General features: G+C 50.8%; 152 protein-coding genes and 1 pseudogene (2 of these 153 running past the window's edge). 82 read left to right on the top strand and 71 right to left on the bottom strand.

From position 1 onward, the window contains the following. The 7 genes from Enr17x_RS08535 to Enr17x_RS08510 all read right to left on the bottom strand — a co-directional run. Positions 1-1,155, bottom strand: the 5' portion of a protein-coding gene (locus Enr17x_RS08535; protein WP_145307788.1) for an AI-2E family transporter. Its footprint begins 51 nt before the window's first position; the window shows 1,155 of its 1,206 coding nt (coding positions 1-1,155); it begins with the start codon at positions 1,153-1,155; the stop codon falls past the left edge of the window. A gap of 89 nt (positions 1,156-1,244) precedes the next feature. After that, positions 1,245-1,463, bottom strand: a complete 219-nt coding sequence (locus tag Enr17x_RS08530) for a hypothetical protein (RefSeq protein WP_145307786.1) — start codon at positions 1,461-1,463, stop codon at positions 1,245-1,247. Between the two features lie 48 nt (positions 1,464-1,511). Next, positions 1,512-1,913: a phage holin family protein gene (locus Enr17x_RS08525; protein WP_198001038.1), complete on the bottom strand. Its 402-nt coding sequence runs from the start codon at positions 1,911-1,913 to the stop codon at positions 1,512-1,514. 41 nt (positions 1,914-1,954) lie between these two features. After that, on the bottom strand, positions 1,955-2,170 hold the full coding sequence (locus tag Enr17x_RS29510) for a hypothetical protein (protein WP_198001037.1): 216 nt from the start codon (positions 2,168-2,170) through the stop codon (positions 1,955-1,957). A gap of 25 nt (positions 2,171-2,195) precedes the next feature. After that, on the bottom strand, positions 2,196-2,651 hold the full coding sequence (locus Enr17x_RS08520; RefSeq protein ID WP_145307782.1) for a hypothetical protein: 456 nt from the start codon (positions 2,649-2,651) through the stop codon (positions 2,196-2,198). Positions 2,652-2,741: 90 nt separating this feature from the next. Beyond that, positions 2,742-3,047: a hypothetical protein gene (locus Enr17x_RS08515; RefSeq protein ID WP_145307780.1), complete on the bottom strand. Its 306-nt coding sequence runs from the start codon at positions 3,045-3,047 to the stop codon at positions 2,742-2,744. 55 nt (positions 3,048-3,102) lie between these two features. Continuing rightward, positions 3,103-3,552 carry a CsbD family protein gene (locus Enr17x_RS08510; RefSeq protein WP_145307778.1) on the bottom strand — a complete coding sequence of 150 codons (450 nt, stop codon included), beginning with the start codon at positions 3,550-3,552 and terminating at the stop codon, positions 3,103-3,105. Positions 3,553-4,146: 594 nt separating this feature from the next. Between Enr17x_RS08510 and Enr17x_RS08505 the strand changes: the two genes are divergently transcribed. The 4 genes from Enr17x_RS08505 to Enr17x_RS08485 all read left to right on the top strand — a co-directional run bounded on the left by Enr17x_RS08505 (position 4,147) and on the right by Enr17x_RS08485 (position 11,605). Continuing rightward, positions 4,147-5,100, top strand: a complete 954-nt coding sequence (locus Enr17x_RS08505; RefSeq protein WP_198001036.1) for a PP2C family protein-serine/threonine phosphatase — start codon at positions 4,147-4,149, stop codon at positions 5,098-5,100. Then, a complete protein-coding gene (locus Enr17x_RS08500; protein WP_145307773.1) occupies positions 5,093-6,913 on the top strand; it encodes a cation:proton antiporter in 1,821 nt (606 codons plus the stop codon). The genes Enr17x_RS08505 and Enr17x_RS08500 overlap by 8 nt, the downstream gene beginning before the upstream one ends. Before the next feature lie 262 nt (positions 6,914-7,175). Continuing rightward, positions 7,176-10,130 (top strand): PSD1 and planctomycete cytochrome C domain-containing protein, encoded by a 2,955-nt coding sequence (locus tag Enr17x_RS29970; RefSeq protein WP_232100988.1) that lies wholly within the window; start codon positions 7,176-7,178, stop codon positions 10,128-10,130. Positions 10,131-10,150: 20 nt separating this feature from the next. Further along, positions 10,151-11,605 (top strand): DUF1501 domain-containing protein, encoded by a 1,455-nt coding sequence (locus tag Enr17x_RS08485; RefSeq protein ID WP_145307771.1) that lies wholly within the window; start codon positions 10,151-10,153, stop codon positions 11,603-11,605. A 32-nt stretch (positions 11,606-11,637) separates the two neighbouring features. Here Enr17x_RS08485 and Enr17x_RS08480 read toward each other — a convergent pair whose 3' ends face one another. Then, on the bottom strand, positions 11,638-12,126 hold the full coding sequence (locus tag Enr17x_RS08480) for a carboxypeptidase-like regulatory domain-containing protein (protein ID WP_145307770.1): 489 nt from the start codon (positions 12,124-12,126) through the stop codon (positions 11,638-11,640). Positions 12,127-12,574: 448 nt separating this feature from the next. Between Enr17x_RS08480 and Enr17x_RS08475 the strand changes: the two genes are divergently transcribed. Together Enr17x_RS08475 and Enr17x_RS08470 are read left to right on the top strand one after the other, a co-directional pair. Beyond that, positions 12,575-13,645 carry a DUF1559 domain-containing protein gene (locus Enr17x_RS08475; RefSeq protein WP_145307768.1) on the top strand — a complete coding sequence of 357 codons (1,071 nt, stop codon included), beginning with the start codon at positions 12,575-12,577 and terminating at the stop codon, positions 13,643-13,645. 588 nt (positions 13,646-14,233) lie between these two features. Further along, on the top strand, positions 14,234-31,408 hold the full coding sequence (locus Enr17x_RS08470) for a golvesin C-terminal-like domain-containing protein (protein ID WP_145307766.1): 17,175 nt from the start codon (positions 14,234-14,236) through the stop codon (positions 31,406-31,408). A gap of 114 nt (positions 31,409-31,522) precedes the next feature. On the opposite strand, the gene Enr17x_RS08465 is transcribed toward Enr17x_RS08470, so the two are convergent. From Enr17x_RS08465 to Enr17x_RS08450, 4 genes are read right to left on the bottom strand one after another with little or no spacing between them, the layout of a single operon-like run. Then, a complete protein-coding gene (locus Enr17x_RS08465) occupies positions 31,523-33,649 on the bottom strand; it encodes a hypothetical protein (RefSeq protein ID WP_145307764.1) in 2,127 nt (708 codons plus the stop codon). Further along, entirely contained in the window at positions 33,646-34,470 is an 825-nt protein-coding gene (locus Enr17x_RS08460; protein ID WP_145307762.1) for a hypothetical protein, read from the bottom strand. The genes Enr17x_RS08465 and Enr17x_RS08460 overlap by 4 nt, the downstream gene beginning before the upstream one ends. Beyond that, positions 34,467-36,206 (bottom strand): cyclic nucleotide-binding domain-containing protein, encoded by a 1,740-nt coding sequence (locus tag Enr17x_RS08455; protein ID WP_145307760.1) that lies wholly within the window; start codon positions 36,204-36,206, stop codon positions 34,467-34,469. The genes Enr17x_RS08460 and Enr17x_RS08455 overlap by 4 nt, the downstream gene beginning before the upstream one ends. A gap of 42 nt (positions 36,207-36,248) precedes the next feature. After that, on the bottom strand, positions 36,249-37,439 hold the full coding sequence (locus tag Enr17x_RS08450) for a multiheme c-type cytochrome (RefSeq protein ID WP_198001035.1): 1,191 nt from the start codon (positions 37,437-37,439) through the stop codon (positions 36,249-36,251). Between the two features lie 351 nt (positions 37,440-37,790). On the opposite strand from Enr17x_RS08450, the gene Enr17x_RS08445 reads away from it, so the two are divergent. From Enr17x_RS08445 to Enr17x_RS08425, 5 genes are all read left to right on the top strand, one after another. Next, the gene (locus Enr17x_RS08445; RefSeq protein WP_198001034.1) at positions 37,791-39,533 is read left to right on the top strand and encodes an adenylate/guanylate cyclase domain-containing protein; all 1,743 of its coding nucleotides are present in this window, start codon (positions 37,791-37,793) and stop codon (positions 39,531-39,533) included. 318 nt (positions 39,534-39,851) lie between these two features. Beyond that, on the top strand, positions 39,852-41,711 hold the full coding sequence (locus tag Enr17x_RS08440) for a multiheme c-type cytochrome (RefSeq protein WP_198001033.1): 1,860 nt from the start codon (positions 39,852-39,854) through the stop codon (positions 41,709-41,711). Between the two features lie 15 nt (positions 41,712-41,726). Then, positions 41,727-43,376 carry a hypothetical protein gene (locus Enr17x_RS08435; protein ID WP_145307752.1) on the top strand — a complete coding sequence of 550 codons (1,650 nt, stop codon included), beginning with the start codon at positions 41,727-41,729 and terminating at the stop codon, positions 43,374-43,376. Positions 43,377-43,573: 197 nt separating this feature from the next. After that, entirely contained in the window at positions 43,574-44,206 is a 633-nt protein-coding gene (locus tag Enr17x_RS08430; protein WP_145307750.1) for a sigma-70 family RNA polymerase sigma factor, read from the top strand. A gap of 56 nt (positions 44,207-44,262) precedes the next feature. Further along, entirely contained in the window at positions 44,263-47,181 is a 2,919-nt protein-coding gene (locus tag Enr17x_RS08425) for a serine/threonine-protein kinase (protein WP_145307748.1), read from the top strand. A 37-nt stretch (positions 47,182-47,218) separates the two neighbouring features. On the opposite strand, the gene Enr17x_RS08420 is transcribed toward Enr17x_RS08425, so the two are convergent. The 3 genes from Enr17x_RS08420 to Enr17x_RS08410 all read right to left on the bottom strand — a co-directional run bounded on the left by Enr17x_RS08420 (position 47,219) and on the right by Enr17x_RS08410 (position 56,856). Continuing rightward, complete coding sequence (locus Enr17x_RS08420) at positions 47,219-48,445, bottom strand: serine/threonine protein kinase (protein WP_145307746.1); 1,227 nt, start codon at positions 48,443-48,445, stop codon at positions 47,219-47,221. Between the two features lie 315 nt (positions 48,446-48,760). Continuing rightward, positions 48,761-51,142 carry an ABC transporter substrate-binding protein gene (locus Enr17x_RS08415; RefSeq protein ID WP_145307744.1) on the bottom strand — a complete coding sequence of 794 codons (2,382 nt, stop codon included), beginning with the start codon at positions 51,140-51,142 and terminating at the stop codon, positions 48,761-48,763. A 521-nt stretch (positions 51,143-51,663) separates the two neighbouring features. After that, positions 51,664-56,856: a PVC-type heme-binding CxxCH protein gene (locus Enr17x_RS08410; RefSeq protein ID WP_145307742.1), complete on the bottom strand. Its 5,193-nt coding sequence runs from the start codon at positions 56,854-56,856 to the stop codon at positions 51,664-51,666. Between the two features lie 325 nt (positions 56,857-57,181). On the opposite strand from Enr17x_RS08410, the gene Enr17x_RS08405 reads away from it, so the two are divergent. Beyond that, the gene (locus tag Enr17x_RS08405) at positions 57,182-57,802 is read left to right on the top strand and encodes a GntR family transcriptional regulator (RefSeq protein ID WP_145307740.1); all 621 of its coding nucleotides are present in this window, start codon (positions 57,182-57,184) and stop codon (positions 57,800-57,802) included. 83 nt (positions 57,803-57,885) lie between these two features. Here the strand turns inward: Enr17x_RS08405 and Enr17x_RS08400 are convergent, their stop codons facing one another. Together Enr17x_RS08400 and Enr17x_RS08395 are read right to left on the bottom strand one after the other, a co-directional pair. Then, complete coding sequence (locus tag Enr17x_RS08400; RefSeq protein ID WP_145307738.1) at positions 57,886-59,067, bottom strand: fasciclin domain-containing protein; 1,182 nt, start codon at positions 59,065-59,067, stop codon at positions 57,886-57,888. Positions 59,068-59,321: 254 nt separating this feature from the next. Beyond that, the gene (locus tag Enr17x_RS08395; RefSeq protein ID WP_145307736.1) at positions 59,322-61,121 is read right to left on the bottom strand and encodes a sialidase family protein; all 1,800 of its coding nucleotides are present in this window, start codon (positions 61,119-61,121) and stop codon (positions 59,322-59,324) included. 175 nt (positions 61,122-61,296) lie between these two features. On the opposite strand from Enr17x_RS08395, the gene Enr17x_RS08390 reads away from it, so the two are divergent. Further along, positions 61,297-62,076, top strand: coding sequence for a helix-turn-helix domain-containing protein (locus tag Enr17x_RS08390; protein WP_198001032.1), 780 nt, complete (start codon positions 61,297-61,299; stop codon positions 62,074-62,076). Between the two features lie 21 nt (positions 62,077-62,097). On the opposite strand, the gene Enr17x_RS08385 is transcribed toward Enr17x_RS08390, so the two are convergent. The 5 genes from Enr17x_RS08385 to Enr17x_RS08365 form a co-directional block, all read right to left on the bottom strand. Continuing rightward, entirely contained in the window at positions 62,098-65,109 is a 3,012-nt protein-coding gene (locus tag Enr17x_RS08385) for a PVC-type heme-binding CxxCH protein (RefSeq protein ID WP_145307732.1), read from the bottom strand. A 479-nt stretch (positions 65,110-65,588) separates the two neighbouring features. Further along, the gene (locus Enr17x_RS08380) at positions 65,589-66,260 is read right to left on the bottom strand and encodes a hypothetical protein (protein WP_145307730.1); all 672 of its coding nucleotides are present in this window, start codon (positions 66,258-66,260) and stop codon (positions 65,589-65,591) included. Positions 66,261-66,342: 82 nt separating this feature from the next. After that, positions 66,343-66,711, bottom strand: coding sequence for a hypothetical protein (locus tag Enr17x_RS08375; RefSeq protein ID WP_145307728.1), 369 nt, complete (start codon positions 66,709-66,711; stop codon positions 66,343-66,345). Between the two features lie 99 nt (positions 66,712-66,810). Further along, positions 66,811-67,344, bottom strand: coding sequence for a hypothetical protein (locus Enr17x_RS08370; protein ID WP_145307726.1), 534 nt, complete (start codon positions 67,342-67,344; stop codon positions 66,811-66,813). Positions 67,345-67,386: 42 nt separating this feature from the next. Continuing rightward, on the bottom strand, positions 67,387-68,817 hold the full coding sequence (locus Enr17x_RS08365; RefSeq protein ID WP_145307724.1) for a sulfatase family protein: 1,431 nt from the start codon (positions 68,815-68,817) through the stop codon (positions 67,387-67,389). A 950-nt stretch (positions 68,818-69,767) separates the two neighbouring features. Between Enr17x_RS08365 and Enr17x_RS08355 the strand changes: the two genes are divergently transcribed. The 6 genes from Enr17x_RS08355 (at position 69,768) to Enr17x_RS08330 (ending at position 79,543) form a co-directional block, all read left to right on the top strand. Continuing rightward, a complete protein-coding gene (locus Enr17x_RS08355; protein WP_145307721.1) occupies positions 69,768-71,747 on the top strand; it encodes a DUF1549 domain-containing protein in 1,980 nt (659 codons plus the stop codon). Between the two features lie 84 nt (positions 71,748-71,831). Further along, positions 71,832-73,121, top strand: coding sequence for a DUF1501 domain-containing protein (locus Enr17x_RS08350; protein ID WP_145307719.1), 1,290 nt, complete (start codon positions 71,832-71,834; stop codon positions 73,119-73,121). A gap of 292 nt (positions 73,122-73,413) precedes the next feature. Beyond that, entirely contained in the window at positions 73,414-76,095 is a 2,682-nt protein-coding gene (locus tag Enr17x_RS08345; RefSeq protein ID WP_198001031.1) for an outer membrane protein assembly factor BamB family protein, read from the top strand. A 200-nt stretch (positions 76,096-76,295) separates the two neighbouring features. Continuing rightward, the gene (locus Enr17x_RS08340; protein ID WP_232100987.1) at positions 76,296-76,850 is read left to right on the top strand and encodes a hypothetical protein; all 555 of its coding nucleotides are present in this window, start codon (positions 76,296-76,298) and stop codon (positions 76,848-76,850) included. A gap of 120 nt (positions 76,851-76,970) precedes the next feature. Next, positions 76,971-78,836, top strand: coding sequence for a beta-propeller fold lactonase family protein (locus tag Enr17x_RS08335; RefSeq protein ID WP_198001030.1), 1,866 nt, complete (start codon positions 76,971-76,973; stop codon positions 78,834-78,836). 50 nt (positions 78,837-78,886) lie between these two features. Continuing rightward, positions 78,887-79,543, top strand: coding sequence for a TlpA family protein disulfide reductase (locus Enr17x_RS08330; protein WP_145307713.1), 657 nt, complete (start codon positions 78,887-78,889; stop codon positions 79,541-79,543). Between the two features lie 18 nt (positions 79,544-79,561). Here the strand turns inward: Enr17x_RS08330 and Enr17x_RS08325 are convergent, their stop codons facing one another. The 8 genes from Enr17x_RS08325 to Enr17x_RS08290 form a co-directional block, all read right to left on the bottom strand. After that, positions 79,562-81,187, bottom strand: a complete 1,626-nt coding sequence (locus Enr17x_RS08325; RefSeq protein ID WP_145307711.1) for a sodium:solute symporter — start codon at positions 81,185-81,187, stop codon at positions 79,562-79,564. Positions 81,188-81,197: 10 nt separating this feature from the next. Continuing rightward, complete coding sequence (locus tag Enr17x_RS08320) at positions 81,198-82,319, bottom strand: Ldh family oxidoreductase (protein ID WP_145307709.1); 1,122 nt, start codon at positions 82,317-82,319, stop codon at positions 81,198-81,200. 39 nt (positions 82,320-82,358) lie between these two features. Then, positions 82,359-83,774 carry a DUF1501 domain-containing protein gene (locus tag Enr17x_RS08315; protein ID WP_145307707.1) on the bottom strand — a complete coding sequence of 472 codons (1,416 nt, stop codon included), beginning with the start codon at positions 83,772-83,774 and terminating at the stop codon, positions 82,359-82,361. A gap of 49 nt (positions 83,775-83,823) precedes the next feature. Next, on the bottom strand, positions 83,824-87,159 hold the full coding sequence (locus Enr17x_RS29505) for a DUF1553 domain-containing protein (protein WP_198001029.1): 3,336 nt from the start codon (positions 87,157-87,159) through the stop codon (positions 83,824-83,826). Positions 87,160-87,615: 456 nt separating this feature from the next. Beyond that, positions 87,616-90,072: a phenylalanine--tRNA ligase subunit beta gene (pheT, locus tag Enr17x_RS08305; RefSeq protein ID WP_145307705.1), complete on the bottom strand. Its 2,457-nt coding sequence runs from the start codon at positions 90,070-90,072 to the stop codon at positions 87,616-87,618. 53 nt (positions 90,073-90,125) lie between these two features. Beyond that, positions 90,126-91,109: a phenylalanine--tRNA ligase subunit alpha gene (pheS, locus tag Enr17x_RS08300; protein ID WP_145307703.1), complete on the bottom strand. Its 984-nt coding sequence runs from the start codon at positions 91,107-91,109 to the stop codon at positions 90,126-90,128. 315 nt (positions 91,110-91,424) lie between these two features. Continuing rightward, positions 91,425-92,840 (bottom strand): DUF1501 domain-containing protein, encoded by a 1,416-nt coding sequence (locus Enr17x_RS08295; RefSeq protein WP_145307701.1) that lies wholly within the window; start codon positions 92,838-92,840, stop codon positions 91,425-91,427. Positions 92,841-92,894: 54 nt separating this feature from the next. After that, the gene (locus Enr17x_RS08290) at positions 92,895-95,879 is read right to left on the bottom strand and encodes a DUF1553 domain-containing protein (RefSeq protein WP_145307699.1); all 2,985 of its coding nucleotides are present in this window, start codon (positions 95,877-95,879) and stop codon (positions 92,895-92,897) included. 1,241 nt (positions 95,880-97,120) lie between these two features. Between Enr17x_RS08290 and Enr17x_RS29500 the strand changes: the two genes are divergently transcribed. Then, the gene (locus tag Enr17x_RS29500) at positions 97,121-97,288 is read left to right on the top strand and encodes a hypothetical protein (protein ID WP_198001028.1); all 168 of its coding nucleotides are present in this window, start codon (positions 97,121-97,123) and stop codon (positions 97,286-97,288) included. Between the two features lie 74 nt (positions 97,289-97,362). On the opposite strand, the gene Enr17x_RS30345 is transcribed toward Enr17x_RS29500, so the two are convergent. Further along, complete coding sequence (locus tag Enr17x_RS30345; protein WP_198001027.1) at positions 97,363-97,557, bottom strand: helix-turn-helix domain-containing protein; 195 nt, start codon at positions 97,555-97,557, stop codon at positions 97,363-97,365. A 664-nt stretch (positions 97,558-98,221) separates the two neighbouring features. Between Enr17x_RS30345 and Enr17x_RS08280 the strand changes: the two genes are divergently transcribed. The 3 genes from Enr17x_RS08280 (at position 98,222) to Enr17x_RS08270 (ending at position 103,054) form a co-directional block, all read left to right on the top strand. Beyond that, the gene (locus tag Enr17x_RS08280) at positions 98,222-99,184 is read left to right on the top strand and encodes a hypothetical protein (protein WP_145307697.1); all 963 of its coding nucleotides are present in this window, start codon (positions 98,222-98,224) and stop codon (positions 99,182-99,184) included. Between the two features lie 940 nt (positions 99,185-100,124). Then, positions 100,125-101,324: a hypothetical protein gene (locus Enr17x_RS08275; protein WP_145307695.1), complete on the top strand. Its 1,200-nt coding sequence runs from the start codon at positions 100,125-100,127 to the stop codon at positions 101,322-101,324. After that, positions 101,321-103,054, top strand: a complete 1,734-nt coding sequence (locus Enr17x_RS08270; RefSeq protein WP_145307693.1) for a cysteine peptidase family C39 domain-containing protein — start codon at positions 101,321-101,323, stop codon at positions 103,052-103,054. The genes Enr17x_RS08275 and Enr17x_RS08270 overlap by 4 nt, the downstream gene beginning before the upstream one ends. A gap of 61 nt (positions 103,055-103,115) precedes the next feature. Here Enr17x_RS08270 and Enr17x_RS08265 read toward each other — a convergent pair whose 3' ends face one another. After that, positions 103,116-103,880 carry an AraC family transcriptional regulator gene (locus Enr17x_RS08265; RefSeq protein ID WP_145307691.1) on the bottom strand — a complete coding sequence of 255 codons (765 nt, stop codon included), beginning with the start codon at positions 103,878-103,880 and terminating at the stop codon, positions 103,116-103,118. 155 nt (positions 103,881-104,035) lie between these two features. Between Enr17x_RS08265 and Enr17x_RS08260 the strand changes: the two genes are divergently transcribed. The 5 genes from Enr17x_RS08260 to Enr17x_RS08240 all read left to right on the top strand — a co-directional run bounded on the left by Enr17x_RS08260 (position 104,036) and on the right by Enr17x_RS08240 (position 110,898). Then, complete coding sequence (locus tag Enr17x_RS08260; protein WP_145307689.1) at positions 104,036-104,983, top strand: dihydrodipicolinate synthase family protein; 948 nt, start codon at positions 104,036-104,038, stop codon at positions 104,981-104,983. A 17-nt stretch (positions 104,984-105,000) separates the two neighbouring features. Further along, the gene (locus Enr17x_RS08255; RefSeq protein ID WP_145307687.1) at positions 105,001-105,945 is read left to right on the top strand and encodes a 4-hydroxyproline epimerase; all 945 of its coding nucleotides are present in this window, start codon (positions 105,001-105,003) and stop codon (positions 105,943-105,945) included. Beyond that, a complete protein-coding gene (locus Enr17x_RS08250) occupies positions 105,942-107,201 on the top strand; it encodes an NAD(P)/FAD-dependent oxidoreductase (protein ID WP_145307685.1) in 1,260 nt (419 codons plus the stop codon). Before Enr17x_RS08255 ends, Enr17x_RS08250 begins: the two co-directional genes overlap by 4 nt. 222 nt (positions 107,202-107,423) lie before the next feature. Beyond that, the gene (locus Enr17x_RS08245) at positions 107,424-110,000 is read left to right on the top strand and encodes a plasma-membrane proton-efflux P-type ATPase (RefSeq protein WP_145307684.1); all 2,577 of its coding nucleotides are present in this window, start codon (positions 107,424-107,426) and stop codon (positions 109,998-110,000) included. A gap of 55 nt (positions 110,001-110,055) precedes the next feature. Beyond that, positions 110,056-110,898 (top strand): polyphosphate kinase 2 family protein, encoded by an 843-nt coding sequence (locus Enr17x_RS08240; protein ID WP_145307682.1) that lies wholly within the window; start codon positions 110,056-110,058, stop codon positions 110,896-110,898. 233 nt (positions 110,899-111,131) lie between these two features. On the opposite strand, the gene ltrA is transcribed toward Enr17x_RS08240, so the two are convergent. Together ltrA and Enr17x_RS29495 are read right to left on the bottom strand one after the other, a co-directional pair. Continuing rightward, a complete protein-coding gene (ltrA, locus tag Enr17x_RS08235) occupies positions 111,132-112,463 on the bottom strand; it encodes a group II intron reverse transcriptase/maturase (RefSeq protein WP_198000725.1) in 1,332 nt (443 codons plus the stop codon). 171 nt (positions 112,464-112,634) lie between these two features. Further along, positions 112,635-112,808 (bottom strand): hypothetical protein, encoded by a 174-nt coding sequence (locus tag Enr17x_RS29495; RefSeq protein ID WP_198000726.1) that lies wholly within the window; start codon positions 112,806-112,808, stop codon positions 112,635-112,637. A 652-nt stretch (positions 112,809-113,460) separates the two neighbouring features. Between Enr17x_RS29495 and Enr17x_RS08230 the strand changes: the two genes are divergently transcribed. Next, positions 113,461-114,771 (top strand): Gfo/Idh/MocA family protein, encoded by a 1,311-nt coding sequence (locus Enr17x_RS08230; protein WP_145307680.1) that lies wholly within the window; start codon positions 113,461-113,463, stop codon positions 114,769-114,771. Positions 114,772-115,089: 318 nt separating this feature from the next. Here the strand turns inward: Enr17x_RS08230 and Enr17x_RS08225 are convergent, their stop codons facing one another. Then, positions 115,090-116,448 (bottom strand): hypothetical protein, encoded by a 1,359-nt coding sequence (locus tag Enr17x_RS08225; protein ID WP_145307678.1) that lies wholly within the window; start codon positions 116,446-116,448, stop codon positions 115,090-115,092. Between the two features lie 185 nt (positions 116,449-116,633). Here Enr17x_RS08225 and Enr17x_RS08220 point away from each other — a divergent pair, with 185 nt between their 5' ends. Both Enr17x_RS08220 and amaB read left to right on the top strand, forming a co-directional pair. Continuing rightward, positions 116,634-117,740 (top strand): saccharopine dehydrogenase family protein, encoded by a 1,107-nt coding sequence (locus Enr17x_RS08220; RefSeq protein ID WP_145307676.1) that lies wholly within the window; start codon positions 116,634-116,636, stop codon positions 117,738-117,740. A 26-nt stretch (positions 117,741-117,766) separates the two neighbouring features. Continuing rightward, positions 117,767-119,305, top strand: coding sequence for an L-piperidine-6-carboxylate dehydrogenase (gene amaB, locus Enr17x_RS08215; protein WP_145307674.1), 1,539 nt, complete (start codon positions 117,767-117,769; stop codon positions 119,303-119,305). 147 nt (positions 119,306-119,452) lie between these two features. Here the strand turns inward: amaB and Enr17x_RS08210 are convergent, their stop codons facing one another. The 9 genes from Enr17x_RS08210 to Enr17x_RS08170 all read right to left on the bottom strand — a co-directional run bounded on the left by Enr17x_RS08210 (position 119,453) and on the right by Enr17x_RS08170 (position 133,932). Then, a complete protein-coding gene (locus Enr17x_RS08210; protein WP_145307672.1) occupies positions 119,453-119,893 on the bottom strand; it encodes a hypothetical protein in 441 nt (146 codons plus the stop codon). A gap of 82 nt (positions 119,894-119,975) precedes the next feature. Then, positions 119,976-120,947, bottom strand: coding sequence for a DUF1559 domain-containing protein (locus Enr17x_RS08205; RefSeq protein WP_145307670.1), 972 nt, complete (start codon positions 120,945-120,947; stop codon positions 119,976-119,978). Between the two features lie 318 nt (positions 120,948-121,265). Continuing rightward, the gene (locus Enr17x_RS08200; RefSeq protein WP_145307669.1) at positions 121,266-122,720 is read right to left on the bottom strand and encodes a DUF1501 domain-containing protein; all 1,455 of its coding nucleotides are present in this window, start codon (positions 122,718-122,720) and stop codon (positions 121,266-121,268) included. Between the two features lie 14 nt (positions 122,721-122,734). Further along, positions 122,735-125,815 carry a PSD1 and planctomycete cytochrome C domain-containing protein gene (locus tag Enr17x_RS08195; RefSeq protein WP_145307667.1) on the bottom strand — a complete coding sequence of 1,027 codons (3,081 nt, stop codon included), beginning with the start codon at positions 125,813-125,815 and terminating at the stop codon, positions 122,735-122,737. A gap of 31 nt (positions 125,816-125,846) precedes the next feature. Then, positions 125,847-127,586, bottom strand: a complete 1,740-nt coding sequence (locus tag Enr17x_RS08190; RefSeq protein ID WP_145307665.1) for a FecR family protein — start codon at positions 127,584-127,586, stop codon at positions 125,847-125,849. Beyond that, the gene (locus Enr17x_RS08185) at positions 127,583-128,113 is read right to left on the bottom strand and encodes a sigma-70 family RNA polymerase sigma factor (protein WP_198001026.1); all 531 of its coding nucleotides are present in this window, start codon (positions 128,111-128,113) and stop codon (positions 127,583-127,585) included. Before Enr17x_RS08185 ends, Enr17x_RS08190 begins: the two co-directional genes overlap by 4 nt. 412 nt (positions 128,114-128,525) lie before the next feature. After that, complete coding sequence (locus tag Enr17x_RS08180; RefSeq protein ID WP_145307661.1) at positions 128,526-130,826, bottom strand: SGNH/GDSL hydrolase family protein; 2,301 nt, start codon at positions 130,824-130,826, stop codon at positions 128,526-128,528. A gap of 128 nt (positions 130,827-130,954) precedes the next feature. Then, the gene (locus tag Enr17x_RS08175) at positions 130,955-131,818 is read right to left on the bottom strand and encodes an alpha/beta hydrolase (RefSeq protein ID WP_145307659.1); all 864 of its coding nucleotides are present in this window, start codon (positions 131,816-131,818) and stop codon (positions 130,955-130,957) included. 230 nt (positions 131,819-132,048) lie between these two features. After that, positions 132,049-133,932 carry an FAD-dependent oxidoreductase gene (locus tag Enr17x_RS08170; protein WP_145307657.1) on the bottom strand — a complete coding sequence of 628 codons (1,884 nt, stop codon included), beginning with the start codon at positions 133,930-133,932 and terminating at the stop codon, positions 132,049-132,051. A gap of 100 nt (positions 133,933-134,032) precedes the next feature. Between Enr17x_RS08170 and Enr17x_RS08165 the strand changes: the two genes are divergently transcribed. From Enr17x_RS08165 to Enr17x_RS08145, 5 genes are all read left to right on the top strand, one after another. After that, entirely contained in the window at positions 134,033-134,746 is a 714-nt protein-coding gene (locus tag Enr17x_RS08165; RefSeq protein ID WP_145307655.1) for a FadR/GntR family transcriptional regulator, read from the top strand. A 28-nt stretch (positions 134,747-134,774) separates the two neighbouring features. Continuing rightward, positions 134,775-135,842, top strand: coding sequence for a hypothetical protein (locus Enr17x_RS08160; RefSeq protein WP_145307653.1), 1,068 nt, complete (start codon positions 134,775-134,777; stop codon positions 135,840-135,842). Between the two features lie 33 nt (positions 135,843-135,875). Then, the gene (locus Enr17x_RS08155) at positions 135,876-136,994 is read left to right on the top strand and encodes a sialidase family protein (protein WP_145307651.1); all 1,119 of its coding nucleotides are present in this window, start codon (positions 135,876-135,878) and stop codon (positions 136,992-136,994) included. Positions 136,995-137,104: 110 nt separating this feature from the next. Beyond that, positions 137,105-140,119 (top strand): outer membrane protein assembly factor BamB family protein, encoded by a 3,015-nt coding sequence (locus Enr17x_RS08150; RefSeq protein WP_145307649.1) that lies wholly within the window; start codon positions 137,105-137,107, stop codon positions 140,117-140,119. 187 nt (positions 140,120-140,306) lie between these two features. After that, complete coding sequence (locus Enr17x_RS08145; protein WP_198001025.1) at positions 140,307-141,275, top strand: EF-hand domain-containing protein; 969 nt, start codon at positions 140,307-140,309, stop codon at positions 141,273-141,275. Between the two features lie 86 nt (positions 141,276-141,361). Here the strand turns inward: Enr17x_RS08145 and Enr17x_RS08140 are convergent, their stop codons facing one another. Next, on the bottom strand, positions 141,362-141,727 hold the full coding sequence (locus Enr17x_RS08140) for a hypothetical protein (RefSeq protein WP_145307645.1): 366 nt from the start codon (positions 141,725-141,727) through the stop codon (positions 141,362-141,364). 95 nt (positions 141,728-141,822) lie between these two features. Continuing rightward, positions 141,823-142,800 carry a DUF1559 family PulG-like putative transporter gene (locus tag Enr17x_RS08135; protein ID WP_145307643.1) on the bottom strand — a complete coding sequence of 326 codons (978 nt, stop codon included), beginning with the start codon at positions 142,798-142,800 and terminating at the stop codon, positions 141,823-141,825. 1,321 nt (positions 142,801-144,121) lie between these two features. Here Enr17x_RS08135 and Enr17x_RS08130 point away from each other — a divergent pair. After that, positions 144,122-145,690 carry an ATP-binding protein gene (locus Enr17x_RS08130; protein ID WP_145307641.1) on the top strand — a complete coding sequence of 523 codons (1,569 nt, stop codon included), beginning with the start codon at positions 144,122-144,124 and terminating at the stop codon, positions 145,688-145,690. Here Enr17x_RS08130 and Enr17x_RS30240 read toward each other — a convergent pair. Beyond that, a complete protein-coding gene (locus Enr17x_RS30240; RefSeq protein WP_261343446.1) occupies positions 145,687-145,821 on the bottom strand; it encodes a hypothetical protein in 135 nt (44 codons plus the stop codon). The two genes, Enr17x_RS08130 and Enr17x_RS30240, sit on opposite strands and share 4 nt — an antisense overlap. 84 nt (positions 145,822-145,905) lie before the next feature. On the opposite strand from Enr17x_RS30240, the gene Enr17x_RS08125 reads away from it, so the two are divergent. After that, positions 145,906-147,327, top strand: coding sequence for a neutral/alkaline non-lysosomal ceramidase N-terminal domain-containing protein (locus Enr17x_RS08125; protein ID WP_145307639.1), 1,422 nt, complete (start codon positions 145,906-145,908; stop codon positions 147,325-147,327). 29 nt (positions 147,328-147,356) lie between these two features. Here the strand turns inward: Enr17x_RS08125 and Enr17x_RS08120 are convergent, their stop codons facing one another. Beyond that, complete coding sequence (locus Enr17x_RS08120; RefSeq protein WP_232100986.1) at positions 147,357-148,268, bottom strand: dihydrodipicolinate synthase family protein; 912 nt, start codon at positions 148,266-148,268, stop codon at positions 147,357-147,359. A 31-nt stretch (positions 148,269-148,299) separates the two neighbouring features. Then, positions 148,300-149,352 carry a pyridoxal-phosphate dependent enzyme gene (locus Enr17x_RS08115; protein WP_145307635.1) on the bottom strand — a complete coding sequence of 351 codons (1,053 nt, stop codon included), beginning with the start codon at positions 149,350-149,352 and terminating at the stop codon, positions 148,300-148,302. 336 nt (positions 149,353-149,688) lie between these two features. Here Enr17x_RS08115 and Enr17x_RS08110 point away from each other — a divergent pair, with 336 nt between their 5' ends. The 4 genes from Enr17x_RS08110 (at position 149,689) to Enr17x_RS08095 (ending at position 153,176) form a co-directional block, all read left to right on the top strand. Continuing rightward, positions 149,689-150,396 (top strand): FadR/GntR family transcriptional regulator, encoded by a 708-nt coding sequence (locus tag Enr17x_RS08110; RefSeq protein WP_198001024.1) that lies wholly within the window; start codon positions 149,689-149,691, stop codon positions 150,394-150,396. A 223-nt stretch (positions 150,397-150,619) separates the two neighbouring features. Further along, positions 150,620-151,513 (top strand): DUF1559 domain-containing protein, encoded by an 894-nt coding sequence (locus tag Enr17x_RS08105; RefSeq protein WP_145307631.1) that lies wholly within the window; start codon positions 150,620-150,622, stop codon positions 151,511-151,513. Between the two features lie 88 nt (positions 151,514-151,601). Beyond that, a complete protein-coding gene (locus Enr17x_RS08100) occupies positions 151,602-152,036 on the top strand; it encodes a hypothetical protein (protein ID WP_145307629.1) in 435 nt (144 codons plus the stop codon). Positions 152,037-152,108: 72 nt separating this feature from the next. Then, positions 152,109-153,176: a sialidase family protein gene (locus tag Enr17x_RS08095; protein WP_145307627.1), complete on the top strand. Its 1,068-nt coding sequence runs from the start codon at positions 152,109-152,111 to the stop codon at positions 153,174-153,176. 27 nt (positions 153,177-153,203) lie between these two features. Here Enr17x_RS08095 and Enr17x_RS08090 read toward each other — a convergent pair whose 3' ends face one another. Continuing rightward, complete coding sequence (locus Enr17x_RS08090) at positions 153,204-153,680, bottom strand: MgtC/SapB family protein (protein WP_198001023.1); 477 nt, start codon at positions 153,678-153,680, stop codon at positions 153,204-153,206. A gap of 391 nt (positions 153,681-154,071) precedes the next feature. Between Enr17x_RS08090 and Enr17x_RS08085 the strand changes: the two genes are divergently transcribed. From Enr17x_RS08085 to Enr17x_RS08065, 5 genes are all read left to right on the top strand, one after another. After that, positions 154,072-155,169, top strand: a complete 1,098-nt coding sequence (locus Enr17x_RS08085; protein WP_198001022.1) for a LacI family DNA-binding transcriptional regulator — start codon at positions 154,072-154,074, stop codon at positions 155,167-155,169. 35 nt (positions 155,170-155,204) lie between these two features. Beyond that, positions 155,205-156,143, top strand: a complete 939-nt coding sequence (locus Enr17x_RS08080; RefSeq protein ID WP_145307623.1) for a sugar phosphate isomerase/epimerase family protein — start codon at positions 155,205-155,207, stop codon at positions 156,141-156,143. 38 nt (positions 156,144-156,181) lie between these two features. Further along, positions 156,182-158,734, top strand: a complete 2,553-nt coding sequence (locus tag Enr17x_RS08075) for a PSD1 and planctomycete cytochrome C domain-containing protein (protein ID WP_198001021.1) — start codon at positions 156,182-156,184, stop codon at positions 158,732-158,734. A gap of 33 nt (positions 158,735-158,767) precedes the next feature. Continuing rightward, positions 158,768-160,138 (top strand): DUF1501 domain-containing protein, encoded by a 1,371-nt coding sequence (locus tag Enr17x_RS08070; RefSeq protein WP_145307619.1) that lies wholly within the window; start codon positions 158,768-158,770, stop codon positions 160,136-160,138. 196 nt (positions 160,139-160,334) lie between these two features. After that, positions 160,335-161,453 (top strand): prenyltransferase/squalene oxidase repeat-containing protein, encoded by a 1,119-nt coding sequence (locus Enr17x_RS08065; protein ID WP_145307617.1) that lies wholly within the window; start codon positions 160,335-160,337, stop codon positions 161,451-161,453. On the opposite strand, the gene Enr17x_RS08060 is transcribed toward Enr17x_RS08065, so the two are convergent. From Enr17x_RS08060 to Enr17x_RS08050, 3 genes are read right to left on the bottom strand one after another with little or no spacing between them, the layout of a single operon-like run. Continuing rightward, on the bottom strand, positions 161,454-162,386 hold the full coding sequence (locus tag Enr17x_RS08060) for an alpha/beta hydrolase (RefSeq protein WP_145307615.1): 933 nt from the start codon (positions 162,384-162,386) through the stop codon (positions 161,454-161,456). Continuing rightward, a complete protein-coding gene (locus tag Enr17x_RS08055; protein ID WP_145307613.1) occupies positions 162,383-163,840 on the bottom strand; it encodes a DUF1501 domain-containing protein in 1,458 nt (485 codons plus the stop codon). Before Enr17x_RS08055 ends, Enr17x_RS08060 begins: the two co-directional genes overlap by 4 nt. Beyond that, positions 163,833-166,922: a PSD1 and planctomycete cytochrome C domain-containing protein gene (locus Enr17x_RS08050; RefSeq protein WP_232100985.1), complete on the bottom strand. Its 3,090-nt coding sequence runs from the start codon at positions 166,920-166,922 to the stop codon at positions 163,833-163,835. Before Enr17x_RS08050 ends, Enr17x_RS08055 begins: the two co-directional genes overlap by 8 nt. 397 nt (positions 166,923-167,319) lie before the next feature. Here Enr17x_RS08050 and Enr17x_RS08045 point away from each other — a divergent pair, with 397 nt between their 5' ends. From Enr17x_RS08045 to Enr17x_RS08020, 7 genes and pseudogenes are all read left to right on the top strand, one after another. Further along, a complete protein-coding gene (locus Enr17x_RS08045; RefSeq protein ID WP_145307610.1) occupies positions 167,320-168,279 on the top strand; it encodes a DUF1559 domain-containing protein in 960 nt (319 codons plus the stop codon). A gap of 87 nt (positions 168,280-168,366) precedes the next feature. Further along, entirely contained in the window at positions 168,367-168,915 is a 549-nt protein-coding gene (locus Enr17x_RS08040) for a hypothetical protein (protein WP_145307609.1), read from the top strand. Between the two features lie 349 nt (positions 168,916-169,264). Next, positions 169,265-169,399, top strand: coding sequence for a hypothetical protein (locus Enr17x_RS30235; RefSeq protein WP_261343445.1), 135 nt, complete (start codon positions 169,265-169,267; stop codon positions 169,397-169,399). Further along, positions 169,366-170,625, top strand: a pseudogene (locus Enr17x_RS08035) (ABC transporter ATP-binding protein); the annotation flags it as partial. The gene Enr17x_RS30235 and the pseudogene Enr17x_RS08035, both read left to right, overlap by 34 nt. 316 nt (positions 170,626-170,941) lie before the next feature. Next, entirely contained in the window at positions 170,942-172,147 is a 1,206-nt protein-coding gene (locus Enr17x_RS08030) for a cytochrome-c peroxidase (RefSeq protein WP_145313950.1), read from the top strand. Positions 172,148-172,332: 185 nt separating this feature from the next. Beyond that, positions 172,333-173,049 (top strand): ZIP family metal transporter, encoded by a 717-nt coding sequence (locus Enr17x_RS08025; RefSeq protein WP_145307607.1) that lies wholly within the window; start codon positions 172,333-172,335, stop codon positions 173,047-173,049. 286 nt (positions 173,050-173,335) lie between these two features. Continuing rightward, positions 173,336-175,150, top strand: a complete 1,815-nt coding sequence (locus tag Enr17x_RS08020) for a heavy metal translocating P-type ATPase (protein WP_145313949.1) — start codon at positions 173,336-173,338, stop codon at positions 175,148-175,150. A 23-nt stretch (positions 175,151-175,173) separates the two neighbouring features. Here the strand turns inward: Enr17x_RS08020 and Enr17x_RS08015 are convergent, their stop codons facing one another. Beyond that, positions 175,174-176,277: a DUF2920 family protein gene (locus tag Enr17x_RS08015; RefSeq protein ID WP_145307605.1), complete on the bottom strand. Its 1,104-nt coding sequence runs from the start codon at positions 176,275-176,277 to the stop codon at positions 175,174-175,176. A gap of 107 nt (positions 176,278-176,384) precedes the next feature. Here Enr17x_RS08015 and Enr17x_RS08010 point away from each other — a divergent pair, with 107 nt between their 5' ends. The 13 genes from Enr17x_RS08010 (at position 176,385) to Enr17x_RS07950 (ending at position 190,615) form a co-directional block, all read left to right on the top strand. Next, a complete protein-coding gene (locus Enr17x_RS08010; protein WP_145307603.1) occupies positions 176,385-177,512 on the top strand; it encodes a serine hydrolase domain-containing protein in 1,128 nt (375 codons plus the stop codon). A 305-nt stretch (positions 177,513-177,817) separates the two neighbouring features. Continuing rightward, positions 177,818-178,783 (top strand): cytochrome c oxidase subunit II, encoded by a 966-nt coding sequence (coxB, locus tag Enr17x_RS08005; protein WP_145307602.1) that lies wholly within the window; start codon positions 177,818-177,820, stop codon positions 178,781-178,783. Next, positions 178,780-181,008, top strand: coding sequence for a cytochrome c oxidase subunit I (gene ctaD / locus Enr17x_RS08000; protein ID WP_145307600.1), 2,229 nt, complete (start codon positions 178,780-178,782; stop codon positions 181,006-181,008). Before coxB ends, ctaD begins: the two co-directional genes overlap by 4 nt. Continuing rightward, positions 181,005-181,844 carry a cytochrome c oxidase assembly protein gene (locus Enr17x_RS07995; RefSeq protein ID WP_145307598.1) on the top strand — a complete coding sequence of 280 codons (840 nt, stop codon included), beginning with the start codon at positions 181,005-181,007 and terminating at the stop codon, positions 181,842-181,844. Before ctaD ends, Enr17x_RS07995 begins: the two co-directional genes overlap by 4 nt. Beyond that, positions 181,841-182,056: a hypothetical protein gene (locus Enr17x_RS07990; protein ID WP_145307596.1), complete on the top strand. Its 216-nt coding sequence runs from the start codon at positions 181,841-181,843 to the stop codon at positions 182,054-182,056. Before Enr17x_RS07995 ends, Enr17x_RS07990 begins: the two co-directional genes overlap by 4 nt. Next, positions 182,053-182,589: a QcrA and Rieske domain-containing protein gene (locus tag Enr17x_RS07985; protein WP_145307594.1), complete on the top strand. Its 537-nt coding sequence runs from the start codon at positions 182,053-182,055 to the stop codon at positions 182,587-182,589. Before Enr17x_RS07990 ends, Enr17x_RS07985 begins: the two co-directional genes overlap by 4 nt. Positions 182,590-182,623: 34 nt before the next feature. Further along, positions 182,624-184,060 carry a cytochrome b N-terminal domain-containing protein gene (locus Enr17x_RS07980; RefSeq protein WP_145213316.1) on the top strand — a complete coding sequence of 479 codons (1,437 nt, stop codon included), beginning with the start codon at positions 182,624-182,626 and terminating at the stop codon, positions 184,058-184,060. Positions 184,061-184,125: 65 nt separating this feature from the next. Next, positions 184,126-185,718, top strand: coding sequence for an FMN-binding glutamate synthase family protein (locus tag Enr17x_RS07975; protein WP_145307592.1), 1,593 nt, complete (start codon positions 184,126-184,128; stop codon positions 185,716-185,718). A gap of 531 nt (positions 185,719-186,249) precedes the next feature. Beyond that, a complete protein-coding gene (locus Enr17x_RS07970) occupies positions 186,250-187,362 on the top strand; it encodes a hybrid sensor histidine kinase/response regulator (RefSeq protein ID WP_145307590.1) in 1,113 nt (370 codons plus the stop codon). Between the two features lie 148 nt (positions 187,363-187,510). Next, positions 187,511-188,728 (top strand): DNA polymerase Y family protein, encoded by a 1,218-nt coding sequence (locus tag Enr17x_RS07965; RefSeq protein ID WP_145307588.1) that lies wholly within the window; start codon positions 187,511-187,513, stop codon positions 188,726-188,728. Further along, a complete protein-coding gene (locus Enr17x_RS07960; RefSeq protein ID WP_145307586.1) occupies positions 188,728-189,198 on the top strand; it encodes a hypothetical protein in 471 nt (156 codons plus the stop codon). The genes Enr17x_RS07965 and Enr17x_RS07960 overlap by 1 nt, the downstream gene beginning before the upstream one ends. 80 nt (positions 189,199-189,278) lie before the next feature. Then, complete coding sequence (locus tag Enr17x_RS07955; protein WP_145307584.1) at positions 189,279-190,139, top strand: substrate-binding periplasmic protein; 861 nt, start codon at positions 189,279-189,281, stop codon at positions 190,137-190,139. Beyond that, complete coding sequence (locus Enr17x_RS07950) at positions 190,136-190,615, top strand: macro domain-containing protein (protein WP_145307582.1); 480 nt, start codon at positions 190,136-190,138, stop codon at positions 190,613-190,615. Before Enr17x_RS07955 ends, Enr17x_RS07950 begins: the two co-directional genes overlap by 4 nt. Positions 190,616-191,097: 482 nt before the next feature. Here Enr17x_RS07950 and Enr17x_RS07945 read toward each other — a convergent pair whose 3' ends face one another. Further along, on the bottom strand, positions 191,098-191,559 hold the full coding sequence (locus tag Enr17x_RS07945) for a hypothetical protein (protein WP_145307580.1): 462 nt from the start codon (positions 191,557-191,559) through the stop codon (positions 191,098-191,100). A 533-nt stretch (positions 191,560-192,092) separates the two neighbouring features. Here Enr17x_RS07945 and Enr17x_RS07940 point away from each other — a divergent pair. Both Enr17x_RS07940 and Enr17x_RS07935 read left to right on the top strand, forming a co-directional pair. Then, positions 192,093-193,178 carry a class I SAM-dependent methyltransferase gene (locus tag Enr17x_RS07940; protein ID WP_145307578.1) on the top strand — a complete coding sequence of 362 codons (1,086 nt, stop codon included), beginning with the start codon at positions 192,093-192,095 and terminating at the stop codon, positions 193,176-193,178. A 32-nt stretch (positions 193,179-193,210) separates the two neighbouring features. Continuing rightward, positions 193,211-193,627 carry a methionine-R-sulfoxide reductase gene (locus tag Enr17x_RS07935; RefSeq protein ID WP_145307576.1) on the top strand — a complete coding sequence of 139 codons (417 nt, stop codon included), beginning with the start codon at positions 193,211-193,213 and terminating at the stop codon, positions 193,625-193,627. Between the two features lie 374 nt (positions 193,628-194,001). Here the strand turns inward: Enr17x_RS07935 and Enr17x_RS07930 are convergent, their stop codons facing one another. Together Enr17x_RS07930 and Enr17x_RS07925 are read right to left on the bottom strand one after the other, a co-directional pair. After that, positions 194,002-195,621 carry a protein adenylyltransferase SelO gene (locus Enr17x_RS07930; protein ID WP_145307574.1) on the bottom strand — a complete coding sequence of 540 codons (1,620 nt, stop codon included), beginning with the start codon at positions 195,619-195,621 and terminating at the stop codon, positions 194,002-194,004. Between the two features lie 113 nt (positions 195,622-195,734). Further along, positions 195,735-196,934, bottom strand: a complete 1,200-nt coding sequence (locus Enr17x_RS07925) for an aminotransferase class V-fold PLP-dependent enzyme (protein WP_145307573.1) — start codon at positions 196,932-196,934, stop codon at positions 195,735-195,737. A 352-nt stretch (positions 196,935-197,286) separates the two neighbouring features. Between Enr17x_RS07925 and Enr17x_RS07920 the strand changes: the two genes are divergently transcribed. Both Enr17x_RS07920 and Enr17x_RS07915 read left to right on the top strand, forming a co-directional pair. Then, the gene (locus Enr17x_RS07920) at positions 197,287-197,952 is read left to right on the top strand and encodes a response regulator (protein WP_145307571.1); all 666 of its coding nucleotides are present in this window, start codon (positions 197,287-197,289) and stop codon (positions 197,950-197,952) included. Between the two features lie 250 nt (positions 197,953-198,202). Continuing rightward, the gene (locus tag Enr17x_RS07915; RefSeq protein WP_145307569.1) at positions 198,203-198,580 is read left to right on the top strand and encodes a rhodanese-like domain-containing protein; all 378 of its coding nucleotides are present in this window, start codon (positions 198,203-198,205) and stop codon (positions 198,578-198,580) included. 224 nt (positions 198,581-198,804) lie between these two features. On the opposite strand, the gene Enr17x_RS07910 is transcribed toward Enr17x_RS07915, so the two are convergent. From Enr17x_RS07910 to Enr17x_RS07895, 4 genes are all read right to left on the bottom strand, one after another. Continuing rightward, positions 198,805-199,053: a BON domain-containing protein gene (locus tag Enr17x_RS07910; RefSeq protein WP_198001018.1), complete on the bottom strand. Its 249-nt coding sequence runs from the start codon at positions 199,051-199,053 to the stop codon at positions 198,805-198,807. A gap of 111 nt (positions 199,054-199,164) precedes the next feature. Continuing rightward, a complete protein-coding gene (locus Enr17x_RS07905) occupies positions 199,165-199,653 on the bottom strand; it encodes an Hsp20/alpha crystallin family protein (protein ID WP_145307564.1) in 489 nt (162 codons plus the stop codon). A gap of 169 nt (positions 199,654-199,822) precedes the next feature. Next, complete coding sequence (locus Enr17x_RS07900) at positions 199,823-200,038, bottom strand: carbon storage regulator (RefSeq protein WP_145307562.1); 216 nt, start codon at positions 200,036-200,038, stop codon at positions 199,823-199,825. After that, a complete protein-coding gene (locus tag Enr17x_RS07895; protein ID WP_145307560.1) occupies positions 200,010-200,357 on the bottom strand; it encodes a hypothetical protein in 348 nt (115 codons plus the stop codon). The genes Enr17x_RS07900 and Enr17x_RS07895 overlap by 29 nt, the downstream gene beginning before the upstream one ends. A 503-nt stretch (positions 200,358-200,860) precedes the next feature. On the opposite strand from Enr17x_RS07895, the gene Enr17x_RS07890 reads away from it, so the two are divergent. The 3 genes from Enr17x_RS07890 (at position 200,861) to Enr17x_RS07880 (ending at position 205,662) form a co-directional block, all read left to right on the top strand. Next, entirely contained in the window at positions 200,861-202,309 is a 1,449-nt protein-coding gene (locus tag Enr17x_RS07890; RefSeq protein ID WP_145307558.1) for a PAS domain S-box protein, read from the top strand. Positions 202,310-202,504: 195 nt separating this feature from the next. Further along, positions 202,505-203,911 carry a magnesium chelatase gene (locus Enr17x_RS07885; RefSeq protein ID WP_145307556.1) on the top strand — a complete coding sequence of 469 codons (1,407 nt, stop codon included), beginning with the start codon at positions 202,505-202,507 and terminating at the stop codon, positions 203,909-203,911. A 50-nt stretch (positions 203,912-203,961) separates the two neighbouring features. Then, entirely contained in the window at positions 203,962-205,662 is a 1,701-nt protein-coding gene (locus tag Enr17x_RS07880) for a vWA domain-containing protein (protein WP_145307554.1), read from the top strand. A 136-nt stretch (positions 205,663-205,798) separates the two neighbouring features. Here Enr17x_RS07880 and Enr17x_RS07875 read toward each other — a convergent pair whose 3' ends face one another. The 7 genes from Enr17x_RS07875 to Enr17x_RS07845 form a co-directional block, all read right to left on the bottom strand. After that, positions 205,799-206,527, bottom strand: coding sequence for a hypothetical protein (locus Enr17x_RS07875; protein ID WP_145307552.1), 729 nt, complete (start codon positions 206,525-206,527; stop codon positions 205,799-205,801). Positions 206,528-206,708: 181 nt separating this feature from the next. Continuing rightward, complete coding sequence (locus tag Enr17x_RS07870) at positions 206,709-207,911, bottom strand: multiheme c-type cytochrome (RefSeq protein WP_145307550.1); 1,203 nt, start codon at positions 207,909-207,911, stop codon at positions 206,709-206,711. Between the two features lie 26 nt (positions 207,912-207,937). Then, entirely contained in the window at positions 207,938-208,330 is a 393-nt protein-coding gene (locus tag Enr17x_RS07865) for a hypothetical protein (protein WP_145307548.1), read from the bottom strand. Between the two features lie 86 nt (positions 208,331-208,416). Beyond that, the gene (locus tag Enr17x_RS07860) at positions 208,417-209,529 is read right to left on the bottom strand and encodes a DUF1559 domain-containing protein (RefSeq protein WP_145307546.1); all 1,113 of its coding nucleotides are present in this window, start codon (positions 209,527-209,529) and stop codon (positions 208,417-208,419) included. 127 nt (positions 209,530-209,656) lie between these two features. Further along, complete coding sequence (locus tag Enr17x_RS07855) at positions 209,657-210,955, bottom strand: tetratricopeptide repeat protein (RefSeq protein ID WP_145307544.1); 1,299 nt, start codon at positions 210,953-210,955, stop codon at positions 209,657-209,659. Beyond that, positions 210,952-211,986 carry a hypothetical protein gene (locus Enr17x_RS07850; protein ID WP_145307542.1) on the bottom strand — a complete coding sequence of 345 codons (1,035 nt, stop codon included), beginning with the start codon at positions 211,984-211,986 and terminating at the stop codon, positions 210,952-210,954. Before Enr17x_RS07850 ends, Enr17x_RS07855 begins: the two co-directional genes overlap by 4 nt. A 441-nt stretch (positions 211,987-212,427) precedes the next feature. Further along, positions 212,428-215,763 carry a LamG-like jellyroll fold domain-containing protein gene (locus tag Enr17x_RS07845; RefSeq protein ID WP_145307540.1) on the bottom strand — a complete coding sequence of 1,112 codons (3,336 nt, stop codon included), beginning with the start codon at positions 215,761-215,763 and terminating at the stop codon, positions 212,428-212,430. Positions 215,764-216,030: 267 nt separating this feature from the next. On the opposite strand from Enr17x_RS07845, the gene Enr17x_RS07840 reads away from it, so the two are divergent. Genes Enr17x_RS07840 through Enr17x_RS07830 form a run of 3 tightly spaced genes read left to right on the top strand, consistent with a single transcriptional unit; the run spans position 216,031 to position 219,917 of the window. Then, positions 216,031-216,873, top strand: coding sequence for an HAD-IIB family hydrolase (locus Enr17x_RS07840; RefSeq protein ID WP_145307538.1), 843 nt, complete (start codon positions 216,031-216,033; stop codon positions 216,871-216,873). 58 nt (positions 216,874-216,931) lie between these two features. Beyond that, positions 216,932-218,152, top strand: coding sequence for a glycosyltransferase family protein (locus Enr17x_RS07835; RefSeq protein WP_145307536.1), 1,221 nt, complete (start codon positions 216,932-216,934; stop codon positions 218,150-218,152). A 4-nt stretch (positions 218,153-218,156) separates the two neighbouring features. Then, complete coding sequence (locus Enr17x_RS07830) at positions 218,157-219,917, top strand: sugar phosphorylase (RefSeq protein WP_145307534.1); 1,761 nt, start codon at positions 218,157-218,159, stop codon at positions 219,915-219,917. A gap of 28 nt (positions 219,918-219,945) precedes the next feature. Here Enr17x_RS07830 and Enr17x_RS07825 read toward each other — a convergent pair whose 3' ends face one another. Both Enr17x_RS07825 and Enr17x_RS07820 read right to left on the bottom strand, forming a co-directional pair. After that, on the bottom strand, positions 219,946-220,350 hold the full coding sequence (locus Enr17x_RS07825; protein WP_145307531.1) for a VOC family protein: 405 nt from the start codon (positions 220,348-220,350) through the stop codon (positions 219,946-219,948). Between the two features lie 59 nt (positions 220,351-220,409). Continuing rightward, complete coding sequence (locus Enr17x_RS07820) at positions 220,410-220,778, bottom strand: cupin domain-containing protein (RefSeq protein ID WP_145307529.1); 369 nt, start codon at positions 220,776-220,778, stop codon at positions 220,410-220,412. Between the two features lie 205 nt (positions 220,779-220,983). On the opposite strand from Enr17x_RS07820, the gene Enr17x_RS07815 reads away from it, so the two are divergent. Next, positions 220,984-221,526, top strand: coding sequence for a hypothetical protein (locus Enr17x_RS07815; RefSeq protein WP_145307527.1), 543 nt, complete (start codon positions 220,984-220,986; stop codon positions 221,524-221,526). Positions 221,527-221,574: 48 nt separating this feature from the next. Beyond that, positions 221,575-222,114: a type 1 glutamine amidotransferase domain-containing protein gene (locus tag Enr17x_RS07810; RefSeq protein WP_145307525.1), complete on the top strand. Its 540-nt coding sequence runs from the start codon at positions 221,575-221,577 to the stop codon at positions 222,112-222,114. Between the two features lie 41 nt (positions 222,115-222,155). Here the strand turns inward: Enr17x_RS07810 and Enr17x_RS07805 are convergent, their stop codons facing one another. Beyond that, entirely contained in the window at positions 222,156-227,594 is a 5,439-nt protein-coding gene (locus tag Enr17x_RS07805) for a neutral/alkaline non-lysosomal ceramidase N-terminal domain-containing protein (protein ID WP_198001016.1), read from the bottom strand. A gap of 216 nt (positions 227,595-227,810) precedes the next feature. Between Enr17x_RS07805 and Enr17x_RS07800 the strand changes: the two genes are divergently transcribed. The 3 genes from Enr17x_RS07800 to Enr17x_RS07790 all read left to right on the top strand — a co-directional run. Next, positions 227,811-228,980, top strand: a complete 1,170-nt coding sequence (locus tag Enr17x_RS07800) for a XylR family transcriptional regulator (RefSeq protein WP_145307521.1) — start codon at positions 227,811-227,813, stop codon at positions 228,978-228,980. Positions 228,981-229,086: 106 nt separating this feature from the next. After that, positions 229,087-229,572: a MarR family winged helix-turn-helix transcriptional regulator gene (locus Enr17x_RS07795; RefSeq protein WP_145307519.1), complete on the top strand. Its 486-nt coding sequence runs from the start codon at positions 229,087-229,089 to the stop codon at positions 229,570-229,572. 585 nt (positions 229,573-230,157) lie between these two features. Continuing rightward, positions 230,158-230,686, top strand: partial view of a sigma-70 family RNA polymerase sigma factor gene (locus Enr17x_RS07790; protein ID WP_145307517.1) — the 5' portion only. The gene runs 86 nt beyond the window's last position; only the first 529 of its 615 coding nucleotides appear in the window; the start codon lies at positions 230,158-230,160; its stop codon lies beyond the right edge, outside the window.

Genomic DNA, 230,686 nt, shown 5'->3' with positions numbered 1-230,686 from the left:
AGAGATTTTGATCATTCCGATCAGGGGGACAGATAGCAAGATCCCGCCGATGCCCCAGACCCAGCCCCAAAAGATAATACAAATAAAAACTAATGCCGGATTCAGCTTCAGCGATCTTCCCAAAATCATTGGCGTGATCACATTTCCTTCCAGTGTGTTGATACCGAGATAGATCAGTGGCCCAATGATTGCTTCCACAGGGGTCTGAAGATAAACCACGCCAATTAAAAATGTTACAGAGGCACCGACAAAAGCGCCGACAAACGGAATGAAATTCAATGTTGCAACCATGATCCCCAACAGAAAAGGGTCGGGAAGTCCCAACAGGCCGAGCACTGTCCCCACCACAATTCCAAGCACGATATTGATCGTGGTTATGGTCAGCAAATAACGAGAGATTCCCTGTTCCACATTACGAATCATCGTGACAAAACCCCGTTTGTCCTTTAACGTCGGCATCAATTCCACAACCGAGTTTAAAGTACGATGTCCCATCGCCAGGAGTAAATATACCAGTACGACTGTAATGGTGGCTCCTGCCAGAAAGTTGACGGTAGAACTCAAAAGATAGCTCGTCACCGGAGGCTGTTGAACCGAGACCTTGACGACATCATCTCTTTTTCCTCCCGCTGCAATATCGGATACGCGTTCGGATGCCTTATCGATCTTGTCAACCGGGTCTATGATGAAACGTAATTTTTGTTCTGCTTTGCGAAAAGTCTCAGGAGCATCGGCGAGCCAGTCAGAAACAGGGTCTGCCAGAAACGTACCTGCAAACGTAATCGTCAAACTTAACACAAGCACAACGGCTGCAGCCGCAATTGATTCAGAAATCAGCTTCGGTTTCGACAGGAATCGCACAACAGGTGCTAACAGGAAAAACAGAACGATGGCAAGCGCGATCGGTATCAGAATCGAACGCGCGAAGTAAAGGGCATGCACAATTGCCAAAGTAGCCAGAATCGCCAGAGAGACCCGCCCGTGAGAATGCTTTGTCAGCTTTTCACTGAGCCCAGATTCCGGCAGGCAATCATCTGCTGCAGTTTGAATGTTGTCTGATTTCGGCTCTGAATCCAGTTCCGAACCCACATCATCATCAGCTTGCTTCTGAGAATCATCGAGCGGCTTCTCTCGAGATGAAATGGATGGGGACACAGCGAATCTCCTCTAATTTCGATACGATGATGACGAGTACAAGTAAAGAGACAGGACGTATTTTCTACGTCCCTGCCTCGCAGCTGAACTTACCAGGGCTTTAATTTCCAACCTACGATGAACCCCACACCAAAACACCATAAGGCAGCAGTGCCAGGGTTTTGACGCGCATAGCTCGTGACATAATCTACGATATCGTCAACAGGCTGCAATTGATCACAATCTTGATGTTGTGTAGCTGAATCTGCTGAAGCTTGTCTTCTGGTAGAAGTCGCATTTTGTTTTGATGGCGTAACTTTCATAGTCATGAGATCATTCCTTTCGGTTTAAATGATGCAATTTCTGGATTATTCTGTTCAGGAGCGTGATGAGCGGTAATGATGTTTCTCGGACAATATTTTCTTGATCCATTGGATATTACTTTTGAGTTCTGTACGTGACCGTTTCAGTAGTCCCAGACTCTTTCCCAGACCTTTCCAGGCAAAGAAAAAAAGAGCAGTTGCAATCAGTAATCCGCATAGCGCAACCGTGAAGAAACTTGCTGCCAGGCTCAGATCTGAGACTGTGCTCAACCACCACGAGATACCAGTCAGCAAGACGGGACAGGCTCCCATTACAAGACCGCCCCCTAGAAACAGCAGGATCATTGGGTAAAAAGATTCCCGCACTGCATCACGAGTGTCAACGGTGAGCAATTCGATCTGCAGTTCACTGAGAGAAATCAGGTCTGCTCCCAAGTCGCCTAAGTGGCCTCTCATATCAGTTTTGTTTTCTGCTCTATTGCAGTCGTTTGAATTTATCATCGTTTCACCCAACACCCCATCACGACTCCGGCGATCAAGCTGAGATTGACAACCAGACTGGGATGGCTCGTGATTTGTTCTCTGAGACATGGCTCCCAATCTTCTGTGGGAGGTAAGAAGTCAGGCTCAGACTCAGGCTTTGCTGATGAATCGCGCTGCTCTTGTAACTGACCGAGTATTTTATATGCTTCGTGGATTTTATATCGCATCATGTCCTCTTTCCTCAGCTTCAGTGAATCATGAAGCTGATGCTGTCACTTCCTCTTGCCAATCTGCCTCTATACCAGTTTGTGTCGCGTTATTCTGGTCCATACCTGAAGCCAGCTTTTGGACCAATTGTGCTGTAACTGCTCTCAAAGCAAGTCCGGAAAGAAATGTCACTGCTGTTTTCACGGCTCCCGGCTTATCGTCTTCGCTTGATTTACTTTCAATGACCAGCTTATTTTTGCGAGCTAACTTTTCCAGCGTTTTTGTATCCGGACTTTGTATCTGTAATTTGCGGGGAACAACGATGTAACCAATGGCCGCTGCCAGTCCCACACACGTCCAGGGATAATTTCTGACATAGTAGCGCCAGTCAGTCAGCTGTGATGCACTTTGCTTTACTTGATCAAAATCGTGATCTAAATCTCGACGGATCAACTGCATCGATCGTTGAATCTGCTCAGCTCGGTCAATTTTTGTCTGAATCACCACACCTACGCCCTCTGCCCTATCCAAGATTTCCAGCCACCATCGAAGAATCCACACATCCATTGCTGCAACACAATCAAATTGAATTGATCAGGAGCGGAAGTGTTTCATTAACGAAGCAGGAGCAATCTCACGAAGCGAATTCTTCACATGGTTTCCAATTTTTTCTGTCAACACTTCATCATGTGGCAGATATTTTGAAGATCCCCGGAAGATGGTTCCCAGAATCAGCCCGGTACCAATCCCGACTCCCAAACCAATCAACACGGATTGCGCGGGCTTCTCTTTGATGTATTGACTCAGCTTTGCCTTTTCCTGTTTGACTACATCTTGATTAGAAACTGGCTGAGGCGACTGAGTGGAACGATGCTCGACATCTTCTAATTGATCAATCATTTCCCTATCCTTCTTTCATTTCTTGAGGTAATCCATTCACGTCAACAGACCTCTCTTAGCGACGCCAGACCAGACTCACGATCACACCAGCAATCAAACCTGTCCCAAATGCAACAGCGACTGACTCAACAGGGTTTTTCTGAACGGTTTGTTCTGCCTGACGATAACCATCCTGGACCGATTCCTGGACGCGACCGTATTGTTCTTTCGCGACATCAGAAGCATGTGAAAATTGCTGTTTCGTTTTATTGACTGCCTCGTGAATATTATCGCCAAACTCTTCTGAGAAGGACGAAGCAGACTGGGATAGATTTCTCACAATGGAGTCCAATTCGGTTTCGATCGTCTGGCGTGTTTCTCCTGTTTTCTGCTGAATCTTGCCAACAAGTTGATCGGTTTTACCTTCGACTTCATCGAGATCATCTGAAGTCAGCTCGCCCCAGCGTTCTTCGATTCGACCGCGTATTTCATTCCAGTGACCGCGTAGTTCTTCCCGAGTGGCCATAACATTCTCCTTTATAAATCATTTCTTAATGCGTTCGCTAAACATCAGCTTTCTACATGGAACTTCTGAAAATGCAATTGACGTGCCAGTTTGAAAATTCGCTGAATTCCGGCCGGAGGGTAAGGCAAAACAAAATCGCAATTCATTCTGTAAATGCAGGCCGGATTCAATGAAATTTCTTTATTCGAAAGAACAGCTACAACCGGCCCAGAGAATAGAAAGCAAATTCGAAGTCGGTCGCCAGCAAGCCAGAGTGGTTTGATTTCGCGCAGAATATGATGTGTGAATGTTCAAGACGAGAATCCAATCCTGAAACCAACTCACAACAATAAGCGCTCTGATAGAAATTACATTCCGTTCTCTAGTTTTAGAAAATGACATAACCTCTTCTCCAGAAATAGTTTAACCGGAAGTATTTCCACACGGGTGTCGCCATTCCAGCACATTGCCCCTATCGGGAATGTGATATGCATTGAATTTACACATTCAGAACAGTGAATGTCTGACCGCGTCACAACTTCCTTTGTGAACAACATGCTTTCGGCACACTCACTGAGACCGATGCAACAAAATACAGGGAACAGGAGCAGCACAATGACAGGAAAGATGGATTGCTATGGCTTGACACAGACCGGCTCCAAACAGCTCCAAAACCAAGATCAATTCCTGATTGCTGACCTGGAGAAATCCATGCGGATTCATTTGAGTAGCTTAAGCCTGGATAACCATTCCAGAGTGTTTGGAAACTCTCAAGCGAAACTGTTAATGGTCGCTGAGGGCACTGGTAATCCAGAAACCGGCGATTTAGCCAGTCGTCTGGCGACCGATAGCATCACGCGTTATTTTCTGAATAACATGCCTTGGTTTCTCCAGTGGGATGAAGAATCAGATGATGACATGTGCGATGCGCTGATCAATGCGTTTGAGCAATGCCAGCAACGAATGGAATCCGACGTCCAGGAACATCCGGAGCGTGCAGGGATGGGAGCATCGTTAACATTGGCTTACATGGTCTGGCCACAATTGTATGTCGTGCATACCGGCCATACTCGCTGTTTCCTTTACAGACAATCGAACCTTCATCAACTTACCAGAGACCATAGCCTGGCAGAGCGACTGGTAACCAATGGAACCTTAGAGGCTGATGAAGTTCCGGAAATCTGGAAAAATTTATTATTAAATTCAATTGGAGGGGACGGCGACAGTGTGCTTAATCCTGATATCTGTAAAATGCAAATACAAATGGGAGATGCTTTGCTGTTATGTACAGACGGATTGACAAAGCACGTTCCGGACTCGGTAATCTCCGAGATATTAGGACAGGATACGATGGCCAACGATACCTGTGTCAGCTTGCTGAATGAAGTGAAAGACCGTGGAGGCACTGACAATACGACCGTCGTTGTAGCCCGTTTTCTCGATCTTGGTGACCAGGACGTGGCGATGATTGACTCACTGGATGTCGAAACTGGAAACACTCAGCCTACACCCAAAGCTAAAATATTGAAACCCAAACAAAAACCGATCGCTGGAAAACGCAATGGGTGAACACGCCATACTGTCTCTCGCATCAATTCTACTTGCAGGTATGTTTTGTCAGTGGATCGCCTGGCGGGTCAAACTGCCGGCGATTCTTTTCCTGCTACCGATGGGTATCCTGGCCGGCTCGGTATCGGATTTACTGCAGCCAGATCAATTATTTGGCGATCTGCTGTTTCCCTTTGTATCACTAGCCGTTGCCGTCATTCTTTTTGAAGGCAGCTTGACTCTCAAATTTAAGGACATCCCGGGGCTAGAGCGTGTGATCCGCAATATGATCACTCTGGGAGTGTTGATTTCCTGGTTTGTAATCACACTGGCAACACGAATGCTAATTGGTTTTTCCTGGGAAGTCTCTTTCCTGTTTGGAGCCCTGATGGTTGTGACAGGCCCTACGGTCATCATGCCACTCCTACGGACGATGCGACCAAAAGAAAATGTTGCCAATATTTTACAGTGGGAGGGAATTCTGATCGATCCCATTGGGGCAATTCTGGCGGTGCTGGTTTTTCAATTTATCATTTCAGAGGGAACTGACGAAGGTTTTGCAGCCGGTCTGATTGTCTTCGGTAAGATATTACTCAGCGGAGTCTTATTTGGAGTCGCCGGCGGTTATTGTTTCGGATCTCTCATCAAAAAATATTGGATTCCGCAATACCTCCATAATTTTGCAGCACTAGCTTTTGTCTGTACGATCTTTGCCGTCTCCAACATGTTGGCGACAGAATCAGGTTTACTGGCAGTCACAGTCATGGGAATCTGGCTGACTAATATGAAAGGCATCGATTTAGATGACATTCTGAACTTCAAGGAAAGTCTCAGTATTTTGCTGGTCTCCATGCTGTTTATCATATTAGCTGCGCGATTAAATCTATCGAATTTTATTGATCTGGGCTGGCCAGCGCTGGGGATCTTTTTATTGATTCAATTTTTCGTTCGCCCTTTGAGTGTTCATATTTGTGCTCTGGGATCAAAGCTGAGCATGTCAGAGCGCCATTTGCTGTCATGGATTGCCCCGCGTGGGATCGTCGCTGCCGCGATTTCCGCACTCTTCGCAATTAAACTTGAATCAACAGGGTACCCGGAAGCAGTACAAATGGTCCCCCTTACCTTTCTGGTCATTATTGGAACTGTCCTGCTGCAAAGTGCGACAGCCAGACCTCTGGCCAGAATCTTAAAAGTCGCAGAACCAGAGCCGAAAGGGTTTCTGATCATCGGGGCGAATTCTGTCACTCAAACGATCGCTCTGGAATTGAACAAAAATGGATTTCGAACTTTATTGACCGACCAAAACTGGTCAGCCGTCACGGAAGCAAAGCTCAAGGGATTATCTGCGTACTGGGGAAATCCTGTCTCGGAACACGCTGAACGACATCTCAACCTGATTGGAATTGGCAATCTTCTGGCCATGTCTCCGCACCTGGAATTGAATGCCTTAGCTGCACAATACTTTCGATTGGAATTCCCACCAAAATGCATCTTCACCATCCGAAATCATCAGCCAGAAACGGGCCCCGCAGATGAGAAATCCATTTTTAAATTTGGAGGGCGTTTTCTTTTTGACGAGACCATTACCTATGAAGACCTGGAAGAACGATTGAATCAAGGTGCGGAAATTAAAACCACAGTACTGACGGAAGAGTTTTCCTACGAAGATTATCTCAAAAAACTGGGAGAAGAGCGATTAATGCTGTTTGCCATTGATCCGAATGATCAGATTCATGTCTTTACTGCTGAGCCCGAATTCCAGCCAAAAGCGAATTGGAAAATTATGGGACTCACTCCACACACAATGACGCAATCAGAAGCAACACAGACTTAAGCTAATCTGGGCGACTTATCACTGCGAAGACAGGAAGACCGCTCTCTCCACATCGCAAAGTTAATTGGAGACCCAAATTACGCTCTGAGTATTCATTCCTGCCAGAGCTCATTTTCTGCTTGACTTAATCAGAGTTCACGCACCATAGCGAGTTCTGCCAGGGATGATTTTCTCGTTCACAACAATGGGCCTTGTTTTTAACGAAGAAATAATCCAAACTCTATCTTATCATGTCGGGATTATAGGATCTTGGAGAAAGACGATGATTGGTAGACTTCTGGCCCAGATTGATCGCCCGCTGTTTTTTCATCGCTCGTCAATCGGTCTTTTTTTGTGCTCGATTCTTTTCTGCATCGCAGTGGCATCCAGATCACAAGCCTCGGAAAGTGTCCCTGTTTTCTATGAAACCTCATCCCGGAAGATCATCGAAGCCAAATGTGTCCGTTGCCATAATCCCAATATGAAAAAGGCGGGACTTGACCTGAGCACAGCGCAGGGAATTCTCAAGGGCAGTGAATCGGGGCGGATCGTGCAGGCGGGAGATCCGGAGGCAAGCCTGCTGTTTCAGATGATCGAAGCAGAAGAAATGCCACCAGATGAGAAAGATCGCCTCAATCAAAATCAAATAGAATCACTCCGTCTCTGGATCGCCAATGGCGCGAAGTTTCGCGAAGCCATTTCATCTGCACCTGCGGTCACCCAGCATGATATTATCCCCCTGCTCTATTTGCGTTGCGTCGCCTGTCATGGTGGCCGTCGACAGGAAGCGGGCCTTGATTTAAGAACCAGAGAGTCTATCCTGAAAGGGGGAAAATCGGGACCAATAGTGATTCCGGGAAAACCGGAAGAAAGCATCCTGATCCAGAAAATCAAGTCGGGCGAGATGCCACCTCGACGGAAGCTGGTTTCCGTCAGTGTGAAACCGATGGGAGCGAACGAGCTGGAGTTGCTTTCCCAATGGATCAGACTCAAGCTGCCGGAGTTGAAAGAGAATACGAACGCAGAAACGAGGCTGGCTGATTCACTGGTGTCGGACAAAGATCGAGAATTCTGGTCGTTCCAACCTCCTGCAAAAGTTCAGCCCCCTCAAGTGAAACATACTGACCAGATCAAAAACCCGATTGATGCATTTATTCTGAAAAAACTGGAAACACAAGGGCTCTTTTTTTCACCCACAGCAGAAAAACGCATCTTAATTCGCCGCTTGTATTTTGACCTGACCGGTCTACCGCCAACGCCCGACGAAATCGATCAGTTTCTCAATGATCCTGATCCACTCGCGTATGAAAAACTAGTCGATCGTTTATTGGCATCGCGCCGCTATGGGGAACGCTGGGCGCGGCACTGGTTGGATGTCGCCGGATATGCTGACTCCGAAGGAGCTCAAAACCAGGATAAAGTGCGACCGCACATGTACCGCTACCGCGATTATGTCATTCGTGCTTTCAATCTGGACAAACCCTATTCCCGTTTTCTGACGGAACAGATCGCCGGTGATGAACTCGTCGATTATCAATCGCAGGAAATCTCTCAAGAAGCGTATGACTGCCTGGTCGCGACTGGTTTTCTGAGAACTGCGCCAGATCGCACCTTTGCCAATATCACCAACTTTGTACCGGATCGGCTGGAAGTCATTTCCGATGAAATGGACATTCTGGGATCAGCGGTGATGGGACTGACGCTAAAGTGTGCTCGATGTCATTCGCATAAATTTGATCCCATTCCACAACGGGACTATTACCGTCTGACGGCGATTTTTAAGGAAGCGTACGATGAACATGACTGGCTGAAGTCACAAGGGGCACGTACGCTCCCCCATGTCATGCCTGAAGAACGCCGTCATTATGAGAATCATGAAAAACAATTGACGGCACAAGTAAATCAAACCAGGCAAGCGTTAAAAGATCTCACCGCCAAAACACTGAAAGTGCAACGGGAGAAAAAAATTCAAGTGTTGCCTGACACAGATCGAAAACAGATCTTGATTGCGTTTTCGAATGATCCGTCTTCACATACGGCTGAGCAGACGAAGCTGTTAAAAAAACACGAACAACTGATCAATATTGCCCCGGACGAGTTGAAGAAGCTCGATCCCGAATATCAACAGAAAACAGAGGAATTACAGACTCAAATCAAAACTCTGGAAGCGAAACGAATGTCAGAACCCCGGATTCGTGCCCTGTGGTCGCGTGGGTCCCCTTCACCCTCTTATATTTTGAAGCGTGGCAATTATCTGACTCCCGGTCGTCCTGTGAGTCCTGGTGTGCCTGCGGTTCTCACAAAAAACAATCCATCATTTATGCTTTCTAATTCAAACCCAAAAGGGAAGCCGGTTGGGCGGCGTCTGGCCTTTGCCCGGTGGTTAACCCAGCCAAATCACCCCTTAACAGCACGCGTGATCGTTAATCGAATCTGGTTGCATCATTTCGGTAAAGGTATTGTCAATACGCCGGGTAATTTTGGTCATGCAGGCGAACGCCCTTCTCACCCGGAATTGCTGGATTGGATTGCGAATGAGTTTGTACGTCAAAACTGGAGCCTCAAAGCCCTGCATCGATTAATGGTCACATCGAATACCTATCGACAGAGTTCGAAGGTCAGCGAACGAGCTTTACGGCTTGACCCCGATGGACGTCTTCTATCGCGGATGCCACTCAAGCGAATGGAGGGGGAAGTTCTCAGAGATACGTTGCTCTATCTTTCGGGCCAACTGGATGAAACTCCCTTTGGGCCGGCTGATCCGGTTGAAGTTCGATCGGATGGTCTGGTGACGTCAAAACGCTCTGACCGTGGATGGCGCAGAAGCATCTATATACTCCAACGTCGCACACAAATTCCAACGCTGCTGGATAATTTCGACTATCCGCAAATGGGGCCCAATTGTCTGCGCCGGGGAGAATCGCTTGTCGCTCCACAGGCGCTGCATTTAATGAACGATCAAATGGTTCATCAGCTGGCAGTCCATTTTGCAGACCAGATTCGGAGTGAAGTGGGAACCGATCTGCTGGCGCAAGTCAAACAGATTTATCTGAAAGCATTTGGGCGCACTCCGACAGCAGAAGAGGAACAGATTGGCGTTGCCGCGCTGAAGCAACTGGCAGCGCAATGGCAAGAGACTAATAAACAGAAGAAAGAGAATACGGACAGCAATCAAAAATCGCTGGTGAATTATTCGCATGCGATCTTCAATCTGGCAGAGTTTCAATATATCGATTAATTAAAATAACGAGTCGTCACATGAAACAGGATCACTGCATTCAAAATCAAATACCGAGACGCAGTTTTTTTCAACAAGTCTCTACGGGGATTCAGGGGGCCGCATTGACCTGGCTGCTACAGCAGGATCTGTATGCCGAGTCAAAATCAAAACCCCACCCGGAAACGCCCTCATTTGGCCCGCAGAATCAACCGCGTGCGAAATCGGTCATCCATTTGTTTATGAATGGGGGACCGAGCCAGATGGATCTGTTTGATCCCAAGCCGTTACTCGATCAATTTCATGGTAAGCAGCACTTTGACAAAATCGCAGGGGAAGTCGAATTCCCAGAGCAAGCGGGCGCTTTGATGAGAAGCCCGTTCAAGTTTTCCCAACATGGTGAATCGGGAATGTGGGTTTCTGACGTCATGCCTCATCTGGCGACTCAGGTAGATGAACTCACCATGATTCGTTCGATGTATACCACCAACCTGACTCACGAACCCGCGCTCTACAAGATTCAATCGGGCAGTGAATTTCCGGGACACCCGGCTCTCGGCGCCTGGGTCTCGTATGGACTGGGAAGCGAAAACAAAAACCTGCCTGCTTACGTCGTTCTGGATGATCCCCTGGGACTGCCAGTCAATGGAATCGAGAACTGGCAGGCCGGTTTTCTGCCCGCACAACATCAGGGAACGCGATTTCGCGCGACAGGGTCTCCGGTATTGAACCTGAAGCCCGGTTATGATCAACCTGACGCCGTCTCCAAACTCGAACGTGACTTAATCACGCGTTTAGACAAAATCCATCAACGCAAGCATACGCACCATCATCAGTTGGAAGCGCGTCTATCGACTTACGCTCTGGCAGCACGGATGCAGATCGCCGCTTCGGATGCACTCGACCTTTCACAGGAGACAGCGGAAACACAAAAAATGTATGGCATCGGGCAGCCAGTCACCGAATCGTATGGTCGCAGATGCCTGATTGCCCGCAGACTGATTGAACGAGGCGTGCGATTCGTGCAGTTATTTATCAACAGTCAAATCTGGGATACTCACAGCGCGATCGCAACCAGCTTGAAAGATGCCTGTCAACGAACCGATCAACCGGTGGCTGCCTTGTTGAGAGATTTGAAACAACGTGGATTGTTAGACGAAACACTCGTCATGTGGGGTGGCGAAATGGGCCGCCTGCCAATCGCCCAACTCTCGGCAGATAAAGACGAACGCAAATCGGGCCGTGATCACAATAAAAATGCGCTCTGTACCTGGATGGCAGGCGGCGGCGTCAAGCGTGGACTGACCTGGGGGGAGACCGACGAATTGGGTTTTGCCGCTGTCAAAAATCGGGTCAGTGTGCCGGACTGGCACACCACGATGCTGCATCTTCTGGGAATAAACCACGAAGAACTCTTCATTCCCCGAAACGGTTTAAACGAACGCCTGACCGGCGTAGGCAACCACCCACGCGTAATCAAGGAAATTCTGGCTTAACAATTACAGCGCCATTTTTTGATGCGAAACGCTCAGTCGTTTAATTCAAACTTCAGATCAGTGACTTCTTCTCCTTCAGGAACTGAAGCCGTCAGTCCTGAGGTATCAGCCTTCGCATATTTTTCCGGAAGCAGATTTTTGGGAGGCGCCTCTACTTTCGGATTGGGATCATAGTTAGGATCATCTTCGGGCAGGGCCTGGCTCGTGTCTGTTGCTTCCAACTTGGAAATCATGACCGAATATTCTCCCGGCACAACACCATCAGTTCCTTCGAAAGTCCCCATTTGAAAAGCGCCTGCCGCATCAGTGCGTCCGTTTGCCGTTTGCCCCTCTGAACCAACAGGGCGAAATACAACGATCGCATCTTCAACTGGATTCCCCTGGTAGGTGACCACTCCAGAAACTGAGTTCCGTACCGGCCGCGTGTCTTCAGGGCCACCACAACCAGGCAACGAGACAACCAAAAATAATATCAGACAACGGGGAACTTTTGTAAATTGATTCCACAAACTATTTCGCATCACTGAACCCTCTTTGCCATTCTAAAATCAGCCCAGAATAAAACAAGAAAGTTAATTAACTTCCGAAGTCAAATAACCAAGTCGTAATTTCACTGTAGGACCTAATGAACATTAACTGAAAAAACAAGATTCTCTAAGTATGTTAGTTGAAATCACCAGGAATTCAACTAACATTGAATAGGTAGATTATTTACTTGGTCATCCACGTGAGAGCTTACTTTCACAATAACTACATATCACATCTTGAACTGACTTAATTTCAACAAACGCCATTAGCCACTTTTACAAAACAGCGTTTTATATTTTACGTTGTTTTTCTTCCCGCCACTCTTATCACAATTTAAATATCGATTCGTTTTTTATCAGGAAAGTTTTTTCCTGTATCCCCTTTTACGAAGCGCGCCAATCGGGGATCGATTCTACCTAGTATTTATAAGGAGTATCTTTGGTGAAGAGTTATCTAAAAGAAAAGCGTAGAGGATTTACGTTGATTGAGTTACTGGTTGTGATTGCTATTATCGCAATTTTAATCGCATTATTACTGCCAGCAGTACAACAGGCTCGTGAAGCAGCTCGCAGATCAACTTGTAAGAACAATTTAAAACAAATTGGGCTGGCATTACACAATTACCATGATGTCTTTGGAATGTTTGTTCTGCGAAGAGGAGGCACAAACGGTTCCGATAGTGCGACATCAAACCGTGCTCGTTTGAGTGGCTTTGTTGGACTACTGCCTTATATGGACCAGGCGCCCTTGTTTAACAAAATTGCTGCAGGTGACCTGGGAGCTACGACTCCAGTTCACCCATTTGGGCCTTGCGCCTGGTGTGGCTGGAGTGTCTGGAATGTTTCTCTGCCAATGTTGATGTGTCCGTCCGATGGACGAAACAAACAGACTATCCGGGCGCAAAGTTATGTCTTTTGCATGGGTGACTCTGCAACCAGCATCAATGGAACTAACTCGCGCGGACTGTTTCCCTATCGATATGGAACACGCATTCGAGATATTACCGATGGGACTAGTAATACCATTGCCATGAGTGAGCATGTCCGAGCCAACTATGGCCCCAATGCAAGTAATGCTGGACGCAGACGAGTCGAAGGGATCGCCATGGGGCAGGCACCTCGTACAAATCCTGGTGCCTGCATGACTCTGGCTTCTGGCGCCAACTGGGTGAGTGGAACAAGTGTAAAAGGAAAGCATGGAACTTCACTTTGGGACGGACAGGCAGAACGTTGCGTCTTTACGACAATCCTGCCTCCCAATGGTCCTTCCTGTGCGGAAGGCACGAATGTCAATGCAGACTCTACTCATGCCGCTCTTGCCCCTTCCAGTCTTCATGTCGGGGGCGTCCATGTCTTGATGGCTGATGGTGCCGTTCGTTTCGTCTCGGAAAACATCGATACGGGTGACCTGAGTCAGCCCAGCCCCAGTCCCTCCACGAACACAGCCAGTCCGTATGGCACGTGGGGAGCATTAGGAACAAAAGATTCAGAAGAAGTTATCGGCGAATTTTAGATCACTAACGCTTAAAAAAACGTGATTACCTGATTTCAAATCCCTCTTCGCTTTCAAGTGAGGAGGGATTTTTTCTTTTAATACTAATACAAAACCATCAGAGTCGTTAACAAAATGCCAGTTTCAGGAAGCCTGTCTGCTGGCGATGCGATCTCTCTCAATGATCAACTAAATCAGCGCGTCGTGGAAACAATCCATTCGTACTGAGGTACAGGTGATAAATACTCGCCACTTCCCAAATCTGCCCTCTTTCCGTACATGGCATCTCTACATTTGAATTCGATGAAATCACTCAAAACAACACAAAAGAACACTTCTCCACCCCAATGTACAAATTGGTAAATTTGTTAAAAAACGAAGAATGAGATACTTACTACGGTGGAAATGAACAGATGGATCAGGTAACTCTAGTATCTATATAGACAATAGGTTGATTGCGCCTTAGAGGAATTTTCCTTGAATGGTTATCTCACTCCGATCACAAACTGTTCACGACCTAACGCATTCACTCCGTGATTAGTCTATCCAAAACCATCCAAAATAATCCATCCCCTGAATCTTTTGAATGACTTACGAAGGAATAACAGGATGCTACTGACCAACTGGCTCAACACGCTGACTTCTCGCATCAAACAACGCCCCGTCTTTCGATCCCGTGACCGTCGTGCCATCCGCCGGCGCTGGCAGGCGATTGTGGATAATCAAATCGCGACGACAGAAGCCTTGGAAGACCGAACGCTGCTCACGACATTCACTGTCGAGAATTTAGACGCCAGTGGTACCGGTTCACTGGCAGACGCGATTGATCAGGCCAATGCCAATGCAGGTTTAGATACGATTGTCTTTCAGACAGGTCTTTCTGGAACAATCAATGCTGGAACAACTCTGCATATCGAAGACGACGTGATCATCAACGGCGATACCGATGGTGACTCTGGTACAAAAGAGATCACAGTGACCGGCAACGACTTGTTCCGCGTATTTACAGTAGAAAATGCCAACGCCACATTCTCCAACTTTGCAATTACTGCCGGGGAAGGTAACACTGGTTATTCAGATCTGAATGGCGGTGGTGGTATTCTGGCTTTGGGTAACTTGCCTAATCACACATTAACTCTGCAAGCCATGGAATTCTCTGAAAATGAATCATCGTGGGGAGCTGCAGTTCATGCTTATAATACGATTGTCAGCATCGAAGACAGTCTCTTTTTCGACAATATTGCTGCAGCTGATAGTGTCGCTGGTGATTACTCTGCGCAAGGCGGAGCAATCAATATCACCGAAAGTCGAGATGAAGGTGTGATTCACACCATCACCGGTTCTACTTTTGTTAATAATCAGACAACAGAATCGGCGGGTCTTTATGGTGGCGGAGGTGCAATCGCGTATGCATCCTTCGGCGGACGACTCAATATTAATGAAAGTGTATTTGATTCCAACCAAACCTCTGGTCCTCAGGGCGGTGGTGCGATCTTGGCAAAAATATTTGAGGGTGGAACTGGGTCGACATTTGGTGTGATCGCCGATGTGCGCATTGATGGTTCTTTATTGCTCAATAACAAAGTGACCGATCAGGCCAATGCTACTGTCGGTGGGGGTGCAATCAGCAGCATTGGTTCCAATGAGATACAATTGCGCACAACAATCTTTGCTACCACGCTGATGAATAATTCAGTCGAAAGCACATCAGGCACAGGAGGAGCCATTTCCTCGACTGTTTTGAATGGTTCGCCATCAAATACATTAAACGTAGCTGAAAGTACTTTTTCGGGTAATCATGCTTTCTCTGGTGGTGCTATCGCCACTAATGCCACCTATTCAACAATTTTGACTTCGACAATTACTCTCAATACAGCCAGCGTTGATGAAACCGGTGGAATTTATCTCAGCACAAATCCACTTCAACCTGCAAATCAATTGGAAATCTCCGGCACAATCCTGGATGCTAACAGCGGTCATCAGATCGGAACCGATGGTGGGATGTTTAATCTCACTACTTCCAATGGATATAACCTGATTAATGGAACGGTTGAAAATGTTCCCAATGGTTTTGTGTTCCAGTCGACTGATATTACCGGAACTCCTGCCAACCTTTCTGCTCTGACCCCCAATGGCGCAATGGTCGGTTCACCGGGAGCACAGTCTGCAATACAGACTCATATCCCTCTTCCGGGGAGCGAAGCGATTGATAATGGAGGCACCACCGCGTTATTTGACCAGATCGGAACCCCCAGACCGCAAGGCTCAGCACCAGACATTGGCGCCATTGAATTTGTGTTTAACGGCCCGGCTGTGGTCTACGTAGATGACAATTTCAGTAATCCAACTCCAGGTCAGGATCCAGACGCAGGAGGCCCCGCCACCGAATTTGGTGTCGACGCATTCGCTACGATTCAGGAAGCCATCGACAATGTTGCGGATGGCGGTACAGTAATCATCGCCGCTGGAACCTATCTGCCGAGTTCGACAATTACAGTATCCAAGTCAATCACCATTCAGGGGGCACAAGCCGGCGTTGATCCACGTCCCGGCACCGGTTCTCTACGAGATGAAACCGACGACTCCACAGAAACCATCATTGACGGCGGAGGCTCACTGAGCCGCATCTTCCTGATTGATGCTGACAACGTCACCCTGGACGGCCTGGTCATCACGAACGGTACTGGTGATCTCGTTCGCAGCAGCAATCCCGTAGATAATATCACGGTTCAATACAATATCATTCACAACTCAACAGGCGACGAAGGCGTACAGCTGGCCAACGCCAGCAATTCATCGATCCAGTATAACTACATCTTTGATACTGAAGGCGACGGTGCAAATTTCGCCTACTCGTCGAACAGTAATATCAGTTTTAATGAATTGCGTAATGTTCGCAGCACCAACGGGGCCATTTATGTTTACGATTCCGAAGCTATTACCATTGAAGGAAACTTGCTTGATCTGGATCACCTGAATCAGAATGACGGCATCAAGGTCATTGATGAAATAGGGGCAGATACCACGACCAGCTATATCATCAATAACGTAGTCATTGATTCCCTGCAGGATGGCATCACGGTCGAGCGATCAAACGTGATCGTCAGCGGCAACGACGTCAGCGGTAGTACGAGTGAAAACGGCGTGATCTATGTCAGTGAAAACGTCGATAATGTTCAAATTACAAATAATTCGATTCACGACAATCTGGCATCAGTTTCTTCAGGACAGATCAATTACGCCATCCGAATCGGTAAAGCCTTTGGCAATCATCCCACCAACGTTGTGATTCGCGACAACAGTATTGTCAATAATGAAGCACTGATCTTCTTCCAGCAGGACACTCAGGCAAATCTCGATGCCAGTCGAAACTGGTGGGGTACTGCTGATTCTGCCGTGATTGCTGCTGGAATCGTCGGTGTCGTAGACGGCTTAGCTCAAACCAATGGTGCTATTGACTTCTCAACCATTCTTACCAGTGGTGCTGACACCAACGGCGTCGCTCCCGGATTCCAACCCGACACATCAACTCTCAGCGTACATACATTCGGCGGCGAACCGGAAAACGGTTCCCGCATTCAAAACGCCATTAATCTGGTTGACGCATCTGGAACAGTCGAAGTTCAGTCAGGAACTTATACAGAAAACGTGACCGTCAACCGTGGAATTACACTGAGCGGCACACCTGATATTCAGGGAATACTGACAGTCACAGATGGTGCGACATTGGCTCCTGGATTCAGTCCCGGAATCATTCACACGAATGGTTTGAATATTCAGGGAGATACGTTCGAGCTGAACAACATCAATCTGGGCAGCTTCACTCATCTCGATGTGGGACCCGGCGAAGATTTACGTTATGTTGAATCGGTTCAGGGAGAAAATATTCTCTTCTGGCGAGGTTCCACGGGAGAACTCCGCCGGGCCACTTATACCTGGAACGGAACAAATTTAGTCTTGGGCGCCATCACCAGTCCAACTGGCCTGACCTCGGGCGACCATGCCAGCATCCTCAACATGGGCGGCGGCGTGTTGGAAGGATATTTTCATACCGGCACGGGCCCCAGTGTCACCAGTCAGTATCACGCCATCAGTAATGACGGCGGACAGACCTGGATCAATGAGACATTAATCCCCTACCCCTTCCCGACTCCGGGAATCGGCTCCGACTCCGGCACCACCGGCGGCGGGGGGATCATTGAAATCAACGGCGAACGCCGCATCTATGCACAAAACAATTTTGGGGACATCGTCCTCTGGACAACAGACGCCGGCTCAAACGGCCCGCTGACCAATGTTGGTGCCCTCATCGATGGTTCAACCGGAAATTTCCAGAATCAGTCTCCCAGTGGTGATGCGATTGGCCTTTCATCCGGGCAGACACTCTATCTCTATGTGGATGGCGAAGGTTCTGAAAGTACGTTGGGCGCCATTGGTGCTTTGATCGTAGATCCTACCGGATTGGTAATTACCAGCCAGATCGATAATTTTATCTCTGTATCCAATACGGCGTTGAGTTCAGCTGGTTTGACGCGACTGGATGAAATGACCATCGGCGCCGTACAAATCGCAGGGAATATGATTACCGGCGTGCTGATGATCGATGGCGATAGTGTAGCCAATGGCAGCAACGAAGATCTGTTTTATGCTCCGATCACCATTAACACCAATTCCGTTCCTGCGGGAAGCCTGGATATTGAGATTAACGGAACGACTCCGGGAACCGAATATGATCAGATTGATGTCACGGGAACGGTAACTATTGGTGCGGGAGCAACATTAAATCTAATCGACGGCTATGATCCTGCTGCAGGCGAACAGTTTGTCTTGATCAACAATGATGGCGTTGATCCTGTTGTCGGTACTTTCGCTGGTCTTGATGAAGGCCATGAATTTTCCAATTTTCTCGGTGTCTCAGGCTTAACGGCATTTCTGACCTACACAGGTGGTGACGGCAACGATGTCTCCATTGTCGTTCAAGATCCAACACCACAGATTACACTGCCCGTGAATGGCACAGCCAACAACTACACACTCAGTTTAGTGGGACCGAATCTGGTTTTAACGGACAATGATTCCGGTATGACCATATCCACAATACCATTACTTTCTCTGGGCGGCCCCTTAGTCATTGATGGTGAACCCAATCAGGATGACAGACTCACGGTTGACCTGACCGGCATCGATGAGACCACTCCACTTCAAATTATTTTTAACGGTGGAACTGGTGGTAACGATGAACTGGTTCTGAGTCGGACCGGTAGTTTAGCTTCCGTAGAGCATGTTTTGGTCGATGCCAGCTCAGGTAATATTATCATCAATGGAGCAGTGACTCCGATTATTTCCTATACCGGCCTGGAACCAATCACTGACAATCTGGACGTTACAGATCGAGTATTTACTTTCACAGGAGCAGCAGAAACGATTACACTGTCTGATGATGGTGATCTGAATGATGGTGAGTCTTTCATTGACTCTTCACTGGCTGAGTCGGTTACCTTTTTGAATGCCACAAACTCCTTGACGATCAATACCGAACTCGGCGGAGGCAGTGGCATCGATGCCCTGAATGTAGAAGGACTGGATGAGCAATTCAACGCGAATCTAATCATCAACGCGGGAGCAGACGATTCTGTTTCCTTCCTGACAAATACAACAGACATTGGCTCAGGAAATCTGTCTGTTACCAGTGGAACCGTTGAACTGGATGCCGATATTATTGCCGCCAGTATTTCCGGTGATGCTCCTACGGTTAATGTACTTGGTTCTGCCGGTGGTGCTGATCTGCGGGATGCCCTCAATCTCGCTGGTATTGGTGGCACCATTAATGTCGCCGCGGGCACTTATCTGACAACAGGCACTCTGAACTTGAACCAGGCGGTCTCCATCGTTGGTGCCGGTAAAGAAGATGTCGAAATTCGCAAATCAGGCGCTCCCACAACCTATGATGAAGTGATCCACATTTCAGGTAATGACGTGTCGATCAGTGGCGCACAGTTAGGTTGGGAAACGCACACGATGGCAACCGACTATCGTGGATATGTCGTTGTCACAACAGGCGACAATACAACACTGAATAATCTGTTATTCAGTGACAACTACCGCAGTGCCATCGTCTTTGAAAATGCTGACAATCTGGAAATCTCCGATTCCATCTTTGAAGGAAAATTCGGACGCGCCGCCATCCGTGATGGCAACAGTGGCAGTGGTGAAAACTTTCTGATCACCCGTAATGAATTCCGTGCCGATCACTTCCGCTGGGGGCCGATCGCCATTGGCCCTCAGGGAACATTGGGTGATCCGAACAACGAAGCCTTCAGTGGTGAAATTTCCTTCAACTACTTCGGAAACGGATTGGAAGCCGGCGCGTTCCAGGAACAGGGCGATCAGAATTATACCGTCACGATTACCAATCAAGGCATGACCGCCGATGGTGTCGACATCATTCACAACACGTTTGACTGGCAGGATTCTGCCACGATCAACGGGGTCGGCAACTTTGCCCAGTCTGGTGGTATTTACTTTGATCCAAACCTCACCGTTCCCCCGGGATCGGTCAACATCACTGATAACATTTTTAACGGCTTCACTTATGACGGACCTCAACCCACAAACGATCCTTTGTGGAACCCCGCTGGCGGCGTGTTTGGTGGTGCACTGGAATTTGACGGCGTCGATGACTTTGGTCTGTTCCAGGATCCTGCCTTTGATGTGGGAGCAGCCGGAACGCTCAACTTCTGGGTCAATATGCAGGATCAGAGCCGCCGCAATCAGTTCTTTGAAGGTCTGGACGATCTGGGATTTGAATTTCAATTTCGAGAAAATACGGGAGGTCAGTTCTTTGGTAGCCCGGGGCGCGGCGTTAACAACACCGGTGATAATGTTGTTATTCAAGATGGCAGCGCTGGTGGAACGGAAGGTGTCTGGCAGAATCTCCAATACACGTGGAATTTTAATGGCGGCGTGAATCCGGAAATGCACATCTATGTAGATGGCACGGAAGTTGGCTATCTCAGCACTACCTATGACGCAGATCTCAGCCAATGGGTTGAGATCATCAGCACTGTCAACCAGTTAGTCACCGTTGGTCGCGATGCCAGCGGCGATCGACACTTCGACGGATTGATGGATGATGTCGGTTGGTTTAACGCTGTACTGAATCAGACCGACCGCGACAACATTAGAATGAATGGCGTGGCCACACTCTCAGCAGACGCCCGTCTCATCGCACACTGGGACTTCGATCAGGGTGCCGGCAATATTGCCGTCGACAATAAAAACGGCATCGAGATGTATATTTCCGCAAACGGAATCAGTCCACTTGGTCCTGAGTTCCGCCCGGGAATGGGACAATTCGGCGGTGCGTTGGAATTTGACGGCATCGATGATTTTGCCACATTCCAGGATCCCTCGTTCGATGTCGGCGCGCAAGGTACCTTGAGTTTCTGGGTCAACATGCAAGATACCGGGAAACGGAACCAGTTCTTTGAAGGTCCGGGAAATCAGGGTCTGGAATTTCAGTTCCGCCCAAACAGTGGAGGTCAGTTCTACGGAAGAGTCGCAAATGATGGCGACTTCGTGATTGAAGACGGCCCCAGTGCCGGTGTCGCAGGAACATGGACCAACATCCAATACACCTGGGATAACACCACCTCGGAAATGCGGATTTACATCGATGGAACGGAAGTCAGTGGCTATCTGCCCGGATTCACCCCCACAGACCTGTCCAGCTTCGACAGTATGCAATTCATCGATACGATCAATGGTCTGATGAATGTGGGTCGTGACCCCGGTGACAGTGGTCGCTACTTCGACGGTCTGATGGACGACATCGCCTGGTTCGATGTAGTACTCAATCCGGCAGAACGCGCTGAAATCATCGGAACCAGTGTTGGAACCTCATTCCTGAATGGAGATCCACGCCTGGTCGCTTACTGGAACCTGGACGATGCCCCCGGCACCACAGTCGCAACCGGTGATGGTGGAACAAACATTGACCTGAATATTCAGGCTGAACCTCCCCTGCCCCCCATTGAAGGGTTCGGAGTCCTCGCTCCTGCCAACGCAACCGTGACCTACAACGTCTTCCACGACAACGATCTGAATTCCAATCTGCCTTTGGACCCAACCAATATCCTCGGCGATCCGTTGTTTGCTTACGAAAGCGATCCGAATTATGCACCTACTGACCCAGATTCTCTGGCAGAACAGTTTGCCATCGGCTTCGGTTCGACAGCCGCGTTCAGTTCATCCGAACACGCCGTTGATGCAAACACGATGACGCCGCACATCGGTGCCTTCCAGGATCTCTCCCTCTTCGGGGCGGGTGACATCGTGATTGATGGATCAGGTGCAGACGATCTGCTCGAAATCACCTTTATTGATGCCAATACTGCGACATTTATCCTCACCACCGATGTCGGCGGAATGGGAGAAACCGTGACAGGTCCCGTGATGTTAACCAACATCACCTCCCTCACCTTCAATGGCCTGGAGGGAGATGATCTTCTGCGCGTGACCAATCCGATGGGCGGTCTGCTCGATCCTGTAAATGGCCTCATCTTCAACGGAGGCACCGGTGGCGAAGATGGCGCCGGCGATACTCTGGAAATCCTCGGCGGAACGGCAACCACTGTGGAACACCGCTTTTCCAACGATAGTGAAGGTAGTGTATTCTTTAATGGTGAAGGTACCGCGACGATTACTTATACCGGTCTGGAACCGATCATTGACAACATCGATGCGGCAGACCGGATCTTCAGTTTTACCGGTGCTGATGAGCTCATCACGTTGTCTGACGGTGGTGCCGCGGGGCAATCTTTGATCGACTCCACACTGGGAGAATCGGTCCTCTTTTTGAATCCCACAGCGTCACTAACCATCAATACCGAAGCCTTTGGTGGCACTGGTATCGATACCGTGAATCTCATTGGGGCTGATGCTGCCTTCTCCGCCAACCTGACGGTCAACGCAGGTGCCAATGATGCGATTAACACAGGCACGATCGATATTGGTGCTGGCAATGCTGACTTGAATGCGGCGCTGGTGAATGTCAATCTCGCATTCACCACCACCGGCAGTGTGGACATTGATGCGTCTTCTGGAATCACCTTTGCCGCAGCAGGCGTGATTGATGCCGGAGCAAACACAATCGACCTACAAGCCGGCATTGGTATTATGCTGGGGCAGATTACCACCACCGGTGATGTGACTGTCACTGCGACAGCGGGATCGATTTTTGATGCCAATGCCGGGGTGAACAATATTACCGCAAACAATGCCACACTGGTTTCGGGATCAGGAGCCGGTCTCTTTGATGCCCTCGAGACGGCGATTTCCGCTCTGGAAGCCAACATTGGTGGCGGACTGGAGCTCGACGATACGGGTACGCTCAACGTCGGTTTTGCCGGTGGCATCAACGGCGTAACAGTCGGCGGTCCTTCAACGATCACTTCGACCGGTACCATGACAGTCACCGAAAATGTGACCGCTTCCGGCGGGGATCTGTTATTGCAGAACACGGGCGGTAATTTCAACCAGAATGCTGGAACAACCATTTCGAATACCGGTGCGTTTGAGATCGGCATTAACTCAACCGGACAAGTAAACTTAATTGAAGACTCATTGATTAACAGTAGCGGTAACGGTCTGATCGACATCGATGCGGTAAACGATGTCAATGTTGTGAGAATCACTACCGGCGGCGAAGTACAGATCACCACCAGCGCCGGTGCAATCATCGATAACAAAACGGTAAACCTTTTTCCTCCAAATATTATTGCAGACAGTTTATCTCTACTTGCCGCTACAGGGATTGGTGATACAGCGATTTCAGCAAATTTAGGCGTGAACGTTAATACGCTGTCCGCCAGCAGTTCAAGTGGCAATATTGTAATTTTCGAACACGACAGCGTTAACGTAGGAACTGTGAATGGTATCTCAGGTCTGTTTAATAATGGATATATCGATTTATTAGCTAATAACAGCATTACAGTCGACCAGGATGTCCGTTCCACAAATTTAGATTCGATAGTTAGTATCAGATCCGGAAACCAACTTACAGTGAATGCTGCCATTGAATCTAATGATGGTACGATTAATCTTTTAGCTTTTAATGACCTGATTCTGGGTAGTGCATCCAGTATTGATACGACTACGTCTGCATATATTAATTTGAGGGCAGATTTAAATAATTCGGGTACTGGTGAGTTTACACAAAATGAAGGTAGCATAATTAATGCTCGTGGTGGTCTCCTCTCCATTCATGCCTCTGAAGATATCAATCTTACGAATCTGGTCAGTATAGGAGGACAGATCCTGATCGAAACCACCAATGGGGCAATCATTGACAACACGGTCGGTGAAGGCACATTGATTACCGGAGGAGAAGCCGCATTTCTAGCAGCAACTGGCATCGGTAATTTTGCTGATGGCGATATTGATACCGCTGTTTCTACACTGACAGCATCAACCCCAGGTGGAAACATTAACATCTACAATATGGGTGCATTAGACATTGGGGCACCCTTGTTTATTGGAATGCCTCTTTCTGATGTCGAAGCCAATACAGGTTCGATTGATATCACCTCAGCAAGCCCATTAACTGTTTCCGGCAACGTCACTGGTGCCGGGACGGTCACGCTGACCTCAACCGATGGTGCTGGCCCCGGGGATGATCTGACAATCAACGCCGGTGTGACCGTCGAATCAACGGGCGCAGATGTGGTTTTGAACTCCGGCGATAACTTCCTGCTCACACTGACGGGCGAAGTCATCGCAGCAACCACTATTGAGATTAACGTCGACCCCAGCGCCGGCGACCCGGATGCCGCCGGAGCGACCGTCGACCTGCTGGGTAATGTCGACGCCACGCTGACTACGATCAACGGTGGCGACGACGAAGATACGTTCAACATTCTGCCGACGGGCGATTCGCCAATCACCATCAATGGCGGTGATCCCACATTGCCGGGACCAGGCGACGTCCTCAACATGGACTTCAGTGGCTTAACTAATCCGCCAGTACTGACGCTGGGTATGGATGCCGGTTCGGGAGAATTCAGCTTCCTCGCACCCGATCTGCAACTGCCGGTGACCTACAGCAGCATCGAAAACGTCACCACCAGCACCGGTGCTTACCACCTGGTGCTGGACATGCTGGCTTCCGGCTTCCAGGACGGGGCCGCTGATGACATCAATGTGGCTCTGGATGCAACGGGCACCGATCTGCAAATCGCCATCAACCCCAGTATCTTCTTCACCGGGGCGATCGCTGATATCCTCTCCTTCACCGTCCTGGGGTCCAGTGATAGCGATTCGCTCCATGTCAACGAAACCGCTGGTGGACTGCCCTTCTTCGCCACAGCCGCACCGCCAGTTGGCATTTCCAGCGGCTCGCACCTGAACGCCGCCGCCGACTTCTACCTGGAAGATGTCTTTAACCCCAACACCTACGATGTCAACGATATCACGTTCCATTTTGATGGTGGCGGAGGCATGAACGACGCATTTCGTCTGATTACCTCAATCAACACCTATAATGTCGGTTACTTCTCGGACCTGGACGATGCCCTGGGCAGCGGCAATATCGTCGCCGCACAGTCAGGGAACACCGATATTGACTTCGGATTCTCGTTTGCCCGTCTGGAAGGACTCGACTTCCTCACTTATTCAGGTGGTGAACTCCACGTCGATGCCAGTGCTACCCCCATGACCAACCAGATTGCGATTGACTCCCCCTCTTTGCTCAGCAGCTATACTGAGATCATGGGCAACGGGGGATTCACCGACCTGGTGTTTGATGGATATCAGGATCTGGTAGTAGTCTCCGGACCGGGCAGCGAAACCATTGATCTGATCGCTGTGGGACCGGGGAGCAACATCACTAGCATTGTAATCGATGCCGACGACGTCTTTGGCACCAACGCAGCCGACAACGATGTGATCCGTGTGCATTCGGCTCCGCTGGGCGTACTCAACATCAACATCCTGGCAGCCGCCGGTGATGACGTGATCAATGTCTTTGATGCCGGCAATACCGTCGACAACATCAATGCTCAGATCATGATTGACGGCGAAGGGGGCAACGACACGCTGACGATCATCGATTCCGGCGATCTGACGGGTGACACGTTTGAAATCACTTCGACCACCGTCGAAGGCCTGACCAGTGCCGCGGGCACCGATATCACGTATATGGCAATCGATAACCTGAACGTCACCGGAACCGACGGCAATGATGACATCAGTGTGAACCTGACGACTCAGGAAGACCTGAATAACGTCACGATCAACGGCTTTAACGGCGACGATGACTTCTCCCTGCAGAACGGCAGCACGCCGATGGGCGTGGATACCCGCCTGAACGGGGATGCCGGCAATGATGAATTCTTCTTCCTGCCTGGCAGCATTCTACGAGGCTTCATCGACGGGGGCGGCGACGTCGATACCATCGACTACACCACCTATGCCGCCGTGGTGCACATTGCCCTCTCCGGTCTGGGAACCATCGACGGCTTCCAGGGCCGCGAAAACAACGGCAGCATCCTGGGAACCGGCATCGGCAGCCTGGGCTTCGATAACATCGACGACCTGCTGGGGTCCGGTCTCAGTGACACGCTGGAAGGTCCTGACCTGAACAACTACTGGGGCATCACCTCTACGGATACCGGCTTCATTATCGCCGATCGTCCCAACCTGATGATCGGTCGTCCGACCACGGGCGGTGACGCCACGGCCACACCACCGGAACAGTTCCTGAGCTTCCTCGACTTCGAAAACCTGATCGGGGGCAGCCTGAATGACCGCTTCGACCTGAGTGACGGGGCCGGCCTGACCGGAACCCTGAACGGGGATCTGGGGAACGACAGCCTCGATTACCGGGATTACACGACCGGCGTGAACGTCGACCTGTTTGCGGGAACCGCGACCAATATCGGCGGCGGTCTGGCACTGGGAACCGGCGGCGGCGACGATGACAACAGCATCGAAAACGTCTTCGGTGGTGACGGTAACGACAATATCACCGGCGACAACGACAACAATATCCTGGGTGACGGCTTCGGCAGTGACAACCTGGACGGCGGTGGTAACGGCGTCGGCAGCGAAAACGGCGGCAACGACGTGTTCCTGATGGAACCGGGGGCCGGCGGCAGTGTCGACGTGATTACCGATATCCACGGCAACGATACGGTCGACTTCCGCTTCGCCAGCCAGGGCATCGTATTCGACGCCGACATCATTAACACACCGCAGGACGTCTTCGGTGGCAACACGGTCGAACTGCGACAGATTCAACCACAGCAGCCGGACACGAACCCCAGCTTCATGGAAAACGTGGTCGGCAGTGAGTTCAACGACCTGATCTTCATCGATCCGCTCTCCCAGGACGGTAACTTCCCGATCGACGGACCACCGGTTCTGCGTTCGGTTGACGGCCGCGGGGGGAACGACACACTGGACTTCGACGCCAAGGGACAGGAAGTGATCGACACCGGTTTCTCCCTGACGGCCGACGGCGTGGGGACCGTGCAGTATCTGAACTTTGAAAACGTGCGTCCGTTCGAAGACAATCCCGGCTTCATCGTGGACAACGGCGACTCTGCCTTCACAATCACCGGCGACTGGCCTTACCATCCGGCAGGAACCGCCGCCATCACCAACGGCATCGGCTTCGAAGACGACATTCATACGGTTGCCGGCACCACGCCGACCGGCGTGGGTCCCGCTCAGGCCTTCTGGGAATTCTTCGGCCTGACACCGGGACAATACCGGGTCTCAGTGACCTGGCCGGTTTCAACCAACCCGGGTATTGTGGCCCAGGTGGCCACCGATACCCCGTTTACCGTCTTTGACGGTGCCCAGACTGACATCGGCACGACGGCCGTTGATCTGGGAACCTCGGATCTGAATCAGCAGATTGCTCCGAATGACTTCAGTGTCGATGGTGCGGTCTGGGAAGATCTGGGCGTGTTTACGATTAACAGCCGCACGCTGACCGTAATGCTGACCAACCTGGCCGACGGCAAAGTGACCGCCGATGCGATCCGCATCGAACGCGTCTCCGCCGGTCCGGAAATTGAGCTGACCGATGTGACCGACGCCTTGGCCCCACCGGCCCTGGTGGTCGACGGTCATCCCGGCGGCATTCAGTTCGGCGACACCGAACTGTTGACCCCCGCTGTGCGGACCTTTGAAATCACCAATAACGGCTCAGCGGTTCTGAATATCAGTAATATCACGATCCCCGCCGGTTATACGACCGACCTGACAGCCCAGGCGATCGGCATCGGTTCCACGATCCAGTTTACGATTACGATGGACGCCAGCACATTCGGAGACCGCTCCGGCATCTTCTCATTCGATACGGATGACGTGGATGAAGCGACCTTCAACATCCTGCTGGACGGACGGGTTTCCAACGTCGTGATCGTGGATGACGGCGATGCCGAGTTCTCAGCCACCGCCGGCTTTGAAACCTTCACCACCAGTGTGAATGAAGGCAACGTCGGTTTCGAAGGAGATATCACGGGCGCGGTTCCAAATCAGCCCGGCAGCACGCCTGCCCCCGGAACAGAAACCGCCACCTGGACCTTCACCGATCTGGCCGACGGCAATTACCGGGTCTCGACCACCTGGTCGCCGCTTTACAACCGCGTTGATGATGCCCCTTACTCCCTGGATGGGGGAGCGGGCGTATTTGATCTCGATGTGGACCAGCGGATCACTCCTGGCAGCTTTGTTGATGAAAACGGCGTTGCCTGGTTCGATCTGAACCTGTCGTACCTCGTGGTCGGCGGGACCCTGACGGTGACCCTGACCAACGACGCCAACAACTTCCCGCGTGACTCCTACGATCTGGCCAACGGCGTGATTGCCGATGCGATCCGCATTGAATATCTGCCGGAACCCGATCTGGAAGTGACCGTGGACATGGGCACGGTCGTTGAAGACGACACCGGCAACGTCGACTTCGGCAGCACGCTGCCCGGCATTCCGATTATCAAGACCTTTACCGTGACCAACCTGTCGATGACCGACGTGGACGTCACCGGCCTGATCGAATTTCCTCCGGGCTTCAGCATTGATCCGGCTTCGCCATTCGGAACCGACACTGTTCCGGTAACGATTGGCGGCGGTAGTTCGGTCACCTTTACCGTCCAGTTTGACGGGGGGACCAACGGTTCCACCTTTGGTCAAATCTCCTTCACCACGGGCGACGAAGATGAGAATCCTTATAACTTCACTGTGAGTGGAACAGCGGGTCCGGCCACCGTCGGTGTCACGGACACTGATTTCTCCACCACGGGAACCTGGACCGGTCATACTCCCGGCGGTGTCGGCGATCCGGAATTCCTGTATGCCGGCGATTATGTAACAGGGGGCGTGGGAGCCAATACGGCTACCTGGAGCTTTGATGTCGAACCGGGCCGTTATCAGGTCGTGGCACACTGGTACGTTCACCCGGATGTGACCACCAACGGTCACGGAGCCGCCAGCAACGCACCGTACACGATCTTTGATGATGTGACGCCTGTAACCACCGTACTGGTGAACCAGCAGACCAGCTCTGATGACTTCCTGGATGACGGCACCTTCTGGGAATTCATTGGCGATCCGGTTGTGATCACCAGTGATGCCCTGAATGTCCTGCTGACCGACAATGCCAACGGGATTGTGTACGCCGATGAAATCCGCATCTATCGTGTGGTCGATCCGGTGATCAGCGTGGAAGTCGATGGAGTAGAAGTGGAAGATGGCAGCAGCGTTGACTTTGAAGAGACCATCGTCGGGGCAGCTGTCGTCAAGACCTTCACCATTACCAACTCGGGTGAACGGAACATGGCACTGGGCACGATTAACCTGCCAGCCGGATTCACTCTGATCAGTGGCTTTGGTAATGACAACCTGCCACCCGGGGCTTCGACCACGTTCACGATGCAGATGGATGCCGCGACAGCCGGTCCGTTTGGGGGCATGGTCTCCTTCGGCGTCGATTCAGCGGACGCGAATCCGTTCAACTTCACGGTAACGGGATCGGCACAGAACTCGATGATTGTGGACAACGGGGATCTGAATTACAGCAACAGCGGTCCCTGGGAAACGTTTTCCACCACGACGGCCTTCTATGAATACTTCCAGCAGGATCAGGATGTCCTGGACGGCGGCGATCTGCCGGGCAGCAACACGGCCAGCTGGAGCTTCAACAATCTGGGAGCCGGCGCCTATCAGGTATCTGCTCACTGGTTCCAGCACAGCAGCCTGGCCCCGGATGCCCAGATCACGATCTCCGGAATTGAAGGGGGACCGGTTACGGTCAGCCTGGATCAACGGTTTGCTCCCAATGACTTCAGTGCCGATGGCACAAACTGGGAAGAACTGGGAGACTTCCAGGTGGCCGCCGGCGGTACATTGACCGTGACGATTACTGATGATGGCGCCAGCGGTGATATCGCCGCCGATGCCATGCGACTGGAACTGATTCCGGTCGGCATGCAAGACCCGGAAATTGAAGTACAGGCAGGAGCCGTGGACCTGGTCAGCGGCGTCAGCAGCCTGGATCTGGGAACAACCGGCTTCGGGGAATCCCTGTTCCAGACCTTCACGATTACGAATACCGGCACCGACACCCTGAACCTGGGCGCAATTACAACACCTGCGAATTTCAGCGTCTTCTCGGGACCGGGAACCACAACCCTGTTCGCCGGTCAGTCGACGACGTTTGTGCTGGAATTCAACAGCACCGGCGTCTCGGGTACCTCATCCGGTACCGTTTCGATTGCCAACAATGATGCAGACGAAGCGCCCTTCGACATCGATGTCTCGGCTACAATGTCGGCTGTGCAGATTGTCGACGACAGAGACGCCGACTACAGCGATGTAGGCAACTGGCAGCTGAAACAGGGAGCGAGCCTGTTCTACTACCAGACTGATGGTCAGCAGCTGAACCAGGGCGAAAACGGGACGGCAACCTGGAACTTTACCGGACTGGCCGCCGGAACGTATACCGTATCCACGACCTGGTACCATAACGTGGCCCGGGCAACGAATGCGGAATACAACATCGGCACCGGTCCGATCGTGGTCAATCAGCGCGTGGCACCGAATGACTTCAACTCCGAAGGCGAGGACTGGGAAATCCTGGGGACGATCGCTGTTGGAGCCGGTGGTTCGATCACGGTGACGCTGAGCGACAATGTGGCCGACGGTTCGATCATCGCGGACGCCGTTCGCATCGAACGGACCGGACCACTGGTCGCTGCCGCCGGTGAGAGCAGCACTCCTGCTGCCTCGATCACCCAGGCCGATCTGGACGCCGTCCGGAATGCCGCGTTGACCTACTGGAGTGCCACAGGGCTGACCGCTGACGAGATGGATCGTCTGCAGTCGGTGAGCTTCGTGCTGGCGGATCTGCCGGATGCGATGCTCGGCGGTGCAACCAGCAGCACGATCCTGATCGATGTGAACGCCGCCGGTTATGGCTGGTTCGTCGACGACAGCCCGTTTGACAGCAGCGAATTCACGCTGGATGCGGACGGCAATCTGGTCGCCGACGCAGACAGCGAAGCCTTCGGCCGCATGGACCTGTTGACCGTCGTGATGCACGAACTGGGACATACCCTGGGTTACGACGATCTGGACGCTGCCGAAGCAGGCAACGACCTGATGAGTGAATCGCTGAACGATTCACAACGTCGCCTGCCTGAGATCGACGATGCAGACGCATCCGATATCGACGACTTCTTCAGCGCCATCACCGGCGGAGACAACCCGCTGCTCAACTAGCAGCCTGTGTCTCACAGCCGCGGACAAGTAAAAACCACAGCCCTCTGAAACGGACGTTCCAGAGGGCTTTTTTATTGAGAAACTGTATCCAGAATAATTAAATCGTCTCCAAAATCATTTGGAAGACGTCAGTTGTCGATGTGCATGGTAGTTGTGGCACTGCAGGCAGCTTTGAGTTGCTGTTGCCGCGTTATGACAGGTACTGCAATTTTGTCGGCTGATGGGCTGAAAGCCGCTGGTGCAAGCCTGCTGACTGTTCTGATTGATCTGCCAGAACAGATTTGATTGATCGCGAACAAAATAATCACTCTGCAAGATGGTGGTACTGTCTGTTCCCAATGGATCAAAGACGTGACAACTTTCACAATTCAATTTTTGCCCCGATGACAAGTGAGGTGCATGTGAGAATTGAGTGAATTGTTCTGCTTTCGACTGCTGCGTCGGCAAAGGCTGCCAATTGATATGAGAGCGCCCACTGACAGGATCTTTGTCAACTGAATGGCACATCAGACAGCGTCCGGAAGCAAGTGCCCCGTGAGAATCTTCCGTACCGGATGCGGTCGGGTTTGAGAAAATCCGCCACATAGAGTCGCGGTCTAAACTCTGCTGATTCTCCTGAACAGCCTGATCAAGCCACCCCTTAATGAGAGGATCGGCATGACCAATGGGACGATAGCGAATGGTAAAATCAGAATCAGAGATCGACCAGCCACTATTGGCGTTGCGTGCAGAGAACCCTGCTGAGACAGGTTTTTGCTGAGTAGAATCTGGTATTGCCTTTTTCTCTGAATGATATTTTATTTCGGTCGCCAGATTCGGAAACCAGATTTGCTGCGCCTGTGATAATGTAGGAACGATAGACGGCTTAAGATGCAGATAGAGCGCACTGTTTTTCCCCAGACGTGCAGTTAACGCCGCTTCCCCTGATGTGGAAATATCGTAGAGTAATCGTTTAATGGCCCAGGCAATTTCTGCAACAGCTGCTGCTTTTTCTGGATCAAAATTATTCAGATTGCGGTAATCAATCTCTCCCAGTTGTTTGATGGCTCTTTGATAGTCGGAATCATGTTCCAGCAAGAGTTCCATCAGTCGAGGTAATCTGGCTGTGGCGAAAGATCCCTCGGTATTGGGCCAGACTCCCTGTGACTTCATTAATGTGGGAGCAATGACTGGCAGTGCAAAAAAAGGAACGCCTGGAAAATCGACATCTTCAATTTGCGGCTCATGACAACTGGCGCAGGTCTTTTCAAAGCCAGCAGTCAACATCAAACGGCCTGTGGCATCAGGTGTATGACAAGAATTGCAGGATTCCGGTTTGTGCCCCTTGGGCATGGTCCGTTTGAAATCTCCATTTTTGAAATAACGACTCATGTGCGCGTTATGATCGAAATAAATCCGCGAGCGACGTTGGTAAGGATAGTCTCCTAACGCAGGATGGCCATGCTGGAAACTTAAAAACGGACTGGTATGACAGGACTGGCATTGTAAGTCTGTTAATTGTGTGAGATTGGTCTTTCGTCCATGATGCTCCTGGTGACAGGTTGAACAGGCAAGTTTTCCGTTCGTAGCAGGGTGTCCTGTGAGTGATGCCAGCTGCAGCGCAATGGGGGCCGACGCTGATTCCTTCTTTGCCTGAATTTGACTGGTTATTTTGTGTAATCGCTCAATAGACACGCTGTGGGCAAACAGTGCTTTTTCTCCCAGTTCTGTATGACATTTCAAGCACCGTGCTGAATCATCGAGGGCAACATCACCATTCATCGTCAGATGAATCCAGGTATCAAGGCCTCCTTCGGCGGCAGTATGGCAGGCACTACAGCTCGATTCAATATTGGCGTGCGATTGGGAAACTTCTCCTGGTGAGAGAAGCGAGGAGGGAGAGTCACCGCTGAAAACAATGAGACAAAACGAAGCGGCAATGAACGCGGCAAGTCCACCCAGAAACCGTCGCCTGGCTAAGAGACTGCGACGAGGCTGACAACTGGTATCAGGCTGACAGCAGGTTCCATCGGGTGCCGGGCCTTCCTTACACTTCCCCCCATTTAACACGGAACGGGTACACTGATATTTCCCGCCTTTCTCAGCAGGCTCGCACTGGCTTTGAAGCTGGCATTCTCCCTTGTTGCTCGGCCCCAGCCGACAAGGCAAACCTTCCTCGCACAACCGACCACAAACCCAGGTGTTTGCTGGTCGTTCGTAATTACTGTTCTTCCAGTCGAAGGGTTGCAACGGTTCGGTCATCCACTGGTACTCGCAAACGCACAGGCAGCAAGCGCGTGATATAAAGAAAAAATGATCAGGGAATAGGTTAAAGGCACATGCACGAAGAGCCACAATTTGATAATGGCCTGAAAAATATACTGGTAATCGAGATCATCTTTCAACTGAATCTGCTCTGCGATTTGTTGTAGCCTCACCTGCTCCTGTTCATCAAGAAACGGTTGTAGTGCAGAAATTTTCTGTTTGAGTTGATGCAGATGTCGTTCCGAATGCAGAATATGACTGATCTGGTGACGAGGCCCTTCAAAGAATTCCTGTAAGTGTTTGTGATAGAAATCAGGGAGTGCGGCCCCTTGCTCTGGCTGCGCATCGTCAAATATCAGCGTCTTGACTCGATCATGAATTTTGTTTCGGTGCATCGGAATTCGTTCAAACAGCACTTCTTCACCACGCGAGAGGAGTCGGTAGGGAATCGTACGAGACAGAAACCAACCAAAGATACCACTTAAAAACACGATGTAATACGTGAGAAAAAGAATAACTTCCAATAGACCATTTGGAATCTGCAGTCTGCTATGTAATGCAAAGACGACAAACGACAGGAAACCAATAAAAATGTGGAAACGCAGCCAGGCAGCACTGCTTCCCAATGGCAGAAATGATATTTTTTTTCGCAGCTGATAACTGGCCAGAAAGAAAATACAAAGCAGCAAAATTGTTCCACTGGCGAATGAAGTCTTCGAAAGAGTAATCGAAAATAAATAGCACCCCGCGAGAATCAGCAGAGAAATCACCGTGAATACCAAAAAAGTGATTCTTTGTTGCACCCAAAAGTGTTTCATCGCGAAAACGCCTCTCCCACCTGGGCCGCATCTTGCATGTCCACACGAAAGAGTGCGTCATGAGGGCAAGCACGTTCGCAGGCTGGTCCGCCTTTCTGGTCGATACATAAATCGCACTTTGTAGCTTGAGTCAGCGGTGAACGCGTTTTGGAATCAACGATAATATTTCCTTTGGAATCTCGGATATCAACCATACGAATCGCATCAAATGGACAGTTGCTGGCACACTGGGCACAACCAATACAGGTTTGTTCGTTGATGATGATATCACCTTGAGCAAAATCGCGAAAGATTGCACCTGTAGGGCATTCAATCATGCAGATGGGATCCACACAATGCAGGCAGGAATTGGGGACCATATATTGATTAAGAATGGGCCCATGACGAATAAACCGGGGATTATTGTCATGAGCGGTTGAGCAGGCGCGGACACAATCATCACAGCGTGTACAACGTTCAAGGTCGATCACCATCAGCGATGTTCCTTGTACAAAATTCTGATCGACCAGCTGACTAAGCAGTGTATCATCGTTGATCTTAACCGAGTTACTACCTGAATCAGAAACGTGCGTTTTAACTTCATGCAGATCTGCGGCCCCAACAGAGCCGTTTTGTTTGAGTAATTCCTCAACAAGTGCCGTCGGTACAAGTACCGCGTTCAAATGCCCAATCGCACTCAGTTGTGTGCTGCAACCAACTGGAGTCAGCGATTGTACTTCAGCTCGAATTTCATCCAGGCCAAAGATTTGACCGGGAGATAAATAACCAACCGTACGTCGGCCGTTATAGTGCCGCTGACTGATGCGGGCTAAGCCGCTACGAATCATCACGATGCCACTGGGATAATCGCCTTCGCGAATTATCACTGGTTCCCCGCCCTCGGTCGTATGATCCTGATTCTCGATTAAGTCCTTAAACGGTTTCGGAGAGTCGTAGTTACCAAATGTATGAAATTCAACCTGATCTACAATCCGTTGCATCAATTCTGGCTGGCAATCATGAAACAAGGGAGTTGTTCGCAGGAAGGCAGCCAGAGCCCGTTCGCGGAAAGCATCCTCTATATATTGTTTCAGTTTTCCGTTCTGATCATGACGCAGAATATCCCGAATCCCTTGCCAGCGAATTTCAAGGAGCTGTGAAACTCCTTCCGAAAATACTGTGGCAACACGACTGGTTCGCCCCAGCGCTGCAAGTTCACCAAACCAATGGCCGGCATCAAGCCGTGCCGTGTGGTATTTATCGAGAACGGCCGAAACTTCCTGAAGATAGATTCGAGTGCTGTTATGTGCGTGACGTGTTTTCAATTCAGACTTAGAGAACACCGAATCAAGTTTACGAACTTCAGGTACACTATGATTTCGCCAGAGTTGTGCGAAAGATTCCCACAGGGTTTTGACCTTATTATCGTGCCGCCCCAGGATTTCATCAGGAAGAGTTGGTTTTCCTCTTTCCAGCCCGACACGCACATTTCCAGACAAAATAAAGAAAGCTGAATTTCCCCAGTCTCCCCGCCGTACAACGATGTCTCCATCGTCAAATCCAATAATCCGCGCATCGTTCTTAATGATGTCATGCAGTGGCAGAGATCGTTTAAATCCTGCAGGATCAATCTCTGAAAAAGGTGGTTTTCCCAGCAGAATTTCCACAGCGGTATCGGTCATTTCATCCTCGCTGCCTGGTTCGAGCGAGAAAGGTTTATCCCAGCGCCGCGGACGTGAAATAGAAGGTTCTGACATTGGAGTACAACTTGTTGCTTGCGTGGAACTGGTTGAAACTTCTTATTTATTCAGATACTTATCCTGGAACTGCTGAGAATAATGTGGTGGATATCGCTTGATCACAGAATCGAGCTTGGGAAAGTCTGCGCCATCATATTTCCTGGAAAACAGTTTGGCCTGTTCTGCGACTTCATCGGCTGCTTTCGTATAAGTCTCTTTATCCGTGGGCAGTGGCGCGAACAGGGTTCCGAACATAGGTGTGATGAGATTGATTACTGCTTGTACTTCCGGCGTGGGAGCAGCGGCATTGATCTGAGACAGCTTACCGTTTGCAGCCGCGATAATACCACTAATTTGAGGAATCACAGCGGGGTTTGTTGCATTGGCCCGTGCTCGGAGTGCGGTTTCTAATTGCACCAGAGTACCAACAACAAACTTCATTCGCCGACGATTTTCTGCAGTCCCTCCGGTTCGCTCCATCCACAATGAAGGAGCATCGGCATTTTTGGTTTTGTCAACGAGGAAATTATGTTTTACTTCTCCCCCCGTCCAGGAAACAAAATCGAAGGCACTTGCAGCCTTATGTCCTGCGGCGATCAGTTTTTCATTTCCAACGATATGACATTTAAAACAGGATTTGGACAAACCATAAATATCGGACGACCGTTTCATGCCAGCCTGGTCACAAAACTTGAGCCGCTCTGCCCTATGTTCCGGAGTTTCTTCTGCACGGGTGATCGGCATATTCTCATGATACGACTGATGACGATTGAGCCAGCCATCCTCTCCGCCGGCAGCACCATGGCACTTTTCACACGAAACTCCAGAAATCACTTTAACCTTTCCGTCTCGAACTGCCTTGGTGCCATGACAGTCCGCGCACATGGAATCCCCTTGTAAGTCAGCACTGGTCAGTCCCATTGCGGTTGCGTATTTCTTTGTGTTCCCTTCAAATTTATAGAGACGTTCATCTGGAGATTGAAAGTGGACTGTTTTCATCCAGGCTGCGACTTCAGAAGGATGACACTTCTTACAATCTGCTGCGACAACCCCCATCGTTTTTTTTGTTTGTTCTGCTTTTGACTTGGCGTCGGTCGACACAAATGAGGTGGCAGAAGCCGCAGGTTCGGTGGCGTACATCTTCTCAGAACAGACGGAAACAACGGCTTGCAGGATCAGGCAAACCACCATCAGAGTGAACAGGCAATTAGCTGGTTTGAGAGAGCGAAATCTGCGATCGGCGAGATTCATTCTGTGAAACTTTCTTTGCATGTGAATGGGAGATGAGCTAGAGTAATTTTAAGGATTGTAATGGTCGTTAATAAGCCAAAAGTCTCTTAAAATCACGCCTTAGAGTACCATGCGAAAACAAGACGACTCTGATAAATTAACGAATAGACTACTTGTATTACTACGCGATTCTGGTGACTAGTTTGAAGATTTTCTGACTAATTGGATGAAGAGCGGTTACCGCCCGTCAGAATATCCGTTTAAAAGGTAGGGCCCTGTGATCTTTATTAATTCAAACATGTCCGAACCCTCATTGTCAATCCTATGCAAAGCACAACCTCCGAGAGACAGACGATTAACAGGACCTACCCAATGATACATCTCATTGCAAAAGGACCAAGGCCGGGCGAAAAAATTGAATGGCATATTCCTGAATCGCAAAAAATGTTGTTAGGTCGGAGCGCTGACAACGATTGTGCCATCCCCTGGGATTCTACCATTTCTCGTATGCATGCTGAATTCCAACGCAACGAAGATCAACTGAATATTCGCTGCTTTCCAAGTGTACTGAATCAAATCAAGTTTGACGAGCAATTTCATACTGAGCTGACGATATCAGTGGGAGATACATTCCAGATTGGTGAGACTCAGTTTCAGTCGATAGAACGATCATCCAATTCTGGCGTTTTGGAGATTTTGGAGGATCTGGATACCGACTCTGGAATTTTAACTGAGGCCAGTCTACGGGTTACTGATCTTCGAATCGAAACGGTCACCAAAGCCGTCCCCAGCTTATGGCTTTGTAAAGATGAAGGAAACCTTGCAAAACAGGCGGCTTTGCTACTTAAGGATGTGATGCCACATGCAGACGTCGTGGCTGTCATCCAAAGCGATGGTCCGAAAAAGTGGAATGTCGCCCATTGGGAACAACCCGTTCCCGGTTTTCGGCGCGTTACGATCATCAGATCGCTGGTTCGTGACACCATCCGAAAAGGCGAGACTGCCATCGAAGTGGAAAGCAGTCGCAAAGGGACACCGCTCGCCAATGGCCGGTGGGCATTCTGCACACCAGTCAAAACGGAGGGAAATCAGAAATGGTGCCTTTACATCTGTGGTCGTTTTGGTGAAGAATCGCCTTCACAGGCCTATTTATCTACGAATGATTTGCAGGATGATTTGAATCTTGTTGAATTGCTGGCGCATATGTTGTCTGCCATTCGTCGTGTACGGAAACTGGAAGACCGATTTTCCGGAATAGAACAGTTTTTCTCTCCGGCAATTATCAAAGTCGTCTCAGAGGAAAATGCAAAACATACACTGGAACCGACGGAAACAGAAACAGCCGTCTTATTTTGCGACCTGCGGCGCTTCTCTCATATGACAGAACAGGCAGGGAAAAATCTGCAATTGTTTCTGGACCGCTTGAAGAATGCTCTGGGAGTCATGACTCAAAGTATCAGTAGTCAGAATGGGGTCATCGCAGACTTTCAGGGAGATAGTGCTCTTGGTTTCTGGGGGTGGCCTTTGCCACTTTCAAAAGGAGCCCTTCCAGCGTGCCGGGCGGCGTTGCAGATTCACCAGATGTTCAAGATTTCGAACAGTACTCATTTTAATGAGTTGAGTGGCTTCGAAGTCGGAATCGGCATCACACGTGGAAATGCGATTGCCGGGAAAATTGGAACCCGAGAACAGGCGAAAGTAGGGGTTTTTGGCCCTGTAGTCAACCTGGCCTCTCGCCTGGAGGGAATGACAAAGCAATTGGGGGTTCCAATTCTGATTGATGAAGCGACTGCTGCTGATGTACGAAATCTGCTTCCCGAGTCTGAAGGGCGTTGTCGGCACCTCGGTTTATTTCGTCCCCCTGGATTAGAAGCCCCGCTTTCGGTTTACGAATTATTACCCTCAGAAGGGAAAAGTTCGATTTCGAATCAGAATATTAAAGACTTTGAAGCAGCCGTCGATGCATTCATTGATGGAGACTGGGACAGTTCGCTTGATCTGTTAGGACATTTGCCCCCCAAAGATCGTGCAAGAGACTTTCTACTGCTCCAGATTGCCAGTCAAAATTACAAAGCGCCCTTTGACTGGGATGGCGTGGTCACACTCAAGAAATGACATGCGTTTAAGCCTGCAACCGCACTCAGAATACGTCCTTGAGCAGGCGGAACAATGCGAAACCCAAAAAATACATGTTTATACGAATATGTATTTTCCCTTCATTATAGCCAGTTCTCTGGTTTAATATTCAACAGATATTCCGATTATACCGATTATGAGTATTAGGCCTGCGACAGAAATGCTGCGCATCAATCAATTTCAATAGTCATACTTTGCTTATTCTACGCATTGTAGATCGGGAGTATAGGAATGGAGTCCTCTCCTCGCAGGAGCCAAAATAGTGTCTGGCGCTTTCTAGCGTTTATGGTCGTGGTTATGATCATTCTTCTCCCGAACATCTATTTCCAGTACGCACAAGCCGAGAATAAAAATCAGATCAGGCAGGCCAGTTCGCAAACCGCTTCAGCCACAGTGAGCAGTACCAGGACCTCAACGACCACCAAGCTTGAGCAACTCATGCAATCTGCCGTTGATCAGGCCCATGCTGAGTGTTATGAAGATGATCCCTTCCCTTCCGCCTCTAAATGTGGCAAATGTCATCCTCAGCATTATCGTGAATGGTCGGTATCACCGCATGCTTACGCACAGTTAAGTCCTGTGTTTAACGCAATGTCGAACAAACTGATCAAACTAAATAATGGCACACTGGGTGATTTTTGCATTCGCTGCCATACTCCCGTCGGCATGGCTTTATCTGAGCCGATCAACATGAGTAATCTGGACCGCCCCCCTTCCTCACGTGAAGGTGTAACCTGTGTGACCTGCCATCGCATCAATCAGGCGTGGGGGAAAGGAATCGCAGGTCGACAGGCTCTGGTGAGTGGAGATATTAACCAGGCAGTCTTTGGGCCGTCGGGTGGAGAAATTCTGGCAGAAGTTCTGGCAAATCCGGATAAATATGGTGTTCTGAAAACGTCCAAAGATCCTTCAATTCGAGGTCGTGCCATCCATGCGGAAGCCTATGAATTTTTCCAATTAACGACGCCAGGATTCTGCGGCAGTTGTCATGATGTGTTTGCGCCGAACGGCTTCCGACTGGAGGACGCCTTCAGTGAATTTAAACACTCACCATCCGCCAAGCAGTGCAAAGAAAACTGTCAGGATTGTCATATGGGTGCCGTTCCAGGCATCCCCTCGGGATACACCTTCTCTCCTGCTGCCATTGTGGGGAATGTGCCGACACCGGTTCGTAAACATACAAATCATATGATGATTGGCCCTGACTATCCGATTATTCATCGTGGCCTTTTTCCGCATAACCCCCAAGCGATCAAAGAAGAAAATTCGCAGCCCTCTCCCGATCAGGGGCTCGCCACGATGCGGGAATGGCTTTACTTCGATGATGCCGCCGGCTGGGGTACGCCTGAATTTGAAAAACACGTGATGAAAGAGACTTACTTTCCACCTCCCTGGGACAATCAAGTCACACGAATCAAGGCACGGCTTATTCTAAATGATCAATACGAATTGCTGGGAGAAGCGGCGACTCAGAGATTACAGCTGTTAAGAGCCGGCTATCACCTGGGCGAAATTCAAGTTGAAAAAGCAAAATGGTATGGACTGGATTTTTCAGTTCCCGTTTCCAATATCACACTGGGCCATGGCGTTCCCACCGGATTTGATGCGGAACGCGTTGTATTTTTACGAACCATGGTCTGGGATCAAAATGGGCAACTTGTTTTCCAATCAGGTGACCTCGACCCGAACGGCGATATTCGCGACTCTCACTCTCTCTATGTGCACAACGGAAAAATCCCGATTGACCGACAATTATTCACTCTGCAATCACGGTTCATTACCCGAAACATTCGGGGGGGCGAACGTGAGCAGGTTTTGAATGTGCCCTACTCTCTCGACCCACTGCCTTACTTCCGACCGGCTACGCGCCCGTTTACTGTTTTGGGTCGTCCCATTGGAGCACGCAAGCAAAAACAAAACATTCCCCCCAGAAGCAATCGACTGGCGAACTATCATGTTTCCCGAAAACAACTCACGGGACCGGGAAACTATACGATTCGCGTGCAACTGATTGCAGGCATGGTGCCTGTGAATTTAGTACATGAAATCTCGGACGTCGGGTTTGACTATGGCATGTCTGCCCGCGATGTTGCGGATGGCGTTGTCGACGGCCACATGGTGTTATATGAAAAAGTGGATACCGTCTGTATTCCCTAATATTGAATCAGCTTAATGAGAAGATTGAAACAACAATTCCTGTTCCTGATTCTAGCGAGTTCAATTCTGATGTACTCGGGAATTATTCATGCGCAAGCACCGGATGCCCCGGGCGTCGCCAGCCTGCCTCCTTCTCCGGAAATGGCAGAAGAAACACAGTTGGCTGATGAGTATGATGAATTTGACGAATACTATATTAACCCCTACGCCGATCGCGTGGAATATGATCCGAACGTGTATCATGATTCCGAGCCCCTCTATTGGAAGCTGGGCGAGATGGCAATGGACGCGTTAGCATCGCCAGCTGAACCCCTGGCCCATTTCGGTCAATGGCTCTTGTGCTCTGAGCATTATGCCCCGGAAACACCTTTGGATGACTTTCCCATCGGCATACAACCCATTCCCGAACGCCCTGATCTGCTGATTGAGACCAACGAAAAATTTCTGGGAGTTGGATTCCTGAACCAGGGAATCGTTATACCCACAGGCGCTGTCTGGCGGCCTTCCTTCTGGGTATTTGGTACATACCGAACCGGGTTGAACTACTTTGATAACCGTGCCGGGACTAACGTCACCGAATGGGCCAACCGCCTTGACCTGTTTGGACAGCTCAACCTTTCCGGAACAGAACGCATTCTTGTCGGGCTGCGTTCATTGGATAAAGAACTGACTGCCTCGCGGCTGTTTACAAGCTATGAGTTCCACGATGGAGAATGGCTTGATGGACTCAACGCCGACATTCAAACTCTGTTTTTTGAAGGTGATTTTGGCGAACTGTTTCCGAACCTGGATCCCTATGACGTGCATCGATACGATATTGGGTTTTCCGTTGGTCGACAGCCGATGTCGTTTCAACAGGGATTGTTAATCAACGAAGACATGGTGGATGCGGTCACCGTCACGCGGAACACAATCAACGGTGGTGGTGTTCTGAATATGCGCGTGACCGGCGTCTATGTAGAAGGTGATATCAATCGAAACAATAACGTTCATGATCCTGATTCCACCATGTACGGTATCTTCTCGGAGACGGACTTTGACGTCAGTACGGTCAACGCCGATGTGGCGACTGTCAACTCCAGCAATCCACAATTCGGCAGCATGACCGCTTTTGGATTGAGTGCGATTCAGCGTCTGCACGGATTCCACAATACCTATAACACTTCGTTCCAGGTGTTGGGATCGTTTCCTCACGATGGCGAAACCGCAGCATCCGGACAGGGAGAACTGCTCTTCAGTCAGATCTCCTTAACGCCACATCATTCGAATGACCTGGTCTACTTCAATGCATTCTGGGCCATCGACCAGTTTACATCGCCCGCACGAGGAACGCTGGCCGGCGGACCTCTGGGACAGGTTGGCCTGCTGTTTGCCGCCTCTGGCCTGGGACAATATGGTGCTCCCTTGAGTAACCAGGCAACCGATGTCGCGGGTGCCAGTCTGGGTTATCAGCTCTTCTATGATAAGACCCGCCAGCAGCTCATTTTCGAAATTGGTGGCCGCAAAGATACCAACGACGTCAACGATGGTGCCATCGGGGGCGCCATCCGCTATCAAAAAGCGATCGGCCAACATTGGATCATGCTACTCGACAGTTTTGTAGCCAAGCAGGAGTCACGGGGCGTTGCCTCGGGGGCGCGGATTGAATTTCTAGCTAAATTCTAATCCTCATCCGTCAGATTCACGGTATCTCACGTAGTAAACTCTGGTAGCCTCAACCATTGTACGTTTCACCTCAAGGGGTCGCAAAAGCCTTATAACCCCTGTAATTGAGCCACAATGATCCGCCTTGTCGCCTATGGAAGCAATCGGTTAGAATCATTACCGTCAATGATTTAGATACCGTTCGGGAGATACGTTAATTGTTGGATGAGCACGAAGATCAAGAGAATTTTCTGAACCGGTTACGGCAGGACCCGGAAGGCGTGCTTGCGGAAGAATATAACCAGTACCGAGACCGTCTGTGGCGAATTGTTAATTTTCGGCTTGATCGGCGTCTGCTCGGTCGAGTTGATGCGGATGATATTCTGCAAGAAGCGTATCTCGATGCGGCCACACGGATTGAACATTATCTGAATGACCCGGCGACCACATTTTTCATCTGGCTGCGAACCATCATCGGACAAACTTTGATCGACGTACACCGCCGTCATCTGGGAGCGCAAAAACGAGATGTCAGACGAGAAGTCAAAGCGAAGCGGAGAGTGTTTTCCGCATCCACTTCGTTTCAAATCGCCGATGTCTTGCTGGGCGACATGACGTCTCCGAGTCAGGCCGCGCTCAAAGAAGAACTGGCCGCACAATTACATGAGGCTCTGGAAAGCCTGAATGAAATTGATCGCGAGATTTTAGTGCTGCGTCATTTTGAAGAATTATCAAACCTGGAAGCATCGGAAGTACTTGAAATCGAACCCAAAACAGCAAGTATGAGATATTTCCGCGCCTTAACCAGATTACGCTCCATACTGGTACAAATTCCCGGTATCATAGAGTAATCAGCCGTCAATGTAGCAAATAGAATTGCAGAACCATATCTACAGGACAGCAGTCAGTGTTATCTCCCGATTCAAATCATGCCACGAAGAATCTGACGCCTCCGGATCAGCCTGATCTGGAACAAATCGCTGATGAATTTATCAGTCAGATTCGGAACGGCGAGAAGCCTGAGGTTTCTGAATACGCAAAACGCCACCCTGATTTTGCCAGTGAGATTGCAGAATTCTTTCCTGCTATTGCTGCTTTGGAAGGTGGAAAACATGCCGACCAGTCTCATGGAAAAGTCTCCTTAGGCGCCAGCACACCACAGCAGCTGGGTGACTTTAAAATCGTCCGGGAAATTGGGCGAGGTGGCATGGGTGTGGTCTATGAAGCCATCCAGGAATCACTCAATCGGCGGGTCGCATTGAAACTGTTACCGCGTCATTCGCTGATGGATGAGAAACAACTGAGGCGTTTTCGCCGGGAAGCCGAATTGACGGCTTCACTACATCACACCAACATCGTACCGGTCTTCGGTGTCGGCGAGAATAGCGGTTTTCACTACTATGTGATGCAATTGATTGAAGGCGTTGGTCTGGATGAACTGACACAGAAAATCGTGGTCACTGCTGTCGACAGCGAGTTGAAACAGATCGCAGCAGGAAATAATTCTCTGACACAGGCCGGCAGTGACACTTCACTTTCTCACAGCGATGACTCGCAAGTGAATCTGCCAAACGAACCGAAGCATCCCCATAACATTGGTCCAGAATTTGATAAGTATGTCGGCTCTCCTCAAAATATTGCAGCGCTCGGCATTCAGGCCGCGAATGCGCTCCAACATGCACATGATCGCGGTATTTTACATCGTGACATCAAGCCTGGAAATTTACTTTTAGACCGCGATGGTCTGCTCTGCATCACGGACTTTGGACTGGCACGTGCGGCTGAACAGAGCGATCTGAGTAAATCCACCGACATGGCAGGCACACTCGGTTATATGGCGCCCGAAATGTTTCGAGGCGAAACCTGCCGCCAGAGTGATATCTATGGTCTCGGAATTACACTTTACGAACTGTTAACTAAACGTCCCGCAATTGAACGCACCAGCCGCCATGCAATGATCGAACTGATTACGCGGGGGGCGATTCCACCGCTCAGACGGATCAATCCCGAAATTCCCCGCGATCTGGAAACGATCATCCAGAAGGCCATTGCAGCAGATACGAAGCATCGTTACCAAAAGGCCAGCGACCTGGCAGATGACCTGAATCGATTTCTCGAAAATCGGCCGATCCGTGCCAGACGCGTGACCCTCTTCGAGCAGTTGTGGCGCTGGAGCCGTCGTAACCCGGCGATTGCCAGCTTATCCGGAATTGCATTAAGCCTGCTGCTACTGCTGGGAATCTCACTGGCAGTCGGATTTGAAAATGAACGACGGGAGCGAAAGCGAGCAGAAGCATCAGCTCAACTTGCGACTGCAGCCCTGGATCGCGTATTCAATCGATTTGTCCCCAGCCGTGCCCAGTCAACAGAAAGCAACGCGTCGGCAGCCGACTATTCAGAACCGGTCTTGTCCCGGGAATCAGCTGATTTGCTGGCAGGAATGATTCAGTTCTATGAACAATTGGCCGAATCAACAGGATCACAACGCGAATTTCAAATCAAAGCGGCCAATGCACAGCACAAGGTCGGCGACATTCATCGCCGACTGGGAGATTATCAATCAGCACTTGCCGCGTATCAAAAATCGCTCGAAATGTACAATCAAAACTCGGTTGAAGCAGATCCGCTCACGATTGCCACACTCTTCAATGAAATCGGTCGAATTCACTGGTACCTGAATCAACTGACGGCTGCCAAGGATTCCTATCAGAAAGCGGAGCAGTTGCTGAAACAGGAACTCGCTATAAACCCGGATCAACCTGCGCTCCGGTTTGAACTGGCACGTTCCTATTTTCTGATGTCGCATAAAGTACGTCCCGGTCAAGTGAAACTACACTCTGTTCCTCATCAGGCGCCTCGCTTCCCTGCAACGGAAGACGAATCAGAGGCGAATCAGGCTCTCTCGCAGAAGGCCATTGATATCCTGGAGCCGCTAGTGAATTCCGATCATGCGAAACCGGAGTATCGCTACTTACTGGCCCTCTGTCTGCAGGAACAAATCTCAAATCAATATCCGCAATCTCAGGCGGATACAGAAAAACAGGCGCGCGTGCTTCAAATTCTGGAGAACCTGGTTCGAGAATATCCGCATGTTGCCGACTATCGACAGGCTGTGGTGAAAACCTATGAGCGAATCGAGCTTCGCAATGCAACTCCCAGGGACATTGAAGAGACCATTGCGAAACGTCTGCAAAACGCGATTCAACATGCCAGCCGCCTGGTTTCCGATTATCCAACGATCCCGGAATACAAAATCTCGCTGATCCATGCCCATAATAAACTGGCGCATGCAATGGATATTTTGACTGATGGAAGTCCGGATTCAAACAAAGTACGACTTCGCCATGATACAGGCGAACGCTCGTTGAGAACTGCCATCAGATTACAGAGAGAACTCGCGGACCAATTTCCGGAAGTGCCAGAACATCAAACCTGGCTAGCCAGGTTTGAAATCATGCTGGCAAATATTCTGGAAAGAAAAGGGAGTGAAGCAGAAGCAATTCCACTCATGGAAGATGCCATCAAGATTCTGGAAACAGGGCAGAAAACACAATCAGAGTCTGCTGACATCTATGAGACCCTGCTGAATGCCACAGAGAAGCTTTCTGAGCTTTATCAATATTCAGGAGATGAACTGAATAGCATCCTGCTGTGGGATAAATACAATCAATATGAAGCGCAATTTAAATCCAAATTCCCAGAGGCAGTACGTCACAGGCCTAAACAAAATCGACGGCCCCAGCGGGGTGACGGACCACCACGCCCACGAGACAACAGACAGCCACCGCGGCCACGTGACAGGAACGGGCCTCCCTTCCGCAGATGAGACACATTCGTTTGGGTAGACTCTATTAATGCCGTCTCTATTTTGCCTGCTGACCTGAATTGCGGTTCCAGAAGGGAAACCACTTCCTGTTGAAAACGCCGGGAGAGCTTGTGCGACGCTTGACAGATTTGCCATGAATCAATCGAACAAGATCGAGACTGAGTGCTTCGACGGATTGATACCGCTGCTGCTGTGACTTTGTGATGCAGTTTAAAATGATGGATTCGAAATCGATGGGGATCGAAGGATTCAGTGCGCGTGGTCTTAACGGTTCCTGATTTAAGATCTGCTCGACGAGTTCGCTTGAATTTGAAAAAGGGAACGCCAGCGAGAGAGTCGCCAGTTCATACAACACCATCCCCAAAGAATAAATGTCGCTTTGCTCATGATTCTGTCCCTGAAACCGTTCGGGAGCCTGGTAACTCAATGTCTTTGCCGACTGCTGCTTGAGTGCGCCTTCTGCAAACTGGGCCAGACTGAAATTATTGACCCAGACATGCCCTGCTGCATCAATTAAGATGTTCTCCGGCTTCAGATCATTGTGTAACGTTTCGCGGCTGTGCGCGTATCTCAAAGCATCCGCTACCTGTAATGCGATACCAGTAAAGGCACGCCAGCGATTTTCCTGCAAACTGCATGCGATGGCTGCTGTCTGATCACGACATTTCTGTTTTCCGGTATTCTTTTGAGAAGACTGAGTCTCATCTGCGAAGTACCCAATGATTTGATCCAGGCCAACCCCATCGACCTGTTGCGTGACAGAATAACAATATCCCTGATCTTCTCCCGATTTATAAAACGACACGATATTCGGATGACGTAGCCGCGCAACCAGACGAGCTTCGCGCTCAAACCGTTCTTGCCAGCGTGGCGTCATTTCTGATTTCCAGGGAAGCAGTTTCACTAATACTCGGCGGTTCCATTTCCCCTGCACTGCTTCATATACGATCGCAGTTCGGTTACGGCTGATTTCGCGAGTGATGTGGCAATCCCCCAGCTGTTTGATACTGGCCGGTTCAGGAAGTTGCCGTCGCAAACTGGAAAACTCCTGATTCCCCTTCCACTGTTCCATCGCGATCAAGACGGGGAAACTCTCACGAATCTCAACAGCATATTCCGGATATGTCAGGGCATAAGTTTCGATAGAAGGATTTAACCACCGCCGATGCTCATCGACAAACTGGCTCGCCAGCACTTCCAGAGTGATGCACTCGGTAGCAACGACATCTGTTGAAATTATCTCTGTTCGATTCTCAGAATTCATGTTGGCCCTTTACGACATTCTGAAGTCTCGGTTCTCATTGATGATTTTAGTTTCAGTCCAACGCAAGTTCGCTCTGGCATATCAGAAACAGCAGACTCTCAAAACAGGCAAACTGCAATGACAGTGCGGCATGACACCCAATTCTGCGCAGAAACGCAAAAATGAGCCAAATAGGGGCGCTGAATTACAAAGCCAGCGTCTTCTCAATAACGTGTGTAGGAGGACAATTGCTACTGCAGAACTGCTGATTTTTCGTTCCACAGTCAGTCAATTCTCCTTTTGAGAATCAGCCGCAAAGCTTTAAGAGTAAAGGAGTTATTGCATCTCCAGCTCTTTGTATTGCGCTTTCTTATCCAATATGGTCCCCCAGACGCGATTAGATGCCTGATGCCGTGACGGCCCGAAATTGATAATTGGCCCGATCCCCAGATCCAGATTTTTGATCTGTTCCAGAGAATCGATGACATTCTCCGTGGTCAAGGCTTCTCCGGATGAGACCGTTTTCTTCAAGCCTTCCACAAAACATTCCGCAGCCAGGAAGCCTTCGAGAGAAACAAAGCCTGGTTTTGACAAGGGGTAGAACTTTTTCATAGCCGCCCGGTATCGCAACACACCACTTGCGCTGGAGAGATAATAGGGTACGACCTGAGTCACAATCACATCTTCAGCATAATCAGCCCCCATTTCCTTGAACTGCTGCGCCAGCAGCTCACTGCCGACAAAAGAAACAGCAGCCACCTGTATGTTGAGTTTGCGATCCTTGATTTGCTGAACCATCAACGCAGCCGGCTTGAAGGTCGCCACCATGATCAACGCTTCAACACGGTCTTGATTCTGTTCGATGGTCTTGACGGCTTCTGTAATTTGTGTGGTATTCCGGTCATAGCCGACACGCAGAATATTTTCTGGCTGTATTTTGTATTTTTCTAATGCTTTGGCAACGCCTGCAAAACCATCGTCACCAAAAGAATCGTTTTGCGCAAAGACTGCGATTTTGTCCGGAGACACACGTTTCTTTTCTACAAAATAATGCACCATGGCCTCTGTTTCGTCAGCATAACTGGCACGCAGATTAAACACATAGCGATCGGGAGGATCACGTCGCAAGCTGCGTGCGCCGGTTAATGGCGCAAAGAAGAGGTATTTATTTTCATTGGCATAAGGGACGGTTACTTCTGCAGTCGGAGTTCCCACGTTTCCGATCACGGCAAATACTTTATCGCCTTCAAAAAGTTGGTGCATATTTTTGTGTGCCTGATCAGGCTCATAGCCATCATCTTTGACAATCAGTTCAAGATTGCGGCCACCAATGCCGCCCGATGCATTCACCGATTTGAAACAGGCCTGCATGCCCATCACCATATTACTGCCCAGCTCTTTATTCGCCCCTGTCATGGCAGTTGATGTGCCTAAAATAATTTTGTCGGCAGTGATGCCTTGCGCGAGGGGCTGATTCGCTGGACTTGCTTTGGAGGGTTGTCCTGTCGTCTCATGCTGTTCTCTGTTCGTCCAGAAATAGTAGGGAACCAGAGTTAACAACAGAAATGTGACTGTAAAAATGACCGCATTAAAAATTTTGCCTTGCAAGTGTGACGTTTCATTTTTACGTTTTGAGACATCCTTGAGTTCGTCCTGATTGAGAACTTTCGTATCGCCGTATCGTTCGGATTGGGTTTCCACGGCTTTTAAGTCTGTCAGCATTTCCTCTGCTGTCTGGTAGCGATCATCCGGTTTTTTGGCCATAGCTTTCTGAATAATCGCGGCGCACTTATCCGGAATCTTAGAATCCACATCCCGCGGATCAAGCACATCGGCATGACAGTGAGCATACATAATCTGTACAATGCTGCCGGCATCTTCATAGGGATGATCGCCGGTGAGCAGTGTGTAATAAGTTGCTCCCAGCGAATAGATGTCACTTCGATTGTCAACCGTTTTCGACTCACATTGTTCGGGGCTCATGAAGTAAGGCGTTCCGATCAGCTGCCCGTCCTGAGTCAATTGCTGTGACTGCTGAATCACCCGTTTGGCTAAGCCGAAGTCAGCAACTTTGATGGTCCCATGTTTTGACTGCAATAAATTCCCCGGCTTAATATCCCGATGAACGAGGCCGGAAGTATGAGCGACCATCAGCCCTTCACAGGCATCTGCAATAATGCGAGTCGCTTCCAGGGGAGAATAAGGGCCGATTGACTCCAGATGATCGTCGGCACTGCCGCCGGTCATCAACTCCATCACGATAAAATAGACATCGCCTTCCTGGCTGATCTCATGAATCGACACCACATGAGGATGAGTTAAACGGCCTGCCGCCTTTGCTTCTGCCAGAAAGCGATCCAGCATTTTTTTATCAGAAGCCAGTTCTGCCGGCAGCAACTTGATTGCGACGTCACGTTCGATCGTCGAATCATGCGCCTGATAAACAACTCCCATACCTCCCTGCCCCAACAGGCCGGTGATCTGGTATTTGCCTAATTGACGTCCAATCCACGCTGCTGCTTTGTCTGCTGAAGGACCAACCGGCTGATTACCTGATTTCTCCGCGCCGCTATCGGCGCCAATCATCGTTTTATCGATTTCATTTATATTGATCGGCGGAATTTCGTCGACCGTTTCTTCCTGGCTGATATCAACAGGCGGAAATTCATCTACGGTTTCTTCTTCACTGGCACGATTATTAAAACCTTCGTCCGACACTTGTGACTTCCCTCAGATCGATTGTCTTACACAGGGATACAGGAGACAAAACATTCTGACTATTCTGCCTGATGAGTATGAAATCCATTTCATAGGCCATCGCTTTCCTCATTGGAAATCGCTGGTTGACCACAATTTCTACTGATATTAAAAAATGAGGTATTTATAGATATACAGAATCATCGTGTATAAAAAAAATTTACGCAATCGTTTTTTGTGAAAGTCAGCGTAATATCCCTGAAAAGTGGAAACATAATTTGAATCTTCAGGTTGATCTCATCTTAACTACCCCCAATAACGGCAGAATGTTGGCGTTTACACCTTATTTCCACCGATTATTCCAAGATCGATCGAACTTTTCTTCGCTTGGATCACAGGTAATCGGTTGAGCATACAATCGGTATAACCTGCAGGAACGCAAGAATTTATCACTGCGCAACAGGCCGGGCATTAAAAAACGTATTCAGAGCGAAACGCTGTGTTTCCTGAACGGGAATGAACTCAGCTACGGGGCGAAAGATCTACTTCTGACTGGAAACACGCAAGCGAATCGTTTTCAAGTCTAATAAAGCATTGTTGATCTTTCCCTCACTGCGAATCGTAAACCTTGGTTTTCCGGCGGGGAGGTTGATAGTGCCGACTTTTCGGCTTTGATAGACGTCCCAACTCCCTGTTCCCGGCACACCCCAGGAAAGACGCTGCCCCGCCACTTCAAGTAACACCCGGTTGCCGGCTTCTTTGGGAACAGCAAATTCGAGATAGACATCGTACTTCCCGGACTGGGGAACATTCAACATCCAGACCGCGCGGTCATTTTCGCTTTGCCAGTATCCCAGGTTTTTGTACTTGTTCTCGAATTTCAGAGTATTGCCGTAAATCTCCGCAAGCTGCGGAATCAGAAAATAATCGCCGCGTAGTGCTTCGGCTTCGACCATCGCCGGCTCATTCCCGACAAATGTTTTTCGTGGCGGTTCAGCCGTATTCAGATAGGCGATCAGATTGGCCAGATCCTGGTGCGTCACATCTTTTTCAAGCCCCTCCGGCATCAAGGACTTGCCCGTACTCAACAATTCATCCAGATCATCACGCAGCAAGGTTTTCTGTTTCCCATCGTTCTGAATCAGCGTGATGCTCTCTCCACTTTCTGCAGCGAGCAGGCCATTGAAGGTCAAACCATCCACGGTGACGGCGAGATAACTGAGGTACTTACTTTCAATGGCCCGATTCGGATCCAGAATTGCCGTTAACAAGGCCCGCTCTGATTTATCTGTTAACGCAGACAGATCAGGACCAATCGGTTTGCCTTCCTTATTGAGTTGGTGACAAACGGAACATCGTTTGACAAAAATCTGATGTCCGGCTTTGGGATTCCCTTTAAGTGAAGAAATCGAAGAATATTTTTCGATCACTTTTTCTCGATTGGAATCGATGGAAGAAGCGAGCAAGGTCTTTGCTTTTTCACGCAGTTTACTGTCTTTGTGGCTCAGTAAAATTTGTCGGCTGGAGGCATCAATGTCGGAAGCCAGAATCGTTTTCTGCTCCATAGCAGTTAACACAGAATTGGCCCAAGCCTGACGACTTAACAACGCATTCAACACTTCCACACGTAAGCCAGGCCCAAAACTTTTCCAGCGTTCAAGCAACATTTCAGGCGTGCGTTGGCTGCCAAACTGCGTGAGTGACTGTACCGCCGCACTTTGGAGCTGTCGCGAGTTGCGCGGTGAAAGCATATCAGCCAGTAATTCCAGACCCTGCTCCTGCTGTTCAAATCCTCGACCAAGTAATGGTAATGCCTGCTTTCTGTTTTCGACAGACGTACTTTCGTTGCCGGCAACGGCGCGGGCTTCCTGAAACAGCAGCTTTAATTGATCCAGGGCTGTCTGCAGACGTGGATTTGCTCGCTGATAAAATTCAGGAAGCGTCTGATTCCGCCGGCTCAATGAATTGAGCAATGTCGCAACTGCCTGAAACTGCCATGATTCGAACGGTTTCCCAGCCGAACGCTGGCCTACCCTTTCATAGATTTGTGCAAGCGCCTGTTGTTGATTCGCGGAAACCGCCATCGTGATCAAAGAGTTGAAAATCTGTGTGGGCGGCTGCTTGCCGTTCAGCTCCTGAAAAAAGGCTTTCGTAAATGAATCCAGATGATTACCGACCGAGCTCAGAATGGCGGTACGCAAAAAGGCATCGTCATCATGAGCGAGCGCCATTTGTGCTAACGCCGTCCCCGCCTGCGGTGCGTTCCACTCGCCGAGAGTATAGGCCAATTGCATTTGCAGTTGTGGATCTGGATCGCTGACAAGTTGCAGTAAATGCTGCCCGATTTCCGGAGATTCGTTCAACTTTGATTCGCTGATCCGAATCGCATGGCGGCGCACGCCGGGATGCTTGTCTTTCAAAGCGGCTAACACGATTTCATTCGAAACCTGCCCCACCCCCTCCAAAACACACAACGCATGCAGGCGGGCGGTGGCAGATTTACCTTGATGCACCATTTTCCTTAATTCCGGGATGACCGCCTTATCTTTTCTGCTGACCATCAACTGATGTGCCATGTCGCGCTGTGTCCCATTCGGACTTTCCAGAACCTGTACCAACTCGGCGTTATTCAGCTGATCCAGACGGGAAACCGTACGCAGCGGCGTATTGTCGCGGACGATGCGGTAGATCCGGCCCTGATCTTTCCCGGCCCGCAGATCGAGTTTTTCCTGCATCGCTTTGGGAATCCATTGCGGATGCTCAATCACGTGTCGATACATGTCAGCGACCCACAAGCCTCCATCAGGGCCCGTGCGCGCCATGGTGGGACGGAACCAGTTATCCGTTGACGCCATGAACTCGGAACTCTGTTCGTCTCTTGCACGTTGGCTGGTGAAAGTAGTTCCTTTGGGTGAAACAACTTCCCGATGCACCAGATTGTGAACGGGCTCGCAGATAAAAGAATTACCAACAAACTCCGGTCCCAGTAATTGATCGCGATAAAAACACAAGCCACAGGCGGATGTAATGCGATTGACTTTGTTTAAATCATTAAAGCGTTTCTGAGTGCGACTGATGGGAAAGACCGTCGCCGCCCCCGGTTGAATGGAAACCTGGACTTTCGCATTCGGAGCGATCAGATTCTTATTACGTCGCAGATAATGGTCTGCCAGTGCGTAATGAAAGGCGGGGTTACTGTTGTTACTGCCAAACCAGTTGCCCCAGTCGTCCCGTTCCCGCCCGAATTGGGTTTGCCCCGACTGCGGATCCATCAAGCCGACATCAGGTCTGATCCGCAAATCACGACGGCCAAGCTTCAGTTTCTCTTTTGTCTTTGCCGAGATCAGTTCGCCGCCGGAATCTCCGTTTGCCAGATAAATCCAGTTATCGAGACCCCAGCGGAGGCCATTCACCCGATGCTGCTGATTGCCTTCACCGAAACCGGTATATAGTGATTCGTGCCGATCGGCTTTGCCATCACCGTTTGTATCTTCCGCATAAAAGACTTCCGGCGCGGTGGTCACAATCACGCCGTCCTTCCAGGCCATGACTCCCGTCGGGTAGCCTAATTTTTCCATAAACAGAGTTGATTTATCGTACTTTCCATCGCCGTTGGTGTCTTCCAGATAACGCACGCGGCCGGCGAATTCCCCTGATTCATCGACACCCAGCGGATAGTCGGCCATTTCTGCCACCCAGAGTTTTCCATCCGCACCCCAGTCAAAGGCGACCGGGTCCTGCACCAGTGGTTCTGCTGCGACCAGCTCGACATGAAAGCCCGGTTTGACTTGAATCGATTTTAAGGCCGCTTCAGGTGACTTGGGTTGTGGCCCCCCTTCTTCCAATAATTCATCAAACGATTTACCCGCAACCAGATGTTTCATCTTGGCTGTATTTTCATTTTGTACCCAGAGATGTTTTGAATGAAACCAGGCACCGTTATTAGTACCATTTCGTGAAATCGCGGGCATATCGTCGCCATCCAGACGCTGCTTCTGAAAAACTTTTTTCCATCCCTCTTTTAATGATGTGAAGAGATGCAGCGAATACCGATCCTCATTGGAAAAGAGAACATCCGCAAAACCATCTTCATTGATATCCGCGAAGCGCAAACCTGCATCGCGGCCCTGCCCATCGACGATGGTTGATTCTGCCGGGAGTGCCCGGGGAAGTTTCTGCCAGCAGGAATCGGCTTCAGACCAGGCAAAGACGGCCTGTTGAGACGGACTGGAAACGATGAGTTCACATTGGCCGTCATTGTTCAAATCTCGCAATCGGACTCCCTGATCAATGGCGTCCTTGAGTGTGAACAGAGCCGCCTTACCTGTCGGTAAGCCTGCGAGCAACCGTTTGTCTTCTACCCAACCTCCCGTTTGAAATCGCCAGGCGGAGGATTCTTCGGGCGTCAGTGTTAACAAAATCACTTCCCCATCCAATACACCAAAGCGACCGCGTGTGGCCTGATTCCCTTCGGAATCTGGTTGAGAAACCAGTCGTGTAGGGAAACCGGATTCACTCCAGGCCTGCTGCTTCGGATTCCAGATGCGGGTTTTCTGAACGCGTTCGTTGCCGATCACAACGTCCATAAAACCGTCGTTGTTCAGGTCGAGAAGTCGTACGCCATTATCAGCGCCGCTGGCACTTCGTAACGGTTGGCCTGCCAGAAGATTTTGATTCATCCGTTCGAGCACATCTTTGAACGAAAGGAACTGGACGGCCGAGCCATGTTTCTCTACGGAATGGTCAATCAGTTTGATGATCTGTTCGTTGCTGATCCAGCCATGCGGATGATAGACCAGGTTGAATGTGCCCTGTTTGACCACGGTTGCATCCAGGACGGCGGTCCAGTCCTGCACGGTCAGCGGATTGAATGGCTTTTGTCGATGCTGGGCCGACCAGTCACTGGGGGTCACGCAGGAAAATTCCCAACAGAGTCGCGAGATGGGGTATGGATAAGGATAGTCAAAAATCGTATTCACAAAGCCGCGATCGGTGGGAACGTACTTTTCAACTTTGCCCTGCCCATCGGCGTCAAGCACATATTCCTTGGGTACTTCGGGATCATTGGCCGTGAAGACATGAAAAACCGACGTGTCAATTTGTAGAAAGTTTCCCTGGGGTGAGCGGCTGTTAAAGATCTCGGTAAAAAATCGCGGGCTGACTGTATTCAATGAATCACAGCAAGGCATGCGATAGGCAACGGGCTGGCTGTTGGGAATCTCATTCAATAGATCAATACAACGATCTACGGTCCCCTTGGCTTTTTCGAAGTCGCGATCCTTTAACAGCGGGCAGGGATGGTCATAGGTATGTACGTCAATGCTCACTCCTTCTTTGATCCACTTCTGTAAATGGGAATCGTTCGGATCGACGCGGCACGTCATAATGCTCGCGCCGGCACGACCATTGATTTCTTTGAGTCGTTCCAGAATCGGTCGCAGATAGGCTTCGTATTTCTTAATGTCGCGCATGTCATCAATGGCGAGCACGCAGACGGCTTTGACATTTTTGTCGCCATACCATTGGGGGGTGATGAGCTTAGGAAATTTCTGCGAGACGTAATAGGGATCATCCTGATCGAGATAGACCAGACGGTTTCCAAAATTCGCTTTTGGTTCCGCCGCCGAGGCAAAAGGAGTAAAGCTGCCACTGACTGTCAGCAACAATAGCGCCAACGACTTTAAAACAAAGTTTGTTGAGCTACTTTCAGGGGATCGAGGAAACGAAACAGTCATCTAAATATCTCCACAGCCAAACCAGGCGAGCGCGAACAACTTCCCGGAAGTCAACATGACATCATCTCTTTTAGTCTGGCGGAAGTAATATTGCCTGTCAACTAAAGACATTCCTAATTGTATACAATTTAACCAAAAGCGATTTTCACCACCGTCAGCAACGAAAACATGTAACACTATTAATAGAATACATTAACCCAAAATGGCACTCTTTATTATTCCCAACCAGAACTGGATTCTTAGACCAATATTGTTTACAATTGTCTGAAATGGGATCAACAATAGAATCTCAGCCCTTTAGCCAGAGACAAAGAAGCGGTGCCTAATGAGTCAAACCGAGCTAGCACAGAATCAGAAGCAAGAAATTGTAGACCTGCTACGGATGGAAATCATAACAGGTCGAATTCAAGACGGTACACCGTTACGCGAAGTGAGTTTAGCCGAGCGGTTCCAGGTCAGCCGGGCGCCGATTCGAGAAGCCCTCAAACAACTGGCTCACGAGGGCATGGTGGAGTCGAAACCGAACTGTGGAGTGCGCGTGGCGCCCTCTTCTTCTGATTCGATGCAGGAGCTGGTCATCCCACTCAGGCAGACGGTCGAATCGTTTGCTTTGAAATCGATTTTTTCTGACTTGGATGAATCTGATTTCGCGGAATGGGAATCGATTCTGGATGAGATGAAAGTCGCCTGTGAAACGCATGACTATGTCCAACTCGCGGAACTGGACATCAAGTTTCATCAGTCGATTGTCGCGAAATCACCAGAACAGGGTTTGATGTCGATCTGGATCACACTCGTCTCCCGGTTGCGGCGTCACTTCCTGGAAGGATTTCAGCAGCCACACGATCCGATGAAAATTTATTATGAGCACGTCGCGATTGTGGCGATGTTTCGTACTGGAAAGCTGGAAGTTTCCATCCAGGCATTGGTTTCAAACATTGACTGAACGCGTTACTCACCTGGAAATAAAAAAGCTCCCGCAGTCTACGCCATGACCACGGGAGCTCAGAACGGAAGAGTACTTTCCATTTAGAGTGCTGACATTTGCATGTAAGCATGATCTAAGGCATGTCGCAGAGTCCATGCCTGCTGTGAAGCACAGTGCATCCTTTCAGAGTGGGTTAGTGCCTGCTTCATATTGACGCGAATTTCTTCCGGCATGTTATCCACGCTGTTCAGCATGGTTTGCATCGTTTTTTTGTATAATTTTGTTGTTTCGCCATAATGACCGTGATTATACAAATTGGCCCCGCGTGCCACTGTGTGCTTGATTTTCTCGCACGCTTCAGAGGCACTGAGTTTCTTACCATCGGGAGGCATGATCACTGTGTCGATGATGTGAATCACGCCGTTTGATGCATCGATGTCTGTTGCCAGCAACTTCGCACTATTTACTTTAGCGACACCGTTCGAAGCACTGATTTTCACCTTCTTGCCTTGTAGTGTTTTCGCTTTGCCCGCAGCCAACGCATCTTCGGAGTAAACGCGTCCTGCCACGACATGGTATTTCAGAATCGCTGCCAGCTTTTCTTTATTTTCCGGCTTCAAGAGACTGGCGACAGTACCTTCCGGAAGTTTTGCGAACGCTTCATCGGTGGGAGCAAAGACCGTAAACGGCCCTTTATTCGCAAGCACATCTGCCAGACCGGCTGCTGTTGCCGCCGCGAGGAGTGTTTTGAATTTTTCTGCTTCCAAGGCGGTGACGACGATGTTTTTATCACTGGGGAGAATCACACTGTCAATCACATGGATGATGCCGTTGGAACACTCGATGTCAACTGCTTCCACACTGGCACCGTCAACTTTGACCTTCCCGTCCTGCGTCTGAATATCGGCGCGCTGCCCATTGAGAGTCTTAGCCCCTTTTAATTTTACGACATCCTGAGAGGCGACTTTCCCCGGTACAACATGGTACGTGAGAATCGCGATGAGCTGGTCTTTGTTCTCTGGCTTCAACAAAGTTTCCACTGTACCCGCCGGCAGCTTTTTGAATGCCGCATCCGTGGGAGCGAAAACGGTGAATGGTCCTTCGCCCTTCAGGGCGTCTACGAGATCAGCGGCCCCCAATGCGGCCGCCAGTGTCTTGAAAGAACCTGCGGCGACAGCGGTATCGACAATGTCTTTTTTCTCAGCGGCATGGGTGAACGTGGCTGAAAACGAAACAGCTAATATCGTCGCGAATGCCACTGATGTCTTTAATAAGCGTTTCATCTAACGAACTCCTTCAATGAGGGGAGGTTATTAACTCAGTTTTTGAACGTTTTGAAACATGAAGTGGCCACTCAATTTTCTTTACTGTTGCAACCTTAGAATGACGGACTGCTTTGACAAGCAGACCATTTTCAAATTTCGCGAAATCAGTTTGCGCCGTATTCGCGCACTGCGATCCCGAATCTTTCGATGTGGGAATCTCAAAGACTTTAAGGGAGTTTCAGAAGAGCGCCGAAAAAAGAAAACGCTGGTTTTTACTGTTCAGAGTTTGAATCTGCAGGGACCTGCAATGATTCAATGGGCAGAATCGACAGGCCACAATCTTCCTTGCCGATGGAATACACGACGCAGAGGTTTCCATCGTGCTCATGGGCATAGGGATACGACCACTGCTTGCCTTTGGCGAAACCGGTAAAGCGGGGAGGCCCGGACTTGCCGTGACGGATCTTCCACATCCGACTCAACGTGGTTTCCCCTGGCCTGCTCACGGAAATCACCAATGCATCGCGGTTCTTCAAATTCGAAACCAGATATTCCTGTCCCGTGCTCAATTTGCCGAAGTAGGCTTTGGAACGCGGCATGGGCAAATTACTCTGCCCTGCGAGAGACCAGCTCCGGCCAAAGTCGTCGCTGGTCGCAATCCAGGCCACGCCCGCGCCGCCGCGAATAATGGCCCGCACGGTTTTCCCGTTTGCCATCACCGTGGTTTCGGCAAAGGAGGGCTTCAACTCGGGCGGAAACGGAATCAACACGGTATCCCAATGAGTAAGGTCATCTCCGTGACTGATGGCGACAACGGGCAAGCCATCTTTGTCCTGTCCGCCGGTAATCAGATTTCCGTTCTCCATGCGCACCGGTTCGTCATAAGGCCAGCAGTTCTGCATGACAATACCCTGTGACTCCCATGCATCGGTGGCTTCATTCAAAACAAACGCTTCTGCCTGCAAGCCGGGAAATCGCTTTGCCGGTTTGCCGATCCCAAACCGACTGCAGATGACCCAGAGTTTCCCCTGATGAACCAGCAATACGCCATGACTGTGGCGATCGGAGCCTTCGAAGCCCGGGCCGATTATTTCCAGATCCGACCAGGTCTTGCCGCCATCGTTCGAACGACGTCCCTGCAGTGTTTCCTCTGGACCGTTCTCATTCTTCGGACTGTTGGCCCAGTTCGCGTATAACGTTCCCTTGTAGGCGATGATGGCGGCGCCGTGCAGAAATTTATAACCGTCTTTCGTAGCACGGTGAATCGTCTGATGCGTCATTCCGGGTACGAAGGGAATTTTTTCGAAGTCAGCCGGAATCGGTGGACCGGTCCAAAGCGTCACCAGTTTCGGCACCGGTTTGACCATTCCCGGCGAGGGGATCTGTCGCCCCCCCTGCATAATCAGGTCATCAACATAATACCAGGCATCCGGTGCCAAACGTTTGCCAGACACAAGTGCGATGCCTGCGATATCCAGATTGGTACGATATGTGTGGAGTGTGCCTGTGGGCTTTTTCGGTAAAGAGAGCGTTCCCGGTTTGGACAACCAGAAATCAATTCCCGGTTGCTTCGCATCAAAGACCATCTTCAGGCGATGCCACACGGGATGGTCCGCATCGGTTGATGGCTTTACATTGCGCGAAATCACTTGCCAGGTTTTAGTGCGTCCGTCGTACTGCTGCAACGAACCATTCTGAATACACAGATTAAACTGGCTGGCATCCTGTCCCTTTGGCTCGAAGGACCAGAGATTCAACGAACGCCCTTTGCCCGGCGAAAACGCAAACGAAAGTTCAATAAGAACTCGCTGCTGTGTTTTAGAAAACTCAAACGCGAGCGCGGTCAGCCTTCCGGAATCCGAACGCACTGCTTTGAGGCACCGAGATGACTGCTTCGCGCCCAATCCCACCACCTTGACGTCGGGTTTCGAACCGGGAAGAAATGCCGTCCCGCCCTGAGGCGGTTCTCCGACGGACTCCGTTTCAAAATCACGTTGCAGGAGCAGCTTCTGCTCTGCAAATCCGGTCAGCGGGATCAGTAACCAGACGAGAATTATCAAGATCGGTTTCATCAGAGATTCCTTAGCGCGTTCATTCAATGGATGTAGACTCTCATTCTACTTAAACTCAGTTTCACAAGCAGTCCCGGGAACCATCCATTTTACTTTCTGTGCAAACGGATACAATATTGTATAGATGCAGTTTGGCGCGCGAATTCACATAGGACGTATTCGAAAAACAGAGACAATGAATCAGACACCAATGAAATCCGTAACCAGACTGCGTGCGACGCTGGAAAGTTTTGCCGCGCGTTATGCAGCAGAAAACGTACAGCAAGGCAGCGATCCCCAGAAGTTACTCAAGCGGTTTCAAAAACTGCAAACCGCATCCGAAAAAGGAGATTATCGCCGCTTTACCAATGATGACCGGGGGCTGCATCAGGCAATCATCGAACTGGCTGATGTACCGGGTTTAGCTCAGTCGTGGCAGGCCGCGTTTGAGGCACAGAATGCGTTCCGCATTAAAACGATCAAAGAATGCTGGCCCGATCTTTCGGTTTTATTTGAATCACATCGACCGCTGGTAGATGCGATTGTCGCCGGCAGTGTGGAAGAAGCGGAAGAGGAAGCGTTGACTCATCTGGATGCCATCTGGTTTCGGCTGGCTGATGCCACCCACGACCAATCTCTGCCTCGCGATCCCTTATCCCGCGCCTGTGCGTATCTGGCGTTTCATTTCCATGAATCGATTCGACTTCCGGAACTGGCAAAGCAGATCGCCGGATGCAGTCCAGGCCATCTGGCGCGTCTGTTCCGCGACACATTGGGGCTGGGATTCAGCGACTATCTGATTGAACTGCGTATACAGAAAGCAGCGAATCTGCTGCGACAATCGAATCGTCCCATCCACGAGATTGCCGCGCGGGTCGGCTATGCCGATCCTTCCCGATTTACCATTCATTTTCGCCGCCGCTTCGGACAGACGCCGAGCGAATTTCGCCGAGGGTTCGTGCGAATTGTGACCTGACTCGCTTTCTCAGAAAATCGACTATTTAGTCGCATTCAGATAAGCGAGCAGGTCGGCCATTTCCTGTTTGTTGATCTGCTTTTCAAGTCCTTCGGGCATGAAGGAGAGCTTCGAACTGATCATTTCATCAATGTCAATGCGGAGCACCGTATCCTGTGTTCCATCGGCGCGGGCGATGGTGATGCTGTTCGCATTTTCTTCTTTGATCAGTCCCGTAATCGTTCTGCCTTGCGTGGTGACGAGCAGATAGGTCACATACTGTGGCTTCACTTCCCGGTTCGGGTCGAGAATATTGAGCAGAACCGCTTCCGTGCCGCGATCCTTGATGGCTTTCAAGTCGGCACCGAGTTGCACGCCGACATTCTCCAGACGGTGGCAGGCAGAGCAGGCTCTCTTAAACACCAGCTTGCCGTTCGCGGGATCTCCCTTGAGTTTGAGCGCGGCCTGATATTCTTTGACGATATCGGAGCGCCCCGTTAATCGCTGATTATGAAACAGGGCATCGGCCCGTTTTTTGATTTTGCTGTCCGGATTGGTCTTTAACAACTGGACCCGTTCGGGGCTGATATCGCCGGGGTTAATCTTGCCTGCCTTGATCGAATCGAGCAAACTCACCATCCAGGGCTTACGGGAAAACAGAGTTTCGACCGCACTCATTCTCAGCTGCGGACTGAAGCCCGGCCAGGACTCAATGAGCAGTGCGGCAACTCGAGGATCGTTGACCAGCCCCAGCGTTGTGATGGCGCGCTGGCGGATTGGCAGAGGCTGCTGAACGGTAAGCAGTTCTTCGAAGACATCCCCGGTATCGTCAAATTTCCCAATGCTCAATGTCGGAATGGCATCCACGCGGGCTTTTACAGGCAGTTTGGCATTGGTAGCCTGCTGAATCGCGGTTTGCATCATTCCTTTGAGTAGCTTCGCCGTATGTTCGCTGGACGATTGGGCGATCACCGTTTTCGTGGTTCCCGATGCGCGAGAGAGCAAATTGCGGAATAAAATTTCGGCCAGTTTCTGATCTGCTGCCGGCAACGATTTCAGAGACGCCAGGAGATTCTTTACGTTCTCTGAATCCTTCTGCGCTCCTATCTGCACTGCCAACGAGATAAGAAATGCCTGAGCCGGTTTCTGCTTGAGTAACGTTGGATTCTTCGCCAGGAGTTCAAAGACTTCACCGGCTCCCTCGTTCAGAGAACTCTGAACGGCCATGCGCATCCATTTGTTATCCACATGGCGTGTCAGCAGATCAGCGAGTGCCTGACTGCGTGCTGAGGATTCAAAAGCGCCCAGTGAAAAAGCGGCCTGATACTGGACTTCCAGCGATGGATCACTGGCCAGTGCCAGCATCTGTTTCTGAATATTAGCTGAGTTTGCATACTGCTCTGCGATCTGCAAGGCCTGTTTTCTGACTTGAAAATTCTCGTCCTTGAGCCCTTTGAGCAGCGTCCCCTCATCGAGTGATTTTGTCCCTTGCAGCGACCAGAGTGCGGTTGCCCGGGTAATCGGCTTGCCGGATTTTCTTGCCAGTTGAATTAAATCATTGCTGACGGAGGTATCCTGACGTTCGAACAACAGACGCTGGGCAGTATCGCGAGTCCAGCCGTTATCGCTTTCCAATAACGCGACCAGTTCTTTTGAGGAAAGTGTTTCGAAATCGGGCAGTGTCGGCTGTTGGAAGCCTTTGGGAACGATGCGATAGATGCGCCCCATTTCCTGACCGCCAATCGGATCGATGTGTTTCAGAATGTCTTCCGGGATGAAGGGCGCGCCTTCGATGAGCTCGCGGTACATGTCGAGAACGTACAACGCGCCGTCGGGTCCGTTTTCAAACTGGACCGGTCGAAACCAGACATCGGTCGAGGCCAGAAATTCCGCATCCTGATCGGCACGCGGTGCGACGAGAGACAATCCGTCGGGTTTCGGCGCGGCGCGATAGACCAGATTATTGGCGGGCTCGCCCACAAAAATGTTGCCTTGAAATTCTAAAGGCCAGGCATCGCCCCGATAAACGGTGACCCCAGTGGCCGCCGTGAAGTAACCGGATGGGTTCCCTTTTTCATAATCCCCTTTCGCACTCTGGGCACGCAATCGCGTTCGCAGAATGCGCCAGGGTTCAATCTGACTGATGCGGAGCAGTTTTGTAAATTTGCCGCCGGGAGCAATGGAAACCGGGGCTGCCGGCGGTGCCAGATAGGGATTGCGGGCGATATAACGGTCATCGTACATCAGCACCTGCATGGGAACGCCGTTCGAACAAACGAAGTTGCGATTCCAGATCCCCAGGCTCATTCCATGCTGACCGCCGCCTGTAGTAAGTTCAATCGTACGGGTTTCGGGATCGAGAATGACGCCGCGCCCCCGGGTGTTGTACGTTTTTTTCTCCTTGTCGGCGGCAACAGTAATCACACCCCCATCGGTGCCTGTGGAAAAATGAATCTTGTTATCGAGTCCCCAGCGGAACGAATTGATCATGCCTTCGTCCCCTTTATCGCGTCCGAAGCCGGTCATCACGATTTCGCGGACATCGGCTTTGCGGTCGCCGTCCGTGTCTTTGCAGTAATAGACATAAGGGGGTGCGCCGACAAAGACGCCCCCTTTATAACTGATCACGGCGGTCGGCAATGTCATATCGGTCAGGAAGGGATAACTCTTGTCAAACTTACCGTCGCCGTTGGTATCTTCGAAGAGTTTGACCGAACTGTAGCCCTCTTTGTTGGCATCGTTGTACTCGGGCATTTCGATGACGTAGGCACGCCCGCGCTCATCAAAGCACATGGCGACCGGATCACGGACCAATGGTTCCGACGCAACGAGTTCGATCTGAAAATCATCGTGCAGTTTGAACGACTTCAGTGCTTCGGCCGGCGTCCGTGGCAAGATGCGGGGCATCTCGGACGAATAATCGACCTTGGGTTTCGCATCTTCCGTTTTATCAGCTGAAATTGCACTCACTGTCAGACTGATCAGGAATACTGAAAAAACAGCAGTGAGTATGATCGTCCATCGAAGCGGTTTCAAAGAGGAGTACAGCGGCATGAAAGGGTCCTGTTGAGGTCTCAGGTGGGATTGATAAAGGGCGATTTGGCACGCCGGAATAAATTAATTTAATTTATTATAGAGATCGATTGAGGGGAGAATGAAGCACGAGAGGGGAAAAGTGATCGAAAAAAGCGAAATCGGCGACGCATCAGTGCTGATTGATTTCATCTGCCTTAGGCGGCCCCGAATATAATTCGGGGTTGTTGCAAACAACAGGAGGTCACAATACCATCGTTTGAGAAAGGTATTTCTGATGGACATGGACTTTGACTCGGCGCCTTCATGTTATTGCAAGCTGGCACTGGAACATCCTGCTCGCTGCGCTCGGCCCGAATGCAATTCGGGCTTACCCATGAATCGCCATTAAGAGGGGACGAGATACCAAGTCCCGTTTTTATGACTGACAGTAACAACCAGGCTGAACAGGATTGGTTCTGCCCTCTTATTGATCATCAATAAAAATTAAGAAACACTAACTAGTCACAGAGGTTGTGGCAGACTTGGAAACTCACCATACCAATTAAGTTTCCAGACGCTCGCGAAACGCCGACTGCAAATACGATGACATACTCCCGATACTCAGAGCCATCATACACCTTTGGTTTGGCATGTATCTGAACGTAGTAGAGATGATTTTCGAGCACAGCAGCGCGGAGAGAGGCATGACATCCCCTAGACTGCTCGTCGCGCAGTCTCCATTCTGGGTCGTTGATGTTGTCATCCAGTTCATATTGATCCTTTTCATCTTTTGCGAAGAGGCATTGCTCCTGGGGGTCAGAATGGATCTCGTCATTTTTCGTGCGAGGATGGTAGCCGGGGAATGGGATATTGACCACATCAAGTGATTTAATGTGCTCACTCTCAAAGCATGACGCTCGCAGCAGCTCAAGAACACGTCGTGCTGTAGGGAGTCTGGTCTGTACCGGAGTTGTAACTGCTAGAAAAGGGGAAACGCTGGGAGTAATTGCACCATACCATACCTCTATCTCAGGTAAGCTTTTCAGAAATTTGACATCATCTCCAGATTCATCCACCTTTTCGCAATCGTCTGTAAAGACTGCGATACCAGAGCGAAGAACGAGGGGCTGATCCAGCGGATAAGTATCAACATCAGATCCGAAATGGAAGAGAGTTTCGTCTTGTGACATTTTTTCTATCTTTAGCGAGGTATATTTACTTGAGAATAAAAAGGTCCCGTTAACCTAAGAGATCTGTCTCCTTTTTCTATCCTCATAATATAAAGTAGACCGGCATAGTTCTGTCCCTGGCACCGATTAATAATTCCCTGAATGCATTCAGGAACTGCTTCACAGGGCTTGTTGCCAGATTCTGAAATTCATTATCAATCAGGGAAATGATAGAGTTCAATTTCTCAGGTTCGATTACTTCTTCCTCATAATCATCGATTATGCATCCACATAAGCTGTTGATTTTCCGAAATACTCCCAACTCCCAGATTGAATAGAATGCAGCATCGTCATTCAAAGAAATAATATCAACTAGAATTGGATGCTGGATAAACCAGGCATTCAATTGTAATTGTGCCTCTTTATTCCTTGGGGATAAAATTCCGCGGCGATAATAATGTGGTAACTGCATTTAAGAATTCCCTAAAGAAAAGAGGCTGGGCTCATCACTCACAGAGTCCTGCCCTTTTTAAACCTTTTTCTATCACGCTTTTACTGATCAGTCGCATGTTTATATGAGTGGTGTCAATCCAGGGGGGAGATCATCATAGTTTTGCTTTTCGTACCCATCAGGATAAACAGCTTCAAGCAACTCATTAATGACATCATCATAGGTTTGATAAGGAACTCGTGCGTGATGAATTCCTTCTGGATAATTGTCATATGAGAAATGAGGATTTTGCGACAGTGTCCATTTAAAATGCACTTCCGAAGTATTCTCGGTACAATAATAGACACATAGAAAATCGTCGAATGACTCGTTTAGACTCCAGTCATCGATATCTACCAACTCCCAGAACTCTGGAACCCTGGACTCATCAGCAAACAGAGTACTCGCCCCACGAGGCCGATCTCTCAAGAAAACTAAAACATATATCGCGCTGCCCCAAAAAGAAACGTCTTCAATCTTCCCCAGGTATTTGTCATGCAACCATAAGCGTAACCCACCCAATCGGCGGGATGAATTCTTGTGTTTTGCCAAGTCTTCCAAATCCAATTCGTATTCAACTGCAAATACTGACGGATTTCCAATAATAGTTCTCATTCACTTTACCTTGCAGAGAAAAGCTACAAAGGGGCGTGCCGTTTACTCCGTTAATCGTTTCAACTCAGCCTGCAGCATTTTGATGGTTTGCTTTCGTTTGGGGTTGTCGATTTCGTTGTCGAATTTATAAGGATCGTTCTGGACATCGTACAGCTCGTCCATCCCTTCCAGCTCGTTAAATTGAATGTACTTCCAGCGCGGCGTGCGGACGGCTTTGTAGCCCATCTTAACTAGACGGGGAAACACGGTATCGCTGTTGTATTCAATCAGAAACGACTGCCGCCAGTCTGTCGGATGTTCTCCCTTTAATAACGGAACCAGGCTGACGCCATCCAGCTTGCGGTCGGCTTTGACGTGTGCCAGATCCAGAATGGTCGGCGCGAGATCAACGCTGACGGCGAATTCATCAATCAGCGTGCCCGCTTTGACAAGTGGGGGATAACGCACCAGCAGCGGTACACGAATGCCTTCTTCATAAGGGAGACGCCGTTCGACACTCAAACCATGCTCGCCGTACCAGTAGCCGTGATCGCTGGTAAAGACAAACACGGTGTTGTCGAGCTGGTTTTGCTGTTCCAACAGGTCACATAACTGGCCCACTCCTTCGTCGATGCCGGCCAGCATTCGCAGGCGATCCCGAATGACTTCGTCGCTGGTGCCTGTTTGCTGACTGAGAGGAGGCAGTCCGGGAACGGTGCGTTTGAGTGCGCGTTTGCCTTCCAGAGAATCGACGACATTCAATCGACGCGGGATGGCATCGTTCGTGTATAAGTTCTCATGCCGTTTGGCGGGCATGAACTTCGCTGCAGAGGGGTCGGTGATGCTGCCATCGTCGCGCTGGGTCAATTCCGGGTGCAGCGCCTTGTGGGCGATATAGAGGCAGAAAGGTTTGTCCCTTTTCTGTTTCACGAATTCATTGACTTTCCGGTTGAGGACATCGGTCGTATGTCCCTGCTGCGGGATGCGCTCGCCATTGATATTCAAGACCGGATCAAAGGAGGTCCCCTGCCCTTTCATGCTGACCCAGTAATCGAAACCGGGACGGGCGGTATCGTCGTTGCCCATATGCCACTTGCCGACATAGCCGGTTTCGTAACCGGCGCGCTGCAGATCCTGCGGGAACGTCTTCAGTGTATGACTGTGTTGGCTGCGATTGATGTTATCAAAGATGCCGTGATTGTGAGTATACAGGCCAGTGAGCAGGCAGGCCCGGACGGGAGAACAGAGAGGTGTTGAGCAAAACGCATTGCGAAAGCGCGCCCCTTCCCGGGCGATGCGATCGATGTGGGGCGTGCGGACAAAAGGATGTCCCATGCAGCCCAGTTCATCCCAGCGGAGATCATCGACCAGCACAACCACGATATTGGGTCGCTGTGTTTTCTCGTTCGCGAAGGACAAACTCAACGGTGTGAAAGAAATCAGACAAAACCAGACCAGCGTCTGCATCACGATGAAGCGGGGAAAAGAATTCACGAAAACTGCTCCTGGTTGTTGAATGAAGTTTCAAGTCTGAGCACGCTGACGAAATTGAAGAAGCTTCACTGTACCAGACTGCCCGGCTGAATCAAGTAAGAGTGACAACAGACATCCCCCATTCACTTCTCTCTCTGCACCGGTGCCCGATTTTCATTCAGGACGCACAGCAGGCCATCGAGTAGAATGTCTGAGCCGGGATGACGCCTTTTTTCAAAAGAGCGAGTGCACAATTTCGTTGCAATCAAGAGTTAAACCGAGGAGTTCAATTCTGATGAGGTTACTGATGCTGATTCTGTTCCGTTTTATTTATTTTCTCAGCGATGCTTTGCGAGAGGTTGATCTTCACGAACGGCGTGATTCAGTCAAGCGCCATCAGTTGCTCAAACGCGACGAACAGATGCTGAATCAGCACCGACCAAGTGCCGATATGCGTTCGAAGTGTGTCGAACGACATAACTTTGACAGTGAAGGTCCAACATGTATGCAAACTGACCAGATACTGAACTGCGTCAAACCAGAGGGTTTTATAGTGATAACATCATCAGGTGAAAAAGGAATCAACTGAAGAAAGTGTTTTCTCGCGCGCGACGCATAAGAGGCGTAGCTTAGAAAACATCACGGCTGTGTCAAGAACTGAAAATTATTCACAAATAAACAATGAGATTCAGGAAAGAAGAGAGGTGTTATATGGTATCAGGTATTTCTGAATGATTCATAGCACTTGAATCAGTTGAAACGGAGTTCACTCCCCTTGTGAACAGTTACTTTTTGTACCCTGTCTGTTTCAATAAATCCAAACTCTTAAGAAAAAATTAATCGAGTTTGCATTAGTTATTCCTGATCTGTTTTGTGTAGAATAAATGATACGAGGCCAGATCATAATCTTTGTTATAGTCTGGTGTTCGGTCATATCTGATTACTCAAGGAACGACTGAGGGAGTTATTGCATGTCAGGAAAACAGGTCAGTTGCCCGGGTGGACTTACGCGGCACTGGAAGTTGTATGGAAGTTGTGCTGTCGTTTTAACGTTTCTCATTTTTTCAAGCCTGCCCGATTCTGAAGCGGCACCGCGCAGAAGAGCAGCGAAAAAAGCGGCACCGAAAAAAGAAGAGCCCTTGCCTCCCCGGTTCATGGTGAAATCCAAACCGGTCAGCCCCATCAAACTTGCGACGGCACTCAAATCAGCCGAAAAAATCGATAAACTGGTCGAAGCCAATTATTCCAAATACAAAGTCAAACCCAACCCGCTGGCGACCGACGAACAATTCCTGCGTCGCGTCTATCTCGATATCACAGGAACGATTCCCACCTATCGGGAAACGCGTTACTTCCTGGCATCGCGTCATCCAGATAAACGCAAGCGTTTGATTGACCGTTTGCTCGACAGCGATGGTTATGCCAGCCACAACTTCAACTACTGGGCTGATGTCTTTCGTTACACGGATCGCCTGAATAACAATGTGGACGGTTCCCCTTATCGACAGTGGATTAAACAGTCTCTGGCTGAAAATAAGCCGTGGGACAAAATGGTCGAAGAGATGATCACCGCCGAAGGACTGATCTGGGAAAACCCTGCCACCGGATATCTGCAACGCGATTCCGGCATGCCACTGGATAATATGAACAACACCGTGCGGATCTTCCTGGGAACTCGGATTGGCTGTGCTCAGTGCCACGATCATCCGTTCGATCGCTGGAAGCAAAAAGAATTCTACCAGATGGCAGCGTTTACATTCGGTTCCTCAACCCGCGCCAGTGGTCGTGACAAACGCTTCTATACCGGCGAAGACCCGAACCGACGTCTGCGAAAAGAATATCAGGAAATGGGTCAGGAAGAAAAAGACCGACGCCGCAATCAGGGGCGATTCAACCGGATGATCCGGGTGAATATGATGGTCGTCAACGATCAGGCAAATCGCAAGATTCGGCTGCCTCATGACTATGCCTATACCGATGCGAAACCGAAATCGGTCGTGGAACCGAAAACAATTTTCGGGAAACCGGCTGATATCAAAAAAGGGGAAGCTCCCCGCCAGGCATTTGCCCGCTGGATGGTCTCCAAAGACAATCCCCGGTTTGCTTTGACGATTTCCAATCGACTCTGGAAACAGGTCTTCGGGCGTGGTCAAATTGAACCAGTCGATGACATGATGGATCATACTGTCGCGGAAAACCCTGAATTAATGAAGTATCTCGAATCCGAGATGAAACGTCTCAATTTCGATATGAAGGAATATTTGCGAATTCTGTATAATACGAAAACCTATCAGCGAGAAGCATCCACAACCGATGTTTCTTTAAGCGAACAGTATCATTTTCCAGGTCCGGTACTGCGTCGGATGACGGCAGAGCAAGCCTGGGATTCGTTTTTAACCCTGGCTGTGGTTGATCCGGATGAATATCGGGAATTGCCTTCAGATCTCAAGTCGGAAATTATCGCAGTCGACTTGAATACGGCGACCGCTGAAGAAGTTCTGGAAGCAGATGTAAAGAAGCGGGCAGAGATCGACAAAACGCGTTACAAACGGGAAAAGAAATATAAGTACAAAGGCCAGTTGCTGGCGCGTGCTTCGGAACTTCCTTCCCCGGTCTCTCCTAGCCACTTCCTGCGAACGTTTGGTCAATCGGATCGTGAGCTGATCTCTGCTTCTTCTGATTCCGGTTCGGTGCCACAAATCCTGTTTATGTTCAACGGACCAGTGACACACATGATGCTGGAAAAAGGCTCGACGATTTACAACAACGTGATCGAACAGAAAACGATTAAGGACGGCGTTGATGTCATTTTCATGACGATTTTAAGTCGGCGTCCCGATAGCGAAGAATCCAAAATTGCCATGGATGAAATCGAAAAGAACGGACCGGCCGGTTACGGAAACGTGATCTGGTCTCTCGTAAATACACGCGAGTTCCTGTTCATTCAATAGTTTGCAAAACCTGAAGTCCCGGCAAACCAGCCGGGACCTTATTTAATTACAATGAATTCCATTTCAATATAAAAGGCACAGTAAATGCGAGATCTCCTTTCAAAACTCGACGGAGTGGGTCGGCGACAGTTTCTTGAATATGCCGCGAAATCAGCGTTGGGAGTCAGTGTGCTTCCGACCTTCAACCAAATGGTAGAAGCGGCGCCTACGAAAGCCAAAGGTGGCAAAGCCAAACGGCTGATCTACCTGTATATGGCCGGTGCAATGTCACACCTGGATACGTTTGACCTGAAGCCGGGCCATAAAAATCAGGGGGAAACCAAGGCCATCAAAACCAGTGTGCCTGGTGCGAAAATCAGTGAATTCCTGCCGACACTGGCAGAAGAATTCGACAAGATGGCGGTGATCAACTCCATGTATACAGAAACCGGCGCTCATGGCCCGGGTGAATACATGATGCGAACCAGCTATAAGAAAATCGCAACCACCCGTCATCCATCTATGGGCCCCTGGATTCAACGTTTCAAAGGACGTCAGAATCAAAACCTGCCCGACACCGTTCTTATTAGTGCGCCCGCCCGACACCCGAGTGCCGGATTCCTGGATCCTTCTTTCAGTCCGCTGCCGATTGGCGACCCCAATCGCGGTCTGGAGAATACCAAGTCTCCCGCTTACATGTCTGACACGTCATTCGAAAAGCGAATTGATCTGATCAATAAATTTGATCGAAAGTTTCAGAACAAATTCAAGACGAAAGATGTCCTGGCTTACACGGACTTCTATTCACAAGCCACCAGCCTGCTCTCCAGTGAAGAGCTTAAAGCTTTTGACTTGAATGAAGAGAAACCGGAAGACCGCGATAAGTATGGTCGAAACTCCTTCGGCCAGGGTTGTATGCTGGCACGCCGTCTGGTGGAGAATGATGTGCGCTGCGTGGAAGTCACGTTTGGCGGCTGGGATATGCATCGTGATATTTATGAAGATCGCACCCTTCCCACACGGGCAGGAATCCTGGATAAGGCATTAGGCAATCTGCTGAAAGACTTAGCGGCGCTGGGCCTATTGGATGAGACACTTGTCGTCCTCACGACCGAATTCGGTCGTACTCCTGTGATCAACCAGAACGCAGGCCGAGACCATCACCCCGGTGTCTTCTCTGCCGCCTTAATGGGTGGCGGAATTAAAGGAGGCCAGTTCTATGGTAAATCTGATGAGGGTGGTCAGAGTGTTGATGAAAACGGCGTCTTACCTGCCGACTTCAATGCGACGATTGCGACGGCACTCAACCTGCCACTCGATAAAGAAATCTTCTCACCCGACGGTCGCCCCTTCAAAGTAGCCCACGATGGAGAAGCTGTCACCAAGCTGTTGTAAGAACGGTTGAGACTTCACAAAATTCAAAACGGCTTCCAGAGAGGAAGCCGTTTTTTTTGTAGCATCTTCAGCACAAAATAATTTCGGCGATATTTTCGAAATAACGTTAAAATAGTAGCTTCTCAGAATTTTCCAGTTTATGATCGAGGTGTTGGCTCCCCCTGAAATGAGTCCTGCCGAACTGACCAGACAACTTCGAACAGTTGAGTCAAAGTCAGAATCATTGTCTGTTTGTAACAAAAGTTGCCCTCCTGTAGTTCCTCAAAACTGCAACTTGAGAAAGTTCATTCCGATGAAGAAAGTTAGACTGCGTTCTGTATTGTTTCAAATACTGATGAGTCTTGTTGTGTACTGCTCCATCGCCCGGGCAGACGAGGACTGGCTTCAATTGAAAGGGAACGGACAGCGATCCGGAAACGTAGCATCGATATCACTTCAGCCACCGTTGTCACTGGCAGCAGCAATTCCCCTGACAGACGGTATCTATACTTCTCCCGTCATCAGCGACGGAAAAATCTTCGTCGTGGATGGATCGGGAGTGATCTTCGCAATTGACGGGAAAACAAACCAGGTTCTCTGGAAGTTTGCTACGAAAGGCGGCGCTGGAAACTGCAGCAATGTCGCTTCACCGGCGATCATTGATCAGTATCTGCATGTCGGGACGACCGCCGGTTACTATTATGTGCTCTCACTCAAAGACGGCTCGGTAGTCAAAGAAATTGATTGCCGCGAGCCCATTTTTTCGGCTCCCGCTGTTAATAATAACCGCGTCTACTTTGCGACTCTCGGGGCTCAGGTATATGCAGTGGAGCCGAACGGCGAAGTTGCCTGGACGTGGGACTTTGTGAAAGAAGTCGTCGAGTTCGATGGCAACCGCTGGAGCGGCGCAGACTGGTTGGCTCACCGCAAAGATCGAGTGACGTGGCGAGACCATTTTGTCTGCTCGCGTGATATCTGCCTGGCGGGGAACAACATCGTCATTCCTGCTGGAGGCCGCACTGTATTCTTGGAGGATGCCGGTAAGGAACCCCGACTAAGTGCGGTGGGAGAGATCCCGAAATATGCCGGCTCAGAATATCCGGCAACATTCGGCCAGAGTGCTGATGACGCGGGCAATGTCTATGTACAATGGCATCGTCGGGATAACGCCGGTCGCGTGGAAGTGATGCGGCTGGAAGGCGATCAAATTAAAGCAGACTACGTTAAAGGAACTCAAACATCGATCCGGGATCCGGGGTTGCTCAGTTTCGCCTCGGTCAGTATTCGTGGGAACGATGTCTATCGGGTCCGCCCCGAAGCCGGACTCGGATTATGTCGGCACGCGATGGGAGAAGAGAAGACAGAAGTGCTCTGTGAAGCGGCTTCGGTATGTCCGCCGATAATAACGCGTGATCATGCGATTTACGGCAGCCTCGATGGGAAGCTCTATGTCGTCCCCCTGACGGGAGGCAAGCCAACCACGTTCAAGACGGCCTTCGATGCAGCGATTACGGCGCCGGTCGCGATTGCCAACGGTAAGATTTATGTCCCGTGCGAGGATGGTTATCTTTATGTTTTGAATGCAGACGGCACGGTTCCCAAACCTGCAGTCGCTTTGCCGGAACGGGATTTAGAGATCTGGAAAATTCGCAGCCCACTCACGGGTCCTCTGGCGGATGCGAAATACGACTGGTATACCAACTACGGTGACTTCGGTGGGACCAATGCGAATGCCCAGGGACTGAAGCCCCCGTTGCGAATGCGCTGGGCACGCCGACTGGAGGGGACTGTGAAACATCTGCCCGTCTGTGGCGGCGGCCGACTCTATACTCATACCGCGGAAGGACAGATTATCGCGGTCGAGCAGGACACGGGGCGACTGTTATGGAGACGTTATTGGCCTGATGTGTATCTGTCATTCACCTCGCCACTTTATATCAACGGGAAACTTCTAATTCCACAAGCGGGCATCAAAAAGTCGCGCATGCGATGTCTAGATGCTGCCACTGGAAAATTGCTCTGGGAGGCACCATTTACCGGATCGCCCAGTTGGAGCCGTCAGTTTCCCCCGGTTGTACATGGTAATATCGCGATCTATGCTTCCGGTTCCGGCGAGTATGCTGCCCAGGGAACCGAAAAAGCATTCACGTTTGGCGGCAAACCCGCGGTCAAACCAGATGGACGTGAAGTGATGAGCTGGATTTATTCGAATGACAATCCTTATTACCCGAAAGATCACCGTCCTCGAATCTGGGCCTGGGATCTGGATACGGGCAAAGTTGTCTGGGAAAAGGATTTTTCTGAGTATGGACGCGGCGGAAACGATTGTGGCATCGCCATTCTGGATGGCAAACTGTATTACTCGACCTTTTTTGGATACGCCAGCAGCCAGCGCAGGCGGCGTGGATTGCCCGTCGAGAATAATGGCATTACCGCCTGCCTCGATCCCAAAACAGGTAAGGTCGTCTGGCTGACAAACAAGTATTACGTTACCTCCAAATGTACGTTGAGTGCCCGTGATGGCCGGATTTATATTGGCGGTTACAACCGTGCGAATGAAAATACTCAGGACCGATTTGTCTGGTGTCTGGATGCGAAGGACGGATCGTTAGTCTGGCAATCCGATGCCGTCACGTCGGCCCTGAATGTGGTGACCGTCGGTAAAGATTTCATCTTTTCCAATGCATTACGAGGAAAAGGCAACGTGTTCGATCATCAGACAGGCAAGGTCGTCAGCAGTATCGGCCACAACTATGCCTGCTGTCGGTTTACGCTCTCTGAGCCTTACGTTCTTGGAGCGAATATGGATATGATTGATCTGTCTGACAACGGCAAACTGGTTTCTACAGGGCCCGCCATTGATTCTCGGGAGTGTCTAGGAGCGGTTGTTTCAAATGGACGAATTTTTTACACATCCCAAGCCAGTGGTTTTGTAGTCTCCCAGACGTTTGGAGAGGATTCCAAGAAATTGCCCGCTATCTGGGAAAGGCCTTGATGTATACGATCTTACTTCGAGGAACTTCCGTAGACGGATGAAGAATGCATGAATTTATGATTCCTGCAACCAAAAGAAAAAGTGCTAAATCGTTTGCACTCCCGATTCACTCACATTAAAATTCACCGATACGTTAGTACTAACGTATCCCCTGCACCTGCAGGATTTTTTGTCAAGCATTGGAAATTAAGGAGAAATACATGAAAAGACTGCTTACACTCTCAGTCGCGTTAATGTTCGTAGCAGCCAGTTCGCTCAGTTCTGCAGCAGAATTGAAATCTGGTATCGAAGTAGGCGGAAGACCCGGCGCATATACAGTCAATGATTGTACGGGCCCTAACGCTGGTAAGTCACTCTGCTATCGTTGCAGCTATGGTGGTCGTCCTGTAGTTAACATCTTCGCTCGCGAAATGAATGGTGATGTTCAGGATCTGATCGCACAGATCGATGCCAAAGTTGGCGCAAACCGAGATCAGAAAATGGCAGCGTTTGTCGTTCATCTGACTGACGATGCTGACAAATCCAGCTCACAGCTCAAGAAGATTGCTAACAGCAAGAAAATCAAGAACACACCTTTGACAAACTTCGAAGGTGAAGCTGGTCCCTCTGCTTACAAAATTTCCAAAGACGCTGACGTCACCGTTTTGATGTGGGTCGGAGGAAAAGTGAAAGTCAATCACGCTTTGAAGAAGAGTGATCTGTCTAAAGACAAGATCAACAAAATCGTTAAAGATACTTCCAAAATCTTGAACTAACGATTTGAGACGATCATTTATCAAATGAGTAGACCCCGCTTTCCTGAACCGGTTAGCGGGGTTTCTACTTCCTGCCTCGTTAAACCAATACGAATCTTCACATTTCGTAAAGGGGTTTCAATGTATCTCATTGCAAGGTCCGTTCGATTATTCCTGCCTCTGACAACTCTCTGCCTACTTTGCCTGTTGATGGGCCCACAGCGTGCAGACGCCGGTCAATCCAACAGCCTGATGGATATTTCCGCAGACGGCAAACTGCTTGCCTGTTCGAACCGTGACAGTGGCACAATCACGATAGTCGATCTGGTATCCCATAAAAAACAGAGCGAAATCAAAGTTGGAAAACACCCGGAAGGCGTAACATTTCTGGGAAACAGCCACCAACTGGCAACCGCCGTCTACGACGAAGACATTGTTATTTTTCTTGACGCGGATACTGGCAAAATCACGGGACAGACAGAAGTCTTTGATGAACCGTACGGCATTGTCTCTACAAGTGATGGTTCAAAGGTTTTCGTAACCCTCGATTATCCGGGACGGATTGTGGAAATCGATACGCAAACATACAAAATCGATCGGGAATTTTCTTCGGGAAGCCATCTGCGTGGCATTGCAATTTCTAACGACGATCAAAGCCTGTTCACAACCGAATACTACACCGCCCTGGTTCGGCAGATTGATGTCGCCAGTGGTAAAACTACCGACGAGTGGCCCGGAGGAAGCACGGACAATCTTTCGCGTCAGATCACCCTGCACCCCCGTCGCGCTAAAGCATACCTGCCTCATATTCGCTCCCGCATTACCGTAGCCCATGGTGCTGGTTCGATCTTCCCGATTGTTTCGATTGTTGATACAAAACCAGGTGAAGGAAAACGCCGACGAAAAATCCCCATGGATTCCTTTCGGGGAGCCCGTGTGACTTGTAACCCGTGGGACACCGCAATTACCCCTGATGGAAAAACGTTCTTTGTGGTATTCGCCGGGACTGATGAGCTCTACGTCTGTAACGTTATCGATGATGATTACCGCGAATTGACGTTTCGTTCTTCACTCAGACTGGGACATAATCCCCGCGCGGTCCGAGTCGCTCCCGATGGAAACACGTTTTACGTTTACAATGCATTGGACTTCAATGTCGTCGCTTATGACACAGATAGTCTGCGTCCTCGGGCGATCATTGATGTAACAGAGAACCCACTGGATGAAGAAATCCTTCTGGGAAAACGCCTGTTCTACACGGCACTCCAACCTATGACGAGCCGTTTGTGGATTTCCTGCGCAAGCTGTCATCCCGATGGGCAATCTGATGGAAGAACCTGGCATAATCCGGAAGGCTTAAGAAACACCCAATCTCTAGCTGGTATGGCCTGGACGCATCCGATTCACTGGTCTGCAGACCGCGATGAAGTGCAGGACTTCGAGCATACGATCCGCGGTCCTTTGATGCAGGGTAGCGGGCTGGTCAGAGGGAAAATCAATCCTTCTCTGGATGCGCCCAACAAAGGTTTATCGCGGGCACTGGATGCGATGGCCGCTTATTCCAATACACATGAATTCACGCTAAGCCCTTATGCTAAAAAGGGACTCAGCCCGGCTGCCAAACGGGGTCGCGAACTCTTCTTTTCCAAACAAACAAAATGTGCCTCATGCCATAGCGGTCCTTTCCTAACAGACTCAGTTCCCAGCGCGAAAATTGTTCGGCATGACGTGGGTACCTCTGTTGATAACCCAGGTGAAAAGATGGGACCTGCTTATGATACGCCGACATTGCTGGGAATCTACCGGACGGCTCCCTACCTGCATCACGGCAAAGCAAACACACTCGAAGAAGTATTCACCATCTATAATCACGACGATCAACATGGAAACACAAGCCAGCTTTCAAAACAGGAACTCGCCGACCTCATCGAATTTCTGAAAGCACTTCCCTATGAAGATCCAGTCCCCCAGGCAAAAGCGGCTGGAATGGTTAAAGTGTCGAAGTAATCAACCAACACGTGTTTCCCCAAAAGACGACTTCCAGAAAGACTTTACTTATGTCAGCAAAATCGCTCTGTTTTGTATGCTGTTTAATACTGCTGCACGGCTGCAATCAAAACACACCTGCCCCCACGACTTCACCTGAAACAGAAGCGGCTCCAGAGACTGCTCCGGCAACGGTCGAGAAAAAGGAACCTGCCATTCCCGGCGCAAAAACATTTGAAAAAGATGGCGTCACGGCAGAAATTGCCAACTGGGAAGAAGCACAGGAATTCATCAAAAAGCAAAAGGGGAAAATTGTCGTCGTTGATTTGTGGTCGACCTGGTGTGAACCTTGTCTACGAGAATTCCCTCAGCTGGTCGCGTTACAAAAGAAGTATCCGGAAAAAGTGGTCTGCGTCTCATTCAATCTGAACTATATCGGGAGTAAAGACTCTCCCCCCGAGTCGAACAGTGAAGAACTCATGGAATTCTATTCCAAACAGAAAGCAGATATCATCAACCTCATTTCCAGTACGCCCGATGAAGAGCTGTATGAAAGTCTGAATCTGGCAGCGATCCCGGCAGCCTATGTCTACGGTCCTGATGGAAAGCTGAAAAAACGATTCGACAATGAAAAGCAGGAATACGGAGAAGAAGGTTTTACGTACGAGAAACATATCGTACCTACGATTGATAAAATGCTTAAGTCGACTCCAAAACCAGAAAAGTAACCGCCCGGCGAGACTTGCTTAAGCAAACGTGATATAGATCGAAGACATGATCCCCGCCAGCAATAACGCAATCAGCCGCGGGTCGGTCACCCCCGATAGTTTGCGAAAAACAATCTCTTTCAAGGGATGTTTCCAGCACATCATTTCGATCTGATCAGCAGTTGGCGGTGGTGTCAGCAGGCTGATGACGACAAAGACGACCGAACAAATCACAAACAACCACCAAGCCTGAAGCATGAAGGGAATCCCCAAATCGTTGGTGATTATTCCAAAACCAAAGTCTAACACGAATGTCAGCCCGCCTAAGATTGAACCAACGATTAACGTGATCAGCGACGCTTTTGCCGTCCCCCGTTTCCAGAGCACACCCCAGATAAACACCACCGTAATGGGAGGAGCCAGGCAGGCAATCATACTGTTTAATCCCGAAAAGATGCTCTCGAATTTACTCCCCATCGTTGACCAGCCAATCGCCAGAATCATCACGACCACTGCTGTAATTCGCCCCACCACCACCAGCCGCGCATCACTGGTTTCCGGTTTCAGTTTTTTCACAACGTCAATACTGATTAACGTCGCCGTACTATTCAAAGCACCGGCAATCGTACTCATCAGCGCCGCCAGCAAGCCGGCTGCAATCATGCCTTTCAGGCCTTCAGGGATCAGTTGACTGATTAAAACAGGGAGCGCGCTATTCGGATTATCTCCAATTTGATCTCGAAATAGCACATAGGCAAGGACTCCCGGAAAGACCATAATCAATAACGGCAGGACTTTGATGAATCCTGCAAATAACGGCCCAACCTGGGCGTCTTTTTCGGTCTCACCTCCCAGAACTCGCTGCACGATGGTCTGGTCGGCACACCAGTACCAGATTCCCAGCACCGGATACCCCAGAACGAAAGCAAACCAGGAAAATCCCCCGCTCTCATGCAACATGCTCATGTGCTTTTCCGGAAGTGCGGCCCGGAGCTTTGTAAAGGAATCGATCCCCTGCTCATTCAATGCTCCCGCTGCAAACCAGGTGATGGCAAACGAGCCAATGATTAGCAGCACCGTCTGAATCGATTCCGTAATCACAACCGCCTTCAATCCCCCCATCACTGTATATAAGGTGGTAATGGCAGAAATCACAATTACCGAAGTGAAAACATCAATTCCGAAGAACTCATGCATGATGGTAGAGCCGGCATACAGCGTCATGCCGATATGAATAAACAACGCCGCGACGACCCCCATAATCGCTAATACAATCCGAGACCCCGCGCTAAAACGCTGTTCCAGAAAATCAGGCAGCGTTACGACACCACTGCGATGATAAATCGGCGCAAAAACCAGACCAAGAATAATCAGTGTGAACGCTGCCAGGCATTCGAAGTTCCCCACAACTAAGCCCACTCGATATCCATCCGCAGCGAGACCAATCAAGTGTACGGTCGAGATATTGGTTGCAAACAAAGACAACCCAATCGTAGGCCATTTAAGAGAACGCCCCGCGAGGAAATAGCTGTCGACCGTCTGCTTTTGCTTACGACTGACGTACAGCCCCATCCCGGTGATCAAAATCAGATACGCCAGAATGATTGCAGAATCGAGTAAGGAAATATTCAGTTGAGTGGCAGCCAGCAGGAATGGCCCGTTCATAGATGTTCAATCAAGTCAGAGATTCGGTAGGAGAAGTTTCCAGGGCATTGTCCACATCATGCGGCAATTCAGAAACGTCAAGAGGAGACAGCCCACGCTGCAGAGCCATTTGATTGAATTGCTTAATCAATTGACAACCGACGGGAATTCCGGTTTTCATTCGCTCCACGCGCGTCACCTCTTCCGGCTCACCCGGATAATAGACTTGCCCGCCCTCGTGAAGCGGCTGTAACGCACCCCAGCGCTGAATGATCTCGACTATCCGTTCCTGGAATGATTCGACTGATGTGAAACGGCTGATATCGATTGCCCCGACCATGCCTCCCAGCAATCGTCTCTCTGAAAGATCGCCGTACATTTTAGGGATATCAGGACCAATCGGGGCCCCTCCGAGTAACGCGCACAATACATCAATCATCAAGCCCAGCCCCGAGCCTTTGAAACCACCAAACGGAAATAAGGCAACGACTTCATTCGGATCAGTGGTCCCCTGCCCATTCGCATCCAATGCCCAGTCCCCCGGAATCGAAACCCCTTCGGTCGCCGCATTGGCAATCGTATTCCAGGGAGTAATGCTCGTCGCCATATCCAGACAAAGCGACTTCCCGTGCTTTCCCGGTGCGGTAATGCAAATCGGATTCGTTCCACAAAACGGTTCTCGTGCTCCGTGTGGTGTGACCATTGGATCAACGTGCGTAAAAGCAAAACCGATCATGCCCGCCTGAGCCATCCTTAACCCATAATAAGCCAGTGCACCACAGTGCGAAGAGTTACAGATCGAAACCCAGCCCGCACCGGAATCGTGTGCCAGTTCAATCGCATGATCCGCCGCCTTGACCATCGCCAGTTGACCGAGTCCGTGATCCCCGTCAACGCGGCCCGCAGCCGTCCCCAGTTGTTCCCACCGCATTTCAGGTCGGGCACTGATGCTTTGCTGACGAATACGCTCCAGATAATGTGGCAAGCGAGCCACGCCATGCGAGTCAATGCCGCGCAGGTTTGATTCAACCAGAGAGTCAGCAACCAGCTCTGCATCTTCTTGTCTTAGATCGGCATGAGTGAGTAGCTGAAAACAGAACTCCCGCAGGTCATCGGCTTCGATCAAAGCACTCTTCACTTGAATTTGTGGCAAAAGGCACCTCTAGTAAATCTTCTTATTAACAGAAAATAATCAGGCAAACAGGTCATACATCACTTCGCCATGCACGTCCGTTAATCGGAAATCACGGCCGGCAAACTGATAAGTTAACTTTTTATGATCAAGCCCGAGTAAATGTAAAATGCTGGCGTGCAGGTCATGGATGTGGACCTTATTTTTAACAGCATAATAGCCATAGTCGTCAGTGGCACCATACTGCAATCCTCCCTTAACGCCACCTCCGGCCATCCACATCGTATACCCTTGAGGATTATGATCGCGGCCGTCATCACCCTGACTGACTGGTGTCCGACCAAATTCGCCCCCCCAAAGAACGAGTGTGTCTTCCAGCAAACCGCGCGACTTCAAATCCTTAAGTAAGGCAGCAATTGGCTGATCGACTTCCTTCGCATTTCGGGGAATCGCTGTTTTCAATCCGGAATGTTGATCCCATTTATAACTGTGTGTAATTTGAACAAAACGCACTCCCCGTTCTGCAAACCGACGTGCCATCAGACACTGGCGTCCAAAGTTCTTTGTGACATCATTATCCAGACCATACATTTTTTGCGTCGTCTCAGATTCATCACTGATATCCTGCAGTTCGGGAGCCGCTGTCTGCATCCGATAGGCCAGCTCAAACGAATTGATCCGACCTTCCAATGCCGCATCGGGTCCGGAATTTTCCAAATGCTCCCGATTCATCTGCTGCAGGAAATCCAATTCCTGACGCTGAACATCCAAGGGAATGCCGCTCTTATTTTTGATAAAAGGGATCAAAGCACGGTCAGCCGGAATACTGGCATTTCCAATGGGGGTGCCCTGATAATCTGCTGGTAGGAAGGAGGAACTGTAAGCGTTCACGCCCCCGTGAGTCAACGTGGGACAGACGGTAATAAACCCGGGCAAGTCCCGATTCTCGGATCCCAAACCGTAGGTAATCCAAGACCCCATGCTGGGGCGAACAAACGTGTCACTTCCCGTATGTAATTCTAATAATGCACCACCATGCCGGGAATTGGAACCATACATCGAATTGATGATACATAAGTCATCAACGCAACCCGCGACATGGGGAAAGACCTCACTCACCCAGGCACCACTCTCGCCATGTTGTTTGAACTTCCACGGTGAACCCAGTAAATTTCCGGTCGTGGCTGAGAAAACACGAGGCTTGTCAAACGGAAGCGGCTTGCCACTGTCTTTCTGCAACTGGGGCTTGTAATCGAACGTATCCATGTGCGAAGGGCCGCCGTGCATAAACAGAAAGATCACACGCTTGGCCTTCGGAGTGAAATGCGGCTGCTGAACGACTTTCTGCTGCGCAGCCTGACAGTCACTTCCCAGTAAGGCAGCTAAAGCTAGACTGCCAAAACCGGCAGAACTTCTGCGCAACATTTCCCGTCGCGAGATCAATGTGCTTCCGTTATTTGTCTTCCATCGATTCATCTGAATTCCAATTCAAAACAACTTCTTAAACTACTCGTTCTCGCAGTCTTTAATCAACAAACAAAAATTCATTGGAGGAAATCAGGACCCGACATAAACTCTGCCAGGTTCGCTGCTCTTTTTCTTCTTCTGGCATCTCTAACGACTTCAATTCCTGTCGGTATATTTTGATGTAGTCCAGCGCCCGAGATGTTTCCATCGCAGTCGCAGGACGGCTGAATATTTTCTCATAAATCCGATTGACCCTGGCACGCTGATCTAATTGTGTCTCATGCATTATCTGTTCGGCCAGATCCATTGTATTCTGCATGACGAAATCACTATTCATCATGAACAATGCCTGTGGTGCCACGGTCGTATGAGTTCGATCACCAGAGAGAACACTGGGATCGGCAAAATCAAATGCCTGCAACACTTCATATAAAGCACTTCTCACAATCGGCAAATACACGGAACGACGATTGGTCTGATAAACTACCGGATTCACGTTGCTGGTGCTTGTTACATACTTCCGGTTCGCAACCCCCAACAATGATCCGCCCATTTCATAGTCGAGCTTTCCACACACGGCTAAAATCGAATCACGAATCGCTTCTGCTTCCAGGCGTCTGCGATTCATCCGCCAGAGCAATCGATTTTCAGGATCGACGGCTGCCAGCTCTGCATTATAGTTCGTACTCATCTGATAGGTTGAAGACAACATGATCAAACGATGCATCGACTTAATCGACCAGCCCTGTTCTACAAATTGAACCGCCAGCCAGTCGAGCAGTTCTGGATGCGTCGGACGCTCTCCCAGTTTTCCAAAGTTATCGGGCGTTCTCACCAGCCCCTTTCCGAAATGCCAGCGCCAGAGTCGATTCACCATGACACGAGCCGTCAGAGGATGCTGACCGCTGGTCAACCACTGGGCTAACTGCAAACGACCGCTCTGCTGATCATTGATGGGAGTCTGATGCTCTCCCTCAATAATTCGCAGGAACTGACGAGGAACTTCTTTGCCCAGCGTGAAGTGACTTCCCCTCAGATGCACCTTCACGTTTTCCGGCTTTTGTTCTGAAACCGCCATGGCCGTCGGATATTGAGGAAGTGTTTTTTCCAGCTCTTTCCGGGCGGCTCTTTTTTCCGTCAGTTTGGTTTTCACTGCAGCAGCATAAAACGCTTCACGGTCCGCAGGTAACGCGAACGGTCCTTTCGGATCATACAGCACTTGCCGAATGGCTTCGCTCTCCGCATTCGGCAGACTTTTCGCATTTTTCCCCTCGTCGGTTTTCAGATAAGCCTGCCACTCTTGTTCGACTTCTTTAAATAAATTTCCATAAAGTGAAGCCGCCCGCGGCAGCCGTTCTGCTTCAGGCAGATCATTCAGACTTTGAAACCTCTGATATAAAGGTCCGAGTGTTTCTGGTGTCTTACCCGTGCGTACCAGTTCGCTCCAGACAAACAAGGGAGACGTCTTCTCGTTCAAATTTTTCCTCAGATAGTCAGACCACTGTGCTGTCAGACTGCCAATGAGTTTACTTTCAGGAGCCGCGACATCGGCGATAAAGTTCCGCTCTTTATCAGAAAGCTCCCGCGGTGCTGCAATCAACAACTTATCGATATGCGGAAACGGAATTTTACTTTCCAGACGTATTATATTTTTCCCCTGAGTGAACTGATAAAGCCCTTCGACTTTCCATTCCTGCGACTTGGGATACCAGCTCCCGGTGACATCTCCAGCCGCATTGTTTTTGACGAGTTGATCATTAATCAATAGTTGAACCGGCCGTGCAGATGCGGCTGCATAGCGAATTTCAAATTGATATCGCCCTGCTTTCGGCAGTTCAATTTCATACTCCGCGATATTTGGCAGCATCCCGTTGTTATAAATGACGCCAATTCCCTCGCCGTAACCGGTCAGGGACTTTTTCACATTCCCCGTCTGATAGTTTTCCGCCTCCACGATCAGGATAGAATCCGATGAATCGGCCTGCAGTGTTTCGCCGATCGGTTTTGTCCCCTTCATCAATTCATCAGCGTGTTTTTTAATTTCAGCCGCGAGTAAATAATCGGACACACGTTTTCGCTCTTCTCTCAAAAACTGTTCATCGGCCTGATTCAAAACGGTTTGAATTTGAGAGTCGAGGTCTGCAATCTGTTTTTTATGTTGTTCCAGTTTTTGAATCTCTTCAGGGCTGGCCAGAGTTCGTTCCTGCCAGCGAGCAACCACCTTGAAGTTTTCCATCGTTTTCGTACTTTTGAAAATCCCCGCCAGCGAGTAATAATCTTCAATTGGAATCGGATCGAATTTATGGGAATGACAGCGAGCACACCCCAGTGTGAGTCCCATGAATGTACGACCGACGGTATCCAGTTGCTCGTCGATGATATCCATCTGCATCTTGGTTTGGTCATCTTCTGCCAGCATCTTGGCGCCGATGGACAGAAAACCGGTCGCGGTAATTTTCTCAATGCGGCTGTCATCATTGACCTGTTCCGCCAGAATATCGCCCGCCAGTTGTTCCTGGACAAACTGATCGAAAGGCTTATCTTGATTGAATGCCGCTATCACATAATCGCGGAAGCGAAACGCATTCGCATAAGACAGATTTTCGTCCAGGCCGTTTGAATCGGCATAGCGTGCCACATCCAGCCAGTGTCGTCCCCAGCGTTCACCGTAACGGGGAGATTCCAAAAGCCGATCAATGACCCGCGCAAAGGCATCCGGCGAATCATCTTTGACAAAGTCATCGACTTCTTTTCGAGTAGGCGACAAACCAATCAGATCAAAAGTCGCCCGACGAATCAGGTCCTGCTTCTCGGCAGGAAGAGCTGGCGCATAGCCTTTCTGTTCCAACCTCGATAAAACGAAAGTGTCGATTGGATTCTGAACCCACTCAGATTGTTTAACCTGCGGTAGACTTGGTTTTTGAGGCGGCTGAAAGGCCCAGAATGCTTTTTCCTGCTCAGTAAAAAGCGGTCCCTCAGGTTTTCCCTCGTTCGATTGCACAATCGGTTTTGAATTCGGCCAGTAGGCTCCCAGTCGAATCCATTCGGTCAAATCGCTGATCTCTTTTTGTGACAACTTATCTTTAGGCGGCATGTGTAATTGACCGCTGTGGTTCACCGCACTAATCAACAGACTTTGCTCGGGTTTCCCAACGATAACAGAAGGCCCCCGCTCTCCCCCCTGGACTAATGCCGACAGGGAATCGACACGTAATCCACTCTCAACGGAATCCTCACTGTGACAGTCATAACACTGGTTGACTAATAACGGGCGGATTCGTTTCTCGAAAAAAACTTCTTTTTTCAAATCGGCATCCGCTGCCAGAAGTGGACGGCTCAGGGGTATCATGACAAAAATGCATAATCCCAAAATCAGCAGAAGTCGTCGTTTCATCGCAATATATCCAAAAGCACGTTTGTTTTTTGTAATCAACTACTTAGACGCAACAGCTCTCTTCTCAAATTACAAAACATGCACCTCCATTATAGCGCAAGCCTGCACCGAAACGCCATGATTATATATTATATATAATCATAAACGACAAACAATATCAACTGCAAAACTTACAGTCTTTTGTACTTTTTAGAAATGAGCAGATTGAATTGAGAAATCGCTGACTCAAACAACTCAGATCAGAAACGCCGCCGATCTGCCCTGGGGGGAAGTATCTGAAAGTTATAACAGAAGGCGCCTCCCGGCATAGATCACTATGATCAGCTTCCCAAGTCGCGAAAATTGCAGTACAAAAAAGAAAACACACCTCAAAATGAGGCGTGTTGGTTGAATGATTTGATAGTACGGATGAAAGCCGTTTCCCTTTCGGGTGGTCTGACCCAATCCGTTCAAAGTCTACCGCTGAACCGCACCGTGCTCCGCGTTGAGCTGCTTCACGACATAGTCCATCAATTGCTGTGCCTCACCCGAGGTCAGGGTATGTGCCTCGTCGCGAAACATCATGCGAATCGTCAAACTCATCGCATCAGCCCCGATACTTTCACCCGTAAAAGTATCGACACAAATGACATTCTCCAGTTTAGGCTGAAGAACAACGGCCACATCACTTTCTTTGCGAGGTTCCACCTGCAAATTTTCGACCGCAGAAGCAAATGCTTTTTCCAGAGACGTCTCAATCTCAGCGTAACGTAAATCAATCGGAACCAGAATCGAAATATCACGGGCAATCACCTGAGTCCGGGCCAGGCCGCTAAACATTCGAGCGGGCGATTTTACCTGAACCAAGGCCGAGAGATCCAATTCGAATCCATACAAAGGCACGCGTGCACGGTCCTTAATCCCGAGTTCGTTCAGATCAATTCTTCCCAGTGCACCAATCCGTTGATCCCCGTGCTTTAGCGCGGCGAACTCTTCACCACGGTATCCCTTAGCAGGTGTATCCTTTTCAAATGTGATGTCATCCACACTGATATGAGCAAACAGATTTTCAACCAGTCCCTTGGCATGTAGAAAATCAAATTCTTTCTCGGAGGCAATCCAGGCAGAGTCATTGACATAACCTCCCAGCACGCCGCCAATCATCCAGCGTTCATCAATCACGTCGTCATTCTGACGGAAGGTACGATCTATCTCGAAAAACCGAAAACTGCTGGCACCACGTCGCGCGTTCCGCTCAGTCACTTCCACCAGACTCCCCACCAGACTCTGACGGAGCGTCGTCATTTCTTTAGAAATTGGGTTTTGCACCTGGATCGAATCACCGGGCCATTGACTGAACGATAAAGCAACCTGCTCTGTCGTCAGCGGAGGCGTACGGCATTCCAGAAAACCATTACTCGTCAGAAATGTCGCGACATTGGTTCGGAGACTATCCGTTTCGGAAACACGACCTTTGGTCGTCGTTGCTACCATCGGCTTCATGACAATACTGTCATATCGCAGAAGCCGCGCCACATCTTCGGCAAGCACGACTTCATTATTCACATCCACGCGCCAGGTCGGCACGGAAATCGTCAGATCCGCATCCGCTGTCATTTCCAGTTTGGAAAGGCAGTCTTTGATCTGCTCATCGCTGATTTCTGCTCCTAATAACTTTGAAAACCGGCCGGAATCCAGCGAGAATTTCGTCCGTTCGCGTACGTTCGGATAGCTGTCTGTAATCGCAGAAGCTGGCTTTGCCGCGGACAGTTCTGCATCCTGAAGCAGTTCCGCCGCTCGGTTGAAAGCACCGCTCAACATGTCATTCGGGTCAGTCCCCCGTTCAAAGCGATAAGAGGAATCCGTGCTGATTCGCAGCTTTCGGGAAGAGGTTCGAATGCAAACCGGATCAAAGCAGGCGGCTTCCAGCAAAATGCGTTTTGAGCCAGCTGTAGTCTGGGAGTTCCAGCCCCCCATGATTCCTGCCAGGGCAATTGGTTTCTCGGCATCGGCAATCACCAACGGTTGCTCCGCGCCATCCACTTCAGTTTCATCCAGCAATTTCAGTTTTTCATCTTGGCGAATACGGCGGACTTCGATCCGATTTCCTTTTAGTGAATCGAAATCGAATGCGTGTAACGGCTGTCCCCATTCCAGCATTACAAAGTTCGTGATATCCACCACGTTATTAATCGGACGCAAGCCCGCTGTTTGCAGGCGGCTCTGAAGCCAGTGAGGTGAACTGCGAACTTGAACTCCGTCAAACACCTGACAGGCATAACGCGAACACAGAGATGCATCATCGATTTCAACCGCAACAGACTCACTCTGACCAGCGGCAGGTTGAATCACCCGCTGACTAGGATACTTTAACTGCATGTCCAATACAGCCGCAACTTCACGGGCGATCCCAATCATTCCCAGACAGTCAGGACGGTTCGGTAGGACCGATACTTCGACCAGTGATTCCTGAAACGGAGACACGGAAGGCAGACTCTCGCCGAGCGCTGCTTCATCTTTGAAAACCTGTAAACCGGTTGACTTGGCAATCATTCCCAATTCACCATCCAGGCAAATCATTCCTTCAGAGCGAATTCCTTTGAATTTTCCTTCGGAAATCAAAGCACCGCTGGGAAGCTTTGTGCCGGGAATTGCTACAGGGACTCCCCAGCCGATCTCGACCGGATGCGCGGAGGCGCAGAGAATCGTTACCAGCTTGCCTTTTTCAATTTCGACCAGACATTCGAAATATTGGCCGTCATCACCAACCGGTTTCTTCTCCCGAATAAAACCAACCCGGATCGACTCTAACGCTTGCGCAAGATCATGTTCTTCTTCGACTTCCAGGCCCACCGTCATGAAGGCATCAAGCAGTTCGCTCTCTTTGCAGTCTTCAGACAGATAATCGCGCAACCAACCAGTATTTATTCGCATCGTACTCTCTCTATGCCAGAAATATCGTGCCAGCTTTTACCAGGAAACGTTCATTAAAACTGACGCAAAAACGCTTCTTCATTTTCATACATCAGCCGGATATCAGTGATCCCATGTCGAATCATCGCCATCCGATCTAGCCCCAGGCCGAAGGCAAATCCCTGCCATTTTTCCGAGTCGACCCCGCCGGCTTCCAGAACTTCGGGACGAATCATTCCGGCTCCCAGAATCTCCAGCCATTTGCCGTTAAACATCACATCCACTTCTGCACTCGGCGTGGTGAAGGGAAAATAACTGGGGCGGAAACGGAGTTGAACATCTTTGCCAAACAAGCTACTGGCTAATTGATACAAAACCCATTTCAGATCTGCAAAACTGATATTTTCATCAATGGCGATCACATCCAGTTGATGAAAGATCGGGAAGTGAGAAGCATCAATTTCATCCCTCCGATAACAGCGACCCGAAGTCATCGCCCGCAACGGAGGCGGCCCGAAATTCTTCATCGCCCGCGTTTGGAAGGCCGAAGTATGGGTCCGTAATACATTCCCTTTGGTCGTATAAAATGAATCGTGCATATCCCGCGCCGGATGCCAGTCGGGCGTATTCAATGCATCGAAGTTAAAGAATTCTGTTTCCACCTCGGGATAATCATCGTAGCGGAAGCCCAAGCCGATTAGGATCGATTTGACTTCATCCATCGTCGTCATCAGGGGATGCCGATAGCCGGGTAAAGCACGTACACCAGGCAGCGTCACATCGATGGATTCGAGATCAGGACCCGACTTTTCTTTCTCTTCAAGCTGAGTTTTCTTTTCAGCCAGCCCGGTCTGAATGCTCTGCTTAATCGTATTGAGCGTCTTGCCGAATTCACGTTTTTCTTCGGGCGACAACGATTTCAGCTGGGCTTGCAGGTCCTTGAGTTTCCCCTTCTTCCCCAGGTATTGGACGCGCACTTCATCCAGTTCCGAAAGAGATTGTGCGGCTGCGATGCTTTCCATCGCCGCTTCTACCAGCGCGTCATTGTTGTCAGACATTATAATTCTTCAGGTTCTTGAATTTCTCTGTTAGTAGATTCCGTACTTTACGAATCACAATCTCGCTCATATCTCATGAAGAGATAACGAGTTGCGCGCAAAGCCCACCCTAAGTTCGGGATTGTAACTATTCCGATGAAATTCTGCAACCACCCCCAAAATCGGGAAGTCGCCATTCATCAGAAGCCCTGAGTATCGCAGTGCTTAACGCCCCCCTGCCTTCGCCGCATCAGCGGGGACCAGACACTATAATATAAGGACAGAAAATGCCGGCCTCTGGTTCTCCTTCACAAGTCCCCCGAAAGAGGCCCATGATTAACCTGCGAGAATCTCGTGCACCACTTCTCCATAAATATCCGTCAGACGGAAATCGCGGCCGGCATAACGATACGTCAGCCGCTTATGATCCATGCCCATCAGATGCAGCAGCGTGGCATGTAAATCGTGAATGTGAACTTTATCGCGGGTCGCATAATAACCGTACTCATCGGTGGCACCATGCACGTGTCCCCGTTTCACACCCGCTCCCGCCAGCCACATCGAATAACCTTGCGGATTGTGATCCCGACCATTGGTCCCCTGTGCGATCGGCGTCCGTCCGAATTCGCCGCCCCAGACTACCAGGGTATCTTCCAGCAATCCGCGTTGTTTCAAATCGGCCAGCAAACCGGCGATCGGCTTATCCACCATCCGTGAATTCCGTTCGTGCCCGCTCTTCAAGCCGCTGTGTTGATCCCAGCGATTATTTCCCAGCGCGACTTCAATATAACGCACCCCCGCTTCAGCAAAACGGCGGGCCATCAGACATTGACGCCCAAAATTCTCCGTCGTCTTGTCATTGATCCCGTATAATTCATGCGTCTCTTTCGTCTCCACCGTCAGATCCATCAGCGTGGGAACTTCCGACTGCATCCGAAACGCCAACTCGTACGAATTGATCACGCCTTCAATTTCCTGGTCGACTTTGACCTGCTTTAGATGCCGCTCGTTCATCGCCTGTAACAGCCCCAGCTGTTTTCGTTGCTGTGTCTCCGAAGATGCATTGTTCGCCAGGAATCGAATCTGCGCTTCCCTGGCAGCAGTGTCGGCATCGCCGATGGCTGTTCCCTGATAGACGGCAGGCAGAAACGCGCTGCCAAAATTCCTCACGCCACCATGACCGCGTGAGGGGCAGATCGAAATGAAACCGGGCAGGTTATTATTTTCCGTGCCCAAGCCGTACACCATCCACGAACCGACCGAAGGCCGTACCAGACTGTCCGACCCCGTATGCAGTTTCATCACCGCCTGCCCGTGCGACTGGCCGTTGGTGTGCATCGAATTAATCACACACAAATCGTCCGCGTGTTCGGCCACGTTATCAAACAACTCGGAAATCCAGAGCCCGCTTTCCCCCCGCTGCTTGAACTTCCAGGGAGATTTCATCAGACGCAGGTTCTCCTGCGACGATTTCTCGATATTCTTCGCTGCTTTGAAAGGGAGTCGCTGTCCGTCCTCTTTCGCTAAACGGGGCTTATAATCAAACGTATCCACCTGACTCGGACCGCCATGCATGAACAGGAAAATCACACGCTTGGCGCGAGGCTCGAAGTGCGGCGTTTTGGACTGGAGCGGAGACTGAGATTTCAAAGCCGCTTCAGAGCTTAAGCCCGCCATCGCCAGATAACCAAATCCACAAGCCGATGACTTCAACATTTGCCGACGGGATAAATTGAGTGGTTGCATAGCCATTCATTCTTATTAAAAAGTGAGTACTCACTGCTGTTTAAAAATCGTAATCGGACATCAATTCAAGAATCGAAATTCGGTCGAAGCAAACAGAATCTGACAATAAGAGGTCCAGGCCTTCACCCGTGCAGCCTCTTTGTCCGAATTCGCATCTGCTTTCATCAGAGACTCGATATACTGTAATGCTTCCGCCTGTTCTGCCTGGTTCGCATCACGACCCAGACAGGCTAGATACAATTTCGAAACGCATTCAGAATCGCTCTGTTGTTTATCATTCAAAAGTCGCTCTGCCGTCGCCTGTGCCTGCCCGATGACAAACGGACTATTCATCATAAATAGCGCCTGAGCGGGCACCGTCGTGACAGGGCGATTCCCCACCAGCATTTCAGGAGCAGGAAAATCAAACACCGTCAAAGAAGCCGGCACATTACCCCGCACGATCGGTAAATAGACACTCCGGCGAAACTCAGACGGGTTCTGCTTCAATTTTTCATTCTTGTTCGGACTGATGGCTTGCTCGGGATAATGCGCCACCGACGAACCTCCCTGCTTCAAATCAATCTTGCCGGAGATCGACAGCACCGCATCGCGAATACTTTCCGCAGACAGACGCCGGCGATTCATCCGCCACAGGAAATGATTCCCGGGGTCCTGTTGATATTGATCCGCCTCAAACTTCGAACTCAATTGATACGTTCGGCTCACCATGATTTCGCGAATCAATGTCTTAATCGACCAGCCTTCAGAAACAAACCGCTGCGCCAGATAATCGAGCAGCTCCGGATGCGTTGGCTGTTCTCCCAGGTGACCAAAATTATCAACGCTTCGTACCAGCCCGTTTCCAAACAGATGCTTCCAGACCCGATTCACAATCACACGACTCGTCAACGGATTCTGTGGCTGGCTCAACCAGTTCGCCAGTTCCAACCGCCCACTCTGTTTGGGACTAACCTCAGGCGGCTCCTGAATCGAAGCAATCGTCAGAAAGCCGCGATCCACTTTATCACCCAGTTGGTGAATATTTCCCCGCCGGGCAATTCGATAGTCGGCAGGATCAGGCTGCTCACCCACGGCCAGCGCGACCGGTGCCGGAGGCGGGGCATTCGCTTTCAATTTTTTAATCTGAGCCGTCAGCGTTTTCACACTCGCTTCCAGCGTTTTGATTTTCACTGCACGAACGTCTGCTGCAGAGTCAACCGTCGGCTTTTTCGCGACCAGCACGCCATTCTGCTTTGGCAACTTAAATTGTGGAATGAACTGCATCGCATCGACAACCACATAACCCGAAGCTACCTTGTTCGAAACTTCAACGGCTCCCGCTTTACCCGCGGCAAATTCAAAATTACCAAGCGATGTCAAGACACCATCAATCGGTCCCGGCTTTGTCTGATCGACATAAATGGTTTTTGCTCCCTGCAGCGAATGAATCGTCACAGGCACGCGATCGGCACGACCTCTGCTCCCTGGAAACGCAAAACGCACTTCGTACTTGCCGGCGGCGGGCAGATCCGGGGTAAAGCGAATCGTCTTCTTCCCCTGCTCTTCGTTCATATCATGCACGTAACCCACGCCCAGATAATTTTTCGAATAGACCGACTCTTTCCACGCACCCGTTTTCACTGCCTGGGTATCATCGACCACAATCCCCGCCAGTCTTTTCAAGTGTTGCTGCTGTTTGGTATCGCCATTCAATTGTTTTAACTGATCCGAATCGTCTTTCAGCTTCTCTTCCAGCGTTTTCAGCTCGGCTGCATGTTTCTCCAGCGCCGCCGCATGTTCGGGTTTGATCGGCAAAGGACGCGTCATCCAGCCCGAAACGAACTGATTTCCCAGACGATTTCCATGCACGGTCTCCGTGCTGCGAAAGATCCCGGCCAGTGCATAATAGTCGGTCATTGGAATCGGATCGAATTTATGATCGTGACAGCGGGCACAACCCAGCGTCATTCCCATAAACGCCCGACCCGTCACATCAATCTGCTCATCAACCACGTCCATCCGCAGTTTTTCTTTATCCCGCTCGCTGAGCATTTTCGCGCCCATCACCAGAAACCCGGTGGCGACAATATTCCGCGTCCGCTCATCATCGTTTTCGTAAGGCAGCAGGTCGCCGGCAATCTGCTCGCGGATAAACTCGTTGTAAGGCTTATCTTCGTTAAACACCTGGATCACATAATCGCGATACCGCCAGGCATTGTAAAACGTCAGGTTGATATCCAGGCCGTTCGAATCCGCATAGCGGGCCAGGTCCAGCCAGTGCCGTCCCCACGTTTCACCATACTGTGGCGAATTGAGTAAGCGATCAATCAGATGCTCGTACGCTTGGGGAGAAGGATCGTTCACAAACTTCTCTATCTCCTCCGCGCTCGGCGGCAATCCGGTCAAATCAAAATAAACGCGACGCACCAGCGTCCGCCGATCCGCCGTCTTGACCGGAGTCAGTTTTTTCTCATCCAGCTTTGCTTTGATAAATCGGTCAATCGCACTACCTGACCAGGCTTCACTTTTTACTTCGGGAACCTCTGGCGTGGTCAAAGGTCGGAACGACCAGAACTCGCGTTCTTTATCAAAATCAATCGCGAGTTCCGTTTTCTTCTTCGGACTGCTCGGCACGTTTCCTTTCCGAGGATCAGGAGCGCCCATCTGAATCCACTTGCGAAAATCGGCGATCACCTGCGCGGGCAATTTCTCATCTGGCGGCATCGCATAAAAATCGGGATCGTGTTCGAGCGCCTGCAGAATCAGACTCTGTTTCAGATTCCCCGGCACGACCGCTTTTCCCGAATCGCCCCCCTGTTGAATTCCCGCGCGCGTGTCCAATACAAACGAAGCATTTTCCGGATCGGGAGCGCCCGAATGACAGTCGTAACAATGCTCGACCAGGACCGGACGAATCTTATTTTCGAAGAACTCAATCCCCGCCTGCTCGTTTTGCGGAGCGACTTTCGGAGCCTGAACCTGAGCATCAGCCGACGGTCCATTGAAACCATTCAACGCAGTCATCAGCAACATCAGGCAAGATAATTTCAGGAAAGGACGCAAGGCAGTTCTCCTTCTCGAAGCTTTTCAAAAATGAACGCAATCAAGTCGCTTTGGGAAAGCGAACTCTTCGAGTTTGCATTTCAGGCCGGGAGGGAATCAAAAACACTGATCTGGTCTGAATTTCCATCATCGTCCAGTATAATGCATCAACGCCGATCTATGAACTAAATTCAGGCAACTTTTAAGCAGTTTTCGCCAGTTCCTACTCAGAAAATACCAGACTTGCAGCAAATGGATCGCAGACATTTTTTTAACTCTCTAAACAAACTCCCGATTTTGCGGCTGAGTCAGATTACGTAAACCTGACGCACCAGAACATCTCCTCAGCCAGCGGTTTTAAAAATGTTCCCTTTTCAGTGAAAAGAAACACCTTGACGCCGACCCGCCATTCACCATGATCCTCTGCAGTTATGCGTCGCGCGCGAGAACAGCACTGGTTCAGGTGAAGACCAGGAACGAAACAAACGGCAGCATAAGAAAACCCGCTTGTTTCAGCCACATTTGACATCAACCAGCCCCGAAAAGTTATGCGGGTCGACACACATCGCCGCATATCACCACACTCGCAACACTCCCCGCCACCCCTACAGCACATTTCACCACTCCTCCGCCACCCTTCATTTCCCCGATCCCCCTTGACCACCTCACGCCCTTCAAGAAAATCACGTTTCATGAAAGGCAACACAGGAAGAAAACTCATCAACTTGATCCCCAACTTCAAATGGAGAATAAACAAAATAGAATGACAACAAAACAAATGCAGGGGGCAACCCTATGTGACCACCCGTCTGACATCCTGCAATCCAGAATCAACGACCAAATGGAACCAGAAATAAACATCCCACCGTGAGCTAGTCGGCACGAGCCGCCGTTTCCAAACCGTGTGAAAACCAAACCACCGGCAAACAAATCCTACCAGATACCACCGGCAGTAAGAGAGATGAAAATCGCGAACTGGTGCAGAAACCGACACACAATCAAAGCAGGACAAAATTTCCATCCGCAAAATAAGTAGGGGCGGTACCCACGTGTCCGCCCGCCTGGCGACAGGCAAATGATTTCCGTCTTCGAGTGGACCCAGATAAAACTTTCCCATCAACCATCACAACAAACATCGATACCGCGGGTCGACACATGGGTCGACCCCTTGTATCTGCTCTTGACTGTCTAGAGTTCTTTGTTTTGATAGGCAGATAAAGCCAATGCTTCCCGCCTTTAAAGGCGGGAAGCATTAGTGGCGAGTGTCAGATCGTGTCCGCCCCTGGTCTTATCACGCTGCGCCGATTTATCTGAGAGCGAGTGCTCGCATTGCCACTCCGCAGATTTTACAATCACTCAAGGCCCTGATCCAAAAATCAAACGCCGTGAGCAACTGCCGGGCCGAACAGGATTGGGTCTGGTCTCGATAATTCTGAACCTGACCCTTTTAGAGTTTTTTATTTTCGTGTCTATTCGTGCCGTTCGTGGTAGCAAAAATAAACACTTACTCGCCCGTCTCCTTCACCATCCTCTGATAATCACGAGGCGACATGCCTGTGGTCCTACGGAACTGGCGGGTGAAGGCACTCTGGCCTGCGTAACCGACGCTGAGCGCCACCGACGCAATCGAGGTGTCGCTCGCTCTGAGTGTTTGCTGTGCCCTGTCGATGCGCAGCGGGCAGGAAATTATTAGAGCCACCGCACGACCCAGCCTGCCACTTTCTTTGCCTCTGCCTTTATCCTTGGTTCATGTCATAGCACTATAGGGCAAGTGTAGAGACCGCACACACTGGTAACACGAATGCAGACACCGATTACACTCCTTTTAGACCATGTTATGTTCCCCCCTTAAAATGTAATCGTATAACTGTTTACATAGATGTTACCCTTGCCAGAGAACGAACGCGAACGCTTTGAATTCGAACCCATCTGAGTCGTATCACTCAACAAAGATCTCAATTTAATCACTTCTTTTTTTGTACACTTTAGTTGACATTATCATTTTGTCCATCTATAAACAGAAAAGTATACATAGACTAATATGTGACACAAAACAGATGCTTCAAAAAAATAGCCGACTCAACCCAAGGATAAATCATCGTAGTCGATGGTGAGTGTTTTTGCTCATTATTAAGAACTCTCTATTTTCCTCGGGAATTTCGGCATCGCTTTATTTGCTGAAATCAAACGCTCCATAAATACACATAAACACGAAGAAACCTTCGGACAGACATAGCGTGCGGGTACTACGTTTTTGCTAAAAATGGTTCCCTACTTTTGTCTCCCCAACGTTTCTATTGCCTATAAGTCAATTGTGAATATCTGTAAACGATAGCATGGACTTTTGAGTGAGAAGCATTGTGATGGAAGCATGGCTCCTGAATGCCAACTTGAAGAGCGCCCAGGAAGAAGTAAAGGTCGGACTTGCGCGGCGCTTTGTATTCAGCATTCTCAGTCTAGAGCTTTTCGTCGCTAGTGCCCTCAAAAGTGTTAATAGCGTAAATTCATCTATGGCTGGATTCGGCTTAGATTTTTTGGGGGGCAACTGGCAGGCGGCGATTGAATTTGTCATTGCAGTCTGGCTTGTCTCAGGGGTGTGCTGGCGACAGGTACAACTCGTTGCTGGAGTTTTATTCCTGTTGTTCTCTGTGGCAAACCTCTTGAAAATTATCACAGGTGCTGAAAGCTGTGGTTGCTTTGGATCTGTCGAAATCAGCCCCTGGTATACATTGATCGCCAATATAGGGGCGATTCTTGCACTCTCGCTTGTTGCTTCTCCCGTTTTATCCCTGCCGCGACGACACGACGTAATAAAACTTCTGTCGATCCTGGTTGGTGGTTTCATTCTCTACGCGGTAATGACGAATATGATTCGCGTCGTTAGTAACTCAGCGAATAGTCCCGTTATGGACGCCGAAGGGAAAATGATTTTTGACAAGGACCATTGGATTGGTCATCAAATGAACTTGAAAAATGTTGTCGAAATTGATGCCAACCTTGCAACCGGTATTTGGGTCGTTGTGTTCATTCGATCGAATTGCGCGAAGTGTGTCTATAATTTACCACGTCAGAAAAATTTGGCCGAGGAAATGGCACGCCAGGGTAAAACTCCGAGAGTCGCGTTCATTGATCTACAACGGCATCATCCACTCGATGATGCTGGGGATGCCGTATGCCCCAGTTGTGCATACGGTGGTCTGAAGGAAGGCAGAAACCTGCCCATCGAAACCCCCACCATTATTCTCATCAACAATGGTGTTGTCACACGTGTATTAGATGACCTCCCTAATCGTGAGTCGGCCTTTTGGAATTCCACTTCGGGTTAAACGTGGAAAGCGAGTGCTTCCCACGACACTACAAATAGTCCATTTAAAAAGGAGTCTGGAGAATGCGAGTTAAAGACATCTTTCGTGTTGGAGCAATAATTTGTTTTGCTTCGGTCTGGGCATTGGGTGCTGATTGCTATCTCAATCAGTCGAAGCATCAGGTCCTTAGTGCAGCTGAAATGAGGGTGACACTTGGTGCTGCTGCTGCCTGCGTCGACAAAGTCTCGCAGGATAATTGCACCAGTGAGTTTTCCGGTTGTGTTCCAACATCAGATCCTGTTAAATGTAGTGCAGGTGGATGTGTAAAATGCACTACAGATGCAGCTTACTCAGACTGCACAACCACTGGAGGGACGAATTACAAGACCTGTAACGTCACTACAACTGCGGGTGGATGCGGAACTATCAATACCGCTCCCTGCGAGATTCAGAGCGGTAGTTGCAAATGCGGAACTTATGTTGCAACAACAAACGCCTGTGGAAAGAAAGAAGTAACTTCAACCACGCCCTGTCCAGGTGGTTAAATCAGGTTCAACAGAATCGCCACCTTTCAGGTTTCTGGTAGCACTTGTCACGATTTTCTTGCAATCGATTAATCGTTTCAGGAAAGCTCATTGAAGACAGGAGGTGGTCTGGCGTCGAAGCCAGGAACAACAAACACGCTTATAAGCAGTTGTAAGGTTAGATGCTGGTGTAAATCGCGCGAAAGTGTGTGGCTATAATGGACGCCACACACTTTCAGCTGGAGAAAACCATCCTGGTGGAGTGTCATGTTTTAATTTTGGGTTAATGGATATCACGAGAGTGCGACAATGGAGCACGTAAACAACACACCCCACCCTCAATTTCTAGCTTGACAAAGCACTAGTAGTTACAACACAGGTCAGTCACGAGTCAACGCCATTGGTTTAAGCGGTAACCTTATTTGAGGTATTTAATAATGGACATTATCAGAACGTTACTTTTAGCGATGCTGATTCAGGGTGATGGTTCCTCTGCGGAATATTCCCCCGAGGAAGCACGCCATTTCATTAACCTTCGCAATCAATCAGTGCGTTCTTTCGATGTAGATCTCTCGTCTGTGACCATGCAGTACTTCACAACAGACTTGCCCAAGGATTTTACTCCTTCAACAAGGCTCAAGAAGAAATCTGAATTCAGGCCTCTCAGTCCAGAAGATGCCATCAGTCATACTTCTCATTTTCACCAAATGTTTTTAAATGATTCAAATGGTGTTCATCCCATGAGGAGAATTGAAGTTTATAGCGATGACGACAAAACGTTTCTAAACGTGTTAGCATTCGATGGAAGCAATCGACGAGTTTTACAGCCAGCCCAAGAGACTGGCTTGATTGGAGGCCCTGCTAAAGACTATTCCGTTTACGCTGGAATCGGTGAAGACTATTTAGAAATTCTTGGCTTTTTTTATCGAGGACAGCCGATCGTTAATTATTTTCAATCTCCCTCAATCAAAGTTGTGAAGGATGATTCACTGTTGCTGGTTGAGGCTTTTGACGGGCCTGAGTCAGGCAATGTTCCGATGAATGGATATCGGATCTGGCTTGATCCCGTACGAGGAATGTGTCCGACTCAGTTTGAGCATTATCAAGTCTATCCAAAGATTTTCAACTCGGAAGAAATCGGCGGAGATGACGTGAAACATGTACGTTATAAACGTGTCATCGAAGATTTCTTGCAACTCGAAGACAACATCTGGGTTCCGATAAAGGCACTTACGACACAGAATAAAATTGAATGGACACCCGGAAAAAGTGGGAGTGTCAAAGTGCTGAAACTTTACGACACTACTGCAATTGTGAATGCTGAAAAATCTCGCTGGAACAAAGGGGTGGATGAGAAGGATTTTGCATTTGATTTCCCACCAGCGACTCGCGTTCGTAACGAACTTCTTGGAGTCGACATCGTTGTCGGAAAACAAAGCGCGGGGCGCAATATTGATGAGCTGCTTGCAAATGCAGCGTCTGTTATCCCAGTTGATCATCCCAGATATGTAAAATCGACAATCAAAGATAAAACAAACTGGAACAGGCTACACTTACTCCTGCTATTAAACGGAGCGATCTTGTGTGCCTGCATCATTTATGTTCTTATGCGGCGACACAGGAGACGGCTGTCATGAAAAGTCGAAGCCACTGCTTGATGATAACACTGTGTTTCCTTTTATCCAGTCAGTCTCTGGCAACCGAAACAGCCGTTAAAAAAGATGACTACGGCCCCTGTGGTCAAGTGAGCTTGTATTGTGCAGCTCGTCGATCTGGACTTGAAATCAGTTGGACTCAAGTTGTGACACTCATGGGAGATCCTGATAAAAACCAGCAACATAGTTTTGTTGACATAGCCAAAGCGGCTCGTCAACTAGGGCTTCATCCTGTCGCAATTGAAGTTGAACCTCGGCTGTGGAATACACTGCCGATGCCGATTATCGCTCATATGCGGTATCCTTCTCGGGGCCGGAAAGAGCCACATTTTGTGACAATATTAGATATGTCATCCCCTGATGGGATATGGCTGATTGACCCTCCGCACAGCGCCATTGAGGTGCAGCCAGATAGTTTTAAAGAGGCATCGACGAACCGGTACCTCTATTTGGCTAAGAACGAAAACGAAGCCCGGCAGATCACGAAACGGTTTAACAGTAACCATGAATCTCGTGCTCTTTTTTTCGTCCTGCTGGCAAATGCTGTAATCGCGTTCGGAGGTGTAGGATACTATTTAACCGATTCTATTAAGCTCCCTCTCCGTCAAATGATTAAAGCTTTTTATATTACTGCCTGCTCACGCGTAAGAGCAATGAGATGGCAGACCATTATATCTGTCGTGTGTTTTGTTGCAGCCATTATGGGAGCCGTGCTTCTCGGCCCCCACGGCTTAGCCTCTGCACCACCGAAATTGTTTGTTTCACGCGAAGTGATCGACTTGGGTGTAGTCGTACCGGGTAAACAGTCCCTTGATATCCTGCTCCAGAACCGCGGAGGGAAGACGTTAAAGTTTTCAAAACCAAGTACTTCTTGCAATTGCACTCAACCTGAAATTCCTGATCGCTTGCAACCGGGTACAGAGGGGCTCTGTAATGTGACCGTTTTAACATCGCCAGGAAAAGGCAGCTCTGAGATTGTATTAAATTCAAATGACCCGTCAGGAGCAAAACAGATTCGGCTGAGCTGGGTTGGGATGGCAAAGCCCATTCTGTCACCATCCCGTATCATCTGTCAGACTGCACCACTGTCGAAGGATTACGAAAAGAGAATTACTTTATTCTGTACCAAGGGTGCAACGATTGAGATGACACCAAAAATTGATCTTTACAGGTCAAGTTCTGACATTGATGTAAGTTTAATCGACGAAACGACGATTGAATCGCAACTTGCAACTGAGCATGCTACCACCGCTCCCGACCTGATGTTGGGAACCAATCCTGCCAGTTTTGAAAGGAAGCAGCTACTTGTGCGTATCAAGGCACCCGATGAACCAGGACTTGTTTCTCCTCGATGTTGGCTGGAAGTGAAATACAAAACGTTCACCGAAAAGATTGATATTCCAGTGTCGGTTCGGTTCGTGCGGGATATTGTCCCAAAATATGATGAGGTTATTTTTTCCGATGTTTCGTTCAGTGCATTAAAGGGAATGAAACGTGTCGTGCCACTCGAAACTCCTGACAAACACGTCGATGTAACGATCAGCCATTCGCCACCTTGTGTAAAATCGTCAATTATTCAATCCCCTTCCGGAGAGTCAGCGGTTGAATTCGAGGTGTCAAAGGATATTTCTACGGCCTACAACGGAAAGGTTATTCTAAAAACGCCAGAGGGTGATGTTCCGATTGGGATCCGGTTATTTGCTCTGAAGTAGTCACTAAGAGCTCGTATGGTCAATTTGTTTAGCCGCGCAATAAACTCTCTCGTCGCTCGCTTCAATCGATCGCACCAACGCGGCTTACCCACTCGTCTTCTTGACCATACTTCTGATAATCACGAGGCGACATGCCCGTGGTGCGGTGGAACTGGCGGGTGAAGGCACTTTGGTCTGCGTAACCGACGCTGAATGCCACCGATGCAATCGAGGCGTCGCTCTCTCTGAGTGTCTGCTGTGCCCGATCGATGCGGAGCTTTAACAACCACTGACCGGCGGTCAGACCAAACACGTGCCGCATGCGGCGGTTGAGTTGGTAGGGTGACATCTCAGCCACGTCCGCCAACTCTTCCACGGTCGGAGGCTGTGCCAGATGTGTCTCCGCATGGGAAATCGCGGCCAGAAGATTCTGATACAATTCGGTCGCCGTATCGGGCAGATGCAGGTCCTGCGAAACGCCGACCAGACCGATCACAGCGCCCGTTTTTTTCTGCCGCAAAGGGAGCTTGGTTGTCAGACACCAGCCCACATCGCCGGACGCATAAATATGCAGTTCAAGCTGTGACGTGATAGGCTGTCCCGTTTGCACCACCCTGAGATCCTGGGCTGCATAGCTCGCTCCCAGCGGCGGCCTGAGCACCTCCGCCGCCGTCCGACCAATCAACTGCCGTTTGTCTTGCACGCCACAACGGTCCACGAGTGTATTGTTTACAACCAGATACTCCCCCCGCTCATTCTTGATGAAAAACACAATGTCTGACAGATGGTCAAACAATGCTTCCCCCGTGAAGGGGGGATCGATCTGGCTTAATATCTCATGAATCATTCCTCTGGCTCCTTTCCCTGATTATGCGCATTTTAAAGTCCATTGTCGACTCTTTGCCAAGACACAAATCAGTTTTAGCAGTATCATCGTTCTTGTCTGGCTTACGCGATCATCATGCGGCTGAATAAGTCGCAACCTTGCCAAGGAGACCGAAGGTGACTGACAAATCACAAATTTTTCGTGGATGTATCCCCGCTCTAATGACGCCCTGCTCCTCCAGTGGCACTCCGGATTTCAAAGCGTTAGTCAGCAAGGGACGTGAACTGATCGATGTCGGCATGCGGGCCGTCGTCTACTGTGGCTCCATGGGTGACTGGCCGCTCCTCACCGATGAACAACGCATGGAAGGAGTGCGTCAACTGGTCGAAGCGGGAGTTCCCGTCGTGGTCGGCACCGGCGCACAGAACACACAACGTGCGGTCGCGATCACCAGTCATGCCCGAGAAATCGGTGCTGCCGGACTGATGGTCATTCCGCGTGTACTCTCGCGGGGCACGTCTCCCGCCGCCCAGCGTGCGCATTTCGCGGCCATCCTGAAAGCCGGTGCTCCGCTCCCTGCCGTCATATATAACAGCCCTTATTACGGGTTTGAAACGAAAGCCGATCTGTTCTTTGACCTCCGCCGCGACCATGCCAATCTCGTGGGATTCAAAGAATTCGGCGGCGCGGCTTCGCTCAGTTATGCCGGAGAACACATCACCCATAGTGACCCCGATCTGGTCCTCATCGCCGGCGTGGACACGCAGGTCTTTCACGGTTACGTTCATTGTGGCGCTGCCGGCGCCATCACCGGCGTGGGTAACGCCCTCCCCCAGGAAACGCTGCGTCTGATTGCACTCTGCGAACAGGCAGCCGCCGGTGATGTTGAAGCACGCAAACTGGCACTCGAACTGACTGAAGCACTCAACGTGCTGGCCACCTTTGATGAAGGACCGGACCTGGTCTTGTATTACAAATATCTGATGGTTCTGGAAGGCAATCCGGAATACGAGCACCATTTCTACGCAACCGATTCACTGAGTCCCAGCCAAAAGCAATTTGCGCGTTCGCAGTGGGAACAGTTCCGAAACTGGTGGAGTGCGTGGCCCGGTTCGACCACATAATTAACAAAGAGGCTATTATGCGCATCATCGATTCACACACGGAAGGCGAACCGACGCGGGTCATCATCGACGGGGGTCCCGATCTCGGCTCCGGCTCCCTGCAGGAACGTCGGCAGCGCTTCAAAGAACAATACGACAGCGTTCGCAGCACCGCCATCAATGAGCCGCGTGGATCAGAGGCAATCGTCGGCGCGCTACTGTGTGAACCGGTCGACCCCACCTGCGCGGCGGGTGTGATCTTTTTCAACAACACCGGTTACCTGGGAATGTGTGGCCACGGTGCGATGGGCGTCGCCGTCACGCTTTATTATCAGGGGCGAATCGAGCTTGGCGACTGTCGTCTCGAAACACCGGTCGGCATCATCGAAGTCAATCTGCTTTCTCCCAACAAAGTCGCGATCGAGAATGTTCCCAGTTATCGTTATCGAAAAAATGTCAGTTTGAACGTGCCCGAACTGGGAACCGTTGTGGGTGACATCGCCTGGGGAGGCAACTGGTTTTTCCTGGTGGAACAATCACCGTTTGCACTCACCCTACAAAATGTGAAACCGCTCACCGACGCCGCGCAGCGGATCCGATCAGAACTGGAACGACAACAAATCACCGGCGCGAATGAGGCAGAGATTGATCACATTGAATTTTTCGGACCAGGGGAAGCCTTTGACGCGCGCAGTCGTAATTTCGTTTATTGTCCGGGCGGCGCCTATGATCGTTCCCCCTGCGGCACCGGCACCAGCGCCAAGCTCGCCTGCCTGGCGGCTGACGGTAAACTGCAGCCGCATGAACCCTGGATTCAGGAAAGCATTATTGGCAGCCGTTTTATCGCCTCGTATCGCGAAGTGTCTGATCAGCACATCATCCCAACGATCACCGGCACCGCCTTTATCTGCAGCAAAGGACAACTCATTCAACAACCCGACGACCCGTTCCGCTTTGGCATCACCGTGGAAGGCCCCGCATGAATTCCTCCTCCCAGGCAGAATCAGCGATTGTCGTCGGCGCGGGCATCATCGGCATCGCTTGCGCACACTACCTGTCCAAAGCGGGTCTGCAAGTCACCGTCATTGATCGGAGTTCCCTCGCCGGCGCCTGCTCGCACGGAAACTGCGGCTATATCTGCCCGAGCCATGTTCTGCCGCTGACCGAACCGGGGGCGTTTAAGACCGCTTTGAAATCGTTATTCAACCCGCATGCCCCGTTTCGCGTCAAACCACAGTTCAGTCCCGCACTCTGGAACTGGATGTGGCAATTCGCCCGCCGCTGCACACATCGTCAAATGCTCGCAGCGGGAACTCATCTCAAAGCGATCCTCGATTCCTCGATGACCGAATACCAGAGACTCATCACAGAAGAACAGCTGGAGTGCGAATGGCAGCAAAAGGGGCTGCTGTATGTTCTGCGGTCCAAAGCCGGGATGCACGAATTTTCGAAAACAGATCAGATCCTGTCCGATCACTTTGGAGTGACCGCCCACCAAATCAAAGGCGTCGACTTACCCGCCTTCGATCCCGCCCTCAAGCACGACCTTGCCGGCGCCTTCTATTATCCGGACGATGCCTCGCTGCGCCCCGACCTGCTCAATTCCCAATGGATCGCCCGGCTCAAACAGCAGGGCGTTCAGTTTGTCGAGAACTGTGAATTGCAGGGACTTCAAAAATCGTCGGATCGAATCACACATCTGACAACTTCGTGCGGAGAATTGGAAGCGAATTGGATGATCTTTGCCGCCGGTGCCTGGAGCCCGCAGCTGTCCGCAGAACTGGAATGTCGCATCCCCATCCAACCGGGCAAAGGCTATTCCGTCACCATGCAGCGGCCCACGCCCTGTTCGCAGTATCCGATGCTGTTTCCCGAGCACAAGGTCGGCGTCTCCCCGTTCCAGAACGGTTATCGACTCGGTTCGATGATGGAATTCGCCGGTTATGACACCTCCCTTCCCCCACATCGCATTGCCCAGTTGAAGCGATCTGCCGAGCCCTATCTGCGCGCCCCCTTCACCGAAAACGAACAGGAGCGCTGGTTCGGCTGGCGCCCGATGACCTGGGACAGCCTGCCAATCATCGGTCGTACCCCCCGCTTCACAAACGCCTATCTCGCGACCGGCCACAACATGCTGGGCATGAGTATGGCCGCCGCCACTGGAAAACTGATCGCAGAACTCATTCAAGGCAAACCAACACACATCGACGCGACTCCCTTTTCGCCCACCCGCTTTTAAAACGCAGTATTGAGAACAAGAACGTGCAAACGTCCTCGCCCCATCCCCCCTTTCGTGTTTTTTCGTACCTTTCGTGGTAGAAATAAAACATCTCCTCTGTTTGCAGCAACCCAGCTCCCGCCGTGATCATATTGTCGATCTTTTCCTCAGCAAGTATACTCTCCAGCAGATAACAACCGCGTCGGCTAGTCTGTTTCCCCACAGCTTCGGAGAGCCCGTTAGATGAATTCAGCCCCTGCTTCCACCAACGACAGCTCAAACAGTGAACCCGATCTGGAACAGGCCGACCTGGAGACCGTCTATCAACGGCTCGAAACAACGGCCGCCGGTCTCACCTCAACCGAAGCCGCCCAGCGCCTCGAACAATACGGCCGCAACGAACTGGCTGATGAAGAAATCAGCGACTTGATGAAATTTCTGCGTTACTTCTGGGGGCCGATCCCCTGGATGATTGAGGCGGCCGCGTTTCTCTCCGCCCTCATCGGTCACTGGCCCGATTTCGGCATCATCATGGGGCTGCTGATCTATAATGCCGCCTCCGGCTTCTGGCAGGAGCGAAAAGCATCCAATGCGCTAGCCGCGTTGAAAGCTGGCATGGCGCCCAAAGCCCGGGCACTCCGTGACGGAAAGTTCTCCCTCATCGATGCCGCCGAAGTGGTGCCCGGCGATGTGATTCGGATCAAGCTAGGCGAAGTTCTCCCCGCCGACGTTCGTTTCATCGGCGGCGATTACATCAGCATCGACCAGGCCGCGTTGACCGGCGAATCGTTACCGGTGAGTAAAAAAGTGGGGGACAGCGGCTACTCCGGCAGTATTGCCAAGAAAGGGGAAATGACGGCCGTCGTCATCGGCACCGGGAAAAACACGTTCTTCGGTCGGACCGCCAGCCTCGTCGCGACCGCCGGCACTGCGGCTTCACACTCCCAGAAAGCGGTCGGGCAGATCGGCGACTTTCTGATCTTCCTGTCGATGGTGCTGGCTTTCGTCCTGTTCAGCGTGGAATTCTACCGGGACGTCATCGTGAAAGATGACTGGCACTGGACCGAACTGGTCGACATCCTGCGGCTGATCCTCGTTCTATTGATCGCTTCGATTCCCGTCGCCATGCCCACGGTGATCACCGTCACCAATGCCCTGGGCGCACTGGCGCTCTCGCGTAAGAAAGCCATTGTGTCGCGGCTGGAAGCCATCGAAGAACTGGCGGGCGTCGATATCCTCTGCTCCGACAAAACCGGCACACTCACCAAAAACCAGTTGAGTCTCGGCGAACCGATTCTGTTTGACACTGACAATCCTGAAACCATCACGCTCGCCGGTGCCCTTGCTTCACAACGGGATGACGACGATCCGATTGACCTGGCCGTCGTCGCCGGTCTGAAACAGACCGATGGACTCGATAGCTTTCGCGTGGAAAAATTCGTCCCCTTCGATCCGGTCAGCAAGTGTACCGAAACGACTGTTGTCGACGCGGACGGCAAAACCTGGAAATATACCAAGGGAGCCCCGCAAGTCATCATCGAACTCTGTCAGCTTGATGACGAAACGAAAACGAGAGGCGAACAGTCTGTACTTGATCTCGCCGCCCGCGGCATGCGGGCCCTCGGTGTCGCGGAATCCGCCGACGACGGCGCAAGCTGGAAGTTCCTGGGCATCCTGTCTCTGCTCGACCCGCCGCGAGATGATTCCAAAGAGACCATCCGGCAAGCACAGGAGCATGGAATCGAAGTCAAAATGATCACCGGCGATGACGTGGCCATCGGCAATGAAATCTCCGGCCAGTTGGGCATCGGCAATCATCTGCAGGCGGCCGCCGACCTGTTTACCAAAGAAATGGATATGAGCCATCTGCCCGAACCGATCACGGCCTGCGTAGAAAAGGCCGACGGTTTCGGCCGCGTCTTCCCCGAACACAAGTACGGCATCGTCAAAGCATTGCAGGACCGCGGGCACGTAGTGGCGATGACGGGCGACGGCGTCAACGATGCGCCGGCACTCAAACAGGCCGATTGCGGTGTGGCCGTCAGTGGTGCGACTGACGCGGCGCGGGCGGCTGCGGATTTGATTCTGACCGAGCCCGGCCTCTCAACCATCGTCGATGCCATCGATGAAGCCCGCAAGATTTTCGAACGCATTATCAACTACGTTTTGTTCCGCGTCAGCATGACGCTCGACATCATGTTTGTGGTGGTACTCTCAACCTGCTTCTTTGGTTTCTCGCCGCTCACGCCGGTGATGATCGTCTTCCTGGCGCTGCTCGACGACGTGCCCATCATGACCATTGCTTACGACAACACGCTATTGCCCGATAAACCGGTGCGTTGGAATATGCGGCGGCTGCTCACCATTTCCAGTCTGATGGGTCTCTTGTCGGTCATTCAGTCATTCACCCTGCTGTTGATCGGCATGGAGTGGATGGGCAATCATGACTGGCTCGCCTGGATCCATCTGACCCACGATCAACTGCAAACCGTCATCTTCCTGCAGATCGTCGCCGGCGGGCACCTGCTGCTGTTTGTCATGCGTTCCCGCAGCCTGTTTTTCATGCCCCCCTGGCCGGCACAACCGTTGTTTCTGGCAATCGTCGGCACACAGCTCCTTGCCGTTCTGATGTGTGGACTGGGCTGGTTTGTCTCTCCCATTCCCTGGGCGATCATCGGTCTGGTCTGGTTCTATATGCTGGTCTGGATGGTCATCCTCGATCTGGTCAAGCTGGCCATTTACCGTAGAGTCGAACAGAGCGAAAACCATCGCCCCGCCTGGTACAAACGATTTCTCAAAAGTCGCCTGAACCGGAAATAAACCAGCATCAAAACGATTTTCCCTTTCACTACCCCAAAACCGAGGTACCTTAACCATGGATTACTGTAAACAATTTCGCGTGACACCGGGGAGTAAAGTGGATCTGTCTCAGATCGACGCGGGCTACAAAGATGGGCAGAAATCCCGCGCAACTGCTGCGGACGAGATAAAAGCATATCAGAAGAAAATGCAGGAGCTGCAATACCTGATGTACGCCGAGGACAAGCGTTCGCTCTTGATCTGCCTGCAGGGGGGCGACGCTGCGGGAAAGGATGGCACGATTAAACATGTGCTTGGCGCCATGAATCCGCAAGGCTGCAGGGTTACCGGCTTCAAGGTCCCTTCCCACACAGAAGCGGCCCACGATTTCCTCTGGCGCTACCATCGCGCCACACCGGAAAGAGGTCAGGTCGCGATCTTCAATCGCTCGCACTACGAAGACGTACTAGTCGTTCGTGTACACAATCTGGTTCCCGAAGAGGTCTGGTCAAAACGTTACGAACACATCAATCACTTCGAACAACTGCTGCACGACAACAACACTCACATCTTGAAATTCTATCTGCATATCGATGCAGAAGAACAACTCAGACGCTTTAAAAAACGGATCGACGACCCCAAACGGCACTGGAAAATCAGTGACAGCGACTACGCCGAACGCCCCTTATGGCACGAGTACACCCAGGCCTTCGAAGCCGCCTTAAGCAAATGCAGCACGGAGCACGCCCCCTGGTTCATCATCCCCTCCAATCACAAATGGTTCCGCAATCTGGCCATCTCACATATCGTCGCTGAGACCCTGGAATCCCTCAACATGCAGTTCCCCGAACCCACTGTCGACATCAACGAAATCAAACAGAAATACCACGAGATGGTAGAGGAAGAAAATGGGAAATGAGAAGTTGAAACCACCTATGGGCTTCTAGAGCGCGCCACATCTAACCAGAGCGTGCTTCATTCTAATATACTCGGTTCAAACAACCTTGGAGACACAACAGTAAACCTGGACACAGGCTAAACCAGCACGATTCCTTGAATTGATAGGGGTAGGAAGGACCGGTTGCTTCCGGTCCCCCCTCCCTCCGAACCGGACGTGCGGTTCTCCCGCATCCGGCTCTCCGGTTGGTAGTTTTACCTCTGCGAGGATTGACTGGCCAGAACATGGGATTGTTTCAAGGAGAACAGTCCCTGTTCGGCAAAATAAGCATTGGGCCAGCGTAAATGATCGTGTCCTCGTCCGCGACCTTTGCCTTTACGACGTTTCCGAAGTATACTTCGCAGACGCATGCGAACCCACTGATCCAGGATGGTATACGTGGAAGGCTGGCAGTGTTGAAAATAATTGAACCAGCCACGTAGCGTCGGGTTGAGCTGTGCAATGATGCATTGAAGGCTATGCCCGTTCGTCCGCCTCGTCTTCTGCCGAATGGAGTCTTTGAATTTCTGGAGACTTTTCTTTCGAGGGAAGCGATAACGCCCCTGGAAAGTGTAACCCAGAAAATCGAAGCTCCCCTCGGCCATGTCGACGATGTGAGTCTTGTCCGGATGCAGCGTCAGGCCGGCTTCCGCCGTCCACTGCCGCACCATCTCCAAAGCTCGCTCGGCGTCTTCCCGAGTTCGACACAAAATCACGAAGTCGTCTGCGTAACGGACCATCTCAATTCCGGCTCCCGCCATCAAATGGTCGAGGGGATCGAGATAGATGTTGCTGAGCAACGGGCTGATCACCGCTCCCTGGGGGCTCCCACGATCGGGAGTCCATTCGGCAAGGTCATCTAGAATCTGTTGACGCAGAAACATCTCGATCAGCGTCAGCACCTGGCCGTCGCTGATTTTCTCCCGGACCCGATTCATCAACTTATCGTGGGGAATTGTGTCGAAATAGCTCTTCAAATCTGCATCCACCACATATGTGTAACCGCTTTCGAGCAGCGTATCGACACGCTGTAGCGCATCCTTACAGCCGCGCCCGGGACGGAAACCATAGCTTTGCTCGGCGAAATCCCGTTCGAAGATTGGTTCCAGCACTTGGCGTAATGCGGTCTGCACCACCCGATCCCGAGCTGTGGGAATCCCCAGAGGACGCAGTTCCCTGCTCCCCGGCTTGGGAATCCACTGTCGCCGGATTGCCTGCGGTTGGTAGTTTCCTTCCCGCAGTTGTTGCGACAGCTTTCTCAGGTTCGGGATCAATCGCTCGGCGAAGCGTTCGCAGCTGACGTGATCCACACCAGCTGCACCGCCGTTGGCGGCTACTCTACGAAACGCCTGATACAAATTTCGATCACGATCGACTTTATCGATCAGACTGAACCATTGGCCTCCTTTCACCCCCGTTTCGAGGGCCGTCAACATGCGGTCTGTCCAGACACATGGTTCTACCCAGTCCCAGCGGGACGAAGCTTCTCCGACTTGTTTAGCCGCAAACGGCACTCGCGTCGGTTTTTGTTCCCTGTTTCGGTTCATTCCACATCTACCTTCCTGCATCCCTTTGCTCCACGGGCGTTACCCCGCTTCTTCGCTAATATGGATGCTCTGACTCCTACCCAACTGGCTCTTCGTACCGGTCGGCTCCAGAGAATCCGGAATCCGGCACATGAACGCCATCCTTAAGATCGGGCAGGTCTCCCTGCTTCATCACATCAAACCTTCAGACCATTCCGTCTCCAACCACCCCTCGTTGCCCCCGGGACCGACCTGGTTTTGAACCACGGGGCTGACCGTCGCGGAACCGCTGGCAGCGGTCCCGCACCCACTCGGCAGAGTTTCGCACGACGTCACTTGGGCTTCGCCATTCCCTAGCTGGCTCACCACAACGAAAAGCCGAATCGAGTTCGTTATCCTACGGACTAGTCGTTCACATCCGGTTGCTCTCCACCTCCTCTCACGAGAACGCAGTTACCTTCTGTTACGAAGTTCAGGTCAAACTTCGGCAAGGACTTTCACTTCGCTGATTCAATGCGCTTGCAGGCGCACTAGGGGTCGGTCCATGTGCCGACCCGCCTCGCGAGGAACGTATCAGTTTCACAGGTCCCATGGATCCAGAAACAACAGACCAAATGAAGGGGTGAGCCCGAATGCAATTCGGGCCGAGCGCAGCGAGCAGGAAATAACAATTCAAAGTATCACTTCAAAGTGAATGATTCGAATGCACCTTGCCAGAATAAGAGGCACCTCTCAGAAACACACTACGAACACACCGCCACTTCCTGTTGCCTGCGGCAATACCGAATTACATTCGGAACCGCCCGCCAAGAATGCCATTCTTAAGCACTGTTTGGCAAGCCAACCGTGGCACCCAACTTGGATCTTTTTCGTGTGCTTTCGTGCCTTTCGTAGTAGCAAAAAAATGTGTTCCTCTGCAAGTTTTCTTTTGCCCCTCACCCTCCGTTTTCTATAATAAAAGTTCATTGATCTATTCATCCCTCACGCCGCGACTTTTCAAACACGGGAATATGCAATCATGGATCGCAGAAAATTCTTACAGGGTTCCGCCGTCGGTCTGGCCAGTCTTTCGCTCGAACAGGTCGCCAAAGCCTCCGCCAGCGAACGCGTGCGGGTCGGCGTGATGGGTGCCGGCGGTCGTGCCTCGGCCTTGAATCAATATTTCGCCGCCAATCCGAATGCAGAAATCGTGACCATCGCCGAAGTCGATTCCGCCCGCCTGGGTAACACCGTCGATACCGTGACTAAGCTGCAAGGCAAACGGCCAAACGTCGTCAAAGACTTTCGACATCTGATTGATGATCCGAGCCTCGATGCAATCGTTATTGGCGCCCCCGATCACTGGCACGCGATCCCCACCATCCTCGCCTGCCAGGCCGGGAAAGACGTCTACGTCGAAAAACCGGACGGCCATAATATCATCGAAGGCCACCGCATGGTCGCCGCGATGAAAAAGCACAATCGCATCGTGCAGATGGGGTCGCAGCATCGTTCCACCGAACGGCTCAAGTCGGCGCTCGACTATATCCGCAGCGGCGCTCTCGGTCGCTGTCTCGTTGCCAAAGCCTGGGAAAGCACCAAACAAGGCAACATCGGCAATCCCCCCGACGGCACACCTCCGGAAACCGTCGATTACGATATGTGGCTCGGCCCGGCGAAAAAACGCCCCTTCAATAAAAATCGTTTTCACGGACGCTGGCGCTGGTTCCACGATTACGGTACCGGCGACCTGGGTAACGACGGCGTACATCGGCTCGACATGGCGTTTGCCGCGCTGAACGCCGCCTGCGAAGCACAGGGGGACGATGCGATTTCTCTCCCTTCCAAAATTTCCGCAACTGGCGGCAAATGGTACTTTGATGACATGCAGGAATGGCCCGATACGCTCCAGGTGACTTACGAATATCAGAGCAAAACACCGAAGATTCTGACCTACGAAATGCGGATCTGGGCTCCCTATCATTATCACGGCGAATCCGAGGGCGCCGTCATCTACGGCGACAAAGCCCACATGACGATCGGCAACAGTCGCTGGCGCGTATACGGCGAACGTGGCAAACTGATCAAGGAAGTCAAAGGCGACAGCGTTGCCGCCCCCCACGTGCAGAACTTTATCGAATGCATCAAGACCCGCAACAAACCAGCCTGCGATCTGGAAACGGTCGGGCACCCCGCGTCCGTCCTCTGCCACGCCGGCAACATCGCCGCCCGCGTCGGCCGCACACTGGTCCTCGATCCGAAAACAGAAACCTTCGAAAACGACAAAGAAGCCAACCAACTCCGCGGCCGCGAAGAATGGCGCGCCCCTTGGGTCTTGCCGGAAGTCTGATTATTAAACGGGTACGTACGCCACCTGTCGGCTGGCCCGACAGTGTTGGTCATGTAGGGGTCGGTCTATGTGCCCGCCCGCCTGTCGATATTCAATCCCAAAGTACTCTTGGAACGGAACCGGAAACAAACGATGTTTCTCAACACACAATCAGCATAGATACCGCGGGCTGCCACATAGTGTAGCCCCTACATTAAATAGAACAAGAACGTCTTTCATTCATTATTGGGCAAGCCAACAGTGACACCCAACCTGGATCGTTTTCGTGTGTTTTCGTGCCTTTCGTGGTAGCAAAAAAACACATTCCCTCTATCACGACTACTGTTTCAACGGGTTCGTCTCCAGAATAATGTCATTAATCCCCGACTGATTAAAGCCTTTGAAGCCGTCTTCTCGCTGCAGGATTTCCAGGTGCGAGCCGATGGCTCCTTTTGTGCGGAATTTGTCCGCTTCTTCATCAGTAATCAAGCCGTCATCCAACAGGGACTGAATTCGGCTCTCTTTGACCGGCCAGATTTCCCCCGCCGTAAACGCCTGACGCAGATGAGGCAGATCGGTAAACGGCTTCATCGTCTTCACATCGTTCTCGTCCGCCAGTTGATCCCGGGCAGCGTCGAAGTCGAACAGGCATTCCAGGTGATGCATGCCCGCCTGCAGAAACGCTTCGCCGTGCAATCGGCACCAGAGCCCCACCGTTCCCAGTTCGTTTAGTTCAGTTAGAGGTTCATGCGCGAAGTCCTGCGAGACTTCTTCGGGGGAAAGATCCACGTCGGCAAAAATGACAACGCCGGTCGTCGGATGCTCGAGTACCTGCGCACCCCAACCTGCCTCTTTGCCTGCATAAAACCGTTCGCGCAATTGGAAACCGAGCAGTTCCAACAGCGAGATCAATCGCCAGAAATGTTTTCGGCTTGAACGATAGGTATGATGATCGTGATTCGCCCAACCCACGCCCAGCAAATCCTGCCGCGCTTTTTGAATGCGGGCGACCGCGTTCCGTTGCTGCCAGTATGCCCGCTCAGCTGCGAAAAACAAATCGCAGGTCCGGTCGACGCCCAGATCTTCAATCGCGACGCGAATCATCGACTCAGCATGTTCAAAGCCGTCCACATCGCCGGCAAAATCCCGCTTGCGTAAATGAAAGGCCTGAGCATGATAGAGCAGGTCTTTTAAATCCGGATCAGGCTGCTTCTTCACCGCATCGATGCGGACGCCGTGGCGTTCAATTACGTTCAGTTCGACTCCGTCTTCATGAAATGCCACTCGCTGACGCACGGCAGCACCCGGGGCTCCTTTAATGGGGAGTTCCAGCGCACATTGATGGACGGCTAAAAAATCTACCACCGAATCGACGCGCACATAGAGCGACTCCGACTCCCCGCTGCTCGCCTGAATGGCGGGAAAATGTGCCGCCGGATGCTGGAACAGTTTGAATTTCACACCGCTGGCCACTTCATAACCCAGGCTAATCAGTGTCTGTTCCAGTTCGTCGGACCAGTGCAATTCAAAATGATCGACCCAGTCAATCAGCCGAGTTCCGGTTTTCGTCTGAAAATCCTGCGCAAATTGTTTGATACGTGGGGATTGTGCACAAAACGCATCAATCCGCTCGTTCAGGAACGCGGCGGTCTCGGGATAGCGTTTCCAATCAAAAGTCGCAAGTTGTTGTCTGGTCATAATTTATCTCCTTACAACCATATTGTTTCGTGGCCCGTTCGAAAGTCAAGACGCCACTCTTCTATTAATACGCGAAATCTCGCCAAAACAGAAACTCAATCAGAAAAGCACTTTTCGGCGTATATAATTGTGTAGAGGTTCCCTCTATCATATCACATCTTTCATCCCTGTCTGGAGAACCTGCCATGTCTCAAACGATCTTATTAATCGGCGCGGGAAAAATCGGACGGATGATCGCCTCGCTGCTCACCAAGTCAGGCGATTATCAACTGCGAATCGCCGACCGTGTCCCCGCTGCCCTCGAACGAATACAACAACGCATTCCCACCGCAGAAACACGCGTGCTCAATGCCGACTCGCATGCCGAACTGGTCCACCTGATGCAAGGCTGCACTGCCGTCATTTCAGCACTCAGCTTTCGCGAAAATCCGGGAGTCGCCCGTGCTGCGCTCGAAGCGGGGGTGAATTATTTCGATCTCACCGAAGACCGGCAGACCACCGCCGCCGTCAAAGAGATCGCCGACGATGCCGTTCCCGGTCAGGTCTTCGTGCCCCAATGCGGCCTTGCCCCCGGTTTTGTGACTATCGTTACCAATCATGTCATGAAATGGTTTGACGAAATTGACACTGTCCGCATGCGCGTCGGTGCGCTGCCACAACATCCAACCAACGCGCTCGGCTACAATCTGACCTGGTCCACCGACGGGCTGATCAATGAATATTGTAATCCCTGTGAAGTGATTCACGGACACAAAATCAAAAACCACCTCCCCCTGGAAGGACTGGAGCAGTTCACTCTCGACGGCAACGTCTATGAAGCCTTTAACACATCAGGAGGACTGGGAACGCTCTGTGAAACAATGGACGGACATGTTCGAGAGTTGAATTACAAAACCATCCGTTACCCCGGTCATCACCAGCTGATGAAATTCCTGCTGAGAGACCTGCGGCTCAGTGAGCGTCGCGAATTGCTCAAAGATATCATGGAACATTCGATCCCCGTCACATTCCAGGATGTCGTGATTGTGTTCTGCACGGTGCGGGGAAATCGCAATGGACAGTTCGTCGAAAAGAGCGACTTGCGCAAACTGTATGCACAGGAAATCAACGGCGAAGTCTGGAGTGCCATACAGCTTACCACGGGAGCCGGTATCTGTGCCGTCGTCGATCTGGTACAACAAAATCAGATCAAAGGGACCGGCCTGATCCGACAGGAAGAGATTCCCTTCGACCAATTTATCAATAACCGTTTCGGCTGCTATTATGAAACAGAAACCTTTGCCCTGGATTAATCGACATTCATCAAGCGAGCAAAACCATGACTTATTCCATCCATGAAGCATTACAGCGAATCGGCGTTGTGGATCAACCCGCGGCGGTCGCTGTCGGAACGAAATGGCAAACCGGTGCAGGCGAACTGCTCACGGGCAAGTCCCCCATCGACGGCTCCACGCTGGCCACGTTCAATGAAGCCACACTCGGCGATGTCGGCCTGGTGGTCGATACCGCACAGAGTGCCTTTCTGAAGTGGCGCGAAGTTCCCGCTCCCCGTCGCGGCGAATTCGTGCGTCTGCTCGGCGAAGCCTTACGGGAACACAAAGCCGATCTGGCGACCATCGTCAGCTGGGAAGCCGGCAAGATCACCCAGGAAGCAATCGGCGAAGTCCAGGAGATGATTGACATCTGCGACTTCGCAGTCGGCTTGAGCCGTCAGCTTTATGGAAAAACGATCGCCAGCGAACGACCGGGACACCGCTTAATGGAGCAATGGCATCCCCTGGGACCGATTGGCGTGATCAGTGCCTTCAACTTCCCGGTCGCTGTCTGGGCCTGGAACGCCATGCTGGCCTTCGTCTGTGGCGATACCGTCATCTGGAAACCATCCGAAAAAACGCCCCTCTGCGCGATTGCCTGCCAACAGATTGTGAATCAGGTCGCGCAGAATTTTCCGGAAGCCCCCAATGGCATCTCGAACCTGATCATCGGCGGTGCTGAGATCGGCAACGCCCTCGCCGAGCACCATGATGTCCCGCTGATCTCCGCCACCGGTTCGATTCCGATGGGCCGGGCGGTCGCCACCACTGTTGCCAAGCGTCTCGGGCGCAGCCTGCTGGAACTGGGGGGCAACAACGCGATGATCGTCACCGAATCAGCAGACCTTGAGATGACAGTCCGCTCGGCTCTATTTTCCGCCGTCGGGACCTGCGGTCAACGCTGTACCAGCCTGCGGCGTCTCATCGTGCATGAAAGCATCGCCGATCAACTACTGTCGGCGTTGAAAAACGCCTACCAGCGATTGCCCATCGGCAACCCGCTTGAACCCGGTACACTCGTTGGCCCGCTCGTCGATCAACGGGCTCTTGAGACCATGCAGCACGCGTTGAAAACCGCCAAACAACAAGGTGGCATCGTCCATTTCGGACATCAAATCGATGAAACAGAATATGCAGACGGCTGCTACGTGCATCCCGCGATTGTCGAAATGCCCGGGCAGACCGACATCGTCCAGCAGGAAACCTTCGCCCCCATTCTGTACGTCATGCGGTATCGAACGCTCGATGAAGCGATCGAAATGCACAACGCCGTCCCACAGGGGCTTTCTTCTGCGATCATGACGAATGATATTCGGCAGGCAGAACAGTTCCTCTCTCCTGCCGGCTCTGACTGTGGTATTGCGAATGTCAACGTCGGCCCGAGTGGTGCGGAAATCGGCGGCGCGTTCGGCGGCGAAAAAGAGACCGGCGGCGGCCGCGAATCCGGCTCCGACGCCTGGAAAGCCTACATGCGCCGCACGACGAATACGATCAACTATTCAACCGAATTGCCATTGGCACAGGGCATCAAGTTCGATCTGTAATCATTCTATCCGAACGATACGCGTACCAACTGTGAGCGGGTCGGCGCTAGCCGCCGGTAGGTACGCTGGTTTGTGTTTCGATACCGGTGGCTAGCGCCATTCCGCTCATTTTTGTTAAAAACCAGCTATAAAATCGCATTCGTTTTTCTACTCTTCGAATGTTGCCCCAGGCTTTGATCTTCGCTCCGGCACTTCGAATTTCTCCACTGTATTCTCTTCCGGAAAAACCACCGCCGTCTGATAATCAGCAAACAACGGCTCGGCTCTCTGGCCTTCGTCATCTTCAGCAGAAGCACGCACACTGCGTCCCTTGATAATCACCTTGTACGCGCCGCCAACGACACCCCGGCCTGCCTCTGCCGTGTTAAATTTGCCGTCATTAATCTCCGCGACTCCCTGCGGCCCCGTGTTTCCTTCATCGGCATCGGCAATAAACAGCACAGAGCCAAAGGGAACCGGTTTCCCTTTATAACTCACGGTGCCGGAAACATCGTATAACGTGACATCGCTGCCCCCTGCACCACAACCTGCCAACAACAGACTACCTATTCCGAAGAGTACCATCATGCAACGCTTAAGACGAGTCATTTTTCCCACCCGACTAACGACCCAATGAGATAAAAAAACATCTCCCGAAAATATTTACAGGAGATGTCTGTTTTCTGGTCAACTAGAATTCCAGCGTATTCGTTTCGCCCCCTTCACGACTGGCGGTCGCGAGGTACACATTCATGTCCACATTTTCAGAAGCGAAATGTACGCTGCCATCGGCCATCAGCAGATGACAGCCCCCTTCATGAACACTACCGAAGCTCATATTGTTGAACTCGCCAGAGACAAATCCGTGTACGTTGATGCCAAATTTGACATTCTTACTGCTGCCGCAGGAATCATTATGACAGCCCCGATTCCAGCCACGCGGTGCGATAGCTTCGGTCAGATATTTGTGCCCCGACATCTCGCCGACCATGATCGTATTCGAACTCCCGTCCAGAATGTCCCGCAATCGTATTTTAGATCGAGGACCTCCCAGCACGCCCATATTGGAAACATCATTCCCGCTTCGGCAATTCGGCACCGAAGTCCCGGACGACGGATTTTCACACTCCAGCTGATAAGGCGCCGAGGTCGTGGCATTGGTTCCTACCGGCCCCATATTGCCAACATAATGCGAAGCATACATCGGAGCGGAACCGACGACTTCACTGGTATGTGTTGAGTGCGTTTTGTTGGAACTGGGACAGAGAAAGACTGGCGGCACATTCAGGCAGACCTGTCGATTTGCGGAATAGGAATAACCCCGATTTAAATTGAATGATTCATACATGGGTGCCTGATCCACAAACGGCAGGATCATCACCAGAAAGCTCATACTTACATTATTTGCCGTACTGGCAGAAGTTCCCGAACCGATCGACCTACCAAATCCTCCTTGAGGAAAGATGCGATGTGTCTCGTGATAGTTGTGCAGTGCCAGACCGATCTGTTTCAGTTGATTCTTACAGGTACTGCGACGGGCCGCTTCCCGAGCCTGTTGAACGGCCGGCAATAATAGTGCAATTAAAATCGCAATAATCGCAATCACCACCAGCAACTCGATCAGAGTAAAACCCTTTCGACCTCTTCTATCAAACGAACGCATGACTTATCCTTCACTAATCAAAAACAAACAATAATCCCTGAACAAAAATAAAACTCCTGATAACTACGTGTCACTTTTTTATTTCAAAAGTGGCGTGTGCCACTGTCGGCTTGCCCGAAAATGCTTGTGAAAGCGTTCCCACTGTGAGCGGCTCGGCGCTAGCCGCCGGTAAGTGCGCTGGTTTGTGTTTCGATACCGGTGGCTAGCGCCATGCCGCTCGTTTTTTGTATTAAACCAGCTATAAATTCACATTTTTCGTATTCCGGGGTGGCACTGTTGGCTTGCCCAACAGTGATGATATCTGGCCTCAGGCAACCATCACCCAAACACCTCACCAATCACTTCCCCTCCCAGCACCGTGGCAATCTCTTTTCGGTTGTTATGCATAAAAAACAGTTTGTGCTGATCGAGTCCCAGTGCATGTAACAGTGTGGCATGCAGGTCTGCAGGAGAGACCGGCCGTTCGACCGGCGTATATCCCAGGTCATCCGTCTGACCGATGATCTGTCCCCCTTTCACACCGCCACCGGCCATCCACATGCAGTACGTTGTTGGCAGATGATCGCGGCCCCGGCGGTCTCCTTTTGCGGAACCTTCCGTGGTTGGCGTGCGTCCGAATTCGCCCCCCCAGATCACCAAGGTTTCATCCAGTAGCCCCCGCTGTTTTAAATCCTGAAGCAATGCCGCCACCGGTCGATCAGTGGCTTTGGCCCGCCTGGTATGATTGGCTTTGATTGCGCCGTGCGCGTCCCAACCGCCGTTCCGCAGCTGCACGACTCTTACGCCCCGTTCCACCAGCCGTCTAGCAATCAGACAATGCCTGCCGAATTCCGCCGTCGGTTTCTCATCCAGCCCATACAGTTTTGCGGTCTCTACCGATTCGCTTTCCAGATCGAACACTTCCGGCGCTGATGTCTGCAGACGAAATCCGAGTTCATAGGAAGCAATCCGCGCTTCCAGTTCTGAATCCTGCCCGAGTTGCGCCAGATGTTCTTGATTCATCCACTTGATAAAGTCCAGTTGCTCACGACGATTCCCCTGCGAATAACCGGCGGGCATCTTCGTATAAGGAATCCCCCGCTTGCCATCCACGAGTGTGCCCTGATAGCGCGACGGCAAAAATCCGTTGCCCCAGCCCGGCGTCTGTGGTGCCGGGCCGCTGCTGTTCGACAGCATTGAAATAAATCCGGGCAGATCGCGGCTCTCGCTCCCCAGTCCGTACGTCATCCACGACCCGAGACTGGGGCGATCCCCAATCGCCGAACCGGTCAGCGCGATACATTCACCCGGACCATGCACGGGCACACGGTGATTCACCGAACGCATCACGCAGATTTCATCGATCAGCTTCGCCGTTTCCGGAAACATATTAGAGACAGGAATCCCACTCTGACCATACTTCTTAAACTTGAAAGGCGACGCCATCAACTTCGACCCCAGCCCCGCCCGCGGAATATTCGGAACCCGCGCCGCAATACTATCCGGCACCGGCTCTCCTTCCAGCTTCGTTAACAGCGGTTTCGGATCGAACGTATCGACCTGGCTTGGCGCCCCCGACATAAACAGAAAGATCACACTCTTCGCCGTCGCGGGAAAATGACTCTGACCGGTCACCGCCGGCGTCCCATCTGCAGCATGTAACAGTCCCTCGTCTGCCAGCAACGATGCCAACCCCAGCGCACCAAAGCCGAGTACACTCTGCCCCAGCATGTCACGACGGCTAAGTGGCGGTGAGGAAAAACCGGAATTCATATGGATCGGATTGAATGACATAATTGCCCTCGGAATTAAGGGATATAAATAAATTCGTTCAAATTGAGTAACGCATGGCACAACATCGAAAGCCGACGTTCGTCTGACTCTGCAGAACTGTCTGATTGGAAAAAGGTCAGCGACCGCTTCTGTTCCTGCGCTGTCGGCTGACGTCCCAGCACACGCACAAACGCCTGCACTACCTGCTGACCGTGATCGTCGTCTGTTTCGGCAACGATGTTTTTCGCCAGCACCTGCGCCCGACGGTCCATAAACTGACTGTTCAACATAAACAGCGGCTGCAGTGCCACCGTCGAAACCTGCCGCCGCGAACAACTGGCGATACTGTCCGGCGCATCGAACATCGCCATCACCGACGGCATCTCGCTCCGGCGCTGAAACAGATAAATTGTCCGCCGCAAATTTGCTTCTTCGCGTTCCTGAGGCACGCTCGGTCCGCCCAGTTCGCGCTTCAATTCACCCGTTGCACACAGTATCGAATCTCGAATCGCTTCCGCTTCCAGTCGACGTCGCGGCCAACTCCAGAGCAACCGGTTTTCCGGGTCCTGTTTCAGATTCGCTTCGTTGAAGGAACGTGCCTGACGATAAGTCGATGACAATACAATCTGTCGATGGATGTGTTTCGTACTCCAGCCCCGTTCCATCAACTCAGTCGCCAGCCAGTCCAACAGTTCCGGGTGCGACGGCGGTTCCCCCTGCACGCCGAAATCGCTGGGCGTGGAAACCAGGCCTCGTCCGAAATGATACTGCCAGAGCCGATTCACCCAGACCCGCGATACCAGCGGATTCTTGCGACCGGTCAGCCAGTCGGCGAGCGCAGTCCGCGAAAGTTTTTCCGAATCGACGGTCGTCGCTCCCAGCACCGCGGGCCAGCCTTTGCCTACTTCCGGTCCCTGTTTATGCACATCACCGCGAATCAGAATGACGGATTTCGTCTGTTTTAACCGTTCGGCGGAATAGGGAATCGGATCGCGGTTCACCACCGGCAGCCGTTCAATCTGCTTCTGCCCTGTGAGTGGTGAATAATAGCCCCACGTGTGTGGCTGCTTCGTGTGGGCAAAGCGTTTTCGATTGATCAGTTTCTTGGCTTCGCGTTGATAAAAATCAAACGTTCCTTTCGGCATCCAGGTTTTCATCTCAGTCGGATTCGGCAAGCCGTCCCCTTTGAGAGACAGGTTGCCCAGTTGACCGTTTACGAAAAAACCCTGCAGTCGATAGTAGTCCCGCTGTGTTAAGGGATCGAATTTATGATTGTGACACTGTGCACATTCCAGCGTCAGCCCCAACAATGCACCGCTGGTGACATTCACGATATCAACGAGCACGTCGTTTCGCTGGGCTGCCTTATCCATTTGATTGCCGCTGATGCGGGCCGACGCTAAAAAACCGGTCGCAATCACATGCTCGTCCGCATAAGGCTTGAGTTCATCGCCGGCGAGCTGTTCCCTGATGAACTGATCAAACGGCTTGTCTGCATTAAAACTCTCAATCACATAATCCCGATACCGCCACGCATAGGGTCGCGGCAGGTCATGCTGATAGCCGTGACTTTCCGCCCAGCGCGTCAGATCCAGCCAGAAACGCGCCCAGCGTTCGCCATAATGTTTTGACGCGAGCAGCCGCTCGACCAGTTTCTCATAGGCCCGCGGATCGGTGTTATGAACGAAGGCCTCAATCTCATCCGCGCTCGGCGGCAGTCCCGTCAAATCCAGCGAAAGCCGGCGAATCAACGTCGCTTTATCGGCTGCGGGAGCAGGCTTGATCCCCGCTTTCTGCCACGCACGGGCGATAAAAGCATCGACGGGCGTGCGAACCGGCTTGCTCCCGTCTACTTTCGGCACACCCGGTCGTTTGATGGTTTGGAAGGCCCAGTGATCCGACTCCGTTTTCGGTGTGGGCAGCAACTTGTAATCCCACTTCGCTCCCTGATCGATCCAGGCACGCAGCTTGGCGATTTCCTGTTCCATGAGCGCCGTCCCTGCATCGACGGGCGGCATCCGTTCTTCTGCGACTTGTGTTGAGACCAGTTCGACCAGCTTACTCTGCTCGCTGTTTCCCGGTACAATTAACTCTTCCCCGGTACTGAAGCCGAGCAGTTCCTCATACACATCCAGCCGATAGCCCGAATCGGGATTCGCCCCCGCATGACAACTGAAACACTTCGCTTTGAGCAACGGATAAATCTCTTTCTCAAAATGTACCGGCTCTGCCCAGGCGGTCTGCTGTTTCGTCGCCATTTTCGGAATCTGTTCGGGCGAAAGATCGAGCACATCACTCCACGTGCGGCTCAAGACCAGGTCGCTCACATAGATCCGGTCATCAAGTTCGGTTTTATAGCCCGTTGCAAAACCAACCCAACTCACGCCGTTCACACTCTGCGGATTCACGGTCGTCGCCACGGGGCGTTCCAGATCACCGGGCTTTGGATCGACCCACAATTCGAATTTGGTAAAGCCGGCCCGTAATGATTTTTCGGGCTTCGATAAGCGTCCGACGATCAGATAATCCCGATCGCGTTGGAGTTCCACCGAACTCCAAGCCGTCTTCTGCGAACCGATCCGCACCATGAATACGACTTTTCCCTTGTTGGGACCACTGGACGCCACATGCACGCCGATGTTGGGAGTGTGATTCGCATGCACGGCGTTGTCAGTGCCTTCGTAGCGATCCAGCCAGAACACGAAGAACTCCCCCTCATCGCGCTGCTTCGCGTCGGCTGCATAACGGAAGCGGAATCGCAGAAACAGTTCCTGATCCTGGTACGTCTGCTTCAGCTCTCGCCGCAGAGGGTTGTTCCGCTGCACCGAACCCTGAATCAACGCTTCATGGGCGATTGCGTTGTGTTTTTCGTTGGATGTTTTATGCTTCGCGTCAACAAACAGCGCCGGCTGCCGTTGCGAGAGCACCCAGCCCCCCTTCCAGCCAAACCCGGGTTGATTCTTCTTCAGCGTATCGATCTGCCGATTAACTAAACCGTGTGCGAGTCGTGGCGACTCCTCCGCAAACGTCTGTTGAGAACCGAACAGCAGTCCGCAAACCAGCAACGTCAATATTACTCGCCAGGAAAATAAATCAGATGTCAGAGCACGATGCATCACAAATCTTTCAGTCCAAATATTAAGAAAATCAGTTCTGCCCGGCGGGTCGGGTCACCGATTCAAAAGTATCACCAATCACCAGACGATCCAGATAAAGCGAATCGCTGACTTCGGTGTACTGACCGATCCGCACTCCCAGTGCGTTGATCGATTTCAGCAGGTTGGCCTCTTTATTCCGTTTGACAACCGCATCGGGAGTCTCACTGCGATCTCCCACCGGATTGACCCAGAATTCCAGGTGATTAAAGAATTTCGAGTTCTTTTTGGAAAGATGCCCCACCAGCAGAAACGTTTCATCGTCCACAGGTTGCTCAAAAAAGGCTTCCTGTTTCACGTTGAAGCGGGCAAAGAATTTTCGTTCTTTAAATCCGATACTCGGAACCCGGGCATGGCTGGACCCCATGCCGCCCATCGAGCTATCGAACCAGAGACCAAAGAAATCGTCTTCGTCCACGCCATGATATTGAACCAGCATGCTGAAGTAGAAATCATCGATGAGTGGCGTTTCCAGTTTGCGGGCAATTCGATGTGCAAGCGAAGGGTAAGCATGATGATGCCCGCGGGCATGCACGATCATCGGACCGCCATCCAGGTCTTTCCACCGCAGTTGTTTTTCAGGAATCATCAATCGCGTAAAGTTCTGATCGGTCCACCAGCCCTCATGGCTGAATCCCAGGCCTCCGCTCTGCTGAAACAGAGACCCCGTCGGATATTCAAAGTCTTCCCCCACCCGGATCTCCTTCGGTAGCGTTGATTTTTCTCGGATGAGAGAGACCTGATTCATCGGTTCTGAATTTTCAAAACCGGTTGCTTCCTGAGGTGGATAGTTTCCTGACTTTGCTGCAATGAGCTGCTCTGGCGTTGGTGCATCGGCGAACTTCGCCGGCGTTACGCTGATTTCGGCCCCCTTGACATTCCCTTTGGAAAACCGGAGTGCCTGGCTCGCTTTCAAACTGGCAATCATTTGACTTTCCGCAGATACCGGCTTCACGCCGACTTCGCCTTCAAACACATGCACTTCCGCTTCGCCCGATGCATCCACAACCGTACCGAAGCGGGTTCCCTGATCCACGATCCGAATTTGATTCGTATCCACAGTAAAGCCCAGTGCTTCTTCCGGCACATAGGCGGACAGCGTACCATAATGCAAAATAGCATTCAGTGGCGAACAAAGTTCAATCTCCGCCGGTCCTTCCAGCATGACGCCGGCACCACTTTCAAACCGAATCCGTGCGATGCCCGACTTCAACCGCAGGGATTCCCCCGTGGGAAATCTGGTGCCGTACGGAATCTCTTCTGTGCCCCGGTCTTCCCAGACCGCATCTTCCGTATCGAGTAGCATTCCTGCATAGCCGGGCACAACTGCATTTGGCTGCTCTGCTGTTTTCTGTTGCTCGGCCTGATTGAACCAGAAAAATCCCCCCGCCAGTAGCAGCACCACGGCAGTCGCAATCCAGGACAACCAGCTCAAGCGGCTTCGTGATGTGGGCTCGACTGTCGTCACGACATCGACATTGATGGAAATTTTCTCGTCTGTTTCCGACACCACAAGTGCTTCCAGACTGAATTCTTCCGGCACCGCGGCATACAAGTTCGACGTCAGCAAGGAATCCAGGTGAATCTGATTCGTGTATTCTTCAATCAACTCGGGGTGAGTATTCAGAATCTCCGTGAGCCGTGCGTCTTCGTCTGTTGTCAATCTGTTTTCAAGCATGCGGCTGGTGAGTGCCGCCAGCTCTTTGCGAACTGCTTCATGTTCGGGGTTCATAATCGTGCCTCCTGGGCCACTGTCTTTTGGATACACTCCATGAGCGTTTTCCGAATGCGGTATAAGGTCATCGAAACCGCGTCGGCTGTTCTCCCTGCTTCGGATGCGATCTGGTTTACAGGCATCGCATCACAATACCGGCTCTCCACCAACTGCCGATGTTCGGGATGTAGTTTTTCCATACAATAGGCGAGTGCCTCCGCATGCGATTTCGCTTCCACCGCCCGCCGGGTCGCCACCGCGGCAATCTGTTCCAGTGTCTGTTCGTCAAACACGGCCTGTCCGTCGTTCTTGACTCGCTTGAAAAACGCCAGCGCCTGCAGCTGAGCAATCCGGCACGACCAGGGCAGAAACTCACGATCCCAGTCATACTCGTTCCGCTTCCGCCACAGAACGGTATTCGTTTCCTGCAGCACATCATCCACATCCGCAGCCCGACGAATCAGCGCCACCAAGAGCCCCCGCAACACTGGCTGGCTCCCGGCAATCAACGCAACATACTCTTCATCGAGATCACGATTCGACAAAACGGAAACCTCTCCTGCGCAAGATAAGGCGACATCCAATCAAAACAACACTCCGCATAAGTTCATTAGATCAACAGGCTCTAATCTAACGCAGAATTTTTGAAAAAAATAATAGGCAATAACAGAAGCGTATCAGTCATATTCGATAAACTATTTAACAGTTGAGACTTGCGCAATTTTAGAGGATAGTCCCGAAAGCAATTCGGGCCGAGCGCAGCGAGCAGGAGGTCACAGCCCAGGCAGACAATTCATAGTAGAGCAACCAATAGGATTTCATCGGTCAACATGAGGCAGACTGACTCACAAAACACCGTTTACCCAGCCATTTTCTCTCCACCAACCCACACCAGAAAATTTTCGTGTCTTTCGTGCTTTTCGTAGTAGAAATCATTTCGAGCCTTTCGCGGTCCGCCTACCGTCCGTCATAACAAAACAGCCCCAGCACCCAAACCGGTTTTTCCTGTGCCTGCAATTTGATCCGATGTTTACCGAACGGTAATCCCGTTACGCCGCGGCGGTTCTCGATGAAATGTTTCCGTCCCTGTGAATCCGTAAACGGTTCGCTGGTCGGTTGTGACCAGACCGTTTTACCATCGACTTCAGTCACCAGCGTACCTCCTTCTGTTCGATCCAGCCAGGCGATCGACAAATCGGTCGCTTCGACTTCAATTTCAATCGCTTCACCCGGCTTCAGGTAAAACGCCTGCTCTCCATAGGGAGCACCCCACGTCGATTTGAAAGTCTTCACGGGCGACGTCCCACGCCAGCCTTTCGCCTCCACGCCATAGAACCGGCGGTTCAATCCCACTTTACAATCGACCGTCGAGAGCCGCGCACTTGTGTTGGGAATTTCAATGATGTGCCGATCTCCGCGCGATAGCCGCCCATGCACGAAGGTCGAATTCCTCGGATTGGGACGCGTGAAACTGCTCCGTCCATGTCCCGCATTTTGTGCTGGCTGACCATCGATCATTAACTGCATCATCTCCCGTTTGTTATCCGCCCAGAGGTTGAAGGCCGCCTCTTCCAGAATCATCATCCGTCCGTCTACAATCCGCGGACTGTTAGCATCAAAGCGGATCATTTCTCCTTCCCAGTTCGCTGCATAATCATTCATCCGCGCGGGCAACTGTCGTTGCGGGATTCCTGGCTGCGGATTCTCAGGCATCTCGAAGACCTGCTCCAACTGTTTGAACCAGAGATAATGACTGGCGGCTCCCGGGTGCCCGCCATCGGGCGCCAGCGCGTACTGATTGCAGGTTGTTTTCAAATCCGTCAACAATTGCCCCAGATCGACAAAGGGAATTCCGTAATGCGCGCAGAGTTGCTGCATCGGTTCGGTCATCGAATTCGGCTGCCCTTTATCACGAATCCACATGCACGAAACAAATTCCACGCCGGGATAGTGTCGCTGAAACCAGCGAACGGCTCCTTCATAGGCGGCAATTTCATCAGGACGGTCAATATGCTCGTTATGCCCGTGTCCGAAGATCACCAGATCCGGTCCCGGCTTCTTTCCATTTTCAAACAATGCTGGATACAGTTCCTGCCACGTCTTGCCGGCGGGATGACCGTTATTGCCGGGATCGGGCGACTGTTCGAGCGACGCATATTCAAGAAAGCCGCTGTGAGATTCGCCAATCGACGAACCATCGCAGGCCATTACGTTGAGCAGAATCTTCTCGACCGGATAATTGAACTTCCGCAGCAACTCCCGCCGCATGCGCCCGGTATACATGAAATAATGTTGCGACCAGCCGACGTAATCCTGCAGATCGGGCCGCTGCATGCGTTCTGCCAGTAGTTGTTTCAGCGAGTCCGGCTTTCGTGGCCGGGCGTCGGTCAAAGGCTCTTTAAAGTGCGGGCTGGCGGGGTCTTCGTCATAAAAATAGAGTCGCGGATTCGCACTGCCGCGATCGATACTGGAACCGAGTGTTAGAATTGTTACCGGCTTTCCGCTGGTCAGTTTCTCCATCGTCCGCGGAATTCGTCGATACAGGTCCGGCAGTGCACGCGAGGAAGCCGTTTCCGTCACTGCCTGCTCCCCCTTGACCAGTGTTGGTGAATGAATCCAGACCCGTTTGTCAGAATCGTTCACAAACTCGACCAGCACGCCCACCACATTGCGAAAGGACGCATCCGACGCGCGTTGATGTTCAAACCGCGGGTCAACTTTGAGACCGGATAGTTGCAGCACAAATTCCTGCCCGGCCTTCTCCGACGACGTTACCAGCTGTGGCGCCCGAATCAATTCGCCTCGCCCATGCTTCGCAAACGTCCGTTTGTCTGACAGATCAAAGTTTGCTGGCGACCACTCACCGTCGGCGCTTTCAACCAGCATCAGACAGAGCCGCGCTTTGAGTGCCCCACTAGTTTCCTGATACCCGTTGACCGACAGACTCACCACATCCCCCGCCTGCAGCCTCAGTTCAGGTAGCGTCGCAAACTGCCAGAACCGCTTACCCGGCTCTATCGCAACCACTTTCGTCGATGGTTTAATTTTCAGTTTCTCATTTTCCGCTCCCGCACTCACATCACCAAAGCGATCCGTATTCCAGCAGAGAATCGATCGCCCGGACTCCGCTACAGCCGTTTTCCGCAATCGAAAATCCGGATTCTGCAACAGATTCTGCTCCCGCGGCGTTTCCTCAGCAATTACAGACAACTGAGAACAGAGAACAACAAACAGAAACAAGGGAACGTTTTTTTTCACGGCGGGGCTCACAAGCAGAAAGCAGGAGTGATACTAATACTGTCATTGATCATACCTGAGTCCTTAGGCTGATCACAAGAAATCAATTGATGTTCGAATGAAATTCGAACTAAACGATCTGGAAAGAATCAATCGTCTCCCAGAGACCGTTTCGTAAACTGCAGCACATACGGAATCGCTTCCCTGACCACGGGAAACGTGTGCCCCCCTTTGAGCTCAACATACTGATGCGGCTGGTCGAGTTTGATCAACCGGTCACGAAAATGTTCGTTCATCGTTCGATCAAAGGCTTGGTCGGCGGTGATGATGAGCACCGACATCCGCTTCAGCTTTTCCGCACGATGAAGTGGATTGAACTCTTCCCAGACCGTTTCATCAGAACCAAATCGCTCCACGGGCACTTTATACGACTGCCCTTTCGGTAAACCCGAGCGGGGGAAATCAAGCAGCCCAATGATCGAACTGACTGCGGCAAACTGTTCGGGATGACGTTCGGCAAAGTTCACGCAGCCAAATCCGCCCATCGACCAGCCGGCAATCGCCCAGCGTTTCCGATTGTGCGGCAACTGATATTGCTGCGAGACGACAGCGAGGACTTCTTCCAGATACGATTCATACACGTCCTGTTTGCGTACGGGCGAATTGATGTACCAGCCATCATCGCCGTCCGGCAGAATGACAAACAGACCGGAATCCAGCAACTGTTGTCGAATCGTCTTGTCATCAATTAGCGTCAACTTGTGCCGCCCACGACCGTGTAAGATCACCAGCGTGCGCCGCTCAGCCGGCTTGATTGATCGCCAATGTTCCGGCAACACAACCACTGCCCGCTTGCTTTTCTTTAAATGAGCGCTGTCAAACGAAACCGCTTGAATCCGCGGGAAGAGGCTCTTGCTTTCCAGATCTGCCGCGTCGGTCAGACCGACATCAAACAGCAGTCCCACCAGCGCCAACACGAACATCAGTTTGTGAATTGAATGACCTGAAATCATCACGTCATCCTACCAGAAATCAACTCCCGTGTGACTCTGTTGGTTTGTCCGACAATGCTGGTAAACTCTTTCATCCTCTCACAAATTGAATTCATCAGACTTACCGGCGGCTAGCGCCGACCCGCTTATTTTTTTCAATATATCAGTTATAAAACCATATTTTTCGACTCACCGGGTGCCACTGTCGGCTTGCCCGACAGTGCTTAAAACAGCCCCCGATACTCACATTATTAATACACCCGAATTTCACAAATCCGTACCTGATCGACTCCGTTCGTCGCCGTCACCATCACACGTAATTGACTCACAGACAATTGTGTTTCCACCCGATGCACGCGACGCCTCTGATAATTGCCGACGACGGACACCAAGGTCTTCCAGTCAGTACCACTGACGACTTCAATCTGATAATCGCGGACTGTCTCCGGCTGAGGTTCTCCCCAGATCATTTTGGATGTGTATCCATCATGATGACTGAGCGTGAGGTGGCGATGCAGGCCCGTATCGAAAATCAATCGAATCTCACTCAACGTAATCGGTGTCTCCCATTCCAGTAACAGTGTCGCCGGCAATCTGTCTGCCGCGTCAGACATCCAGCGATGACCGCCGGGAAAAGACCGCTCCGATGGTGCACCCCGGTCGCCGTGCACACTCCGCGTCTGCCTTGATATCACATTCACTGCTTCATAACCTACTTGTTCGCTGCTGGCGGTAACGCGTGCGGTACGTGCCAGATCAGTCTTGTCTTTGTTTGTAATCCCGACGAGATAGGTATCATCGCGTAGTAACTGCTGCTGGACTTGCTTCATCACAGCGGGATTCGAAATCAACTCGGTCAGACTCGACTGTTCGCGAACAGCAAACGCCGCCGCGGTGCCGACGCCCTGCCCGATCGCCGCACAGGTCGCCATCACACGCGTCGAAGAAAATGCCACGTGAGTCGCAGAAATATTCCGTCCGGCAAACATCAGATTACTTCGGTTCGCAGAAACACAGGCAGAGAGAGGTACATTATACAGGTGCGGCACCGGATGCTGCGTACACGGTTCTTCTCCTGGTGCATCGATGCCGGCCGGCGGATGCAAATCGAGCGACCAGCCGCCGTAGGCGATGGCATCGGGAAAATCGCGGGACGAAAGCAAATCCTGCTCGGTCAAAACGTGCAGACCAATAAACCGCCGACTCTCTCGTTTACCGGGGAGAAAACCGAACCAGTCGAGCGCCCAATGCGATGCAGAAAACGGATCATCGCCCGCAGATGTCCCCGGCGGACCGTTCTTCACATGATCCCAGATCCCCATCACAATCGCCAGCAGTTCATCGCGAATCGTTTCATTCTCTTTAATCGTATCCAGCGTGCCGCCCCACTCGGCCCACCAGTAACCATACTCGTGTGTCGGCTCTTCTTCGCCGGGTGTCGCGTAGAGCCGCAGCTTCAATTCTTCCTTGTCGAATTTCCGCGCCCATGTAGGCGCTACAAAGGGCATCGATCGGTCATATCGACGGGCCTGCATCAGAATCGTCGAACCGAGCCGCTGATGGTCTGCTGTTTCGGGAGCCAGTCTTTCCTGAAACTGCGTCTGTCCTTCGCGACCTTCCATGAACAGCGCACCCGCCTCCGCCGCCAGCCGTCCATCGCCGGTACAGTCAATGAATATTCCCGCATTGATTGTGAAACGATCTTCCGTACTCTGTCGCTCGGCGATCGCCTGCTGAATTCGGTCACCGTTCAAATTCACAGCAGTCACACATGTATTCAGCAGCAGCATCAGATTCGGTTCGGCTTTACATTTTTCATACAGAATCAAATCGAACATCGACGCCGAGCGTTGCGGATTGCGGACACAGTTCTCCAGCCGCAACTCTTCGATGATCCCCCCTTCGCGGGCTTCAGTCTTTAGTTCTTCACCACGATCAAAGTGCCCGGTCCCGTTCGCACCAACGATGTGCATGCGAACTTCGCTCGACGCATTGCCGCCTAAGACGGAACGATCCTGGCACAAAATAACGCGGGCACCGCAACGCGCAGCAGCAATCGCAGCACAGCAGCCGGCCATGCCGCCCCCTGCGATCAGGATCTCACACTCCAGGAAATGGTCTTCCAAGATCGTCATTCAGAATTTCCGTCTTTGAATTTGACACACAGATTAAATGCCATATAATAAGCACTCTACACCGTTAATCAAGAACAAAACATCTTAATCAGCCATTGTAATGACACTTATAGACAAAGAACCGACAAATTCGCTGGCCCTGGATCTGTCCGAACGCATTCGGCATCGAATCCAGTCCGCCGAATTTACCGATGGCGATTTCTTCCTCACTGAAGCAGAACTGGCCGAAGAATACAATGTCTCGCGGCGGATTGCCCGTGAAGCCGTCAATCGGCTGTGCGCGCTGGGGCTGCTCGAAGGTCGCAAACGAAAAGGGCTCATTGTCCGTCATCCCGACCCGATTGAGGTCTGGGCGAATTGTCTGCCTTCGCTGGCCCGGTCACCGGAAAAACTGGCTGACCTGGCTCACTTTCGCTATGCCCTCGAAGTCGGTGCCATTGAACTGGCGATCAAAAATGCCAGCGAGGAACAGATTGCTCAACTGGCGGCACTCGCGGAAGAATTCAAACAGGCGGCCCGCACTCCCGAGGATCGTCCACATCGGATCGAAATCGAACGTCAGTTTCATGGGTTGATTCTAAACATGTCGGGTTCCTCACTCATCGCCGACATGCAGAAACTGCTGGCGACCCTGTTTGAAAATTCGTATCCCGCCCGCGAATCGCCCGTGCTGGAAGACGACGTCAATGATCGGATCATCTGGCAGCACTTTGAGCTGGTCAGCGCGATTCAGGATCGCGACGTCGAACGTGCCCGCTCGGTAATGCGGTCGCACTTAAAATACCTTTTAATCTCACCGCCGGAAACCAACTGAATTCTTCCCCTGTTCGAGGTTCAACAACATGCTCAAACGCGCCCCCTCACTTATTTTTGTATTCACACTGCTCATCAGTGGCCTGCTCTCGACTTCAACGTTTGCAGGAGAAAATAACGACCTGCCCGAGGTCGAAGTCACCAACGTCCGCAAAGTTTTCGATAACGGCGAACACAATGCATTCACAGATATGATTGAATTCAAAGGGAAATATTATCTCACCTTCCGCACCTGCCCGGGCGGGCATATGCTGTTTCCGTCTTCGCGGATTCTGATCATGCAGAGTGATGACGCGGAACACTGGAAGCAGGTCGATGAATTTTCGGTTCCCAAGCGGGATGTCCGCGATCCGCATTTTCTGATTTTCAAAGACAAACTGTTCGTCTACACCGGCACCTGGTACTGCGGCGACGCGCCTCCCAAAACGAGAACGATCAATCAACATCTGGGATATGCCGTCTGGTCGGCCGATGGTTCGAAATGGTCAAAACCAATCATGCTGGAAGGGACCTACGGTCATTATATCTGGCGGGCTGCCGCCTATGGTGACAAAGCTTATCTCTGTGGTCGCCGCATTCGAAATTTTACGGAAGACAACAAGGATCGCGAACTCATTGAAACGGCGATTCTGGAAAGCGATGACGGCCTCGTCTGGAAAACCGCCAGTCTGTTCAACGAAAAACAGGGAGACGAAACCGCATTTCTGTTCGAAAAAAACGGTGACCTGCTGGCGATCGGCCGCAGCGGCTCCAACCCCGCCTGGGTCATGCGTTCGCGGCCTCCTTTCGATCACTGGGAACGGAAGCAACTGGACCGCTATATCGGCGGTCCGCTGCTCGCCAAATGGGGTGACCGCTACCTCGTCGGCGGTCGTCAGCGTAAGAACGGCAAATACGTCACGTCACTCTACTGGTTTAAAGACGATCAGTTGCACGAATTCGCGTCGCTTCCCAGCGGCGGCGATAATTCCTATCCTGGAATTCTGATCCTCGGTCCCGATCGTGCGCGCGTTTCCTATTATTCCAGCCACGAAAAAGACGAGAATGGAAAACCGATCACCGCGATTTATATGGCCGATCTTAAGCTGAAACACTAAAAACAAAACGATTCGCACCAGCAAGGAAAGCGCATGCCACTCAACCAACTGGAAACCGGCATCCTGTTTCGCAACGAGAAGCCCCATGTGAAGAGCGTGCATGCTTACTTTCCTTCCGTCGCCGTTTTATCCGATGGAACGCTGGTCAGCACGTATATGCTGGGCGAAGCCTTTGAGGCGACCAACCTGCAGATGCACTGGTCGCGGTCTCACGATCAGGGGCAAACGTGGGACCATCAGGGGCAACTCAACCCACCGACAACGGACCGCGTGACGTCCACGTTCGGACGCGTTGCCACAACCCCGGACGGCGAGCTCATCGCGAATCTGATTCGCTACGACCGCAGCGAACATCCCGATGAAGGCCTGAGTAATCCGCAGACGCTGGGACTGGTGCCTGCGGAACTGCTGTTGATGCGTTCCCGCGATCAGGGAACGACCTGGAGCAAACCGGAAACAGTGATGCCCCCGCTCGTCGGCCCCGAGTTTGAAATGTGCAGCCCGATCACCGTACTCAATGATGGACGCTGGCTCTGGCCGACCTCGACCTGGCGTGACTGGGATGGAAATTTACCAAACGGTAATCGGATGGTGGCCCTCGTTTCGAATGATCAAGGAACAAGCTGGCCGGAATACCTCGATATCATGCATAGCGTCGAAAAACAGTTGATCTTCTGGGAATCGAAGGTGATTGAATTACCCAACGGCCGTTTGCTGGCGGTTGCCTGGTGTTATGATGAAGCGGCAAAGATAGATCGCCCCAATCATTATGCCTTCAGTGATGATGGTGGGGCTTCGTGGTCGGCTCCCGCTTCCACGCAATTAGCAGGCCAGACGTTAACGCCCTACCTGATGGACGACGGTAGTCTGCTTTCTGTCTATCGGCGGCTGGATCAACCCGGGCTCTGGGCCTGCCATTCTCAACTCAACGCACAGGGAGAATGGAGTAATCTCGACCAATGGCCTCTCTGGGGACATCAGTCGCTGGACGGAACAACAAAAACCGGCGAGAACATGTCCGCAAACTTCGCTGCTCTCAAATTTGGTGCGCCGCACATCACCCGTCTGTCTGATGGTAGTCTGTTCGTGACGTTCTGGTGTTACGAACAGAACGTGAGCCTGATTCGCTGGTTCAAGTTCTACGTTGATTGAGTCGATTTTTCGCGGTTATCGGTGACAAGACCCGCCCGATGGTTTACCATAACTAAATCAAAACACTCCAATCAACCCGCCCTACCAGAACCAGACGCTCCGAGGCTTCCATGAAAAACCTGCCGGCTTTTCTCTTCCTGCTTGCTCTTAGTTTCCTGCCCTGCACAACCCAGGCCGACTGGCCACAATATCGGGGCGATGCGGCCCGAACCGGCTTCACCGAAGATCCCCTGCCCACGCGGATGGAGCTGCAGTGGACGTTTCGAACCAAACAAAAACCAACGCCTGCCTGGCCCACACACACGCGTATCAAATTCGACGAAGTCTTTCAGCCGATCATTGTGAATCAGACGGTGCTATTCGGCAATTCGACCGACGATCAACTCTATGCCCTCGATCTGAAAACGGGCGCCCTCAAGTGGAAGTTTTTCACCGAAGGCCCGATCCGTTTTGCCCCCGCTGCCTGGAAGGACCGCGTATTTGTCGCCAGCGATGACGGCAATCTGTACGCATTATCGATCGAAGACGGTTCCCTGCTCTGGAAAAAACAAGGCGGACCAAAACGGAAATTTATCATGGGCAACGATCGGCTCATCTCACATTGGCCGGGTAGAGGCGGCCCAGTGGTAGTCGGCGATCAGGTTTATTTCGCCGCTGGCGTCTGGCCTTCTGATGGCGTTTATCTTTATGCCCTCAATGCGGAAACCGGAGACGTGGTCTGGAGCAATCAGGACTCGGGGCAGTTACTCATGAATCAGCCGCATGGCGGCGCGAGTGCGAAAAGCGGCGTCTCGTCACAAGGATACCTGGCTGCCAACGAAAACCAGATCTTCATGCCGACGGGACGCGCGGTTCCCGCTGCCTTCGAACGCGCGACCGGGAAGTTTCAATACTATCACCTGCAGAAAAATCAGCAGCGCGGCGGTTCTGACGTGATGCTCACCGATCGCTTTTTCTGTAACGCCGGTTGCCTGTTCGACCAGAAAACGGGCGATCTCTCACAGCAACCGGGAACCGGACCGATGGCTGCGACACCCCGGGGCATTCTGCGCGGCAGCGGTCCATCACTGGTTTACAGTGAATGGTCCGACCAGAAAACCCGCGACCGCAAAGGCACGCCGATATCGGTCCGGCAGCTCAAAGAGAAACGCCTGATCCCGCTGGATTACAACATTACCGATGTGATCATCGCCGGCAACGACGCGTATTGCGGTTCTCACAACAAAGTCACCGGCGTTGATTATAAAGCCCAGGCCAACACCTGGTGGTCACACGAAATTGAAGGCACCGTTCGCGGACTGGCGGCCGCCGAGGAAAGTCTCGTCGCCAGCACCGACCAGGGCGTGATCTGCTGCTTTGCGAATGCGAAACCGCCGGAAGCAAGTAAAAACGCTCCAGAAAAACCGGTCAAAGTCAATCCGACTTATCAACAGGCGGCAAAAGCCATCACTAATAAGACTGATGTCAAAACAGGGATCTGCGTCGACCTTGGAGCCGAGAATGCGAACCTGGCACTCGCACTGGCCCGGCAGACCGAGTTTCAGATTTATGTGGTCATGCCAGATAAAGCCAAAGCCAATGAAGCACGCGAAATGTTAGCTGATGCTGGCGTGTACGGTTCACGTGTCGCCGTGCATGTTGCGGATCCGGAGCACCTGCCCTATTCGAAAAACTTTGCAAATCTGGTGATCTGCTCGACGTCGCTGGAGCGAAAAGTCAGCCCGGCTCTGTTACAGGAAGCTCGCCGAATTCAGCGACCGTACGGCGGTCAACTCTGCTGGGGACCTGTTGAAAAATTAGAGGTGGAAACCAAGGCCGACCTGCAAGGGGCCGGCAGCTGGACACACCAGTATTCCAATTCGACCAACACGGTTAATTCGGATGACGAAATCGTCAAAGGGCCGCTCAAGATGTACTGGTATCGTGACATGGACTTTCAGATTCCCAATCGTCACGGCCAGGGTCCCGCGCCGCTGGTGAACCGGGGCGTGATGGTCGTCGGCGGCCTGCATGGTTTGTGCGGACTTGACGCCTATAACGGGCATACACTCTGGAAATACCAACTCAAGAATAATCTCATCGACATGAATGGCATTCATCATGATGTCAGTACCGCAGAAGTCGGCAGCAACTTCTGTCTAGGTGGCGATTATGCCTTCGTCTGCAAAGATGCATTCTGCCATCAGATCGAATTGAAAACCGGCAAGCTGGTGCGAAAGATTTCAACGCCGGTCAGCCGCGACGATCCAAACCAGAACTGGGGCTACCTCGGTTATCATCAGGGTGTGATTTATGGCACCGTCAGCAACGACGCGCATTACACCAGCCCGCGATATAAAGGCCTCAAGCTGCGGAATGAATCGGTACTCTTTTTCGCCATTGACGCCAACACAGGTAATGTACTCTGGACCTATCACCCCGAGTATTCGATTCGCAACAACGCAATTACGATCGGCAAAAACAGCGTCTATCTGGTCGACCGCGAAATCGCCAAAGCCGATCACATCAAAGAAGCCCGACGGAACGGCCGTCCCAATCCTCCCCTCCCGGAAGACTCACAGCGCAAAGGGAAGTTGAAAGCCTTCCAGGCCAAAACGGGAAAAGATCTCTGGGAAGAAAATCAGGACGTCTTCGGTACTCAGCTTGCGGTTTCCGAAGATCACGAGATCCTGCTGATGTTCTATCAGGGCATCCGGCACAAATTCTTCAGACTCCCTTCTGAAGTCGGTGGTCGCATGGCTGCCATCGATGCGAAAACGGGCAAACGGATCTGGGATATCAAAGCCGAGTATCAGTCGCACCCCGTGATCAACGGCGACAAAATCTATGCCCAAGGAGGCGCCTGGAATTTGAAGACGGGGACGCCCCTCGATTTTAAATTTGACCGTTCCTACGGCTGTGGCCAGATCTCCGCCAGCAAACACATGATGGTCTTCCGCTCGGCAACACTCGGCTATGTCGACCTGACCCGCAAGGCAGGTGTCGAAAACTTCGGCGGCATCCGGCTGGGCTGTTACATCAACGCCATCCCCGCCGGCGGTCTGGTGCTCGTCCCCGATGGATCATCGCAGTGCAACTGCTCTTACCAGATGCAGGCCTGGTTCGCACTGGAGGGCAGCGAGTAATTGATTCCTTTCCAATCGGCTTCCAATTCTAGATTCTCTGAAATTATCTTTAAAAAACCGGTAGTGATCTCCCCCGGCCCCCGTTAGTTTCAGCAGCGGGTCATTATTCCAACCAATAGCGGCAAACGGCATTGGTGGAACAGTGATGAATCATGTCCCTATTCTCCCCAATAGGAGAGTCATCCTGATGAAGTTTTTTATTGCGTTCGTTGCTATCGCTGGTTTAGTCACCACCGGTATTTCGTCTCAAAAGTCGCGTAGTGACCGGAATTGCGGTCGTCCGGGTCCACCGCCTCCCGATCCGATCCTGAGATTATTTGATACCGATCAGGATGGCGAGATTTCCGCGCAGGAACTCGAACAGTCGGAAGCCGTTCTGAAAAAACTGGATTGGGACAAAGACGGAAAATTGACGCGTGAGGAACTGCCACGCCCCCCTCGCCCGGAAGACGAACGAGGACATGGTCCACAGCACGAACGAGGACACAGACCAGAACACGACCGCGGACATGGTCATCGACCAGATCATGAACGAGGACACGAACAGGGGCGGAGACCAGGAGACGACCATCACCGCCGTCCGGAACGCGGTCGCCCGCCACGTCCCGCACCATATCCTGGTGAAGATCGATTCGAAGGTCCCGAGCGAACTCCCGTTTCCCAAGATGCCCCTGCTGGCACCGTGCTGTTCAACGGCGGATACGAAACCGATCCCCGCGATCACGGGCGACCAGTCGCCCTCATCGCTGCAGCATTGGGTGTCGAAGCACAAGTTTTTCGAGATGCCTTCAGCAATGTGAAACCGGCACGGAACGGGCATCCGACCGAAGCCAGAGCCCGTGCGAATAAAAAAGTACTGCTGGATGCATTGGGTAAACACGGCATCACCAACGAACGGCTGGATGAGGTCTCGAATTATTACCGCTACCAGCCTGGGAGAGGGAATCTCTGGAAACACACTCCTGCCAGCGCGACGGCGATCATCAAAGACGGCAAAGTAACTGAAATCAGGATTCTCAATCCAGGTGCCGGATACTTAACTCCGCCCACGGTAACGATTGCTGGTTATCCTGACCTGCGTATCACAGCCATACTCTCGTTCGGTAAAAATCTCAACACGAACGGCACGATTCAATCTCTCACAGTTGAAGATTGAAGCTGAAGATACAGAGACAAAAAAAGTGATCGCATGAGATGTTTCATGCGATCACTTTTCTATATTAATTCGGCATAGTCTCTCGATTATAAAGATTCCGCCTGCTGCTTGAGTGCATCCAGTTGCGCTTCAATTTTGTCCTTCGCAGCCGAACTCTGATAGAGTGACTGGAGTTCTTTGGCGGTGTCTCTTAATTGAATATAAGGCCCCTCATACTCGCTGGCATACGCTTCGAGTGACTCCATCAACACGGAGAGATTCTGGGCTGCATTCTTGGGATTTTTCTTCGCAGATGCCACAAATTCTTCGACTGATTTTTGCGCGACCTCGTTTCGCGTATGTTCAGCCTGCGGAGCTGCAGCAGGTCCTCCGCAGGCAGTCAAAACGGTCATCAGCAAGACCAAAGTAAAACAGCAAAGCAGTTTCTTCCCAAACATTAAGTGACCAGTCATCTCTCTATGCCTTTTGGATTGAAGTAAAAAAAGCAGCTCCAATAGAAATGATTGGAGCTGCAAACTCTCATTGACGATCGAAGATCAGATCCGGCTTAGTATTCACCAATGGTGTTTCCGTCACCAATCGCGAGCAGATTCAGATAGGTGGTCTGATCAACGTTTTCCGAGATGAATCGGACTGCGCCATCACCCAGCAATGCATGCACACCACCTACGTGGAAACTGCGCGCTGCCTGACCTGATCCTGCATTGACATCATCCGGATTATTACGTCGATTATAGTTCTTGTCTGAAGTGTTATTGGACGCATAGGGAGTCCGGTCTGTTACCTGACTGGTATTGGGTGTCAACACACCATTTTCGTTCGTTCCACTAAACAATGCTCCGGTGCACCAGCCCCAGGCCCCCTTGTCATCGCCGGTATTGGTACCAGTCACGATTTCACTGGCCATAATCACGTTGGTCGTCCCGTCGGTGATATCGCGAATTTTCGCACCGTTCTGAGCGATCGCGCTGAAGATCCCACGACGAGAGTTGTCGTTGAAGTCAGCAATATCCAGTGTCGAACCTGAACCGACAGAACCAGCATAGGTGATTTTTGAAAAATTACCACCAGCGGGCTGTGTTAATAAAAATCGATCCACACCAGGCTGAGAAGGACAGCGTAGCATCGGGATTTTGGTCTGCAGAACACTATCCGCCGTATTGGAATTTGCACTTTGAGCGGGTAACGACATGTTGTAATTGTTATACAACGGCGCCTGATCCATGAACGGCAGAATTTGTACAACCCAGGTTGTTCCCCAGTTTACATGACGGCCATCTGCGGGGGCAGAAGTAGTTCCATAGAAGACAGCTCCCGGGGGAAACGTGCGGTGCGTATCGTGATAGTTATGCAAGGCAATCCCCATCTGCTTCAGGCTGTTTTTACACGTACTGCGTCGGGCAGCTTCTCTCGCTTGTTGCACGGCCGGCAGTAATAATGCAATCAGAATCGCAATGATGGCAATCACCACCAGCAACTCGATCAGCGTAAAGCCTCTTTTTTTGTGTACGTTCTTCGATCGCATAAATAGATTTCCTGATAAAAAGTAAATGACGAAAAGTGGCCCCAAAAAACTTTGACAGTGTATGACAAATCAGATCATTGGTTTCTTAAAATGAACATCGGGCCCTGAGAATTGATAACAGCCGTGGAGAAGGAAAACCGTCACTATCACGTTGCTGGCAAGATAAGAAACACTTCTATTACGTTAATGTTCTGTAAATTTTAGGTTATTTCTGAAGACTGACAATAAGTTAGAATATTTTTTTCATCTGTTACTTCGAAAAAATGACACTTTATGAGGGTAGTAACCGAAGAATGATCAACAAAACCAGAAACAAAAAAACACTTCACCTCTTAAAAGTGTACAAAAAACTGCACGCACAACTATACAACCAAGTCGAAGAACTTTATTTGCACTTGCAGTTTGGAATGAGGCAGGACGCAAATCGTAAATCGCAATTCACGGGACAACAGCTGGTCGCATTCTTATTTGCCACCGGAAAGTAACAAGAGGCCTTCACTCTGAATTTGATCCAATGCGCGGAATGGGTCTGGGAACCTCTCGTGATTCATTTGAGCAGACTGGTTACAGATAAATTCAAAAAGCCTGTTGGCAAATTTGATGCAATCATTTCGAAGCGTGACTTGAGAGTGATGAGTGAGTTCAAGAGCATCACTTGCATTATTTGAAAATTGTTTCATTAGCAGAGTAAAACCTCTTCTCCAAACTTGCACTCCCAATTCGAACTTGAACTTTTAAGATTGAAGTAATTTACCGCGTCTCTCTAATAGAAAAATCCCTCCAAACTGACCCCATCCTTCCAGAAAACATCCAATCCAGATAACTCTATACTACCACAGGATAAAGGTGTGTTCGAAATTCATTAAATGGAGGTTTTTATCTCTTTCCAGAAAAGTTAACGCTATGCTAAAGATCTGATTCAGGCACAATAACACTTTCTTTTTACAACCTTCACAACCTGAATTTCATCCCCTCTAAGCAAAGAATGAAATCTGTCTCTGATATCATTTCGACACTGTTTTTACAAAGCATCTTTCAAAACAAACGAGATTCTCAACCTCATTCTCACCTCAAAGAAAACCGACAAAATAGATCAAATTTCCAAGCACAAATTCGCAATCCATGAGGTGAAGTTATAGACACAATAATGCACCTTCCAACAGCCTGCATTTTATGAGTCTATTCTCAATTCTCCAAATCGATTTAGATCACAGCTCAGTGAAATCAAAGGCGACTAAAACGCTCATTCAAATTCAATTCGGAATTCCCCTAAATAGATCGTATCTATGATACACAACAAAGATGCAGGAGCATCGTCAGTATGACGAAATCAAATCACGCGCTTATCAAGCTGGAGAAACTGACCGAACGACTTGAACAGTCAGTGGTCCTAAAATTACATCAGGCGCTCTCTGAGGTCAGTGCGCAAATTATCGAAACATACCGGAGAGAAGACGAATCGCTCCCGCCCATTGAAGCCATTTCCAACGCCACCCTGGCAATGAGTGATCTGCAAACAACGATCGCTGAAATCAAACAGACTCTAGTCAGTCTTCGCAGTACATTTGACGAGAACCGGCAAAAAAATCGGGAGGTTTCTGATACCCAGGCGAATGCACTTGTAAACTCTGCACAAATCATCAATGAACTGGAGGAAACCCGAGAGCACCTGAAGACAGCCCATAGCGCGGCAGAGGCTGCCACGCAAGCCAAGAGTATTTTCCTGGCAAACATGAGCCACGAAATTCGTACGCCGATGACAGCCATCCTGGGCTTCAGCGAGATTCTGCAGAATGAAGAGATTTCAGAAACGGATCGGTCCAAAGCGGCCCAGACGATTCAGCGCAACGGTCACTATTTACTGGATATCATCAACGACATCCTGGACCTTTCCAAAATTGAGTCCGGTAGACTCAACCTGGAAAAACGAAATCTCAATCCAGTCCGTTCATTACTTGATGTTAAATCGCTGCTGGAGGATCGTGCCAAAGCAAATCAGAACAAGCTACACCTGGAACTGCAAGGCGAAGTACCTGCTGTGATTCAGACTGATCCGACGCGTCTGAAACAGGCACTCGTTAATCTTATTGGAAACGCGATCAAATTCACCAGCAATGGCACGATTCGAATCAGAATCGAATATCATGCCCAGAGTCAATTACTCTGTTACCACATCATTGATTCAGGCATCGGTATTTCAGATACTGAACTGCACCATATTTTTAAACCCTTTGGTCAGGCAGACTCTTCAACCTCACGCAAGCACGGTGGAACAGGGCTGGGATTAACCATTACTAAACGGATTGCAGAACTGCTCGGGGGTAATGTGAGCCTGAAAAGCGAATATGGCAAAGGCAGTGAGTTCACGCTGAGCATTGCTGCCTCAATCCCCCCCGACACCCCCATGCTGACTTCCATCGATGATTCATTGGCCCCCCGAGCAACGCCACTGGAATATTCTGTCAATAGTCCGATTAAAGGTCGGATCCTGCTGGTGGAAGATGGGCCAGACAATCAACGTTTGATCCGATTTATTTTGAATAAAGCAGGTGCTGAAGTCACCATTGCCAAAAATGGCGTTGAAGGCATTAAACTCGCGCTGGCCGCTAAGGAATCGGAAGACCCATTCGATCTGATTTTGATGGATATGCAAATGCCCGTCATGGATGGATATGAGGCAACACAGACACTTCGTGAACTCGGATACACAGGACAAATCGTCGCACTCACCGCGCATGCCATGAAAGGCGATGACCAACGGTGCCTGGAAGCAGGCTGTGATGCCTACTTATCCAAACCCATCGACCGCAATGTTTTTATTCCGGAAGTCGCGGCCCGGATGGGACAGGACTCAAACAACGAAAACGACAGTTGCAAACAGACTGTTTAGCCTGCGATTCTGCCATCATTTCTGACTATCGCCTCCCAGCGGTCGGTGAAAATGAACCGCTCCGCTTCTCGTCCCTCGTTCACAGAACGCTGATCGAATTCCGGTTCAAAGGCCCCCAAAGATCGAATCATCCTTGCTATTCCCCTTTTGTAAACTTACATTAGAAAATAGCACTCACCGATACGATCCAGCTCAGCCAAAAGGAACGCACCACGATGAATCGGGTCTTAAAACTTAAAGGCTTCCCTTCTTCTTCCCGTTGTTTTTTAGCCGCTTTCAGTCTGCTTGTGATCTGCCTTTGTGGATGGACAAATTCAACAGCCGAAGCCGCTAAGACCTGGAAAGCGGGGCTTGCTAAAGTGGTGATCACTCCGAAGACCGGAGTCTGGCTTGCCGGTTACGGGTCGAAACGCGCTCCCGACGCCAAGCTGCACGACATCTGGATGAAAGCGCTCGCACTGGAGGACAACAACGGAAATCGGGCCGTACTGATTACCAGCGATTTTCAAGGCGTTCCGAAAAGTATGAGCGACCGGGTCTTCGCGCAGATCAAAAACAAATATGGGCTTGAGCGCAAACAGATCATGTTTACCTTCTCGCACAACCACTGTGGTCCCCGGCTGGGCGATGATCTCTACGACTACTACCCTACGACTCCCGAGCAGGACCAGCTTGTAGCAGACTATACCGACCGCATGGTTGTCAAAACCGTGGAGATGATTGGACAGTCTCTTGCAAACCTGTCACCGGCCCGTCTGCAGATGGGAACCGGACATACCACGTTCGCCGTCAATCGTCGAAATAACCGGGAAGCGGATATCCCCAATCTGTTGAAATCAGGAAAAGCACTGGTCGGCCCCGTAGATCATGCAGTCCCCGTCATGACTGTCACACGTCCTGACGGCAAACTGGACGCCGTCCTGTTTGGATATGCCTGCCATCCAACCACCCTCAGCTTCACGAAAGTCTGCGGCGATTACCCCGGCTTTGCACAGTTGGAACTCGAAAAGAATCATCCCGGTGTCACTGCCATGTTTGTCAACACCTGCGGCGGTGATCAGAATCCGCTCCCGCGCAGAAAAGTCGAACTCTGTGAAAAATATGGACACATGCTGGCGGTCGCCGTCGAAGAAGTTCTGAAGAAACCACTCGAACCGATCTCTCCCGGATTGAAAACGGCATTTGAATATGTCGAGCTGCCTTACCTCAAAGTCGTCACTCGCGCTGACCTGGAAGCAGACACCCAAAGCGGCAGTGCCATCAAAAAACGCTGGGCGGCTCGCTTACTGAAAAAACTGGATCAAGGCGAAACCTTTCCCGCCGCTTATCCTTATCCGATCCATGCCTGGAAGCTTGGCACGGAGATGCTGATGATCGGGATGGGCGCGGAAACCGTGGTCGATTACTCGCTCCGCTTCAAACGGGAATTCGGACCGGGCACTTGGGTCTGCGGCTATGCGGACGATATGATCTCCTACATCCCGTCAAAACGCGTCTGGCTGGAAGGAGGCTACGAAGGTGGCTCAAATCTGTATGAATACGGACGCCCCGCCTATCGCTGGGGACCTGATACGGAAGACCTGATCTCCGCTGCCGTTCATAAACTGGTCAAACAGGTTGATCCGAAAACAGATTAAAACCACCCACTCGATTACAGCATTCTTGTTTAAGCTTCGACAGACGAAACAGTTTTTCCGGTAAAGATCTTCTGAATAAGCGGATGTTCGGCAAGCTGCGTCTGCTCAGCTGCAGTCAAAGGACGCATGGGACGGGGCGCGAAGTTTCCGGGAATCCCCCGCATGTTTAAAATCGTCGTGACCGTTGAAAACAGCGGTGCGGAAGAAGTAACCAGAAGACGCAGCAATTCCGACAGATCCTGCTGAATCAACGCCAACTCATTCCAGTCCTCAGATTCCGTGGCCGCGACCATCTTTTCAATCCACTCCGGTACCAGGCCATAAATTCCATCCAGATGTTCGCGGACTCCGGATCGCAGCAGCACATCCATTAAATTAGGTTGTGCCACAATGACGCGAAACTCATCACCAATCGTATCCAGCACGGGCCGAATCGTGACAAAATGATCCGAGCATTTAATTCCGTGAATGTTCGGATGCTCTGCCAGCTTGAGCACGGTTTCCACTTCCAGCTTCGTCCCCGTTGTCTGAGGCAGGTCGTACAGGTACAGGGGTTTGGAACTCAACTCGGCCAGGGACAGATAATAATCGACTAGATCTTCCTGACTGTATTTGATGAAAAAGGGAGCCAATGCAACTACACCATCAATGTCAAATTGTTCGACTATGCGAATGCGATCGCGGGTCCGCACGAAACTCGTATCGCCGACCCCCACCAGTATCTCCGCTTTACCTGCATTAAACTGCACACTCTGTTCGACCAGTTGCCGATACGTCGATTCCGTGAGCAACTGCATCAACCCCATTGTCCCGGCGACTAAGAATCCATTGATGCCATGAGCCAGTTGATCATGAATATGCGCTTCCAGTCCCGGAATGTGCAATTCTTCCTCAGGCGTCAATGGTGTTCCCAGTGCAGTAATCATCTTGATTGAACTCATGATAGAAATCGACTTTCTTTTGAATGGGAATTTAAGTAGTCAGATCAATAAATTCAGGCAGTGTGACGACCGGACAGACTGAAGAAGCCAACATACGATCGAGGGCAGCCTGGTCTTTAAACCCGGTCCCTGTTACGACACAGACCACTGTCTCCTCGCGCTGAATTTTGCCTGCTTTGGCCGCCTGCAAAACGCCTGTCAGGGAAACCGCAGCCGCCGGCTCGCAGAAGATGCCTTCCTGACGCGCCAGTTGGGACTGCACCTCAAAAACGGTTTCATCGTCGACGAGATAACCAGTGCCCCCCGACTGCCGGCAGGCGGCTATCACTTCGTTTCCGTCAAGCACACTCGCCACCTGCAGTCCACCGATTGCCGTTGTACTGTGACAGGGCTGCGCCTGATCCGCTCCCTCGCGTAACGGACCGGCGATCGTATTGTTACCCGCCGGCTGAACACAGTGCATGGCAGGCAGGCACTCGATTTTTTTCTGTCGCAACGCTGTTTCGAACCCGTGTACCAGCGCCAGCAGCAGCCCCCCGCCCCCGGCGCAACAGAAGACATGATCAATCGACCGTGATATCGACTCCGATTGACTTACCAGTTCTGAACCAATGGCTTCCACTCCCATCATACTGACGGGACTATATTGATAACTGCTGATCTGAAGCTGCGCATCCGCAGCCGAACCAACGTGCCTGAGATACTCAAAGGCCTCTCGGGTAATTTCCGGGTCGGCTCCAAAATCCTGAATCTTCCAGATTTGAGCACCGTAGGCCAGCATCTGTTTCAACTTATTTTCTGGTGCGCCAATAAACACAGCCACCTGACACTCCATTCCGGCGGCGGCACTGTAAGCCGCCAGCGCGGAACCGGCATTCCCGCTGGACGAAGTCACCACTCGTGTTTTGCCCTGCGACTGCATATCGGTAATCGCGGCAGCAGCAAAACGATCTTTGTAGGACCCCGTGGGATTGATTGTTTCCAGTTTGAAATACAAATGATCGAGCCCCGCGCCTGGCCCCAAAGAACGAGAACGCAAGAGAGGCGTTTGTCCTTCTCCTAATGTGAAATGATTCGTATCCATCGACCAGTCCCTGATGAGAAATGAGTGATTCATTGATGCCTACAGCCAAACATCAAACACACCTGATTTCTATCAGAGCCTTTTTCAAAACATCAGTAAACTTGTGCAAAACGTCACTAATTTTCTTGACGTCCACGCTTGCAGTTATATGATAATACTTCAGATTGTATTACAATCTCATATCTTATAATACAAAATCAGTTTGCTGGCAACGAATCGATCCCACGCTTTGGAAAGCCGATTCAAGAAACTGGTGTTCTGTGGTTTGTCCACGCGAGCCCTGTTTGCCATTTTAAATGACGCTCACACGAAAGCAGTTTTACAATGAAAACATCGATGGATGCTCGTCCCCAGGAATCAGCGAAAACCTTAAGTGCTGAACTGGCCGATCACCTTTGTGAACGAATTCGGAACGACCGCCTCGCCCCCGGCGACCGGCTGGGAACAGAAGCCGATCTGGCAGATCAGTTTGGCGTCTCGCGCACTGTGGTTCGCGAAGCCATCGGATCACTCAGAGGCTTGGGGGTAGTCACAGGACGCCAGGGACTTGGACTCTGTGTTGCAGAAGCCGATAACTTTTCCTCCGTTTTGCGAAAAGCACTCGTACCGCAAGTGGCCAGCCCACAGGGATGGCGCGAACTACAGCAACTGCGGGCCGTCATCGAAATCGGCTCCATCGCGCTGGCAGTAGAATTGATTACCGCTGAAGAAATTATTCGGCTGCAAACCATTGTCGTCGAAATGCAACGAGTCATGCAAAAGATCAATCAGGATCCAGCCGGCTCCAGTAAAGCATACAAGGAGTTGGACTGCCTGTTCCACCAGACCATTCTGGCCGCCTCGCATGGCAATTTTGTGAAACAGTTCCATGGCGTTCTGCTGGATTACTTCCATGCAGGCGATTTGTACGGCCATCCCCCCACCAGCAAAGGGCTGCGGGATCACGAACTCATCGCCAATGCCATTGCGGACCGGAATACTGACGCAGCAACGAAACTCCTGACAGACCATTTGAAACCACAGTTAAAAGCACCCTGTGAATAGACCAGTGAATAGCATAGAGAAATATTAGCTAAAACGAGATCCGTCAATATACGATTCCAATCAGCAAGACGCCTTTGTCTCTGATTTTAAAAATAAGACCGCTCGATCTGAAAAAACAGTTTTAAATTGATCATCAAAACCCTGCGCAGGGGGAATGTTGTATCTTTGTGCCGAGATATTCTTTTCGTATATGTTCATTGCTATATTTGATGGAGACAGTGCTATGTTACTGGTCAACTCAGAGAAAAGAACGCGTGGATTTACACTGATTGAATTACTGGTGGTGATTGCCATTATTGCCATCTTAATTGCTCTACTGCTGCCTGCAGTCCAACAGGCACGTGAAGCAGCACGGCGGTCATCCTGTAAGAACAACATGAAACAAATCGGTCTGGCATTACACAATTATCACGACGTGCATCTTGCCTTTCCGTCCGGTCGAATGAGAACAACGGCCAGTGACTACCTGGGACATAGCACCCAGACAATGCTCTTACCTTATATCGATCAGGCCTCGCTCTACAACCAGATGAACTTTACGGTCGGTTTTAACAGTGCCCCTAATTTTGCATTAGGCCAGACGGTTCTGCCCGCTTTTCTATGCCCTACCAATCCGACAACAGAGGGAGTTGATTACACGGGCTCTAACCCGGGCCCCGATGCAGCACGCACACATTATGAAGGCATTTCGGATTCCGGAACCGGACGACGAGGAACATTAAGTATCGTCGTATCGAACGGCAATGGGCTTTTCTTCTGGAACTCGAAGGTCAAACTTCGCGATATCATAGACGGTGCCAGCAATACCCTCGCATTTTGCGAGGTCATTTCCCAGGGTGCCGGTAAGCATGGTACACCAGCCTGGATTGCTTACGGAGACGGAATTGGAACAATCAACGGCATTAACGCACCGTGGCAAACAAACGGCGGTAAGCTTCCATTGACTCACAACATGTACAATGGAGATGCTTTCAGTGGACCAGCCAGTTTCCACGAAGGAGGCTGTCATTTCACTTTGGGTGATGGCAGCGTGAGGTTTCTCTCTGAAAATATGAGTCAGACTGTACTGACAAGTCTGACCACCCGCGCAGGCGGAGAAGTCGTTGGCGAATTTTAAGTTGACATGGATCGCCATCACGGCGATCCGTCTTCCATACCAAAGGCACACGGCTTGTTCAAACAGCTTTTCCGAGGAGTACAACTCAATGCGATTAATGTTGATGGGGGCGGGACTGACGATGATGCTCCTGGGATGCGGGAGTTCATCAGGGCCTGAATTAATTGATGTCAGCGGCGAAGTCTCTTATCAATCTGAACCAATCCAGGACGGCGTGATCAAATTCGTGCCAACACAGGGCAGTCAGGCACCAAGACGAACCGCCGCCATCAAGGAAGGAGAATACGATGCCTCTGGCCGAGGTGCTCTTGGCGTGGGCACCTATAAAATCGAAATCATGGCCTACTCCGGAGAACCAGCCGACACAAAATCCTATCCGGTTTCTGATGCCGAGTCAGAGAAAAAACAAGCGAAACCTCGAGAGCAAATCCTGCCTGACAAGTATAATACCAAATCCGAAATTGAAGAACTGACAATTGAATCAGGCAGTAAAGCAATCACGAAGAATTTTAATTTGGAATAGGCAATCAATTCGCAATCAACCCCCGCCTCTTCAATACAAGATCAACATCTTTGTAATCCAAGGCAGAGAGAAATGAAACCAATCCTTCTTTTCACCGGAATCATCACAACAACGCTGCTTGCGACGAATCTGTCTCTCGCGGAATGGAACCATCCGCAGACACAAAAGCTGCCGCATCAACATCTGGGTCCCTTTCTGAAATTATCAAATGACAGCCTGCTGGCGCCCGATGACAAACAGGTTTTGATCAGCCAGGATGCCGGCAAAACGTGGAGCGCAAAACCGCTGTATGCGCATCCCGAGAAATTCCAGACCAGCCGGGAGCGCGCCATCATCCAGACGCGCAAAGGAACCATCATCCTGGCCTTCATGAATCTGGCCGAGAAAAAATTCCATTGGGATGACAGCAAAGGAGGGCCACAATCGGACTGCTACCTCCCCGCTTATATCGTCCGCAGTACTGATGGAGGACAAACCTGGCTGCCTCCGCAAATCATTCAGGATGATAGCTGGTGTGGCGCTATTCGCAGTATAATTCAGACCAAATCGGGGCGCATCATTGTCGCGGTTTCCAAAGCCATCGCCAACCCGGGACGGCACGTGATGCTGACCTACTATTCAGACGATGAAGGCGCCACCTGGAACCACAGTAATATGATCGATCTAGGCGGTTCAGGCGATCACGACGGTGCAATGGAAGGCACGATTGTCGAATTGAAAGACGGGCGGATTTATGCATTGATCCGCACCCGATTCGGATGCTTCTGGGAAGCCTTCTCTACCGATGAAGGCGCTTCGTGGCGTACGATTCGTCCCTCCCAGATTCCTGCCAGCAGTTCACCTGCGATTCTGAAACGACTGGAAAGCGGCCGGATCGTGATGCTCTGGAACCGCTTTCGTGATCCCAAGCGAAAGCGCGGACGCCGCGAAGAATTGTCCCTCGCGTTTTCCGATGACGAATGCAAAACCTGGAGCGCCCCCGTCATCATCGCCCGCGATTTAACGCCGGCAGGACAGAAACGAGAAAACCGGGTCTCTTATCCGTATGTGACAGAAGTCAAACCGGGAGAACTCTGGATCACCACTATGCAGGGCCCCGTTCGTTTGTCCCTGAAGGAAGCGGATTTCATCGCAAAATAAAGAACCTGCGACCTTAGCAGTAGTCTTTCAACGTTCAATAGAATCATTGTTGTCAAATTCATTGGCAGCCGAGGTACCTTCGACACCTTCTCCTGAGGACTTTTTCCAGCCGTGAATATGATGTGATGCGAGAACTCCAAAGATAATCAGGGAAGTCAGCGTCGCCAGCAGATACATCCCAAAACCGACCGCAGTCCCCACAGCAGCAGTCGACCAGATGGTCGCCGCTGTCGTCAGTCCCACGGTCCGGCCACGGTCCCGCAGGATGATGCCAGCCCCCAAAAAACCGACGCCAGTCACAATGTTTGCAGCGAGTCGTGACGGCTCCGCTCCGGGAATATGCGACGAGACCAGGGCAAAGACGCACGAGCCAAGCGCGACCGCGGCGTAAGTTCGCATACCGGCTTCGCGTCCATGCCATTCGCGTTCCCAGCCAATAAAACCACCCAAAACCGCAGCGACGAGAGCACGTACTGCGAACATTAATTCTAATTTCCAATCCATATTCCCTACCTGACGATTCCCGTTCATGATTCGAAACAGTGTCACTTTCCTCATACTATCACTCAAATTGGCAGACTGATAAAGAGCAATACAGGCTCCCGTTCAACTGAACCTCAATACGGCTACGGACCTAAAGCCGTCGCCAGAACCTGATCACATCAAAAACGCAAATAATAACTATTTGCGTAAATCACTTTTAGTTCACCGTGCTCTCGATTTCCATCAATCTTGATACATATAACCTTATTCCACTTTACATCTATCACTCGATCGTTTATCTACAAGATTGAAGCGATTCAGAAATGAATTTCCACAACACGCAACTTCCTGCTATATGCATTAGTTTGCGTGACACTATTCATTAATGACCAATACGCCAACGAGGCCCCCTGTGAGTAAAACCGCCGAACTCGTCACTGTCAAAACCGTCGCCAAAGCAGCCGACTGTGCAGTCAGTACTGTGAGCCGCGCCTTACGAGACGACCCGAGTATCAGTGAAGCCGCCAAGCAACGCATTCGAAAAGTTGCAGCATCACTGGACTACCGCCCGCTTCGTAAGCGACGCCCCAAATCTGAGTCCCACGAGAATTCCACCAGCATCCTCAAAGGAAAACAACTACTCGTCCTCTCTCTCGGGTTAGATCGCTCACTCATCTCACTCCCCGTAGTCAGTTCCGCCATTAGTGGCGTTGAAGACGCCTTCTCTGAACTGGGAGTTCATTTTCAAGTCGCGCATGTTCCGGATCTCCAGGCCGTTCCCCCCCATTTGGATTTTGACCAGATCGATGGTCTGTTTCTCATCGGAGCACTCCAGGGAAAAATGCTGATCGAATCAAACAGCACTCTCTTGAACCGTCTCTCGCAAATCCCTTCGGTCTGGCTCTTGGGACGCCCCGAAGGTTGCTGGGGCGATTGTGTCGGTGCGAATGATGTGCTCCTGGGCGCGAAAGCCGCCGACTTCCTGGCCGATCACGGGCATCAAAACGTCGCCTTCCTGAGCCCCAAACCCGATCACCTGATTATGCAAAACCGAGAAACCGGCTTCGTTTCCCAAGCCGTGCGACGTGGACTCAACGTACAACGTTTTGTCGATCCCCCCTCGAAAGGCTGGACGTTGCCTGTCAAACCGCCACTCTCAACGGAAGCCGTGCAACATCTGGTCGATCAACTCTTGAAAGCCAAAACACGCCCCACAGCATTGTTCGCCGGTGCCGACAGTGTCGCAGCGGTCGTGTATGGTTCATTGGCCCGACGAGGAATCAAAGTGGGTGAAGAGATCAGCGTCATTTCAGGCAACAACGATCACGCCTTTATTACCGGCCTCTATCCACAACTCACCACGTTTGACATTCACGCTCATAACATCGGTCGTCTGGCAGTGCGTCAACTGGAAACCCGACTGACCATGGGCAACACCATTGCCAACGTCGACTTAACCCTGGAACCGCACCTGACCCCCGGCGAATCAGTTCGTCGTCTCAACAGCTAACACCAACCAATGATCCTGACAGAGGAATATCCGATATGAAGCCGCTCACACGTCGCCAGTTTCTTTATTCCACCAGTGCCGCCGCCATCAGTCTGGCGGGCGTCAACAGGTTACCGGCAGGAAAACCAGCCAAGCCCCAATTAACACTGGGATTCAGCCTGTACGGCATGCCCCATATGAAAACCGAACAGGCGCTGCAGGTTGTCGCGGATGTAGGTTACGATTCCGTTGAGCTCTGCCTGATGGATGCCTGGGACGCGACGCCGCTCAAGCTCAATGCCCAGCGGCGTACCGAGGTCTCGAAAAAACTGAATGCCAGCGGCTTGAAACTGACCTCACTCATGGAACACTGCGACCTGACCGGCTCCAAAGCAAGCCAGCAGAAAGTCCTTGAACGACTGAAGCGGGCCGCCGAACTGGGACACACCTTGAAACCGGAACAGCCACCGTTGATTGAAACCACGGCCGGCAGCGGAAAATGGGATGAGCGCAAATATGAAATGCGCGATAACCTCAAAGAATGGGCCAAAGTCGCCGAAAGCACCAAAACCGTCATCGCCGTCAAACCGCATCGGGGCGGCGTCGTTGATCGCCCCGAGCAAGGCGTCTGGCTGGTCGAGCAGATCGACAGCCCCTGGATTCGCCTGAACTATGACTATAGTCACTTTACCCACCGGGACATTTCCCTGGAAGATTCAATGCGGATCATGATGCCCTTCACCAGTTTCATTCAGATCAAAGATACGGTCCTGCAAGACAACAAAGCCCGCTTTGTTCTCCCCGGCGAAAGTGGCGACATCGACTATGTGCAGTTACTCAAACTGGCAGTCAAAGACGGCTACCGAGGCGATATCTGCTGTGAAGTCAGCGGCATGGTGTTCAAACAGAAAGGCTACGATCCCGTCGCAGCTGCCAAAACCTGTTATCAAAATATCGCCCCCGCCTTTCAGCAGGCAGGAATCGCACGCGGCTAATCAGCATTTTTCTGATCCCCATTGGTATGAGTTCAACCATGATCGATCATCATCGAAGTCAAATTCAACGTTTCCTCTTGGCATTGGCGGCACTCTTCAGCCTGCCGAGCGCGCTCTCTGCAGCCGAACCAGCGAAACCCCCTGCCAGTCAGATCGAATTTTTTGAGTTACATATTCGACCCGTATTGATCGAACAATGTGCCGACTGTCATACAGGCGATGCCGACGCGGAAAGCAGTCTCGCCGTCAATTCCCGATCGGCGTTCATCAAAGGGGGCGAATTCGGGCCAGCCATCATCCCCGGTAAACCTCAAGAAAGTCTCTTGTATCAATCCATCCAACGCACTCACAAAGCACTCAAGATGCCTCCTGATGAGGATGATAAACTGAGTGCAAAAACCATTCAGCATTTCAAACAATGGATCGAATGGGGCGCCCCCTGGCCTGAAGAAAAAGTCAAACCACTGACCACATCTCAGGCGAAGAAAACCGAGCCACTGACCACATCGCACTGGTGTTTCCTGCCGCGTCAGTCGGTTGCGCCGCCAAAAGTCAACAATCAAGAGTGGGCCGCTTCGCCCATCGATCGCTTTATCTTCGAGCGACTGGAAAAAGAACAACTCACGCCCGCCCCCCTGGCGTCCCGGCGGACGCTGATCCGTCGGGCCACCTTCGACCTGACCGGCCTGCCCCCAACTCCTGAAGAAGTAAGTCATTTTCTGAATGACCCTGACAATGATCGAAAAGCTTTTTCCAAAGTCGTCGATCGCCTGTTGGCATCACCCGCGTATGGCGAACGCTGGGGCCGTCACTGGCTGGACGTCGCACGCTATGCCGACACTCAAGGAGATGTCGGAGACTTTCCGATTCCCGATGCTTATCTCTACCGCAACTGGGTGATTGATGCATTCAACGATGACCTCCCCTATGATCAGTTTCTGCAGGCCCAGTTGGCCGGCGATATTCTGGCGAAACAGGAAGACGATCCAGAACGTGCCCGGCAGCTCAAAATCGCGACCGGTTTTATCGCCCTCTCCCGCCGGTTTGGCAATACGCGATATGAAGACCAGCACCTGACCATTGACGATACGATCGACACCATCGGTCGCGGCATCATGGGCGTCACACTCAAATGTGCCCGCTGTCACGATCATAAATTCGATCCGATGCTCGCCACCGATTATTACGGTTTGTACGGCATCTTTGAAAGCACGCTCTACCCGACCATGGGCGCGTCCAACGAACCCTCGCCCACACAACTCGTCGCCGCGGAAAATGATCCGGATTCACAACAGAAAATCGACGAATACTGGGATCTACTCAGCCAGTATCAACATCAGATTCGAAACCACTTCCGCCCCTGGCTCAAACCAACGCTCGAAGAATACAAACAGGTCGCTGCCAAAATCAAACAGGCAAAGAAAAACGGGCAACCGACCGAAAAACTCGAAGCACGGCGGCAAAAACTGCTGGCCTCTCACAAAGGAAAATTCCGCGAACTGATGGAACACGGCTTACCCTGGTTGAAAAAAGAAAAAGCCAGACTCGTCAAACAGCCCCCGGCAGAGATGTTGTATGCCGTCATCGACGGGAAACCGCACCATGCGAAACTGCATCGCCGTGGCAATCCGGAAACTCCCGGCGATGTTGTGCCGCGCCAGTTCATCAGCGTGATCTCCAAAACCAAACCGGATTTAGATCAGAAACGATCCGGGCGCGAAGAACTTGCCAACTGGATTACCGCAGCCGAGCATCCGTTAACGGCCCGCGTGATCGTCAACCGACTCTGGTATCATCACTTCGGACAAGGGCTGGTTAAAACCGTCGATAATTTCGGTGTACTGGGAGCCGCTCCTTCGCATCCCGAACTACTCGATTATCTGGCCAATCAATTGATCAAACAACAATGGTCGCTTAAGGCGCTGCATCGCCAGATGATGCTCAGCCGCGTCTATCGACTGGACAGCAATGACATCAAGGAAAACAGCCAGCGCGATCCGGAAAACGTTTATCTCTGGAAATATGCCCGCCGACGACTCGATGCGGAATCGATTCGCGATGCGATGTTGTTTGTCTCGGGTAAACTGGACCGTGAACCAGGCGGCCCGCATCCCTTCATCCCCTGGCATAAAAAAGGCTACAGTCTGAATGGACCGTTCCACAAAGTTTACCCGTCCCAAAAACGGAGCGTGTATCTGATGACACAACGCCTGTTTAAGCACCCGTTTCTTGGCTTGTTTAATGGACCGGATACGAACGAAACCACGGGAACGCGTACCAGTTCCAATCTCCCCACACAAGCACTCTATCTGATGAATTCGCCTTTTCTTCCCAAACTCGCAGACGCATTCGGAAAACGCATATTGCAATTAGACCAAACCGAAGAAAAACAGATCCAGACCGCGTTCCAGATCGCCTTTTCACGGAATCCCACACCGGAAGAACTGGTTGAATTTTTACATACTCTGCACGCATACCGCGCGCAGATTCTGAAAGAACAACCGCAGGATTCTGCGACAGCAAACCAGGCAGCGTGGACGGGGCTCGCCAAAGTACTGCTGACGAGTAACGAATTCTTTTTCATCGACTGATGCCAACCGCAGTTGCCACTGAGGAACGACAAAATGCATAATTCCAAACACATTCATCGCAGAAGCCTGCTGCAGGCGGGGCTTTTGCTTCCTTCCGTGTTGCCCGCGAGCGATAGCGTGCCTCATCATCGACCCCAGGCCAGGCATGTGATCATGCTTTATATGTCAGGCGGATATTCGCACGTTGACACCTTCGACCCCAAACCCGCATTAACGAAACGACACGATCAATCGATCGGCCAGGAAGACAAAGCGGCGGTCTCCGGGCAGCCGAAAATCAAACGATTTCTGAAAGCCCCATTATGGAAATTTCGCCCGAACCGGGAATGCGGGACGGAAGTCAGTGATCTGTTCCCCCACATTCGCCAGCAGATGCACGAAGTCGCCTTGATTCGCTCGATGAGCTGTGATCACCGCGATCATGGCGAAGCCACGCTGCAACTGCACACCGGCAGTACCACCACCGCCATGCCAGGCATCGGCGCCTGGATGAGTTACGGTTTAAAATCATTTAATGAGAACCTGCCCTCACACATTGTTATTTCCGAACATCGCCCCTACAACGGGCCGCAACTGTGGGATGCCAATTTCTTACCCGCCGTGAACGGTGGTGTGCAGGTTGTGCCCGGCAATGATCCGATTCCATTTCTGAAGTCCCCAACATCACAAGCGCGACAGCAACTGGAACTCTCTCTCTTGTCAAAAATGAATCAACGCCATCTACAGCAACGCCAGCAGGATGGCCAACTCGCCGGACGCGTCGCGTCCTTTACCGCCGCCACAGGTCTGCAACAGCAGGCACCCGAAGCCCTTGATCTTTCCAAAGAAACAAAGGAAACATTGACCGCATACGGAGTGGAACAGGGAGATCAATCGAGTTACGCCGCCCAGTGTGTGATGGCCCGCCGCCTGGTCGAACGGGGTGTTCGCTTTATTGAAGTCATCGACGCCGTCGGCGCCTGCCGGGATAATTGGGATGCCGCCCACCGCGATATCGCCTCGCATGAAAAATATGCTCGCCGTGTCGACCAGCCGATCGCTGCACTGATCACGGATCTGAAACAGCGGGGCCTCCTGGAAGACACGCTGCTCGTGTTCTGCACAGAATTCGGCCGTTCTCCCTGGGCACAGGACGGCAAAGGAACCAAATCGCGCACGCATCATCCGAATGCTTTTTCCTGCTGGCTCGCCGGCGGCAATGTGCGCGGCGGTGTGATTCACGGCGCAACCGACGACATTGGAAATTATGTCGTGAAAGACATGGTTCACGTGCATGATTTCCATGCCACGATCTTACATATCATGGGGCTGGATCATGAGAAACTGACCTACCGCCACGCCGGCCGCGACTTCCGCCTGACCGACGTCCACGGTCACGTCGTCAAAGAAATCCTCAAAGCATAGGGACAACTAAGCCCTCCTGGATGTGACGCTTTTTTCGACACTGCTGGCACTTTTTTCAACCACAGTTTCGAAAACGACAGACGTTCCCTGCAAGAACCTCTTGAAATTGCGCCGTTCCGCGGCTGCAACAAAAATGGAACATGTTTTGCGGCTTCTGAGTCGAGAACAATCCCCTCAATTAAAGGAGCGTCCATCGATGTGCTGTTTTCTGCGTCTCATGTTAATCGGATTCGTCTGCTGGAATTCTTCACTCGTCTTTGCTGCAGGACCGAAACCGGCAAAGCTCAAAGCATCGCGTGATAAAGCCATCACGTTTCTGAAAAACTCCCAAAACGAAGATGGCACCTGGACCTTCAATGAAGCCGCCGGCATCTCGGCACTGGTCACCTCTGCTCTGATCGAATCGGGAGTTCCCGTCACGGACCCTACGGTCGAAAAGGCATTAAAGAAACTGGTATCCTTCTGTCAGGAAGACGGCCGCATCTGCTCGGCCGGCAGCCAACACTCGGGCTACGAAACCGCGGTCGCATTGATGGCGCTCCAAGATGCGAACCAATCAGGTAAATACACGCCGCAGATCAAAAAAGCGGAACAGTTTCTGCGTGGACTGCAGTTCGACGAATCGAAAGATGTGAAACCGAGCGATCTCGAATATGGCGGCGTCGGTTACGGCCCTGGTAAAAGCCGCCCCGACCTGTCCAATACGGTATTCATGATGGAAGCCTTGAAAGCCGCCGGCGCGAAATCGGATGATCCCGCGATTCAGAAAGCACTCACCTTTGTCTCACGCTGTCAAAACCTAGAAAGCGAATATAATACGTCGCCCGCAGCAGCAAAGGTGAACGATGGCGGCTTCTATTACAACGTCTCAGCCGGTGGTGCTTCTCCCGCAGGAAAAACCAAAGAAGAAGGACTGCGTTCTTATGGCAGTATGACGTACGCGGGTCTGAAAAGTATGATCTACGCGGGACTCACTCCCAAAGATCCACGCGTCAAAGCAGCCATTGACTGGATTCAGAAAAACTACACCGTGCAGAACAATCCCGGCATGGGCGACAACGGTCTGTACTACTATTACCAGCTCTTCTCCAAAGCCCTCGCGACATTGAACCGACCCGAGGTCAAAGACATCAAGGGGGAAGAACATGACTGGCGCAAAGAACTCGCCGACCATCTCTTTTCTCTGCAGCAGGAAAACGGCAGTTGGGTGAATTCGAAATCGAATCGCTGGTTTGAAGGCGACCCGAATCTGGTCACCGCCTATACCTTGTTGGCACTCAAACATTGTGAGCTGCCCAAACCGGTCGCCGATTGATCATTTCTTAGCAGAAGTCAACGACCGCTGACGGAGCCAGTCTTCTGCGCGGTCGGTCCAGGTATCGACGTCGGAATTTTCAACGGGGCGCATGCCGTAGCCGTGTCCGCCCGTTTCATAGATGTGCAACTCGCTGCCGACGCCATTTTTCTTGAGTGCCGTATAAAACAAAATACTGCTGAGAGGCGTGGCACCATCATTGTGAGCATGCACCAGAAACGTGGGCGGCGTCGACTTTGAAACCGTGAAGACTTCATTCAAGTCACCCGTTTTGTCGTCAACCAATCGCCAGGGATAAACCAGCAGACTGAAATCGGGACGACAGGAGACTTTGTCCGTCGCATCAGTCGGCTTGTAAGACCGTTCATCAAATCGGGTGGTGACCAAGGCAGCCGCCTGCCCTCCTGCGGAAAACCCAATCACGCCAATTCGATCCGGTTTGACGCCCCACTCAGAAGCCCGCTGGCGAACCAGACTCAACGCACGCTGGCCATCCTGCAGAGGTCGTTCCGATGCAGGAGATAACTGAGCATTCTTCTGCGTCGAAGGAGATTTCTGTTTCGTACGATAATGCACGACAAACGCGGTAATCCCCAACTCATTCAACCATTCGGCGGCTTCCGATCCTTCTTTATCTGTCACAACATAGTTGTATCCGCCGCCGGGAAAAATCAAAACCGCGGCACCATTTCGTTTGTCAGCAGGCGGTTGAAAGACCTGCAACTGCGGACGTGTGATGTCTTTCACGCGTGTCGCCGGTGGATTTTCATTGGCACGTCGGGCCAGTTTCGTGCCTGTATGACGTGTTGTTTCCCCGGGTGCTGCACCCGACCAAATATCGATCACCGCATCCGGCTCGCGTGCATCGACACTGGAAAACAGGCTCGCACACATCCCTATAATCAAAAACGCCATGACAGTGAACCGTCTCATGCTAATATTTCCTTGATGATGTTCGACGGTTCGACTCCCGTCAGTTTGAAGTCAAGTCCCTGATGTCGAAATGTAAAACGCTCATGGTCGATGCCCAATAGATGCAGTACCGTTGCATGCAGATCGCGGACATTCACCGGATTTTCGGCCACGTTATAACTGAACTCATCGGTGGCACCATACGTCATGCCCGACTTGACGCCGCCCCCTGCCAACCAGGTGGTGAAGCAGCGTGGATGATGATCGCGGCCCCCTTCGGGACTGTCCCACTTTCCTTGACCGGCGACGCCGCGACCAAACTCGCCGCCCCAGATCACCAGCGTCTCGTCCAGTAAGCCCCGTTGTTTGAGATCTTTCACCAGCGCGGCACTCGCTTGATCGGTATCGCGACAACGGGCGACACACCACGAACCCAGACGGCTGTGATGATCCCAGTCGGGATGAAATAACTGCACGAACCGCACACCGCGTTCAATCAAGCGTCGCGCCAAAACACAGTTGGCTGCATAACTGCCGGGCCGCCGTGAATCGGGGCCATACAGTTCGAACGTGGATTCCGGCTCATCGCTCAGATCATTCAACTCGGGAATACTGGATTGCATCCGCCAGGACATCTCATATTGTCGAATGCGTGTTTCGATTTCCGGGTCACCTGTTTTTTCGAGACGCATCTGATTCAGTTCGGCGATGCCATTCAGCATGCCCCGTCTCACATTACGGGGCAGTCCGTCCGGGTCGCGCAGATATAACACGGGCTCTTTCGCGTTTCGCAACTTCACACCCTGATAACGCGAGGGCAAAAAACCGCTCCCCCAGTAATGATCATAAAGCGGCTGATCGCTGGGTCGCTTCATTTTGGAAATCAACACCAGATAATCAGGTAGATTACGGTTCTCGCTGCCCAGTCCGTAACTCGACCAGGCACCAATCGACGGTCGCCCCGGCAGTTGATGGCCCGTCAGATATTTGGTCATCGCCGGGGCATGATTGATTTGATCGGTGACCATCGATTTAATAAAGCAGAGTTCATCAGCCACTTCCCCATGATAAGGTAACCATTCCCCAAGTGTCGCACCGCTCTCGCCATAGCGTTTGAATTTGGTTCGCGACGGCATGATCAACTGCTTCTGATTGGCGGTCATCGTGGTCAATCGTTGTCCGCCACGCACACTATCCGGCAGTTCCTTGCCGGCCCACTTCATTAAACCCGGTTTATCATCGAAGAGTTCAATCTGCGAAGGACCACCCGACTGCGTGAGAAAAATGACGTTCTTGGCGCGAGGCGGTTTGTGAGGTAAATCCGGAAGACCGATCGCCTTCGGTTTCTCTGACTCGGCACGAAGCGTGCTTTCCAACAGGCCCAGCGCCATCGCACCTAAGCCCACGCCGGCACCGCGTCCCAGAAAATAACGGCGGGATATTTCGAATGCACGTTGTTGGATTTGCTCATTCATGGGTGATTGCCTCATCTAGATTGAAGACCATGCTGGCGATGATCATATAGGCGGCAAGTTCGTCCGGTGGGACTTTATTTTTATTCGGTGGTTGTCCGACATCAAGCAGGTTGAACGCGTCCTCGGGCTGTTTTCGATAATGGGCATGTGCCATCTGTAGCTCCCGCTCCAGTACCGCGCCTTCCCGCTTACTTAACGAACGGGATAAAATTCGACGTGCCAGCAGATCCATTCGATCTGGTACGGCTGTTTTCTGTTGAATCGCCGTGCGTGCCAGTTCGCGGGAGGCTTCCAGAATCGTCAAATCATTGAGCAGTGTCAGCGCCTGTAAAGGCGTATTCGTGCGTCGCGGTTTGACTTCACACACGCGTCGTTGTGCACTGTCAAACAAAAATGTCGGCGCACTCGAACGTCGCCAGAATGCATACAGGCTCCGTCGATACTGGGCCGCCCCCTGGCTCGGTTCATAACGAAAACGGCCCATAAACATTTCGGCCCAGACTCCCGCCGGCTGATACGGCATCACCGGAGGACCTCCCAGAGCCGGATTGAGTAAACCACTCGCCTGCAGTGCTGCATCGTGAATCATCCAACTGGGTAAACGAAATCGCGGGCCGCGGGCCAGTAAGCGGTTTTCCGGATCGCGGGCCAACAATGCTTTTGAGACCTCGCTGTGCTGTTGATACGTTTGACTGGTCACAATTAAACGTTGAATGTGCTGCAGGTCCCAGTCATGCTCCATGAGTTCGACGGCCAGCCAGTCGATGACGTCCGGGTGCGTGGGGCGTTCTCCCTGCAGACCAAAGTCGCCCGGCGTGCGGACCAGCCCTTCACCAAAACACATCTGCCACAAATGATTGACGACCACGCGCGCTGTGAGCGGGTTCTTTTCGGAAACCAGCCATCGTGCCAGATCGAGACGATCTTTTGTTTTTTCTTTCGGTAATGGGAAAATCGCTTCAGGAACCGAACGGGAGACTTCGGTACCATGCTTATCCCAGACTCCCCGTTCCAAGACAAACGTTTTGCGGGGCTCTTTTCGCTCGGATAAAACCATCACGGATAATTCCCCGGCCGCCTTTTTGACTTGAGCCAGTTGTGAGTTCGCACGATCCAGTTCTGCTTTGCGTTTCTGATAAGCACTGTGATCGACGAGAAACTGATCCAGCAGTCGTTTTCTCAGCTTCGGATCAACTTGGGATGTCTCACTCACTTTGGTTTTTGCGAGTGCTTCCAGAGGCATCGGGTCGAGTGACCGCACCGCTTGTCCCGGCTGGTCCGTCAGCATCACGCGAAATCGTCCTATGTTCGCGTTCCCTTCGGTCGAACGATGTAACATCACGAAGATCAACTCTTCCTGATCGTCCAGAACCAGAGGTTCCGCTAACGCGAAAACAGCGGTATGTTTTTGCTTCGGATCGTGTGTTTCAGTGGTCCAGCCGTTACGGGGATCGTCGTCGAGTGTGTCCTTAATTTTTCCGTAGTTACGGCCTTTGGCTGTTTTCTCGACATCCGCGACTGCGGTCGCGAATTCAATGTCTCGCAACTGGGAACTCCCCTGACGGCGTACCTGAAGTTTCACGTCGGTTAGAATAAATTCCCCATTTGCGCCCCGGCTCAACTTGCCCTCCGTATGCGAAGCATGTGGAAAGACTTCCAGCCGGATACCAGTTACTCGCGGTAACTTCGTGGCTACCGTCAGACGATAATCATCCTGTCGCGGCTTCGGTCCACTGCTTTGTATGATGCCGTCGGCTTCCTGTTTCAGAATGGTTCCTTCTACGGAATTCAGAGACCTGATCTGCGGCTGATGCCAGGCGTTGAATCCTTTTTGAACCGCCTGCAGTTGCTCGGCCAACCATGGTTCAAATTCCTGCTCGGCCTGTTTGCGGGCCTGTGCTTCTAAAGGCCGCCGTTCGTCGACCACCTGTTGTGCTTCCTCGATGGCACGTTGCACCAGTGGCGATTTATATTTGAGATACGGCTTCGCACCGCGGCCCGCTTTGCCATCTTCATCAATACTATTGAAGAACGCGAACAGACTGTAATAGTCGGCCTGTGAAATCGGATCGAATTTATGCGAATGACACTGGCAGCAGCCAAGCGTCAATCCCAGCCAGACGGTTCCCGTGGTGTTGACCCGGTCGATCACATAATCAATACGCGATTCTTCCGGATCGCGGCCCCCTTCTCCATTGGTCATGTGATTACGATGAAAGCAGGTCGCCAGTTTTTGTGCCGGCGTCGCATTCGGCAACAAGTCGCCTGCGAATTGTTCGATGGTAAACTGATCGAAGGGTTTGTTCTCATTGAACGACTGAACGACCCAGTCCCGCCAAGGCCAGTTCGTACGTGTGGAATCCTGTTGAAATCCGTCCGTGTCAGAATAACGGGCGAGATCCAGCCACCACATCGCCATTCGCTCGCCATAGTGCTTGGACTTTAATAATCGATCAACGACTTTTGCATACGCATCGGGAGACGAATCGTTCACAAACGCGTCAACTTCCTCGGGCGTCGGCGGCAGACCAGTCAGATCAAATGAGACGCGCCGGATCAGTGTCTGCTTTGTGGTGACCGATGAAAGTGATAAACCTGCTTCCGCCAGCTTGTGTTGAACAAGTACATCAATCGGATTCTGTTGTTGTTCTTGTGGATTGAATTCTGCTTTCGCCGGTGGCTCAAAGGACCAGTGCCTGCCCCACTTCGCACCTTCAGCAATCCATTGTCGGATCAGTTCTGTCTGCTTCTTTGTCAGTGGCTTACGGTGCGAATCGGGGGGCGGCATTAATAAATCGTCATCGCCGGTGGTAATCCGGGTCAGTAACTCACTTGCTGACGGTTTTCCTGGAACAAGGGGCACAGTTCCATCCCGATCGGCAGTGGCCGCTTCACGTAGATCAAGCCGCAGGTCGGCTTCTCGATGATCGGGATCAGGGCCGTGGCAGTGAAAGCAGCGATCTGAAAGAATCGGCAGGATCTCGCGACTGAAGTTCACCTCACCCGCCGCGCAGACGCTCCCCGGCAATAATACCGCAATATTTATGACGATCAGCTTGCAATAATCAGGCGTGAAATTCAAAACAGGCCTTCATTCGGGGCAGGAATCAAAACGGAAGGAAAATACATTATCCTATCTAAATTCATGGTACTTTCGACAATACCTCAGGTCCAGACATACCAGTAAAACGAATCCACTCATTCACAACTCGAATGTTTAAAATTTTGAAATTGAGGGTTTTTATTCTTAAATAAAGATTACTTGGAAATTAAGTCTTTTTTTAAACAAACAGACATGGTTTTCGTATCATTCAGCATAGAAACCATGTCATTTTGTATAAAAAACATTGACATACAGATTTACACAATTACTATTTATTAATCATCTTAACTTAATAAGCCTTCAGTCTAAAACTTATTTTAAGACGCTCACTAATTCCATATTTCCAAATATTCGTTTTATTTAAGGAAATGAGATCATGAGCAGATATTTCAGACGAAAAGCTTTTACCCTGATTGAGTTGTTAGTTGTTATCGCGATCATTGCTGTGTTGATTGCCCTGCTTTTACCGGCCGTCCAGCAAGCCCGGGAAGCAGCCCGGCGTTCTCAGTGTAAGAACAATCTAAAACAACTGGGACTCGCGTTCCACAACTACCACGACACGTTTTCATCATTTCCCAACGGAAGCCATCCAACGCCCGATTATTCCGGCGGCGGATATCATATGGGCTGGGCTCCAAAGATCTTCCCTTATATTGATGAAGCCTCCCGCATCAATGCCATGGAAGGTTTTGACCCTAATCCGATCTCTCGCCTCGCTCCCTGGCGAATTGACACGGCGCCCCATAACGGGACAAGTGAAATTTGGGGCCCCATTCCAGTTCTTGCCTGTCCTTCCTCTGCTTTGGGTAACCGCTCTCCGGACATCGTGAATTCCACATTGCCTTGGATTGTCGGTCACGGTGCGCTGCATTACCGGGGAGTTAATGGTCGTATTGAAGACGTCACCAATCCTTCAGACAGCAATAATTATCGATGGGCCAATACTGGAATCATGTACCCCCATAGTAAGACAAGATTTCGCGACATCGTCGATGGATCCACGAATACCATTCTGTTGGGCGAATCATCTTCTTCGCATGGCTGGTCTGCCTCTATGAAAGCGGGATGGGGTGGTATCCAGCCCTGGACCTGGGGCATGTACTGGTATACCAACACACGGCGGCTCACGCTAGATAGTAAAAACATTCAGTTCCCGATCAACTATCGAGGAGATTTTGGTACCAACCATACTCCTTTCACCAGTTTTCATGTTGGGGGAGCTCACTTCATGATGGCCGATGGTTCGGTCCACTTCATTAGTGAGAATATCGATCTGGGGCTTTTCAAATCGCTGGGAACGCGTGCCGGTGGAGAAGTACTGGGCGAATGGAACTAAAGCTTCTGTTTCATTCAATCCAAGGGCGCAGAAAAAGAGAGTTTGAGTCTTAAAGGACTCAGCTCTCTTTACTGCAGACATCGTTTGATGAATGTAGCAGCCCCCGCTTCGCTTCTCATTCTTCCACACAGTAAAGGGACTCTGATGATCTATAACCTACCACCTGCCTGTCTCAGGTTGTTCAAACAGACAAACATGCTACTGCTCTTACTTTGCATCCTACCGTTAACAATGTCTGGCTGTGGAGATGGCCGACCGGCACGTGCGACGGTAACCGGAAATGTCAGCTACAACGGAAAACCATTAAGTATCGGTTCGCTTGTATTTATACCCATCGGCGGAGGTCCCCCGGCTCAGGGAAAAGTCAACCGTGATGGAGTGTATGAAATGGGAACATTTGAAGAAACCGATGGGGTGATTCCCGGTGATTACAAAGTAATGATCACCGCACTCACCAGTTCCGGAGGATCGGGATTGCCCGAAGACACGGTCAGTGCGAATGAAGCACCAGTCTCTGTCATCCCGGAATGGTACGGCGATTTAGAAAAATCCGGACTGCAGGTAACAGTGAAAGCAGACGAGGAAAATAAAATCGACTTCCCATTAACTGACGATAAACCGAAAGAATCGAAATAAGAGTGATTCACCAATACCTGCAACACCAGAAAAAACAACTGGTGTTGCAGGAACACAGTTTCTCGAGTCCTGCTTGAATTTTGCTCCCCTCTGCCTGCCTCGCTTCTCGCTTCAATGCCTAACTGTCGACTTCCTGCACAACACGGATCACCACCTGAAATTCAGTCTGAATCGGTGCGTGACGCTCCTCGAGTCGCATTTGCCCGCCCTTACGGATATACTGATCACAGTAGCTTGCTACTGCGGAAGTCCGACTTTCCTTCGCAGTCAGGCTCCTGCTTTATCCCAATCAGTGCCTCTCCAGAAACGGTATCCCATTCAAAATATCGTTAATAACCAAAGATCACCAATGAGTACGAATCCGATCTCCAGTCGCCAGCAATTTGAACAATACAAAGCCGAGTTTCATGAAAAGCACGGCCCTGAACCAGGCAAAAAATTGACACAGCGGGAGCGTTCTTCCTGGGACCGATGGTTTACCTGACACATCGCACCTGGATCAGCCGTATTCGGCCGCAACACCGTAAAATTCGCGCACAGCGCGTCGCCGTTGATGCACTGGCAACCGAATCGTTCGGCGGCATGCGCGTTGTGCGGGCCTTCGGCAGACAGCGTTCTGAAACCAGTCGCGTCTTACGAGGCAATCATCTGATGGGGCGTCAGGAGCTATATGCCTGGTGGTGGTCACGGCTCATTGAAATCGCCTGGGAAACGTTGATCCCCATCGCTTCTGCCTGTCTGCTTTTATATGGCGGCTGGCAAGTTCTGCAGGGAGAGCTGACGCTGGGTGAACTGGTGATGTTTCTGGCATATCTGTTAATGTTGTTGGGCCCTTTGGCGGTCCTCGCACAAAGTGCCGCCCAGTTTCAGAACAGCCTGTCAGGTTTTGACCGTGTGCTGGATCTCTTGGATGAACCACGTGAGATGGAATTGTCTACCGCAAAAAATATCAGCAAATCAGAAATCACGGGGCGAATTACGTTCGAAAATGTCGGCTTCCAGTACCCGGGTTCTGAACAGTTTGCTTTAGAGGAAGTCTCACTAGATGTCGAACCGGGCGAAACCATTGCCCTCGTCGGCCCCAGCGGTGCGGGTAAAACCACCTTCTGCAATCTTGTCGCACGTTTTTATGATCCCACATCGGGCCGCGTTTTGCTGGATGGTCGTGATTTACGCGAGCTGGATGTCGAAAGCTATCGCAATCACATCGGCGTGGTCGAACAGGATGTCTTTCTATTCGATGGCAGTGTGGCTGATAATATCGGCTATGGAAATCGGCATGCGTCGCTCGCAGAAATTCAACACGCGGCGGAAATTGCCAATGCCGATGAATTTATCAAAGTTCTCCCCGACGGCTACCAAACGATCATTGGTGAGCGGGGTGTGAAATTGAGTGGCGGACAACGGCAACGGCTGGCCATTGCCCGGGCCATTCTGGCAGATCCACGCATATTAATTCTTGATGAAGCTACGAGTAATCTAGATACGGAAAGTGAACGACTAATTCAAGACAGCCTGACGACTTTAATGCAGGGGCGCACCTGTTTTGTTATCGCACACCGATTAAGTACGATTACCCACGCCAACCGGATTGTCGTGTTCGAAGCAGGTCGTATCACAGAGACGGGAACTCATGACGCATTGATGGCAGCGGGTGGCAAATACCACGAAATGGTGCTACTGCAAACCAGTCCTGCTGAAGTCAGTTGAACGACTACGTCAGCCAAGTGCACATTCGTTTTCCATTTATGCTTCACGATCATGACATTTCGAAATTGAAAAGCCTCCATCGCATGTTTACAATTTGATGTATCAGTCCTTCCTTAAAATTGTTCAACGGTTCATGTATGCCGGACCCCTGTTGAATCACACCTTGTTCTGAATGCTCAGAACGCCTGTTAAATCAAAATTTTGTATTATCACTAAAAGACAAAGTTCGGGAACCTCCCGAAAAGGAAACAGCAGTATGAATGTATTGAAACATGGCCGTAGCTCCCTGCTTCTGAAGCTCAGCATCACATGTGGAATGGTGTTCGCGACCGTCCAGACTCAGACGATTTCTCACGCCGCCGAGAAGAATGCTTCCGCCCAAAAATCGAACAAAGTACTATTGGGTACCCCTGAGCTAACTTCCGGTATTCCTGGTAAAGGCCCCCTTACCAAAAAAGAAATCAAAGAATGGCTCAGCAAGCCGGAAAATCATGAGATCCTGGAAGTCACTCTCCCGCTCGGCTTGAGTGCCGGTGCCGCCCAGATGGTAGGTCTCAAAGAGAATCCCCTCACCCGCGCCAAAGTCGAACTGGGACGCCAGCTTTATTTCGATACGCGACTCTCATCCGACAATACCATCAGTTGTGCCAGTTGCCACCATCCTGATGAAGGTTACGGACGACATACACAGTTTGGCATCGGTGTACGAGATCAGGAAGGGGGCCGCAACTCTCCCATCAGCTATAACCGTATTTTAAGCGGCCCTCAATTCTGGGACGGCCGCGCCGCTACTCTGGAAGAACAAGCTGTCGGGCCAATCGAGAACCCCATTGAAATGGCCAATACGCACGAAACTGCGGTTAAAACGATCAAAGGAATTCCCGGCTATCAGATGCAGTTCAAGAAAATTTTCAAGGATGGCATCAATATCGACAACATCGGTAAAGCGATTGCTGCATTCGAGCGCACGCTTGTCACGGGACCTTCGCCGTTTGACTATCAGGAGAAATTAAAACCGTTCCTGAAAATGGACAAAGAAGACCTCGAAGATCTGGCGGACATTTATCAGCCGATTCTGGCACAAACTAAAAAACATCCGATGTCGAAAAGTGCGCTGCGTGGTATGGATTTATTCTTCAGTGAAAAAGTCAACTGCGCCGCCTGCCACTTAGGTCCGAATCTGACAGATGAAAAGTACCATAACCTCGGCGTCGGTATGGATGCGAAAAAACCGGATCTCGGTCGTTTTGAAGTCACCAAGCAGGAAAAAGATAAAGGTGCATTCAAGACCCCCACGATCCGCAATGTGGAATTCAGTGCCCCTTACATGCACGACGGCTCTCAGCAAACCCTGGAAGAAGTCGTCGAACACTACAACAAAGGGGGGACGCCAAACCCTTACCTGAGTGAGAAAGTGAAAAAACTGAATCTTTCCGACCAGGATAAAAAAGACCTGGTGGCATTCATGAAAGCCTGCTCGGGGCCCTTCCCGAAAGTAGAAACCGGACGGCTGCCGCAATAGTCTGTCCCGTTTTTAATTATGACTTTCATAGCCCGGTTTCACGACCGGGCTATTTTTATTTCTGATCACAAATCAGGTCGTTTCTCTGCTGTGCGTTTTCAGAAATACTGTTATCCTCTGACGTATTACACGATTCCAACGTTCTGCTAAACCTCTAGTCTTGAATTTTGTTTTAGGAAACAACATTGACCGGTGTTCTGGAAGTCATAGTGCTGACGACTCTCGCAGGAATTACGATTCCCATTGGTGGGTTTCTCGCGAACATTGAACGGATTCGTCCACGCTGGCTCGAACAGGAATTTCGGCACTCGATCATTGCCTTTGGTGGTGGAGTACTACTGGCTGCTGTTGCCCTGGTACTGGTTCCGGTGGGGATTGAAGAATTAAATCCACTCACCGCCTCTGCTTCCATTCTCTGTGGCGGCGTCTGCTTCATGGCAATTGACCGGATTCTGGCAACACATCGCAACTCTGCTTCACAGCTCATCGCCATGCTGCTGGACTTTGTTCCGGAATCCATGGCTCTGGGCGCTTCTTTCTCTAACGGGGGAGAATCGGTTGGTTTGTTGCTTGCGATTTTAATTGGACTGCAGAACCTCCCGGAAGGGTTTAATGCCTACCGAGAATTAAAAGGGTCTGCAACGATGAACACACATTTGATCCTGCCCGGTTTCTGCCTCTTGGTTTTCCTGGGGCCCCTGGCGGGACTCACCGGATATTATGTACTGTCGCTGATCCCGTTCATGATCGGTTTCATCATGCTCTTCGCATCAGGAGGGATTCTATATCTCACATTTCAGGATATTGCACCGCAGGCCAAACTGGAACATCGCTGGGCCCCTGCATTAGGAGCAGTACTCGGGTTTGTCTTTGGATTAATTGCACAGATGGTGGTCGCATAATTATCGTTTGTCCAACAATCTAAAATCCCCTCTGCCGATAGAGACAATTAGTGCTCCCCTTGGACCATGAAACCGCTATAATAAACTCGTCTCACCAACATCAATCAAACGTAAATCAAATCCGTTGCTGTGTCACATTCGCCGAGTGATTCCGGTAACACGCTCCAATCAAACAGTCTCGGCTTCAAACACAAAAGGAATCAGCGTGTCGAACTCCAATCCGTCGAAACCGGGTTCACCTGTCTGGAAATCTCTTGAAACGTTGATCGCCGTGTTCACGATCATCATGATTGCTGCGCATCTGATCTTGCGTTTTGCATTAGTGACATCAGAAACGGTGCAGAATTTCCCGCTCTGGGCTGTCTTAGCCTTGGGGGGGACGCCGCTGGTCTGGGGGCTGCTGGTTAAAATGTTTCACCGGGAATTTGGCTCGGATCTACTGGCCGGCATTTCCATCGTCGTCTCGATTTTACTCGATGAGTATCTCGCCGGATCGCTGGTTGTGCTGATGCTTTCCGGAGGCGAAGCCCTGGAAGCCTACGCCGTCCGCAGCGCGTCCTCTGTGCTACAGGCGTTGAGTAAACGTATGCCTTCAATCGCCCATCGCAAGATCGATTCTCGCATCGACGATGTTGCCTTAGATCAGATTGCCATCGACGACACGCTGGTCATCTTCCCCCACGAAATCTGTCCCATTGATGGAATCGTGCTGGAAGGTCATGGCGTGATGGATGAATCATATCTGACCGGTGAACCCTATATGATGTCCAAGACCCCCGGATCTCAGGTTCTTTCAGGAGCGATTAACGGCGAATCCGCATTAACGATCCGCGCTGAGAAACTGGCCGTTGATTCGCGCTACGCCAAAATCATGGAGGTCATGCAGACGTCGGAACAACATCGCCCTCGTATGCGACGGATGGCAGACAAACTAGGCGCCTGGTACACGCCGCTTGCTGTTTTAATTGGACTCATCGCCTGGATCATCTCAGGAGATCCCGTCCGTTTTCTGGCTGTGATGGTAGTCGCGACCCCCTGCCCGCTCTTAATTGCAATCCCGGTCGCCATCATCGGCTCGATCTCTCTGGCTGCCCGCAGAGCGATTATTGTACGCGATCCAACTGCACTGGAAACCGCGGACACCTGTCGTACCATCATTTTTGATAAAACAGGCACGCTGACCTATGGAGAGCCGCATCTCACCGAACAGATCTACGCTGAAGGATTTAAGCAGGACGAAGTCCTCTCGCTCGTCGGCAGTATTGAGCGATTTTCCAAACACCCACTGGCACAAGCTATTCTTAATACAGTGCAGGCAGAAAAAACCATCACGCACGAAGCGACTGAAATCAGCGAACCGCCGGGACAAGGGCTTCAGGGAACCGTTAATGGACATTCCATTCAGATTACCAGTCGCAAGAAACTTCTCAAACAGCAGCCGGAAGTCGAAAGCCAACTCCCCGAACAGGCGGGTGGCCTGGAATGTTTGATTCTGATTGACGATTTATATGCGGGCACGTATCGTTTTCGGGATACCCCCCGCACGGATGGCCTCTCTTTTATCAACCATCTCTCACCACAACACCAGATCCAGCGCACGATGCTGGTCTCCGGTGATCGGGAATCGGAAGTAAGGTACCTCGCCGATCAAGTCGGCATCGAAAATGTCTTCTTCAGCCAGAGTCCCGAACAAAAACTGGAAATTGTCAACGAAGAAACGGCGCAGACCAATACAATCTTTGTCGGCGATGGAATCAACGACGCACCCGCTCTCATCGCCGCGACCGTGGGGGTTGCTTTCGGCCAAAACAGCGATGTCACGACGGAAGCAGCCGACGTGATCGTCATGGATAGCTCGCTGCAAAAAATTGACGAATTTCTGCACATCAGTCGTCGCATGCGACGTATCGCTCTGCAAAGTGCGATCGGTGGCATGGGCTTGAGCATGCTGGGGATGCTACTCGCTGCCGCGGGATATTTACCCCCGGTCGCCGGGGCGCTGACTCAGGAAGTCATTGATGTACTGGCTGTGCTGAATGCGTTAAGAGTCGCGATCCCTCCCAAAGCATTGATTGACTTCACACCGGGTTCAACGATTTGATTTCACGCCGCAGGTAGTCAACATCACTTGGATTCAAAACGGACCGTTGGCACGCCGTCTGCATACGAGATCACATAACGCCCATCGGAAGTCGGATAAATCACGTCCTGCTTCAATTCAAAATCGGTGGGAGACGTACGCAGACGAAATTTTTCGCGTCTGGGAATTGCATATTCTCCGCCGTATTTAATCATCATCTTTGTCCGATCGCCGAGCGAGTGACCAATGTTTTTAAAGACGACATTATCAATGTCCGCGGGCGTAACAAATTTCGCTTCGACATCCAGTTGTGCGGCTTTCATATTCTGAACCATCGTTTTTGCATCGGCATAAGGACAAGTGGTATCTCCCGTACCATGAATGACGATGATCTTTGACGCGTGCCCCCGGTCTTTCATTAATTTCAAATGCTCAGGATTCCCGATAAATCGAATCTCCTGTGCGCCCGGTGCCAGATAATTCTTCGAATTTTTGTCCCGACTATAACGGGCATTCAGGCTGCTACCGCCGGGTAAATGAAACGCAATATCATCGGAAAGACGTGGCATGCCGCAGATATCAATCACGCACGTAAAGGTATGCGGCGCAAATTTATTGCACATCAGCGTAACGTTCCCACCCCCCGAACCACCGGTGGAATAGATGCGTTTTGAATTGAACGGGATCTTTTTCTCCTGCAACCCGTGAAATACAAACGACAGCGCCCGCAGCGCATCAATCGCCTGCAGATAACCAAAATCATAGGGAGCCCCCATCTCGGTCTGTGCTTTCCAGGAACCGCTCTGCAGGTAATCGACCGAAATCGCAATCACATTCAGTTCTTTCGTGAGCACCGCCGGATTGCCGGCGCCCGAAGTATTGGTGCCACCCCAGTTATGTAGATTGAGCATCAAACCCGTCTCCGCGTTCACATTTTCCAGTTTGTTACCTGGATAATATATGTAAACCTTCACCGAACGCGGTCCGGGATGAAACGGCCATTCCTGAGTTGAAATCGATACCGTTCCATTCTGATCAGGCAGTTCCGCAGCATCTAAGTCAGTGATCACCAGCACCAGAAAAAAGAACGCCCAAATGGCAATGGATTGTTTCCGCATGAATTCGACCTTGTCTCGTTGAAATCTCATCGGCTCTATGTACCTCTGCCCGATTGCTTGACGAACGCCATCATATCGATCATGGTGAATGGGTTCGCCAGAGTCAACACAGACCGTCTTTTCGAAGGAACTTTACGATGACTTCGCTGCCCCTTGTTAAACCACAGGAAATTGACCTCGATGGAGAACGACTGCAACAGGCAGGAAAATTACTGACAGAATGGACGGATGCGGGAACCATGCCCGGAGCAGCAATTGTTGTCGGCCGCCATGGAAAAATTGTAGAGCCCCAATTCTTCGGTAAACAGGGACCCGAAAAAAATGCAGAACCCGTGCGACGAGACGGCATGTTTCTGCTGGCATCCATTACGAAACCGATTGTCTACATGAGCGCCTTGAAACTGGTCGAACGAGGCGAGTTGGTACTCAGTCTGCCGGTGACGCATTATATTCCCGATTTCGCAGCACACCATAAAGAGTCGATACTCGTGCATCACCTGTTTACACATACTTCAGGGATGCCCGACATGCTGGATAATAATGTCGAACTTCGACAATCATTGGCACCGCTCGACAAGTTTATCCACGGCGCCATCTATGACACCGTGCCGCTGTTCCAACCGGCGGGAACCGGACTCAGCTATCAGAGCATGGGCACACTAATCGTTGCGGAGATCGTCCAGCGTCTTACCAGAAAAACAATCGCCCAACATGTCCGCGACGAAATCATCAAGCCGCTCGGTCTGCAAAGTACCTGGCTGGGACGTGGCGATTTTCCGCGCGAACGACTGGTGCGTGTCGAAACGCCGGAATACCAGATCGGTTCGAATTTCGGCTGGAACAGCAAATACTGGCAGGATCTGGGAGTTCCCTGGGGTGGCATGTTCAGCGCACCGGAAGATATGGCTGTGATCTGCCAGTGCATGCTGAATTATGGAAAAGTGCAAGACGAGCGTCTGCTTTCTCAATCAATGATGGAAATGGCGACCACGAATCGGCTCAACGATTATCCTGACCTGCCCGAACCGATCCGACGATCACAGCCGTGGGGGCTGGGGTGGCGATTGAATCATCCCGGTCAGTCTGGAAGCTGGGGGAATCTGCTCGACCGGAGTGTCTTCGGCCATACAGGAGCGACTGGCACCATGGTCTGGATGGATCGACGCCGTGATGGCTTTGCAATCATCCTGACAACCGCCATTCGCTCAAAAGCCCCCTGGCGCCTGGTACAATTGTCGAATATGATTGCGTCTGCTTTCCAGTAAGCAGCATTCAGAACCAGCGATCAGAAAACCAGTCGATGAACTTCCTGTTAAATTAAAGTCTGTGCGCGCCGCGTTACGATGGAAATGAAGACAGCGCCCCTTTCCATCTCTACTTAGGTAAAATAGTTTATCTGGGTTCTGTCTGTTTGATAGTTTTGTATTCCTGCCCATTTTTTTCTTAATAGAAATTGATCAATTCACATTCACTAATCAGACTATTGCACTATACTACGTATCCAATCAGACTTAGCTGCTCTCTCAGTGCGAAGTAAACCTCTTTGAATATCAGATTCCAGGCATTGATTATGAACTCTGTGATTCCTGTTCTTGACCCCGCGTCTCCGCAGGCAGAGGCCATTAACAATCTCTTTCTTCAGGTTTTACTTATCAGTGCCATTATCTTTGCCATCGTGGCCGGTTTAATCCTGGTCGCGATTTCGCGAGGACGGCGTAAAGAGACATTACCCGATCAGGACTTTGGTAGTGAAAAAGCCGAAATCTACTGGATGGTCGGTCCTGTGGTCATCGTCATCTGGCTGGTAGCGATCAGCGCCCACCTGGTCATCACACTCAATGCGTTTCCCAAAGTCAGTCCCGAGGAACAGGCAGAGAAGACAGACGTTGATCTGATTGTGACTGGCCATCAATGGTGGTGGGAAGTCAAATATCCCAAATCAGGGGTCATCTCTGCCAATGAGATCTACATCCCCGCTGACAAAAATAAAAAGTGGCGCGTGCAGATTTCCTCTGCCGACGTGATCCACTGCTTCTGGGTCCCGCAACTGGGCCGAAAGATTGATGCGATTCCCGGACGAGAAAACTACATCTGGCTCCAGGCCAGCGAGCCCGGTTCTTACCAGGGACGCTGTTCCGAATACTGCGGCGCACAACATGCCTGGATGAACTTTAAAGTGTATGCGGTCTCGGATGCCGAGTTTGATAAGTGGGTGGCCAGTGAACAACTCGCAACAAAGCAGCCCAAACTGCTCTCCCCCCTGGCCTCCGCCGGCAAACAGTTCTTTTTCAACGCAACCTGTCCACAGTGCCATACGGTTCATGGTACTCCTGCCAAAGCGACCATTGGCCCGGATTTGACTCACTTTGCCCGCCGCAAAGAAATTGGCGCGGGGGTCATCGATAATTCACCGGAAAACCTGGCATTGTGGCTGAAAGATCCGCAAGCACTCAAACCAGGATGTAAAATGCCCAACTTCAAGCTGAGTGATGAGCATATCAAACAACTCGTAGCCTACCTGGAGACACTCAAGTGACGACAGGATCCATCGATCAATCTGAACTGACTTCACTCGAGCCCCGGGTCACTCCGACCCCGATGCTGGATTGGGTCAGCACGCTCGATCATAAGCGTATCGGCATCATGTATATCCTGACCGCCGTGTTTTATCTCGCAGTCGGCGGCTTCGAAGCGCTGTTGATGCGGGTTCAACTGGCGTTCCCGAATAATACGTTTCTCTCACCGGAAATGTTCAATCAGCTGTTTACCATGCATGGCACCACCATGGTCTTCCTGGTGGGTATGCCCGTGCTGACCGGTTTTGCCAATTATTTCGTTCCCCTGATGGTCGGCGCCCGCGATGTGGCGTTTCCCCGCTTGAATGCATTCGGGTTCTGGATGCTGTTTTTTGGCGGACTCCTGCTGCACTTTAGTTTTTTAACCGGATCGGCGCCCAACGCGGGCTGGTTCAGTTATGTCCCACTCTCGACCAAAGCCTACAGCTCACTGCAAGGCGTGGACTACTGGATCATCGGCCTGTTAATCATGGGTATCGGCTCTGTCTCCGGGGCGATAAATATTTTCGCCACGATCGTCAGCATGCGGGCACCTGGAATGAGTTTACAGCGGGTCCCGCTGTTCGTCTGGATGATGCTGATGCAGGCAATCCTGATCATCCTCGCCTTGCCGGCCCTCAACTCGGCACTGGCGATGTTGTTAATCGACCGCTGGCTCGGCTCCGCATTTTTTGATCCGACTCGCGGCGGCTCCGCCGTACTCTGGCAACACTACTTCTGGATCTTCGGACACCCCGAAGTTTACATCCTGATCTTACCCGGCTTTGGAATGATCTCCGAAGTCATCCCCGTCTTTTCCCGAAAACCAATTTACGGCTACACGTTTGTGGCTGCCTCATCAGTCGCCATCGTCCTCCTGGGATACGGCGTCTGGGCACATCATATGTTTGCTGTGGGCCTGGGAATGTATGCCGACATCTTTTTCGCCGTCGGTTCTCTGCTGATTGCCATTCCGACCGGCATCAAGGTCTTCAACTGGACGGCCACACTCTGGGGCGGGGAAATTCAATTCAACACCGCGATGCACTTTGCCGTCGCGTTTCTGCTGCAGTTCGTTATTGGTGGCTTAACGGGCATTATGTTTGCCGCTGTTCCCATCGACTGGCAATTGACGGACACCTACTTCGTCGTCGCTCACTTTCATTATGTGTTGATTGGCGGGCTTGTGTTTGCGTTGTTCTCAGCCACTTATTACTGGTTCCCGAAGATGACTGGCCGCATGCTGAATGAACGACTGGGAATCATGCAGTTCTGGTTGTGGGCGCTGGGCTTTAATATGACATTCATGGTGCAGCACTTCCTGGGTATGATGGGCATGCCGCGGCGAGTCTACACCTATGCCGACAACCCCGGCTGGGCACTCTTAAATGGAATCGCCTCGCTGGGTGCAGTTTTCATGGCGATTGGCACACTGGTCTTTCTCTGGAATATCGGAGCCAGCTTACTCCGCGGAAAAATCGCCGGCGATAATCCCTGGGATGCCTTCACGCTAGAATGGGCCACCACGTCACCACCACCACCGGAAAACTTCACGTCCCTCCCAGAGATCAAAAGCCGTCGCCCCGTCTGGGATATGAACCACCCGGAGCACGCAGACTGGAAAACGGAAAAGACGCCGCAAGATAAAGGACGTCGTCCGAATCTACCGAAACTGGCTGCCTGGTCTTTCATCGCTTCGGAAGCCGTGTTCTTTCTCCTGTTGTTGATCGCGTATGTCGTGTTCAACACACGTTCGAAAGAAGTTGTGACGTCTTCCGTACTGGATGTCAATCGGACCGGAATCTTCAGCCTGTTCCTGATCTCCAGCAGTGTGACATTCTGGATTGCCGAACGTTTTCTCAAGGCGGGTAAGAAGTCTGCATTTGTGTTTTCACTCAGTTTGACAATCCTGCTCGGAATCACATTCCTGGCCGGTCAAGCCTGGGAATACACGGGCCTGCTGATGAATGATATCACTATCAATACCGACTTGTTTTCGGCCACCTTTTTCACCGTCACCGGATTCCATGGTATTCACGTGACGGCAGGTGTGATCGCGTTATGTGTCATGCTGATCATGGGCATCAAAGGGAGTTTGAATCCAGGTAAGACACACGTCTTTGGTGCTGTCGGCGTTTATTGGCATTTTGTAGATGTGGTCTGGCTGGCCGTATTTGGAATTATTTATCTGGGACTTCTACAATGAGTTCGTATTTCGATCTGACAAGCGAATTATGGAAATGGAATTCACCAGTCTGGTTACTGGTTCTGCCCCTGGTCGGGCTCTATTTCCTGTTTCATCAGGGAAACTCGGGAAAACGCATCGCGGCATTTGTATTCGCCATGTTTGCTCTGGCGATGGCGTATGTCTCTCCGATTGGCGTCCTGGCTGACGGCTACCTGTTTAGCGCACACGTCATCCAGCATTTGATCTTACTGCTAATCGTGCCTCTGTTTCTCCTGTTAAGCCTGTCTGAAACAGCAATGGAAAAACTGTTTCGCAGCCCCTTCATGAACCGCTTAGGTCATGTGATGGCGGTCCCGTTTCTGGGATGGCTCAGTGGCCTGGGTGTCATGTGGTTCTGGCACGTCCCTTCATTCTGTAATGCTTCAACTGAAAATTATGCGCTCGGTATCTTTCGAGATGCGACGTTTCTACTGGCAGGACTGGCATTCTGGTGGCCCATCTTTTCGCCTGTGAAACGGTTCCATCTGCCTTCATCTCAAGCAGTGATCTATCTGTTCTCGGCTTGTCTGGGATGCACTCTGCTCGGCATCTACATCACATTTACTGTCATTTCAGTTTGTCCCGCATTTGCGAATCCCGTTGATCGGATTGGCATCCTGAATATGCTCTACGATCAGGGAATGACTCCTGGCACAGATCAACGACTGGGGGGACTGCTAATGTGGGTTCCCCCCTGCTCGCTCTATGTCAGTGCGATCATGGTGATTCTCAAACGCTGGTATGCTGATATGGAACAGGTCGCTTCACCAAATACCGCTGGAACAACTGGCTCTTTACGGGAGGCGCGTCAATGAGTACGGAATCAACAGAGTCTCAAATAGAGCAAACAGAAGAACCGGAGTTGCGCCCCACCTATGCTCCCGCCGCGCTCGCCATGGGTATTACATTCATGAGCTGGGGAATTCTGACGCATTGGAGCATGTCCGTCATCGGCATCGCGGTCATTGTGGGTGCCATCTGGTCCTGGATGCATGAGATCCATAGTTCATGGAGTGAAACAAAGTGAGCGACCAACAGCCCCCCACACCCACAGATCAGCCCTGCTGCCAGCTCAAGCGCAGAACCTTTCTGACCCGCGTCTCTGTCATCCTAGGCGCGATTATCGGCTTCATGATCGCCCTGCCCGGCATCGGATATGTACTTGCACCAATTTTCAGAAAACCAAAACACAAATGGAGAACCGTCGGCAAGCTGGACGACTTCAAGGTCGGCGGTTTTGTCCTGGTACAATATGAAGATCCTTCGCCTGTGATCTGGGCCGGTGTCACCGCCAAAGCAGGTGCCTGGATCCGCCGCGCCAGCGAAACTGAATTTATCGCCTTTTCGATTAACTGCCGCCATCTGGGTTGTCCCGTCAGATGGGTCGACGATCCCAAATTGTTCATGTGCCCCTGTCATGGTGGTGTGTACTACGAAGATGGAACCGTCGCCGCAGGACCACCACCAGAACCTCTCTACAAACTGAATGTGCGCATTCGCGAGGGGCTGGTCGAAATTGAAACAGAACCGACTCCGCTGACGTTAACGACGTTGACCTGAAACCACCTTTGATGAAAAGCGAGTATCCGGCTGAATGAGTAATAACTTTGTGACTCGAACCTGGAACTGGATCGACAATCGAATTGGTTTTTCCGATTACATTGTTCCGCTGATGGTGCATCTGGTGCCTGATAATGCACGCTGGTGGTATATCTTCGGAAGTGCGACACTCTGTGCTTTCATCGTGCAGGTCTTCACCGGAGTCTGTCTGGCAATGTCTTATGTGCCTGGCGGCGAGGAGACGTATCAAAGTTTAAAATACATCACAGATACTGCTCCCCTGGGTAGTATCCTGCGGGGCATGCATTACTACGGCGCCTCGGCAATGGTCATGATGGCCGTGATCCATATGGTACAGGTCTACATGCACGCGACTTATAAATACCCGCGTGAAATGAACTGGATGAGCGGCGTGGTTCTACTGTTTGTTGTACTGGGAATGGCGTTTACCGGACAACTCTTGCGCTGGGATGCCAACGGTGTCTGGTCGGTCACCGTCGCTGCAGAAATGGCGGGTAGAACTCCTATCATTGGTCCCACACTGGCACATTTTATTCTCGGCGGCGAGACCGTCGGCGGTTCGACCATCACCCGCTTCTTTGCGATGCACGTCTTCATCATGCCGGCGCTGATCTTTGCCGGGATCGGCCTGCATATGCTGTTGATCATGCGTCACGGCATTTCAGAAATGCCTGATGTCAACGACCCCGTCGATCCGGAAACTTACAAAGAAGCCTACGAGAAACGAATTCATAAAACCGGAGTCCCTTTCTGGCCTGACGCCATGTGGCGAGATATGATTTTTTCCACGCTCATTGTCGGCGTCATTCTCGGCTGCTCGATTTTTCTGGGACCTCCGGCCCTCGATCCGCCTCCCAATCCCAGTAGCATCAACGCTAACCCGCTGCCAGACTGGTATTTCCTCTGGTACTTTGCCGTGCTCTCATTATTGCCGCCTCAACTCGAAACCTGGGTGATTCTGGGAGTACCGACGATCGGATTCATCGTTTTATTTTTCCTGCCATTGATTTCGAACAAGGGACACCGCGCCCCTTCCAAACGTCCCTGGGCCGGCGGTACTGTGATCTTCGGATTCGTGGCATTTCTTGTACTCACCATTTATGGATACAAAAAGCCCTGGTCACCAGATTTTGGCGTCAAAGAACTACCGGCGTCCGTTGTGGGTACCGATCATGGTCCACTGGCCGAAGGCGCCAAACTTATGCATATCAAAGGGTGTCTGTACTGCCATGATATCGGCGGCTATGGAGGTCATCGCGGCCCCGAATTGACCGAAATCGGCAAACTGCTGACACGCGATGATCTCATCATCCGAATTAATAACGGTGGTCACAATATGCCAGCGTTTGCCAGTTCGATTTCAGACAGTGAGTTACAACTCGTCGTCGATTTCCTGTTAACCCGGGGAGTTGAAAAAGAACCGGAGAATCCCAAGAGTACAACTCCCTGAACGATCTGATTTGGTGCTTCTCAATTCTGTTAACCCACTTTTCATTGCCCCGACTGGTGAATTCAATGAGATATCTGGCTTTCATTCTGACCGTCATCCTGACCTTCCTGAGTTTCATCCTGGGAATCGCGGTAGACCCTCATTTTTTCTGGCCACTACTGGCTCTGATCCCGTTATCATTATTGGGCATCTGGGACATGGTACAAACGAAACACAGTATTACACGTAATTATCCGATTATTGCGCATCTGCGTTTTTTGTTTGAAGAAATTCGCCCCGAGATCCATCAGTACTTTGTCGAAAGTAATATCGACGGTCGCCCTTTCAATAATGATGAACGATCTTTGATTTATGAGCGTGCCAAAAACATTGATGGATTGAAACCATTTGGAACGGAACTTGATATCTATGGCGAAGAGTACGAATGGCTCAATCATTCCATGGCGCCCCATCCCAAGTCGGAAGAACTGTTCCGCACCACAGTCGGAGGTCCCGAATGCAAGCAGCCCTACTCCTGCTCGATTCTGAACATCTCGGCGATGAGTTTCGGAGCACTCAGCCCGAATGCACTTCTCGCTTTGAATGCGGGCGCCAAGCGAGGCAATTTTTACCATTGCACAGGTGAAGGAGGCGTGAGCCCTTACCATCTGAAAAATGGTGGTGATCTGGTCTGGCAAATCGGCACGGGTTACTTTGGCTGCCGCAATAATGATGGCACATTTAACCCTGACCTGTTTAAAGAACAAGCCGCGCATGAAGCGGTAAAAATGATCGAGATTAAAATCTCACAAGGTGCCAAGCCAGGACACGGCGGTGTTTTGCCGGCTGCGAAAATCACTGCGGAAATCGCTTCTACCAGAAAAATCCTTATGGGGCAGGACTGCATTTCTCCTCCCGGCCATACCTCTTTCAACACGCCGATCGAATTATGTAATTACATCGCACAACTACGCGAACTATCGGGCGGCAAACCGGTTGGTTTTAAACTCTGTATAGGACATCCGAGTGAATTTCTCAGTGTCTGTAAAGCAATGCTGCAAACCGGCATCCTGCCTGACTTCATCACCGTCGATGGCGGTGAAGGCGGTACGGGGGCAGCGCCTCTTGAGTTCTCAGACAACATGGGAATGCCGTTAAAAGGGGGGCTGATGTTTGTGCATAACGCGCTGGTCGGCTGTGACCTGAGAGACAAAATCAAAGTCGCCGCTTCGGGTAAAATCAGTTCCGCCTTCACACTAGCCCGCAGCCTGGCTATCGGCGCGGACTGGTGCAATTCTGCCCGTGGTTTCATGATGGCTGTCGGCTGTATTCAGGCTCAGAAATGTCATACCAATACCTGCCCGGTTGGCGTCGCCACTCAAGACCCGGGGCGACAACGCGCATTGAATGTGGAAGACAAAAGTACGCGGACCTTCAACTTTCACAAGAATACCATGGAGGCACTCTCCGAAGTGGTAGCCGCTGCTGGTCTGGATCACCCGGAGCAGTTACGCCCCTGGCATATCTTCCTGAGAACCGGACGCACCAAAATGGCATCCTATCATGAAGCCTTTGATTTCCTGGAGCCGGGCGAACTTCTTGGAGACTCCCCTTCTCCGGTCTATAAAAAAGTCTGGGACCTGGCATCGGCTGAAACGTTTGAAACGCACTATGCTTAAACGAAATGCTCCGCTTGTTCTCTACCAAGTAAACTAAACACCAGTTTCCTGCACTTCTTTGTATCGCCTCACCTGGATCTTTTTTCCAGACGCACTTCATACGCCTTAATCTGTAGCCCCCCATTTCAAGTCTATCTTTCCTAAGGCTACAGTTTTCAGCAACAACCATGCAAGAGAGTACACTCCATAGCATATTCATTATGACCACTCTTGACTGACCGTCCATAATGACTATTAGCTACGCATCACTTCCAAACGAGCCCTTGACTCCGGCTTACCTTTCCAATTCGACGACAGACATTCGCACATTAAAAATCGAAAAAAAGCGACAACACACAGTGAAGGTGTGCATTTTCCCCATCTGCAACAGTACCGTTGAACATAAAATCAAACTTGTGTTTACCCTAGTCATAGCAACACTTTCGGTTCCTGTCTCATTCACTTAAATTGCTGCATATCATTTCTGCTATTTATGTCACTTTTTTTTAATCGTTCTGCTATGGCACCATTAATCAGGTTCAGGCTCCCTTTATGAATAATGAAAAGCTGCGCGAAAAATTTGACATCTTATTAATTGAAGAGAATCCAACTCATGCCACTTTAATCATTGACCTGTTGAATACAGTCAACAAGATCAAAAATTCTGTCATCACACATGTGAAATCTGTTACCGATGCGCTCAACTCTCTCAAAGCACGAACATTCTCGGTCCTGGTGCTCACTTTGGATTCATCAGAGACTCACGCGATTGAGTCATTATCACAGATCCTGGCAGAATCTCCTGTAACTCCCGTTATTACTCTGGCCACAAAAGATGATGATGCTCTCAGTAGCAAAATCATTCAAACAGGGGCACAGGACTATCTGATTAAAGCAGAACTGACCGGACCAATTCTCTACCGTACGATTCGACATGCCGTCGAGCGCAAAAAACAATTAACGTCTCTGACTCTGCATAATGAAAATCTGCAGGCCTTTGCCCGGGCTGCATCACACGATCTGAAAGCCCCTTTGGGAAATATAAAAACGATCAGTCAGATTGTGCTTGAAGAAGCGGGAACCTGCCTGGAGAATCCGGTGTTGGAAATGCTCCGCAGCCTGCCGCTGATTGCCAATCGTCTCAAAAAATTGATTGATGATATGCTCCGCTTTTCTCTGCTGGGGCAGAAAAGTTTACAGCGGGATCATATTTCGCTACGAAGTTCGATTAAAATCGCGTGTGAATTTTTGGAAGAACCAATGCGCAACCAGAATGCAACCATTAATATAGGACACTTGGACGATGTTTATGCCGATGTAGCCCTGATGACTACGGTCTTTCAGAATCTCCTTGGTAATGCCTGTAAATATGTGAAAGACGTTGCCCCTGTGATTTCCATCAATACAAAAATTGAAGGTCGGTTTGTGGTGGCAATGGTTCAGGACAATGGAATCGGCATTCCCAAAAAAGAACGGCAACGCATTTTCGAACCGCTCACGCGCGCGGTCAATGCCAGCGATTATGAAGGAACCGGATTAGGACTCTCAATCGTGAAACGGATTATCGAAGCCCATCAGGGACAGATCTGGGTCGAATCCATGCCCGGTAAAGGCTCCACGTTTTTCTTTTCCATCCCCCAGGCCAATTCTCAGTCCGCTTCATGACTTCAAACAGTTCATTTTGACGCCGCCCGATACAGTAAAACTCGCCAATACGAAACCTGACATTACCCCTGGTTTCCCTAACAGAATCGCAACGAAAACCTCAATACTGTTCAGTAGTATTCCATAATGCTTCTGCTACCATCCCCGCATGGGCACTAGTTTAATTGGACATATTGACGCGGATTGTTTCTACGTAAGCTGTGAAAGAATCAGATCTCACAGTCTGCGCGGAGTCCCTTGTGGCGTCCTGGGAAACCAGGGAGCGTGCGTCATTGCCAAGAGCTACGAGCTCAAATCCTACGGCGTCAAAACCGGACACCCGATCTGGGAAGCCAAAAAACTCTGCCCGCACGCCGTCTTTGTGAAGCGGGATTTTCGCTGGTACGAAGTCATCTCCCGAAAATTGCTGGACCTGCTCAAAACCGTCAGCCCGCTGGTCGAGTACTACAGCATTGATGAAATGTTTTTTGATGCTTCCGAGCTTTCGCGGCATTTTCAACTCCCCCTGGAAGCAGCTACCCGCGCACTACAGACGCTGGTTCAGGATCAGATCGGCGTCCCCGTTTCGATCGGCATCGCCCCCGCACGCACCCTGGCCAAGCTCGGCAGCGATGCCTCCAAACCGTTCGGCGTGCGTGTGATTGAAAAGGACTGTGAATCGTTTCTCCGCTCACAGCCAGTCGGCGAACTGTGCGGCATCGGCAGCCGCAGCGCCAAAAAACTGCACGACAGAAATATTCGCACCTGCTGGGATTACCGCCAGGCAGATCGGTTGATGATTCGTAATCTGCTCACGATTAAAGGCGAAGCCCTCTGGTGGGAACTCCGGGGCGATGCGATCAATCCGATTCAAACCTCCCGACCGCCCCACAAGGCCATTGCCCGTGGCGGATCCTGTGGTGGGAAGACCATGGACCCGGATCGCATTCGCGCCTGGGCCGTTCGAAATATCGAACGCCTGATCGAAGCCCTTGATCATCACCGTGTCTATGCCGGTCATATCAGTCTGCAGATCGATGCCAACAAAACGGCACTCTGGCTCGGCCGAACTCCCCTGGCAGTCCCCTCTGCTTCGTTTCGTACCATCTACGATGCCGTCATGCCGATGCTTGCCGCGGCACCGACGAGCCACCCCGTCAGTCACATGCACATCATTGCCGAAAACTTGACCTGGCGGGATAAGATTCAAAAATCACTCTTTTTTGAAGAGCCACAAAGCCCCCTCGATCAACTCAAACGCGACATCAATCAAAAACTGGGCCGGTTTGCGATCCGCAGTGCCGAGACACTGCCGCTGCATGAGATCTATCATGATGCGACACATAACTATGACATCTGTGATATTTCAGGAAAAATGTGCTTCTGATGTGTACCGGAATTACCCTTGCCTGGCGGGACATCCCCACCAGACTGATTCGAAAATACCAACTGGAAGAACGCATCATTCAGCGTTCCGAAACAGCGGAAAAAGAAATCCTGTTTCTGCAACGGCATCGGCGCCCGTTACTCCCCGTCTTTTATCAAGGCGAATTGCAAATCCTTCCCTGGGGCAATCGGCAGCGAAACTGCAACGCCCCCCTCGCCTGGTGGTGTGAAGTTTCGACGCTTCAGTCCGGCGCCTGGTCCATGTATGCCCCGGAACCAGTTGAAATTCTGGCGAACTTCGGCCTGGAACGGGGTGTCTGGTTTCAGATCAGAGAAGGCATCCAAGGCACCATCATCCACGACCAGCACGAACAACCCTATGTCTATCTGATCCTGCAACCCGCGTCCCACTACTACCAGGTCATGACCGGCTATCACCGCGAACCGGTCTTTCTGGGCGAACAGATTTGACCAACGAAAACGAAGCTATTGAGTAGACGCCCCTCACGCGATATACTCCAGCAAATTCCCATTACTCAGGAGAAAAGACGATGAACGGATTTCGTGTCGACGCTGCCATATGCCTGATGCTACTGAGTCTGCTGTTCACCGCGTGTGGACAAGAGAAAACACCGACGCCTCCCCCTCCTGACGCGAACCCCGAAGTCGATATCATCCCCGAACCGATTGAAGGTGCCGACAGGCCGCAGTTGACGGTCGCGATCAGCGTTGATATTGCTCCCTATGTCATGAAAAATGCGAAAACCGGTATCGAAGTCGATATCGCCACCCAGGCCCTCCCCAGCTATCAGCTCAATTTCGTTCAAATGCCTTATGAAAAACTGCAGTCCGCGGTCGCCGAAAATCAGGCCGACATGGCGCTCGGCGTTCAGAAATTTAAAGACGTCGAAGGCATTTTCTACTCCGACAACTTCATCGATTTCGTGAACTCCGCGATCACCAAAAAATCAGCCGGTCTGAAAATCGAAACCGTCGCTGACTTGGCCGATCACAAAGTCCTCACCTGGCAAGACGCCTACCTCGAACTCGGCCCCGAATTCAAAAAACTGTTCTCTCCCGATTCCCCACAACGCAAGAACTATGTGGAAGTCGCCGATCAGAGCGATCAGGTCAGACAGTTCTGGGAGGCCAAGGACGCCGTGATCGTGATTGACCGTAGTATCTTCAATGCCATCAGCCAGTCAACAGGACATCAACTGGATGAAGTCGAATACCACGCCCTCTTCCCCGAAGCCACGTATTTCAAAGCCAACTTTGAAGAACCCGACGTCCGCGATGCCTTCAACGCCGGCCTGAAGAAACTCTGCGAGAGCGGCGAATACGCCAAACTGCTCAAGAAATACAAGATTGACCTGCCCAGCACCATCTGTGATTCTAAGCCCAAACCATGACCGAGATCACCTATCTGAAAGGCGATGCTACCCAGCCGCAAGCCAAAGGAAACAAGATCATTGCCCATATCTGTAATGACCTGGGTGGCTGGGGCGAAGGCTTCGTACTGGCAATCAGCAACCGCTGGCCCGAACCGGAAACAGAATATCGCCAGTGGCATCGCAGCCGGGCCAAAAACAACTTCGGTCTGGGTGAAGTTCAGTTCGTGCAAGTCGACCGGTACATCTGGGTCGCCAATATGCTAGGTCAGCGCGGCATGAAAACCGGCAGCAAAGGCCCGCCAGTCCGCTATCCGGCCATCGAACAATGTCTGACCTCCGTCGCCGAGAAAGCCGAAGAACTCTCGGCCTCTGTCCACATGCCGCGCATCGGCTGCGGTCTGGCCGGCGGCAAATGGGACAAAATAGAACCGCTGATCCAACAAACTCTCTGCGCTGCAAAGATCAATGTATTTGTGTACGACTTTGAAAAGTAACTCGTCCACAACCTGAAGAAAATAGACTTGACAGCAACGCACCGTTTGCCATGATTTGCGGAATTATGCGTCGCGCGCGAGAACACTACTGGTTCAGGTGCAAAACGGGAACCAGTGAAAAATCCAGCACTACAAAACCCTCTCGTTTCAGAGCGATTTTCAAATAACCTGCTCATGCTTTCCCTAATTTTCGACACGCTTCGTCCCGCATTGCCCCACACATCGGCCCATGTTCGCCACTCATTGACTTGGCATCGACGCGTTTCACATGTCGCTTGTTTTCTCATTTTTTGATTCCCCTCTTGACGCGGCCCTGCCCTTATCGATGATTCTCATTAAGAGTGAGACAACTTGAGAAACAAACTCGACTGTCTCACAAACAGAATCGTACCGGAACGGCGCGCAACGTCAGAGAGGAAAACAGTTCACTGCATAAGCGTCATGAATCAGTAGACAGAGAATAGGCGTCCATTCGAAATGAATCAGTCGGCAGCACCAATGTCGCTGTTGAAGGCGTCTTGGATAATACGACGCTCGTGGCGCTGGTGGGCGATATAGCTGGTGATCCAGTCGCGGAGTTCGTGTCTGAGCTCGCCGGCAATGCGGCGCATCTGATGTAATGGCTGAGAATCCTGCATGCGAACCTGTAACTCATTCAGCTTCTTCAATAAGTCACAGCGTTCCTGATACAGATTTCGAACATGCCCCTGCCAGTTCGGTTGTTCTTCAAGGACTTCTTCCAGGTAGCCCCCTTCGTCCTGCAATTCGAATTCACGTGGCATCATTTTCAAAAGCGTATCCAGTACCTGGGAAATCCATTTCCAGGCGCCCGCATCGCCATCAGATTCTTCCAGTAAATCCAGCAGGTCGCCTAACAGAATATATTCCAGTGCGGAAATTTCTTCCAAGGCGCCATTCACAATGCCTGAGTTTTTTCTGGTCATACAGAGCCTCCTTCAATACGCAAAGAGACAACATCCGTAAGTCGCCCCTTTGTGACTCGACTGATTAAACGAGACCACCCCTGTTTGAAATTGTCGCGATCAATCGGAAATGAAATCAGAACGCTTTGAATTGCTGTCACTAATTTACCATCTCCGATTCAACTGGTCAAAAAAACTTTCAGTTTGAGGGGTTTCTTGCAGACACTGTTCATGGATTCGTTATGCACAAGCCACAACCGTGAGCCATTGAGAAAGTCTTAACTGATCAGAGTTTATGAATCGAACAGACTCAATTTGGTGAAAATGGGAAACAAAATAGCTGTGCAGAGTGAAATCCTCGACCTGCCCCCATTTGAGCGTCTCTCTTCACCAAGATTCGCGGAACAAGGTCATTGCATTTATGGAATCAAAGCCTGGCATGCGATACACTTTAATCAACAAATGCAGCGGATTAAAAATTGAAGCTTCATACACATATCCTTTAAAACACCGTGACAGCCGCGTGGCTCAATTCAGAAACAGGATCAACAATTATGCCCACAACGACCGGGATGAAGGGGGGCGGTTATTACGATGCCAACTCAAAAGAGCAGCGTTCTGCTTCCGATGCGTTTCTCCCCTGGCTCGAAGAAGCGATCGCCGCCCTGCCCGATCCAGCCATACATCAGTATTCGTGGAACTTTCTCGATATCGGCTCTTCCGAGGGAGCCAACGCGATCTACACGATGAATCACCTGATTGAGATCGTACGCCGCCAGTCAGATTTACCTGTCTGGGCGCTGTTTGATGATCTACCCACCAACGATTTTAATCAGATGTTTTCGAATCTGTTTCCTGAATCGACTCCCGCTCTTTCAGCAACCGACGTCTATACTGCCGCCATCGGTGGGTCCGCGTTTGGACGACTCGTGCCTCCCTGCAGCCTGCATCTGGCGACGACATTTAACGCCATCGGGTTCTTCGAAACCAGACCAGAGGCACAGCTGCCAGGCTTTGTCCTGGCCATGCAACCCAATCCCGGTGCACCGCGTGAAGGAGTCGAAGTTACCGCCAGCGAACTAATTCCATTCCAGAAACAGGCCTATCAGGATCTAAGCCACTTTTACGCAGCACGGGCCGAGGAACTGGTTCCCGGCGGTAAGCTGCTGGTCCAGATCTTTGGGAAGAACGAAACGCAATCAACGGGCCACGGGCTGATGGATGTTCTCAGTGATGCATTGTTGGATTTCGTCGAAGCAGATATGCTGCCCCGCAGTTTTTATGAAGACTTTCTCTTTCCCGCTTATTATCGCGATATCGAAGAACTGACGGCGCCCATCCAGAACGAACCGGAACTGGCAGCCGCCTATCGCATCGAACACGCGGAATCACGCGATGTTCCCGTGCCGTTCAATACGGCGTTTGACGAGACCGGTGATCGGGAAACCTGGGCTCATAGCTATATCAGTTTTCAGCGAGCCTTTACGGAACCGGTTCTTGCAGCCGCCCTCCCGGAAGACTTGCCACAGGAAAATACGATCGAGAAAATTTATCAACGCATGGAACGACTGCTCGTCGACCATCCCGAGCGATACGAGTTTCATTTTATCTCAATTGCCGCGTTACTCACCCGACTTTGATCGACCACATTCCCTATTATTGGAACTCGCTGATGGAATCGGAATCGTCCGAAACAAACTATAATGAACTCACTCCCGAAGAAGCCCGTGTGATCCTGCATAAAGGAACCGAGCAGCCTTTTTTCGGCGAATACACGAACCTGAAAGCAGCCGGTACATTTATTTGCCGCCGCTGCAACGCCCCCCTGTATCGCAGTAAAGACAAGTTCGAAAGCCATTGCGGCTGGCCCAGCTTTGACGATGAACTGCCAGGTGCCGTCGATCGCATTCCCGATGCAGACGGTTTTCGCACTGAAATTGTCTGTCATAACTGCGGCGGTCACCTGGGTCATGTTTTCCTCGGCGAGCGCATGACCGAAAAAAACACACGGCACTGTGTCAATTCGATTTCAATGAAGTTCATTCCCACCGGCGAAACCATGCCCGACGTGATCACGGACAACGGGTAACTCACCGTGTGCCACGGCCCGGCTTGCCCGGCCGTGCAAAGTAACTCACAGCTACATAGTTATCGAAACGCAGGGGTCGCCCCATGTGGCGACCCGCATGGAGAGATTCGACTCTGAATTGCCGTACCAATGGATCCGGTAAAATCATTCGCACGGTAAAACAAAAACCACCCCGACACTGCGGGCGGCCACATAGAGCCGCCCCTACCGCACGTTGGTCATCTTTTTCTGGAATTGTACCTTCACCGTTGGGCAAGCCAACGGTGCCACCCGGGAGCAAGATACGGTATGAACCCTGACATGATACAAGGGACTTTCACACAGTTTTTTCATGAGCTTTCGTGTATTTCGTGGTAGAAATATATTCTACTGAATCACGAACTGCAGGAAAGCATGGAACAGCCGGCTCTGCTGCGGGCCCAATCCGGTCGTTTTCCCGCATACTGTTCCTGATCGGGCTGCTCGTCATAAGGACGCCGCAACAATTCGAGCAGGTCATTCACAAGAGAAAAGTCTCCCTCTTCTGCTTTATCGATGGCCAACTGCGCCAGATAATTCCGCAAGACGTATTTGGGGTTCACACGATTCATCTTTTCCCGGCGAACGGCATCTGACGACGATTCCTCACGGAGCCGGTTGTGGTAACACTGCAGCCAGTCACAAATCCTGGTGCGAACGTCTCCTACCACTTTTTCCGGCTCGTAACAGGCATCCATCAATGGTGCAAGCAACGCGGCTTCGTCGATGTCAGCCGCGGGCTCCCCGTCGACTTCCAGCAACGCCAGCTTTCGAAAGAAAATCGTCATATCGGTTTCGACCAGTTGCAGGACTTCCTGAAGTTCTTCGATCAGCTTTACATCGGTCTCGGGCTGTAACGAATTCAAGCCCAGCTTCTCTGCCATCATGTTTTGCCAGCCCTGCTCATAATGATCCACATAAACATCCAGCGACTGCTGTAACGGCTCGGCGTCTTCAATCAGCGGATACAGGGCATTCGCAAACTGCACGAGATTCCAGAGCGCAATCTGTGGTTGATTCCCAAACCGGTACCGCCTTCCCATCGCATCAGTTGTATTGGGAGTCCAGTTCGGATCATAGTCTTCCAGCCAGCCGTAGGGACCGTAGTCAATCGTCAAACCGAGCACCGACATGTTATCGGTATTCATTACCCCGTGTACGAAACCAACTCGCATCCAGTGCACAATCATGTCAGCCGTGCGACGACAGACTTCCGCAAACCAGTTTAAATAAACATCACGACTTGGTTCGCCCAGATGCGGAAACTCAGTCCGAATGGTGAAATCAACGAGTGTGCGTAATGTCTCAATGTCGCCCCGGGATGAGAAAATCTGGTAATTTCCAAAACGCAGAAATGAAGGGGCCACACGACAGACCACGGCTCCCGGTTCGAGTTTGGGGTGACCATCGTAAAACATATCGCGTTCGACCTGTTCGCCGGTCAAAACCAGACTCAAGGCCCGCGTCGTCGGCACTCCCAGATGATACATAGCCTCACTGCAGAGAAATTCCCGAACGGACGAACGCAACACAGCTAAGCCGTCTGCCGTCCGCGAATACGGGGTGGGACCGGCCCCCTTCAGCTGCAGTGCCCAGTGTTCCCCCCGGCTGTTGCGTACCTCGCCCAGATTGATCGCCCGGCCATCACCGAGTTGCCCGGCCCAGTTCCCAAACTGGTGACCGCCATAACACATGGCAAACGGCTCCATGCCCTCCAGCAACTGATTCCCGGCAAAGACGGCAGCAAATGCGTCCGACTCTGAAGCGTTACTCTCCAGATCCAAAAGGTCTGCGACTTCTTTGGAATAAGCCACCAGCTGCGGGCGGGCCACTTCCGTTGGCATCACACGTGAAAAGCAGGCTCCGTTCACCTGACGACGAAAGTTTTTCGTCTCCTGATCAACAGGTAGCGCGCGTGTAAATTGATTTTCAAATTGAAGTTCATCCAGAGCTCGGGTTGTTTTTGGCTTATTCATACTCTAATTCTACCACTCGGACAAACAGATGAAAAGAAAGAGGCTTCAGACACCGTGATGCACAGTCTAAGAGAGAACGGCAAACCATTGGACACGTCGCAACTGGTTATCGACTACTTTAGTTCTTCACACAAACGTACGGCTAAAGTACGAGCGTCCTGTGCTGTGAGGCATAATGGATTGATCGTCAGCATGCCTTCGTGCAACCCGGCATGGCCGACATAGATGGGAGGCGTCCCCTGACGCAGCCTTTGACAGACTTTAAACGCGGTTCCCACTGCCTCTTCATCGATATGAATATCCAGAAGAGGCCAGCGTTCATTACTAACGGGCGTAGCCAGATAACAGGTTGCATGGACCTGCGCCAGTTCCAGTTCTTCACCAATCATTTCCAGCCAGGACTGGAATTCTTGATTCTGCTCGTCATACGCTCCCGAGGCGAACAGTTCCAATGCGGTCAGGAGCGCAATGATCTCTTCCTTGGAGACCTTGAGTGCCCGGCCGATTCCATGTCGGGGTAAGCCTTGAAAAAGAGACGTATCGATTAAATCAGCGGGAGGCTGCCAGAGTTCAAAATGATCATCCATGTCGAGCATCTGCAGCGCGGCTGAAGAAATCAACTCGCGTTTACCGCATAGCAAACCGGTGGACTGTGGTCCTCGAATCGCTTTGCCCCCGCTGAAGACAACCAGATCAGCGCCGGTAGCAAGAATCGCCTTGAGATTGTCGCGGGGAGGCAATTCCCCCGCCGCATCAACCAGAACCGGCAACTGATGCTGTCGTGCGACTTCTACAACTTCGGGTAATGCCGGCTGTGAATCAGCGGCATGCACATACACGATACCCGCAGTGTTCTCAGTAATCGCCGCCGCGTACTCCCAGCTTTCTGTCCGACGCACGCCTGCATTGGAAACAATTTCATTGAAGCCGACCTCAACCAGTCTGGCCCCCGCAGCGCGGACGGCATGGTCATAACCGCTACGTTGTTCTCGCGCGATAATAAATTCATGGGGGAATTCATCGCAGTGCGGCAGCTGTTCGATCCGTCGCATGTTATGTCCCGCCAGAATCGCAGCCGTCCCTAACGTCAACGCGCCCGCCGCTCCGGAAGTGACCAGCCCTGCTTCCGCCCCAGTATGCGCGGCGATTTTTTTCGAAGCGGCCGCCTGAAGCTGCTCTAAGGGAACCCACTCAGAGGCGGCTTCCTGGAACGCCTTGAGCACTTCGGGTGACATCGGTGCTCCGCCCAGCCGAGTCACACTGCCACAAGCGTTAATGATCGGATCCACACCGAAACTTTGATATAGACTCATCAGTGTCTGTCTCTCTGAAGAACTAAAAATGCCAGGAACTTGATCGCTGATTGACAAAGACAGGAGTATTGACTCCCAGGGTCAGAGCGTAAGATGTCTTTCTATCTTAAAGTAACCACGGGATTCGGGTAAAGAGGCTCGCCCACTGGAAATATTGATCCCTCTGTAAAATCAACCCCATATTTGAATTCCCCAACCTGGAAGCGAACATGCCCTTTCGGACAAATTTGTCTAGTTGTATAATGATACTGAGAGAGCTTGGAAGTAAAAACGTTCTCTGAATTTTCGAGGCAGGCTCTTTACGGCAGTTTTGAAATCAAATTGTGAGTTAAAGGGGTGGGAGCACCAATTTATGAGAAATTCAAATCAGCAACAAACGTGCATTATGATTGTGGATGACCACCCGATTGTACGGGAGGGGTATTCTCGTCTGATCGAACGGGAACAGGGCCTTCAGGTTTGCGCGGAGGCAGATAGCAAAGTCGATGCGATTAAGCAGGTGATGAATGATCCGCCCGACCTGATTATCGTTGATCTGTCTTTAAAAGATGGTAGTGGTCTGGAATTGATTAAAGACATCAAATCCCAATTTAAACAGATCAAAATGCTGACAGTTTCCATGCACGATGAAACTTTATTTGCAGAACGGTGTATTCGGGCAGGTGCATTAGGCTTCGTGAATAAACAACAGGCACCAGAGCAACTGATTGAAGCCATTTACCGAGTACTCCAGGGGAAAGTCTTTCTCAGTTCCGAAATTACAGAACGCATGATCTGCCGTTCGATTGGTTCGGACAATTACTCCGATGAATCTCCCATCGAAAGTCTTTCGGATCGTGAACTGGAAGTCTTTGAACAAATCGGTCAGGGAGAAACAACGCGTAAGATTGCTGAAAAGCTGAATCTGAGCCCCAAAACCGTAGAAACGTATCGGGAAAATATCAAACACAAGCTGGACCTGGAAAATGCAACGGAATTAACCCGTAATGCAATCCAATGGGTGCTGGAAAAACAATAATCTCAGCGGCCCTGTTCCACTCATACAAAACGCCACCGTCTCCCACTTACCTTCACACTTCTTCTGGGGCATTTCCCGATAGAGTCATCAGAATTTCACCCTCGTGATGTCGCTCTTTCAGCCTGATATTCTTGATATTTGAACTTAATATAATAATGAGAATCAGGTAAGCACACTTCCGGTGATTTTAGAAGTACAAAATAAATGAGAGCAAAGACGCTCAGCAATTTTGTACCACAGGGTCGAGGCCATGGTAACCATCAGCAGAAATGACTTACAAGGGCTCATCGTATCATGTCCTGGTTTGAAACTGGTCGAGGTGTTACCCGAAGCATCTTATCAAAAGTTCCACTTACGTGGGGCCATTAATATTCCACTCGCCCCTCATTTTGATGAACAGTTCCTGCAGATCTTCACCGATAAGAACCAGACTATCGTCGTTTATAGTCTGAATTTCGAATGCAAACTTTCCAAACAGGCAGTACAGCGTCTGCAGGAACTGGGTTACCGGAATATTTATGATTACGAGCCTGGCAAAATCGACTGGAACGCCGCACAACTTCCCGTCGAACATGGTACGCCGAAGACAGCACCCGATGTGAAGCAACAGGGGTTTCTCTTTCTCTGAGCAACCTGCTCAAAGTCGTGTATTGAGATCACAATACGCCGTAGCAGCAGAAAATCAGCTTGCCTTTTGCTGGCACACAACACGGGTCACGGGTGAAGACGAGACCTGCTGTGTGCCAGCATGTTGACAAGGTCAATGCAATGCAGATCATAAGCATCGCAAATTCCATTCGATGAAATCTCTCTCAGGCAATGCATGGTGCCAAAAAACAGGTCTTTGCCGCATTAATACTGAGGAAACTCTCTTTCAACCACCAGATCATTACTCAATGCTTTGACTCCATCGACTGACAAAGCCCGAGTCTGAGCCACCTGCTTCATAAAATAGGTGGGAACATCGCCTGCCAGAAAGACCTGCCCCCGATCGACCATCACGCGCACTTGAGCCAAAGGAGCATAGCCGGAGGCCCTCAAAGCGCGTTTGACTCGTGCCATGAGCTGATTGTCTGGATTGGGAAGCAATCTGCGTCGCATCTCTCCTTGTAGTTTCACCATGCTCTCCTTAGTTTTTTGTATTACAATGATCTCTATCCGATGGATTTCAAAAAATACGCTTTCCAAAGCGCGTCAGCTTCGATTGTCATCTCAGGATTTCGTTTTGACAGTGACTTTATGCGGTTTTCTGAAATCAGACTTGGGAAGTTTTACGGTCAACACACCCTCCGCGCATTCCGCTTCAATGTGTTCACTCTGCACTTCACAAGGTAATTTGACAGACCGGGAAAAGCTGCCGCTCGTCCGTTCAATTCGGTGAAAGGTTTTGCCTTTTTCCTCTTGCTCTTCTTTTCGTTCTCCCGTGATCTGTAGCGTATTCCCAATCACTTCCACTTCAATCTCTTCGGGTTGAATTCCCGGAATATCCATTTTCACTTCGATTGCGTCATCCGTTTCCGACATATCCAGCATGGCATTGAATCCTGCCACCATTCCTCCGTCACCGGAGAATGGGCTTAACAAGTTATCCATTTCATCTCGCAGTGACCAGAAAGGCGCTCTGCCCCAGAATGAACTGAGCCCTGGTAAGCCTTGATCGGGTCGTGTCACAGTTCCTCGAATCGCTGGTTTGAGTGTCATTTTCATTCTCCTCCGTTACTGAATTGGGTTCCCTGAATCGATCCAAAATGACTCTCGCAAGACGTTCATACTTTAGTGGCTCACTGGCAGGTAAAAAATCAGGTAGTATGCCCAAAGACAGTATCGAAATCTCCTGCTACCTTCCTCAGGAAACTCCCGATGAGAGTCGTTAAAGGATAATGTGCTCCTGCTCTTCAAGCTGCTCCGCCAGGCACTGATCAGCTTCACACAAAGATTCGAGTGGAACCTCACTTCGTCGGATCGGTACTTTGCGCGGGCATTCGATTCCCAGCTTGACTTTACCGCCCCGGATTCGAACAACTGTCAAGATGATATCGTCGGCAATTCGAATCGATTCATTTTTTTTGCGAGTTAAAACGAGCATAACGTCCTTTCCCTGAATTCTGTGTCCGCGAAATCCGATTCTGACAGCAATAACGTGCCAGAAATGCAAGGCGTTCTAGTGTCACTCGATCGAACAAGTGCAGACGCTGCCGACAATCTGCATTTAAGACAGAGGGATTAGCCACATGAATCACCCGCATCAGTTCCTCACGCACCATCTGACGGATCTGTTCATTCGCCAGATCCGCAATTAACGTGTGATCTAATGCCTCTGCCTGCGCTTCCTGAAAAAGGCGATTCCGGGAAGGAGCGTGACTCTGTTTTTGTTTTGATACCGTTGAGCTGTCTGTCGTTTTCATTGAGATCATTTCCTGGAGAGAGTGCTTAAACCAAGATGAAAAACATGAGACATCCCTGCCTGTTATGCTCAAAAGATTTTTTGTGTCTCAAAGAGAGACCCGAGATAGTACATTCCATACCAATTGAGCACATGAGCCCTGCTGATGACCAGACTCTTTCGCACTACCCGCTCTTATGATGATTCCCCTGAAAACGAACTTCGAACGTGAATTTTCTGTTAATTTCCATTCTGTTTCGCTACAACAAAGGGAGTACCATTGCTGATTGCGAAACGCATTTCTGAAGCGAATCACCCCATTGTGCATTACAATACCGACTTTGTCATTTTTGAAAACGGGGAATCTTTCCGAAATTGAGTAGGGGAATTCCCCAGACAAATTCCAACTGGTGAGCAAACTCACGGGATCTTGTTTACAGACTCAGTGCGAATCGGTATTTTGAAGTAGTAATCGAGACCAAAGGGAACCCCTTGAATTTAACATCCGGAGATAATCCGTCCAGCATGCGTAATCCACAAGGCTTACCAGTTTTGCTGGTAGAACCAGATTCAGAATCACGGTCTCAGTTGATCCAGGTCTTGATGAAAGACGGATATCGCATAGATATCGCGGAAACACAGGCCCAAATGCTGGACCGGGATAACTGGTCTGACTATTTCCTGATTATTCTTGAACACGATCTTCCTGATGGAAGAATTGATGAACTTCTCCCCCTGTTAAAACAACGGGCGCCCCATGCCGAGTTACTGGTGGTCACATCTCAACACAGAATTGAAAACATGATCATCGCTTTCCGAAACGGTATTGCCGACTATTTTGTCAAACCGATCGACCCCGATTTATTTCGCGCTTCCTTGAAACGGATCCTGCAAAACAGAACTGTCTCCAGCGAATTACGCCAGACACAGGCACAGCTCAAAGCCATTGTGGATACTGCCATTGAAGCGGTGATCACAATCAACCGCAAAGGCCTTATCCAATCGTTTAACCCGGCTGCTGAGAAAATGTTTGGCTATCAAGCCCAGGAAATCATCGATCAAAATGTCAGTTTATTGACTTCTCTCCCGACTCGAAAACATCACGACGAATACATCGCGCATTACCTGGAAACCGGGGAATCAGAAATCGTAGGGGCCAGACGCGAACTGCAAGCCTGCCGCCGTGATGGAACGACCTTCCCGATTGAACTTTCGGTGACCGACATTCCTCAATTTGGTATCTTTGCCGGAATTATCGCCGATATCAGCGAACGCAAGCAGGCAGAGCAACAACAGAATGAATTATCCCGCGCTATCGCTGTCGCCGGGCAGCAGGAACGCCGCAATCTTGCGAATATCCTGCATGATCATCTGCAACAAGTCCTGGTCGGCGTCCGTATTCACCTCGATATTGCTAAAAATGATACGAAAGATGAAGACATCAAACAGACACTGATTCGCGCTGATGAGTTACTGAATCAAGGTCTCGAAATCACACGTTCTTTAACAGCAGAGTTGAATCCGGTAGTCTTACACGAAGAAGGCCTGGCAACCGCCCTGGAGTGGTTAGCTCATAACATGAAAGAACGTTATAAGCTTGACGTAACGCTCGACCTCGATCGACGCGCCAATCCGCAAAGTGAAACCACAAAAATTGTTTTATATGAATGCATCCGCGAGCTGCTGTTTAATGTCGTCAAGCATTCACAAACGGATCAAGCACATGTCAGTTTGAAACACTTGCCGAACCAGGATATTGAAGTGACTGTCTCAGATCAGGGAATTGGCTTTGACACAGACCAACTTGATCACCAGCTTTCGGATGCCAGTGGAATCGGTCTCAGCAATGTCGAGTTTCGTCTGTCGCTTATTAAAGGAAAGTTCTGGCTGGAATCACAAGCGGGACAAGGCACCACCGCACACATCATTGCCTACCTGAATTCCGATAACATCAGCGATCTCAAAGGCGATTGAAATCAGGAGGCGAGAATCCTTTTTCACTGAATCCAGAACTCCTGAACAACTGCACTATAGCCGCCGCGCCTGTTTCGTCTATGATAAAGAGAGCCTCGCTCTTTTCAGCTGACGAGTCGACTTGTCTGACCTGTTCAGAACAGTCATGTCTGAGAACTACTATCCCGCTTCATCACAGCAGAATGAGAATACTTTATGAATCGTCCCACCAATCTGGCGGAACTTCGCGAAAGCGGTTGGCAAAGCAAAACTGTCAAACGCGAAATATATGATAACTTAATGCGTGCCCTGCAAAGCAGCGACGAACTCTTTCCCGGCATCGTCGGCTATGATGACACCGTCATTCCGGATATCGTGCTGGCGTTACTTTCGGAACATGACATGCTTTTCCTGGGAGAAAAAGGCCAGGCCAAAAGCCGCATCATGCGGTTGCTCGTCCGCTTTCTCGATCCTGAAATTCCATATCTCAACATTCCCGATTCCCCCGTGCACGATGATCCCTACCAGCCCATCACCACCGCCGGGCGAACCTGCCTGGCCAACACTCCCGACGAAGAAGTGCCGATCGGCTGGTGGTCCCGCGAAGACCGCTACGCCGAACGCCTGGCCCCCGGAACCAAATTCGCCGACGTCATTGGAGAAATCGATCCCGCCAAACTCGCACACGGCGAAAGCATGTCGGCGGAAAGTGCCCTGCACTTCGGACTGATTCCCCGCATGCATCGCGGCATTTTTGCCATGAATGAACTGCCGGAACTGGACGAACTCGTGCAGGTCGGCCTGTTTAATATCTTGGAAGAACGCGACGTCCAGATTCGCGGCTATCCTATTCGCTTCGATCTCGACATGCTGATTCTGTTCTCTTCCAATCCGTCCACATTCAACCGCAGCGGAAAAGTGATCCCGCAGCTTAAAGACCGGATTGGCTCAGTCATTCACACGCATTACCCTCGCGAACGCAGCCTGGGCATTGAAATTATGGAACAGGAAGCAAACGTCGAACTGGAAGGCGATGTGCCGGTCGTCGTCCCTTATTTCATGCGGGAAATTGTCGAACAGATCACCGTCGCCGCCCGGGCCTCCAAATATGTAGACCACGATTCCGGCGTGAGTGCCCGCTTCAGCATCGCCAACTATCGTATGATGGTCGCCTCAGCCCGTCGTCGCGGCGCGGTTCTCGGCGAAAAACCATCCGTCCCCCGCATCAGCGATCTGGGACACCTCTACTCGTCTTCATTAGGCAAACTGGAACTGGATCTGATGGGAGCCAGCCAGATGTCCGAGCGGCAGGTACTCGATGCGATCATTGCCCAGGCGATTCAAGATGTGTTTCAGGAATATATCGTCGAACATGGTCTGGCAGAGATCAGCGAAATCTTTGCGCAAGGAATTAAAATCGAAGTCGGGGATATGCTGCCTTCATCGCAATACGCAGAGCGACTTAAACGGGTCCCTCCCATCTGGGACAAAGCCTTTGAAGTCAACGCGTCCGGAGATGAAGCGATTCGGGCGTCCTGTATCGAGTTCGTGCTGGCCGGCCTGTATGCCAACAGCAAAATTTCACGCTCGCAGGATCATGGCCGCATTACGTATGAAACCTGATCGACATTCCGTTCTCAAATCACTCTCCTCAGAGAGATCGAGACACCATTATGACTGATAAACGACTTACCGGCGGCATTATTCATACATACCAGAAGTATGATCCCAAACGCATCCCCGATCCAATGCAGCCGCCCCCTGACCTGGTCTCTCCTGCGCTCGAACATATGATGTACTATGGCTCGATGCGGGAACTGACCGAGGAAGAACTGGCCCGCGCCATTCGCCTGGACCCCAGCCAGATCGCCGGTCTCGGTCCCAGTCTGGATGCGCTGGTCGCAATGTTGGAAGAACGCAAACGAAAAATCCTCGAAACCTATGAAACCGACAGCGTCCGTAAAAAAGCCCGCCGCAGCTATCGCGACTATGCGAAACATATGCAGCCCCCGAAACGGGTCAAAGACTATTTTCATCAAGCGGTTCACGAAGAGCAGATCTACGACCTGGAACGACTCTGGTACAAAGTCAACGATGATCAGAGCCCGTTCTCACAAGGTCTGGTTCAACTCGTTGATCGACTGGGGGACAAGTACGAAATTGACGAGCTGGCAGCCAGTTATCATTTCACCGGTCGTACTTCAATGACCATTCCCGAAGCGCTGGAGATCAAAGCGGAACTGGAAAAGATCGACGAACTGCTCAAGCAATTGGAAGAAGCTCGCGAGACCGCACAGATCGCGATCATCGATATGGAAGCGCTGTCCGAATTCACCCAGCCAGGCGATATGGAAACACTGGAGGCATTGCAGAAACAGGTTCGGGATCTGATGCGCGAAATGGCTGATCAGCAGGGACTCGAATTCTCCAAAGGCCAGTTCCGCCTGACTCCCAAAGCGTATCGCCTGTTCCAGAGCCGCATCCTTGAGCGAATCTTCAGCGACCTGCAGGCATCGCGTACTGGACGCCACAGTGGCCCGGTCGTTGGAGAAGGCGCCGTTGAACTACCCAGCACCAAACCGTATGAGTTCGGGGATTCGGTCACGAACATGGATATCGTGCAATCCTTCACGAACGCCATACTGCGAGATGGACCGGGATTTCCGATCCAACTGAAGTCAGACGACCTGGTGATTCATAAAACACGCAACGCGCCCAAATGCGCCACGACAGTGTTGATGGACATGAGCGGCTCCATGCGTTACGAAGGACAATACGTCAATGTGAAACAGATGGGGCTGGCGCTCGAAGCATTAATCCGCGGTGAATTTCCCGGTGATTATCTGCAGTTCATCGAAATGTACTCCTTCGCAAAACCGCGAACCGCAGGCGAGATCGTCGAGCTGATGCCGAAACCGGTCACGATCTTTGATCCGGTCGTCCGCTTGAAAGTGGACATGAGCGACGAAAAAATCAGCGAGCAGATCGTGCCGCCGCACTTTACGAATATTCAACATGGTCTCCAGCTCTCCCGGCACTTCCTCTCAACGCAGGACACGCCCAACCGGCAGATCATCCTGATCACCGACGGCTTGCCCACCGCACACTTCGAAGGCGAAATGCTGTATCTGTTATATCCGCCCGATCCGCAAACCGAAGCCGCCACGATGCGCGAAGCCCATCTGTGCCAGCGCGAAGGCATCACCATTAACATCTTCCTGATTCCCAGTTGGTCCCAATCCAGCGAAGACATCCAGTTTGCCCACCGATTGGCCGAAGCAACGCAGGGCCGCGTCTTCTTCACTGCCGGCCGCGACCTCGACCGCTACGTCGTCTGGGACTACGTCTCCCAACGCCGCGATATTATCGGTTAATCTGACCTGGAAAATTAAAAACGACACTGCTGAATCAATAGCAGTGCCGTTTTCCCGTTGATTGCTTTCTCTGTCTTGGCAATAGCAATACAGAGAATCTGAACTCACATTGAAAGCTCAGGTGTACGTTCTATTCTTATGTAGGTCCGATTGTGGAAACATCGACGTCCAGAGTTGATAAATCAGATCCATCTTCGCTGGCTTGTACATGGACATAACCAGTCAGGCGCAATGTATCCCCGGTAGTAAAAGTTAGTGGATACGTTCTCTCAAAGAGAAAATTATGGTTGTAGTAATTCTGATTTGGAATAAAGCTTTCCAAAGTGTTTCCACTTCCATCTTTGACTACGACTTCATCAGTCCCCGCCTGGATACTGAGCACGACATTATTATTCTTTCTTATCTTCACATAAGAGAGACCATGGGAATCTCCTGCCGATGTATATCGATATTTTACGTGAACTGTCGTCGTATTCGATCCGCCGGTGTCATGTAACAGTTCGTACGAAGCATCATACTCTGCCGTAGATGCATCGATCACAGTAGTAGCGCTCAAACTAAAGTCAATGACTTCCTGCTCGTCCACATTCGAGCCGCACGTAACGCTATACAGAGAATTTCCCAGCGAAGCGACATAGGCTGCCCAATATTGGTCAGAGACTCCATGTGTACCAAGGATGGAATCATAAGTTGTTCCCGTTTCAGAAGCACCGGGAGTCCCAGTACTGACCGAAGAATACACGTCTACTTCTCCAGCAATCATTCCCCAGATGTCTCCTGGATCTCCATAAGCTGGCGCTCCCATTAGCATGCAGGCCAGCGCCAGCATTCCCACTTTGAGTCTCCCTTTTTTCCATCCCATCATCGTTTCTCCCTTTTCTGAAACCTGAAAGAAGCACATAGACACATAACAGCATCTAAGATTTGACCAGAAGAACAGTACCAAACTCCTGTTAACTAGACGCAAACTTACAGTGAAAAACGAAAGAATGTAGAATTCCCGATTCGTTTCATCGCGAATTGATAAAATTAGTCTACAGTCGGCTCTATTTTGCCGGTTTTCGAATCCAGTGGTCATGGAACTTGATGCCGGCGGTCCATTCGACGGCCGGCATGTGGCATTCGATGCAGTCTCCCTGTGGCTTTACGGGGCAGACAGTCGAATGATCTGCAACTTGATGACAGGACTGGCATTGCTGGTTGTATTCTCTCCGGTTGTGTGAGGTCGCATCGTGGGGATCGTGACAGTACGCGCACGAAAGCTGGCCTTGGGAATTCAGATAACATTTGCTTTTCTTTAAGCCATAAGGTTGGAAACGGACCAGTTCATGTGGTTCGGCTGTTGCGGAAATATTACTTTCATCCCGATGGCACTGGGCGCACGCAGTAATGTACTCCTCAGCGTTCTGGTAGTTGATGAGCGGCTTACTTTCGTCGCCACGGCCGATCTTTGCCAGTTCGACGTGCTGTTGCCGGGGACCGTGACAACGTTCACAACCGACGTTAGGAATAAAAAACTCTGGCCGGAATGGCGCGCCGGGAGGCGGCCCGACCGTCATGTGACATCCCAGGCAGGCTGACACATCCGCAGCCTGCATCGGACGTCCAAAACATTCGATGCTGTTACGGTTATAAACGTCATACTGCTCATGGTCGGGTGTCAGTCCCAGACCTTTAAAATTCGCAAACCAGGACCAGCGCAATTCCACCCCCTGACGTCGTTGTTCATCAACGGCAATTGCCGTCTGCGCATGGGTGCCGGAACCGAGCAGCCAGCTGACCGACAACGCAGGCATCGTTGGGTGCGTCTCATCCTGTACCGTGAATTGATCGTCACGTATTGCGAACAGCCATCTCTGATCTCTTCGGGGATCTTCGTAGGCACTCATTTGAGCAAGTCGACCCGCCAGATTGCTTTTCGACATCAGAACCGAAGTATGCGAATGGCCGGAGCGCTGATGTGCTTCATATTCCTTGCGGTGACATTCCGCGCAGGCTAAATCGCCGGCAAAGTTCGCAGTCAGAAACTGCTTCCAGACGGACTCAGGATCGCGACCAGAAACGGGACTGGTTGCTTGCTGACTGTTACCAGTTTGGCTTTCCCTTTGCGAGGGACGCGGCTTGTCATCAGTGCAGGAAACGGTGATCGCCGTCAGAATCAAAAACATGATGACGATCAGCGCAAGTCTCTGTTTGCCGTTAACCAGCTTCAACAATACACCTCGAAAATCGGCAACGTTCAACGGCACAGCAATTCATAGGCAAGAATAACAGGTTACCCGGGGAGCGGTGCTTCTTTGATTTTCCACTCTTCCCCTTCGCGTTTCAGCTTCCAGGTCATTTTGGTTTCTGTCTGCTCAGCCGTTTTTCCCTGAGCCCCTTTAGGGGACACAACCATTCCCGCGATAATTTTGACGGGCACGGTGGCTTCATCGCCGTCGATTTCTGCAGTCCCGTCGATGACGTACACATACTTCCCATAATCTTTCCGATTCTGGGGAACTGCACCGGTAACAAACGCAGACTGAAACATTTTTTCGCTGCCACTTGCATCGCCAAGACCCACCACATGCGCATAAACATGTTCTTCTACCGTTGGCTCAGGCACACCTCCACCACCACAGCCTGCCAGTACGCAGGAAACCAAACATAAAATCCAGTTTTTCATCTTCCACTCGCTTACGAAAGTATTTCTGAAAAAAGTAACGCTACAGACAACATCGCCTGTAGCGTACTTTTGAAGCTCACACTCGTTTAAAATTCGCCGATCGTTTCGCCATTTCGAATTGTGTTCAACGGCCGCCAGATCGCCGCGTTGTCCACATTTTCACTGATGAAACGAACTGCGCCGTCGGCCATCAGGGCATTGACTCCCCCCGTATGGTAACTGCGAGCAGCTGCATATACATCGGCTGTAGACCGCTCTTCGGTACAGGTAAGGTAGGGACTCGTATCTGCAGGGATGGACGTGTCACAACCAGCCAGCACATCAGCGACCCGCGCATTGGGGTTATTATAAGCGGTAAAGATCGTTGCTCCCATCGCTGGTGACAACCAGACACCCCGGATATCGACACTCGTACCCGCGGAAAAACCATCCGTACCCACAATTTCACTGACAGCAACGGTATTACTCATGCCATCGACAAAATCACTGTCTGTCGTGCCGTTACCCTGTTGGAATAAATCGCCCGAACCACCGGAGGGAATTGCAATTTCACTGGCAGTCGAAAAATAACAACCAAAGGCCCCTCGGGTTGTTCGGCTTTCCCAGGATAACATATTGCCGGATCCCCAACTGGCAGCATAGTTATTCCCCTTGGCTAACGATTCCAGACCATATCCGCCATCACTATAATAGGAGTTGTCTCTCGGGGCAGAAGGACAGTGGGTGATAGCGGGCAGACGTTTCCGGCCAATGTGCGCCGGGGACAAATACTCACAATGGTCCCAGGGATTCGCCTTCCCATCCGATCTTGATTTGAGATCATCTGCACAAGTTGTAATCTGGTCCCACAGTCCAGGTTGCTCCATATAGGGCAGCAACATGACGAGCCAATGGAAGCCAAAACCGTCTTGGCCATGCTGCCAGCCACCAGTTTTAAATCTGTTCCCAGAGTCATCATAACAAACATACCCCGGCGGAAATGCACCAAAAGTATCCAGGTGATTGTGCAACGCCAGACCATACTGCTTTAAGTTATTCTTACACTGTGACCGGCGTGCGGCCTCGCGTGCCTGCTGAACGGCCGGTAATAACAGGGCAATCAAGATGGCAATGATGGCAATCACTACCAATAATTCGATCAATGTAAAACCGCGACGCCATTTCTGTCGCATCTGTTTCTGAATTCGTGAATGTTGCATATACTTCTTCTCCAATTAAAAATAATTTCAATAACTGATTCACTGCGCCAACCAGATCCGGGTTGGAAGCAGACCTCTCTCAATGGGCTCACACTTCGTGATCTGACAACAGCTTCACTGATCCATTTCAGAGACGTCCATTCCGCCAGACATTCAGACAACCAAAGTGCTGTTGCTGCAAGGATGAAATCAGTTTTTTTCCAGGGATGGCATAGCGAGCCGCATTGAGCGCCATCGCCTGTTGAACATGATCTCGTGCTTTTGTCGTCTGTTGTGTGTCTTCATAAAATTGGGCGAGTAGAAAATGCTGGTCCGCTGTGGGAACCAGTGATAACGCCGATAAATACGCAGCTTCCGCTTCCGCATAGTTCCCTCTTTTCCTTTCAGCAAATGCTATCCCTTTCCAGGCGGCGACGATTCCCGCCTGTTGCTGCTCTGAACGCGGTAGTTTTTTCCAGGCTTTAAGTGCCCGTTGATAGTTCCGCTCGCTTTCCCCCCAATTCTCTTGATGTTGGTAGATGTTTCCCAGTAGCTGATAACTTAGTGGGCTGGCTTCTGATTTTCCGGTCCAGGGCTCCAACAAGCGGACCGCTGCCGTACGCTGTCCCAAAATTGATAGAAGTCGTGCCCGTTGATAAGTGAATTCTTCACTTTGAACGGGACGCCTCCTCATAAAAGCCAGATTGCGTTCGATTTCATAACAGTCCCGATCCAGATCCCGTGCCAGATCTCCCGCAGAGGTACTGCCAATTTCCTCCCAAGGCGACAAGACACAGATCTCCTGTGTCAGTTGCCGCGCGTCTCCTAATCGTCCGCTTCCCAGATATTCTTCCGTTTGCGTTACCATTTCATCGACACGCGACTGGGTATAAAATGCAGGTATCAACAGTGCAGTTATGCAAGCCAACAACCAGACCATCACTCCCGGACGTGATATAGACGCTGATTCCTGAAACCGAAACAGATTTCCGGCAAGTAAGAGCGAAGTAACCAGGAGCCAGAAGGCAATGGCCGGGCGCAACACGAATGACTCCCAGGCATCTTCCTGATCCAGAGTGACACTCGTCTGATCTCCTGTTAACGCGAGATAAATAATCCCTGTGGTCCCGAGAAAACAGATCAACTCCAGGGTCAAAAATAACAAACGATGATTTCGTTTTAAAACCCCAGACATCGATTCTGCAAGCAGGATTGTGCAAGGCACCATGCACAGAAAGCTGACAGCAATGATATCAGCGCGAACATAAGGCACGCTCAATCCATCTTCAGCACGTACACTTTGTACCCACCAGGCGACGGCACACGTCACAATGCCCGCAGTCGACAATGCCAGCATTCGATGCGATGTCTGAATGCGATGCTCCAGCAGTCTTTCCCGGCTGTCTGTCTGCACCTGATTTCGTGATGTCCTCTTCTGGCTTGTCATGCGGGCACGCGCCTCCGTGACTTCCAGATCAGGCCATCATAGGCATAGTGCAGAAACGCCATGATTAAATTCGCCGTGAGCCAGAGTTCCAGCAGATGTGATTCCATCAGCCAGGCCCCCATTCCCAGAATGACGATAAAGACGGCTAATACAAGTCCCCAGCGAGGCATCAAACGGGTAAACAGTGCTGTCGTTGGTTTGCCTGACTTCTGCGTGCGATCCACTGACCAGCTGACGATTGCCAGATATTCAATGGAATGAAAGAGAGCGGACGCCGTGGTCAAGACCAGCAACATCATCGGATTTTTCGCGACAATCGCCCCTAACATTGACAAATAAAGCGTCATCACACTGGTGAAATACAGACAGCGCCCCACCGTTTCTGCACGGATTTGCCAGAATTCGCGTAAAATCATGCCGGCTGGAATGGCAGCGAACAGAGTATCCAGCATGCCCCATCCCTGACTGTCTGCTGATCCCAGTGAGACCCAGCTGGCAATTCGAAATGTGACATACAGTAAAAACGTGCGCATCAGCCATTTATCAATCCGGGCTCGACGGGCAGAGATACCGCCGGTTTTTCTGCCATAGATACTATAGATACCATGGTGCTGGGCGGCGAAATGCCAGGCATTCCAGATGTAATCAATCGTCAACAAACAAGTCAGCGCACCCGTGGAAATCTTCACCGCAACGGGAATCGTCAATAAGCAAACCGTGATCAAAATATATTTCATCTTATTGGCCTGCAGTCGGTCCCGTTCCAGAAACAGGAGCGCTGGTGTGATCCAACGATGAGGCGTCGTGATGAAATAGATTTGCCAGAAGCTGACGCCGCTTTGAATTTCCAGACCGCCCCACCACTGAAACAAAACCAGTAAAGGCCAGCCAAGATTCGCCAGAAAGAGCAGGTCATATTTCGGGTCAACCAGCCACGCTGCCTGCAGCGATTGCCGAAAACTCCCCGCAACCGCTTCCGATCGCTCTGAAGCAGCTTGAGGTAAAAATGCAGGTTGAGATATTTGTGACATCGTTTCGTTACAGCAATTTGGTTTCAGTGCACCCAAATAGCCTGATGCTGAAACCAATCGCAGCTCATAGTGAAAATGAAAACTTTCTAACCTGACGTGTCAAAAACACAATCAGTTTGATGCTCATCTTAGAGCTGGTTTGTTAAGAACCTGTGAGCAATTCAAGAAATAACTTTTACAGAATCCCCTGAAAATAAAGACTCTGCCACTACGGTCTCATCCACACAAATAATTTTTTAAATTAATGTTTCGTGAATTCAAGATTGGCATTTCAAGAATAAAACAACATAGGATGAGGCATGTTTCTATCAAAACAGGTCGTATTGAAGCGTTACCCAGGCGCAGCAATAAACCATCTGCGTTTTTCAGAGACGGACTCAGACCAAAGATTTCAGCAGCAGTGATGGGATAGCTGGCAGGAGGCGCGGCCCCCTTACCCCGCTAGCCGGCTGGCTGTTCGGGGTTGAAGCCTTTTATATTCAGCCCATGCGATTTGACTGCAGAGTTGTCATCGATCACACGCATGTAGGCTGAAGTCTCCTTGCCGGAAGCCAGCTCCCGGACACGCACCCGCCAGATCCCTGCTTTGTCATTGGGTGCAATCTGAATCTGGAACGTCTGCACGCCGTCTTTCAGAGCCCGATAACCGGAAAACTCGGCAATGCGACCTTCTGCATCCTCAATAGACACATCGACGGGAATCACGGCTGAGACCGGTTGATTGTTCGGATCCAGAACTTTCACTGAAATCACGCCACTTTCTCCACGTTTCAACTGTTCGGGGGCAGTCACTTCAACTCGTTCCAGTGGTTGTTCCGTCGCCAGATAAATGCCACCCGCCCCAGGCGCCAGTTGGATCGAGGCAGTCTGTTTCCCTGATGACGCTTTTAACACGACAGCTTGATGCCGAACCAGATCATACAGATACCCTTTTGGCCGGTTCAGGGACAACGTCGTCTTCGCAGGTAAGCCATTCTCCATCACGCGCCCATGTTGACCGACATAGTTACCAAATTCACGGTGATCATTCACCAGGAAAATATAGTCTGCGTGGCTTCCCTGGCGATGATAGGGAATGACATCGGAGTTCGATGAATCGACAGACCTCACATATTTTCCCGCCAGTGCTTGACGCACTTCCTGTGCTTTTTTCTGCAATTCCCGTTTATCCAAGTCTGCTTTGCCGGTTCGTTTGTAGGAAGCAATCACTAGATCTGCGTTCACCGCCGGGGCGACGCGCTCATCGGCAACGACGATTCCCCCACGTTTCTGAAAGGCTTCAATTTCGTTTAAAATCGATTCTGTAATGACGTCGCAATCCATCATGAACAGAACTTTGTACTGATCGAGGCCGTGCTGCTGGATTGTCTCATCAAAGACGACATCAGTCTGGAGCCCTGCCCACTGCAGCATCTGATGCGCGTCCCCCAGCCAGTAACCGTTCCAGCCATAAGTGCCCCTGCGTGCAAAGACCTGTGCAGCAAAGCTCTCATAAAAGGCGATATCATTTTTCACACCCGGCATCATTTTCAATGCCGGTCCTAATGGCTGGACGACTTCATGGATCAAGCGTGTCAACTCATGCTGCGTCTGAGGATTGGTATAGCGATATCCGCCGGTCGTTTCCGTGGGCACTAAAGATTGCCAGCCATGATACATGATCCCCTTAATCGGACGCGAAATCTTGGCCCAGAACGCTTCCCGTAAATGCAGGGGCGCGATCGTAATAAACGGCGCATCAGGCTGCTCTCGTTCCCAGCTCGCCTGCTGTGGAGATTCCTGATCCGTTTTTTTCGCTTGCGGTGCGGTTTGCGAACGGTACCAGATGATCTGCGTCATCTTCATTACATCCTGATGCTTTCGGGACCCGCGCGCCATCGCAAACAGTTCATCCAGGACAACATTGATTCGAATCGGATCAGGATAGGAATACGTCCAGTGCGAAAGATAATCGACATTTCCGCCAGATCCAAACACGCTGGCAACTCGCATGGCGGGATCGTACCAGGTCCAGATTTTTTTATCCGTTGAATTTAATCCTCGTTCCAGATCGCTATTAAGATCATTCCAGCCATCGCCGGTTTTCCAGTGCCATTTGTAATAGACGTAAAGCGGATGGTTGTCTTTTACAATCCGGTTGGAAGGAAAGTCCTTCAGACGCCGATAATCAACGCCTCGCGGCGGTCCTGCTTCTGCCGGAATCTCAATCCCGGCAAATTTTTTGAAGGCAGCTCGATCATGATCATGAAAGCAGGGACGTGAATGCCCGCGAACTTCTGTATGCAACAGTGCAGAATCGAACGCAGGATAATCGCCATAGGTCTGCGCCATGGAGACCCCGACGTTATAGCAATACTGCTTGATCTCGGGAACCACCGGACAGATATCTTCACGACTGGCGGGATGCGTTCCGTCGCGGTTCACCCGTTGTAATTTTTCCCGGCTGCGCAGATAGGCGCCAGGTGAAAGCGAGGCATAAAACGAAACCCCATTCGCAAGCCCCCGATCCAAACCTTCACGCAGTTTTTTCACATTCTCTTCCGTGTCTGCCAACGTCGGCTTTTCCGCTTGCCAGATTTTGGAATAATTGGCACGCACTCCAACCGCATGCGTAAAGCCAATCTGTTTGAGTCGATCAATTTCCTCAAACCCAGCGCCCCACATCACGACTGGAAACCGATCGGGTAAAGGTCGCGATACAATCTGAATGGGAAAAGATGCTTCGGCAGTTGATTCCTGCCCGGTGCCTGCTTGCAACTTAGCCTTCAATTCATACTTGTCAGGACGCAATGCAGTATTGAGAGGAAACGAAACAGTTCGCGGCTGACCAGGCTCCAGTTTTTTCAACGTGGACGTTCCTTGAACCAGTCCATTCAAGGACCAGGTTACTGTCGCTTCCGGCAACAGGGTTCGCTGCAGATTCGTGATCTCAAAATCGAGAGTCCGTTTCGGCTCCATGCGAATGAAACAAGATCGCTGGGAAATACGTTCAAAACGCACGGGACGAAATTCAAGTTCCCCTTCGCTGATCCGCACCTGATCAATCAGTCCGGGAAAGCCACCATAATTGCTCCCGTTCCGATCACCAATTGTCAGTGCTCTCGATCCGGGAGTAATCGACCCGGCGCTCGTAATCGTTTTCTCCCCTTGAGGAATCCCATTAATAAAAAACCGCCCGCGACCGGCGCCGTTATAAATAAATGCAACGTGATACCAGGTTTCCTTTTCCAACTTCAACGGATTCGAATACCAGGTCTCTGAGTCATCGCCAAAACCCAGCACCGCCTTCAAGGTTCGTGTGCCGGATCGCCCTGCCCGAGTAAACAGCAACTGGTAGTCGGTATGGCTCACATATTTTTTATCGAGCAGAAAAGCAGAAGAGGCTTTATCAAAATCGTCCTCAAGCTTAATCCACATCTCCAGAGTAAATGCACCGCGCGGAGAGAGACGGGGAGAATCCTTTATCATCGCCCAGTGCCGTTTATCTTCTACGGGAAACCCCGGAAACGAACGCAAGGCGGCACCGAATCGTCCCTGTGATTCAATGACGGCACCATCAAATGCAGCTATCTGCTGATTTCCGGAAAGATCGGCGCCTGGCGTTTCTCCATCAAAGGTCCATAGCCCCAGCACATGCTTTCCAATGGCATTCTTCTCTGTGTATTGAGACTGCCACGGCTCTTGAAGCGTCTGCGTATCTGGCTTTTCAGCATGAAGTTCCCAGGCAAGATTGGAAATGATAAAAAACAGGACAAGCTGCTGAATTCGTCTGAGCATAAGTAAGCATCCGCTGATTGCATCTGGTGGGAAGAAAGAACCTCTCAAATATTTTCTAAACTCAGTTTAGCAATTGGCACCACGAAAAAAAACTGAGCGTTCTATCACACTGGTCTAGATCGTAAAGAGAGAAAGCGAGCAGTTTTGACCGAGTTTCGTACTCCCTTTGTTTACTGACATCAATCCTGTTATGATCGCTGTAGCGCTCTGTCATGAGCACAGCGTTTCATTTTCTGGATCTATTCTTTCACCCTGAGTTCTCTTCAGATGCCTGTAAAATCTCCTGATATGAAAGATAACGTCCCTCCCCTGATTGTAATGACGGACCTGGACGGAACCCTGTTAGATCACGATACGTATTCGTTTGCACCAGCGGTTCCCGTAATGGAACGTCTGCGCGCAACGGGGATCCCCCTCATTTTGAATACCAGTAAAACGGCTGCGGAATTAGCCTCTCTTCGCACCACGCTCCAGAACACAGATCCTTATGTTGTCGAAAATGGCTCGGCCATTTATCTGCCTGCGGAGCAGAAGGGGCAAACTGCTCATAAAACAGGAGATCAGGTGCATATTTTAGGGGCACGTCGGTCAGAAATACTCTCTTTCATTCAAAAAATCCGGGTAGAGGAAAAATTCCAGTTCACTGGATTTGCGGATATGGAAGTCTCTGAAGTCATTGCATATACGGGATTATCGGAATCCGATTCCGAGCTGGCGATGACCCGAGAATTCTCCGAACCGCTAATTTGGCAGGACTCGGCACATCAATTGCGTAAGTTTGAAGCACTGATTGCCAATCATGGTCTGCGGCTGCTGAAAGGTGGCCGGTTTGTGCATGTGATTGGCGCGTGTGACAAAGGAAAATGTCTGCATTGGTTACGGGAGCGTTTTACTGACTCGTATGGTGCACAACCTGCATTTGTAGCACTGGGCGATAGTCAGAATGACGTTGCCATGTTGAATGCAGCAGATATTGCCGTCATTGTGCGCTCGTCCCATCATGAACCACCCGATCTTGAGAAGCAATCTTCGGTCATCATTACTGAAGAAACAGGCCCACAAGGATGGGCCAATGCGTTAACCCAAATACTGGATGAAACACTGATCTGATCTTTCTGACCCGATCATTCTGGTTTTGGCGCTCAAGCTTTGATTACGGAGGTCTGGTATGGGAGACTTTTACCAAAACGGTATCATTACCACTTTACACAACCTCTCTTCACGTTCGACGGAAGAGATGGAAGCCGAGTTAGTTCGATTTGCTGAAGTCCGCCCGATGAGCCTGGTACTCCCTTGCCTTTACAGCGAACTGGAAGGGCCCGCCCTCGACAAAATTGTGACGGAACTGGCGAAAGTCGAGTATCTGCACGAAATTGTCATCGGCCTGGATCGGGCTGATGAAACACAATACAAACATGCGATCCAGTTTTTCAGTCGCCTGCCTCAGAATCATCGCATTCTCTGGAATGATGGCCCGCGACTGCAGGCAGTCAACAGAATGCTGCAGGAACAGGATCTGGCCCCCAAGGAACTCGGGAAAGGCTGCAACGTCTGGTACTGCCTTGGCTATATTCTGGCGCAGGGAACCACATCGTCGGTCGCGCTGCATGATTGTGATATTCTGACCTACGATCGCAGCATGCTCGCTCGATTGGTTTATCCGGTCGCCAACCCCAGCTTTAACTATCAATTCTGTAAAGGCTACTACGCACGTGTGGCCGACAGCAAGATGAATGGTCGTGTCACTCGATTATTAGTGACGCCCTTAATGCGTGCATTGAAAAAAATTCTGGGTTCACTGGATTATCTCGAATATCTGGACAGCTATCGATACCCACTGGCGGGTGAATTTTCTTTTCGCGTCGATGTAATTAACGATATTCGAATCCCCAGCGACTGGGGACTGGAAATTGGCGTGCTGTCTGAAGTGAATCGTAATTATTCAACGAACCGGTTATGCCAGGTCGATATCGCTGATAAGTATGATCATAAACATCAGAACTTATCCGTCGAAGACGCTCAAGCGGGATTGTCAAAAATGTCGATTGATATTGCCAAAGGAGTTTTCCGCAAGCTGGCCACCAATGGTGTTGTCTTTTCGACCGAAACCTTTCGTTCGATCAAAGCCACCTACTATCGAATTGCGCTGGACTTTATCGAAACCTATCGTAACGATGCGATCATCAATGGTTTGAAATTTGATGTGCATAACGAAGAGAAGGCCGTCGAATTATTCGCGGAAAATGTTTTAAAAGCCGGCCTTCATTTTCTGGAAAACCCGATGGAGACGCCATTCATCCCCAGCTGGAACCGTGTGCAAAGCGCGATTCCGGATGTATTCAGACATTTGTGTTACGCCGTTGATGATGACTACCGGGAGTTTTCCTGAAAATATGATTGAACCTGTCGAACATTCCGCAATCAGTGAATACCGATTCCTCGTCGAAAATCACTTGCGGGTTATTTATCCGGAGATTGACCATAGCGCATTCGCCCAGACTTTGATTGATATCATGGCCCCGGATGGGAATTGCCAGACGCCGGAAACCCATCAGAACCACTGGGATCAACGTGATGCCGTAATGATTACCTATGGCGACAGTCTGCTCACGGAGGGGCAGCCGCCACTGGAAACATTGTTGCAGTTTTCAGAATCGTTTCTCAAAGAGACGATCAACAGTATCCATATTCTCCCTTTTTTCCCCTTCAGTTCCGACGATGGATTTTCCATCATCGACTACCAGCAAGTCAATCCAAAGCTGGGCACCTGGGAGCATATCAACGCGATTGCCGACGAATTTCACCTGATGTCCGACCTCGTAATCAATCACTGTTCGAGTCAGAGTGAATGGTTTCAACAATTCAAACGAGGAGAATCACCGGGTAAAGATTATTTCTTCTGCGGCAGTCCGGATGATGATCTCTCCGAGGTGGTTCGCCCGCGGACCAACAGTTTATTGCAGCGGATCGATACCCCGGAAGGCCCCCGGTATGCCTGGTGTACTTTCAGCTTCGATCAGGTCGATTTAAATTTTGCCAATCCGCAATTACTGCAGGAAATTGTCAAAATCGTCAAATTATATCTCGATCACGGCGTTCATATTTTCCGTCTGGATGCGGTCGCCTTTCTCTGGAAAGTCGTCGGCACGAACTGTTTGAGCCTGCCGGAAACGCATGAACTGGTGCGTCTGTTTCGCACATTGATTCAATTTGTCTCGCCCCACGCCATGATCATCACCGAGACCAATATTCCGAACCGTGAGAACCTGGCTTATTTTGGAAACTCAAATGAAGCGCATGCTATCTATAATTTTTCCCTGCCCCCACTCCTGGTAAATGCAATGCTCTGCGGAAGCTGCCAGCATTTAAAAACCTGGATGATGAGCATGCCCCCGGCATTGCATGGCACCACCTATCTGAACTTCATTGCCTCGCATGACGGGATCGGCCTGCGGCCCGCGGAAGGATTAATGGACGATGAAGAAATTAACGAAATGGTTTCGATGATGGAGCAGTTTGGTGCTCGAATTTCAATGCGTTCGCTCGCCGATGGTGGCAAGCGACCTTATGAAATTAATATCTCATTATTCGACGCCATGCGAGGGACTCTGGACGGCGAAGACGAATGGCAGATTGAGCGTTTCCTCTGCGCACATGCCATCATGTTTGCTCTGGAAGGAATTCCCGCTGTTTACGTTCATAGTTTTCTGGGCACGAGAAATGATCAGGTGGCCGTCGAACAGACGGGGCATAACCGTTCGATTAACCGCCATCGCTGGGACTATGCCCATCTGCAGGAACAACTGGCAAACAAAGATTCAACGCATGCACGCGTCTTCAAAGGCATCTGTCACTTGTTGAAAATCAGACGGCGGCAACCTGCCTTTCATCCGAATGCAACTCAGTTTACCCTGCACCTGGGCAACAGTGTGTTTGCCTTCTGGCGTCAGAGCATGGATCGCCAGCAGAGTATTTTCGCGATTAATAATGTCACCAATCAGGAACAGATTGTCCCCTTATCAGAAATTAATCTGATTGGCACCGATTCCTGGGTCGATTTAATCAGCGGCGAATTATATTCAAATCTCAGAGGCGACCTGATCCTAAAACCTTATCAGGTGATCTGGTTAACCAATCTATTACAGCAGACGTAATTGCGAAAGTACTGGACGAAGTCTGAGATCATTCAACAGCCAACTCAACCTGGTTCTGAAAGCAAAGCTGATAACCATCCGGGTCTTTCATGAATAGTTGATTCATTCCGTAAAACGCCACCTGTGGAGGCTCCAGAGTAAGCCCGCGAGATGACAATTCTTCGTAAACCGCCTGCGCGTCATCACACAGAAAAAAGAAACCGACGCCCTTGCAGCGCTCAGCTGCGGTTCCATCTTCATCGGGACAGGCTAACTGTAACATCAGAGCCGCATTACCCCGTTCCAGTCGGCACCAGGCCAAATTGCCCTCCGGTTCCCACTTGAGTTTCATTTCAAAACCAAGCTGATCGCAGTAAAACTCCGTAGACCGGGAGGCATCTTCTACATACAGCAGCGGAACCAGCTCTTGAATTGCAGGATTTGTTTGTGGCATGAAACAGTTCCCTTTCTGAATCGAAGTGATATGAATTGTGCATGAAAGACACGACCGTTTTAATCTTCTTCAACGCGGTGAACCGTATCGGGAGAAAAGGCGGGCGTGCAAATCGCGATATATTCAGCACCTGCTTCACCGGGAGTACTGTACCGCACCCATTCTCCCGGTTCCAACACAATCGCCTGCCCTGCTTTGACTTCGATCACGCCGTCAGCGCATTCCACACGCAGAACTCCCTTGAGTACAATCGACGTCTCACGAAATTCCGGCGTTTGTTCCGGCTCTACCCAACCGCCGGGAGAGATCATGCGGGCAATGCTCATTGATTCCTCGCCGGTATTGACGCGTCCTACAAATTCTTCGATCTGCTTGGGTTTGTTGCCTGCTGCTTCTACTATTGTCGGCTGCGTGATCAATTGGGCCATGTCAGTTCCTTTATATGAAATTCATTTCTGAAAGAGATCAAAACATCCAATCTCGTAATTTCTCGTCGATCGCCTGGCTGTGTACTGGGAAAACAGAATTTGTCATTTTATGATGAAGCAAATGCATTTCAGGGACTTGCCTGATTTCGGCAATCCTACGACTCCCTTCACACTCTCATTTTGAACTGCATCCAGGAGAGATAATATGTTGACAAGTTTGTTAATTCCAATTGCATTGTCGGCTGTGGCACTATTTTTTGCCAGTTTTTTATCGTGGATGGTATTTCAACTTCATCGCGATGACTGGAAAAAGCTGGAGAGTGAAGATGAATTTCTGGAAGCCGTCAAGCAGCAGAATGTGCCACTGGGTAGTTATATGTTTCCCGGTTGCAATTCACCGGAGGAAATGAAAAGCGAAGAGTATCAGCAGAAATGGAATAACGGCCCGTGCGGTGTCATGACTGTTTTCCCGAAAGTGAATATGGGAAAGAAACTCGGACTGACTTTTTTGTATTTTCTCGTCATCAGTTTCGCTCTGGCCTATCTGTCAACTCTGGCAATCAAGCCGGGTGCGGAATTCATAGTCGTGTTTCGCTTTCTGGCAACCGCAGGCTTACTGACGTTTCTCTCAGCCACTGTGCAGCATGCGATCTGGTTTCATAATCGAATTATCGGGCACGTCATCGAATCGATCCTGTATGCGGTCATTGTCGGACTGATCTTCGGCCTGATGTGGCCTGCTGCCTGACTCCCTCTATTGAATCATATTAATCATTCAAATCTAAGGAAAGAAAATATGACTGGTTCCCTTCCCTTATCGGGGCAAAAGTTTCTCCTGTTTGTCGGCGAGGATTACGAAGACCTCGAACTCTGGTATCCCAAACTTCGCCTGGAAGAAGCGGGCGCGGAAACGACTATGGCGGGATTAGAAGCAGGTAAAACCTACCTGGGAAAACATGGCTATCCAGCTGTTTCGGATGCCACAATCGACAGTATCAACGCCAGCGACTATCAAGGCGTGGTCTGCGCCGGCGGCTGGATGCCCGACAAACTCAGACGTTTTGAAAAAGTCTTATCGCTGCTATCTGAATTTCACGAGAGCCAGAAACTGATCGCCGCCATCTGCCATGGAGGCTGGATGCCGATCTCCGCTGGCATCTATCAAGGAGTCAAGGTCACCGGTTCGCCGGGTATCAAGGACGACCTGATTAACGCCGGGGCCATCTGGGAAGACGCGTCTGTTACAGTTGATCGCCACTTCGTCTCCAGTCGCCGCCCCGGAGACCTGCCCGACTTCTGTAGAGGCATGCTGGAAGTTCTACAACAGGCAAGGTAAAGCACTCTGCTCACTGTCATTTTCTACGGAGTCAATTCTCCCTACTGATGGAAAATTCGCTTCGAATGTCTTTGAATCTCTCGATTGGGATGTTCTAACAACTGTTTTTGAACGTCTGCATCGATCAACTTGACGGAGACGTTCTCCATCTGAACAGCATCCAATAATGCCACGCATCGGGCAACGGTTCTTAGCAGAGACTGGAGTGCAATTTTACGATTACGGGACGTCAATCTGGGAAGTGCATTGAGCAAATCTTCTGTTGCTTTGGAGTAGTTAATATCGCCGAATCCACTGACGGCCCCCATCTGCAGTTCTGCCTGCTTTGGATTTGCCAGATAACGTTTCAACTGTGCCTGACAGTCTGCATAATCAAGCATGGCGATCATCCGCAGTGCATCATAGCGGGTCCCCGCTTTGATTTGTGGGTCATCGGCCATCTTGACAGCTTGCTGGAGCGAGTGCTGCCAGCGGGCAGCCAACTTCGGATCTTCCTTCAGGATGGCTTCAATTCGGGTTCGTGGCCAATCGCCGGCAATCGTAATCCCGTTGATGATCCCGCCACCAATCACAACCGCCTGCCAGCATTGCAGAGTTCCTTTCTCTTCAGGCAAAGACGCATCAAGTAATTTTTTAATCTCCTCTGCCTGATTTCGTTTGCCCAAAGCAATCGCCTGCCGCCAGATATTGGGAATTTCACGGTACTCGTCTGGAGTGCCCACTTTGACACTGGCAACGAGCGATTTGATTTTTGTAACCGGGTCCACAGAAACCGTCGCCTGCTTCGTATCTCCCGGCTTTACAGGAACTGCCTGATGTTGTTTCCCGGCTGAGCTGCTGCTGGCAAGTGAGATCTCCGAGAGAAAGAGCCAGCCCTGTTTGCTCTGAAAATCAACACGAACAAAGCGTGCCCGTTGTTCTGGCAAATTGATCGCAACAGTGCGCGGATCAATTTCATAGAGCCCCAGACCATCGGGATGGTCATTAAAGTTGGAGAACTTGAGCGGATTCCCAAACTGCTGACCGTTATTACTGAAGGAAACCACTACTGACGCGGGGGCATGGATTGACCCGGGTGCATGATTCACGCCATACACAATTTTCAAAGAACGCACCAGAATTTTTTTACCAAGATCAAATTCAATTCTGGGCTGTGGTTGCTCGCCGGCAAATCGGAACCCGACCCAGTTCCCATCATTAAATTTTCCGGAACCCGGAGATTGATTCACCAGCTTCAACTTTTTCGGATCATCCGGGTAGTTTGCATCCGGAGAAACGGCACCGGCATACTTGTAATGAATGGGGGCACTGTGTTCCTGTAGAAAGGCCAGTAAATCCGCCATCGCTTCCGGCGGGATCTCGCGTTCCAGACCTTCCGGCATTAGTGATTTGCCGGTATTGCTCAATTCTTCGATTTCTGTTCTGAGAATTGTCTGCACTTTCCCCTGCTGCGTTTTTAACGTAATGCTGTTACTTTGCTCGGACACCAGAATCCCGGTATTAATTCGGCCATCCTCGGTGAGCGCCAGATAAGATGCATAACGCCCATCGACGGCTTTGTTGGGATCGAGTATTGAAGTCAGCAGGAATGATTTTGACTGATCCGTCAACGCCGCCAGGTCCGGCCCCACCACAAATCCTTTTCCATTCAGTTTATGACAGTTCGCACACTGTTTCTCAAACACAGCACTGCCCCGTTCGATGCTGCCCTGTTTCAGATCGATCGATTGATAGCGTTTGAGTACCGCCGCACGACTGGCACTGGTCGCCACCGAAAACAGTTTCCGGGCACGCTGACTGAGTTTCTTATTTTTATGATCAATCAATCGTTGGCGACTGGTCAAATCAATCTGAGCGGGTTGAATCAATTTCTGTTCGACACTGTTTAATAATTTGACTGTCGTCGATTCCCGTGCCAGAAGCTGATTGAGAACTTCTGACTGCAGTGCAGGCGTAAGATGTTTCCAGTTTTCCAGAACCGGTTTCATGGCTTCCGCTTTCTGAGTATTGATCAAACTGCGGACTGCTGCCATCTGAATTTTCAGCGACGTTTGTGGCGTTAATAAATCAGAGATCAACTGCAGATCATCCTGACCTTGACCGGCCTGGACCACAAACGTAATCGCGGCAATCCGCTCTGCTGCCCCCCGCTCGGAATCCGCCACCAGTTGACGGGCTCGTTCTTGTAATGTTTTGATCTGTTGACCAAGCGCCTGATCCTGGCTGAGTTTCGCGGTATTGGTCACTTCCAGAATACGAGACAATGCCGCCCACTCCCAGAGAGGCGTCTTCTCATTCTGAACCGCATCAGCCAGCAAATGAGAAGCAACCTGCTTCAGAGCAGCCGCATCTTTGGTCGCGATCGTCATCCCCAACAAGGCCTCAAAAACCGGCTGTAGTTTGGGTTGATCACTGACTTGGGGAATCAAAACGGCGATCGCCGGTGCCAGACGACTCGGTTCGAAGCTGGTCAGCACGGCAGACCTGATATAGACATTCCCGGAATGCTGTTCCATCAATTGTAACAACGACTGCGTTGCCATTTCGCTTTTTAATTCGCCGAGAGAATAAGCCAATTGTAAAATGACAGATAAGTCTTCTTCCTGCTTGACGCGCTGCAGAACGGCATTTGCCAGAGACTTTGATGCATTCAAAAACGGTTCCGATAAACGCAGGGCTTCTCTGCGAACCCCCGGATGCGAATCCTGAATTCGTGGCAGTAATAACGCTGCATCCAACGCCTCCAAACCATCCAGCGTACAGAGTGCCTGCAGACGTGATTCCGGCAAGTTCCCCTCCGCGGCAATCGACTTTAATTCTGGAATGTATTTTTCGTCAGCCCGCAAGATCAGTTCCTGCTGCACCATATCACGCAGTGTACCATTTCTGCTTCTAATCAGCTTCGCCAGATACTGCGGTTCTAACTCTTTCAATTTCGGGATCGGTTTATACTGCTGTTCTTTTCGAGAGATCCGATAAATTCGGCCCCGTGTTTCGCCCGCACGCACATTCAGTTTCTGGACTGCCTCTGGTGAAAGAAACTTGGGATGCTCAATGAGATAGCGATACATGTCTACGATGAGCAATGATCCGTCGGGCGCGGGTCTTGCCTGTACTGGCCGAAACCAGTTGTCAGTTGACGTCAAGAATTCCCGATCCAGTTCTTCCGGCGCACGCGTCCCGAAATAGACCACTCCTTCGGGCTGGATCACCTGACGATGCACAAGCTGGTTGACCGGTTCACAAACAAACGTGTTCCCTAAAAAACCGTCCCCCAGTCGCCGATCCCGGTAAAGCCCCAGACCACAGGCTGAAGTCGGTCGCCCGCGCTGTCCACTTAAATGAAACTGAACCAGATCACCTACCGGAATGAGCTGATTGGCACCCTCACCTCGGGGAACAGCAACCTCAGGCGGGGGCGAAACCACAAACGGATTCTTGCGATAATAGGATTCATTGACGGGATAATACACGCACAGGCTGCCATTGCGACAACCAAACCAGTTGCCCCAATCGTCACGCACGCGGCCCTGTTGGGTCCGGCCGCTGACCGGTTCCAGTACTCCGGTATCGGGTTTGAACCGAAAATCACGATTCGTTACATTCACAGTCTGACCATTGAATGATTTGATGATGCCGCCGAATAAGCCGCCCGATGCATAGACCCAGTTATCAAGACCGGGAACCAGACTATTCACCCGTGCCTGATAATTATGAGTTGCGAATCCCGTTAGAATTATTTTCTTAAGGTCGGCTTTCCCATCGCCGTTCGTATCTTCTGCGTAAATCACATCGGGAGCCGTACAGACCAGCACACCCTGCTTCCAAACCATTAAGCCGGTCGGAAAAGGCAGCCCTTCCAGAAACACGGTCGCCTTGTCGTAGACGCCGTCTCTGTCCAGGTCTTCGAGAAATTTCACGACACCGCCGGGCTTCAGGTTCCCATCGATGCCGTTTGGATAATCCCGCATTTCGACAACCCACAATTTCCCGTCAGGACCGAACTCTACTGCGACGGGGTCAATGACTAACGGCTCCGCCGCAACCACTTCGACTTTGAGTTTGTCGGAGTAATTCATACGTGATATCGATTCGGCGGGAGTCAATGCCCGCTTGCCACCCGTTCGACTCACATCCTCTTTGGGCTGATAAGTATCCGGTAGCTGTCGGTCTACTTCCTTCAGAATTTTTTTCTCTAGCCCGGGCGCAAAAGGACCAGGCAGATCATACCAGACCATCGCATTCCGTCCCTCATAGCCCCCTTCCTGCAGGACCCGTTCGGAGGGAATATAACAGGGAACGTCGTTCGCATAGGAGGTCACCCATAGCTTCGCGCCATGCCGCTGCTTAATCGCCAATGAATAATCGACAACAACCTCTCCTCCCAAAAAGGCCATCGCCAGATCATCACCAAAGACCCAAGATTTCACCGGGTAAATGATTTTATCTGTTAAGGCCTGTCCCCGTTCCAGACGTTTGAGATTCTTTTGCGCATGATAGCCCGTGATTCCCTTTTTCTGTGCGCGCTCTTTCCACTCGTCCTCTGTCGGCAGCTTGTCCAGCTCAAGTGTCAGTTCTTCACTCCCCGTTTTCAGATCTCCTGTTAGTGGTGTTAATTTAGATTTGAGACGCTGGCGAACTCCGTCTGCGATGCCTTTTCCATTGACCCGCGCCGCTCCCTGATCATCGCCTCTGAACTTCGGATTCTGATCCGCACCACATCCAATGACCACCATCGCCATACAACCGGGAACGTCTGCTTCAATCGCTTCGACGGCGCAACCGGCCCAGTCGCCGGACATAAAGGGAACGCCCCCTAATGTCGTGCAATGGCAGGCATAGTTCACCAGAATCGCACGTGTCTTTCCATCAACACCTTTGACTTGTAGGATCGGGAGGTCATGATCTTTCGGCCCGGTAATATTGCGGCGATTTTTGGCAAACGTCGCCGTCCCGATTCCCCACTCCAGAAGAGAGGGCTCGGTATTGTGAATGGCTTCTTCCGCCACCTTGGTCAGCAGAAGCGTCAAATCCTGAGTGTAACGGTCAATTCCGGCCTGTTCGGAAGCAGTCAAATCTTTGGTATACAAGTTGGGAAGGACTCCTGTGAGCATCGGAGCCGCGTGCGTATGAGTGGAGCAGATCACAAGATTCTGAGGAGTAAGGGAATACTCATCTTTCAGATTCGCGACAACAGCTTTCGTCACGGATGCAGGGACACCACAATTTTCAACCGATATCAAAATCTGCGGTTGAGGATTTTCAGAACGAATCACAATCGCGCGTGCCCAGAGTTGCTGCTCGACCCGATCAATCGGCTTTGTACTGCGTGAGGCATAGCCACTTAGTATCACCGGGTAATCGGGAGTGATATCAACTTTGGCGATGCCTACGGAATAAGTTTTCGTTTTTTCAGCAGATAAACTGGAAACGCAACCGCCTGCAACGATCACTGCCAGTACAATTCGAAGTACCATCATTTGCTTCATCCTGGTTTCCTCAAAGCAGTTTCAGTCAGTAGCGCATCAATCTGTCAGAAAATCACAAATCAGATTCAAGATTTCCTGTTTCCTCAAGACGCATTCATCTATGATCTGATTTTGAATGATAGAATCCAGTCTAACTGCTTGACTGACGCAGGATCAATCCAGTGTTGCGTCATTCTCTTTTATTTTTGCGACACTCCGGAAGAGATCATGTCCCGTTCTGCTACACCTCAGGTTGCCCTGTTCATTGAAACGTCAAAAACATTCGGCCGTGGAATTTTACAAGGCATTTCAACGTATTCACGAACACATGGGCCCTGGTCTGTGTACATTGATGAATGGGGACCAGCGACAACACTCCCCGACTGGATGAAACAGTGGGAAGGAGACGGCATTATTGCCCGAGTGCGTTCGCAACAGATGTCAGAACGGCTTCAGCAATCAGGTGTCCCGATCGTGGATACGTTACAGCAAGTGCCTGACCTGGAACTGCCCGGCGTTTATTCCGACGATACCGAGATCGCACAAATGGCGTTTGAACATTTACGGGATCGCCACATAAGGCACTTTGCTTTTGTAGGAGTGGAGCGGGCCAACTGGTCAATGCGTCGTCGGAATGCTTTCGCAGAGATAGCACGCCAGCAGGGATTCGAATGCGAAATTTATTCCCCCCTGTCACGCCGACGTTTTGTCGAAAGCTGGAATGGTGGTCAGGAGGATCTGGCAGACTGGCTGGAATCACTGCCGAAACCGGTAGGCTTAATGGCAGCACATGATTTACGTGCTTTATGCGTTCTGGATGCCTGCCGCCGTCGCGGGATCGCGGTTCCGGAACAGGTTGCTGTTCTCGGAGTTGATAACGATGATGTCTTTTGTGAAGTGATTGACCCACCTCTCACCAGTATTTCGCATCAGGCAGGACAGGTTGGATTTCAGGCAGCTGCCCTGCTCGACCGCTTGATGCAAGGTAAAGCTGCACCGGCTCAACCTCTCATGCTGCCGCCCCGAAAACTGGTGCCTCGCAGATCAACCGACATCATTGCTGTAGACGACGTCGCCATCGCCTCGGCTCTGGAATTCATCCGACGCAATGCCTGCGCGACAATCAATGTGACCTTAATCGCACGACATGTGAATCTCTCCCGACGTTCGCTGGAACGCCGCTTTATGAAGCTGACGGGAAAAACACCTCATCAGATCATCGCAGAAGAACGGCTTCGCCGCGCGAAACAACTTTTGATTGACACTGACTTCACACTCGAACAAATCGCTACGATGGCGGGGTTTTCCAGTGCCGCCTATCTGAGCGTGGTAATCAAAGAGCATGAAGAATGCACACCAACAGAATTTCGCCATAAAGCGAACCAGTCGGGAAATTAAAAATGGCAATCTATTCCAAACCAGTGAACAACTGGAGTGACAGCCGCTTGACTCCCCTATAGTTTACACCTAGAATTCTGCTAAACGGTTTTGTCAGGGATTAATCATGGCACGTGGTAAATTACAACAGGAACTCAGAAAGAAACAACCTTTTGCTTCACCAGAGCAAGAAGCGATTCTGAATATCCTGCGCACCAGCGATGTCTTTCATAATCAATTTGGCAAATTATTTCGTGAGTATGGCCTGACACCTTCCCAATATAACGTTCTTCGAATATTGCGTGGTGAAGGAAAACCGATGCCTTCCCTGGAAATTGCCAGTCGAATGGTACAAGTCGTACCAGCGATCACCGGATTGCTTGACCGTCTGCAGGCTCAAGACCTGATTGAACGAAAGCGGTGCACCGAGGATCGGCGGGTTGTTTATATTCAAATAACCGCCAAAGCATTGAAACTGTTGAAAAAAATTGACGATCCTGATCTTTGCCTGCATCGCAAATTGATCGGTCATTTGAGTTCAGATGAACTGGCTGAACTCAGTCGGCTTTTAGAAAAAGCACGCACCTCCCTCACAACGTCAGCCGAAAACTAAGACCCGCTTTTGCCTTGTCAAGATGCCGGCAAACGAACCCTGCTTCCCCACTACCCCCCAATTCAACACGCCAGTAGATCCTTCAGCGATTGTAAAACGCAGGCAAACCAGTAACAAACAAACACCATCATCAGCCAAAATCAGCCTCTCACAACCCCGCAAAACCTTCTAATCCGAATTGGGAATCAGCAACTTATTCAATCTGCTCAGTTTAAAAGGTTTGATGCAAATTCTTTCCTGCTTTTTTGGTCTAAATCGTAAATCTTTCGCTATGATCTTCCTCTCAATAGCGGTTATTTTGTAGAGGCGTTCTAGCGAGAAACGTACCGTATCTCCTTAATTCTCATCACAATAGTGATTGAAAAATCGCTCTACCCACGCGTGTTCACGAAAATATTATTTCACCCCAAGCCATATTTAAGTACATTAATATATATCCTGATCTTTATACTAATACCCTTAGTTGGGTAGAATGGAACATACTCCCGGCAATCAACCCATGCGTACACATACCCGTATGGACACAGCGACACGGAGCCAGAAAACGATGGATCATTGTTAAATCCACCCCAAAGGAACCACTGAATGAATTACGGCTCCGATTGGCCATCAACACATATCACTCTCTTGAATCGTGTGCGTGTTCCCACAGATTCAGAAGCATGGAGAGAGTTTGTGAAAATATATGGGCCTTTAATCTATAACTACTGTCGCAAATTTCGATTAAACGACTGCGACTCTGAAGATGTCTGCCAGGAAGTATTCCGCCAAATCAGCACATCGCTCAATTCTTTTGAATACAATCAAAAACTGGGACGATTTCGATCATGGCTGGGCACTGTCACTTATCATGAAATCTGCCATTTTTTCAAAAAAAACCAGCGATTTAAGAATCAATCAGGAGCAAATGGACTCCAGGAATTCATCTATGAACAACCAGGAGAAATTGATGCGATGTGGTCAGATGATTTTTGCAGCCATATCTACACCATCGCTCTCGAAAACATTCGACCTGATTTTGATGAAAAAACCTGGAGAGCCTTTGAATTGACCTGGATCAAAGATCAGCCCCCCAAAGTAGCAGCGAGTGAGTTGTCTACTGATATCACCTGGA

The organism is Gimesia fumaroli (assembly GCF_007754425.1).
Classification (GTDB): Bacteria; Planctomycetota; Planctomycetia; order Planctomycetales; family Planctomycetaceae; genus Gimesia; species Gimesia fumaroli.
Note: the sequence above shows the minus strand (reverse complement) of the source record. Positions and strands in the feature narration are given on the sequence as shown.

Excerpts from the sequence above, each read along its gene's own strand:
- Enr17x_RS08530 (WP_145307786.1), bottom strand. The coding sequence starts at position 1,463 with ATGACTATGAAAGTTACGCCATCAAAACAAAATGCGACTTCTACCAGA.
- Enr17x_RS08525 (WP_198001038.1), bottom strand. The coding sequence starts at position 1,913 with ATGAGAGGCCACTTAGGCGACTTGGGAGCAGACCTGATTTCTCTCAGT.
- Enr17x_RS29510 (WP_198001037.1), bottom strand. The coding sequence starts at position 2,170 with ATGATGCGATATAAAATCCACGAAGCATATAAAATACTCGGTCAGTTA.
- Enr17x_RS08515 (WP_145307780.1), bottom strand. The coding sequence starts at position 3,047 with ATGATTGATCAATTAGAAGATGTCGAGCATCGTTCCACTCAGTCGCCT.
- Enr17x_RS08510 (WP_145307778.1), bottom strand. The coding sequence starts at position 3,552 with ATGGCCACTCGGGAAGAACTACGCGGTCACTGGAATGAAATACGCGGT.
- Enr17x_RS08505 (WP_198001036.1), top strand. The coding sequence starts at position 4,147 with ATGACAGGAAAGATGGATTGCTATGGCTTGACACAGACCGGCTCCAAA.
- Enr17x_RS08500 (WP_145307773.1), top strand. The coding sequence starts at position 5,093 with ATGGGTGAACACGCCATACTGTCTCTCGCATCAATTCTACTTGCAGGT.
- Enr17x_RS29970 (WP_232100988.1), top strand. The coding sequence starts at position 7,176 with ATGATTGGTAGACTTCTGGCCCAGATTGATCGCCCGCTGTTTTTTCAT.
- Enr17x_RS08485 (WP_145307771.1), top strand. The coding sequence starts at position 10,151 with ATGAAACAGGATCACTGCATTCAAAATCAAATACCGAGACGCAGTTTT.
- Enr17x_RS08480 (WP_145307770.1), bottom strand. The coding sequence starts at position 12,126 with ATGCGAAATAGTTTGTGGAATCAATTTACAAAAGTTCCCCGTTGTCTG.
- Enr17x_RS08470 (WP_145307766.1), top strand. The coding sequence starts at position 14,234 with ATGCTACTGACCAACTGGCTCAACACGCTGACTTCTCGCATCAAACAA.
- Enr17x_RS08465 (WP_145307764.1), bottom strand. The coding sequence starts at position 33,649 with ATGACCGAACCGTTGCAACCCTTCGACTGGAAGAACAGTAATTACGAA.
- Enr17x_RS08460 (WP_145307762.1), bottom strand. The coding sequence starts at position 34,470 with ATGAAACACTTTTGGGTGCAACAAAGAATCACTTTTTTGGTATTCACG.
- Enr17x_RS08455 (WP_145307760.1), bottom strand. The coding sequence starts at position 36,206 with ATGTCAGAACCTTCTATTTCACGTCCGCGGCGCTGGGATAAACCTTTC.
- Enr17x_RS08450 (WP_198001035.1), bottom strand. The coding sequence starts at position 37,439 with ATGAATCTCGCCGATCGCAGATTTCGCTCTCTCAAACCAGCTAATTGC.
- Enr17x_RS08445 (WP_198001034.1), top strand. The coding sequence starts at position 37,791 with ATGATACATCTCATTGCAAAAGGACCAAGGCCGGGCGAAAAAATTGAA.
- Enr17x_RS08440 (WP_198001033.1), top strand. The coding sequence starts at position 39,852 with ATGATCATTCTTCTCCCGAACATCTATTTCCAGTACGCACAAGCCGAG.
- Enr17x_RS08435 (WP_145307752.1), top strand. The coding sequence starts at position 41,727 with ATGAGAAGATTGAAACAACAATTCCTGTTCCTGATTCTAGCGAGTTCA.
- Enr17x_RS08420 (WP_145307746.1), bottom strand. The coding sequence starts at position 48,445 with ATGAATTCTGAGAATCGAACAGAGATAATTTCAACAGATGTCGTTGCT.
- Enr17x_RS08410 (WP_145307742.1), bottom strand. The coding sequence starts at position 56,856 with ATGACTGTTTCGTTTCCTCGATCCCCTGAAAGTAGCTCAACAAACTTT.
- Enr17x_RS08405 (WP_145307740.1), top strand. The coding sequence starts at position 57,182 with ATGAGTCAAACCGAGCTAGCACAGAATCAGAAGCAAGAAATTGTAGAC.
- Enr17x_RS08400 (WP_145307738.1), bottom strand. The coding sequence starts at position 59,067 with ATGAAACGCTTATTAAAGACATCAGTGGCATTCGCGACGATATTAGCT.
- Enr17x_RS08395 (WP_145307736.1), bottom strand. The coding sequence starts at position 61,121 with ATGAAACCGATCTTGATAATTCTCGTCTGGTTACTGATCCCGCTGACC.
- Enr17x_RS08390 (WP_198001032.1), top strand. The coding sequence starts at position 61,297 with ATGAATCAGACACCAATGAAATCCGTAACCAGACTGCGTGCGACGCTG.
- Enr17x_RS08385 (WP_145307732.1), bottom strand. The coding sequence starts at position 65,109 with ATGCCGCTGTACTCCTCTTTGAAACCGCTTCGATGGACGATCATACTC.
- Enr17x_RS08380 (WP_145307730.1), bottom strand. The coding sequence starts at position 66,260 with ATGTCACAAGACGAAACTCTCTTCCATTTCGGATCTGATGTTGATACT.
- Enr17x_RS08375 (WP_145307728.1), bottom strand. The coding sequence starts at position 66,711 with ATGCAGTTACCACATTATTATCGCCGCGGAATTTTATCCCCAAGGAAT.
- Enr17x_RS08370 (WP_145307726.1), bottom strand. The coding sequence starts at position 67,344 with ATGAGAACTATTATTGGAAATCCGTCAGTATTTGCAGTTGAATACGAA.
- Enr17x_RS08355 (WP_145307721.1), top strand. The coding sequence starts at position 69,768 with ATGTCAGGAAAACAGGTCAGTTGCCCGGGTGGACTTACGCGGCACTGG.
- Enr17x_RS08350 (WP_145307719.1), top strand. The coding sequence starts at position 71,832 with ATGCGAGATCTCCTTTCAAAACTCGACGGAGTGGGTCGGCGACAGTTT.
- Enr17x_RS08345 (WP_198001031.1), top strand. The coding sequence starts at position 73,414 with ATGAAGAAAGTTAGACTGCGTTCTGTATTGTTTCAAATACTGATGAGT.
- Enr17x_RS08340 (WP_232100987.1), top strand. The coding sequence starts at position 76,296 with ATGAAAAGACTGCTTACACTCTCAGTCGCGTTAATGTTCGTAGCAGCC.
- Enr17x_RS08335 (WP_198001030.1), top strand. The coding sequence starts at position 76,971 with ATGTATCTCATTGCAAGGTCCGTTCGATTATTCCTGCCTCTGACAACT.
- Enr17x_RS08330 (WP_145307713.1), top strand. The coding sequence starts at position 78,887 with ATGTCAGCAAAATCGCTCTGTTTTGTATGCTGTTTAATACTGCTGCAC.
- Enr17x_RS08325 (WP_145307711.1), bottom strand. The coding sequence starts at position 81,187 with ATGAACGGGCCATTCCTGCTGGCTGCCACTCAACTGAATATTTCCTTA.
- Enr17x_RS08315 (WP_145307707.1), bottom strand. The coding sequence starts at position 83,774 with ATGAATCGATGGAAGACAAATAACGGAAGCACATTGATCTCGCGACGG.
- Enr17x_RS29505 (WP_198001029.1), bottom strand. The coding sequence starts at position 87,159 with ATGAAACGACGACTTCTGCTGATTTTGGGATTATGCATTTTTGTCATG.
- pheT (WP_145307705.1), bottom strand. The coding sequence starts at position 90,072 with ATGCGAATAAATACTGGTTGGTTGCGCGATTATCTGTCTGAAGACTGC.
- pheS (WP_145307703.1), bottom strand. The coding sequence starts at position 91,109 with ATGTCTGACAACAATGACGCGCTGGTAGAAGCGGCGATGGAAAGCATC.
- Enr17x_RS08295 (WP_145307701.1), bottom strand. The coding sequence starts at position 92,840 with ATGGCTATGCAACCACTCAATTTATCCCGTCGGCAAATGTTGAAGTCA.
- Enr17x_RS08280 (WP_145307697.1), top strand. The coding sequence starts at position 98,222 with ATGGAAGCATGGCTCCTGAATGCCAACTTGAAGAGCGCCCAGGAAGAA.
- Enr17x_RS08275 (WP_145307695.1), top strand. The coding sequence starts at position 100,125 with ATGGACATTATCAGAACGTTACTTTTAGCGATGCTGATTCAGGGTGAT.
- Enr17x_RS08270 (WP_145307693.1), top strand. The coding sequence starts at position 101,321 with ATGAAAAGTCGAAGCCACTGCTTGATGATAACACTGTGTTTCCTTTTA.
- Enr17x_RS08265 (WP_145307691.1), bottom strand. The coding sequence starts at position 103,880 with ATGATTCATGAGATATTAAGCCAGATCGATCCCCCCTTCACGGGGGAA.
- Enr17x_RS08255 (WP_145307687.1), top strand. The coding sequence starts at position 105,001 with ATGCGCATCATCGATTCACACACGGAAGGCGAACCGACGCGGGTCATC.
- Enr17x_RS08250 (WP_145307685.1), top strand. The coding sequence starts at position 105,942 with ATGAATTCCTCCTCCCAGGCAGAATCAGCGATTGTCGTCGGCGCGGGC.
- Enr17x_RS08245 (WP_145307684.1), top strand. The coding sequence starts at position 107,424 with ATGAATTCAGCCCCTGCTTCCACCAACGACAGCTCAAACAGTGAACCC.
- Enr17x_RS08240 (WP_145307682.1), top strand. The coding sequence starts at position 110,056 with ATGGATTACTGTAAACAATTTCGCGTGACACCGGGGAGTAAAGTGGAT.
- ltrA (WP_198000725.1), bottom strand. The coding sequence starts at position 112,463 with ATGAACCGAAACAGGGAACAAAAACCGACGCGAGTGCCGTTTGCGGCT.
- Enr17x_RS08230 (WP_145307680.1), top strand. The coding sequence starts at position 113,461 with ATGGATCGCAGAAAATTCTTACAGGGTTCCGCCGTCGGTCTGGCCAGT.
- Enr17x_RS08225 (WP_145307678.1), bottom strand. The coding sequence starts at position 116,448 with ATGACCAGACAACAACTTGCGACTTTTGATTGGAAACGCTATCCCGAG.
- Enr17x_RS08220 (WP_145307676.1), top strand. The coding sequence starts at position 116,634 with ATGTCTCAAACGATCTTATTAATCGGCGCGGGAAAAATCGGACGGATG.
- amaB (WP_145307674.1), top strand. The coding sequence starts at position 117,767 with ATGACTTATTCCATCCATGAAGCATTACAGCGAATCGGCGTTGTGGAT.
- Enr17x_RS08210 (WP_145307672.1), bottom strand. The coding sequence starts at position 119,893 with ATGACTCGTCTTAAGCGTTGCATGATGGTACTCTTCGGAATAGGTAGT.
- Enr17x_RS08205 (WP_145307670.1), bottom strand. The coding sequence starts at position 120,947 with ATGCGTTCGTTTGATAGAAGAGGTCGAAAGGGTTTTACTCTGATCGAG.
- Enr17x_RS08200 (WP_145307669.1), bottom strand. The coding sequence starts at position 122,720 with ATGTCATTCAATCCGATCCATATGAATTCCGGTTTTTCCTCACCGCCA.
- Enr17x_RS08195 (WP_145307667.1), bottom strand. The coding sequence starts at position 125,815 with ATGCATCGTGCTCTGACATCTGATTTATTTTCCTGGCGAGTAATATTG.
- Enr17x_RS08190 (WP_145307665.1), bottom strand. The coding sequence starts at position 127,586 with ATGAACCCCGAACATGAAGCAGTTCGCAAAGAGCTGGCGGCACTCACC.
- Enr17x_RS08175 (WP_145307659.1), bottom strand. The coding sequence starts at position 131,818 with ATGATTTCAGGTCATTCAATTCACAAACTGATGTTCGTGTTGGCGCTG.
- Enr17x_RS08170 (WP_145307657.1), bottom strand. The coding sequence starts at position 133,932 with ATGACGATCTTGGAAGACCATTTCCTGGAGTGTGAGATCCTGATCGCA.
- Enr17x_RS08165 (WP_145307655.1), top strand. The coding sequence starts at position 134,033 with ATGACACTTATAGACAAAGAACCGACAAATTCGCTGGCCCTGGATCTG.
- Enr17x_RS08160 (WP_145307653.1), top strand. The coding sequence starts at position 134,775 with ATGCTCAAACGCGCCCCCTCACTTATTTTTGTATTCACACTGCTCATC.
- Enr17x_RS08155 (WP_145307651.1), top strand. The coding sequence starts at position 135,876 with ATGCCACTCAACCAACTGGAAACCGGCATCCTGTTTCGCAACGAGAAG.
- Enr17x_RS08150 (WP_145307649.1), top strand. The coding sequence starts at position 137,105 with ATGAAAAACCTGCCGGCTTTTCTCTTCCTGCTTGCTCTTAGTTTCCTG.
- Enr17x_RS08145 (WP_198001025.1), top strand. The coding sequence starts at position 140,307 with ATGAAGTTTTTTATTGCGTTCGTTGCTATCGCTGGTTTAGTCACCACC.
- Enr17x_RS08140 (WP_145307645.1), bottom strand. The coding sequence starts at position 141,727 with ATGACTGGTCACTTAATGTTTGGGAAGAAACTGCTTTGCTGTTTTACT.
- Enr17x_RS08135 (WP_145307643.1), bottom strand. The coding sequence starts at position 142,800 with ATGCGATCGAAGAACGTACACAAAAAAAGAGGCTTTACGCTGATCGAG.
- Enr17x_RS08130 (WP_145307641.1), top strand. The coding sequence starts at position 144,122 with ATGACGAAATCAAATCACGCGCTTATCAAGCTGGAGAAACTGACCGAA.
- Enr17x_RS30240 (WP_261343446.1), bottom strand. The coding sequence starts at position 145,821 with ATGATTCGATCTTTGGGGGCCTTTGAACCGGAATTCGATCAGCGTTCT.
- Enr17x_RS08125 (WP_145307639.1), top strand. The coding sequence starts at position 145,906 with ATGAATCGGGTCTTAAAACTTAAAGGCTTCCCTTCTTCTTCCCGTTGT.
- Enr17x_RS08120 (WP_232100986.1), bottom strand. The coding sequence starts at position 148,268 with ATGAGTTCAATCAAGATGATTACTGCACTGGGAACACCATTGACGCCT.
- Enr17x_RS08115 (WP_145307635.1), bottom strand. The coding sequence starts at position 149,352 with ATGGATACGAATCATTTCACATTAGGAGAAGGACAAACGCCTCTCTTG.
- Enr17x_RS08110 (WP_198001024.1), top strand. The coding sequence starts at position 149,689 with ATGGATGCTCGTCCCCAGGAATCAGCGAAAACCTTAAGTGCTGAACTG.
- Enr17x_RS08105 (WP_145307631.1), top strand. The coding sequence starts at position 150,620 with ATGTTACTGGTCAACTCAGAGAAAAGAACGCGTGGATTTACACTGATT.
- Enr17x_RS08100 (WP_145307629.1), top strand. The coding sequence starts at position 151,602 with ATGCGATTAATGTTGATGGGGGCGGGACTGACGATGATGCTCCTGGGA.
- Enr17x_RS08095 (WP_145307627.1), top strand. The coding sequence starts at position 152,109 with ATGAAACCAATCCTTCTTTTCACCGGAATCATCACAACAACGCTGCTT.
- Enr17x_RS08090 (WP_198001023.1), bottom strand. The coding sequence starts at position 153,680 with ATGGATTGGAAATTAGAATTAATGTTCGCAGTACGTGCTCTCGTCGCT.
- Enr17x_RS08080 (WP_145307623.1), top strand. The coding sequence starts at position 155,205 with ATGAAGCCGCTCACACGTCGCCAGTTTCTTTATTCCACCAGTGCCGCC.
- Enr17x_RS08075 (WP_198001021.1), top strand. The coding sequence starts at position 156,182 with ATGATCGATCATCATCGAAGTCAAATTCAACGTTTCCTCTTGGCATTG.
- Enr17x_RS08070 (WP_145307619.1), top strand. The coding sequence starts at position 158,768 with ATGCATAATTCCAAACACATTCATCGCAGAAGCCTGCTGCAGGCGGGG.
- Enr17x_RS08065 (WP_145307617.1), top strand. The coding sequence starts at position 160,335 with ATGTGCTGTTTTCTGCGTCTCATGTTAATCGGATTCGTCTGCTGGAAT.
- Enr17x_RS08060 (WP_145307615.1), bottom strand. The coding sequence starts at position 162,386 with ATGAGACGGTTCACTGTCATGGCGTTTTTGATTATAGGGATGTGTGCG.
- Enr17x_RS08055 (WP_145307613.1), bottom strand. The coding sequence starts at position 163,840 with ATGAATGAGCAAATCCAACAACGTGCATTCGAAATATCCCGCCGTTAT.
- Enr17x_RS08045 (WP_145307610.1), top strand. The coding sequence starts at position 167,320 with ATGAGCAGATATTTCAGACGAAAAGCTTTTACCCTGATTGAGTTGTTA.
- Enr17x_RS08040 (WP_145307609.1), top strand. The coding sequence starts at position 168,367 with ATGAATGTAGCAGCCCCCGCTTCGCTTCTCATTCTTCCACACAGTAAA.
- Enr17x_RS30235 (WP_261343445.1), top strand. The coding sequence starts at position 169,265 with ATGAGTACGAATCCGATCTCCAGTCGCCAGCAATTTGAACAATACAAA.
- Enr17x_RS08030 (WP_145313950.1), top strand. The coding sequence starts at position 170,942 with ATGGTGTTCGCGACCGTCCAGACTCAGACGATTTCTCACGCCGCCGAG.
- Enr17x_RS08020 (WP_145313949.1), top strand. The coding sequence starts at position 173,336 with ATGATTGCTGCGCATCTGATCTTGCGTTTTGCATTAGTGACATCAGAA.
- Enr17x_RS08015 (WP_145307605.1), bottom strand. The coding sequence starts at position 176,277 with ATGAGATTTCAACGAGACAAGGTCGAATTCATGCGGAAACAATCCATT.
- Enr17x_RS08010 (WP_145307603.1), top strand. The coding sequence starts at position 176,385 with ATGACTTCGCTGCCCCTTGTTAAACCACAGGAAATTGACCTCGATGGA.
- coxB (WP_145307602.1), top strand. The coding sequence starts at position 177,818 with ATGAACTCTGTGATTCCTGTTCTTGACCCCGCGTCTCCGCAGGCAGAG.
- Enr17x_RS07995 (WP_145307598.1), top strand. The coding sequence starts at position 181,005 with ATGAGTTCGTATTTCGATCTGACAAGCGAATTATGGAAATGGAATTCA.
- Enr17x_RS07990 (WP_145307596.1), top strand. The coding sequence starts at position 181,841 with ATGAGTACGGAATCAACAGAGTCTCAAATAGAGCAAACAGAAGAACCG.
- Enr17x_RS07980 (WP_145213316.1), top strand. The coding sequence starts at position 182,624 with ATGAGTAATAACTTTGTGACTCGAACCTGGAACTGGATCGACAATCGA.
- Enr17x_RS07975 (WP_145307592.1), top strand. The coding sequence starts at position 184,126 with ATGAGATATCTGGCTTTCATTCTGACCGTCATCCTGACCTTCCTGAGT.
- Enr17x_RS07970 (WP_145307590.1), top strand. The coding sequence starts at position 186,250 with ATGAATAATGAAAAGCTGCGCGAAAAATTTGACATCTTATTAATTGAA.
- Enr17x_RS07965 (WP_145307588.1), top strand. The coding sequence starts at position 187,511 with ATGGGCACTAGTTTAATTGGACATATTGACGCGGATTGTTTCTACGTA.
- Enr17x_RS07960 (WP_145307586.1), top strand. The coding sequence starts at position 188,728 with ATGTGTACCGGAATTACCCTTGCCTGGCGGGACATCCCCACCAGACTG.
- Enr17x_RS07955 (WP_145307584.1), top strand. The coding sequence starts at position 189,279 with ATGAACGGATTTCGTGTCGACGCTGCCATATGCCTGATGCTACTGAGT.
- Enr17x_RS07950 (WP_145307582.1), top strand. The coding sequence starts at position 190,136 with ATGACCGAGATCACCTATCTGAAAGGCGATGCTACCCAGCCGCAAGCC.
- Enr17x_RS07945 (WP_145307580.1), bottom strand. The coding sequence starts at position 191,559 with ATGACCAGAAAAAACTCAGGCATTGTGAATGGCGCCTTGGAAGAAATT.
- Enr17x_RS07940 (WP_145307578.1), top strand. The coding sequence starts at position 192,093 with ATGCCCACAACGACCGGGATGAAGGGGGGCGGTTATTACGATGCCAAC.
- Enr17x_RS07935 (WP_145307576.1), top strand. The coding sequence starts at position 193,211 with ATGGAATCGGAATCGTCCGAAACAAACTATAATGAACTCACTCCCGAA.
- Enr17x_RS07930 (WP_145307574.1), bottom strand. The coding sequence starts at position 195,621 with ATGAATAAGCCAAAAACAACCCGAGCTCTGGATGAACTTCAATTTGAA.
- Enr17x_RS07925 (WP_145307573.1), bottom strand. The coding sequence starts at position 196,934 with ATGAGTCTATATCAAAGTTTCGGTGTGGATCCGATCATTAACGCTTGT.
- Enr17x_RS07920 (WP_145307571.1), top strand. The coding sequence starts at position 197,287 with ATGAGAAATTCAAATCAGCAACAAACGTGCATTATGATTGTGGATGAC.
- Enr17x_RS07915 (WP_145307569.1), top strand. The coding sequence starts at position 198,203 with ATGGTAACCATCAGCAGAAATGACTTACAAGGGCTCATCGTATCATGT.
- Enr17x_RS07910 (WP_198001018.1), bottom strand. The coding sequence starts at position 199,053 with ATGCGACGCAGATTGCTTCCCAATCCAGACAATCAGCTCATGGCACGA.
- Enr17x_RS07905 (WP_145307564.1), bottom strand. The coding sequence starts at position 199,653 with ATGACACTCAAACCAGCGATTCGAGGAACTGTGACACGACCCGATCAA.
- Enr17x_RS07900 (WP_145307562.1), bottom strand. The coding sequence starts at position 200,038 with ATGCTCGTTTTAACTCGCAAAAAAAATGAATCGATTCGAATTGCCGAC.
- Enr17x_RS07895 (WP_145307560.1), bottom strand. The coding sequence starts at position 200,357 with ATGAAAACGACAGACAGCTCAACGGTATCAAAACAAAAACAGAGTCAC.
- Enr17x_RS07890 (WP_145307558.1), top strand. The coding sequence starts at position 200,861 with ATGCGTAATCCACAAGGCTTACCAGTTTTGCTGGTAGAACCAGATTCA.
- Enr17x_RS07885 (WP_145307556.1), top strand. The coding sequence starts at position 202,505 with ATGAATCGTCCCACCAATCTGGCGGAACTTCGCGAAAGCGGTTGGCAA.
- Enr17x_RS07880 (WP_145307554.1), top strand. The coding sequence starts at position 203,962 with ATGACTGATAAACGACTTACCGGCGGCATTATTCATACATACCAGAAG.
- Enr17x_RS07875 (WP_145307552.1), bottom strand. The coding sequence starts at position 206,527 with ATGATGGGATGGAAAAAAGGGAGACTCAAAGTGGGAATGCTGGCGCTG.
- Enr17x_RS07865 (WP_145307548.1), bottom strand. The coding sequence starts at position 208,330 with ATGAAAAACTGGATTTTATGTTTGGTTTCCTGCGTACTGGCAGGCTGT.
- Enr17x_RS07860 (WP_145307546.1), bottom strand. The coding sequence starts at position 209,529 with ATGCAACATTCACGAATTCAGAAACAGATGCGACAGAAATGGCGTCGC.
- Enr17x_RS07855 (WP_145307544.1), bottom strand. The coding sequence starts at position 210,955 with ATGACAAGCCAGAAGAGGACATCACGAAATCAGGTGCAGACAGACAGC.
- Enr17x_RS07850 (WP_145307542.1), bottom strand. The coding sequence starts at position 211,986 with ATGTCACAAATATCTCAACCTGCATTTTTACCTCAAGCTGCTTCAGAG.
- Enr17x_RS07845 (WP_145307540.1), bottom strand. The coding sequence starts at position 215,763 with ATGCTCAGACGAATTCAGCAGCTTGTCCTGTTTTTTATCATTTCCAAT.
- Enr17x_RS07840 (WP_145307538.1), top strand. The coding sequence starts at position 216,031 with ATGCCTGTAAAATCTCCTGATATGAAAGATAACGTCCCTCCCCTGATT.
- Enr17x_RS07835 (WP_145307536.1), top strand. The coding sequence starts at position 216,932 with ATGGGAGACTTTTACCAAAACGGTATCATTACCACTTTACACAACCTC.
- Enr17x_RS07830 (WP_145307534.1), top strand. The coding sequence starts at position 218,157 with ATGATTGAACCTGTCGAACATTCCGCAATCAGTGAATACCGATTCCTC.
- Enr17x_RS07825 (WP_145307531.1), bottom strand. The coding sequence starts at position 220,350 with ATGCCACAAACAAATCCTGCAATTCAAGAGCTGGTTCCGCTGCTGTAT.
- Enr17x_RS07820 (WP_145307529.1), bottom strand. The coding sequence starts at position 220,778 with ATGGCCCAATTGATCACGCAGCCGACAATAGTAGAAGCAGCAGGCAAC.
- Enr17x_RS07815 (WP_145307527.1), top strand. The coding sequence starts at position 220,984 with ATGTTGACAAGTTTGTTAATTCCAATTGCATTGTCGGCTGTGGCACTA.
- Enr17x_RS07810 (WP_145307525.1), top strand. The coding sequence starts at position 221,575 with ATGACTGGTTCCCTTCCCTTATCGGGGCAAAAGTTTCTCCTGTTTGTC.
- Enr17x_RS07805 (WP_198001016.1), bottom strand. The coding sequence starts at position 227,594 with ATGATGGTACTTCGAATTGTACTGGCAGTGATCGTTGCAGGCGGTTGC.
- Enr17x_RS07800 (WP_145307521.1), top strand. The coding sequence starts at position 227,811 with ATGTCCCGTTCTGCTACACCTCAGGTTGCCCTGTTCATTGAAACGTCA.
- Enr17x_RS07795 (WP_145307519.1), top strand. The coding sequence starts at position 229,087 with ATGGCACGTGGTAAATTACAACAGGAACTCAGAAAGAAACAACCTTTT.